Source organism: Nannocystis exedens (genome assembly GCF_002343915.1).
GTDB classification, from domain to species: domain Bacteria; phylum Myxococcota_A; class Polyangia; order Nannocystales; family Nannocystaceae; genus Nannocystis; species Nannocystis exedens.
In genome coordinates this window covers 7,803,109-8,033,794 of sequence record NZ_NETK01000001.1, presented here as the reverse complement: position 1 = coordinate 8,033,794, position 230,686 = coordinate 7,803,109, and the positions used below count along the sequence as shown (strand labels likewise).

The window sequence follows — 230,686 nt, the reverse complement described above, 5'->3', positions numbered from 1 at the left end:
GCCGACGGTCTGCTCGTCCTCCCACGGGTTGGCCGACCGCATGCGGCGCCAGTTGGAGATCATCAGCCCTGCGCCGGCCCCGAACTCGATCACCAGCACCCGCGCGGGCAGCTGAAAAGATGGCCCGAGAGTCAGGTCGGTGTGAGACAGCGACGAGACCCGAGTCACCTGCTGGGCGATCGGCGCGCCCGTGTTCGGGTCGATCGGCGTGGTCGGGTCGGCCGGCACCGTGAAGCGGTTGCGGTCGGGGAAGCGCGTGTGCCCGCCCTGGAACTCGAAGCCGAACCGCATCGGCCCGAGGCGCAGCGCGTGGTAGCGCAGGGCGATGCCGAAGCCGAACCCGAGCGGCGGCCGGCGGTCGAACAGCACGTCGCCAGCGCCGATCAGGATGCCCATGCGGCCGATGATCGACACGCCGAACACCCGCTTCTTCTCGGCGATGTCGAGCACCGTGTTGCCGCGCGGGGCGGGCAGACCCGACGCGCCGTAGGCGAGGCACGTGGCCAGGAGCGCCGCCAGGGGGAGCATGCGGGGGCACCATAGCAAATCTTTTTCGCGCATAATCCCCGCGCATGACCACCCGCGTCGCACTCCGGCGAGACGCCGGCCGGATCGGCCCCGAGTCCGGGCCGTGGATCCGTCAGCGCCAGGTCGCCAAGATCTGGGGACCCCCGGACCCCGCGAGCCTCGCGCAGCTCGTCGACCACCGCGACGTCGTGCTCGGCTGGGGCCTCCTCGCGCCCGACGCCGACATCCCGCTGCGCGTCGTTCACTGGGGCGCCGCCCCGCCCGCGGAGGGCTGGTTCGAGCGCCGGCTCACCGCCGCCCTCGCCGCCCGCGCCGAGCTCGGCCTTGCCGCCGACCCCGGCACCACCGCCTACCGCGAGGTCAACAGCGAGGGCGACGGCCTGCCCGGCCTGGTCGTCGACCGTTACGGCGATGACCGCGTGGTCCAGCTCGGCACCCCTGCGATCGCCGCCCGCCGCGCGGCGGTCCTGGAGCTCCTCGGCCCGCGCACCCCCGGCCGCGTGTTCGTGATCGCCGACGAGGCCGCGCCCGAAGATCCCGCCGCGATCCTCGAGTTCCAGGAGCATGGCCTTTGGTTCAGCTGCCCGGCCCCGCCGGCGCAGAAGACCGGCGCCTACCTCGACCAGCGCGACAACCGCCGCCTGGCCGCCCAGCTCGCCGTCCGCGCCGCCGGCCCGCTGCTCGACCTCGGCTGCCACGTCGGCGGCTTCGTCGTCCACGCCGCCGCCGCGGGCGTGACCGCCGTCGGCCTCGACCAGAGCGCGCGCGCCCTCGAGTTCGCCCGGCGCAACGCCGACCGCAACGACCTGACCTCACGGACATCCTTCGTCCAGGCCGACATGTTCGGCGCCCTCGACCACCCGGCCCTGGCCGGCCCGTTCGGGGTGATCGTGTTCGACCCGCCGCGGATCGCCACCGGCTCGCAGGGCCGCGAGCGCGCCGTCGCGGCGATGGCCCGCAGCCTCGGCCGCCTGCTCCCGCGCCTGCAGCCCGGCGGCTTCCTGCTGGCCTGCAGCTGCTCGCACCACGTCAGCCGCCCCGACCTCGACGCCGCCCTCCTCGCCGCCGGCGCCCGCGACCTCGCCCGCGTCCACGCCCTCGGCCCCGGCCCCGACCACCCGGTCTGGCCCGGCCACGCCGAGGGCGAGTACCTGCGGGTCAACGTCTACCAGCGCCGCGCCGTCTGACCGGGAGAGCATGCCCGATCGGACATGCTCTCCAGCTCATGCTCGATACAGCATGTTTTGCGAGACATGCTCCGTCGAGGCCGACGACGCAGACGTCGCGGCCGCCGGAGCCTCGGATCACCTATCTCGCGGAACATGCCCGCTCGGGCATGTCCCAACCGTCACAACCCCTCGACCGGCGTCAGCGTGACCGAGCGCAGCGGCTCGCCGGCGCGCTGGACTTGCAGCTCGATCGGCCCGTCGACGCCGATGAGCTGCGTCAGGTAGGCGACCTCGGACACCCGGCTGACCGGGCGGCCCGCGACCGCCAGGATGAAGTCGTCGACCTGCAGGCCGGCCTTGGCGCCCGGGCCCGCCGGCTCGACGCGGGTCACCTTGACCGTGGCCATGCGGCCGGGGAACTCGTCGTCGTCGGCCGCGCGCAGGCCGAGGCGGACGCGACGGAAGCGGCCGTAGGTCAGCACCTCTTCGAGGTAGCGGCGGACCATCGGCGCCGGCACGGCGAAGCCGATGCCCGTGCCCTCGCCGCGGACGGCGGTGGCGATCCCCAGCACCTCGCCGCGCAGGTCGACGATCGGCCCGCCCGAGCTGCCGGTGTTGATCGACGCGTCGGTCTGCACGAAGCTGAAGAAGCCGTCCTGCGGCAGATCTTCCGGCTTGCCGACGTCGACCCAGTCGCGCCCCAGGCCGGAGACCACGCCGACGGTCACGGTGTCGCCGAGGCCGAACGGGTGGCCGACGGCCAGCACCCACTCGCCGGGGCGCACCGGTCGCTCGCGGAACACCACCGGCGCCTGGTCGACGCGCGGCGGGTCGGGGGCGATCACCGCCAGGTCGAGCAGCGGCTCGCGGTGGATCACCTGCGCCCGCACCCGCTCCTGATTCGCGTACTCGACGTCGATCGTGCTGGCGGTGATCGGCACCACGTGGGCGTTCGTCACCACCAGCCCGTCGGCGCGCACGACCGTGCCGCTGCCGATCCCGCGCTTCGAGCGACCGGTCGCCTGCGGCAGCGTGCAGATCACGCTGACCACCGAGGGCGCGATCTGTTCGGTCACCGCCGCGAAGTCGGGCAGCGCGTGCGACCGCGGCGGTCGCACCGGCGGCGCGGCCGGCGTCGGCTCGGCCTTCGGGCTGTCCGAAGGGACAGGCGACGGCGACGCCTCGTCGTCGAGCGGTCGGCACGCGACGAGCGCGGCCAGCCCGACGACCACTCGCGCGCGCACGGGCGGTCAGCCCTCGTCGCTCGCGTCGCCGGCGTCGCCCGCCGGGGCCTCGGGCTCGGCGGGGGGCTCGCTCGTCGGCTCGCTCGCGGCCTGGCCCGGCGCCTCGTCGGCCTCGTCGGCCTCGCTGCCGGCCTCGTCGCCGTCGACGTCCTCGTCCTCGTCGTCGTAGTCGTCGTCCTCGTCGAACGGCGCGCTGACCAGCGGACGCGTGGGAGAAATCACGGGGAAGCGCGGCGAAGCGGCGCGACGGGCCTCGCGCTCCTCGTCCTCGAAGCTCACCGTGGCGACGTTGTCGGCCGCGTCCGGGAGGGTCTTCAGCCACTCCTCGTAGCGTTCCTTGGTGATGAGCCCACCGCGGATGTTGCGGCGGACGGTGCGGAGGTCGAAGAGCCGTTCGAGCTGGCGCGGGGCAACCATTGCGGCGGCCCTTTTAGAACACCGGCCGCCGTCCGTCAAACCGGCGCGGGCGCGCCGGTGCGCGGTCGCCGGCCCGTTCGCCGGCCGCTCGCGGACTTTTTCGGCGAAACCCGGCGCGCGCGTGACTCCGACCTCACGTCCTCGCGGTCCAAGCCCGGAGCCTCCGCGCGCCCCTGCGGCGTCCGCGAGGGACCGCTCGGCACCCGAAATTACGCGGCCCGCTCCAGGTCCGGTGCACACGCAGGGCGTCCTCAGGGCCCGCAGACCGGGAAATAACCCGCCACTTTGCCTGGTAGGCGGCCGGGCGTATAGATCCGGCGCACCACGGATCGCGCCGCCCGCCGCGAACCCCCTTGCCTCCCCGCCACCGCGTACCCATCAAGCGACAGCCATGAGTGTAGGAGCCTACGACATCCGCGTGATCAACGACCTCGTCGAGCGCGAGAGCGCCTTCGTCGAGCGCCTCATGACCGAGGTCCACAAGGTCATCGTCGGCCAGGACGAGATGATCGAGCGCGTCTTCATGGGCCTCCTGTGCCACGGGCACGTGCTGCTCGAGGGCGCCCCCGGTCTGGCCAAGACGCTGACCGTCAGCACCCTCGCGCGCTGCCTGCACATGGAGTTCAAGCGGGTCCAGTTCACGCCCGACCTGCTGCCCTCCGACGTCCTCGGCACCGTCATCTACAACCACCAGACCGGCAGCTTCACCAACCGCAAGGGCCCGGTCTTCACCAACCTGCTGCTGGCCGACGAGATCAACCGCGCCCCCGCCAAGGTCCAGAGCGCGCTGCTCGAGGCGATGGCCGAGCGCCAGGTGACGATCGGCGACACCAGCTACCCGCTGCCGAAGCCGTTCCTGGTGCTGGCGACCCAGAACCCGATCGAGCAGGAGGGCACCTACACCCTGCCCGAGGCCCAGCTCGACCGCTTCATGTTCAAGATCAAGGTCGGCTACCCGACCGCCGAGCAGGAGCTGCAGATCATGCAGCGGATCGGCGGGGCGCCGACCGCCGCCAAGATCGAGGTCCAGCCGGTCATCGGCCCCGACGACATCGCCAAGGTCCAGCAGACCATGGACCGCATGATCGTCGAGCAACCTGTCCAGAAGTACATCGTCGACGTCGTCGCGGCCACGCGCACCCCCGGGGCCGTCGGCCTCGAGAAGCTGGCCCCGTTCATCGACTTCGGCGCCTCGCCGCGCGCCACCATCGCCCTGTTCCAGGCCGCGCGGGCGCACGCGTTCATGCGCCACCGCGGCTACGTCAGCCCCGAGGACATCAAGGCCGTCGCCCCCGACATCCTGCGCCACCGCATCATCCTCTCGTACGAGGCCGAGGCCGAGGGCAAGACCGTCGAGGAGGTCGTGCGGGCGATCCTCGAGCACGTGCAGGTCCCGTAAGCGCCGCCATGGTCCGCCCGTCCGCCGATAAGTCGCCGCCGAGTCGGAGCGACGCCGAGGCCGCGAAGGAGCGCACCACCCAGCTCCTGCGCGAGATCCGTCGCATCGAGATCCAGACCTCGCGGCTCGTCAACCAGCACCTCGCCGGCTCCTACCAGTCGGTGTTCAAGGGCCAGGGCGTCGCCTTCTCCGAGGTCCGCGCCTACACCCCCGGCGACGACGTGCGCGCGATCGACTGGAACGTCACCGCGCGCACCGGCGAGCCGCACGTCAAGCTGTTCACCGAGGAGCGCGAGCTCACCGTCATGCTCGTCGTCGACATGTCGGGCAGCCTCGACCTCGGCTCGCGCGACTACGACAAGCGCCAGCTCGTGGCCCGCCTGGCCGCCACCTTCGCCTTCTCGGCGATCCGCAACAACGACCGGGTCGGCCTGATCGGCTTCACCGACACCGTCGAGGTGTTCGTCCCGCCGCGCAGCGGTCGCAAGCACGTGCTCGCGGTCGTGCAGCAGGTGCTGACGCACGTCCCGCAGAGCCGGGCCACCCGCGTCGCCAGCGGCCTCGAGTACCTCGCGCGGCTCGGCCAGCGCCACACCGTCGCCATCCTGATCAGCGACTTCGTCGACGTCGTCCCCGACGATTCGCCCGACGCCGCCCGCGCCTTCGAGCACGCGCTCAAGATGGTGCGCCGGCGCCACGACCTGATCCCGATCCGCGTCGAGGACCCGCTCGAGCTCGAGCTGCCGGCGCTCGGCCTCGTCGCCCTCGAGGACCTCGAGCTGCTCGGCCTCGGCGGCGACAGCTTCCTCGACCTCAGCCCGGGGCGGGCCAAGAACTACCGCCAGCGGGTCGAGGGCGAGCGGGCCCGCCTCGACCAGCTGCTGCGCAAGCTCAGCCTCGACAGCATGTCGATCCGCTGCGGCGACAACTGGCAGCAGCCGCTCGTCAACTTCTTCGCCCGCCGGGCCCGGAGGATGCGCCGGTGACGTCCCTCGTACACGGTCTACTGCTCGCCGCCCTGCTCGCCCCGGCCGCCGCGCCCGAGCCCACGCGCGCCCCCGCGGACCCGTCCGCGCCCGCGCCCACGCGCGCCCCTGCGGACCCGTCCGCCCCCGTCCCCGCGCCGCCGCCGGCGCCCGCGACGCCGCCCGCGCCGGGCGTCGCCCCGGCCGCCGCCCCCGTCGACGAACCTGCCTCCGAGGACATATCCTCTGCGCCAGCCACCGACAGCCCGGTGGCGATCAGCGCGCGGGTCACCCCCGACCCGTCGCAGATCGGCGACCTGCTCAAGCTCGAGGTCACCGTCGCCTACCCGACCGGCTACGCGGTCAACGTCCCGCTCGGGCTCAAGCTCGACCCGCTGCACCTCGTGTCGGTCGAGGAGAGCGAGCCCGAGAGCACCGGCCAGGGCCTGCGCAAGGTCTTCACCTTCACGATCCAGCACTTCAACATCGGCGAGGCCAGGACCCCGAGCTTCCCGATCACCTACGTCGCCCCCGACGGCGCGGTGCAGACCGCCCAGGTCCCCTCGCACAGCTTCACCGTCACCGCGCTGCTGGCCAACGAGGCCGAGCCCAAGCGCCAGGGCGAGGATCCGCCGATCTCGCTCTCTTACCCCAACAACACCGCCGAGACCGCGATCTACTTCACGGCCGGCGCGCTGGTGGCCGGCTTCGTGTCGGCGCTGCTGTGGCTGCGCTGGCGTCGGCGGCCGCGCCCGGTCGTTTTGCCGCCGCCCGAGCCGGCCGACCGCGTGGCCCTACGCGCGCTCGATCGCCTCAAGGAGGCCGACTACGCCGGCCGCGGCGAGTTCCAGCTGCACTACCTCATGCTGACCGAGATCCTCAAGGGCTACCTCGAGGGCCGCTTCGGCATCGACGCGCTCGAGCGCACCACCGACGAGCTGCGGGCCGCCCTGCTCCGCTCCGAGGCCGCGATCGCCCCGCTCAAGCCGACCGAGGTGATCCGCTTCCTGCAGCAGTGCGACCTCGTCAAGTTCGCCCGCTTCGCCCCGCCGCCGAGCGAGGCCGCCGCCGCGGTCGAGCAGGCCCGCGGCATGGTCGTGGCGACCACCCCGGTCGCCACGACCGGTCCCAAAGACCATGCCTCGAAAGACAGGCCCGCCGAGACAGGGCCCAAAGAACAGGCTGTGAAGGACATGTCCTCGCCAGCAGCTCCCAAGCCGGTGCCGGAGTCCGACATCCCGACCGAGCCGGTGCCCAAGTACAAGGAGGAGGACGCGTGAGCGCCTCCGCCAAGCGGCTCGTCGCCGTGCTGCACAACCTCCTGCCGATCCTCGGCTTCGCCGGGCTCGCCGTCGCCCTGTCGCTGCTGGGCCTTGTCGCCTACCTCGGGGCCGACCTGCGCCACGTCGTCATCGCCTCCCCGTGGTGGCTGCTGGCGGCGTTGGTCCCGCTGCTGGCGGTGGTGATCCGCGGCGTCGTCTCGCCGCGCCCGGCCACCCTCAAGTTCTCGCGCGCGACCTCGGCCCGCCGCCTCGGCCCCGGCCTGGCCGCGCGCCTGGCTCACCTGCCCGACGGCCTCCGCCTGGCCGCCGCGATCCTGCTGGCGCTCGCGCTGGCGCGCCCCGAGTCGAGCCGCACCACCGACCGCGTCGAGCACAAGGGCATCGACATCGTCGTCGCGCTCGACCTGTCCGACTCGATGGAGGCCGACGACCTCTACCCGAACCGGCTCGAGGCGGCCAAGGACGTCATCGACAGCTTCATCGCCCGCCGCCGCCACGACCGCGTCGGCATGGTCGCCTTCGGCGCCACCGCCACCACCGTCTCGCCGCTGACGGTCGACCACGGCGTGCTGCGCCAGCTCGTGCGCCGCCTCCAGCTCGGCAGCATCGACGGCAGCAAGACGGCGATCGGCGCCGGCCTCGGCCAGGCGCTGAATCGCCTCAAGGAGTCCGACGCCGACAGCAAGGTCGTCGTCCTCCTCACCGACGGCGTCCACAACGCCGAGGGCGTCGACCCCGACTCGATGGCGCGCGAGGCCGCCGACCGCGGCGTCCACGTCTACACCATCCTGATCGGTCGCCAGGCCGCCTCCATCGACCCCGGCCGGCTCGAGCGGATCGCCAGCACCACCGGCGGCTACGCCTACACCGCCGTCGACCAGCAGGCCCTCGTCACCACCTTCCAGGACCTGCTCAACAAGCTCGACCGCTCGACGATCCTCGGCGAACACATCCGCGCCCAGCTGTTCCACCTGGTCTTATGGCCGGCCCTGCTGCTCCTCATGCTCGACATCGTGCTCCGCTCGACCCGCCTGCGGAGGTTCCCATGAGCCCCGGCGCCGCTTGTCCTCACGGACATGCCCGATCGACCATGTCTGTTCGGCCATCCCCTGCCGCCGCCGCGCCCGCAGGGCGGTCGCTGACGCGCTCGCCCGTGGCGGCGCTCGCCGCCGCCACACGACGCCTCATGCGCTCGGCAACCGGTCGTCGACATGCCCGTTCGACCATGTCTGTTCGGACATGCCCCTTTAAACATCCTCTCGCGCGCCGCGCCGCCCTCGCCTCGTCCCCGCGGAGGTGCGCATGAGCCCCGCCGAAGTCGTCCGCGACCTCGCCCAGGACGCCGAGACGAAGGACGTCCTGACCCTCTTCGAAGAGGTCGTCATCGCCCGCGAGGACCTGCTGTGGCTGCTCGTCCTCGTGCCGCTGGCGGCCGCCGCTTACGTCTGGGCGGCGCGCCAGCGTCGACGCGGCCTCGCCAGCCTCGGCAGCCCCGTGCTCGTCGAGCGCCTGGTCGGCAGCGTCAACCACGCCAGCCGGGTCGTCGCCGCCGTCGTCTCCGTGCTCTCGGTCCTGCTCCTCTGCGCCGGCCTGCTGCGCGTGCAGTACGGCGGCGAGACCACCATCGTCCCGGCGACCGGCCTCGACATCGTGCTCGCCGTCGACTACAGCAAGTCGATGCTCGCCCGCGACGTCTACCCGTCGCGCAGCGAGCGGCTCGCGGCCGAGCTGCAGCGCTTCCTCGACGAGGCCGACCGCCGCGGCGACCGCGTCGGCCTGGTCGTGTTCGCCGGGGCCGCGCGCGGCCTGCCGGTCAGCCGCGACGCCCGCGTCCTCAAGCTCTACCTCGACAAGGCCGACCCGCGCACCGAGAACCCGGGCGGCACCGCGATCGGCAAGGCGCTCAAGCTGGCGCTCACCTTCCTCATCGACGCCCGCCGCGCCGCCGCGGCCGGCCTCGAAGGCGGGCCCACCAAGTCGTTCCCGACCAAGGACGGCAAGGCGGAGGACATCCCGCCCTCGGAGTCCGACCAGATCGTCATCCTGCTGACCGACGGCGAGGACACCGTCTCGCGCCCGCTCGAGGTCGCCGCCGAGGCCGCCAAGCTGGGCGTGCGGATCTACGCCGTCGGCATCGGCTCGAAGTCCGGCGAGCCGATCCAGAAGTTCGACGCCGAGGGCAACCCCGACGGCTTCGTCACCGACGAGCAGGGCAACTACCTCATGACCCGCGTCGACGAGGCCACCCTCAAGGACATCGCCAAGACCACGGGCGGCGACTACGTCCTCGTCGAGCCCGACAAGTTCGGCCTCGACAAGGTGGCCGAGTGGATCCGCGACCTCTCCAAGGGCCAGCGCGAAGACACCGTCACCGCCCACCGCGAGGAGGGCTACGCCTTCCTCATCATCCCCGCCCTGCTCCTCCTCGCGCTCTCGCTCGCGCTGCCCGAGCGCAAGAAAGGGCCCTGATCGATGCCACACCCGTCCTTCCACCAGTCGCCGCCCGCCGCCCCGCCGCGCGAGAAAGGACGCTGACCCGTGCCGCTCGTATCGACCCGCAAGCTGCTCGTCATGCCGCCGCGCGAACAGGACGCTGACCTTGGGTCGCTCCCATCGACCCGCAAGCAGCTCCCCGCCGCCCCGCCGCGCGAGAAAGGACGCTGACCCGTGCCGCTCGTATCGACCCGCAAGCTGCTCGTCATGCCGCTGCGCGAACAGGACGCTGATTTTGGGCCGCTCGCATCGACCCGCAAGCAGCTCCCCGCCGCCCCGCCGCGCGAGAAAGGACGCTGACCCGTGCCGCTCGTATCGACCCGCAAGCTGCTCGTCATGCCGCCGCGCGAACAGGACGCTGATTTTGGGCCGCTCGCATCGACCCGCAAGCAGCTCCCCGCCGCCCCGCCGCGCGAGAAAGGACGCTGACCCGTGCCGCTCGCATCGACCCGTAAGCAGCTCCCCGCCGCCCCGCCGCGCGAGAAAGGACGCTGACCCGTGCCGCTCGTATCGACCAGCAAGCTGCTCGCCGCCGTGCTCGCTGCCGGTTGGCTCGCCGAGGCGCTCGCCGGCAAGAACAGCGACGTCGAGGCCGGCATCGCCGCCTATAACAGCGGCGATCACGAGGCTGCCCTGGCGGCCTACGCCGCCGCCGAGGCTGAACTCGGTGAGCGCCCCGAGATCTTCTACAACCGGGGCCTGGCGCTGATCGCCAAGGGCGACAAGGACGAGGCTCGCAAGGCGTTCGAGCGCGGCACCGAGTCCACCCACCCCGACGTCCACGCCAGCTCGGAATACGAGCTCGGCAACCTCGACCTCGACGCCGAGGCCTTCGACCCCGCCATCGAGCACTACATCAAGTGCCTGAAGGCCAAGCCCGATCACGCCAACGCCAAGTGGAACCTCGAGCTCGCCCTGCTGAAAAAGAAGCAGAAAGAGGAAGAGGAGAAGAAAAAACAAGAGGAAGAGAAGAAGGACCAGGAGAACAAGGACGAACAGAAGCAGGACGAACAGAAGCAGGACGAGCAGAAGCAGGACGAGCAGAAGCAGGACGAGCAGAAGCAGGACGAGCAGAAGCAGGACGAGCAGAAGCAGGACGAGCAGAAGCAAGACGAGCAGAAGCAGGACGAGCAGAAGCAGGACGAGCAGAAGCAAGACAAGGGCGAACAGCCGCAGCCCCAGCCCCAGCTCGACAAGGCCGACCTCGACAAGGCGCTCGAACAGCTCGACGCGGAAGACAACTTCCAGCTCGATCGTCCGGCGCGACAGATCCGGGTCGAGAAGGACTGGTGACCGTGGCACCCCACCGACCCGCTCGCCCCGATCGGCTGTCCCCGCGGCCAGAATCTGCCGACGAGCCGCTCACGGCCCCCCGGCGCGGCTCTCCCGCGCATCTGTCCCCGGAGTCATCTTCCACACCGCTCGCTCCCCCTGCCTCACGGCCAGCGTCTTCCTGCCCTGCGCTCGCGTCCGCGATGCCTTCTGCGGGGTCTTTCGCTCGCCTGTCCCCAAAGCCAGCCACGGCCTCCTTCCTGCCCTGCGCACCGGTCCGAACCTACGACTCGGGCGGACCGTCCCCGGAGCCAGCCGCGAGCCATCTGTCCTTCGGGCCAGACATGCGTCGCGCCCTGCCTCGCCGCCGTCTCCTGCAGCTCGCCGGCGCCGCCGGCCTCGGCCTCTGCCTGTCCCCGAGGACAGCTCATGCAGACACCAAGTCGCGCGTCGTCGCGGAGATCGATCGCGACCGGGTCGAAGTCGGCGAGGCGTTCGAGCTCACCGTCCAGGTCGACAGCGAGGGAGAACGCGGCTCTGAAGTCCCGGAGCCGGTGTTGCCCGACCTGGCCGCTCTCGGCCTGCAGGTCGTGGGCATGCCGGCCACCTACCGCAGCACCAGCAGCTCGTTCAGCTTCGGCACCGGCCGCGGGTCGACCATGACCACCCGGACCACGCTGACCAGCGTCTACACCCTCGTCGCCAGCAAGCCCGGCCGCTTCGAGCTGCCGGTCCACATCATGGAGGGCAAGACGAAGGTGACGCCTCCGCGGATCCCCGCGGTCGAGGTCACCGGGCAGGCCGCGCCGACCGAGCCGATCCCCGCGGCCGCCGACGGCCCGACCGAGCCGCAGGGCGACATCTTCCTGTGGACCCGCCTCGACAAGCCGACGGTCTTCGTCGGCGAACAGCTCACCTACACCCTCGAGATCTACGAGCGCCTGCCGTTCCTGCAGATCCAGCTGCGTCAGCTCCCGGGCTTCCAGGACTTCTGGAGCGAGGAGCTGCCCCAGGGTCAGATGCGCCAGGCGGTCGTCGGCAACACCGCCTACCGCGTCCACCCCGGCCTCCGCCGCGCCCTGTTCCCCCAGCGCGCCGGCACCCTCACCCTCTCGCCCGCCGAAGTCGGCATCGGCATGCGCCGCCGGATCACCGGCCGCCCCGTCACCGTCGAGGTCAAGCCGTTGCCCGCCGGCGCCCCGGCCGGCTTCTCGCCCAACAACGTCGGCGTCTACTCCATCCGCGCCCAGGCCGACCGCACCAACATCAAGGTCGGCGAGCCGTTCACGCTCACCATCGCCATCCAGGGCACCGGCAACATCCGCGTCATTGATCCCGGGTCGTGGCCCGAGATGCCCGGCCTGCGCCGCTACGAGCCCAAGATCGAGACCGACGTGACGACCGGCGCCCAGCTCGGCGGCGAGCGCCGTTACGCGTTCCTCGTCATCCCCGAGCGCGGCGGCCAGCTGACCGTCCCCCCGCACACCTTCCACTACTTCGACCCCGCCACTGCGAGCTACCAGACGGCCACCAGCGCCCCGATCGAGCTCACCGTCGCCGGCGACCCCAACGCCGCGCCGACGCCGACGACCGACGCTCCACCCCCGCCGACCGCCGCCGAAGAAGAGGGCATCCTGGCCCCGATCGTCGAGCCGGCCACGCTCCCTCGCGCGACGCCCTCGCCCTCGTGGCTGACCCCCTCGCGCTGGGGCTGGGGCATGGCCGGGGCGCCGGTGCTCCTGGCTCTCGGGACAGCCGCGACCGCGCTGTGGCGCCGCTTCGGCCCCGACGAGTCCAGCCGCGTCGCTGCAGCCCGGGCCGCCAAACAGCGCGAGTTGCTGGCCCAGGCCGAACGCGGCCTCGCGTCCGGCGAGGGCTTCTACCCCGCCCTCGCCCAGTTGCTGCAGGCCGCCGCGGTCGAACGCGCCGGCCCCGAAGGCGAGGGCTTGCCCCGCCACACCCTGCTGGCCCTGCTCGCGCGCAAGGGCGTCTCCTCCGCCGACTGCGACCGCCTGCGCGACCTGCTCGACCGCTGCGACGCCGCCCGCTTCGGCGCCCGCGGCGAATCTGCCAGCGAGCGGGAGGCCGCCCTCCGAACCGCACGCGAGCTCCTGGCCAGCCCGACGGCCCTGAAGCCGGGCTCGTCGGCCAGGACTCCCTCGTGATCCCCCGGCCGGCGATCGTCCCCACCGGCCATAACCCGGCCCCTCGGGACCCCCTCGCCCGCGTGGACCCGCTGGACCGCCGGCCTGAGTCCTCCTGACCCGGCCCCCTCGCCCGCCCGAAGCCAGGACCCCTCCACGCCCCCACCGCTCGACCAGACCCGGCCTCGCCCGACCGAACTCATGACTCGCATGCGAATCCGCGCGCTCTCGATCTTCGCCCTGTTCGCGCTCACGGCCGCCTCTGCCCGCGCCGACGTGGTCGACGACGCCTTCGCGCGCGGCAACGCCCTCGCCGCCGCCGGCGACTACGCGGGCGCCGTGCGGGCCTACGAGGACGCCGAGGCGCTGCTGCCCGGTCGCAGCGCGGCGCTGTCGTTCAACCTCGGCACCGCGTACGCCCAGCTCGGCCAGCTCGGCCCGGCCACCTATCACCTCCGCCGCGCCCTCCAGCCGCAAGCCGAGGCCAGCGTGGACATCGCCGAGGCCGCGCGACGCAACCTCGGCGTGGTCCGCCAGCGAGCCGAAGTCGCCGCCGCCGCCGCCAACCTGCAGATCGATCGCCCCGAGACGTGGCGCGACGCGGCGCTGTCGGCCCTCCGTTCGCCCGCGTTCGGCTGGCTGTCCGTCAGCGCCGGCTGGCTCGCGCTGCTGGTGTGGGTCGTCCGGTCGCGCTATCGGGAGGCTGCTCGCAGCGCGCTCGCCGGGCTCGCCGCGGTCCTTGCGGCGCTCTACCTGGTGATCGGCGGCCTCCATGGTTACGCGCTGCGCACCGAACTCGGCGCGCCGCAAGCCATCGCGCTCCCGGCCAAGCTCGAGGTCCGCGAAGGCCCGAGCATCCATCGCAAGACCGTCTTCACGGTGCAGGGCGGGAGCCGTCTCAGCCTCGTCGAGCGCGGCTCCGGTTGGGGCCGCGTCCGGCTGCCCGGCGGCCTCGAAGGTTGGGCCCCGCTGTCCGAACTCGGCGAACTCGCAGCGCCGCCGCGACGCCTGGCCAGCGAACCGCCGTCGCCGTGATCGTCTTGCGCTATCGCTCGCGCCGACGCGGCACGTACGGCCGTCCGAGCGCCCGCGTCGCGACACCTGCAGGTCTCCTGTCGCACTGGGTAGGTCCCCTGGAGTACTGCCGTCGAGGAGCGAGCCGCGCAACGGCTGCCGCCCGCGCGCTCCGCGTGTCGCCCGCCGCGCGCCGGTCGAAAATGGGCGTAGCGTTTTTCCACTGCCACGATACTGTAAACGTGTCGTGCTCGCGGTCCTCGCCACCAAGATTCGCAGCAACGGTGAAGGGTCGGTCGCAACCGCCATCAAGAAGCCGTACGAGGGCTTTTTGATCAGCGAGCCGATGGTGGGGCGAGGCATGGTGATCTTCCGCGACCCCAACGGCCGTCGCATGGTCACCACTGCGGTCCGCCGGATCTTGACCACCGCCGAGACCGAGGGCCGCGAGGACGAGCGCGAGCGCCGGTTGATGTACGTCGAGACCGAGAACTCCGTGTATCGCCTGGCCTTCCTCGACACCTCGAGGCACTCCGTCACCGCCGCCAGCGGCTGAGCCACGGCCGGGATATGCCCGCCACGCCGCACCGGCGCGGCGCTCCGAGCCGACACCGACACCCCGGCCGCCGTGGAGCGGCGATGTTCAGCCCCGCTGAGGCTCACAGCTGCCTCGTGACCAGCAAGGCCGTCCAGGTCGACGTCGTGTCCGTCGGCATCGGGCAGGTCTGCCAGTCGACCGCGCCAGAGAGATGCACGCGGAGGTCGAGAGAACCCGCTGCGAGCTGACCGAGATTGTCCTCGTACACGCGGACGACCTCGCCGCCCAGCGTGAAGTCCACGGCCCCGCGCTCCCGGCACGGACACGCGCTCGGACCGGGCTCGCACGTCGGTTCGCACGGCCAGGCGCGGGTGAGGACGAGCGGCGCGTAGAAGTCGGACGGCGGGTAGAAGTCCGACCAGTACTCGTCGGTGAACGCGTCGGGCAGCGCCTCGGCCGACAGAAACGCCAGCAGGAGCGCGCCTTCGGGATCACGCAGGGTGATGAAGGTGTTGGCGTAGAACGGATTGTCGTTGTGGAGCCGCAGCTGCACGGCCTCACCGACCGCCACGGGCGCGAGCCCGGGTGGACCCAGCGCCAGCGCCAGCGTGTGGACGACCGGCAGCCCCATCTCGTCGGCACACGCGAAGCCGAGCCTGTAGCCCCCTGCGCCGTCCTCCTCGACCTCGGACACCTCGCATGCCCGATCGAAGCGCACGTCGCCGAGCGTGAACGGAACGTCGCCGTCGATGGTGATGGACAACGCGCCCCCTATGGGCGGCGGACCGCACGCCGGCGCGGGCTCAGGCTGCTCCTGCGTAAGCGAGGTCGTGCTCGAGCTCGTCGGCGCGGTCGAGGTGGTCGTCGACGTGCTCGCGCCGCCGGAGCTCGTACTGCCCGCGTCGCCCACCTCGGAGCTGGACTCGTCGTGGGCCCCCGGACCGCAGCCCAGCGTCACGAGCCCGAGGATTGCTGATACGCCGATCATTCGAATCATCGCTCGCCAGGCTAGTCGCTCCGCTCGGCCGCGCAAGCTGCAACTGAATTTGGCGCTCACGAACTCGCGTTGGGTGTCCCGTCGACGTCTCTCAAGAACATGCCCGAAGGAACATGTCCTCGAAGACATCCAAAAACCATCGCCTGCTGCGACCTACGCTGCAAGACCCAATCAAAGTTGGCGCTCACGAACTCGGCTTGCGAGTTTGTCTCACGCCGACACGGGCGAGAAAGCGCTGGTCCGCATCGCTCCGACCGCTACACCTCTCGACACCCATGACCCACTCAGGACGCGCTTCACCAGGGGACCTTGCGCTGCGCGGCCCGCAGCGTGCGAGCGGGTGCGCCGCGTCCCCGTCGGTACCCACGCCCCCGGACGCGAACGCATTTGGCCGGTCACGCCTCGCGCTCGGCCGCGAACTCGAGCACCGTGGTCCCCACGGGCGTCGTGGCCGAGGGTGCCGTCAGCCGACCGATCGCCCACCCCTGCCCGCCGCTCTCGCGCAGCGCCGCGACGAGCCCTGCGGCCTGCTCCTCCGGCACGGTGAGCAGGAGCCCGCCGCTCGTCTGCGCATCGGCGGCGAGGAGCGTGCGCAGCGGCTCCTCGCTGCCCTCGACGATCAGGTTCGGCCGCACGAACGCCAGGTTGGCCTTCGACCCGCCGGGCACCCGTCCGGCGGCCGCGTGGGCGAGCGCCCCGGGCAGCGCCGGCAGGGCCGCCATGTCGAGCCGCGCCGCCAGCTGCGAGCCGCGGAGGATGTTGCGCAAGTGCCCGAGCAGCCCGAACCCGGTCACGTCGGTGCAGGCCGTGACGCCGAAGCCGCGCGCGATCGTCAGCGCCGGTCCGTTCAGCGTCGTCATGCTCCCGACCGCCGCCGCCACCTCGGCCGGCTCCGCGTGACCGTGCTTGATCGCCTGGGCGATGAAGCCGGTCCCGAGCGCCTTGGTCAGCACCAGCGCCTGGCCTTCTCGACCTGTCCGATTGGACAGGATCTCGGGGACAGCCACCTCCCCCGTCACGCTGAGCCCGAACTTCAGCTCACCGTCGCGGACGGTGTGGCCGCCGACCACCGCCACCCCGGCGCGGGCGCAGGCCCGCGCCGCCCCGCGCAGGATCGCCTGCAACACCGACAGCGGCAGCTTGTCGTCGGGGAAGCCGACCACGTTGAGGGCGAACAGCGGCCGGCCGCCCATGGCGTAGACGTCCGACAGCGCGTTGCAGGCGGCGATCTCGCCGAAGGTCTCGGGGTCGTCGACGAGCGGGGCGATGATGTCGACGGTCAGCACGGTCGCTCGCGTCGGGTCATCGCCGATGCGCACGACGGCCGCGTCGTCGGCGAACTCCGTGCCGACGAGGACCCGCTCGTCGCCCCGTTCTTCGGGCGGGGGCATGCCCTCCAGGACCTGGACCAGGTCGCCGAGCCGCAGCTTGGCGGCTCAACCGCCGCCGCGGGCGAACTCGGTCAGACGGAGCGGTCGGTGGACGGCGCGGGTGTCGTCGGGCTCGCCGGGCTTTCGGGGCTCGCTGCTCATGCGCGAGGAGTGTATCGCAGACCCCGGGCCGCTACACTGCGGCCCATGGCCAAGCCCGTGCGTGACCTGGTCCTCGGGACCGCCGGCCACATCGATCACGGCAAGACCGCCCTGGTCCGCGCCCTCACCGGAGTCGACACCGATCGCTTGCCCGAGGAGAAGCGCCGCGGGATCACCATCGACCTCGGCTTCGCCGCCTGGCAGCTCGGCCCCGGCCTGGTCGCCAGCATCGTCGACGTGCCCGGTCACGAGGCCTTCGTCCGCACCATGGTCGCCGGCGCCGGAGGCGTCGACGCCGTGCTCCTGGTCGTCTCGGCCGAGGAGGGCGTGATGCCGCAGACGCGCGAGCACCTGCTCGTCTGCCGCCTCCTCGGCATCACCCACGGCGTGGTCGCGCTCAGCAAGATCGATCGCCTGCAGGGCGACGCCGAGGCGCTGGCGCTCGCCGAGGCCGACGTGCGCGCGGCCCTCGAAGAGCTCGCGCCCGGCCTGGCCCGCGCCACGATCGTGCCGTGTTCCGCACACACCGGCGCCGGTGTCCCGGAGCTCGCCGCCGCCGTCCGCCGCGTCGCCGCCGCGCTGCCGGCCCGCCCGTCGCGCGACCGCCCCATCCTCCCGATCGATCGCTGCTTCGTCCTCAAGGGCCACGGCACCGTCGTCACCGGCACCTTGCTCTCGGGACAGCTCGAGATCGCCGCCGACCCCTACTTCACCCTCGTCCCCGGCGGCGAGCAGCGCCCCGCCCGGGAGCTTCGGGCCCGCGCCCTCCACGTCCGCGGCGCCGCGGCCACCCGCGTCCCCGCGGGCGCTCGGACGGCGGTCAACCTCGGCGGCGTCGCCGTCGCCGAGCTCGCCCGCGGCGACGTGCTCACCCGCGGCCACCGCGTCGTCGCCGCCGGGGCCGTCCACCTCCTGCTCGAGCACCTGCCGCACGACCCTCGCACCTGGCGCAGCGGCACCAGCGTCCAGGTCTGCGCCGGCACGGCGCACACCACCGGGCGGCTCGACCCGCTCGGGCCGCTCACGGGCGACGAGGATGCCCCCAAGACCATGTCTGTTCCGCCAGGTACTACGGCGCTGGTGCGGCTCCGCCTCGACGCGCCCCTGCCCGCCTGGCACGGCCAGCGAGTGGTCCTCCGCAGCCACGGCGGCGACCTGATCCACGGCCACACCTGCGGCGGCGGCGTCGTCGTCGACCCGGCCCCGCGCCCCGGCCGCGGCCAGCGGAGCCGCTGGCTGCGGGTCGCCCGCGCCCTCGCCGGCGCTGACCTGCGCGGGCGTCTGGCCGCGCTGCTGGCCGACGCCGGCGCGCTCGCCATCTCGCGCGAAGAGCTCGAGCTGCGGGCGGGCGCGCCCGACCTCGACGCTGTCCTTTCCGACATGGTCCAAAGTGCAGACGCCGTGCGGCTCGGCGACAGCCGCCACGTCGCCGCGGCCGTGCTGCCCGAGCTGGCCGCCGCCGCGGTCGCCGTCGCCGTCCGGTTCCAGGCCGCCCACCCCGATCGCCCCGGGCTGTCGCGTGCCGCCCTGCTCGGCGGCTTGCCCGGCCGCGTCGCGCCCGACGTCGCCGCCGCCGCCCTCGACCACGCGCTCGCCCGCGGGCTGCTGGAGCTGCGCGGCGACGTACTCGTCCGTGGCGGCACCGAGCCGACCCCGGGCCTGTCGCCGATCGGGCACAAGGTGCTGGATCTCTACGTCCGCGCCGGCGTCGCCCCCCCCACCCTTAAAGAGGTACAGGCCGGCGCCAACCTGAGCGAACGCCAGGCCCTCGACGCTCTCACCGCGCTGCAGAAGGCCGGCGCGCTGGTGCGAGTCTCCGCCGATCTTTCGCTCGCCCGCGAGCATCACGCCACGCTGGTCGACAAAGTCCGGTCCCACCTGCGCGAGAGCCCGCAAATCGATGTTCAGGTGCTCAAGGCGTTGACGGGTCTGTCGCGCAAGTTCGTCGTGCCCTTCCTCGAGCACCTGGACCGGCTGGGCATCACCCGCCGGCAAGGTGAGGTCCGAGTCGCCGGCCCCAAGCTCCATGGCGCCTGAGCTCGAACCTCGCGTGGCCGGCTCGCCGGCCTCGGCTGCACGCCGCCTGCGACGCGCCGGGCGCCCGGCGCACTGCCGGTCGGCGTCCCGGGCCCTGCCGCCGCCTGCGTCCCCCGCCGTGCTTTCCTGGCGCAGACCAGGCCGACGTCCCGCCCCACGCCGCAACTTGCGTTCCTCCCCCGCGCTCTCTCGCCGTACGCCCGGCCAACTTCCCGACCAATCCCCCCAGCGTCTCGACACGCCCTGGCGCCCGCCTGGCCTCCACCCCGCATTCCCCGGCCCATGCCCGATCGGCCCCCGTGCGCCACGTCGGCGGTCCCGTCCGACCACCCTCTCGCACCCGGGCCCGCATTGCGGCCACACCGGCACGCCTCGCCGCGCTCGTTCGCGCGGTCTCTTCATACATGTCCCTTGCGCAAGGTGTCCCCAATCCCGGGCCGTGACGAGCCTCGCGCCTCCACCCTGGCGGCCGCCTGTACAAGCCGGGGGCGAGCCGATACCGTACGCGGCATGCATGCTGTCACCTCGGCCTGGCCGACGGCTTGGTTCGCCGTCTCGCCGGGGGATGTCGGCGCGCAGTCAACCTCAGCTCCGTCCCGGTCCTAGCGGGACAGGAGGGTCCAAGTGGGTCGCCTCAAAATGTTCTCGTTGCTCTTCGGCGTCGGCCTCGTGGCTGCGCTCGCCCCGATGCTCACTGGCGGCTGTACGCAGTGCGACGAATTCCTCGAATGTACCACCAAGCCGGGGCTGCGCTACGTCGAGTGCGGCAGCAAGCAGCACGAGTTCAACGACGGCGTCTCCCTCGACGACGAGGACACCGCCTGGGATTATTGCTTCTGCAACAGCAGCCGGCTGCAGTGCGAGAACGGCAGCAGCCTGCGGATGTGCAATTACATGACCTACGACGGCTCCGTCGCCGCGCTGTTCAACGACGGCACCTACGCCGAGTTGACCAGCGCGGTCGCGGGGTGCCTCGAGTACGACGGCTGCGCCGTCGAGATCGCGCGCTGCAACTACGGCGGCTGGTACCTCAATTGTGCGCGGGGCGACGAGCGGGTTTACATCAGCGGCGCGGGCCAGATCTTCAAGGACGAGAAGAACGCCGTCGACACCTGCGTCGCCCGCGGCCCCGGCGGCTTCGCCTGCGAGCCGATCATCGACGACTGCGAGGACCTCGACTCGTGCGCGCTCAGCAAGGCGTGCAGCGAGTTCTGCTCCTCCCCCGCCTGCTTCAACAACAAGAACGCCGCGGACTGCATCGCCGACCCCGCGTGCCGGTGGACCCCCCAATGACCGCGCTCCGCACCCTCCTCGCCGCGGCGCTCTCGACCGCGCTCGCCCTCCCGACCCCCGCCCTCGCTGCGCCGGCGCCCGCGCCCGTGGCCGCCGCGCCCGTCGACTGGGCCGGCACGTTCACGCCGACCGGCGTCAGCGCTCACCTCGGCGACAAGAAGCCCAACATCATCGTCATCGCCGCCAACCCCGGCTCGCAGGCGGCCGCGGCCGCGTTCCGAGCCGCGCTCACCGCCTCGAAGAAGGCCGGCGTGGTGATCGACGGCCAGGCGCTCGGCGCGGTCGACAGCCTCGACGACCGCGGCATCGTCGAGCGCGCCAAGGTCCTGCCCGTCCAGCAGATCGTCATCGTCCGCGTGTTCGAGGGCAGCCCGGGCGACCCGCCGAGCTTCATCGCCATGGCCTACGGCACCGACGGCAACGTCGCCGTCGCCCTCAGCGGCACCGCCGGCGTCCCCCTGCCCGAGCCCGAGCCGCCCACCGAGGTCAGCGTGCCCGACCCGGCCCCCGAGGGCGGCGAGGAAGGCCCGAAGGAGCCCGAGGAGCCCGAGGAGGTCAAGCAGGCGCGCGAGGCCGCCGAGAAGGAGTACGCGGCCAAGCGCCTCGGCGGCACCTGGGGCGCGTTGCGCCAGGGCACGCCCGGCACGCCGATCAGCCCCGCGCAGTTCTATGCCGCCCTCGGCCGCGACGACCTGGCGCGCCAGGTCGACAAGCGCAAGAAGACCCGGCTCGGCGTCGCCCTCGGCGGCGGCATCGCCGGCGGCGGCCTGGTCGCGGTCGGCCTCACCTTCCTGATCCTCAACGCCACCGCCGCCAAGAACGGCCCCGACTTCGGCCCCGACGACCCGCTCGGCGCCGGCACCGACCGCGTCCGCTACCCGCTGTCGATGCCCGTCTCCGGCGCGCTGCTCGGCGTCGGCGCGGCTCTCCTCATCGGCATGGGCGTGTTCCTCGGCGTCTACAAGGCCCACCCGATCGGCCGCCGCGAGACCCCTGGCCTCATCGACGGCCACAACCGGGAGCTCCGCCAGAAGCTCGGCCTGCCCCCCGAACAGGCCAGCGTCCGCATCGCCCCCAGCCTCGGGGCCAGCAACGGCCTCGTGCTCGTCGGCCGCTTCTGAGCCCGCGTCGGCAGCGAGGCCTGACCATCGAGCAGGCCTCGCTCCCCCACGGCGCTCTCGCGCTTGGCAGCTGTCCTCTTGGACATGCTCCTCGAAGCATGTCCTCCCGGCCATCACTCGTCTTGGCGAGACATGCTCTTCCGGACATGTCCTCGCACCCCCCTCGCGCAGGGCACGTCCTTCACGCATGCCCTCGCAGCCCGGGCGCCTCGCAGTCGCGGCTCTCACCTGCCCTCAGGGCATGTCCTTGCGGCCAGCCGCCACCGCTCGCACCGCCGCCGCCAGCGCCTCCTCTTCCTCCGGCGCGACCGTCCGCAGGTCGAGCAGCAGCTCGCCGGCGCTGACGCGGCCGACCACGCCGGCCCGCCGCAGCGCAGTCGCCGTCGCGGCAGGGTCCGCCGTGGGCACCGCCAGCGCCACGCTCACCATCACGTCGCCCGGCAGCGAGCCGCCGCCGACGGTGGCCTCGCTCGTCCGCACCTGTCCCGAAGACCACCCGAGTCGCTGCCCCAGCGCCTCGGCCCGCGCGCGCAGCTGGTCCTCCGACCAGGCCATCATGCGCCGCAGCGGCAGCGTGTCCGCCTGCCCGCTGGCGTACGCGATCGCGGTCGCGTGGAGCGCCGCCACCGTCGTCTTGTCGGGCCGCAGCGCCCGCGCCAGCGGGTGCCGGCGGCACTTTCCGACCAGCGCGGCCGACCCCGCCAGCAGCCCGGCCTGCGGCCCGCCGAGCAGCTTGTCGCCGCTGAATGTCACCAGATCTGCCCCTTGCGACAGGTACTCCTGGACAGTCGGCTCCTCGCCCACGATCCCGCCCAGCGAGCCCGAGCCGAGGTCCGCGACCACCGGGGCCCCGCGCTCGCGCCCCAGCGCCGCCAGCTCGCCCAGCGTCGGCTGATGCACGAACCCCGCCTGCGAGAAGTTGCTGAGGTGGACCCACAAGATCGCCGCCGCCCCCCGCGACTGCCCGGGCAGCTCGCCCGCGAGCCCCGCCGCGTAGTCGGCGAGGTGCGTCCGGTTGGTGCTGCCGACCTCCCACACCTGCGCGCCGCCGGCCGCCGCCATCTCGGCCACGCGGAAGCCGTCGCCGATCTCCACCATCTGACCGCGCGACAGCACCACGCCGCCCGGTCGCCCCACCGCCGTGCACGCCAGCAGCAGCGCGGCCGCCCCGTTGTTGACCACGTGCACGTCCTCGGCCCCGAGCAGCGCCGCCAGGAGCGGCCGCAGCCACGTGAGCCGCGAGCCGCGCCGGCCGGTCTCGACCTCGAACTCGAGCTCGCAGGTGCCGGCCGCCGCCGTCATCGCGGCGACTGCCGCTCGGGACAGGGGCGCGCGCCCGAGGTTGGTGTGCAGCAGCACGCCGGTCGCGTTGATCAGCGCGCGCGGCCGCGGCGTCATGACCTCGGCCAGTCGCCTCTCCACCTCGCGGGCGATCGCCTCGACCTCGGGCGCCTCGGAGATCTCGCCGGCCAGAGCCCGCCGCCGCAGCTCCGCCAGGATGTCGTTCACGAGGCGCTTCTGGATCGATCGCAGCGCCGGCGACGACGCGAGCGCGGGGTGGTCGAGGATCCGATCGACGCGAGGCAGACGGAGCGACATGCCCTCTACTGCTGCCACAAGAGCAGCGCCGCGACGAGCGCCGCGAACCCCAGCGTGGCCGCGGCCGGCAGCAGCAGCGACTCGCCCGGCTCCGCCGGCGCGACCTGCCGCACGCGCGTCACCGTCACCTCGCCGCCGCGTCGCAGCGCCGCGTCGACCTGCGCCCCCGGGTGATGCACGCGTAAGGAGATCCCCCCGACCACGATCACGTCGCCGTGAGCCAGCGGCGTCGCCCCGACCAGCGCCGCCCCGTCGCGGTACACCCCGTTCTTGCTGCCGAGGTCGGTCACGGTCAGCCCCTCGGGCGTCACGTCGAGCGCCGCGTGGACGCGCGACACGTCGTCGCCCGCCAGCATCACCGTCGCCCCCGGATCGCGGCCGATCACCGCCCGCCCCGGCGCCAGCGCGTGCGTCCGTCCGCGCCCCGGTCCGCTCTCCTCGCGCACGAAGATCTCCGGCTCACGACCCACGCCCCGGACCATAACCTATCTCTCGGGACCGGTCGCGCCCACGAACGCCCCGTCGATCCAGCACTCCGCCCCGGCCCCCTCCGGCCCCGCCCGCACCACCGCGCGTCGCTGCCGCGTCCTCGCTTGACAGGCCTCGAGGTGTATCCGCAACGACTTCAGCGCCGGTCCTTCGGGACATGTCCCCGAGAACATCATCCCCGCCCGCTCGAGCTCCGCCTGCACCGCCGCGGCCGCCGGCGGGCTGCGAGGCGCCGCCACGGCCGCCGCCCCGCGGAAGCCCAGCGCCGCCAGCAGCTCCGGCCACGCCTCGGGCGCGAGCCACGGGTCGCGCACGCACGCCAGCGACCGATCTTCCGGCGCCGGCACGATCACCGCAGCGCTGCGTGTCCCGCCGATCGCCACCCAGGCCCGAGGCGGCTCGGGCGATCGTTCGCGCCCGAGGTACGCCAGCGCCGCCAGCACCCCGACGCACGGCAACATCCCCGGCACCCAGCGCAGCACCGCCGGCCGCCGCACCGTCCACCGCAGCACCAGCCCGAGCCCGGCCAGCCCCGCCAGCAGCCACCACGGCGGCTCCGGCGCCCGCGCCGCCAGCCCGGCCAGATCGATGATCACCTGCCCCCCGAGCGCCGCCGGCCGCAGCGCCTCCGGCCCCCACCACCGCGTCGCCACCATCCCGGCGATGCCGAGCGGCAGCACCCACACCGTGAACACCGGCACCGCGATCACGTTGGCCGCCACCCCGATCAGCGACGCCTGCCCGAAGTGGACCAGAACGATCGGCAATGTCCCGAAGGACACCCGCCAGCTCTGCGCCACCAGCCCGCGCGGCGCCGTCGGGTGGACCAGGATCGCCATCGCCGCCAGCGACAGGTGCAGCCCCGGGTCGAGCGCCCACGCCGGCCGCCACGCCAGCATCGCCGCCGCCGTCCACGCCAGCGCCGTCAGCCCGTGGCCCGGGCGGCCCGTCAGCGTCGCCAGCTGGGCCAGCGCGAACATCACCGCTGCGCGGAGCGCCGGTGGTTCGCCGCCTGTCACCCCCAGGTACGCCAACACCGGCAGCCAGGCCAGCGCCGCCGCCAGCGTCAGCGAACCGCCGACCAGCAATCCCGCCCGCAGCAGCGGCGTTTGGACCAGCGCCGCCGCCACCGCCACGTTCATCCCGCTGACCGCCACCACGTGTCCGAGCCCGGCCCGCCGCAGTTCTGTGCGGCGTTCGGGCGCGAGGGCCGCGGGCTGGCCCAGCACCGACGCCACCACGAAGCCCAGCGCCGCGTCGCTCCGCGAGGCGCGCGTCGTCGCCTCGCGCAGCTCGGCCACCGCCCGCCAGTAACCGCCGTTCGCGCCCCCGGCTCGCCACGCGTGTTCGACCGAAAACGCGGCCGCGGCCCCGTCGCGGGCCGGATCGAAGCTTCCGGCGCCCGGCCACGGCGGACCCTCGCGGCGCGCGAGATCTCCGGCCCTGAGCCAGATCGGATCGCCCGCTGCAAGTGGACAAATCGCCTCGGGTACGCGGAGCGACCACACCGCCGAGCTGCCGTCCGGGCTTGCGAACACGGCACAGCTCGCCGTCGCCGGGGCGCTCGCTCCGCGGACCGTCACGCGGACGAGCCCCGGACCCGCGATGTCCGGCGGCTCCGGCTCCGGCAGCCGCCCGCGAGCCGCTCCGGCCACTCCTGCGGCCAGCACCACCGCTGCTGCTGCGCCCCTGCGCGCTCGCAGAGCGGCCCCTGCGAGCAGCCCTGCCAGTCCTGCCAACACGGCTGAGCCCGCCGGCGCAACATGCGCGAAGCCGAACACGACACCGACACACCAGGCCAGGCAGAAACACAGCGGGAGCACCTGGAAGAGTCGCTGGGACGGCCTGTCTTTTTGCAGCAGGGCGGGCGCGGACTTGCTCTGCCCTAGGACCTCGGATGCACTGCGAAATTGCCAGCGCCGGCCGCGTGGCCCTACACTAGGCCCAATCGTGCTGCTGACGAAGATCTGGGCTGCAATCCTCGCATGCCTCGCGACGGCCTTCCTCGCGGGTATGTTCCTCCTGTCTTTTGGGACCGCTGGGGGCTTCACGGACGCGGACCGTGCTGCGCTCAAGGCCAAGACCGAGGCCGGTGTGGTCGCGCTCGAGGCCGCGATCCAGGCCTCACCCGTCGCGCGAGCGCCGGCGATCCTGTCCGATCCATACCTCAAGCTCGCGCTCAATCCGGGTCAGCCCGGAATCGGCAAGGTGACCCCGCCGTCGCTGGCCGACGCCTTCGCCACCGCCGCGAATTCTGCGGTGCTGTCCGACAACACGCAGATGACCGTCGGCCTGTTCGACAAGTCGGGCGCGCTGCTGGTGTACGCCGGCGGCGGGCACGACGAGCTCGTCGAGGCGGCGCTGCTGCCGAACTTCGTCACCGCGGCGACCGACAAGGAGGACCAGTTCTCGGCGGCGCTGCGCGGCAGCTTGCACGTCGTGCGGATCTCCAAGGCCGACGAGGCCGGGCGGCGGCTGGTTGCGATTCACCCGCTCGATCTCGGCGCCAACTCGATCTTCCGCCGGATCCTCGGCACGCAGAACCCGGCCGCGCTGGTGCGCAGCGGGCAGCCGCTCGAGAACACCCTGATCAACCCCGGCAACAGCGGCGACGCGCTGACCAAGTTCGCCACCGAGCACGGCAAGGACGCGCCCGGGGTCGGAGCCAGCGACGCCTTCAAGGTCGGTGAGGGCCTCAACGCGCGCATCGGGTCGATCGGCCGCGTGCCTGGTCCGGCCGGCGCGGGCGACGACGGCGCCATGCTCGTCGTGCTCTCGGCCAACACCGCCGCCGCCGGGCAGAAGGACCTGTTTACTGCGCTCGGCGACGCCAAGGCCAACGGCCTGAGCGGCGAGCACCTGGCGATTCTCCTGTTCGTGCTGGCGATCGGCCTCGCGCTCGCGCTCTACCTGCCGAACCTCGAGGCCGCCAACCCGATCCGTCGCCTCACCGCCGAGTTCAACGCCATGCGGCTGGGCTCGCAGCAGCAGCTCTTCTACGACACCTACGGCACCGGCCCGGTCGCCGAGCTCGCCAAGGCGGCGCACGCCTACCACGAGGCGTTGCGCTCGAGCCTCGCCGCCGGCGTCGCCGAGGAGGACGGCGATCCCAGCGGTCGTGCATCGCGGCGCGTGCCGGCCGTGAGCCCGACGCGGTCGCACCGCAAGGTGGGCCGTACCGGCGCCGCCGATCGCGTCGATGCGCCGGCCGTGGTCGCCACGCCGGGCCCGGCCGAGGACGAGGCGCCGACCATGGCGCACCCCTCGGTGCCGTCGTCCTCCCAGCCGGCCGCGGGGCGCGGGCCTGGCTTCTTCACCATGCCTGCGACCAAGCCGCTGCGTTCGCGCGAGACCGTCATCGGCAACCTGATGACGATGGACAACGAGGCGCAGGGCAGCGGCCCCGAGCCGGCCAAGGACGACGCGGTCCGCGAGGCCTACTACCAGGAGGTCTTCGAGGAGTTCGTGAAGTTCAAGCTCGAGAACAACGAGCCGATCGACAACTTCACCTACGAGAAATTCGCCACCAAGCTGCGGGCGAACACCGCCGAGCTGATGAAGCGGCCGGACGTCAAGGACGTGCAGTTCTCGGTCTACATCAAGGACGGCAAGGTCGCGCTCAAGGCGCGCGTCGTCCGCGGGTAAGCGCACACCACCGTGCGGCCCGAGGGGGCTGCGAGCGCCGGGGCCCGGGCCGGACCGTCATGGTCCCCCCGGGCCTCCGCATGTGGCGTGCATTACACTGGGCCCGATGCCGATCCTCAAAGTCGCCCAGATCGGGCACCCCGTGCTGCGCCAGAAGGCCCGCGAAGTCAGCCGCGAGGAGCTGCTGACCCCGGCGTTCCAGGCGTTCATCGACTCGATGATCGAGACCATGCGCGACGCCCAGGGCGCCGGGCTCGCCGCCAACCAGGTGCACGAGCCGGTGCGCGTGTGCGTCATCGAGGTCAAGGACAACCCGCGCTACCCGTACAAGCCCAACATCCCGCTGACGATCCTCGTCAACCCGGTGCTGACCCCGCTGTGCGGCACGCGGTTCGAGAACTACGAGGGTTGCCTGTCGGTGCCCGACCTGCGCGGCATCGTCTATCGCTCGGTCGAGATCCGCGTCGAGGCGTGGGACCGGTTCGGCAACCCGATCGACAAGGTCGTCCGCGGCGTCACGGCCGGCACCTTCCAGCACGAGTGCGACCACCTCGACGGGATGTTGTTCGTCGACCGCGTCGAGGACCCGCGGACCTTCTGCACCTGGAAGGAGTTCGCGCGCCAGCACGAGCACCGCTTCCGCGAGCACGTCAAGGAGCTCGTCGAGCACTACGGCTCCTGACCGCCGGGCTCCCGCGCCTCGTCGCGGGCACCGCCGCGGGTCGGCCCCCGCGCGCTCCGCCCGTGTCAAGTTGACATGCCCTTCAGGGCATGCCCCAAAGCGCATGTCCTCAGAGCCAGATTCGGCTCGCGATCGCCGCGGTCCTGCCCGTGCGCAGCGGCGCCCGCAGACGCTGGCCCTCGGACCCGGCGATCCCCGGCCCGCGAGCGGCGCGCGCGGGCGCGGGGGCGGGTTCGGGCGGGCGCGTGCGGCCTTGCGATGGTACACTCGCGCCGCTCGTGACCCCCACGCGCCGCATCCTCGCCGCCGCCCTCGGCTCGCTGGCCCTGCACCTGTCGCCTCTGATCCCCGGCGGCTGCGGCCTGGACATCAAGCTCGAGATGCCGGAGATCGAGTTCGAGGTCACGCAGTTCGAGACGGTCGAGCTCGATCAGGAGTTGAAGGGCGCGCCGCCCCCCGAGGCGCAGCCCGAGCCCGAGGTCCCGCCGCCGCCGACGGGCCCCGACAAGCCGCCGGAGGTCGACGGGCCCAAGCCCGAGGAGAAGCCGCCCGAGCCGCCGAAGCCCAAGCCCAAGTTCGGCGAGAAGACCTCGCGGGTGGCCGAGCTCGGGCCCGGCAGCAGCAACTTCTTCATGTTGCTGTCGGCGAAGAAGGTCTCGGGCCTGCCGTTCGCCGACGCGATCGTCGAGATCATGTCGCCGCTGCCCGACTTCGACTTCATCGTCACCGGCGGCGGTTTTCATGCCCTCAAGGACTTCAACTACATCGTCATCGCCAGCCCGAACCTGCGCGACCTGACGCAGACCTTCCTCGCCGTCGAGTACCGGCTGTCGCAGGCCGAGGTGCAGGCGGGCCTCGAGCGCGCCGCCGCGGCCGAGGGACAGAAGATCGAGTGGGAGGTGCGGGACGGGCGGACGATGGGCAACCCGCGGCCGATCGGCAACCCCGACCAGGACGACGACCCACGGTGGTTCGTCTTCCTCGACGACGACGTCGCCGTCTACGTGCGCGAGGAGTTCTTGCCGGCGATCACCGCCGGCCCCGACGAGTCGAAGGGCGACACCGCCGGCAACTTCGTCGCCAACCTCACCAAGCTGAAGACCTTCGCCGCCCGCGAGCCGCGGGCCGGCCTCCAGCTCGTCCTCAAGGACATCCGCTCCGTCGTCAAGCTCAAGGGCGAGCCGCCGTTCCCGATCCCCAACAACCTCGAGCTCATGGCCGAGGCCGCCTCGTCGCCCGAGCTCGTGATCAAGAGCGAGTACCTCGACGCCGTCGACGCCACCAAGATGGAGCGGCAGTGGAGCGAGGACCTCCCGGCCTTCATCGACGACAAGGTCCCGTTCTACGCCCGCTTCATGGTCCGCAGCTTCTACGACGCCACCGAGGTCGCGCGCGACGACAAGGCCCTCAACCTGCGCGCCGACTTCACCAAGGACCAGGCCAAGTTCATCCTCGAGCAGATCGCCGAGCAATCGCGTCGCATGCTCCGCCGCACCCCCGAGCAGCTCGAGGCCGCCCGCAAGCAGCGCGAAGAGATGTGGGCCGCCCGCAAGAACGGCAAGCTGACCCCGAGCGAGGCGCTCACGCCCAAGGACGGCGGCAAGTCGGGCAAGCCGCCCGGAGAGCCGACGCAGGCGCCCACGGCCCCGCCGCAGGACGGCGGCCCCGCCCCCGGCGCCCCGTCCGACGCGCCTCCGATCACGCCTCCGCCCGCGCCCGCCCCTTCGCCCTGAAGCGCAGCACGTCGGCGCTGCAGCCCGTTCCCAGGCGTCCCCGATCCCGCCTCCGCCCGCGCCCGCCCTTCGCCCTGGAGCGCAGCACGTCGACGCTGCAGCTCGTTCCGAGGCGGCCCGCTCGAGCCTCCACCCGTGCCCCCCTTCGCCCTGAAGCGCAGCACGTCGACGCTGCAGCCGTTCCGAGGCGGCCCGCTCGAGCCTCCACCCGTGCCCGCACCTCCCTTTCCACCTGAAGCGCAGCACGTCGACGCGGACGCTCGCCTGCTGCAGAGCTCCCGCACGCGCTCCGGCTCGGACGACCAGCGCCTCTCGCTTCGCAGAATTCCGGGGCGAGCGGAGCTCGCCCCGAGCGCCACGCCCGAGCTCGCTGCCGCATCCGCCGCCACCGCGCGCCGGGCCCGGCGCGGCGCGATGAACCGGCCCGCTCACGCGCCTCGCCGGCCTGCGTCCGCTCGCGCCGCGCGTGGGGCCAGCCGCCCGCAGCGCCCGCTCCATCGACATGTCCTTTACGACATGTCTTCAAAGACTCCTGATCGCCGCCCGCCCCGTGGATCACCGCCGGCCCGCGCGCTATCGTGGCGGCATGGCCTACCGACTCTCCCGCAGCGAGTCCATCCATCAGGCCGCCGTGCGGATCGCCGACGAGGAGCTGGGCGAGGCGATCGCCCGCCTGCGCGAGGGCCAGGCCTCCGACGCGCATGACCGCGTGCATGCGGCCCGCAAGGCCATCAAGCGCACCCGCGCGCTGCTCCGCCTGCTGCGCGACGGCCTCGGCGCCGGCTTCCACCGCGACAACCTCGACCTCCGCGACGCCGCCCGGCGCCTCGCCGAGCGCCGCGACGCCGCCGTCGCGGCCGACGTGTTCGCCAGCCTCGTGCCCGCGCCCGAGGGCGCGCTGGCGGCCGTGGGCGACCGCCTCGCGGCCGTGCGCGACCAGGTCGTCGCCAGCGAGGAGGCGCTGCTCGCAGCCGCCGACGACCTCGCCCGCGTGCGCAACCGCAGCGCCGACTGGCCGGCGCCGGCGCGCGGCTGGAGCGTCCTCGAACCTGGCCTCAAGACCAGCTACGAGCAGGGCCGCCGGGCCATGCGCAACGCCTTCGCCGACCCGACCCCGGCCGCGTTCCACGCGTGGCGCAAGCGGGTCAAGGACCTCTGGTACCACACCCAGCTGCTGCACAACGTGTGGAAGTGCGTGCAGGCGGCCTGGGCCGACTCGCTCGAGCAGCTCTCGGACGCGCTCGGCGAGGACCACGACCTCGAGGTCCTGCGCGTCGCTCTCGGCCAGCACCCCGACCTCGACGCCGAGGCCCGCCGCGACGTCCTCGCCCGCGCCGACGCCCGCAGCGCCGAGCTCCGCGCCCGCGCCTGGTCGCTGGGCCAGCGCCTGTACGCCGAACGCCCGCGCCGCTACGTCGCCCGGATCGGTGACTACTGGGAGGTCTGGCGCGACGGCGAACGCCCGTCCGCCGAGCCCCGCCCCTGCGGTACGACCGTCGCCCCCGCCACCTCCCTGTCGCCCGACCCCGAGGTCATCTGCCCCGGCGACCTGGTCGCCGAGGACCTGGCCGAGCGGAAGGACGAGCACGCCTGAGCGGAGAGGCCACGGACCGGCTCGTCAAGCCAGGCCGGGAGCGCGGCCCGGGCGGCTCGGACGTCGACCTGCCCTGAAGCCCAGGCCTCTGACCCAGCGAACGCGCCGCGCCCTGGCCGGCCCCGACGTCGACCTGTCCGGAAGCCCGGCCCTCTAGCTAGCCCACGAACAGGACCGCCAACCCCGCCGCGAGCGCGGCCACGCCCGCCCCGAGCACGCAGCCGACGAAGAAGCCGCGGACGTGGAACCACGGGTCGCTGTAGCCCGGCGAGGCCGGGTCCGTGCCCGGCAGCACGGCCCAGCGCGGGCGCAGGCCGAGCATGATCCCGAGGTCGATCACCACCAGGTCGACCAGGTTGAACACCGAGAAGGTGACGTAGGCCGCGAGAAAACATGTCCCGAAGGACATCTCCACCCCGTGCGCCGCCAGTCGCGCGAACAGCCGCGCGAACACGGCCACGAGCAGCACCAGGCACACGATCGCCCACCTCCGCCCGTGCCGGCGCGCGCGCGCGCTCATCGGTCCGTGCGCGGCCCTGATGTCGGGCGGATAGTCGTTCAGCCACGCCTCCGGGTCGTGTCGCAGGCTGACGAGGATCAGCGCCGTCATCCCGACCGACAACCATGCCCCGTGGATCAACGCCTCGCGCAGGACGACGTCCATCGCCTCAAGATAGTGCGCCGCAGCCGCCCTCGCCAGCGCGGGCGCTTCAACCCTCGGCCAGGTAGGCGTCCTCGGAGCGGTACGGTCGTCGCGTCGCTCGCCGGGCCCGAGCCGGACGCGTCGTCGAGCGTCGTGGTCGTCAGCGCTCGGCCGCGCGGCGCAGGCGGTCGGCGATCGCCCGCCCCAGCCCGACCTCGGGGACCGTCTCGACCACGATCGTCTCGACCTCCGGCGCGTCGAGCTCGCGCAGCGCGGCGAACAGCGCCTGCGCGTAGCCTTCGAGCGCGCTCGGCATCACCTGCCAGCGGCCGACGAACCCGGGCGGCCGCGGCTGCTGGCTCATCACCGCCACCGCAGGCCCGCCCATCGCCGCCGCCTCGCCGGGGGCGACCAGCACGACGCGGGCGCGCGGCGCGTAGTGTCGGTGGCGCAGACCTGGCGACCGGGACATGGCCTGGGGGTCCTGTCCCGAGAGCATGTCGATGGCGCCGACGACCGTCCGCAGCGCCTCGACCGGCAGCCCGCCGACGCGCAGCACCATCGGTACCGGGCGGGTCGCGTCGACCACCGTCGACTCGAGCCCGACGGCGCAGGCGCCTCCGTCGAGGATGACGTCGACCACGCCGTCGAGGTCGGCGAGCACGTGCTGGGCGGTGGTCGGGCTCGGGCGGCCCGAGCGGTTGGCCGACGGCGCCGCCAGCGGTCGCCCGCACGCGCGCAGCAGCGCCAGCGCGGCCGGGTGGCCGGGGATCCGCACCGCCACGGTGTCCTGCCCGGCGGTGGTCGCGTCGGGCACGACCTCGGCGCGCGGCAGCACCAGCGTCAGCGGACCCGGCCACAAGGACATGAGCTGCTCGGCCGCCGGCGGCACCGACCGCGCCAGCGCGCGCGCCTGCTCCGGCGCCGCCACGTGGACGATCAGCGGGTTGTCGGCCGGCCGCCCCTTGGCCGCGAAGATCCGCCCCACCGCCGCGGCGTCGAGCGCGTCGGCGCCGAGGCCGTAGACCGTCTCGGTCGGGAACGCCACCAGCCCGCCGCGCCGCAGCACCTCGGCCGCGCGGGCGACCGCCGCCGGATCGTCGGCCGGCCACATCGCCGTCTTCACGGTCATGTCCCCTCCGCCCTCGGCGCCGCTGTGCTCTCGCTCATCGCCCCTCCGCCTCGGCGTCGGCCGCCCGCCGGCGCTCCGACGAGCTCATAGCACGCCCGGCCGCCGGGGCCGCCGCCCTGTCCGCACAAACAGGCTTTATCGGGCATGTCCCGAGGGACATGTCTCTCAGCCCAGCTTCGCCAGCTCGATCAGCGCTTCCTTCATCTGCAGCGCGTCGGCGAAGCGGTGGTGGACCTGCTTGCCGCACGCCTTGGCGAAGAACGCGTCCATCGCCCGGGCCTTGGCGGCGGGCACGCTGTCGGAGAGGAAGTGGCTGACCGGCAGGGGTTCGCGCTCGCGGTGGGCCTGCAGGAGCGCGCGGGGGTGGGCGTCGAACAGGTCTTCGAACGGGTGGCGGCCGCCGGTGACGAGCTCGAAGAAGGTCATGCCGAGCGCGTAGAGGTCGGCGCGGTGGTCGATGTAGTTGCCGGGGATCGTCTGCTCGGGGGCGATGTAGCGGGGGTCGCCCATGATGTGGTGCGTGTTGTGCGACGACAGGTCGGACAGGTCGCGGGCCACGCCGAAGTCGAGCAGCTTGACCACGCGGAGCAGCGGGTCGTGCGAGTCGCGGGTGACGAACACGTTCGACGGCTTGATGTCGCAGTGGACGATCCGGCGCAGGTGGACGTAGCGGAGCGCGTCGAGCACCTGCGAGAAGATCTCGAGGATCACCGGGATGCCCATCGGCGTGCCGCTCTCGATGAACCAGCTGACGTCCTTGCCGCGCAGGTACTCCATCGCGAACCACAACACGTCGAACTCCTCGGCCGTACCGACCTGGCTGACGTGGACGAGGTTGTGGTGCATGAAGCTCGCGCACATGCGGGCCTCGCGGCGGAAGTGGCGATGCGCCCACTCGGGCACGTCGTTCTTCATCACCTTGAGGGCGATGTAGCGGTTCATCAGGCGGTCGAACGCCTTGTAGACCTTGCTCATCCCGCCCTCGCCGAGGCGCTGCACGATCTCGAACTGGCTCGTGCCCGTCACCACCGTGCCGGGCGGCAGCTCCGTGCCCTGGTAGCCCTCGTACTGCGAGGTCGACGTCGGCGTGATGCCGGTCATCCCGGCGCGAGGCCGATTGCCGGTGTTTTGATCCTCGTTGGACACGTGGGGAAAGCGCGCGGCGGGCGGGGGGTGGGCTAGGTTATGCAACCTACACCACCTGGTCCCGTCTCGTCAGCCGTCCTCGAGCGGGCCGTCGCCGGCGGGTCCGATGCAGGTCGCGGCGCGCACCTTAGCCGCTAGTGCGGGTGGAGCACAAAAGACAGGCGGGCGCCGCGGGGGGCGATTTCGCCACTGCCGCGCCGCCCGCCCGACCCGGCGCCCGAAGCGCCGGCGCGAACAACGTTCAGACGCCGAGCTCGAGGGCGACGGCGACGCCGTGGACGACCGCGCCGGTGCGCACGGCGTCGTGGATCTGCTCCGACGTGCCGCCGGCCTCGCGGATCGTCTTCTCGTGGGAGACGACGCACCGCTCGCAACCGAAGACGGCGCTGACGGCCAGGCAGAACAGCTCAAAGTCGAGCTTCGAGCTGTGCGGCTTGGCGATCCGGGTCATGCGCAGGCGCGCCGGCAGCTTCTCGTAGTCCTCGCTGCCGACCATGTGCTTGAACCGGTAGTACACGTTGTTCATCGCCATCAGCGCCGCGGCCGCGCGGGCGTCCTCGATGGTCGCCGCGTCGACCTGTTCGCGCGCCGCGTCGACCAGCACCTGGGTCAGGGTCGCGTTGCGGGAGGCGATGGCGCAGGCCACCGCCGTCCCCCAGCGCTGGGCCGGGGTCAGCGACGACTCCTGCAGGACGTTCTGCAGGTTCACCTTGAGGTCCCTTGCGGCCTCGGGGAGCTGCTCTCGCAGTGATTCGACGGTATTGGCCATGATGTCCTCCTCTCCTCTCTTCGCGCCGCGACCCGGCGGGCTCACACGTTCAGGGTCGCTTCGCCCTTCTGCCAGTTGCACGGGCACAGCTCGTCGGTCTGCAGACCGTCGAGCACGCGCAGCACCTCGGGCACGCTGCGGCCGACCGACAGGTCGTTGACCGACACCCAGCGGATGATGCCCTGCGGATCGACGATGAAGGTCGCGCGCAGCGGCACGCCGTCCTTGTGCAGGATGCCGAGCGCCTGCGACAGCTCGCGCTTGGTGTCGGCGAGCATCGGGATCTTCAGGTCCCGCAGGTCGTCGTGGTGGTTGCGCCACGCCAGGTGGACGAAGTGGGTGTCGGTGCTGACGCCGAGCACCTGCGCGTCGCGGTCGGCGAAGTCGCCGCTGCGGCGGCCGAACTCGGCGATCTCGGTCGGGCAGATGAACGTGAAGTCCATCGGCCAGAAGAAGAACACCCGCCACTTGCCGGCGTAGCTCTTGTCGTTGATCTCGGTGAACTCTTTGCCCTTCTCGCGGCTGACGACGGCCTGGAGGGCAAACTGGGGAAACTGATCGCCTACGGTCAACATGGTCTGTTCTCTTTCCTGGAAGCGAGCGGCAACGCTCGCGGGACATGGGTGCAATAGCAGGGGGCGGACCAAAGGACAGACTGAACAAAATCAGACACTTGTCCGCTCGCTCGCGGTCGCGCGGCCCCGACCGGTCGTGGTCCACCGATCCTTCGGTACCCCAACACTGGCATTTCGGTGCCCGGCGATCCACACTCGCTCCATGGACACCGACGACCTCCTGCGCCGCGGCCTCGACTGGGTCGCCCGGATCGCCCCGTACGACCTCGCAGCCGTGTTTACCCTCGACGAGGGCAGCCTGGTCGTCCGCGCCGCCCGCGGTCACCTCGCCAGCCAGGTCCGCGGCCACCGCATCGACCTGGCGCGGTTTCCGACCCTGCGCGAGGCGCTCGAGACGCGCCGGGCCCGCGCCTTCACGGAGGATGATCACCGTCACGGCGACGGCGATCCCTTCGACGGCGTCCTCGATCTCTCGCCCGGCCACGCCTGCATGGTGGTCCCGCTGCACGCCGCCGGCCGCTCGCTCGGGGTCCTCACCCTCGACCGCACCCACTGCGAGAGCTACCCGCCGGCGGTCGTCGACCAGGTCGAGACCTACGGGCAGATCCTCGGCCTCGCGCTCGACAACGCCGAGCGGCGCGTCGCCCTCGAGAACCTGCGCGAGGCGGAGCTCGAGCGGGCGCGCGAGCTCGACGAGGTCGCCGCCGGTTACGGCGTGCTCGAGCGCAGCGTCAGTCCGGCCGTGCGCGCGGTCGCGGCGCGCGCCCGCCAGGTCGCCCCCACCGACACGCCGGTGCTGATCCTCGGCGAGACCGGCACCGGCAAGGAGCGGCTCGCCCGCGCCCTGCACCGCTGGAGCGCGCGGGCCGACCGCCCCTTCGTCGCCATCAACTGCGCCGCCATCCCGGCCTCGCTGCTCGAGAGCGAGCTGTTCGGCCACACCCGCGGCGCCTTCACCGGGGCCACGCGCGACCGCCTGGGTCGGTTCCAGCTCGCCAACGGCGGCACCTTGCTGCTCGACGAGATCGGCGAGCTGCCGATCGAGCTGCAGGCCAAGCTGCTGCGGGTCGTGCAGGAGGGCGTGGTCGAGCCCGTCGGCAGCGACAAGAGCGTCAAGGTCGACGTCCGGCTGCTCGCCGCCACCCACGTCGACCTCGAGAAGGCGATCGCCCGCGGCCGCCTGCGCGAAGACCTCTATTACCGCCTCGCCGTGTTCCCGCTGCGCCTGCCGCCGCTGCGCCAGCGCCTCGAGGACCTGCCGCTCCTGTGCGCCGCCATGCTCGCCGAGCAGAGCCAGCGCACGGGCCGGCGCGGCATGCGGGTCAGCGAGGAGGGCCTGGCCCGCCTGCGCGCCCACGCCTGGCCCGGCAACCTGCGCGAGCTCAGCAACGTGCTCGAGCGCGCCACCATCGTCACCGCCGGCGAGGTGCTCGGGCCCGAGGCGTTCGAACTCGGGGACATGCCCACCGGGACAGGTCCCATCGAACCTGCCCCCAAGACCATGTCCGCCGAGGCGCCGCTGCAGCACGACGGCCGGATCGCCACGCTCGAGGAGGTCTCCGCCCTGCAGATCCAGCGCGTCCTCGCCCACACGCGGGGCCGGATCTACGGCCCCGGCGGGGCCGCCGAGCTGCTCGGCGTGCCGCCCTCGACCCTGCAGAGCCGCATGAAGAAGCTCGGCGTCGCCCGCACCGCCTGAGGCGCGCGCTCTCATGCCCATGTGCCTTCGACCATGTCGCATAGCACATGATGTTTAAAACATGCTTTATCGGGCATGTCCTGTCGGACGCGTCCGGTCAGGTGAAGAGCAGGTTCCACAGCACGTCGACGACCGACGTCGCGGCGGTCTCGTGACGCGCCGATCGCGGCGTCTCGAGCTGCGGCGGCGCGGGCGGCATGCTGCGCGCGGCCGCGCGGGCGCGCGCGGCCTCGCCGACGGCCCGGCCGCCGGCGCGGAGGAACGCCTCGACCTCTTCGAGCTCGCCGGCGTCGAGGAACAGCCCGTGGTGGCGGCACTCGTCGACGATCACCCCGCTGATCGTCCCGAAGTTGCGGCGGTTCATCACCTCGCGGCAGCGCGGGCACTCGCGGTAGCGGATGTCCGCCTCGCGGGGAGCGGGGGCCGGCACCCGGGCGCGCAGGTCGGCCTCGTTTTGCGCCCCCGTGCCGGGGATCGGGTCGAGGCCGGAGGTCAGCGCCTCGAGCTCGCCCGCGTCGAGCCAGATCCCGCCGCACGTGCCGCAGGTGTCGAACTCGACCCCATGGCGGGCGGCGGTCGCCTGCAGCGGCTCGCCGCAGCCGGGGCAATCACCGCCGCGGGCGGCCCGGCGACCTGCAGAGCCCGGTTCGGACGGGCTGGCGGGCAGCGGCTCGTCGGGCAGCAGGTCGGCCAGGGCCTGCGTGATCCGGGCCGCGCGGGCGCGCGACTCCTCGGTCGGGCGGGGGCGACGCATGCTCGCACGATACCAGCGATCGCGCGGTCCCGTGGTAAGAAGCCCGCGAGCGCTCATGAGCACGATGCGAACATTCCGCCGGATCTGCATCTTCTGCGGCTCGAACAAGGGCACGGACCCCGCCTTCGCCGAGGTCGCGCGCGGCGTCGGCGAGCACCTCGCCCGCAGCGGGATCGGCGTCGTCTACGGCGGCGGCAAGATCGGCCTCATGGGCGAGGTCGCGGACGCGGCCCTGCGCGCGGGCGGCCAGGTGTTCGGCGTCATCCCGCAGAAGCTGTGGGACGTCGAGGTCGGCCACGACGGCCTCACCGAGCTGTTCGTCGTCGACAGCATGCATGCCCGCAAGATGATGATGGCCCAGCTCAGCGACGCCTTCGTCGCCCTGCCCGGCGGCTTCGGCACGCTCGAGGAGCTGTTCGAGGCGACCACGTGGCTGCAGCTCGGCTATCACCGCAAGCCGGTCGGCCTCGTCAACGCCGGCGGCTACTACGACCACCTGCTCGCGTTCCTCGACCACGGCGCCGCCGCGGGCTTCGTCCGCCCGACGCACCGCCCGCTGATGCTGTCGGCGCCCGACATCGTCGCCTTGCTCGAGATGATGGCGTACGTCGAGATCCCCCACTTCAGCCTCGGCCACGCTCCGCCGCGCCTGTGAACCGCGGCGCGGAGGCTCGGGGAGCGACCGGCCGCCGCGAGCCGAGGCGCTGGGGTGCAGGCCGAAGGCAGACGCCGGGCCTGGCGGAGGCGTGACGGGGCCGCGCGGAGGGCTGCAGAACCGAGGGTCGAGCAGCGTCACCTTCGGACATGTCCCGACGAGCATGTGCCTTGGCACATGCCCGCAACGACATGCTTGTGGCAGAATGTCCTATCCGCCATGCTCGGCCAGCCAGGCGTCGACCTCGGCCCGGTCGGCGGCGGCGCCCAGGGCCGTGAGCTCCTCGGCGGCGGCCTGGGCGAGCGCGCGGGCCTCGGCCTGCGTGGCCTTGCGGGTCCAGCGGGCGCGGGCGACGGCGAAGCGGGCCCAGGCGGCGTCGCGCGGGCGCTCGTTGGCGGCGTAGAGCTGCTGCGCGCGCTCGAACTGGCGGACCGCCTCGGTCACGCGGCCGCGGCCGAGCGCGACCTCGCCGAGGCCGAGCGTCGCCGGCGCGACGTCGAGATGATCGGGGCCGCGGGAGGCCTGGAAGATGCCGAGCGCGCGCGAGTAGAAGCGGGCCGCCTTGTCGAGGTCGCGGCGTTGCAGGTGCAGCTCGCCCAGGCTCAGCAGCGCGTAGCCGACCTCCGGGTGTTCGGCGCCGAGGGCCTTGGCCGCGCCGACGGCCGCGCGCTCGAGCAGCTCGAGCGCCTTCGCCGACTCACCGCGGGCGCGGTAGATGTTGCCGAGGTCCTGCTGGGCGTGCGACGCCTCGAGGCTCTCGGCGCCGTTGGTCTGCTCGCGGATCGCCAGGGCGCGCAGGCCGAGGCGCTCGGCCCCGTCGAGGTCGCCGCGGTCGAGCGCGAGGCGGGCCAGGTTGCCGAGCGCGAGCGCGACGTCGGGGTGCTCGGGCCCGAGGATCCGCTCGAACAGATCGAGCGCGCGCTGGTAGCAGACCCGCGCGTCCTCGAGGCGTTCGCGGCGGTAGTGCAGGTTGCCGCGGTTGTTGAGCGCTCCGGCCATCTCGAGGTCGTCGGCGCCGAGCTCCTCGCTGACGATGGCGAGGATCTGCTCCATCACCTCCTCGGCCTCGTCGAGCTGGCCGCGGTCGAGGTAGATGAGCCCGAGGATGTTGAGCACCCAGGTGCCGCGCACCGTGTCGGCCTCGCCGAGCGATACCGTCATCGCCTGCGCCAGCTTGGCCCAGCGGAGGCCCTCCTCGTGGCGGGCCATGCGACCGCCGACGACGTCGGCCAGGCCGGTGACGATGTCGGCGAGCAGCGAGTCCTGGCCGGTCTCGGCCGCCAGCACCATCGCCTCCTCGAGCCACGCCTCGGCCTGCTCGAGGTCGGTGACGTCGCTGGCGAACATCGCCGCGCGGAAGCGGGCCAGCGCCGCCAGCGGCCGCCAGCCGACCGCGTCGGCCTCGGCGATGAGCTTCTTGCTCTGCTCGAGGCCCTCCTGGAACCGACCGGTCGCGCCGAGCGAGCGGACCTGTCGCAGCGCCTGGCGCACGCGCAGCACCTCGGCGCGCACCTGCTCGTCGGCCGGCGGCGGCGACTGGCGGGCGAGGTACGACAGATCGAGGCAGGTCGCCGGCGGCGGCAGGTCGGACACCGCCGCGACCGCGCGCTGCACCGTGACCGCGTCGAGCGCCGCGAACCGCTCGAGCGTGCTCTCGAACGCCCAGCGGGCCTCGAGCAGGCACTCCTCGGCGCGGCCGACCAGGTCGCTCGACCAGCGCGGGTCGATGCGGGGCATCATGCACAGCCGCGACCTGGCGCTCGCCCACGCGGCGGTGAACTCGTCGACGATCACGGCCACGCGGCGGAACGTGCGCTCGCCGACCGCCGGCGCCGCCGCGACGAACCCCGCCTCGACGGCCGCGCGCGCCGCCTCCCACTGCCGCACCGGCTCCTGGCCGCCGTCCCAGCAGGCCTCGGCCTGCCAGCGCGCCTGCAGGCGCTCGTACGCGACCTCGCCGGCGACCAGCCCGCCGAGCCCGAGGAACGCCGCCGCCGCGAACCGCCGGCGCCGCCGCGGCGTCCCGCTCTCGAGCTCCGCCAGCAGCGCCGCCATCGACGGCCAGCGCAGCGCCGGGTCGCCCTGCATCCCGCGCTCGAGCACCTGGCGCAGCCACGACGGCACCTTCGCCTTGGCCGGCGGCTCGCGCCGCTTGTTGCCGAGGATCGCCGCGCGGAAGTCCTCGGTGGTCTTGCCCGCGTACGGCCGCTCGCCGTACAGGCCCTCCCACAGCGACACGCAGAACGCGAACTGGTCGGTGCGCGCGTCGACCACCTCGCCCTTCCAGTGCTCGGGCGCCATGTAGGCCGGCGTGCCCATCAGCGAGCCCGCCTCGGTCACACCGCTCCACAGCACCGCCGTCGGCGCGCGCATCACCGTGTTCTCCTCCGGGCTGCGCGTCGCCAGCTCGCCGCGCGCCAGGCCGAAGTCCATCACCCGCACGCGGCCGTCCTTGCCGACCATCGCGTTGAGCGGCTTGAAGTCGCGGTGCACCAGGCCCGCGCTGTGCGCCGCCGCCAGCCCGCGTCCCGCCTGCAGGTAGGCGCCGAGGATCTCCCGCTGCGAGTGGTGCTTGACCCACGTGTGCAGCGTCGAGCCCGACACGTACTCCATCGCCAGGTACAGCGTGTTGGCGTACTCGCCGACCTCGTAGACCTGGACCACGTTCGGGTGAGACAGGAGCGCCAGCGCCTGCGCCTCGCGGCGCATGCGGTCGCGCTCGTCGGGGCCGCCGGTGCCGCGCAGCAGCTTGATCGCCACCCGGCGGTTGAGGTCGGCGTCGTAGCCGAGCAGCACTTGTCCCTGCGCGCCGACGCCGAGGCGACCCAGCACGTGAAAGCGGCCGATCCGGCGCGGGAGGTCGTCCCCCTCGTCGCGCGGCGCGGCTTCCACTCGGGTCTTGTCGTCCTGGGGAGCGCCGGACATGGGGGGCCCGGCGAGCATAACCGGCCTCGCCGCGGGCCCCCAAGTGGTCTCGCGTCCGCACGCCCGCGAACGCATACGCGCGTGGATCTGCGCAGCCGTCGACGATCGGCCGCGACCTCGCCGCCGCGTGACGCGCGGCCGGGGTGCGAAAGTACCTGACCCGAAGACCAGGTCCCTTCGCGCCGCCCCGGAGCGCCGCCGCGGCTAGGCCAGGCGGGCCACCTTGTCGCCGAACAGGCGCTCGAGCGCGGCGATCAGCTTGTCGTCGGCGCGGACGCCGAATTTGTCGCCGAACACGACCTGGCCGGCGTAGCGCTCGGACACCACCTCGAGCTCCATCGAGCAGGTGCCGGCGTTGTCGGACACGATCTGCTTGAGGCGGAGGATCCGCTCGGGCGTCAGCAGCTCGAGCGGGACCTTGAGCAGGACCTTCCGGGTCGACTGCTCGCGGAGCGTGCGGATCTCCTGCACCGACTCGACGAGGATCTTGAACTTGTTGGCCTCGCCGTCCTCGCTGGTCTCGACCTCGCACTTGCCGGTGACGAACACCGGCTCGCTGCCGATCTGCGCCAGCCGCTCGCCGAGGCTGAGGCCGCTCGCCTCGTCGGCGCGGGCGTAGGTCTTGGGGAACACCACCGCCTCGACGCGGCCGAACTGGTCCTCGAGCTGGAAGAAGCCCATCGCCCCCTTGCCGCTGCGGGTCTGGACCTCGCGGAGGTCGCAGATCACCCCGGCGATCGTGACCTCCTGGCCGTTGTGCTTCGCCTCGATCTGTCCCGTGCGACAGGTCGCGTGCTTGTCGACGTCCTGCTGGTAGCGGTCGAGCGGGTGGCCGGTGAGGTAGAAGCCGAGCGCCTCGCGCTCCTTGAGCAGCTCCTCGCGCGGCTCCCACGGCTCGACCTCCGGGTACTCCTCCGTGTAGACCGGGGTCGAGTCGGCGATCGCGTCGAACAGGCCGAACTGGCCGGAGTCGCGGTCGCGCGAGGCGCCCTGGCCCTGCTCGATCGCGCGTTCGACCGCCGCGTACAGCACCGCCCGGCCGCGCTTGCCGCTGATGCAGTCGAGCGCGCCGGCGCAGACCAGGCCTTCTTGCGTGCGCTTGTTGACCTTCTTGAGGTCGACGCGGCGGCACAGCTCGAACAGCGACGTGAACGGGCCGTCGGCGGTGCGCGCGGCCAGGATCGCGTCGACCGCGTTCTCGCCGACGCCGCGGATGCCGGCCAGGCCGAAGCGGATCTGCTCGTCGAAGCCGTTGTCCTCGCGCTTGCGGCGGACCACCGAGAAGTCGCGGCCCGACTCGTTGATGTCGGGGGACAGCACCACGAGGCCCATCGCCCGCGCCTCGGCGATGAACTTGACGACGTTGTCGTTGTTCGACTTGTCGCAGGTCATCAGCGCGGCCATGAACGAGGCCGGGAAGTGGTGCTTGAGGTAGCCGGTCTGGTAGGTGATGAGGCCGTACGCCGCCGAGTGCGACTTGTTGAAGCCGTAGCCGGCGAACTTGTCGATGAGGTCGAAGATCTCCTCGGCCTTGCTGTTGGGGATGTTCGACGTCTTGGCGCAGCCCTCGACGAACAAGGCGCGCTGCTTGTCCATCTCCGACTTCTTCTTCTTGCCCATCGCGCGGCGCATCATGTCGGCCGCGCCGAGCGAGAAGCCGGCCAGCACCTGCGCCGCCTGCATGACCTGCTCCTGGTAGACGAACACGCCGTAGGTCTCCTTGAGGACCTCGGTCAGCAGCTCGTGCGGGTACTCGATGGCGCGGCGGCCGTGCTTGCAGTCGATGAACTGGTCGACCATGCCGCCCTCGAGCGGGCCCGGGCGATACAGCGCGACGGCGGCGACGATGTCGCCGAAGCAGTCGGGGCGGAGCTTCTTCAGCAGGTCCTTGAAGCCCGAGGATTCGAGCTGGAACACGCCGGTGGTGTCGCCGCGGCTGATCATCTCGTAGACGCCGGCGTCGTCCATGGGGATCGCGCCGAGGTCGAACGGGTCGTCCTTGGGCCGGTGCTCGTTGATCAGGCGCACCGCGGTGTCGAGCACCGTCAGCGTCTTCAGGCCGAGGAAGTCGAACTTCACCAGGCCGGCGAGCTCGACGTCGGTCATCGTGAACTGGGTGACGATCTTGCCGTCGGCCTGGAAGCACGGCACGTGCTCCCACAGGTCGCGGTTGCCGATGACGATGCCGGCCGCGTGCATGCCGGCGTGGCGGTTCAGGCCCTCGAGCGCCTGGCCGATCTTCAGCACCTCGGCGACGCGCGCGTCCTCGCGGGCCCGGAGGCGCAGCTTGCTGGCGGCCTCGGCGATCATGATCGCGTCGGACAGCTTGGCCGCCGCGTCCGGGCTCTCTTTGGCCTTCTCCTTCAGCGGCTCGGGGTCGGCCATCGCCATCGACAGCGTCACCTTCGGCCCCTCGGGCACGTGCTTGGCGATCTCGTTGGCCTCCGACGGCTGCAGGCCCATCACCCGGCACACGTCGCGCACCAGACCGCGGGCCTTGAGGCTGTGGAACGTGGCGATCTGGCCGACCCGCGCCGCGCCGTAGCGCTCGGTGACGTAGCGGATCACCTCCTCGCGCCGGTCCATGCAGAAGTCGATGTCGAAGTCCGGCATGCTGATGCGCTCCGGGTTGAGGAAGCGCTCGAACAGCAGGCTGTACTGGATCGGGTCGAGGTCGGTGATCCGCAGCGCGTAGGCGACCAGGCTGCCGGCGCCCGAGCCGCGGCCGGGGCCGACCGGCACGCCGATCTTCTTGGCGTGGCGGATGAAGTCCCAGACGATCAGGAAGTAGCCGGGGAACTTCATCTGGGTGATGACCCCGAGCTCGTAGTCGAGGCGCTGGCGGTACTGGTCGGGGTCGAACACGTGGCCGCGCCGCTGCAGCTCGCCGAACCGCTCCTCCAGGCCCTTGTGGGCGACCTTGCGCAGGTAGCCGGGCAGGTCCTCTTCTGTCCCTTCGGGCAGCTTGAAGTCGGGCAGCTCGGGCTTGCCGAGCTTGAGCTCGACGTTGCAGCGGCGGGCGATCTCACCGGCGTTCTCGAACGCGCTCGGGTAGTTCGACCCGAAGTAGCTCAACATCTGGTCGGGCGTCTTGATGTAGAAGGCGTCGCACTCGTGCTTCATCCGCTTGGGGTCGTCGAGCGTGCGCCCCTGGCCCATGCACATCAGCACCTCGTGCGCGTGGGCCTCGTCCTGGTTGACGTAGTGGCAGTCGTTGGTGGCGACGAGCGGCACGCCGCAGTCGACCGACAGCTGGGCCAGCGCGGCGTTGACCTTCTCCTGGTCGGCCATCCCGTTCGGCTGCAGCTCGAGGTAGTACGAGCCCGGCTCGAAGATCGACTTGTACTCGAGCACCGTCTGGCGCGCGGCGTCCATGTCGCCGCTGTTGATCAGGCGCGAGATGTGGCCGCCGAGGCACGCCGACAGCCCGATCAGGCCCTCGCTGTGCTCGCGCAGGATCTTCCGGTCGATCCGGGGGTTGTAGTAAAACCCCTCGAGGTGGCCCTTCGAGACCAAGAACTGCAGGTTCTTGTACCCGACCAGGTCGCGGGCCAGGAGCACCAGGTGGTAGTTCTTCCGGTCCGTCTTGGCGTTCATGTCGCCGTCGGACACGTAGGCCTCGCAGCCGAAGATCGGCTTGACGCCGGCGTTCTTGGCCTCCTGGTAGAACTGCAGCGCGCCGAACATGTTGCCGTGGTCGGTGACGGCGACCGCGTTCATGCCCCGCTGCTTGACGATCTTGCACAGGTCCTTGGTGCGGATCGCCCCGTCGAGCAGGCTGTACTGCGTGTGCAGGTGCAAGTGGGCGAAGTCCGCGCTCCCGCCCTGGATGCTGCCGTCGGCTGCCATGGGCGAAGGCTTACCACGCCTCGCGCCGCGCTCGCGTGCCTCGCCCTCGCGCTCGTCGCATGCTCTCGTCACACCGAGGTCGACAGCGGTAACGGCGCAGCGGGATCGACCCCGCAGACCGAGGGGCAGCGCGCCGTCCACCTCACCCTGGAGACCGCGTTTTACTCCCTGGATCCAGCCGACGCGTCGGACTCGGTCGGCCGTCGACTGACCTCACAGATCTACGACACGCTCGTCGACTGGGATCCGCACGCCGATCCGCCGCGCCTCGTGCCGGAGCTGCTCGCCGACCTGCCGGAGATCAGCCCTGACGGTCTCACTTATTCCTTGCGCCTGCGGGAAGGTCCGCGGTTCCAGCGCGACGCCTGTCTCAAAGACCAGGAGCGCCCGGTCCGCGCCGGCGACGTCGCCGCCTCGCTGCTGCGGATCACCCCCGGCAAGCACGCCGCCTGGTCGCTGCTGGCCGGCCGGGTCGCCGGGCTCGACGATTGGCACCGGACCACGCCGCGCCCGCCGGGCCCGATCGCCTTCGACGACGCCGCCGGCACCGTGACGATCCGGCTCACCCGGCCGCAGCCGGAGTTCGCGGCGATCCTCGCCCACCCGGCGCTGTCGATCGTCCCGCCCGAGTGCGCCGACTACTACGACGGCTCCGGCCCCGAGCGCCCGCGCTTCGCCAGGCACCCGGTCGGCAGCGGCCCCTACCGCTTCGACCCCGCGGCCAGCGAGTTCCCGCGCACGGCCGTGCTCGTCGCCGACGGCGCGCCGCGCCCGTACCCGCAGCCGCCCGAGCGCCCGCCGCTCCCGTGCCCGCACGCGCCCGCGGCCCCGCGCGTGGTGCTCACCCACTTCCAGCACGGCGAGCCGGCCCTGCGCGCGTTCCAGGCCGGCGAGCTGGCGGCGATCGTGCCCGGCCAGGCGCAGTTCGCCGAGGTCGTCGCGCTCGGCCGACCTGTCCCCGGGGCCCTGCCCCCGGGACAGGTCTGGAGAAGTTCCCGGTCGCCGCGGTCGACCTGCTCTACTTCAACATGGCGAGCCCCGAGATCGGCCACCACCCCGATCCGGCCCGCGCGCGCGAGAACCTGGCGCTGCGGCGGGCGATCGCCCGCGCCGTCGACGTCCCGCGCTACCTCGAGGTCGTGCGCAACGGCGCGTGGGCCGAGGCCAGCGCCAGCGTGCTCCCGCGCGAGGTCTCGCCGCGCCAGGACCTCGCCGACGCCCCGCCGCAGCGCGACCTCGACGGGGCGCTGCAGATCCTCGCCGACGCCGGCCTGTCCGGAAGGACATTCTTATTGAATTACTGGGGCGGCCCCGGCGAGCCCGAGCGGCAGGAGGCCGCGCTCCTGCGCGAGTTCCTGCGCCCGCTCGGCGTCGACCTCCGCTTCACCGCGCGCGACAATTTTTTATTCGACCCCGGCCTGCGCGCCGGGGCCCACCTGTTCGGCCTCCGCTTCGAGGCCGACTACCTCGACCCGAGCAATTTTTTGTCGTCGATGACCTGCGCCGCGACCGACAACCTGGCCGGCTTCTGCGACCCGGCCTACGACGCCGCCTACGCCGCCTTCGCCGCCCTGCCGCCCGGTCCGGCCCGCGACGACGCCGCCCTCCGCCTGCAGGCGATCCTCGGCGAGCAGATGCCGGTGCGCCCGATCGACCAGCCGAGCGCCTGGTACCTCCACCAGCGCTGGCTCGGCGGCCTGGTCCGCCACCCGCTGGCCGGCCTGCGCGTCGAGCTGCTGTGTCCCGACATGCCTTGAAGAACATGCTCCGAGAGGCATGCCCTCTCGAGCATGCTCTCAAAGCCATGCCCCGATGGTCAGCCCGATCCACGCCTGCAGTTGCCATGCGCGTCCGGCGATCTGCACCGCGTCGACCGCCACCTCGCCGCCGAGCAGGAGCCGGCGATCGATCCGCCCCCAGGCCCCGAGACCGCCGCCCACGTGGCCGCCGTGGCCGCCGGCCGGCGGGCCCACGAACGACGTGCGAAAGCTGAGGCCCGCCTCGGTGAGCTGCCGCGAATAGCCGCCGCGGGCCAGCACGAACGCGAACACCCGCGGCAGCGCCAGCCCGAGCCGCAGCTCCGGCCCGGCCGCGAACCGGTGCTCGCGGAAGCGCGGGTCCTCGCGCAGGCGGGGCACCAGGCCGTAGCCGAAGCGGAGCCCGAGGGCCGCGCCGAACCGGCCCCGCGCGCCGAACAGCCCGACCGCCGCGCCTGCGGCCAGCCCGACTCCCGCCCGCGCGCTCGTCAGGCCGATCGGCGACGCCGTCGCGTAGCCGCGCATGCAGCCCATCGTCGCTCGCTCGGACCAGGCCGGGCACGGCTTTGCCGGCGCTGTCGCCGCTCCCCCCCGTGCTCCACGCCAGGACCACCGCCAGCACGCCGATCATCGCCTCAATCTGCCACCGCTCGCGCCACCGCACAAGCCGGCGATTTGTCCTTCACGAAGTGTCCCTTCCGCCCATTGCTATAGCCACGAGCCGAACGTCAGCGACAGGAACAGCGTCTCCGCGACGCCCCTCCCCTTGAACTGGACCATGTCGACCGCGCCCTCGAACCCGAACAGAAAGCGCTTGCCGACGCGGGTCCAGATGCCGGCGCCGAGGCCGTAGTGATAGCCGTCCGCGGGTCCGCCGAACGCGGGCCGCGGGATCTCGAAGCGGTGGCTGTAGCCGCCGCGGAGCAGCACGTAGCCGAACGCGCGCGGGCTGACCGCGCCGAGCCGCAGCTCCGGCGACAGGTGGAGCGTGCGGTCGAAGCCGCGGGCCTGGCGGTCGACCATGGCGTAGCCGACGCGCCCGCCGAACGCGGCGGCGAACCCGTCGATGGCGCGGAACGCCCCGAACGAGCCGCCGATCGCGGCGCCGGGGCGGTAGTCGGCCAGCACGAGCGCGGCAGGGTCGACGCGCAGGTAGCCGCGGAAGCCGCTCATCGCCTGTCTCTCGCGCCAGGCCAGGTCCGGCGTTTCGGCCTCGACCGGCGCCGGCAGCAGCCCGATCGACAGCCCGAGGAGTGCTGCCCAGCGCATCGACCGGCTACTGTGACCGCACTCGTACGCGCGGCAATTCGCCGCCGCGGGGCCGGCGACGCGGCGCACAGGCGAGACTTGCGCCCCGTCACGCGCGCGCCTCTTTACGCCCCGCGCGCCTCTGCTAGCCTCCGCGCCACGAATCGCATGCAACGCACCTTCGCCATCATCAAGCCTGACGCCGTCGCCGCCGGTCACCAGGGCGGGATCCTCGCCGCGATCCAGGAGGCCGGTCTGCGCCTCGTCGCGATCAAGAGCCTCCGCCTCTCCACCGCCCAGGCCGAGGGCTTTTACGCGGTCCACTCCGCCCGCCCGTTCTTTCGCAGCCTCGTCACCTTCATGACCGAGGGTCCGGTGGTGGCCATGGTGCTCGAGGGCGAGGACGCGATCGCCCGCTGGCGCAACCTGATGGGCCCGACCGACGCCACCAAGGCCGGCAAGGACACCCTCCGCGGCCGCTTCGGCACCAGCATCGAGCGCAACGCCACTCACGGCTCCGACGCGCCCGAGACCGCCGCCTACGAGATCGGCTTCTTCTTCAGCGGCCTCGAGCTGGCCGGCCTGTGAGCCGCGCCCGCCGGGTCCGCCTCGCACCTGTCCCATGAGCCAGCTCGTCGCCATCCGCGGTCCTGCGCGCGGCATCCCCAAGGAGGGGCCGCCGAACCTGCGCGACCTCGATCGCGACGGCCTGGCCGCCTGGCTCGGGGCGCACCTCGAGGGCGCCCCGCGCCACCGCGCCGGCCAGCTGTTCCGCTGGCTGCACGGCCGGCGCGTCTCTGACTTTTCGGCCATGTCCGATGTGCCAGCCGCCGACCGGGCCCGCCTGGCCGCCCGGGCCAGCCTGCGGCGGCTCGACGTCGGCGCGGTGCTGCACGCCCGCGACGGCACGCGCAAGCTGCGGCTCGTCACCGCCGACGGCCAGTCGATCGAGAGCGTGCTGATCCCCAACGACGAGCGCGGCTACACCCAGTGCGTCTCGTCGCAGGTCGGCTGCGCCCTGACGTGCCGGTTCTGCGCCACCGCCAGCCTCGGCTTCCAGCGCAACCTCGCCACCTGGGAGATCGTCGACCAGGTCTACCAGGCCCAGGACCTGCTGGCGCGCGACGGGGGCGAGTACGCGCCGCGGATCACCAACATCGTGTTCATGGGCATGGGCGAGCCGCTGCACAACTACAACCAGGTGCGGCGGGCCATCGAGCTACTGACCGACCCCGACGGGGCCGGCCTGGCGGCGCGGCGGATCACGATCTCCTCCTCCGGCCTGGTCCCGGCGATCGAGCGGTTCGCCGGCGACCCGCTGGCCAAGGAGGTCGGCCTGGCGATCAGCCTCAACGCCACCACCGACGCGGTGCGCGACGAGGTCATGCCGATCAACACCCGCTGGAACATCGCCGCGCTGCTGGCCGCGGTCCGCTCGGTCCCGCCGCACCGGCGCCGCTACGTCACCTTCGAGTACGTCCTGCTCGCCGGCGTCAACGACAGCGACGACGACGTCCGCCGGCTGGCCGCGCTGGTCGGCGACATCCGCTGCCAGATCAACCTGATCCCCTTCAACCCGCATCCGCACGCCCCCTACGGCCGCCCGAGCGCGGCCCGCGTGCGCCGCTTCCTCGACCTGTGCCGGGCCGCCGGCCTGCGCGCCTACGTCCGCACCCCGCGCGGCGACGACATCGGCGCCGCCTGCGGCCAGCTCGCGCTGTCGGGCGGCCAGCCTTCGGGACATGTCTCTTCCGACATGTCCTCCGCGCCATGAGCTCCGGAACGCGCGGGCCGTTTCCGCGCGTGGGGCCCGGCCGGCGGGCGTGGTAGCCTGCGGCCCGACGTGGCCGGCCTCGGAGACACCCAGGCGCCCCGCTCCGGCGCGCCGGAGCTGGACGAGACCACCGCGCCGCCGGTGCGGCCCGAGCCCGACCCGCTGGCGACGGCGGTCAGCGCCACGCCGCAGTGGGACGCGCCGGGCGAGCGCGAGGCCGCCGGGCCGCTGCGGATCGGTCGGTTCGTGATCCTGCGCGAGGTCGGCCGCGGGGCGATGGGCGTCGTCTACGCCGGCTACGACGAGGAGCTCGACCGCCGCGTCGCCCTCAAGCTGGTCCAGTCGAGCGGCCACGACGACCCGTCGTTCGGCCGCGCCCAGTTGCTGCGCGAGGCCCAGGCGCTGGCCCGCCTCGCCCACCCCAACGTCGTCGCCGTCCACGAGGCCGGCGAGTTCGCCGGCGCCGTCTTCATCGCCATGGAGTACGTCGACGGCGTCGACCTCCAGCGCTGGCTGGCGTACGCGCCCCGCAGCTGGCGCGAGATCGTCGACGCCCTGCGCCAGGCCGGCGAGGGCCTGCGCGCCGCCCACGACGTCGGCCTCGTCCACCGCGACTTCAAGCCGAGCAACGTCCTCGTCGGCGCCGACGGCCGCGTCCGCGTCGCCGACTTCGGCCTCGCCACCCGGCGCGGAAAGACAGGTCCTTCAGGACATGTCTCGAAGGCCACAGGCACTCTGACCACCGCCGACGCGCTGGCGACCCTCGCCGGCAGCGGCGCGCTGATCGGCACCCCGGCCTACATGGCGCCGGAGCAGCTGCGGCGCGAGCCGGCGACCGCCGCCAGCGACCAGTTCGCGTTCTGCGTCACCCTCTACGAGGCGCTGCACGGCCGGCGGCCGTTCACCGGCGACACCCTCGAGGTCCTCGCCGAGCACGTGCTGCACGCCGAGCCGCCGGCGGTCTCGCCCGACCCGCGGGTGCCCCAGTGGCTGCACGCGCTCCTGCTGCGCGGCCTGGCCAAGGACCCCGCGCGCCGCTTCTCCGGCATGGCCGAGCTGCTCGCGCTGCTGGCCCACGACCCCGAGGCCGAGCGCCGGCAGCGGCGCCGGCGGCTGCTGCAGATCGCCGTCGCCGTGACCGCCACCGTCGTCGTCGTCCTCGGCGGCGTCGCGGCCACCCGCGCGATCGTCCGCGCCGCCCACGAGCGCCGCGCCGAGGCCCGCCTCGAGGTCCTGCGCGAGCAGCTCGCCGCCCTGACCGTCGCCCGCAAGCGCGACGAGGCCGCCCGGCTGTTCGCCGCCTTCGCCGCCCTGCCCGACAACCGCGGCACCGCGGCCCTCGCCCGCGCCTACCGCGAGTGGGGCGAGGCCCAGACCGACCCGGCCGCCGCCATCGACGCCCACGCCGGCGCCTACATCGCCGCGCGCACCCGCGAGGACCAGGCCGCCGCCCTGCGCAACCTCGCCCTGCGCCTGGCCGACACCCGCAACTTCACCGCCTCGGCCGCCGCCCTGGCCGCGCTCGACGCCCACGCCCCCGAGCTCGCCGCCGACCCCGAGCTCGCCGGCCTGCGCCTGGCCGCCGCCCTCGACCGCCGCGACCTCCCGGCCGCCCGCGCCGCCCTCGACCGCCTCCCGAGCGACGACCCGAGGAGGTCTTACGGACATGTCCTCGAGAACCTGTCCTTCGGAACACCCATTTCGCAGGCCGCGATCGGCCAGCGGCCGGGCAGCGACCACGAGTTCATCCTCGGCGACTTCGAGGGCGACGGCCGGCTCGAGCTGGCCACCCACGCCGACCAGCGCGGGTCGGCGGTGGTGCTGCGCGCCGACACCAGCCTGACCCGCCTGGCCGAGGTCCCGATCGGCCCCCTCGTCCTCGCCCCGCGGATCGTGCCGCCCGCGCTGACTGGCGCCCCGCTGCTGCTGCTCGGTGTCGACAACCCGGGCGCTCCCGGCGACGCCATCGTCCGCTACGGCCTTTATCCCGTGGGCGGCGGCGCCCCGCTGTACCGGTGGACCGACAGCGCGATCCTCGGCGCCGCCGTCACCGACCTCGACGGCGACGGCCGCGTCGCGCTCTACACCGGCAGCGGCCCCTACGCCCGCCGGCTGCGGCAGATCGATCTCGACCCCGCCGGGCAGTGGCAGTACCGGTCGCCGCACCCGCCGACCGACGCCGCCGGCTCCGACGTCGGCTCGATCGAGGCCGGTGACCTCGACGGCGACGGTCGCCCCGAGCTCGTGGTCGTCGCCGGGCCATGGTCGGCCTACGACCTGCGCGTGCTGACGGCCGGCGACGACGGCCAGTTGCGCCTGCTCGCCCGCCGCAGCCTCGGCTTCATCCAGTCGGTGAAGCTGCTGCGGATCGGCGGGGAGCAGCGGATCGCCGCGACCAAGATCGACCAGTACCCGGCCCCGGGCCGCTTCTCCGAGGCCCGGCCGTACGGCGAGCCGGCCGGCCTCTACGTCCTCGCGCTCGACGGCGACACGCTCGCGACCCGGCAGTTCATCCCCGCCCCCGAGGACCCCTCGCGCGGCGCCGGGGCGCGCTGGCTGTACAACGCCGACCTCGACGGCGATCACGTCGACGACCTCCTCGCCCTGGCCCCGCCCGAGCTCGCGCTCTACCGCAGCGACGGCGAGGCCCTGCAGGAGCCGCTGCGGCTGTCCGGCCTGTACCTGCGCGCCGTCGCCGACTTCGACGCCGACCCGGCCGCCGAGCTGCTGGTCTCGCTGCCCGGCGCCTCCGACGGCTACTTCATCGTCGGCGCCGGCGACGTCCCGCTGCCCCCGATCGCCCGGCCCGCGCCGGAGGCCCGCCCGATCGGCGACGTCCAGGACCCCGCGCTGGTCGACGCCTGGCGGCACGCCGAGGAGCTGGCCGCCCTCGGCCTGCCGCGCCGCAGCGCCGACGAGCTGGCCGCCATCGCCCGTCTCTCGGGACATGCTCACGAGGACATGCTCTTGCGGGCAGCCGATCTCTACGCCGCCGCCGGGGAGCACGCCGCCGCCGCCGAGCACTACCTCGCCGCCGCCGCGCGCCCCGAGCTGGCCGCCGGCGCCTTGGCCGGGGCGATCACCAGCCAGCGCGAGCTCGGCGACTACGCCGCCGCGCTCGAGCTGGCGATCCGGCGCGCCGCGCTGCCCGGCCTCGACCTGCGGGTCCGCCGCGACGCCGAGGCCGAGCTGGACACCCTGCGCCGCGCCACCGCCGAGCGCCCCCAGCTCGCGCTCCGCTTCGACCGCCCGCTCGACCCCGCCTGGCGGATCTACGACCCCCTGTCGTTCGCCCGCAGCCCGGGCGACCAGAGCCTGTCCCTTCAGACATCCTCGGAGCGCGTCATCGCCGAGTACCCGCTCGAGTGGGACGGCGGCACCGCGGCGCTGACCGTCGACGCCGCGCTCGGCGACCTCGAGTGGGGCACCAACCTGACGATCGCCGTCACCCCCGTCGACAGCGACGACATCTACCTCGGCGTCCGCTTCGAGTCGCGCAACCGCTCCGAGCGGCCCGACCAGCAGGTCCTCCCCGTGAGCGGCCCGAACGGCGCCGCCGCTTTCTGGGTCGGCACGATCGAGCCCGGCGAGTCGCGGCGCTTCCGCCTCGGCATGCGTCACTTCCCCGACCTCGGCACCGCCCACGCCGAGATCGCCCTGGACGGCGGCGAGCCGCGGCGGGTCCTGCTGAAGCACCCGATCGAGCCGCCGCCGCCCGGCCCGCTGCGCCTGCGGATCCTCAACCGACCTGTCCAGCCGGACAGCGTCGCCGACCTGCAGGTGTTCGCGGTCGAGCTGTCCGGCCTGCGCCGCGCCGACCCGCCGCCCGCGGATCCATCCCAGGAGGTCGCCCGCCTGGTCGCCGAGCAGGAGATCGACGCGGCCCTGGAGCGCCTCGCCGCCGCCCCGAAGGCCGGCCACGAGGCGCTGTGGCGCATCGACCTGCTGGCCCGCGCCGGTCGCCTCGACGAGGCCGCCGCACGCCTGCGTGACGAGCTCGCAGGCCTCCCCGACGACCACCCGTTCCACGCGCGCCTGAGCCAGCGACTGATGCGCGACCCGGACAACTTCGTGCTCGCGGCCCGGCGCGCGCTCGGGCCCGCGCTGTACGACATCTTCCTCGACCCCGGCCGCAACGAGGTGCTGTGGCGACCGGCGCGGGTCCGCCATCACCTCGCCGACCTCGCCGACCTCCCGCGCGAGCCGCCCGAGCGCGGCGGGCCCGAAGCGCTCCGGCACCACCGCAGCGCCCTGCTGCTGCGCGGGCTCGCCTGGCAGCGCGCCGGTCGCGACGACCTGTCCGTGCGCGACCTCGAGGCCGCGCTCCCGCTGCTCGAAGCGCCCGACGACGGGCCCATGCGCAAGTACGTGCTCCGCCGCCTCGTCGACGCCAGCATCCGCCTGCGCGACCCGGCTCGCGCGCGCCGGTGGATCACCGCCGCCCTCGTCGAGTCGGCCACCGCCGATCTCCTGCTCGAGGGCCTGCGCCTGCGCCCCGGCGTCGACGCGATCTTCACCTCCGCCGACTGGGCCCGCTTCGAGGCGCTCACGCGCCGCTGACGGTCGCCGCCTGCGCGGCGCCCCGCCCGACGACCTCGAGATCCGCCGAGGTCAGTGGAAGTAGCGCTGGATCTGCCCGCCGTTCTGCTCGAACTCGAAGGCGAACCCGAACTCGATCAAGTTCGTGCGTGGGTCGACCAGCTGGGCCGGCGGATTATTGAACGGCGCCGCTGCGCGCACCGCCCGGATCGCCTCCTCGTCGAGGTAGCCGAGCCCGCTCGGGCGGTCGATCGAGATCTTGTGGATCGACCCGTCGGGGTTGAGGCGGATGTAGAGCGACGTGACCCACGACTTGTTGCCGACCTTCATGCTGTCCGACGCGCGCCGCTCGTGGAGCGGGCCCGGCTCCCAGTGCTCGGCCACGCTGTCGCGCACGCGGTTGAAGAACGACGCGTATTTCCAGCGCCGCGAGTTGAGGACGTTGTCGGGGCCCTCGGGCACGTCCTTGTCGATCGAGTCGAACGTGCCCGCCTGACCGAGCGCCCGCTCCATCGTCCCCGGCGTGCCGCGCAGGCCCGGGTTGCCGCCGGGTGCGGGCCGGCCCGGCGACAGCGGCAGCGGCCCGAACGCGCCCGGGTCGACCTGCGGGCCCTCGGGCTGCAGCCCCTCGCGGACGCTCGGCGCCTGCTGCGGCGACGGCCGCTTCATCGGCGAGTTGTCGGCGTCGGGCGAGTGCCCCGGCAGCATCGGCAGGCCGCCCGGCGTCGGCCGCACGTTGGGCGCGCGCGTCTCCTTCTCGACCGACTGGTCGAACTCCGACAGGTACTTGGCGTCGTCGGGCGCCTTCTCCTTGTGGACGCGGTCCTGCTTGATGAGGCGGCCCTTCGGCTCGGGCTCGCGCGGCTGCGCGTCGGGCTCCGGGGGCGGCTCCTCCTCCGGAGGCACCAGCGCCACCTGCATCCAGCCGTCCGAGCGCGGCAGCGGCGGCGCGTCCCAGCCGATCCCGATGATCTCGTCGCCCAGCGGCCACATGAGGAGATGCACCAGCAGCGACGCGAGCAGCATGAAGCCCACCAGGCGGAGCCCCGAGTTGTCGCGCGCGTGTGCCATGACGAGCCCCCAGTATAGCCGCCTCGGGCGCCATCGGCTGGGGTATACCCTGCGACCGATGACCGTCACCGCCCGCCCGCTCTCTCCCGGCGCCGAGGCCCTGCTGGGGCGCGAGGTCCCCGTCCTCGACCTCGGGTTCGTCCAGCCGATCGACTACATGGGCAACGACATCGACATCGTTCAGGCCGCTCGCGTCAGCTACGGCCCGTCGACGCGCAAGGTCCACGACGACCGCGGCCTGCTGCGCTACCTCATGCGCCATCGGCACACCACGCCGTTCGAGATGTGCGAGGTCAAGTTCCGCTGCAAGATGCCGATCTTCGTCGCCCGCCAGTGGATCCGCCACCGGACGGCCAACGTCAACGAGATGTCGCTGCGCTACAGCGAGGCGCCCGACGAGTTCTACGTGCCGGCGCTCGAGCACGTCACCCTGCAGTCGACGACCAACCGCCAGGGCCGCGACGCCGAGGCCGCCGTACCCGTCGAGCTGCGCGAGCGGGTGCGCGCCCTCCTGCTCGCCCGCCACGAGCAGCTCTACGCCGACTACCAGACCCTCGCCGGCGAGCTCGGGATCGCCCGCGAGCTGGCCCGCACCCTGCTGCCGGTGTCGCTGTACACCCAGTGGATCTGGAAGATCGACCTGCACAACCTGCTGCACTTCCTCGACCTCCGCCTCGACCCGCACGCCCAGATCGAGATCCGCCTGTTCGCCGAGGCGATGGCCGGGTTCGTCCAGGCGTGGGTCCCGCTGTCGTGGGAGGCCTTCGTCGACTACCGCCGCGAGGCCCTGCCGTTCACCCGCGTCGAGGGCGTGGCCCTGTCGCACATCCTGCGCGGCGCCTCCGCCGACGAGGCCGCCGCGAAGGCCGGCCTGCAGGGCCGCGAGCTGCGCGAGTTCAACGAGAAGCTGGCCCGCCTGCGCGCGCTGTCCGAGCCGACAGGTTCCTGAGGACATGTTTGGCGGGACATGCCCGCCCGGGCATGTCCTTTCGCGCAGCTCGTCGAGGACGCCGCCGCGGCCACCCGCGGCCATGCCCGCGGCGGCCTCGACCGTGCGCGCCCGAGCTCGGGCTCCCGCCCGCCAGGCGAGGTCTGACGCCCACCCGCGCTCGCCCGCGACCCGGCGGATCACATGTCCCCGAGACATCTCGTTTCACCGCTCGAGCTCGCCGCTCGAGGTCTGCGGGCCCCACCCGCGCTCGCGCCCGCGCGATGCGACGGCGCCGCTCACATGTCCCCGAGGACATCTCTCGCCCGCCCGCTTGTGGCCTCCGCGTCCACGCCTCCGCCCGGCAGTGGCCTCGCGGACCACGACGCGAGCCGGGCGCGCCGGCCGAACATCGTTCGACGGCTCGCCTGCACCGGCACGCCGCCTGCACCAGCGGACCGCGAGCGCGTCCTTCGGCGCGCTGCCGACCAACCTGACAGCGAACGATCCATGACATTCCTTCACCGCACCACCACCGCCTTCTCCGCCCTCCTGACCGCCCTCGTGGCCGTGACCGGCTGCAGCGAGGACGAGACCGTCACCGCTCGCTACGCCGCGTTCACCCCGGGCCACGACGCCGTCCTCGCCCTCGAGTCCCCCGAGCGCGCGGCCATCGAGCTCGCGGGCGGCGCGGTCGTCGACCTCGAGCTCGGCGCGCCCGAGGGCGACGACCTGCTCGGCGCCTGCGACCAGGCCTTCAGCGACGGCGACCGCACCGTCATGCCGGTCCTGACCCGCCCGCTGGCGGTCGGCGACCTCTCCTTCGACGCCCCGGTGCTCGAGGCCGGCTGCGACGCCGAGACGGCCTCGAACGTGCTGGTCCTGCGCGAGGCGACCGACGCCGACTGTGGCGCCGGCGAGTGCATCGAGTTCGCCGCCTCCGAGGCGGTCGAATTCATCGGCGACACCCCGCGCACGCTCGCCGACGGCGAGTCGTCGCCCGAGGCGGCCTGCCTCCCGGTCGGCCACCGCACCTGCGTCAGCTGCGGCGGCGGCCTGTACCGCCCGAAGACGATCACCAGCGTCACCTACGCCCCGCCGAACTGGGTCTGCCAGTACACCTACACCTACGGCTCCTGCGCGCCGGACTGCGCCCTGTAACGCCGAGCATGTCCGAATGGACATGTCCTGAAGTTGCGAGGGCGCCGCGCCGGCCGGCTCGGCGCCCTCGCCATGCGCCCTGTCCTGAAAGCCATGCGCGCGTGAACGGCCCCTGGCGGCGGTGTCGCCCGCAGCCTCGCGCCAGGTCGAACCTCGACCTGTCCGCGGAGTCATGCCCGCGGACCGCCCCCAGCGGCGACGGCGCCCGCGGCCTCACGCCCCGCGGCGCATCGACCTGTCGCAAAGCCATGCGCCCGCGCGAACCGGCCCGAGCGGCCACGTCGCCCGCGGCCTCACGCCGAGCGCGGACATGTCCGAATCGACATGTCCTTCGAGGCACCATCGCCGCGAGCCCCCGGCGACCGCCTCGCACCATACTTTTTCGAAAAGGACGAAGTCCCGCTCGACCTGGGCCCGCCGCCTGCCCCGGTCGTGTCCGCGGCGGGGCGACTCCGCGGGCCGCCTCGGGCTCGCCCTGCCCCTCCGTGGCCGGCCGCGCCGCTCCCGCGGGCCGCCGTTTTCCCGCCCTGCACAGCCCCTGCTGCCGCGCGCTTGCTCGCCGTCGTCCGCCCGTTCACCCTCTCCGGACTGCATGGCACCGCGTCGGAGCTCGGCCCCCCGGATCTTCGGTCTCGCGGCGCTCGGCGTGCTCGTCGGCCTCGCCTGCGGCGGCGACGACGTGTGCGGCCCGCACGCCTGGTGGTGCGACGACGAGGACGAGTGGCGGCCGCGGAGCACGCCGATCGACGACGCCGTCCTCGTCGACTTCGACGGCGACGGCGACCACGAGGCCGTCGTGCTGTCGCGCGAGGGTCAGAAGCTCACCCTCGCCCGGGGCGCCAGCGTCCGCGCCTGGCGCACCAGCCTCCAGCTCACCGAGAAGCCAGTCGCGCTCGCGGCCTTGCCCGGCGAGGTCGCGGTCGCCCTGACCGAACCACCGCAGGTCGCGCTGTTCGGCATGGACGACGACGGCCGGCTGGTGCGGCGGCGGGACATCGCGCTGCGCGAGGAGCCGTTCCGCCTCGACGCCGCCGACCTCGACGGCGACGGCGCGCCGGAGCTCCTCGTCGCCATGCGCGAGGCCCACGCGATCGCCGTCATCGATCCGCGCGCCGGCGAGTCGCGCGAGTACCCGGCCGGCGACGATCCGGTCGACATCGAGGTCGGCGACCTCGACGGCGACGGCCACGCCGACGTCGTGGTCATCGACTTCACCTCGGAGGCGCTGCAGGTGCTGCGGGGCGCGGGCGACGGGACGCTGAAGCCGGCCGTCGCCAGCCCTTCGGCCCCGCAGTTCTACCTCGCGCTGGTCGACTACGACGGCGACGGCGATCTCGACGCGGTCGCCCGCAACGTGGTCGACGAGACCGTGCTCGTCCAGCGCAACGACGGTCACGGCCGGTTCTCGAGCCCCACCGCCTTGCCCACCCCCGGCGGCGCCTCCGGGAACGCAGGCCTGGCCGCGAGCGCCGCTTCCGCGAGCGGCCTGGCCAGCGTCAGCGTCGCGCGCGACGACGTGCTCGCCACCTGGGTCGGCAAGGGCGCGTCCTGGCTCGGACGCGTGGAACAGGCGCTGCCGCGGGCGTACTGGACCGGCCCCGGCCCCGCCGGCGAGTTGCTGGCTGGCGCCCGCAACTACCTCGGGCGTTACGCCTGGCAGCCCGGCTTCAGCCCGTTGCAGCTGTGGCGCAGCATCCCGCTGCCGCTCGGGGACGGAGGAGCTCTGGCCACCGGCGACCTCGACGGCGATCACCTGCTCGACTTCGCCGCCGCGTCCGCCACCGCCCTCCACCTGTTTCACGGCCGCGCCGATCGAGGCTTCGAACTCACGACCCAGTTCTCGCTCGAAGCGCCGGCGACGGCGATGGTGATCGGCGACGTCTCGGGCGACGGGCGCGACGACATCGTCCTCGACGAGGGCGACGACGTCCGCGCGTGGATCGCCGGCGAGGACGGGCAGTGGCTCATCGGCCCGCGCGCCTCGACCGGCGTCCCGGCGCGCGTCCTGGTGCCGCTGCGCGCCGGTCCCGACGCGCCGCGGGCGATCGCCGTGCTGCCGACCCGGGTGCAGTACGAAGACGTCGAGGTGCCGGGCGCGCGCGTGCTCCGCTTCGACGCCGACGGCCTCGCCACGGCCACCGCGATCGTCGACGACCTGATCGTCGACGCCCTCGCGCCCGTCGACCTCGACGCCGACGGCGTCGACGAGCCGCTGATCCTCGGCCGCCGCGGCGACGTCCAGGTGCTCACCCACCTCGCGCCCGCGGGCGACGCATACGAGCCGACCTTCGAGCACGACCTCGAGGACCTGCTCGGCATCTCGCCGTTCCCGACGCAAAACCTCGCCGCGGGCGACCTCGACGGCGACGGCGACCCAGAGGTGCTCTTCGGCCACGAACAGACGCGCGCCCGCATCGACGGCCTCGCCGACGGCGCGCCGGTCGCGACCATCGAGGAGCAGCCGGCCCCGACCCACCTCCACGACCTCGACGGGGACGGCTCGCTCGACGTGGTGAACTTTGTTCACCGCGTCCTCTCGTACCAGCGCGGGCAAGGCGACGGCACCTTCGCGCCGCAGATCTTTCAGCACGAATTCCCCGACGGCGTCGAGTTCGCGCTCGCGTCGCGGCCCGACGGTCAGTTCGACCTCGCCGAGCTGGCCGGCAGCTCGGTCGCCAGCTACCTCGTGCGCGAGGTGAACCGGCCGGCCCCGCTCGGGAGGGGCTTCAACCTGCACGGAGCCGGCCTGACGCTCCTCGGCACCGACCTCGACGGCGACGGCCACGACGACGTCGCCTTCCAGGCCGAGGGCGGGATCGGCTGGAGCTGGGGCAGCGAGACCGACCCGCTCACCCGCGCCGACGGGGTCGCGTTCAGCGGGTGGAACCGCGGCCTCGGCGTCGGCGACCTCGACGGCGACGGCGCCGCCGAAGTGCTCACGGTCAGCATCATCGACACCATCCACGCCTTCCGCGTCCACCCGCGGCTCGCCGAGCAGCCCCTCGTGTTCGCGGAGGCCAGGACCGGCAACAGCGACCTCGCCGTCGCCGACCTCGACGGCGACGGCCACCCCGACGTCCTCGCTCTCCGCCTCGGGGGCGCCATCGAGCTGGCCGTCGCCTACGGTACCGCCGAGCCGTTCACCTTCGGGCCGTGGCAGACCGCCGTCGACCTGCCGCTCGGCGATCTGGCCACCTTCCAGCTCGGCGACGTCGACGGCGACGGCGACCTCGACGTCCTGTTCCAGCTGCAGGAGCACCCGCCGGTGCTCGTGCGCAACGAGGGCTCGCGCGCCTTCGCCGATCCCGTGGGCGTGCTCGGCACCCGGGCCCGGTTCGCCCCCGTCGGCCCCGGCGCGCGCGTCGAGCTGGTCACCCAGGACTGGCCCACGATCTACCGCCACGAGGACGGCGACCCCGACCGCCGCGTCGCCCTGGTCCACGACGAGGACGGGGTGCTGCTGGAGGCGGCCGACGCCGACGCCGACGGCCGCTACGATCTGACGGTCATCGAGCCGGAAGCGACGTTCGCGTGGCTGCGCCGCGACGACGGCCCTGCGCGGATTCAGCTCGTCGAGGGGCCGCTCCACGCCGTCGCCTACCCCGACGTCGACGGCGACGGCCGACCCGACCTCGTCGGCCTCGTCGGCGACGTCCTCTACATCCGCCGCAGCGGCCGCTGACGGTCCGGCGAGGGCCTCGACCCGCCGGCTCGCTCGCCCCCACGACCTGTTTGCAGGCGACCGTCCCGACCTCGTCGGGCCCGTCGCCGACCTCCTCCACGTCCGCCGCAGCGGCCGCTGCCGCGCGGCGCCGGCGGACCTCGGAGCGCCCGCTGTCCTGAAGTGCATGCCTTTCAAGACATGCCCTTGAAAGACTGTTCATTCAGACATGTGCACGAAAACATGTTCATCGGACCCCGGTGAAGCAAGCCCAGGAGGCGCCGCCACCCTGAGCGGGGCATGACTGGCGACATGCCCGAAAGGACAGGCGACGGACCGAGCGATTGTACGCTCCCTGCGCGTGCGACGCCGCGCGATTGCGTCCTCACCTGTCTTGAAAGCCAGGCTGGACCGACCCCAGCGAGCGGCCCGCGCACGCGGCGCGACCGGACACCGAGCGCGACGGCGGCGAGCCACCGGACCCGGCCCAGGCGCCGAGGCACGCCGATCCGGACCCAGCAACAGCGCGACGAACCCCGGCCGGGTTGCGAGCGCGGCGGACGGTCGTAGACAGCGGCACGCGAGGGCGTGCCGCGATGCTGACCAAGATTCCGTTCACCGAGCTCCTCAAGTCCGTCCCCGGGTTCTTCGGGATCCGCCTCGAGGAGCAGCCGAAGTACGACGTGGTCGAGACGATCGACGACGTGGAGATCCGCCGGTACCAGCCGGCGCTGCTGGCCCGCCTCACGGTCGAGGGCGAGCACGACAAGGCCGTCGACGAGGCCTTCGACCGCCTCGCCCGCTACATCTTCGGCGAGAACAGCAAGCAGATCCGCATGTCGATGACCGCCCCGGTCGAGCAGCACCCCGAGGGCGAGCGCCTGGCGATGACCAGCCCGGTCTTGCAGAAGCAGGGCGGCCGCGGCTGGACCGTCGCCTTCTTCCTGTCCAACGACCTCTTCACCTCCGAGGCGCCGCGGCCCGACGACCCCGCGATCGAGCTGGTCCACGAGCCCGCCCGCACCGTCGCCGCCCTGCGCTACCGCGGCAATAGCTCGGAGGACAAGCGCAAGGACTCGCGCCAGCGCCTGCTCGCCGCGCTCGAGGACCACCCGCGCTGGCGGATCGCCGAGGACGTCTACTGGGCCCAGTACGACGCCCCGTTCACCCTCCCGTTCGCCAAGCGCAACGAGGCGATGGTCGAGCTCGAGCCGCGCTGACTTCCGTCGGACCTGTCCTCGAGTTCATCCGCCCACCCGCCGCGCTCGCGACGGGGCCGGCCGCGCGTCCGCCCGGCCCCAATCGCCCGTCCGCCTCGTGCCTCCGACCTGAGCCTCGCGGGCATGTCCGCGAGCCCGCCGACAGCCCCGCCCCCGCAGGTGCCAGGAGACCAGTCCCTGAGGACATGTCTCCGAAGACATGTTTTCAACGCCGGAGGTCACGCCGCGCCGCGTGTCCGCCGGCGCCGCCCGGCGAGCAGCAGCAGCGACCCTGCCAGCCCGGCTGCGCCTGCCTCGCCCGCCCCGCTCGCGCAGCCGCAGCCGCGGTCGCCGAGCCCGTCGTCCCCGGCCGGCCCCGTCCCGCGCTGGCACGCGGCGTGGGGCTCGAACGGCTCGTCGCTGGTCTCCTCCGGCGGGCTGGCCACCCACTCGATCTCGAGCTCGTCGCGCAGCTCCCCGAGCTGCGCCCGCAGCACCGCACGCCGCTCCTCCGGCGCGGTCGGCGGCGGCAAGCAGGAGTCGCCGATCGCCGTGTACTCCGGCGGCGTGTACGCGTCGACGCGCTCGAACGCCAGCTCGCCCTCGACCAGGCTCCAGGTCACCGGCGCGCCGACGATCGCCCGGCCCTCTCCGTCCCGCACGATCGCCCGCGCCCCGAACGGCGAGTCGTCGAAGACCGCGACGATCTCGAGCGACGCGGCCTGCTCGACGGGCGTCGCCACCACCTCGACCACCGGCAGCACCGCCCCCGCGACCTCGAGCGTGATCGTGCTCGTCTCCCCTGGTCCGACGCGCATCGGCCACATCGACCCATCGTCGTCGGCCGGCGCCAGGGCGCGCGGCGTGCCGCCGTCCTTCGCCTCGAGCACACGCCCCTGCGACAGATCCCAGGCGACCCGTTCGCCCGTCGCATCGATCACGTTGATGGGGAATCCGACCGTGACATCAGGCACCAGCCGCAGCGGCTCGTCGGCGGACGGCGTCAAGTCGGCCGGGCGCGACGACAGCCGCTCGCCGAGGTGCTCCGCCCATGCTTCCATGGACCACTCGAGCCGCCCGCGCAGCCCGTCGACGGGGATCACCTCGACGCGGAAGCGATCGGCCACGAACTCGTGGTCCGCGACGAAACAATCCGCGCGCGGCGTGTAATCGACCTGAACGGTGCCGAGCTGGTCGAGGATCACGCAGTCGCCGTTGGCCATCGGCGCGTCTGCGACCGCGATGTCGTAGCACGCGTCGAACGGCTGCAGCCGCAGCGAGCCCTCGGCCGTATCGATCTCCTCGACATCGAAGCACACCGTCGAGCCCTGCAGCGCGCGCAGCCCCGAGGGGGCGTGGACCTCCGAATAGAACAGGGGCCGCAGCGAGACGTGCAGGGTCTCGTCCTCGGAGTTGGCCTTGGTACAGCCGAGCGGCGCGAGACAGACCGCCAGGGACAGACGCGCGAGAGACTTTCGGGAGCCGGACGATATCCACATAGGCCAGCAGGATCGGCCCCTGACGCGAGCCGAGTCAAGCGGCCGATCGGACCCCCGCCGGACCCGGATGACGCCTCGCTCACCAGGGTCGACGACGAAGCCGATAACATATCCTTCGAGACAGGTCGCTCGCCCGGCGACACGGGGCAAAGTACAGCTGCCCCCACGAATCCGCCGGCACCGCGCTCACCCGCGCAGCAGCCCGAGCCCCGGCACGAAGCGCCCCACGCGGGCCGCGTAGCTGCGGTACTTGCTGCCGTGGACGCGCAGCAGGTGCGGCTCCTCGACCATGCGCACCTGCAGCTCGACCGCGAGCAGCAGGCAGGCGAACGCCGCCACCGCCACCGGGTTGGGCAGCAGCACCACCAGCGCCGCCGCGGTGAACAGCATGCACGAGAAGATCGGATTTCGGACCAGCGCGAACGGCCCGTCGGTCACCAGCGCGGTCCGTTCGTCGCTGCGCACCCCGATCCGCCACGAGCGGCCCATCGCCGTCTGGGCGGCGTAGGTCGCCGCGATCCCGACCAGCACCGCCGCCCCGCCGAGGATGAACTGCCCCGGCCCGATCGGCGGCGACGCCACCCACCCGAGCAGCCCGGCGATCGGCGCCAGCAGGCTGAGCACCACCCCGGCGATGAACAGCGCCCCGCCCCACCACTCGGCCGAACCTGGCCTTCCGGACAGCCCGTGGAAGCCCGTCGAGCCGGTCTCGCGCCGGTGGCGGTAGGTGCGGAGGCCGAAGGCGACGGCGTAAAAGCCGAGGATCATGAGCAGGGCGACGACTTCGAGACGCATACGAATTCCTCGCCCGCCAATGTGAACCCTGCAGTCGCTACAGGGTCAAGCGGCGTTCGTCACGCGCACGCGCACGCGCGGGCCGAAGCGGGCGTACACCGCCGGCAGCACCAGCAGGGTCAGCAGCGTCGCCGACACCAGCCCGCCGATCACCACCGTCGCCAGCGGCCGCTGGACCTCGCTGCCCGGCGCGGTCGACAGCGCCATCGGCACGAACCCCAGCGCCGCCACCAGCGCGGTCGTCAGCACCGGGCGCAGCCGCAGCTCGGCCGCCTCCGTGATCGCCCGGACGTGGTCGGCGCCGCCCTCTTGCAGGCGCTGGGCGAACGTCACCAGCACCAGGCCGTTGAGGACCGCCACGCCGAACAGGGCGATGAAGCCGACGCCGGCGGAGATCGAGAACGGCAGGTCGCGCAGCCACAGGGCCACCACTCCGCCGACCACCGCGAACGGCACGCCGAGGAAGATGATCGCCGCCGAGCGCATCGACGCCAGCGCGGTCCACAGCATGAACACGATCAGCGCCAGCGCCAGCGGCACCACCACCATCAGGCGGTCGCGCGCGGCCAGGTAGTGCTCGAACGTCCCGCCGTACTCCACGCGGTAGCCGACCGGCAGCGTCACGCCCGCGGCGATCGCCGCCTGCGCGTCGGCGACGGTCGAGCCGAGGTCGCGCCCGCGGACGTTGAACTCGACGACCACGCGCCGCGACATCTTGTCCCGGTTGACCAGCACCGGCCCCGTCGTGTGCTGCAGCGTCGCCACGTCGCCGAGCGGCACGATCTTCCCGGTGTTGGCGCGCAGCGGGATCGCCGACAGCGAGTCGAGGTCGCCGGTGATCGGCTGGTCGAACTTCACCATCATGTCGAAGCGGCGCTCGCCCTCGAGCACCTCGCCGACCTTGTGCCCGACCGCGATCGCCTCGGTCGTGATGTTGATGTCGGCGATCGTCAGCCCGTAGCGCGCCAGCTTGGTGCGGTCGGGGTCGATGCGCAGGTACTGCAGCCCCTGCAGCTGTTCGACGCGGGCGTCGACGACCCCGTCGATCCCCTTCACGCGGTCGAGCACCGCCTGGCCGAGCGTCCGCAGCGTCTCGAGGTCGGGCCCGTAGATCACCACCCCGACGTCCGAGCGGATGCCCGCCACCAGCTCGTTGGTGCGCATCTGGATCGGCTGCGAGATCGCCCCGGCCACCTCCGGCACCGCCCGCTCGACCAGCGCCGACATCTCCTCGGCGATGTCGTCCTTCGTCAGCCCCGGCCGCCACGCGTCGCGGTCCTTGAGCTGCACGTACACGTCGGACTGCTCGACGCCCATCGGGTCGGTGGCGATCTCCGGCGAACCTGTCCTCGAGACCACGTGGACGATCTCCGGGATCTCCCGCAGCGCCCGCTCGATCCGCTGGCTCGTCGTCACCGACGTCGTCAGCGCCGTGCCCGGCATCCGCCGCGCCTCGATCAAGAGGTCGCCCTCGTCGAGCTGCGGCACGAACTGCGCGCCCAGGCGGCCGAACAGCGCCACGCCGCCCGCCAGCGCCAGCGCCCCGACCGTCATCGTCAGCCAGCGCCAGCGCAGCGCCGCGTGCAGCGCCGGCGTGTACAGCTTGTGGGCCGCGCGCAGCAGCAGCGTCTCGCGCGCGTCGGGGTGCGGCCGCACCAGGTAGCTCGTCAGCACCGGCACCAGTGTCAGCGAGAAGATGAACGCCCCGGCCAGCGCCAGCAGCACCGTGTACGCCATCGGGTGGAACAGCTTCCCTTCCATCCCGGTGAGCGCGAGGATCGGCAGGTAGACGATGGCGATGATGATCTCGCCGAACACCGCCGCCCCGCGGACCTCGAGCGTCGACTCCTGGATCACCTCGATTCGCCGCTCCGCCGACAGCTGCGTGCCCGCGCGGCGGCTGGCCTCCCCGAGCCGGCGGGCCGCGTTCTCGACCACGATCACCGCCCCGTCGACGATGAGGCCGAAGTCGATCGCCCCCAGGCTCATCAGGTTGCCCGACAGCCCGGCCGCGTTCATCACGATCACCGCGAACAGCATCGACAGCGGGATCGTCGTCGCCACCACCAGCCCCGCGCGCAGGTCGCCGAGCAGCAGCAGCAGCACCAGGATCACCAGCGCCGCCCCTTCGGCGAGGTTGGTGGCGACGGTGCCGATCGTGCGGTCGACCAGCTGCGTGCGGTCGTAGAACGGCTCGACGCGCACGCCCGGCGGCAGGGTCGGCGCCAGCGCGGCCAGCTTGTCCTTGATCCCCTGCGTGACGGTGCGCGAGTTCTCGCCCATCAGCATCAGCGTCACGCCGACCACCACCTCGCCCTCGCCGTCCTTGGTGGCCGCCCCGCGGCGCAGCTTGGGGCCGAAGCGGACCTCGCCGACCGAGCTTACCGTGATCGGCACCCCCTGCGGCGTCGCCCCGAGGACCACGCGCTCGAGGTCTTCGCGGCTGCGGACCAGGCCGTTCGAGCCGATCACCACCTGCTCGTCGTTGCGCTCGATGTAGCCGCCGCCGGCGTTGGCGTTCGACTGCTCCAGCGCCGCGGCCACCTCGCCGATCGACAGCCGGAGCGCCTGCAGCCGCTCCGGGCGCAGCACCACCTGGTACTCGCGGTTCTCGCCGCCGAAGCTGTTGGTCTCGACCACCCCCGGCACCGTGCGGAGCTGCGGTCCGACGTACCAGTCGAGCAGCTCCTCGAGCTCCATCAGCGAGTGCGACTCGCTGCGCAGCGTGAACTGGAAGATCTCGCCCAGCCCGGTCGAGATCGGCCCCATCTCCGGCGTCCCGTAGGTCTTGGGCACCGCCTCGCCGGCCTCGCGCATGCGCTCGTTGATCAGCTGGCGCGCGAAGTAGATGTCGGTGCCGTCCTTGAACACCACCGTCACCACGCTGAGCCCGTACTTTGAGACCGAGCGGATCTGCGTCACCTTCGGCAGGCCGGACATCGCCCGCTCGACCGGGATGCTGATGTACTGCTCGACCTCGACCGGCGACAGCGCCGGCGCGGCCGTGATCACTTGCACCTGCACGTTGGTGACGTCGGGCACCGCGTCGATCGGCAGCTCGAGCGCCGCCCGCACCCCGACCACGATAAACAGCAGCGTCGCCACCAGCACCAGCGCCCGGTTGCGCAGCGACCACGCGACGATCACGGTCAGCGCGTGCATGGCCTAGTGCCCGTGGTCCTCGCCGAAGGTGCCCTTGAGCAGCACGCTCTTGAGGGTCCACGCCCCGCGCGTCACCACCGGCTCGCCCTCGCGCAGGCCTTGCAGGATCTCCACCACTCCCGGGCCGGCCGTCCCGAGCACCACCTCGTGCAGCTCGAACGCCCCGTCCTCGCCGCGCACGAACACCACCGTCTCGCCGGCGACCTCGATGATCGCGTCGCGCGGCACCGCCAGCACCGGCTCCGGCGCGGCGCGGGGATCGGTGATGGCGATCCGCGCCTTGCCGAACAGGCCGATGCGCAGGATGTCCTCGCGGTTGTCGATCGGGATCCGCGCCACGACCGTCTGCGCCTCGGCGTCGACCTTGGGCGCGAGGTACTCGATCGTCCCGTGGAAGGGGTGGTCGGGGTACGCGTTGAGCTCGACCTCGACCGCCGCGCCGACGCGGATCTTCGCCAGCAGGTGCTCGAACAGGCGGGCGATGAACCACGCGCGGTCGAGGTCGACGATCGTCGCCAGCGTCTGCTCCGGCGTCACCGGCTGACCCGGCACCACGTTGCGCTGCATCACGTAACCGGAGATCGGCGCGCGCAGCGAGAACACCGTCGCGTTGCCCTTCGCGCCCAGCCCGAGCGCCTGCAGCCGCTGCTTGGCCGCCTGCGCCTCCGCCTCGAGCGCGGTCGCCTCGGCGCGCGCGGCCGCCAGCTCTTGCTGCGACGCCATGTTGCGCTCGGCCAGCGCCTGCAGGCGCGTCAGGTTCGTCCGCGCCGACGTCGTCCGCGCCTGCAGCGACGCCAGATCGGCGCGCAGGCTGCCGAGGCTCGGCGCGCGCACCGTCGCCAGCACCTGGCCCTCCTTCACCGGGTCGCCCTCGCGGAACAGCACCTCTTCGACGATCCCGCCGACCTTCGCCGGCACCTGCGCCGTGCGCCCCGGGTCGGCCTCGACGTGCCCGGTGGCGAACAGCACCGGCGCGACCACCCGGCGCTGCACCGGTTCGGTCTGGATCTGCGCCGCCGTCACCACCTGCGCCGACAGCTCGACGCGTCGCGGCAGCGCGTCGTGCTCGTGGCCGTCGCCGTGCTCCCCGTGCTCCCCGTGCTCCCCGTGCTCGTGCCCGCCCTCGTCGTGCGCGTGCCCGTCGGCCTCGCCCCCGCGCGCGCCGCAGCCGAGCAGCGCCAGCGACAGTGCCAGTGACCGTCCGCGCCTCATCGCTGCGCCTCCTCCGGCAGCAGCCCCGCCACCCGCGCCAGCTCGACCGAGCCGAGGGCCAGCGCGCGGCGGGCCTCGATGTGCGCCGCCAGGTACTCGAGCAGCGTCTGCTGCAGCACCACCGCGTCGCGGATCGACACCCGCCCGGTCGCCATCTCCTGCGCCAGCGCCTCGAGGTGGCTCTCGGCGCGCTGCAGGCGTTCGGCCTCGAACAGCGCGAGCTCCGCCTTGCGCGCCTCGACCTCGCGCAGCGCCACCTCGACCTCCGCCTGCACCACCCGGCGCCAGCGCTCGACCTCCGCCTCGGCGCGGCGGGCCAGCGCCTGGCTCTCGGCGATCTCGCCCTTGTACGTGCGCCCGAGCGGGGCCGGCAGCACGATCGGGAACGCCAGCCCTCCCCCCAGCACTTGCTCGGCGAACCCGTCGCGCTGGGCGTACAGCACCACGCTCGGGTTGGGCGCGCGCAGCCGGCGGAACACCTCGACCTGGCGCACGAACACCTCGCGCTCCGCCTTCGCCAGCTCGATCTCCGCCCGCTTCGTCAGCGCCGCGGTGAGCAACGCCGACAGCTCCTGCGGCACCGCCAGCGGTGCCAAGTCGCCCTCGACCTCGAGCCCCGCGCCGTCGCGTCCCAGCAGCCCGGCCAGCACCGCGCGCGCGGCCGCGATCCGCCGGTCCGCCTCGATCTGCTGCCGGCGCACCCGCACCGACGTCGCCACCACCACGTCGGCGTTGAGGCCCGAGCCGAGCCCGGTGCGCTCGCTCGTGCGGGCCAGGTCGACCAGCGTGTCGGAGGTCCGGGCGATCCGCTCGATCATCGCCCGCTGCTCGCGCGCCGCGATCCACTCGAAGTACGCCGACAGCGCCGCCGCGGCGACGTCGCGGCGGCTCAGCTCGATCTGCCGGTCCGCCTGCGCCACCTCGGCGTCGGCCATCGCCATCCGCTTGCGCCGCTGGCCCGCGATCTCGAGCTCCTGCGACACCCGCCCGTACACGTTGATGTCGCGCTCGCCGTTCCACAGGCCCACGCGGCGGCCCGCCGTCACCTCGACGTGCGGGTTGCTCGGCAGCAGCGTGCGCGCCCCCAGCTTGCGGCCCTCCGCCGCCGCGCGCCCGGCCTCGGCGGCGCGGATGCTCGGGTGTTCGGCCAGCGCGCAGGTGACCACCGCCGCCCGTCCGAGCGGCCCCTGGCAGCCGGCCGGGGGCGGCGGCGAGGCCAGCAGGGCGGCGGAGAGCAGCGCGGAGAGCAGCGGCATCGTGGTGACGAACCGCGCGCGAGTCGCTCGCGGGGGTCGGCGACGAGGCTAGACCTTGTAGCGACTACAGGGTCAAGCGAGCCGGGCCGGCGGGCGTGTGCGAGGTGACGCACGTACCGCCGCGGGCGTGACAGGGGCGCGGCCGCGGAGCAAGCTCGGGCGGTGACGCGAGACGACGAGCAGATGACGATCGGAGCGCTCGGGCAGGCCACGGGCGTCGGCGCCGAGACGATCCGCTACTACGAGCGGATCGAGCTGCTCCCGCAGCCGGCCCGCACCGCCGGGGGTTACCGCGTCTACCGGCCGGAGAACGTCCGCCGCCTCAACTTCATCCGCCGCAGCCGCGAGCTCGGGCTCAGCATCGAGGCCGTGCGCGAGCTGCTGTCGCTCGCCAGCGACCGCCTGCGCCCGTGCGCGCGCGTCGACCGGCTGGTCCGCGACCACATCCACGACCTCGACCACAAGATCGAGGGCCTGCAGAAGCTGCGTGGCGCCCTGCAGCGGCTGGCCGACTCGTGCCGCGGCGGCGGGCGCGTGTCCGAGTGCCGGATCCTCGAGGCCCTGCAGGAGGCCGAGGAGACCCTCGCCGGGCCCGACGTCGAGTGCGCCGAGGAGGACTGCCCGGGGCGCCGCGCCGGCGACAAGCAGCCGCGCCCCCGCCGCGAGCGCCGCGCCTGAGAACTTCCTCAGGATCGTCTCAATTTCCCGCCGCGCCCGCGCGCTACCCGTGGGGGCATGCTCCGCCGCGCGCTCGCGACCGGCTGCCTCGCCCTCGTGACGACCTCCTGCATGTCCGAACAGACATGCCCTGAGAGACAGCCCCATCGTCAGCCCGCCAGCACCGCCAGCGCGTGGGTCGAGGTCACCGCCCCGCGCGACGTCTCGCTCTTGCAGGCCGCCGCGCGGGTGGTCCTGCCCGGCGATCGCCAGGGCGTGATCCGCCCGATCTACCGCGCCCGGATCGCCCGCTTCCACGTCCAGGCCGGCGACCGCGTGCGCGTCGGCCAGCCGGTCGTCGACGTCGTCATGCCCGAGGTCGTCGTCGCCGCCGCCGACTACCGCGGGGCCCAGCTGCGCGGCGCCGCGCAGACCGCGCGGCGCGACAAGCTCGGGCGCATGCGCGACGAGGGCCTCGTCTCCGAGCGCGACGTCTTCGAGGTCGCCACCCGCGCCGCCGAGGTCGAGCAGCAGGCCCTGACCGCCGCCGCCACCTTGCGGGCCGCCGGCATCGACCCCGCGCGCTCGCGCGGGCTGCTGCACGAGCCCGAGGTCACCCTCACGAGCGACATCGACGGCGTCGTCCGCGAGCTCCACGGCCGCCTCGGCGAGGTCGTCGAGGGCGGCGCCCTGCCGATCGCCGTCATCGTCGGCGAGGGCCAGCCGCGCGTCGAGGCCCGCTTCCTCCACGCCCCGCCGGCCCGCGCCACCATGCGCTTTCACGCCGTCGACGGCAGCGTGTGGCCGCTGAAGCCCGAGCCGCTGGCGCGCACCGTCGAGGCCGACGACGGCGCCGTCGTCATGTGGTTCGAGGCCGAGGGCGACCGGCTCGCCGCCCCCGGCCTGCGCGGCACCGTCGAGGCCGTCAGCGACGAGCCCGGGGTCGTCCAGGTCCCGGCCGGCGCCTTGCAGCGCGAGGGCGACGCCCTGATCGTCCACCGCCGCCGCGACGGCCAGATCACGGCCGTCCCCGTCGAGCTGCTCATGGCCTCCGGCGCCTCCGCGCTGGTGCGACCGAAAGATCCCTCGCAGCTCGTCGAGGGTGATCGCGTCGCCGAGGACGCCCTCGCCCACCAGCGGGCCCGCGCGGGGGCCGGCGCGTGATCGAGGCTCTGGTCCACGCCTCGGTGGTCCGCCGGCGCGCGGTCCTCCTCGTCACCCTCGTCGCCACGATCCTCGCCGCCGTCGTCGCCGCGCGCCTGCGCTTCGACGCCTTGCCCGACGTCACCACCAACCAGGTCCTCGTGCTCACGCGCGCCGGCGGCCTCACCCCCGAGGAGGTCGAGCGCCTGGTGACCCGGCCGATCGAGATCGGCCTCGGCGGGATCCCGGGCATGGTCAAGCAGCGCAGCGTCTCGCGCTACGGCATCTCCTCGATCACCGCCGTGTTCGCCGACGACGTGAGCCCCTTCCTCGCTCGCCAGATGGTGCAGGAGCGGCTCGCGCTGGTCGGCGATCGCCTGCCCGACGGCATCGACGCGCCGGAGCTCGGCCCGCTGACCGGCGGCCTCGGCGAGATCTTCCACTTCACGATCCGCTCGCCCGAGCGCACCCCGGCCGAGCTGCTCGAGCTCGTCGAGCTGCGCCTCGTCCCGCTCTTGCGCGCCGTCGACGGCGTCGTCGAGGTCAACACCTGGGGCGGCGAGCGGCGCACCCTCGACGTCGTCGGCCGGCCCGACGCCATGGCCCGCTTCCGCCTCACCCTCGGCCAGCTCGAGGCCGCGGTGGTCGCCGCCACCGGTACCGCCGCCGGTGCCAACCTGGCCGATGGGACATCTCAGGTCCTGCTCCGCGGCGTCTCGCGCCCGACCACCCCGCAGGAGCTCGGCAGCGCCCTCGTGCGCCCGGCCGTCAGCGGCGAGCCGGGCCTGCGGATCGCCGACGTCGCCGACGTCCGCTGGGGCAGCCTGCCGCGGATCGGCGCCGCCACCTCGAACGGCGAGGGCGAGACCGTCTACGTCATGGTCCAGATGCTGCGCGGCGCCAACGCCCTCCAGGTCATGGAGCGGCTGCACGCGCGCATGGTTGACGTCGGCGCCGCCCTGCCCGAGGACGTCACGGTCGACCTCGTCTACGACCGTTCGAAGCTGGTCGGCGCCACCCTGGCGACCGTGGCCGAGAACCTGGCCGAGGGCGGCCTCTTGGTCGTCGTCGTCCTGTTCGCCATGCTCGGCAGCTTCCGCGCCGGCCTGCTGGTCGCGCTGGTGATCCCGCTGTCGATGATCTTCGCGCTCGCCGGCATGGCCTTGCTCGACATCCCCGGCAACCTGATGAGCCTCGGCGCGATCGACTTCGGCCTCTTGGTCGACGGCGCCGTCGTCATGGTCGAGGCCGTCTTCTGCGGGGCCGTCGGCGCCGCCCTGTCGCCGACCAAGATCGCCGAGTGGACCCGCGGCGTCGCCCGCCCGGTGTTCTTCTCGGTGCTCGTCATCCTCCTGGTCTACGTCCCGATCGTCAGCCTCACCGGCGTCGACGGCAAGATGTTCCGGCCGATGGCCGCGGCGGTGATCATGGCCCTGCTCGCCGCTTTGATCCTCGCCCTCACCTTCGTCCCCGCGGCCGCGGCCGCGGTCCTGCGCCCGCGCGACGTCCCGGCCCGCGAACCCCTGCTCGTGCGCCTGGCCGAGCGCGCCTATCACCCCGTCCTGCGCGCGGCCACCCGCGCCCCGGTCCTCGTCGCCGGCTTCGCCCTCGCCGCGCTGGTCCTCGGCGGCTGGCTGTTCACCCGCACCGGCGCCGCCTTCGTGCCCCAGCTCGACGAGGGCGACCTCGTGATCCAGACCGAGCGCGCGCCCGACATCTCGCTCGACTCCGCGGTGCGCGAGGCCACCGCGATGGAGCAGGTGCTGCTCGGCGAGGTCCCCGAGGTCCGCGCCGTGGTCGCGCGGATCGGCTCGCCCGCGGTCGCCACCGACATCATGGGCATCGAGCAGGCCGACGTGTTCGTCGAGCTCGCCCCGAGGTCGCAGTGGCGCGACGGCCTCGACAAGGACGCCCTCGTCCAGGAGATCGACGCGATCCTCGCCGCCAGGGCCCCCGCCGACGTCGTCGTCTTCACCCAGCCGATCCAGATGCGCTTCAACGAGCTGCTCGGCGGGGCCGTCACCGACGTCTCGCTCAGCATCTTCGGCGACGACCTCGCGCAGCTCCGCGACCTGGCCGAAAAGACAGCCGAAGTCATCGCCGCCCAGCCCGGCGCGGTCGACGTCCGCATCATGGCCCCGCCCGACGTCACGGTCGCCGAGGTCCGCCCGCGCATGCTCGCCGCCGGCAGCCACGGCATGGTCGCCGCCGACGTCCTGCGCGTGGTCCAGGCGATCCGCACCGGCGTCACCGCCGGCTACACCTACGTCGGCCCGCTGCGCCTGCCGGTGCGCGTGCGCCTCGGCGAGCCGCCGCCGGCCAGCCTGCTCGCGCGCGTGCCGGTGCCCACCGCCGACGGCGCCCTCATCGAGCTCGAGCACCTCGCCACCATCGAGCAGCGCCCGGCCGCCAGCCTCGTCAACCACGACGACGCCCAGCGGCGGATCGTCGTCGGCTTCAACGTCCGCGGCGCCGCGCTCGGCGACGTCGTCGAGGCGCTCAAGGCCGAGCTCGCCGCGCGCGTCCCGCTGCCGCGCGGCACCCGCTCGGTGTGGGGCGGCCAGTACGAGTCGCTGGCCGAGGCCCGCGCTCGCCTGGCCTGGGTCATCCCCGCGGTGGTCGCCGCGATCTTCGCCGTCCTCCTGCTCGCCTTCCGCCGCCTGCGCCCCGCCGCCCTGATCTTCACCCACGTGCCGTTCGCCTGCGTCGGTGGCATCCTCGCCCTGACCTTGCGCGGCCTCCCCCTGTCGCTGTCCGCCGCGATCGGCTTCATCGCCCTCAGCGGGATCGCCGTGCTCAACGGCGTGGTCCTGCTCTCGCAGATCGATCAGCTCCTCGCGCAGGGCCACGATCCCCGCCGCGCCGCCTTCGCCGCCGCCGAGTCACGCATGCGCCCGGTGCTGATGACCGCCTCGGTGGCGGCGCTCGGCTTCGTGCCGATGATGCTGGCCACCGGCACCGGCGCCGAGGTCCAGCGCCCGCTCGCCACCGTGGTCGTCGGCGGCCTGGTCTCCTCGACCTTGCTGACGCTGGTGATCCTCCCCGCGCTCTACCCGTTCTTCGCCGGCAGGAGCCGCGCGCCATGAGGATCCTCGTGGTCGAGGACGACGAGCGGCTGCTGCAGCTCCTGCAGCGCGGCCTCGGCGAGGAGGGCCACCTCGTCGACGCCTGCACTACCAGCGCCGACGCCCTCGGCCAGGCGCAGACGATCGCCTACGACGTCGTCCTGCTCGACTGGATGCTGCCCGACGGCGACGGCCTGTCGCTCTTGCGCGCCTGGCGGGCCCGCGGCGTCGACACCCCCGTGCTCATGCTGACCGCCCGCGGCAGCGTCGGCGAGCGCGTGCTCGGCCTGCGCACCGGCGCCGACGACTACCTCGTCAAGCCGTTCGACTTCAGCGAGCTGCTGGCCCGCATCGAGGTGCTCGCGCGCCGCCGCGGCGGCGACGTCGTCCACCTGCGCGCCGGCGACGTCGGCCTCGACACCCGCCAGCGCGCGCTCGTCCGCGGCGACCACGAGGTCGCCCTCACCGCCCGCGAGTTCGCCCTCTGCAACCTCCTGTTCCGCCGCGTCGGCGAGGTCCTCACCCGCAGCGAGCTGCTCGCCGCCGTGTGGGGCCCCAACTTCGACGGCGAGCCCAACGTCCTCGACGTCTACGTCGGCTACCTGCGCAACAAGCTGGCCCAGCTCGGCGACGACGCCCCCGTCATCCGCGCCCAGCGCGGCGTCGGCTTCCGCCTGCTCCCCGGAGGCGAGCGGTGAGCGCGCGACGGCGTTGCCCCGAAGGACATGCCCGCTTCAGCATGTCCTATAAGCCATGTTCCTCTGAACATGTCCATCTCGGCATGTCCTCTCAGTCCTATCGCCATCGCGCCCCGGACGGCCGCCCCGCGTCGCCTCCCCCCGCTCCCGTCGCCCTCGTCCGCCCCGCGGCGCCAGTCCGCCCCCGCGTCCCGGCGCGCCTTTTTCGACCTGTCTGTTTCGCCATGCTCTCCAGGCCATGCGGTTGCCTGCCGCGCTCCAGGCCCTCGCACCGCCGCGACGCCGTCGCCCGCGAGCCTGGCGCGCCCCGTCGCGTCGTAGGTCCCCTCGGAGCCGTCGGCCGATGACCCTGCACCGCCGGCTCCTCCTGTTCGGCGCCGTCCTCCCGGCCGCGCTGATCGCCCTGGCCCTGTTCCTGATCGGCCTCGTCCTCGACCACCTCCTGCTCGAGTCGGTCGATCGCGGCCTCACCCTGCAGGCCGCCAGCGAGTCGGTCAGCCTGTTCGACCGGCCAGGTCAGGACGCCCACCTCCACTTCGGCGACTCCGCCCTGGTCGCCGACCTGCAGCGGCTGCACCACCAGGGCGCGCTCTACGGCCCGGACGGCGCGCGCCTGCTCGCCTACCCCGCCGACACCGTCGCCCCCGAGCGGCTCACCGCCGCCGACGTCGCCCGCGCCCCGGCCCTGCAGACGCGCGTGCTCGCCAGCGGCGAGCGGATCCGCGAGCTCTCGCTGGCGATCGACTCGCCGCGCGGGGAGCCGCACGCGCTGTGGCTGGCCGTCTCGCTCGCCTCCAACGACGCCGCCCTGGCCGCCTACGCCCGCGCCGCCGCCCTGATCGGCGCCGCCGTCACCCTGCTGCTGCTGCTGCTGCAGATCGCCCACGCCCGCGGCCTCGTGCAGCGCGTGCAACGACTCCACGTCCACATGCAGCGCCTGCGCGACGGCGACTTCTCGACCTTGCCCCCGGCCGACCCCGGCACCGACGTGATCGCCAGCCTGCGCGACGCCATCGCCGACGCCACCGACAAGCTGCGCACCGCCTCCGAGCTGCAGCACCGCCTCGTCGCCGACGCCGCCCACGAGCTGCGGACCCCGCTGACGGCCATGCGCATGGAGATCGACGTCACCCTCCGGCGCGAGCGCTCGCCCGAGCAGCTCGTCGACGCGCTCGCCCGCGTGCGCACCGAGGTCGACCGCCTCGGCGAGCTGGCCAGCAAGCTGCTGGCGATGGCCAGTTTGCGCCGGTCCGAGTGGGAGCGCGTCCCGCTCGACGCCGTCGCCAGCGTGCGCGACGCCATCACCAGCCACCGCCTCGTCGCCGAGCGGCGCGCGATCTCCTTGCACCTGCACGCCCCCGAGGCCGCCCCGATCCGCGCCAACCCCGGCCCGCTGCGCCAGGCCGTCGACAACCTGCTGGCCAACGCGATCAAGTTCGCCCCGGTCGGCAGCGCCGTCGACCTCACCGTGCGCGACGGCGAGACCGCGCTCGAGATCCTCGTCGAGGACCGCGGCCCCGGCGTCCCGCTCGAGCACCGCGAGACGATCTTCGCCCCCTTCCGCCGCCTCCAGCGCGGGGTCGACGGCGCCGGCCTCGGCCTCGCCATCGTCCGCGAGGTCGCCGAGGCCCACGGCGGCCGCGCCTGGGTCAGCGAGCGCCCCGGCGGCGGCGCCTGCTTCCACCTGGTCATCGCCCGCGCGTGACGCGGACCCGCGCGTCGCTGCGCCGCGTGAGCGCCTGCCGGAGCCCCTCCTGCAGGCTCGGCGCCGTGGTCACGCGCGAGAAGTCGACGTCCAGCTCGACCAGCGTCTGCGCCATCTTCGGCGAGATCCCCACCATGATGCAGTGGACCCCGAGCAGCCCCGCCGCGCGCACCGTCTGAAACAGGTGCGACGCCACGTCCGTGTCGATCACGGGCACCCCCGTCACGTCGATGATCGCCTGCGCCGCCCGCTGGGCCACGATCGCCGCCAGCAGGTTCTCCATGATCTGCGCCGCGCGCTCCGCGTCGATCATCCCGATCAGCGGCAGCGCCAGGATCCCGTCCCACAGCCGGATCACCGGCGTGGACAGCTCGCGGATCGACTGCTGCTGCTCGCGGAGCAGGCGCAGGTGCGCCGACAGCTCCGCCGTCCGCTCGGCGACCGCAACCTCGAGCGCCTCGTTCTGGGCGCGCAGCTCCTCCTCGCTGCGCGCCAGCTCGCCGATCTCGTAGTGCATCACCACCGCCTCGACGAGCTCGCCCGCCTCGTCCTTGACCGGATAGATCGACGACGCCACCCACCCTGCCGACCCCTGGGCCACCCCCTCGGTGTGCCTGGGGTCGTAGCGGATCGCCGGCAGCCGGGTCGCCTCGCCGGTCGCGTAGGCGCGGCGCACCCCGGCCAGGCTCCCGGACGGCTCGAGCTGCAGGTCGTCGAGGATGACGTGGTCGCGCACGACATCGATCGTCAACTTCCACAGCCGCTCGAAGCCCTGGTTGACCTCGACGACCCGTCCTTTCGCGTCGCAGACCTGCACGCTCAGCGCCGGGTTGTCGACCATCGCGTGGTACCTGCGCGCCGCCGTCTTCAGCGCCTCGACCTGCCGGCGAAGCGCCTCCAGCTCGCGAACGAGCTCTTCGTGCGACCTGTCGTCCGCGCCCATCGGCCGGGACTCTACACCGCGAGGCCCGCGCGAAAAAGCAGGCCCGGAGCCGGCCGGCCCCATCGCCGGCGCGGCCTCCCGCGAAACGCTCGCCTTCGCCGAGCCCGGGCCTGCGGAGCCGGCGACGTGCGGAGAGCCGAGGTCGGGCGAGGCCCGCGTCCACGCCGCAGGTCCTCGCGCGCGAGACGCTTCCTGTCCCTCGCGCCAGGTGATACCCGGAGCGAGCGCGCGTGACTCCCAGGTTCTTCGTTTGCGCCGTCGTCGAGACCGCCGCGCATGACGGCGGCCGCGAGTCGCGACCGCCGGGCGCTCACACCTCCTCGCGGTAGAGCGTCAGCTGGTACTCCATGCGCGCCACCTGCCCGTGCGTGAACGAGTCGAGGCACGCGTCGTCGCTGTAGTCCATGAAGTTGTGGATCGGGTCCAGGCCCGGCAGCCGGCACGAGTCGAGGCCCACGGGGCAGCCGAACGCCGGCCCCGCCTCGCTCGGCGTGTCGATCACCCGGTCGCCCCCGTCGTCGAGGTCGCCGCCGCAGCCGCCCTGGAACGTGTGATAGAGGCCCGCCCAGTGGCCGACCTCGTGGACCGCCGTGTCGCCGAGGTGATACGGCGCCGCGGCCCCGCCGGGCAGGCTCTCGTGGAGGAGCACCACGCCGTCGACCTCCGGCGAGAACGCGTACTCCCACGGGAACGTCGCCCAGCCGAGCAGCCCGCCGCCCAGCCCCGCCGTGTAGATGTTGAGGCTGCCGGCCCCGCCCACGCGCAGCGCCGTCTTCGCCGCCGTCTCCGCGGCGGAGCCGACGTCCATCGCGTACCACGCGTCGTTCGCCGTCACGTCGACCCCGGCCAGCGAGAACGTGATGCCCGCCGGCAAGAAGGCCGCGTTGAGGACGTCGAGCTGCTGCTCGATGCGCTCGGGCGCCACCTTCCCGTGGCCCTCGCTGTCGGTGATCACGTGGACGTACGTCGGGATCACCCGCGGCACGAACGCGATGCGGGCCGCCCCGGCCCGGCGCGCGTTGAAGTCGAGCTCCATCGCCTCGACCTGCTCGCCGGTCGGGTGCGTCCCGCAGCGGCCATCGACGCCCGCGGAGGCCAGCGATTCGGCGCCGGTGCAGGCGACGGCGTCGTCCTCGTCCACACAGGCGTCGGCCAGCGCCGCGGCCTCGGGCGCGGCGACGTTCACATCACGCCGCGGCTCCGGCTCGTCGCAGGCGAAGCAGAGGGAAGCAGCAATAAATGTCCATACGTTGTTGATCGCACGCATTCTCGGTCATCCCGGGCTCTCCATCACGAGCCCCCAGGTCATCATAACGGCCGCGACTGGGCCTCGCTGTTACGTCGACCTTACATTCACCGCCACGCCAGCGGCGGCGATCACGGCGGCCGCGCCGCCGCTCTCGCCTATCCCGAAGGACATGTCCTGAAGCGCTTCAGCGACAGTGACAGCCCCAGCACGAGCGCCGATCGTTCGCATGGGACAGCCGCGCCGGCGACCATCGACCGCGGCCCGGCACGCTCGGCGCGCTCCATCGTCCGCGCGAGTGACTCCAGCCGCGACCTCGCCTTCAAGCTTCCGGCACGATCGTCAGCTCGGTCTGGACGTCGATGTCGGAGAACGAGCGGATCGTGATCACGCGACAGCCCCGCACGATCCCTCGCACGCGCCGCGCCACCTCGGCGTACCCGGGCGGCCTGTCGCTGACCTCGAACGGCTCATGGGGAAGCTTCGCGCCCGCGGTCTCGAGCACGCGATCGGACACGTACACGACGCCGGTGTCGAGGTCGGTGACCACCGGCTCGTGCGGCCGCGCCTTGCGGCTCTGGCCGAACATCCCGGCCGTGACGATCTCGTACCACACCAGCTCCACGCGATGACCGACGGGCACGGGCGCCTGGAAGAGGACCACGAACTTCTGCATGCGCCGCAGGGTATCCGTCCCGCCGCCCGCATGCACCCACCGCGGGTCTCCTCGCCGCATCGCGTATCCGCCCGCGCCCGCGAGCTGCCCCGCCCTCTTCCTCGTTGCGGCGCCGCCCCGTGGCCTCGTCCGCGTCGCTCACTCGCCGCGCGAGCGCGTCGCGTGCGACCCTTCATCACGCCGCTCGTCGAGCACGCGCAGCGACAGGTCCGCGCCCAGCTCGAAGCGCGGCCATCGCTCGGGCGTCTCGGCCCACACGGCTTCACGAAACTCACCGCGCAAGCACTCGATCATCGCGAACGCCCCCCACAGCCGCCGCACCCGCGCCGCGCCCCACGCCGCGAGCTTCGCCGCCCGCGCGCTCGGCCGCGGCCAGCCGCGCACCTCGACCTGGCTCGCCAGCATGCGGAATTTTTGGGCCTGATGGGCCAGCCGCTCCGGCCGCAGCACCGCCTCGAAGAACGCCCCCGAGCGCAGGCTCATCCGCGCGAGCCACTGCGCCGCCGTCTCGGGCCGCCGCATCATCGCCTCGTACGCCGCCTGGCCCTCGCCGATCACGTGGCGCACCAGCAGGTTGAGGTGCAGGTGCGTCTCGACGTCGAGCGGCGCCGCTCGCCGGCCGAGGATCGCCCGCAGCCCTCCGGCCACGAACAGCCGCTCGCAGCGCGCCATCCCCAGCAGCGCGTAGCGACCGATCAGGCGCTCGAGGCGATCGATCTGCCCCGCGCTCCAGCGCCCGCGCACCCGCTCCACCAGCGCCGGCAGCCGCGACCAGTCGTCGCGATCCGTCGCCGCGAACATCGGCACGAACTCGTCCCACAGCGTTCGCACGTCCGCCGGCGTCAGCTCCGTCGTCTCCGCGCACACGAGCGCGTGCGGGTCCTCGCCGGCCGCCGCGCGGCGCAGCAGCGGCCCCAGGCGCGACCGTCGGATCCACCGCCAATCTTCCGGCGACCACGACTCCGGCGGCGGCGGCCGACCGTCGAGCCAGTCATCGTCCGCCCGCGCGCGCGGCAGGTGCGGGCCGACCAGCGTCCGCCGCCACCACCTCCCGCTCGCGCGCCGCTCGGCCGGCGTCGTCGCCTCCAACATGTACATGCGGACCCGCGCGGCGATCGGCGCCCCGTGGCTCGCCGGCAGCGAGTCGCCGAAGAACAGCCGCGAGCGCAGCTCGCCTCGCAGCACGCGCCGCATCAGCCGCCCCGCGCCCGAGCAGCGCGCGTGCCCGTACGGGTCCCAGCGCCCCGTCAGGTTGCGCAGCACGCTCGCCTCGTGGAACCCCGTCGCCTCGTACACGATCGCGTGGTCGAAGCGCGGGTGATGCGGCGCCACCCACCGCGGCGGCGAGCGCTCGAGCGTCGGCCACCAGCGCGGCGTCAGCGTGTGCCACTCGGCCTCGTCCCACGTCACCTCGAGGGCAGGGCTCATCTTGATCGCCGGGGCCGAGCGCGGCGGGAACACCCCGTATGCGTGCAACCACCGCAGCGGCTGCAGCGCGCGGAACACCGCGATCGGCCAGCGCAGCATCCCCGGCAGCGCGCGCTCCCACCACGGCCACAGCGTCCACGTGAACGACGCCCAGGTGTTGAGCGGCAGGCACAGCAGCGCCCCGAACGTGTGAAGCACGACGAGCCCGTGCAGCGCCAGCGTCGTCGCCGGCAGCGACGGCGCGAACAGCCCCAGCGGCGCCGAGGCCGTCGCGCTGTCGAAGCACACCCCGCACAGCGCGATCGTCAGCACGTTGAAGAAGCCGTAGTTGCCGGTCGCCGCGATCGCCACCATCAGCCCCGCGGTCGCCAGCGCGAACACCACGCTGGCCGGCCCCGGGACGAACACGCCGAACGGCAGCGCCACCTCGATCACGAACAGCAGCGCCAGCGCGGCCTTGTGGACCCACATCGGCGCCCGGTGGGCCAGCCACCCCAGCGGCGTCGGCAGCGGCTGGCGGATCGCAAACCCCTGTAAAAAGCCGGCGTCGGCCCGCGTCGAGCCGGCGAACTTCTGCTTGCCGAAGCCGAACATCACCCGGAACAGCAGCAGCCGGAACACCCACGCCAGCGCCGGCGTCGGCGCCCCGGTCGCCGCGACCTCCGGGGCCCACGCCAGCGCCGGCAAGAACATGGCCCAAAAGCCAGCTTCGAGCAGCAGGCTGTCCCACGGGTACACCAGCACCACCGCGCGGTCGAGCGACAGGTACAGCGCCCAGCACAGCACGAACGCCAGCGGCGTGTGCGGTCCGCCCGCCACGATCGACAGCGCCGCCGTCAGCCCGAGCCAGGGGATCCCCCGCAGCCAGCGATCGCCGGCGTGCACCCACAGCAGCCCCGGGAAGTACAGCCAGCGCCGCGGCGCCGTGAAGTCGCGCCGGATCGCCGCCATCAGCTCCGCCACCGGCGCGACCCCCTCGCGCCCCGCGATCGGGATCACCTGGAACGTCAGCGACGCGAACGCGATCGCGTAGACGACCCCGATCCCGCGCGCCACGAGCCCCCACACCAGCTCCGGCGACGCGTGAGCGAGTGGGTCGAGGAACGCGATGCCCGCAGGCTCGCACGGACCCCCGTCCGCCGGCAAGCTGCCCCGCCCGCCGCGGCCGTGACCGCATCGTCGCCGCTCCCGTCCGCCGTCTCGTCGCGGCATGACCGATCCCCGCGTCCCCGACCTGCTCGACCTCCCTTCCGTCACCATCGCCGCTCTCGTCCACGACCTGCTCGACCTCGGTCTCGCCGCCGTCGCCGTTCACCGCCCTCGCATCGACGCTGCATGCCCGACGCCCATGTCCGCGGCCTGCTCGACCCCGGTCTCGCCGCCGTCGCCGCTCACCTCCGCCGCATCGACGCTCCATGCCCGATGTCCCTCGTCGGCGACCTGCTCGACCTCGCCTCGCCCCCTCGCCGCTCGCGGCCGCCGGCTCGTCCTCACATGTCTCATCGGACATGCCCGAACAAGCACTCGCTCACGCGACGCCTCGCTCGGCGCGCGGGCGTGCGCCCCTCCGTTCCACTATACTCTCGCCGATGCCGACCGACCTCGAGCGCGTCCTCGACTACCACGAGCGCACGGCGCACCGGCCCGGTCGTTACGCCGCCTCGCTCGGCTACCTCGACTGGGACACCCAGCCCAACCCCTTCCGCCTCTACGACGGCGCCGAGCGGTCCCCCCTGCCGCGCGTCCACCCGCATGTTTCGGAGGACAGCCCGACCTGGGCCGACCTGTTCCGCGCCGCCGGGCCCGCTCCTGCCGCGCTCGACCTCGACCTGCTCGGCTCGCTGTGCTTCCACGCCTTCGCCCTCTCGGCGTGGAAGCAGGCCGGCGCCTCGCGCTGGTCGCTGCGCGTCAACCCCTCGAGCGGCAACCTCCACCCCACCGAGGTCTACCTGCTCGCCGGCCCGCTCGCCGGCCTGTCCCAAGCGCCAGGTCTCTACCACTACACCCCGCTGCTCCACGGCCTCGAGCGGCGCGCCGCCCTCGACGCCCGCGCCTGGCAGGCCCTCGGCTTCCCCGGCCTCCTCGTCGGCCTGTCGTCGATCGTCTGGCGCGAGGCGTGGAAGTACGGCGAGCGGGCCTTCCGCTACTGCAACCACGACGTCGGCCACGCCCTCGCCGCGCTCGCCCTGTCCGCCGCCCTCCACGGCTGGCGCGCCGTCCTCGTCGATCCGCTGCCCGACGCGCGGCTCGCCGCCTTGCTCGGCCTCGGCGACCTCGGCCGCGGCGTCGAGGCCGAGCACCCCGAGTGCCTCGTCGCCCTGCTCCCCCGCGACGCACCGCTCGCGCTCGACGCGTCCGCCGTCCTCGAGCTCGCCCCTTCGACTCTGGAAGGCCGGCCCAACCAGCTCAGCGAGGGCCACCACGAGTGGCCGATCTTGCCGGAGGTCGCCGCGGCCACGGCGAGCGCCGCCGCGACCCCGCGCCCCTGGCCCCCGCCCGCGAGCCCGCGCGCGTGCGACCTCGACGTCCCGGCCGCGCCGCTGGTCCGCCGCCGGCGCAGCGCGGTCGCCATGGACGGTCGCACCGGCATCACGGCGGCTGCCTTTTACGACATGTTCGAAAGGACATTGCCCGGAGGGCTGCCCTTCTCGGCCCTGCCGTGGCGGCCCGCGGTCGACCTGGCGCTGATGGTCCACCGCGTCCAGGGCGTCGAGCCCGGCCTCTACCTCCTGGTCCGCGAGCCCGACCGCGCCGCCCGCTGGCGCGCCGCCCTGCCCGACGCCTCGTGGCGAGCGCCGCCCGGCTGCCCCGCAGGGCTCCCGCTGGTGAGCCTGCGCGAGGGCGACGTCCGCCGCCACGCCGCCCTCGTCAGCTGCGCCCAGGACATCGCCGCCGACGGCGCCTTTGCCGTCGCCATGTTCGTCGACCTCCGCGCCGAGTTGGAGCGCGAGGGCCCGGCCCACTACCGCCGCCTGTACTGGGAGACCGGCGCGATCGGCCAGCAGCTCTACCTCGAGGCCGAGGCCCTCGGGATCGCCGCCACCGGGATCGGCTGCTTCTTCGACCAGCCGACCCGCCACCTGCTCGGCCTCCCCGAAGCCGACGACCTGCGCAGCCTCTACCACTTCACCGTCGGCGGCCGCGTCGACGACCCCCGCCTGCGCACCCTGGACGCCTACGACCACCTCGACCGGCCCTGACCTCCGTCCCGCGACGTCGTGGCGCAGGTCGTGGCGGACGACCTGACTCTTGAGACATGCCAAACCTGTGCGCTCCGGCGAATGTCCGGTAAGCCCGGCTTCGGACCGCCGCTCCGACGATCGCGGCTGCCGCGACATCGTCTCCGGCGCGGCCCACCGTTCGCGGCCCCGAATTGGACCGTACCCGGCGGACCTGTCCGCCCGTCGTCCCCCGCGCTCCCGCGAGCCCGCCGCACTTGCGCTCCCTCACGGCGGAGCGGCATGTCTTCAAAGGCATGTCCTCGAGAACATGCTCTTATGGAAAGGCCCTAACAAACATGTTCGATGCGCCAGGTGTGCCAGCTCTCGCCGCCGAGCACGTCGATCACCCTCACCGACGCCGTCCACGGTCCCGCCCCCGGCAGCTCGATCCACCCGCTGTCGGCGTCGAGCTCCCGGCGGTTGCGCGTCCGCGCCGCCGCGAACGCCGGGCGGTGCGGAGACATCCCGATCGCCTCCGGCACCGCGGGACTCACTCTCGGCGAGGACGCCACGCCCCCGCTCAGCGCACGCGACGCACCTCCCAGCGGCTCCGCCTCGCTCGCGCCGACTTGCGACGCGCCCCTCCGCTCCGCCTCGACTTGCGACGCGCCGCCTTGCTCCGCCTCGACTTGCGACGCGCCGCGCCGCTCCGCCTCGCTCGCTGCCGACGCCTCGACTTGCGACGCGCCCCTCTGCTCCGCCTCGCTCGCTGCTCCCGCCTCGACTTGCGACGCGCCGCCTTGCTCCGCCTCGACTTGCGACGCGCAGCTCCGCTCCGCCTCGCTCGCTGCCGACGCCTCGACTTGCGACGCGCCGCGCCGCTCCGCCTCGCTCGCGGCCTCCGCCTCGACTTGCGACGCGCAGCTCCGCTCCACCTCGCTCGCTGCCGACGCCTCGACTTGCGACGCGCCCTGCCGCTCCGCCTCGCTCGCGGCCTCCGCCTCGACTTGCGACGCGCAGCTCCGCTCCACCTCGCTCGCTGCCGACGCCTCGACTTGCGACGCGCCCTGCCGCTCCGCCTCGCTCGCGGCCTCCGCGGTCGCCTGCCCCTTCGGCGCCGCTGCGCTCGCCGCCTGCCGCGGCGCCCCGGTCCGCGACCCGCCCGCATCCTCGAGCGACCGCTGGGCGCACGCCGAAAATTCCACCGACCACGCCTCCACCGCCGCGCGGGCGTCGCCTGCCGATTCCAGCGCCGCCGTCGCCCGCGTCGGCGCCGAGAATCGCGCCCCGACCAGCGTCGCGCGGGCGCGGAAGCCCGCCTCCGTCGCCTCGACCGTGAACCTCACCTCGACCTGCGGCCGCTCGCTCCACGGCGGCTCCCCCGCGTGGCTGCGGGGGTCGAGCAGCACGCGCCGCAGCTGCAGGCAGACCACGCCCACGCCTGTCCCTTGGGCCAGCTCGGTCCCGGCCGGGAACGCCCACCCCCACGCCAGCACCTCGAGCCGGCGCAGCCCGAGCTCCGCGGCCGCGGCGGCCGCCGCCGCCACCTCCTCCGCCGTCACCGCCCCGTCCAGCGGCCCGACCCACACGGCAGCCTCGCCCGCGATCCCCGCCACCCCTCGGGCGACCGCCTGCGCCCCGCGCAGCCGCAGCACCGCCGCCGGCCAGCTCTCCGTCTGTCCCGAGTGCCAGATCTGGCGCTCCGCCGCCCCGAGCCCGGCCCGCACGAACTTCACACCTGGCTTTTCGGCCATGCGCGCGTGGGCCAGCTCGATCGCCGCCGCCGCGCTGTCACAGCCGATCCAGCGCCGCCCCAGCGCCTGCGCGGCCGCCAGCGTGGTCCCGGCGCCGCAGAAGAAGTCGGCCACCAGCGCGCCCGGGTCGGAGCTGGCGGCGACGATCCGGCGCAGCAGGCTCTCGTTCTTCTGCGTCGCCCACCCGGTCTTCTCGCGCGAGAAGCTCTTGATCTGGATCGAGTCGAGCGAGTCCGGCCCGCGCAGCCGCCACTCGGCCGGGCTCGCGTTCCACACGTCCTCGACCGGCACCCCGCCCTGCTGGTCGGCCTCGCCCTTGCGCCGCCGGTACTCCGCGGGGTGCGGGTTGACCTGGCGGTGGAACACGAACCGCTGCGGATCCTTGACGTAGAAGTAGATCAGGTCGTGGTTGCGGATCCAGTTGTTCGCCCGCGCCTTGAACCCGGACACCCAGCCGACCCGCCACACGATCTCGCGCTGAAAACAACCTGGCCCGAAGATCTCGTCGAGCAGCAGCTTCACCGCGTGCCCGACGATCGGGTCGACGTGGACGTACAAGCTCCCGTGCGGCGCCAGCAGCCGGTGGATCCGCCGCAGCCGCGGGTCCAGCATCTGCAGCAGCCCCGCGACGCCGCCGGGCCAGCGGTCGCTGTAGGCCCGCGAGCGCAGCTCCGGCCCCTCCGCGTCGGCCCCGACCCGCGTCGTCCGCTCGAACTCGTGGCCGGTGGCGAACGGCGGGTCGATGTACACCAGGTCGATCGCCCCGGCGTGCGTCGCCATCAGCGCGTCCATCACCAGCAGGTTGTCGCCGCCGACCAGCAGCCCCGGCGCCCGCGTCGGCTCGGCCGCGCCGCCGCCGATCACCTGCTCGACCTGCAGCCCCAGCGCCCGCGCCGGCACCTCGACGCGCGCGCCGTCGGGCCCGTACTTGCCCGGCCACACCACCTCGACCGCGCCGCTCGCCGATCGTGGACGCGACATGTCTCAAGGACCAGGCGGCGGCGGCGGCAGCACCAGCTCGGGCTGCGACAGCGACCGCACGTAGGCGACCAGCACCTTGAGCGTCGGCTCGCTGAAGTGTGGGAAGCTCGGCATGGTCGGCGGCCGCCCGCCGCGGATCGATCGCCGCATCCGCTCGTCGCTGATCGTGCTCATGAAATCCGGGTCGGTCAGGTCGCGCACGCCCGCGACCTCCATCAACCCCTTGCCGTCCATCCCGTGGCAGCGCGCGCAGTTCTGGGCGAAGATCTTGGCCCCGGAGATCTCCCGCTCCGGCCCGGTCGGCTCCTTGCAGCCCGCCGGCGCCAGCAGGCCGGCCATCAACATGGCTGTTCGGACATGTCCGAAAAGACCGCCACGCGCCCTGGTCAGTCGAGCGGGGGCGTGCGCGCGCGAGTCGGCGGTGGCGGACATGCGCCGCGACCTTAGCAGAGTCACCGGCGCAGCGTCCCCGCGTTCGACCTGCGACCGCGCGTCCCGGCGCCGTCGGGCTCACGGTGAGAGCAGGCACGGCAGCAGAGGTCACCCGCGGGGCCGGCAGTGCGGCGGCTGCAGCCTCCCTGCGCCTCCTGGCACGGGCGCGGCGCACCCCGCCGCGGCGGCAAAAGTCGGAGCGCCAGCCACGGCGCCGGGCTGCAGCCTCCCTGCGCCGCCGAGGCGCGGTCCTGGCTCACCGCCGCGGCAGCAGGGTCAGCGCGCGTCCGGGCTGCAGCGCGTCCGCCGGAGGCTGCGCGGCGGGCCGCGGCACCAGGCGGGGGCGGAAGCCGGCGTGCTGGGGCGACGTCGTCGGCGGCGGCAGTTGCGGGGGTGGCGCGGTCGTCGGCGACGGGGCGCTCATCGGCGGCGCCGTCGTGTTCGGCGCAGGGGCCGGCGCCGTCGTGTTCGGCGCGGGCGCCGTCGTGCCTGGCGCGGGCGCGGGTCCGGGCGCGATCGCCGGACCCGGCGCCGGGTACTGCTGCGCCCCGTCGATGCGCGTGTTGGCGTCCTCGGTGAGGATGTAGCCCTCGGCGTCGACCGCGGCGTCGGCCGGCGGGATGTAGTCGCCGTTGGGCGTCAGCAGCCCGAGGCGCATGCCGAGGCTGTCGTTGTAGATGTTGACCGCGCGGGCGTAGCCCTTCTCGGCCTTGCGGTAGAACACGCCGGCCGCGATCGCCAGGCCCACCGTCGCCAGCACGCTGCCCAGCATCACCCCGTTGGCGCCGTTCAACTTCTGGAAGTCGAAGCCTTCGCGGGCGGTCGCCGCTCCGCTGGCGACGAACAACAGGCCCGTCACCGCGCCCAGGGCCGCGAGGATCCGCGAGCGACGCAGCTCCTTGTAGGGCAGCGCCTCGGCGCTGTTCTTGTCGGAGCGGAGGATCGCGTCGAGCGACTGCCAGCTGCGCTTGGTCGCCAGCGGGTGCAGGCCCTTCGTGTAGCGGGTGCCCTGCGGCTCCTCGTGGCGGAAGATCCAGTTCTCCTTGAGCGCCTTCTCGCGCTCGGCGCGATCCTTGATCGTCTCGAGCTTGGCGAAGTCGGTCGGCTGGAGCTGCGGCGTCAGCGACATGCACCCGCTCACGCAGAGGCACAGCGCGAGGACCAGAGGCGAGGATCTGCGGGCGCGATTCACGTCGGCCCTCACGCTAGCACGGACCGCCGGCGCTGCTAAGAGCCCGCGGCCCGCGCGGACCGGTGCCACCGTCCGTTCGCTGCACCCACGCGCACCGGAGCGACCCGAACTTCGGGTCTCCCCGCGGCGTCCGGGTGTCACGACCCCAGGTGCGCAATTCGCTGCAGATCCGCGTCCTGGGCCGTATTTGCGGCGGGCGACGACTCTGCCACCCGGTCTCGACCGGCCGTCCCGGCTCGCCGGGCCCCATCCTGCGCCGCCGCCTTCCGGGCCCGACGTCCGATGGCGTTCAGGTGATCGGCCGCCCGCTGGACGAGCTCCGGGTCGCCGGGCGCCGCCAGCGTCCGCGCCATCGCCCCGGCCAGCGCCGGCATCGTCAGCACGTCGACGAGGTTGTGGCCGACCACGCGGCGCACCGCCTCGCGCGCCCGGGCCTCGTGCGGCTCGCGGAGGGCCGTCCAGAACACCTCCGGGATCGCCCGCCCGGCGATGTCGCCGTCGCGCCGCACCCCGAGCTGCGTCCGCTCGAGCGTGGTCAGGCGGCAGTCGGGCCCGCGCCCGCGCCACAGCCGGCGCGCGACCGGCAGCAGGTCGAGGTGCGTCCCCGCGAACGCGTCGGTCGGCAGCCCGCACCGCCGCAGCCGCCCGCGCAGCAGCGGCAGGTCGAAGCTGGCGCCGTTGAACGTCACCAGCGGCCCGCCGAGCGCCCGCACCCGCGCCTCGAGGTCGGCCAGCAGCGCCGCCTCGCCCGACAGCTGCGTCAGCAGCCACTGCTCGATCTGCCAGCCGCCGCCGTCCAGCGTCGCCAGCCCGACCACGAACGCCACAGTGCCCGCACCATGCCCGAGCCCGGTCGACTCGAGGTCGAGGAAGACTGCCCGTTCGGACATGTCCAAATCGACATGTCCGTACAAGCATGTGAACGCCGCCCGCCACTCCGCCGGCCCGGGCAGCTCGAGCCCGCGCCCGACCAATAGTGGCGGCCGGGCGCCGCGGCACGGCCAGCGCGTCACCTCGCGCACGAACCCCGGCCCCGGCTCGGTTCGCGGCAGCGCCGGCGTCGCGTGCTCGTCCTGGAACCGCACCATCCGCCGCCACAGCGCCGGCCGCTCGCGCACCGGATCCGGCCCGGGCTGCGCGCCCGGCTGGGAGACGGATCCGCGGCCCGCCCCGACCCCGTCGCCCCGCGCGTGGTCGAGGGCACCCGCCGCCCGGGTCCCTACTTCTTCTCGCGGACCCTCGGCTCCCCGGGAGGTCTCTTCGCCACGCGCCGGCAGAGCCCCCGGGCGCGGCGCGGCCTGCTGCGCCGCGCCCGGTCTCCCGCGCGGAGGTTCGCCCGCGCCGCCCTCGGAAGCTCCCACGACCGGGTAGCCGGCCCGCGCCACCAGGCTCGGCCGCGGCTCCGGTCGCGGCTCCACCGACTCTGCCAGCATCTGCCAGTCGCTCGCGGACGCCTTCGGCCGGGTCGGCCGGGCCCGATGCGACCACAACACGTACACACCCGAGACCCACGGGTCGACCCGCCGCACCTCACCTGTCCTCTCGGACAGCTTCTCTTCGCGCCCCACGGGCGAGCGGCCGCCCCCCGGCGTCCCCTCGACCGTCACCGACCGGCCCGCTTGCGGAGCCTGTCCTCGCCCGCCACCTGCCTGCGGAGCCCGCGGCAGCTCGCGCGCTCTCGCGACATGATTCGTCGGCACCTCCCGGGGCGACCCCTGCCTCGGCGAATCACCTCGCCCCGCCGAGCTCGCCGGCAGGTCCGGGGACCTCGGCGAGTGACGCCCCGCCGCCGAACTCGTCGGCCCCTCCGGAGACCGCCTCGGCGAGTCACGCCCCGCCGCCGAACTCGTCGGCCCCTCCGGAGACCGCCTCGGCGGGTCACGTCCCGCCGCCGAGCTCGTCGGCCCCTCCGGAGACCGCCTCGGCGAGTCACGCGCCGCCGCCGAGCTCGCCGGCCCCTCGGGAGACCGCCTCGGCGAGTCACGCCCTGCCGCCGAACCCGCCGGCCCCTCCGGCGACGCCCCTCGCCCCGGCGAGTCACCCCGCCCCGCCGAACCTGTCCCATCGGACAGCCGCTGCGCACCCGAACCCGGCCCCGCAGAGCTCCCCGACGCAGCATCGCTCGTCTGCACCCCGGCCCCGGACGGCTCCGCGCGGCCCGCCTGCTCGCCGTCATTCCCCTGCCCGCGACCGCCGAGCGCCCGCTCGAACCGCCGCAGCAGCGCCGAGCTCACGCGGCGCCTCGCAGGCGCTCGCGCAGCCCCATCAACAGCGCCATCGCGTCGGCGCGGAGGCTCTCGCGCGGCTGCGGCGGCCGCGTCACGTGATTCGCCCCCGGCAGCGACTGCATCGCCGCGATCCGGCTCGCCAGCCCGCGGAGCCCCGGCGACTCCGCCGGCGTCGCGCGCACCTCCCCGCCGTGGCTCCCGAGCGGCTCGCCCGCGCCCTGCACCCCGAGGCAGGTCGGGCAGCCCCGCGCGCACTTGCAGCCCGACACCGCCGTGATCACCCGCTCGAACAGCTCCGCGCCGAGCGCGTACGCCTGCGACGCCAGCCCGGCCCCGCCCGGCAGGTTGTCGTAGAGCAGCAGGCACGGCGACGCCCCGGCCTGCATCACCGCATCGGTCGACACCCGGCCGCCGCGCCCCGCGATCACCGGCGCCCACGAGCCGGTCTCGGCCGTCCCCGCGACCACCGCGTGGCCGAGGTCGTGGACGTCGCACATCAGCAGCATCGCCGCGCAGTGGTGGACCGCGTGGCCGATCGCCAGCGCCGCGGCCGCGCGCCGGCCCGGGTCGGGCACCAGCGACAGCGCCCACTCGCCGAACGTGAAGTGGACCGCCAGCGTGTGCAGCTCGAGGTCGGGCAGGTGGACCGGGCCCGCGCCGACGTTCTCGTGGGTGCGAAAGCGCAGCTTCTTGAAGCCCGGCACCGTGCGGACCAGGTGCGCGTAGCCGAGCCCGCGGCCGCGCGGCGGGTCCGACGCGATCGGTTCGACCAGGCGGACCTTCACCTGCGAGATCGCCTCGGTGTAGTAGGTCGCCTTGACCTCGCGGACGTACGCCTTGCGCGGCTGCCAGTCGAGGCGCAGCACCTCGTAGGTCGTCCCCTCGACCGAGTAGATCGCGCCCGGGTGGAGGTAGAGCGGCCCGTCCTCGAAGTCGACCTCGGCGAGGATCCGTCCGTCGCTCGCCAGCCCGGGGGCCACCTCGAGCACGGTGAAGTTCTCCTCGAGCCCGCCGCGGAGGTCGACCTTGTCGGCCGGGAACGCGTCGCCGATCGTGAAGTAGCGCGCCGCGCCGTCGGCCCCGCGCTCGCCGTGCAGCGCCCCGCGCTCGGCCAGGTACGCCAGCGCCGGCCCGATCTCCCCCGCCGCGATGCCCGGGTACACCATCGTCTCCGGCGCCTCGCCGGGCGGCAGCACGATCGGCAGCTCGTAGGCCGCGCAGCGCAGGTGCGGGATCAGGATCTCCGGGTTGTCGGGGTCGACCTGCGCCCGCTCGGGCGGCTCGTCGAACAGGAACCCCGGCGTCGCCGCGATGAACTGGTCGAGCGGGTCGGACGACAGCACCAGCGCCGTCAGCGACGGCGACAGCCGCCGGCCGGCGCGACCCGAGCGCTGCAGCGTCGCCGCCCGCGTCCCGGGATAACCGGCCAGCACCACCGCGTCGAGCCCGCCGATGTCCATCCCCAGCTCGAGCGCGTGGGTCGTCGCCACTACCTGGGCCTCGCCGTCCTGCAGCGCCTGTTCGACCTCGCGCCGGCGCTCGGGCAGGTAGCCGCCGCGGTAGCCGCGGATCTTCTTCTTCGCCAGCTCGGCGCGGGCCTGCGCCGCCGCGTCCATGCCGACCGCCTCGCCGGGCGTCACCCCGGCCTCGTCCTCGCGCAGGTAGCGGGTCAGCAGCTCGACCGCCTTGCGGGTGCGGCAGAACGCCAGCGTCGCCACGCCCGCCTCGCGGAACACCGACGTGACCGCGCGCGTGACCTTGAGGTAGTCGCGGCGCACGCCGGTCGCCGGGTCGACGACCTTGGGGTTCAGGACCACGAACGTGCGCGGCCCGGTCGGCGCCCCGTCGCGGTCGACCAGCACGAAGTCGGGCCGGCCGGTGACCGCGGCCGCCAGCTCGCGCGGGTTGTGGATCGTCGCCGAGCAGCAGATGACGGTCGGCCGCGCCCCGTGGTACGCGCACACGCGCCACAGCCGGCGCAGCACGTTGGCCACGTGGCTGCCGAACACCCCGCGGTACATGTGCAGCTCGTCGAGCACGACGTAGCGCAGCTCGGCCAGGAGCGGCGCCCAGCGCTCGTGGTGCGGCAAGATCCCGCGGTGCAGCATGTCCGGGTTGGTCGCCACCACGTGCGCCCGGGTGCGGGCCGCCTTGCGCTCTTCCGGCGGTGTGTCACCGTCGTAGGCGCCGGCGCCGATGAGCCCCGGCCCCACCTCGGCCGCCAGCGCGCGCAGGCTCCGGACCTGGTCGCGCGCCAGCGCCTTGGTCGGGAACAGCAGCAGCGCTCGCGCGCGCGGGTCGTCGAGCGCCGCCTGGACGATCGGCGCGTGGAAGCACAGCGACTTGCCGGACGCGGTCGAGGTCGCCAGCACGACGTCCTGCCCGCCGCGACACGCCGCGATGGCCTCGGCCTGGTGCGTGTACGGCCGCGTCACGCCCCGCTTCGCCAACGCGGAGAGCAGCCGGTCATCGAGGCCCGCGGGCCAATCGGCGTAGCTACCGGCGCGCGCGGCGACCTCGTGCTGGGCCACGACGTCGGCGTGGCGACCCTCGCAGAGCTGCTCGCGAATCGCGTTCAGCCGGGCGCCATCCAACCCATTCGATAAAACATCAGGCTCCCCCGCGGCGGTTGAGGTACGTTCTAGACCGCTCGAACGTGCCTCTGTCTGAAGGAGGGAGCGCGCGCGGGGAAAGCCTGAAGAGTGCTCTAGCATCGTTGCCCAGGAAGCGTTGCACTGAACACTTGCTGGGTAGCTACATCCGTTCAGGATCCCCGTCAAGCACTTTGCCGGCCCGTGGAGCGGCCGCTATGCCGAGCAGAAACAGCTTTTGGGCGCTTGCGGCGCTCACGCGGGCCGACCTGGGCTCTCTGGCGCAGAGACCGCAGATCACAACGTGGCAGCGAATCGAGCAGATCTCTCCCGCATCGGACCCGGCGCCGCGAACAGCGCGGCGATCCGGCGCCGTGCCGATGGGCCCTCGATGGGGTCGCTCCCATTGGGAGTCACTGGCTGATTCGCATCGTCTCGTCCGCGCGTCCGCAAAGGGATGGACCGGGGACCGTGACCGACGCTGCTTCCGACGTCCTGCGCGAGCTTCTGCGTCCTGCTTCCGCGACTCCCTTCGAATCTCCTTCGAATCTCCTCCGACTCCTCGAACCGCCTTCGAATCTGCTTCGAGCTTTGCGAGCTTCGAGTTCGTTCCGTGCCTCTCGCTCCGTCCCTCTCGCCGTTCGCTCCGCGGGAGCGCCGACGATCGGTGCGCGCGCCGAAGGGCGACCGCGCCTTCAGAGCATCGATCACCTCCAGCACTTCGTCAAGTCACGGCGAAAATTTCCGGCGCCGAATTGTTCGCGACGGGGCGACCTCGTCGACGACAGTCGCGAACGCTGGCCAAACTTTCCGAGCGAGCTTCTACAGGTGGTCGAGGTCGAGGCCGCCGACCACCCAGTAGCTGCCGAAGTCCTGCAGGCCGTAGACGCCGATGCCGACGCGGTCGCTGCCGAGGATGGTGTGGTTGCCGTCGCCGAGCGGCCCGGCGTCCAGCTTCACGCGGGCCAGCGAGTAGCCGGTCATCCCGATCTGCACCGGCGCGAGCACCGGCTGGCCGTCGACCGACACGGTCGTGCCGTTCTTGAGGATGATGTCGACGAAGTTGCTCTCCCAGGTCGGCGGGGCGTGGAACAGGTAGTCCTTGCGGTACTGCTCGGTGGCGGTGGCCAGCAGCATCGACGGGTCGGCCTCGCCGAAGCCGCCGCCCTGGCCGACCATGTACTGCGCGACCATGAACCGCTTGTCGGCCGAGACCTTGAAGCGGGCGGTCGTCGAGACCAGCTCGACGAAGTCGCCGGCCTTGGCGAGGACCTTGGGCACCCCCTGGTCGGGCACGAAGGTCAGCGTCGTGTTCGGCTCGGCCGCGATAAACCGCACGACCTGGCCGTGGTCGGGCGTCCCGTTGGGCGACTGTCCGGGCGGCACGACGATGTACTCCGTCGCCAGCGCCTCGTACGGGAACATCGCCTCCTCGAGGTGATCGCAGGCTTCGACGTTCGTCGGCACGTTGGTGCACTTGTGCCCGGCGATGACCTGGACCGGCTTGTCGGCGCTGATCCCGGTGCCGGTGAGGTCGCCGCCCGGGGCGCTGGCGACCTGCAGCACGTCGCCGGCGTCGAGCACGACCACGCCCGTGCCGTCGGCCGCGACCCCGCCGCCCGCCTGCACCTTGTTGCCCGTCGTCGACGGCGCCAGCGTCACCGTGGTCCCGTCCTCGCGCGCGGTCACGGCGTAGAAGCCGGGGTAGTCGAGCTGGGGGAAGTGCGGGTACGAGGCGACCACATAGTCGCCGGTCCACGCGTTGACCGGCAGCAGCAGCGACGCGTCGTTGGAGGCCGACGCATAAAGAAGATTGTACTGGTAGACCGTGACCGGGCGGTCGCTGCGCAGGCGGTAGGCCCCTTCCGCGACCACGGCCGAGGGGCCGAGCCCCTTCGTCAGCGCCGGGATCCACGGCAGCGTGATCGCCTTGACGCTCTTGGCCGCGACCGTCTCCTCCTTGATCAGCATCGCCCCGCGGGTGATCGTGATCGCCGCGGGCGCGTCGGCGGTGTTGGCGACCACCGCCGCGAACACCTTCGTACCGCTGTTGTACGAGTCGTGCTGTAGCGTGATGGTCGGGTAGTAGTCACAACCGATGTAGTTGAGCTGCAGGTTCTCGATGACGCAGGCGCCGTCGCACAGCCCGATGTCCGGGTTGCAGGAGATCCCCTGCAGCTCGTCGCAGTCCTCGACCACCTCGCCGGACATGCCGTCCGGGGCGCACTTCATGGCCACGTCGCCCTCGCAGTACGGCGCGTCGGGCACGCAGTGGAGACAGCCGACGCCGGGTTCGCAGGCCGCCTCGCACGGCTCGCTGCTCTCGAACCCGCCCATCCCGTCGCACACCTTGGCCTCGCCGCCCTCGCACACGACCTCGCCCTGCATGCACGGCGGCGGCGGCTCGGTTCCGCTCTCGCTGTCGGTCGCCGTCTCGCCGCCCGACATCGTCTCGACGCCCATCGTCGTCGTGCTCTCGGTCGAGCCCTCGGTCGTCGTCGACGTCGGCGCGCTCGTCCCGGTCATCCCCATCGTCGTGACCGTCTCGGACCCGGCCTCGGACGTCGTCGGCGGCGCCTCGCTCGTGCCCGTGCCCGTGCCCGTGTCCGTGGTCGTCGCCGTCAGGTCGACCGTCGTCACGCCGCTCGTGGTCGCCGAGGTCATCATCCCCTCGGACGAGCCGCACCCCGACACCACCGCACCCACTCCCACGAGAATCAGCCCAGACCGCAGCATAGCGGCCACTGTATCACGCCCTTTGCATTTGTACGCGCGTACAAATTCCACTGGACCTGCTTACACATGTGTGCAAATTATCTGGCGTGCGCGTGACGAGCTCGGGCGAGGCGAAAACCACCCCAGACGGCCGCGAGGAGCGGGGCGATCGGACCGCGCAGGCGCTCCTCGCCGCGGCGCGCTCGGCGTTCTCGCGCGGCGGCTACGCGGCCGCCTCGGTGCGGGACATCGCGCGCGCCGCCGGCGTCAACCCGGCGCTCGTCCGCTATCACTTCGGCAGCAAAGAGGGCCTCTATCGCAAGGTGATCGACGAGGCGATGAGCGGCCTGCGGACCCGGCTGCTCGCCGCGTTTCACCAGGCCGGGGCCCCGCGCGAGCGGATTCATCGGGTCATCGGCGCCTACCTCGACCACCTCGCGCAGGAGCGCGACTTCCCGCGGCTGATCCAGCGCGCGCTCCTCAACAACGACCCGCACCTGCGCCGCGTCGCCCACGAATATCTGCACCCGCTGGTCGACACGCTGAAGCCGTTCGTCGGCCGGCGGGTCGCTGGCACACTCGGCAGCCTCGAAGAGGTCATCGTCTCGGTGTTCGGGGCCATCATCGCCCCCTTCCTCTACGAGCCGCTGCTCAACGACCTGTTCCGCCGCGACGTGCTGTCGCCGGCCGCGCTCAAGCGGCGGCGCCGGCACATCGAGGCCCTCGTGGAAATCACTCTGGCCCAGCTGCTCCCGGAAACGGTCTAATTTTATGCCCACCGTCCGCCTCACCGACCCCATCGACATCGGCACCCTCCGCCTCAAGAACCGCCTCTATCGCGCGCCCGTGCTCGAGGGTGCCGGCGGCGCCGAGGACCCCGCCGCCGTCTACGCCCGCCACTTCGTGCCGAACGCCGCCGCCGGGGTCGGACTCATCATTCAGGGCAACACGATCGTCTGTCCCGAGGGTCGCACCTCGCCGGGCATGTCGGCGATCGGCGAGCGCGAGCGCATGCTCGCCCTCGCCCCGCTGACCCGCGCCGTCCACGACGCGGGCGGCAAGATCGTCACCCAGCTCGGCCACGGCGGCCTGTTCGCGCTCGAGGCCTGGCACACCAAGTTCGCGCCGGTGCGCACCTCGCCGCCGTACGCCCCGAGCCCGCTGCCGCTGTGGCTGCGCGCGCTGCACCGCAGCCAGACCCACGTCCTCAGCACGCGCGAGGTCCAGCAGCTGACCGAGCGCTTCGGCCTGGTCGCCGCCTGGGCCCGCGAGGCCGGCTACGACGGCGTCCAGCTGGCCGCCAGCAACGCCAAGCTGCTGCACCAATTTCTCAGCCCGATCTTCAACCGCCGCCGCGATCGTTACGGCGGCGACATCCACGGGCGCATGACCTTCATCCGCGAGATCCGCGAGGCCATCGCGCGCGAGGCCGGGGCCGACTTCCCCGTCCTCCTCAAGTACACCGCGGTCGAGCTGACCCCGATCGGCCGCGGCATCGACCTCGGCGAGGGCGTCGAGATCGCGCGCATGGCCGAGGCCGCTGGCTTCGCCGCGCTCACCCCGGTGATCGCCGACGCCCTGCCCAACACCTCGATCGCCCGCGGCGAGTTCCCGCGCGCCTCGTTCGACAACCCCGGCCTGCGCCGCCGCCTGCTCGAGGCCACCGGCAGCCGCGTGCGCGCCGCCCTGGTCCACGTCGGCATGTTCCTGGCCGCGCGCAAGTACCCGTTCGCGCCGGTGTGGAACCGCGACGTCTTCCGCGCCGTCAAGGCGGCCGTCGAGCTGCCGGTGTTCGCGGTCGGAGGCATCCGCACCCCCGCCGAGGCCGCCGAGATCCTCGCGCGCGGCGAGGCCGACATGATCGGCATCGGCCGCCCCTTCTACGCCGAGCCCGACCTCGCCCGCCGCTTCCTCGCCGCCGCCGGCCCGTCCGACACCGCCGCCACCGCCTGCGAGAGCTGCAACCGCTGCATCGTCCCGCAGATGCTGGGCATGCCGGGCGTCTGCTACAACCCGGGGATCCACAAGCTGCGCCGCCACGCCAGCGGCCCCAGCCCCACGGCCAAGAAGGTCGCCTGACCTTTCAGACATGTGCCTCCGCGCCGCCTCGCGCGAGGGTCCCTGCCTTGCCGCGGCAGGTCCGAACGAGGTCCGACCCGCCGCCGCTGCAGCGCGGCCGATCTACTTTATGTCGGTCGTCGCGCTCGGACGTGCGGCACGAGCGCTCGCCCCGCCACGTCTGCGATCGCAAGATTGCGAGTCGCAGCATGAAAAATTTGGGCAGCTTTGACGGAAACCGCACCTTCGGCGTGGTGGACGAGCCGGGCTTCCTCAGGGCGTTCGCGCCCGACGGCACCGAGCTGTGGAGCACCGAGACGTCGTACGGCGAGCTCGCCGTCAGCCCCGCGGGGCAGATCTTCCTGGTGAACTCGCTGACCGGCATCCACGCCTTCGATCCGGACGGCACGCAGGTGGCGAACTGGGACCCGTTCCCGGGGCTCGGCGTCGCCGGCCTGGCGCCACTGGCGACGGACTCTACGTCGGCACCGGCGACCCCGAGAACGAGGAGCGGTTCGTCGTCCACCGCCTCGACCCCGCCACGGGCGAGCCCGTGTGGGAGGGGGCCACCCCGGAGGGGCTCACGGTGACTCCCGAACAGCTCGTGGCCGCGAGCGGCCGGATCCTCGTCCCCGGCGTGGTGTTCACCGACCAGGGGCGCCGGTCGATGCTGGCCGCCTTCGACACCGGGTCGGGCGCGCTGCTCTCGCTCGAGCTCGACGACCCGGCCGCGCCGGCCTGGTCCTCGCTCGCCGTCGACGGCGACGGCGACCTCGTCCTCGCCGGCCGCAGCCTCGAAGAGCCGATCGGCCTGCTCGTCCGCCGCTTGACCGGTGACTTCGCCGAGGTGTGGACCGACCTCACCCCCTATCGCGCCGGCACCTCCCCCAGGCCCGAGAAAGTGCTGCGGGTCCGGGAGGCCGCATCGCGGTCGTCGGCATCGACCTCGGCGACAACGAGTCCGCCATCGTCCGCCTCCTGGACGGCGAGGGGGCGCCGGTGTGGTCGTCGAGGTTCGCCAGTCCGCAGGACAACGAGCGCGACAGCGCCGTCGGCGTGGCGTTCGGCCCCGACTACCTCATGGTCGGCGGCGCGGTCTCCACCGAGGCCGAGGACGGCCACGTGACCTTCGAGTGGTGGCTCCGCCGCTTCGCCCTCGGCTGACTTGTCTTTCGGACATGCTCCCATGGGCATGTCCAGGGGGTCATGTCGACCGCCGCCGCTGTCCGGCATCGCCGGGCGCGCAACGACCACCGCCAGCACATCGCCGAGCGGCGCAACTCACCCCTGGAGTCGCGCGTCGACCCGTTGCAGGCGGCGCGGTGGACCGCCACGGGTTGCTCGGCTCGCGCGCGGTACGGCCGCGGACGAGCGGGCCGCAGCCGTCCCGCATCGACGTTCGGTGGGGCGCCCTCGCCCGGCAGCGCGCGAGCGACGGACGCTCGGGGTCGTCCTCACGCATGTCCTCGAGGACATGCTTCCCTGAGCATGTCCCTCCGGGCATCCGACCTCAGCGCCGGCGCCGGCGCAGCAGGCCGACGAGCGCGAGCAGCCCGAGCGCCGCCCCGGGCGACGCGTCGCTGCGGCAGCCGCAGCCCTCTTCCTTCTTCGGGGTCGTCGCGTCGGTGGTCCCGCCGTCGCTCGAGCTCCCGTCGGCCGTCTCGCTCGCGCCGCCGGCGGTCTCGCCCGTCGTGCTGCTGCCGCCGGTGGTCCCGGTGCCGGTGTCCGTGCTGCCGGCGCTGGTCGTCGCCGTCGCGTTCGGGTCGCAGTAGCCGCACTTCTTCCCCGGGTCGCTCGGACAATCGGCCTCGACGCAGAGGCCGTCGCCGAGCTCGGAGAAGCAAGCCGTGCCCAGCGCCTGCTCCTCGCACGCCATGTACGGGTCGGGGTCGGGCAAGGCGTCGGCGCGGGCCATGGACCCGAAAAGGCACAGCGGCGACGCGAACAACAAGACAAGGGCTTTGCGCATGGCCGGCAGCATATCGGATGTCGAGCCACCGAGGGACGAGCACTCGCGCGCTCTTCACCACCGGGGGATCCCCTCGAGCGGCCGCCACGAGCGACCGGAGCCCCCTCGCCGCGAGCAGCAGCAACGGCGAACAAGACGAGCTCTCATCCCTGCACCTCGTTTGTCGGGACAGTGACAGTGACCTCGAGCGACGCCGAGCCCGACCCCGCGCCGCGAGTGGTCGCTCCGCCGCCCCGAAGACCGCCGGCTCCGCCTCGACCCCCGAGTGACAGTTCAAACATTTTTGAGAAGAGGACATGCTCGATCGACCATGCCCCCTCGGACGTGCCCCGACGCACACGTCGATTCTACCGCCCCACGATCGCCCGCACGAACCGCGCCGAGGCCGCCAGCGTCTCGTCAGGGCGCTCGCGGTAGGGGCTGTGCCCGCAGCCGGGCAGCAGCAGCGTCTCGACCGGCCCGGCGACGCCGCGGGCGATCGCCTCGAGCTGCGCCGTCGTCCCGTACGCGTCGTCCTCGCCCTGGATCAGCAGCGTGGGCGCCGTCACCCGCGGCAGGTAGCCCTCGAGGTTCCAGCGCCTGAAGTCGGGGTCGAGCCAGGCCTCGCACCAGCCGCGGAACGCCGCCTCGACGTTGTCGCCGTGGTGCCGCCGCAGGCGCGCGCGCAGCTCGCCCGTCTCGTACTCGCGCCGGGCCGCGGCGATGCTGCGCACCGACACCTCCTCGCAGAACACGTGCGGCGCCATCAGCACCAGCCCGGCCACGCGCGAGCGCCCGTCGGTCGCCGCGTGGACCAGCGCGATCGACCCGCCGTCGCTGTGTCCGACCAGGATCGCCGAGCGCACCGCCAGCGCGTCGAGCACCGGCCCGACCACCGCCTCGCCCTCGCGCTGCATGTAGTCGAGGGGCCGCGGCAGGGAGATCGCCTGCGAGCGGCCGTAGCCGGCGCGGCTGTACACCAGCGCCCCGCAGCCGGTCGCCGCCGCCAGGCGGTCGGGGAAGTCGCGCCACAGGCTCACGCACCCGAGCCCCTCGTGCAGCAGCACCAGCGTCGGCGCCGCCTGCGGCCCCGGGCCGATCCAGCGGTACTCGAGCCGCCGCCCGGCCGCCGTCACATGAGCAGTCTCTTGCGACATGTCTTGAAAATCATGTCCCTCAGAGCAGCTGGCCATGGTGCGGCTGGGCCGGCTCGGGCAGCTCGGTCTCGCCGAGGCGCTGGCGCAGGTCGATCTCGATCGTGCGGCACAGCGCGGACAGCGGCAAGTCGTTGGGGTCGCTGCCGAACGGCTCCTGGATCTCCTCCCCCAGCGCGTCGAGCCCGTAGAACGCGTACGACATCATCAGCACGACCACCGGCGTCAGCAGGCCCAGCGGCAACAGCACCCCGAACGGCAGCGCGTAGCAGTAGGCGCCGACGATGTGGCGCAGCAGCACCTGGTAGGCGAACGGGATCGGGGTGTTGGCGATCCGCTCGCAGCCGCCCTGGATGTCGGTCAGCGAGGTCAGCGACTGGTGCAGCAGGCTCAGGTGCATCGGATGGACGAGCTCGGCCCGGTAGGCCTCGTCGAGCAGCTCGGCCATCCGCTGGACCAGCGCGTTGGGCCGGTTGCGCTCGCGCTTCAATTGCTCGAGCTCGCTGGGCGTCACGAACGGGCCGAGGTCGGCGACCATCGCCTCCTCGCCGCGCATGCGCATGCGCAGCGCGTGCGGAAAGGCCATCACCAGGTAGATCAGCCGCCGCCGCCGCTCGGCCACCGCCGGGTCGCCGGGCCCGGCGCCGACCAGCGTCTGGATCTGCCGGGCCAGGGTGCGGCTGGTGTTGACCAGCTGGCCCCACAGCCGCCGGCCCTCCCAGTAGCGGTCGTAGGCGGTGTTGATGCGGAAGCCGAGGAAGATGCTGAGGACGAAGCCGATCAGGGTAAACGGCAGCGGCGTGACGTCGCGGCCGTCGAGCCAGCCGTACTGCATGTGGCCCAGCGTCATCACCAGGGCGAACACGACGTTGACCGTCAGCCGCCGCCAGATCCGCGACAGCGTCGTGCCACGCGCCGCGAACACGAAGTACAGCCAGGAGTCCCTGGTCGTGACGATCATCCGCGGCGAAGGTAGCCGTTCGGGGGTCGAGCGGTCCACGCCGCGTGACGCGCGGCCGCGCCCTCGCTACCCTTCCGCCGCATGCCGGCCCACGATCGCCCCGTCGCCCGCGCCGACCTCGCGGCAGCCCTCGACATCCTCGGCAAGCGCCACCTCGTGCTGTCGATCCACGACGTCTCTTTCCCAGGTCGCGACGACGAGGACCTCGGGCGCGGCTCCCCGTACAGCGGCGGCGGCCGGGCCTTCCTCGCGTTCGTGCGCCAGCTCGGGTTCACCGGCGTGCAGCTCGGCCCTCAAGGTCAGACCTCGCGCTACAACCCCTCGCCGTACGACGGCGCCCTGTTCGCCCGCGACATCCTCTCGATCGCCCTGCGCCCGCTCGCCGACGACCCCTTCTACGGCAACGTCCTCCCGCGCGCCGACCTCGACGACCTCCTCCGCGGCCGACCGGCGCGCGGCGGCCAGGGCGTGACCGAGCGGGCCGACTACGCCGCCGTGTGGCCGCGCCAGCTCGCCGCCCTCGCCAGCGCCTGGCACGGCTTCACCCGCCGCCGCGCCGCCGCCGACCCCTCGGTCGCCGACCTCGCCGAGGCCTTCGACGGGTTCGCCCGCGAGCACGCCGGCTGGCTGGCGCCGGCCGGGCTGTACGAGGTCCTGTCGACCGCCTATCGGACCGGAGGGACATGGTCCGGAGCACATGGCCTGAGGGTCAGCTTCGACGGATCGCACTGGAGGACATGGCCGAGGGACCAGGAACTTTGGGTCAGCAAGTCGCAGGCCGCGGCGGCGCGGCGGGCCGGCCTGTCGCGGACCTACGCGCGCGAGCTCGAGTTCCTGGCGTTCTGCCAGCTGCTCGTCGCCCGCCAGCACGCCGCCCTGCGCGCCGAGCTGGCCGCCCGGCCGGGCCTGCCGGCCCTGCGGCTGTTCGGCGATCTCCAGGTGGGGATCTCCGTCGCCGACACCTGGGCGCTGCACGACCTGTTCCTGCCCGGCTACGCGATGGGCGCGCCGCCGAGCCGCACCAACCCGGACGGCCAGCCCTGGGGCTACCCGGTCCTCGACCCGCGCCTCTACCACGGCGGCGGCGGCGGCGAGCTCGGCCCGGCCCTGCGGCTGGTGGCCGCGCGGACCGACGCGATGCTGCGCGACTACGACGGCCTGCGTGTCGACCACCCGCACGGCCTGGTGTGCCCCTGGGTGTACCGCACCGACGAGCCCGACGCCTACCGCGCGGTCCAGGGCGGCGCGCGCCTGTTCGAATCGCCATGTCTCTCGGACCATCCGCGCCTGGCGGCCTACGCGATCGCGCGCGCGGACCAGCTCGACCTCGCCCTCCCGCGCCACGCCGACCGGTGGGTCCACACGCTCGACGACGCGCAGGTCGCCCGCTACGCCGCCCAGCTCGACGTCGTGCTCGCGGCCGCCCGCGCGCACGGGCGCGCGCTCGACGACGTCCTGTGCGAAGTCCTCAGCACGCAGCCCTACCCGCTGCAGCGGGTGCTGGAAGGCCACGGCCTGGGGCGCTTCCGGGTCACGCAGAAGGCCGACCTCAACAATCCCAACGATGTTTACCGCAGCGAGAACGCCCGCCCCGAGGACTGGGTGATGCTCGGCAACCACGACACCCCGCCGATCTGGCGGCTCGCGGCCTCGTGGCACAAGACCCCGCTCGCTGCCGCGCAGACGGCGTACTTGTGCGGACGTCTGGGGTCGCGCAGCGACGATGACCCGCTGCGCGCGCGCATGCTCGCGGACCCCGCCGCGCTCGTGCACGCCAAGTTCGCCGACCTCCTGGTGTGCCCCGCGCGCCAGGTGGCCGTCTTCATGAGCGACCTGTTCGGCGCCCACGACATCTACAACGCCCCTGGAGTGGTCGATCCGGCCAACTGGACCCTCCGCCTCCGAGCCGGCTGCGAGGCCGCCTACTGGCCGGCAGCGGCCCGCGGAACGGCGCTCGACCTCGGGTGGGCCCTGGCGATCGCCCTGCGGTCGCGCGGCCCCGCTTGCGCGTCCGAGCACGCCGATCTGATCACCAGGCTCGAGCGCGGCCTCGGGCGGCCGTGCTAGCCTGCAAGCGGCTCCCCCGCCATGAAGCTCCCCGTGCAGGTGCAAGCGCCGCCTGAGCAGCCGCGCACCGAAGTCGGTCTGCCACGCGCGGCCGGCGATCGTCTTCGCGAGACCATGGCGGTGGCGATCCAATTCGCGAACACGGCGATCCTGCCGGACCTCGCGCTGTCGCCGACGATGAGCACTCCGCCCGAAGAGGGCGTCATGGAGCGAACCGGGCCGCAGCCGCCGCCGGCGACCGCACTGGCCGGCCAGGTCGGCCCGTACCGGATCTTGCGCCCGCTCGGCGCCGGCGGCATGGGCGCCGTCTACGAGGCGACCGACACGCGCACCGGTCAACGCGTCGCCGTGAAGTCGCTGCTCCGCATGGGCCCCTCGGAGCTGCACCGCTTCAAGTACGAGTTCCGCAGCATGGCCGAGGTCGGCCACCCGAACCTCGTCACGCTGTACGAGCTGCACTCGCAGGGCGACCTGTGGCTGATCACGATGGAGTACGTCGGCGGCGTCGACCTGTGCACGGCGCTCCGCGCCCTCGTGCGCGCGCCCGACAGCGACCGCCGCCTGCGCGCGCTGATCCGCCAGCTCGTGCTCGGCGTCACCGCGCTGCACGAGCAGGGCCTGCTCCACCGCGACCTCAAGCCGTCGAACGTGCTCGTCACCTCGGGCGGCCGCGTCGTCATCCTCGACTTCGGCCTGGTCGCCGCGATCACCCGCAGCAACAACAACGAGACGCCCGCGGGCACTCCTCTTTACATGTCCCCGGAGCAGTGCGCCGGCCAGCTCGCGACCCCGGCCAGCGACTGGTACGCCGTCGGCGTGATGCTCTACGAGGCGCTGACCGGCAAGCTGCCGTTCACCGGCGGCTACGCCCAGATCTTCCTCGCCAAGCAGTGCGAGGAGCCGGCCCCGCCGCGCGGCCCCGGCTTGCCCGAAGACCTGGCGGCGCTGATCAGCGAGCTGCTGCGGCGCGACCCGGAGAAGCGCGCCTCCGGGGCCAAGCTGCTGGCGTGGTGCGGCGGGGCGGCGCTGGCCCCCGCGCCGGCGATGGCCAGCAGCTCGATCCTCTTCGGACGCAAGGCCGAGCTCGACGCGCTCGACGAGGGCCTCGCCGCCGCCGCCCGCGGCCGCACCGCCTGCGTCTACCTGCGCGGCCAGCCCGGCGTCGGCAAGACGGGCCTCGTCCACGGCTTCCTCGGCGCCCTCGCGCCGCGCGGCGACGTCGTCGCCCTCACCGCCCGCTGCTACCAGCACGAGACGGTCCCGTTCAAGGCCTTCGACAGCCTCGTCGACGCCCTCGCCGACCACCTCGGCGCGCTCGAGCCGTTCGAGCTCACGCCGCTGCTCGGCACCCACACCGGCGAGCTCGCGCGCGTGTTCCCGGTGCTGCAGCGGGTCTCGGCGGTGCGCGAGCTGGCCCAGAGCGCCCGCGCCGGCGTGTCCGACCAGGAGTCGCGGCGCAAGGCCTTCGCCGCGCTCAAGCGCCTGCTCGCCGCTCTGGCCGCGCGCCGCCGCCTGGTCCTGTTCCTCGACGACTTCCACTGGAGCGACGCCGACAGCGTGCGCCTGCTGTCCGAGCTGCTGGCCCCGCCCGACGCGCCGGCGCTGCTGCTGGTCGTCGCCTACCACACCGAGTGGCCCGGCTCGCCGCTGGTCCGCCACGAGTTCGAGCGCCTGCAGCTGCGCGTGCTGCCCGAGCTCCACGTCGCCCGCCTCGACGTCGGCCGCCTCGACGAGCGCGACGCCCACGCGGCCGCCCGCGCCCTGCTGGTCGCCGCCGGCCTGCCGCCCGAGCCGTGGGCCGCCGCGATCGCCGACGAGGCCCGCGGCGACTCGTACGTGCTCGAGGCGCTGGTCCACGAGCTCACCCACGCCGACCTCACCACCCTCACCCCCGAGAGCCTGTCCTTCGAGACATGCCTTCAGGCGCGGGTCGACAACCTCGCGTCCGGCGACCGCGCCGCGCTCGAGCTGGTGGCCGTCGCCGGCGCCCCGCTGCCGACCGGCCTGCTCGCGCGGGCGCTCGGCGACCCGTCGGACATCCACGCCCGCCTGGCCCGCCTGCACGCCGCCCGGCTGGTCCAGCTCGGCCGCCGCAACCACGCCCCCAGCGTCGAGCCGCTGCACGACCGCGGCCGCGCCCTGGTCGTCCGCGGCCTCGCGCCCGAGCGCGCGCGCCAGCTCCACCGCCTGCTCGCCGACACCGCGCTGCAGCTCGGCCGGCCCGACCCCGAGTTCATGGCCCGCCACCTGTTCGCCGCCGGCGAGCGCGAGCGGGCCGCGACCTACGCCGAGCGGGCCGGCAAGGCCGCCGCCGACGCCCTCGCGTTCGCCCGCGCCGCCGAGCTGCAGGAGCTCGCGCTGCGCTGCACCCCCGAGTCGTGGCCGCGCATGGTCGCCTGCGCCCGCGCCAAGGTCGACGCCGGCCTCGGCCTCGAGGCCGCGCCGATCTTCCTCCGCGCCGCCGCGAAGGCCCCGATCACCCAGCGCGCCGAGCTGCGCGTCCGCGCCTGCGAGCAGTACTTCGCCGTCGGCGAGACGGCCCGCGGCGAGGCTGTCCTCAAGGACCTGCTCAAGGGGACAGGCTTCTCCGACCCCGGCAGCGGCGAGGCGCTGGCCGCCGCCTTCCAGGCCGAGGTCGCCGCGCTGCTCCGCGGGGCCGAGCCCGACATGACCATGGGGACAGGCTCGGACGGCCCCGCGCTGTCGGACGCGCTGTGGGCCGCGGCCAAGGGCCTGTTCATCCACAGCCCGGTGCGCTCGGCCTACTTCGCCGCCCGCAGCGCGGCGATCGCCCGCGCCATCGGCGACGAGACCCGCCACGTCCGCGGCATGGTGATCGTCCGCGCGCTGTGGTCGGTCGCCGGCGACGCCGCCGCGCTGGCCCGCCTGCGGGCCGTCATCGACGACTACCTGCGCCGCCGCGACGACCCCTACATCGTCGGCCTGTCCGTGCTGTTCGACGGCATCTCCGCCGTCAGCCGCGGCCGCTGGTCCGACGCCATGCGCGACCTCGAGTTCGGCATCACGCACCTGCGCCAGCGCTGCAGCAACATCGCCTGGGAGTGCAACTTCGGCGCCGTCATGCTCATGAGCCTGCTCGAGTCGCGCGGCGAGCTGCGGGCGATCGCCCTGCGCAGCGCCGTCATGAGCGAGCAGGCCCAGCAGACCGGCGACTCGATGGTCGAGTTCGTCGCCGCCTACTACAGCGCCCTCGTCCTGCTCGCCGCCGACGCCCCGTCCGACGCCCGCGAGGTCGTCGCCCGCGCCGTCCGCCTCGGCAACGTCGCCGCCGGCTCGGCCGCCGGCCTGCGCGCCTCGATGATCGAGGCCCTCTGCGCCCAGTACGCCGGCGAGGTCGCGGTCGCCTGGGCCGAGGTCGAGCGCGTCACCGGCGTGCTGGCCGCCGGCGGCGCCGCGTTCACCAAGAACCAGCGCGCCAACTTCATCAGTCTCCACGGACAGGTCGCATTGGCCATGGCCGAACGGTCAGGTGGGGCCGCCCGCGAGCCCTACCTCGCCGCCGCCGCCGCCGACGCCGACGCCCTGCGAGCGGTCGGCACCGCCGGCGCGCTCGCCTCCGCCGCCCTCCTCGACGCCGCCGCCCTGGCCCTGCGCGACGTCCCGGCCGCCGAGGTCGTCCCGGCCCTCAGCGCCGCCGCCGACGCCTTCGACGCCGCCGACATGCCCCTCGCCGCCGCCGCCGCCCGCCTCCGCCTCGGCACCTGGCTCGGCGGCTCCGAGGGCGAGCAGATGATCGCCCGCAGCGAGGCCTTCATGCGCCTGCAAGCGATCGCCTGCCCCGCCCGGTGGGTCATCACCAACACCCCCGGCCTGTCCCCGCCGCTCTGATCGCAGGGACATGCCCCCGAGCCGGCGCGGCGCCGCGTCGTGCGCCGAATTTCGACCTGTTCTCCGGGACATGCCCCTGGCGACATGTCCCCAGCGCCACCCGTATCACAGCACGAACGGGATCACCGCCTTGCGCCCCGGCGGGTAGTCGGGGAACTTCTGCTTGTACCACTTGTGGTGCGACAGCGCGCGCGGCACCAGGTTGGCCGCGGTGAACACCGCGAACGACAGCCCGGCGACCGACCAGGTGGCGATCGCCCAACCTGTCCATTCGAGCAGCTCACCGAAGTAGTTGGGGCACGAGATCAGCTCGTAGAGCCCGCCGCGGGGGATCTTGTAGCCGGTCTCGCCCGGCCTCCGCAGCGCGGCCAGGACCGCGTCGGCGCGGCGGTTGATCCGGTAGCCGAGCACGAACAGCCCGACCCCGAGCCACAGCCGCGGGTCGAGCAGCCACGACAGCTCGTAGCGGCCGAACTCGCTGACCCAGCGGGCGTTCACGTAGGCGTTGACGAGGTTGAACGCGAAGCCCATCGCCACCACGCTGACCGGCGTGAGGCCGCCCGGGCGGATCTTCAGCGGGAAGATGAACGCCCGCTGCACGTAGTGCGACTGCCACAGCACCAGCAGCAGCAGCGGCACCAGGCTCCACGCGTGCGCCCCGGCGAAGAACACCGCCGAGAACCACAGCACCGACGGCGACTCCATCACCATCCACGCCAGCCGCGTGTCCATCTGCGGCCCCCAGCCGCCGCGCGCGTGGCGGCCGTACGGCGCCGAGATGAACAGCAGGGCCGGCACCGTCAGCGCGGCGACGAGGAACACTCCCTGGACCAGCAGCGTGTGGAACTCGAGCTCGGACATCCCCGCGAGTAGACCACACCGCGCCCCGCCGGCGCCGGATCGACCGCGTGCGCTAGGGACGCTCCTCGGCGCCCGCCCGAGCGATCACCCGCCGGTCACCGGCGATCTCCCTCCCGTCGAGCTCGGCGGAGGAAGACGACGGTCCTTGGTGCGGTCGCTCGCGCGGCGCTGGGCGTCCGCGCCGGCGACCTCGGCATGCTCCTTCGGACAGGTCTCCGGGCGGCCACCGCGGTCCCGGTGGCCTGGCATTCGGAACATGTCCGCAAGACCAGCCATCGGACCCGCTCAGGTCAGCGCCCGCCGCAGCGCCGCGGTCATCTCGCTCAACGCCGGCCGCGCGTTCGACAGCCCGCCGGACGCGCTGATGTGCCCGTGGAACATCCCGCGGTGGCACGTGTACGCGACCGGCACGCCGGCGGCCCCGAGCTTGCGGGCGTACGCCTCGCCCTCGTCGCGCAGCGGGTCGAACCCGGCCGTGAACACCGCCGCCGCCGGCGCTCCGGAGACGTCCGCGAACCACGGCGACGCCCGCGGGTCGCGCCCGTCCTCGGCGCCGCGCAGGTAGTGGTTCATGAACCACTCCATCGTCGCCTGCTCGAGAAAGAACCCCTCGCCGAGGCTCCGGATCGACGGGAACGACATCGTCAGGTCGACCGCCGGATAGATGAGCAGCTGGAACGCCGGCCGCACCGTGTCGCCGCGGGTGTCGAGCGACACCACCGCCGACAGGTTGCCGCCCGCGCTGTCGCCCGCCACCGCGATCCGGCGGACGTCGATCCCGAGCGCGCCCGCCTCGGCGACCACGTGCCGGAACGCCGCCAGCGCGTCGTCGGCCGCCGCCGGGAACCGGTGCTCGGGCGCCAGGCGATAGTCGACCGCGATCACCACGCAGCGCGCCTCGTGGGCGAGGATCCGGCACACCGGATCGTGCGAGTCGAGGCCGCCGACCACGAACCCGCCGCCGTGAAAGTACACCGTCGCCGGCGCCGGCGCGGCCAGCCCGCGCGGCCGGTAGATCCGCGCCGCGATCTTTCCGGCTGGCCCCGGGAACATCTCGTCGCGGACAGCTTCGAGCGCCGGGGTCAGCGGCGCCAGCAACCACGTGTTGATCTCCATCTCGCGCCGCGCCCGCTCGACCGACAGGTGATGGAAGTGCGGCCGTCGCATCCGCCGCTGCATCGCCAGCATGTGCTGCACCTGCGGGTCGAGCGTGTAGCCGTCGCGCTCGACCGGTCTGCCGCCGGCGAGCACCCGCTGCAGCGAGTCGGGCAGCGACAGCAAGGCCCGCGCGGCGACGGCCTGGAGGCGGTGGGACACGGACGGCGACTGCATCCCCGCGACCATACCCGATCGCCGCCCCCGCGAACAGCAGGCCCCCTAACCGAGCCGCTGGCCCACGCGCACCGCCGCGCCCGCGAAATCACATGTCCCTTCCAACATGTCCTTCGGAGCAGCGATCACCACCGTCGAGCCGAACCGGAACCACCCCAGCTCGTCCCCCTTCTTGAACCTCCGGCCCCACGCGAACCCGCGCGGGCGGGCCCACGCGGCCCGCTGAAGCCCGGCCAGCTCGATCCCCCCGATCAGGCTCGCGCCGACCAGCACCAGCCAGAACACCGCCCCCGAGCCGGCCACGCAGCGCAGCGCCGCCCGCTCGTTGCGCTCGTAGATCCGCGGGATCACGCGCAGCGCGTCGACGTTCTGCGGGAACGAGCGCCCGCCGATCCAGCGCACCTCCGCCACCTCCGCGTCGCACGGCATGTGCAGCCGGTGGTAGCCGTCGGGCGTCAAGAAGATCGTCACGTAGCGCCCGCCCGCCAGCGCCGCCACCTCCTCCGGCCGCGCCGCCAGCACCCGCCCCAGGCGCAGCGGCGAGCCCTTGACCTGCAGGATCGTCCCCTGCTCGATCGGACCTGTCCCGACGACCAGCCCATCGGCCGGGCTGACGAACCCCGCCCCGAGCGGCCGCGCCCCGGCCCGCAGCCGGCGGAGGAAGAACGCCTCGAGCGTCGGCCAGCTCTGTTCGGCGCACTGCGACACGTCGATCCCGCCGCGGCGGATCCACCACCGGATCGCCGCCCGCACCGCCCACCGCGGCCGGCTCGCGCGCATCAGCGTCCGCGTCGCCGCGCCCAGCAGCCGGTGCGGCAGCAGCCCGTAGGCGCGCAGGAACGGTCGCGTGCGGTGCAGCTTCTTCACGGCAGCGCCAGGTTGACCCGTTTCAGCAGCCACCGCGAGACCACCGCGCTCGCGGCCCCGCGCCGGCGCCAGATCCACTCGTGGACCACCCGCGGCGGCCCGCCTGCCGCGTACACCGCGTCGCGGTCGCCGACCAGCGCCAGCGGCACGATCACCAGATCGGCCGCCAGCGGGGTCCCGGGCTCGTAGCGCCGGTGCACGAACTCGACGCGCCGCCCGGCCTCCCTGCAGCGCAGGAGCTCGCGCGCGCGCTCGAGGTGCCGCGCGTCGGCGTCGATGATCGTCACCTGCGCTTCGGGCCAGATCTGCAGCAGCGCCAGCGCCGAGCGCGGGAACAGCCCGCCGCCGATCACCACCACCCGCAGGATCGGCCGGCCCGCCAGCGCCGGCTGCAGGCGCCGCAGCGCCGCCGCGTGGCGTTCGACCAGCCACGTTTGCAACCGCTGCGAGCGCAGCGCCAGCCGCTCGAGCCCGACCAGCGCGTCGGCGATCGACAGCCCGCGCAGCACCGGCGCGCGCGCGCTGCTCGCCGCCCCCGTCGATCGCACGGCAGGCAGCGTCGTCCAGTGCGCCCCCGGGCGGGCGTGGTGCTCTGCGTGATAGCCGTCGTTGAACCACAGCAGGTTGTAGATTCTCCCGTAGTGGCTGATCCCCGCCGCCTGCCCGTCCAGGTGCTCGCCGCGGCCCTGCAGCAGGCACAGCCCGAGGCCGAGCAGCCACCCCGGCAACACTGCCCCGAAGAACATGTCCCGACGGACAAGCGCCAGCGCCAGCGCCACGTGGGCCACCACCCCGACCTCGACGCAGCCCGCCAGCCCGAGGCGCAGCCGCGAGCGCGTCCCGCGGTGGTGGTCGAGGTGACGCGCCCGCCAGATCGCCTGCGGCACCAGCGTCAGCGCGCTGAGGTACAGCGACAGCAGCCGGCACAGCGCCCGCGAGCGGAACACCGGCGTGTGCAGGTGGACGTGCGCGACCGTGTTCGACGTCCACCACACCACCAGCGCGAACGAGCATGCCCCGGAGACCATGCCCCAAAAGCCATGTTCCATGAGACATGGCCCGATCGTCACTGCCAGCCCCCCGAGCGTCAGCGCCGCCAGCACCGGGCCGGCGTCGCGGCGCGAGTGACGAAACAGCCTCATGCGCGACCGCGGCGGCGGAGCGCCAGCAGACCCACCACGGTGACCAGCCCCGCCAGCGGCCCCGGCTCACCGCTGGAGCTGCACACGCAGCCCTTGTCCCCGCCGGGCGACCCGGTGTCGGCCTGCCCCGACGCCCCGCTCGCGGTCCCCGGCTCGTTCGCGCCGGTCTCGTCCGCGGTGCTGCCGTTCGGCTCGCCGCCCGTCGTCGGCGAGCCCGTCGCCGGTCCGCCGGACTCGCTCGCCGACCCCTGCGACGAGCTCGACGTCCCCTGGGACGCGAACTCGCCCGAGCTCGTCCCCTCGCTCGTCCCCTCGCCGGTCGTCGCCCCTTGTGGCGGGTTCTCGGCCGTCCATTGCTTCAGCGCCTCGCACGGCGAAAACCCCGGCACGATGCCCATGCTGATCGGATACCCGTCCGGCTCCGCCTGCGGCTCGCCCGTGCGCACCGTCCCGTTGGCGGGCAGCGAGTTGTCACCCCAGCCGCGACACCGGTCCGCGCCGCCGGCCACCGTCGCCAGCTCGGCCCATTCCATCTGACAGGTCGCCAGATCGGCGTCCCCGCATTGATAGTACATGTACCCGTAGGCCGGCACCGAGTAGCCGGGATAGGCGGCGAAGTCGGGCTTGGTGTTGGCGACGATGAACAGCCCGTCGATGCGCACTCGCGTCGGATTCTTGTCATCCGGTTCGGGCGTGACCTTCTCGACCAGGGCCCAGACCCCCGCGGGGTAGCTGGCCGACGCCACGGTCGGGACGAGGGAGCCGAGCGCGACGGCGGCGACGAGGAGGGCGGGACGACGATCGTGCATGGCGAGGAGGCTCCGAAGCAGCGATGAGTGACGCGAGCGCCCCGCGGATTACACCGTCGATCGAAGTGCCTGCGAGCCTCGCAGCGATCGACCGGGTCTCGCAGTCCGAGTGGTGGAAGGTTGCGGCACCGCGGCCCCAGGTCGGCCTACGGCGACCCTCCGCCGCCGGGTTGACTGGCGAGCAGCTCCTCGAGCACCTGCATCGCCCCGCCGATGCGCAGCAACGTGTCGCGCACTTCCATCTGTTTGGTCTCGAGCTCGCGCAGCAGTCTTTGACCGCCCTCGAATTCGCGCCGGAGGTCGGCGAGCCGGGCCTCGATCGTGCTCCGCTCCATCCCACTTCCTATATCACGCAGGACCCCGCGCCGACGTCCTCTTTCACGCTCGCGGCCGCTGCTTCATCGCGGCCCCGCCGCCGAGGACCGCCTCGCCTCGGGCGCTCACGGTCGTCACCGCCCAGAGGCGGCGGCCGCGGGCGCGAGGTCCCGACGCTCGCCGCTCTCCGCCCGCGGCCTCGACGGCCCCGCGCATCCCCGGGCCGGCAGTCGGCCCGAAGCGATCACCGCGCCTGCGGCTGCTCCGAGCAGGCCGTGGCCTCACCGCCGAGCGCGAGCTTCGTCATGTCCTCGGTGACATATCCTTTCAAACATGTCCAAAAAGACAACCTCTTCGCTCGGACAGCTCACCCCGCGCGCCGCGTCCGCCGCCGCCCCCGCCGCTCCGGCCGGCGCGGCGCCAGCAGCCAGCGGTCCTCCGCCACCTCGTCAAAGCCCATCGCCGCCACGATCGCCGGCACCTCGTCGGCCGCGCAGCCGATCCACGCCGCCAGCTCCTGGGGCAGCCCCGCCGGCCCCGCGCGCGTCACCGCCAGCACTCGATTAAAAACTCGCTCGGCCACGTCGGCGCGGATCGCCCGCGGCCCGAACGGCGGGAAGCCGATCGCGTGGTACGCCGCCGGGTCGGCCTGATCGGTCAGCGCGATCGACCGCGCCTCGCCCGGCGGCGTCACCCGCGAGCCCGAGCGCGCCGCCCACAGGGCCGCCCGGCGCTCGACCGACCACGTCGTCAGCAGCTCCGGCGAGAACACCACCAGCTCGCCGAGCTTCACCCCGAGCTTTCCGAGCAGCCGGCGGTCGTCGCCCGTCAGGTGGCGCACCTGGGGCTCGGCGCGGGCCCGCAGCACCGACCCGAGCCCCTGCTCGAGCTGGTAGAGCAGCCCGCGCGCCGCCGGGCTCGGCGCCGGCCCGTCCGGCAGCGCCCGCAGCGGCGCCAGCAGCTCGGCCACCAGGTCACGTGTCCATGCGACCATGCGCCTTCGGACCTGTGCGATCGACCCTGCCCCCATGGACATGTCCGCCAGGACCTGCACCTCCGGGCGCAGCAGGTCGGGCCCGCGGGTCATCTGCGCCGCCGGGCGGCCGGCCAGCGAGATCCGCCCGCGGGCGTCGACCGCGAACGCCCCGTGCGGCGCCGCCACGATCGCCTCGGCCGCGCTCGGCGGCGGCGGCTCCCCGGCCTCGGGCAGCTGCAGCGCGCGCAGGCGGCCGAACGGGCTGTCCTTCGGGCCAGGTTTGTTGCGGGCCCGCGCCGTCGCCCGCGGGTCGACGAACGCCTGCGTCAGCCGGTCGTGCAGCGCGTCGGAGAGCCGGTCCTCGATCGCCCGCGTCCACTCCTGCCAGCGCGCCGGCGCGTCGATCCACCCCGGCCGGTGGCTGATGTACGTCCACGTCCGCACCGCCGCGATCCGGCTCATCAGCGCCTCGATGTCGCCCTCGGTGTCGTCGAGCCGACGCACGCGCCGCTCGATCCACCCCGGGTCGAGGCGGCCGTGCTTGGCGAGCTGCAGGTACACGGCCGCGAGCAGCCGCGCGTGCGAGCCCTCGAGCAGCTTGCGGAAGTCGGGGATCCGGCACACCTCCCACAGCAGCTCGACGGCGCCGGACTGCTGCGCGAGGGCCCGCACCTCGGACATGCTCGCCAGCTCGACGAGCACCTCCTCGTCGTCGCTGCGCTCGAGCAGCTGCAGCCCCGGCCGCGGCGGCCGCTGCCGCAGCGAGCGCGCCAGCGCCTCGATGCTCGCGAAGTCGAGGTCCGGATTTCGCCACACCAGCCGCTCCACCGGCGGGAATTGGTGGCGCTCGATCGCCAGCACGAGCCCCTGCGGCAGCGGCCCCAGCGTCGCCAGCGGCCCGAACGTCCCGTCCTTGGTGTAGCGCCCGGCTCGCCCGGCGATCTGCGCCAGCTCGGCCGCCTCGAGCGGCCGGTTCGTGCGCCCGTCGAACTTGCCCAGCGCCGCGAACGCGACGTGGTCGACGTCCATGTTGAGCCCCATCCCGATCGCGTCGGTGGCGACGATGTAGTCGACCTCGCCCGCCTGGTACATCGCCACCTGGGCGTTGCGCGTCCGCGGCGACAACGCCCCCAGCACCACCGCCGCCCCGCCGCGACGCCGCCGCAGCTGCTCCGCCAGCGCGTACACCTGGTCGGCCGAGAACGCCACCACCGCCGAGCGCGGCGGCAGCTGCGTCAGCTCGAGCGGCGCCACCCCGCGCAGCCGCGAGAACCGCGGGTGCCGCTCGATCCGCGCCGTCGGCACCAGCGCCTCGACCGCCCCCGTCATCGTATCGGACCCGAGGAACATGGTCTCGGAGACACCTCGCGCCCGCATCAACCTGTCCGTGAAGACATGTCCGCGCTCGCGGTGGGCCGCGAGCTGGATCTCGTCGACCGCCAGGAACTCGACGTCCTTGCCCTCCGGCATCGACTCGACCGTGCACACCCAGTAGCGCGGCCGCGCCGGCACCCGCTTCTCCTCGCCGGTCACCAGGGCCACCGCCGCCTCGCCGACCTCCGCCGTCACGCGGTCGTAGACCTCGCGCGCCAGCAGCCGCAGCGGCAGCCCGATCACGCCGGTGCGGTGGGCCAGCAGCTGGGTGACCGCGCGGTGCGTCTTGCCGGTATTGGTCGGCCCGAGCAGCGCCGTGATCGTCGACATGGCGTGTTCTCTCCGGGCCCACGGCCCGCGCGGTGAGGTCAGCGGCCGGAGCTGCGGAAGGCCCGCAGCTGGACCCCGAGGCCGAGGTGGATCTGCGTGCCCGGCACGCGGAACATCAGCCTGGGCCGCACGATGCCGACGCCGGTGCCGAACGCCGGCAGCGACTCGACCGCCAGCGCGAAGTCCCGGAACCTGCGCGCGGTCGGCCGCAGCTCGAGCAGCCAGGTCGGCCGCGCGTCGCTGTACAGCCCCTTGTACGGATGCGTCGGGTCGACCACCGCTTGCCAGCGCAGGTGCTTCTCGTGCTTGAGCGTGAACCGCCCCGCGAGGTTCCACTCGCGCGGCGGCGTGGTCGCCGGCAGCGACGGCCACGGCGGCGCCTGCATCAGCCACAGCGCGAGCATCGCGGACGACATCACGCTCGGACGATACGCCGCGCCCGCCGCCGCGGCAACTCGCGCCCCGCCCACCCGGCCACCCGGCGATCGCCGCGGCCAGCCCCCGCGGACGCCGTTCACGGCGGGATCGCCGCACCGCCGGCCGCAGCCCCTCGTCCGGCCCGGGGCCGGGACCGCCCGAGGCCCGGCTCTCCATGTCCGGCAGGACATGCTCCCGAGTGCATGTGCCGGAGGGCATGTCCGCCAGACCATGCCCTTCGAGACAGGCGCCTCAGAACCGCCCGGACACGAACCCCATCGGCCGCATCACCTTGCCCTTGCCGGCCAGCGCCGCGGTGAAGAACGACAGGATCGTCGTCTGCACGCCGACCCGCACCTCGGTCCCCGGCACGCGGTACTGCAGCTTCGGCTGCACCAGCCCGATGGCGGTGCCGAGCCCCGGCGCCGACGCGGCCGCCAGCGAGAAGTTGTCGAGGCGCCGGTGCTTCGGCGTCAGCTCGAGCGTCCACACCGGCTGCAGCTGGAAGTCCCACCCGCGGAACGGCCGCGTCAGGTCGATCACCGGCCCCCAGGTCAGGAACTTCTCCTGCTTCAGCACGAACACGCCCGCCAGGTCCCACTCGCGCGGCGGGGCGGTCATCGGCGGCGCGACGATCGGCGGCGCCTGCACGAGCCACATCACCAGCGACGCGGGCGTGATCACCCTCGCACGATACGCCGCACCCTGCGCCCCGGCAACACGCGCCGATCGCCCGCCCGCACGCCCACGCAGCAGGCCGTCCGATCATCGTTCGCGGCGGGATCCCCGCGCCCGTGCTATCGTCCGCGCGTGACCGCCAATCCGCTCCTGCGCGTGCAGTTCCGCGTCCCCTTCGACCAGATCCGGCCCGAGCACGTCGAGCCGGCCATCGCCGAGCTCCTCGCCGACGCCCGCACCGATATTCAGGCGATCGTCGACGCCCCCGGACCGCGCACCTTCGACAACACGCTCGGCGCGCTCGAGGCCGCGACCGAGCGGCTCGAGTTCGCCATGACCGTGGTCGGCCACCTCGAGAGCGTCGCCACCACGCCGGAGCTGCGGGCCGCCCACAACGCGGTGCAGGGCCCGGTGGCGGAGTTCTTCGCCCAGATCCCGCTCGACGCCGGGCTGTGGCGGGCGCTGCAGGAGTTCAGCCGCACCCCCGAGGCCGCCGCGCTGACCGGCGCGCGCAAGCGCCTGCTCGAGCGCACCCTCGACGACTTCCGCCGCCAGGGCGCCGAGCTCGACCCGGCCGGCAAGGCCCGCCTCGCCGAGCTCAGCGCCGAGCTGGCCCAGATCACCACCCAGTTCTCCGAGCACGTCCTCGACGCCACCAACGCCTACGAGCTGTGGATCACCGACCCGGCCGACCTCGCCGGCCTGCCGCAGTCGGCGATCGACGCCGCGCGGGCCAGCGCCGAGGCCAAGGGCCGCCCGAGCGCGTGGCGCTTCACCCTGCAGCAGCCGAGCTTCATCCCGTTCGTCACCTACGCCGACAGCCCGGAGCTGCGCGAGCAGATCTGGCGCGCCGCCAACATCTGCGCCGAGGACGGCCCGTACGACAACCGCGAGCTGCTGCGCAAGATCCTGCTGCTGCGCCGCGAGCAGGCCGAGCTGCTCGGCTTCCGCGACTTCGCCGACTTCGTCCTCAAGCCGCGCATGGCCAGGGACGGCGCCAGCGCCCGCGCCTTCGTCGACGGTTTGGCCGCCCGCACCGAGGCCGCCTTCGCCGCCGAGGCGCGCGACCTCCACGCCTTCCGCCGCCGGCTCGAGGGGCCGGACGCGCCCGAACCTGCCCCTTGGGACCTGGCCTATTATGCAGAGAAGCAGCGGCGCGCGCTGTACGACTTCGACGACGAGGCGCTGCGGCCGTACTTCCCGGTCGAGTCGGTGCTGAAGGGCCTGTTCGACCTGGTCGGCGATCTCTACGGCGTGCGCGTCGAGCCGGTCGACGGCTTCGAGACCTGGCACCCCGACGTGCGCACCTACGCCGTGCGCGACGGCGACGCGCTGCTCGGGGTGTTCTACGCCGACCTGTTCCCGCGCGAGCAGAAGCGGTCCGGCGCGTGGATGAACGCGCTGGTGACCGGCCGCCCTGACGGCCGCGGCGGCTTCGGCCCGCACCTCGGGCTGATCTGCGGCAACCTGACCCCGCCGATCGGCGACCGCCCCGCGCTGCTCACCCACGACGAGGTCGAGACGATCTTCCACGAGTTCGGCCACCTCTTGCACCACCTGCTGACGCGGGTCGAGCTGCGCAGCCTGGCCGGCACCAACGTCGCCTGGGACTTCGTCGAGCTGCCGTCGCAGATCATGGAGAACTGGTGCTGGGAGCGGGCCGCGCTCGACCGCTTCGCCCGCCACGTCGACACCGGCGCGCCGATCCCCGACGACCTGGTGAAGCGCATGCTCAGCGCCCGCAACTTCCGCGCCGCCTCGGCGATGATGCGCCAGCTCAGCTTCGCCACCGTCGACCTCGAGCTGCACCGCGGCGCGCTGCCGGCCACGCCGGCCGAGATCCTCGCGCGCGCCCGCGAGATCATGGCGCGCTTCACCCCCGCCCCGCTGCCGGACGACTACGCCATGGTGTGCCGGTTCGGCCACCTGTTCTCGAGCCCGGTCGCCTACGCCGCCGGCTACTACTCGTACAAGTGGGCCGAGGTGCTCGACGCCGACGCCTTCACCCGCTTCCAGCGCGAGGGCCTGTTCAGCCGCGACGTCGGCCTCGCCTTCCGCCGCGCGATCCTCGAGCGCGGCGACAGCGACGACCCCGCCGCCCTGTTCCGCGCCTTCATGGGCCGCGACCCCGACCCCGAGGCTCTGCTGCGCCGCGCCGGCCTGGCCGCCGCTGCCTGACCTCCAGGACATGCCTGATGTGACATGCCCCTCATGACATGTCCTTCGGGCCACTCACACTTGCCTGACCGACCCCCATGCGACCCGTCATCATCGGCATGTCCTGCGGGACATCCTACCCCGACCCCTCCCGCCTGCTGTTCCTCGGCAAGTCGCTCGACTACGGCGAGCAGCGGCTGTCGGCCGCGCTGGCCCGCGCCGGCGCGCTGCCGTTCCTCCTGCCTGTGCTTCCGGACACATCGATGCTCGCCGCCCTGGTCGAGCGGGTCGACGCGCTGGTGCTGAGCGGCGGCAGCGACGTCGCCCCCGGGGTCTACGGCGAGGCGCCGCTGCGGCCCGAGTGGGCCGGCGACCCCGCGCGCGACGCCTACGAGCAGGTGCTGCTGGGGGCGGCGCTGGCCCAGGGCAAGCCGGTGCTCGGCGTCTGCCGCGGCGTCCAGCTGCTCAACGCCGCGCTCGGCGGCAGCCTCTACCAGGACATCGGCTTCCAGGTCCCGGGCGCGCTGGTCCACCGCGACGCCGCCCGCTACGACGACAACGAGCACACCGTGCGCCTGCACGAGGAGTCCTGGCTGGCCCCGCTCTACGGCGCGCGGGAGATCCTCGTCAACTCGGTCCACCACCAGGCGATCAAGGCCCTCGCGCCCGGCCTGCGCGCGTGCGCGTGGGCGCCCGACGGCGTGATCGAGGCCGCGGCCGACGACCGCCGCGACATCTACGGCGTGCAGTGGCACCCCGAGTGGCTCGACCCCGGCAGCCCGCACTTCGCCCGCCGGTCCGCCGGGGACCCGATCTTCGCCGCCTTCGTCGCCCGCGTCCGCGTCCGCGCCGGCCTCGCGTGAGCGCGGCGCGCGAACGCGTCGCACCGTCCCACGGACGTCCGACCGCGTCGTTCCGGCCCAAGAGCGCCCCTCGCCGCCGCTTTCACGCCCCGGGGCGCTCGCCGGCCGCCGGCCCGATCGCCGGGTCGCTAGATCTGCCGCCGCCTTTCCGATAGCCTGCGCGATCATGCGCGCGCGGCCGATCGCCCTGCTCACGTCCTGCTTCCTCCTCCACCTCGGCTGCGGCGAGGACCCGCGCCCGGGCGCGGACACCGAGACCGGCGCGCAGACCACCCTCGACTCCGGCCTCACTCCGGGCTCCGACAGCAACGACGCCACGACCGCGCCGACCACCGGCGGCAGCGACTCCGGGACAGGTACCATGGGACAGGACCCCACGGGCATGTCCTCGGAGACAGGCCAAGACGTCACCACCGCCGACCCGCCCGGCACCACCACCGAGGACCCGCCCGACACCACCACCGGCGGCGGCGACCCGGTCCCCGGCGCCCTGTGCGAGCCGATCCCGAAGTGTGACGCCGCGCCGCCGACGATCCCCGGCCAGGGCGCGCCGGAGAGCGACCTCTCGCGCGGGCGCGACATGTTCTACGTCGAGGGCGAAGAGCAGTGGGTGCTCGCCAAGTTCACCAAGTGGGGCTTCCCGGCCGACAAGGACATTGAGGGCAGCCCCGTGCACCTGTTCCTCGACCGCGGCTGCGCCGGCGTGTGGGAGGAGCTCGGCGTCGCCATCACCACCGTCGAGGGCGAGCACGCCCCGGTCCAGGGCGTCGACGACTCCGGCGGCCGCGTCTACTACAAGATCTCCCAGTCCGACGAGCTGGAGCCGGGGCGGCACCGCGTGCACGGCGTCGTCGAGGAGTTCTGGAACACCGTCGACATCATCATCGACGTCGTCCCGGCCGGCGCGCCGATCTTCGTCAGCGACGTCGACGGCACCCTCACCACCAGCGAGAACGAGGAGGCGTGGGACTTCTTGCTCGGCGACATCCCCGAGGCCAACCCGTTCGCGGCCGAGGCGCTGAGCCTGCTCGCGTCGAAGGGTTATCGCCCCATGTACCTGACCGCGCGGCCCGAGTGGCTCGACCGGCGCACGCGCGAGTTCGTGGCCCTGCGCGGCTTCCCCGCCGGGATCATCCACACCACGCTCACGTACACCGGAGGCATGGGCGACACCGCGGTGGCCTACAAGTCGGGAGAATTTCAGCTACTCAAGGACAAGGGCCTCGTCCCGACCTGGCTGTTCGGCAACAAGGACAGCGACGCCGAGGCCTTCGAGTCGACCATGATCCCGACCGACCACCGCGTGCTGTTCCAGTTCACCGACGCCGTCTACGGCGCCCGGCGGATCGACAGCTACCAGGAGCTCCTGGCCGAATTCGAGGCCCTGCCCGACCTGTGTGACCGATGAAAGCCAGCACCTTCCTCGCCTTCGGGGCCGTCACTCTCGGCCTGTTCGGCTACACCCTCTGTCAGCTCGCGGGGCGGACGCCCACGAGAGAGCGGCCGGCCGAGGTCGCGCGGGCCGCGGCCGCCAAGAAGTCGGGTGACGACGGGCCCCGCGCCTACCGCGACCCGCGCGACGAGCGGGACGCCCGCGACACCCTGGCGATCGCCCTGCGCAGCCGGCTCGAGCGCGCCCTCGAGGCCCCGGAGGAGCCGCCGCCGCTGCCGGCGCCCAACGACCGGCTCGAGGCCGAGACCGCCTTCGAGGTCGTCATGGACAAGATCGAGGGCCTGGCCGACAAGGGCGACGCCGTGTCGAAGCGCCGGCGCAAGCGGCTCTACCGCGCCGCCAACGACGCCTTCGCCGCCCTGTCCAACCACCTCGACGGCCAGAACCCGCACGACCTCGCCGCCCTCGAGCAGGCCCACGTCCGCCTCAAGGTCATGCTGCGCGAGATCGACGCCGGCCCGCCCGGCTCCTGACCCGAGGCGCAGGCCCTGGGCGCGGTCGCGCGGCGAGAACCGTCGCCCGCGTGCGAGGCGACGGCGCGTGCAGCCGCGCCGGGGGCCACACGCGCTCCGGCGGGCGGCCGGGCGCGCCCTCGCCGCGCGCGAGGTCACCCGTGCCCATGACCGAAGGAGCATGCCCTCTCCAACATGCTTTTTTAAACCTGCTGCTCAGGACATGGTCTTGGGACCAGGCACCAGCGCCGCCCGCAGCCGGTCCGCCAGCGGCCCGCCGACGTGGACCGCGTGGCTCGAGTAGGCCAGCGCCACCCCGGCCGCGCGCAGCGAGCGGAGGATGTGCGAGTTGGCGACGTCGAGCCCCTGCGTCCGCCGGGCCGGGTCGGCGAGGTGGACCAGCAGCGCGAAGCGCAGCCCCGCCTCGGTCGGCCCGCGGAACTGCAGCTCGGCCGGCAGGTCCGGGCGCAGCTCCGGCAGCCCCGCGACCCCGGGCAGCACGATCGCCCGCAGCTCCTCGGGCGTGCGGCCGAACTCGACCGTGAATTCGCAGACGAGCCGGACGGCCTCGTTCGGCCCGGCCGACTCGTTGACGATCCGCTGGGTGCCGAGCAGCGCGTTGGGCAGGTTGACCTCGACCCCGTCGTTGGTGAGCACCCGCGTCGAGCGCCAGCCGATGTCGGTGACCCGCCCGCGCAGCCGCCCGTCGACCACGATCGTGTCGCCGATCCGCAGCGGCGCGTCGCCGTACAGCAGCACCGCCGAGATCAGGTTGCCGAGCGAGTCCTGGGCCGCGAACCCGAGCACCGCCCCGGCGACCCCGGCCGACACCTGCCACGCGCGCACGTCGAGGCCCCACAGCACCATCACCAGGTACAGGCCCGTCAGCAGCACCACCACCCGCACGAGGAAGTGGACCAGCATGGTCGCGCGCCCGTGCATGAACCCGAGCCCGGCCTGGCCCATGCGCGCCCGCTGCACCAGCGCCAGCAGCACCTCGTCGGCCGCGCGCACCAGCGCCGCCGCCCACACCACCACCAGCACCGTCCCGAGCGCCGCGTCGAGCGTCGCCTGATCGACCAGGTGCAGGCGGTCGCCGGCCCACTCGAGCGCGACCACCACCACCGTCGTCCACACCGGCCGGCGCATCAGCGCCAGCAGGTGATCGTCGAGGCCGTCGTGTCGCCGCGCCGCCGCTCGCGCCAGCGCCCCCGCGAGCGCGGTGCTGATCGCGTAGCCGATCAGCAGCGCCAAGATCAGCCCGCCCGCCGCCTGCAGCTCCGGGCTCGCCAGCAGCTTGTCGAGGTCGAGCTCCTCCACGGGCCTTTGGAGCATCGCCCGCGCGCGGCGGCCCGTCAATCACGCGGCGATCGGCTCGCCGCCCCCCGCTCCGCGCCGCGGACGAGATCCTGTCCCCTCGGACATGTCCGTTCGCACACAATGCGAGACCGTCGGCGCCCCTCCAGGCGCGCGGCGGCCTCGGGCGCCGGCTCCCGCCCACGATTGCGTCACCGGCCGCGATCCCGCCGACATCGAAGCGCTCGCCCTCGCCCGCCCGTTCGCCGACGTCGCCGACCTCTCCGCGTTCGCGCCGACGCGTGAAGGCGGTCCGCGGCTGCCCGCGACGGCAGCGTCGACGTCGCCGACCGCTCCACGTGCGCGCCGACGAGGACGGCGCTGCGCCTCCGGGCCGGTCCGGGCGGTGCGCGACGGCGGCCTCCATGCCACCGGCCTCCGCGTCCGCGCGCGACGAGTGAGCGCGCCGTCCGTTCGGGGCGGTATGCGTCGGCGCTCGTGCGGCCCGCGGACCCCCGGCTCGCAGCCCCGCTCGCGCCTCATTGCCCGGCCAGCTCCAGCTCCCGGCGTCGCGCGCCCGCGCCCGCCACGAAATTTTTGCCCCTCGCAATTTTTCCCCGGGCTGCGGCGACTCCACGCCTGGACGGGTGACGCCCATCATGCTCGGCCCTGCGAACGACGCTTCGACCGCGACACCTCCTGGCCCTGGTGCCATGGTGACGCTCGCGGCGTGCTCGGGGCCCTCTCGACCTGACCCGGCGGCCGCCCTATCATCGAGAAACCGGCGCGTGGCCGGTCGTTTGCCTGAGAAAGACACTGCCATGACCCGACGCTGGCTCGACGAAGTGTTCTCTTCACGCCGCGAGCTGCGCCCGGCTCGCGCCCTGCGCTCGCCGACCTGGCTGTTCGCCCTCGCCGTCCTGGGCGTCAACGACCACCTGCTGAAGGGCGCCGGCCTCTTGCCGGGCGCCCTCACCGGCAAGCTCAGCGACTTCGCCGGCATGCTCGTCGCCCCCGCGCTGCTCGCCGCCTTGCTCGGCGTCACCAGCCGCCGCGGCCTGCTCCACTGTCACATCGCCGTCGGCCTGGTGTTCGCCCTCATCAACCTCTCGCCCGCCTGCGCCGACGCGTGGAGCTGGCTGATGGGCCTCGTCGGCTTCCCCTGGACGATCACCGTCGACCCGACCGACCTGCTCGCCCTCCCCGCCCTCGCCCTCGGCTGGCGCGCCCTGGTCCCGGCGATGCGCCCTGTCGCCGCGCAACCTGCCTCTTCGGTCAGCCTCTCGCGCTGGCCCACTCGCCCCGAGTTCGGGGCCGCCGCGCTCGGCTCGCTGCTGTGCGTCGCCACCAGCGACACCGACGACGGCGGCGACCGGGGCGACGAGGGCCCGGTGGACTACCAGGACTTCGAGGGCGACGTGTACCTGCACAACAGCCACGCCGAGCACGACATCGTCGTCCGCGTGCGCGACCTCCGGCCCGACGTCGAGATCGACTGCTTCAACGTCCAGAGCAAGCCCGGCGTGCTGTTCTCCGAGGCCCTGTTCGGCGAGGGCCAGACCTGGTCGATCCCCCCCGGCGCCAACGCCCCCGCGCGCGCCGACGTCGGCCGCGTCACCCGCGAGTGTTACGCCGTCCTGCTCACCAGCGACACCATCGCGCCCACCGTGCTGTTCTGGAGCGCCGGCGACGTCCCGCTCGAGTGGATCCCCGGCCAGCACAGCGCCCCGGGTCAGTACCTCGCCGGCGCCGTCGAGCTCACCGCCGACGACGACGGCCAGGCCGAGATCGCCGGCTCGCAGCGGCCGATCGTCTTCCCGCAGCGGAACCCGGGCGAGAACGCCTACCTCCCCGGCGACGACGCCGCGCGCGTCGCCTGGAGCGACCCGCCGAGCGGCGTGCACCGGATCACCGAGCTCGAGCTCGGCAGCGACGGCTGCGCCGCCTTCGACCTCGACGACGGCCTCCTGCCGCGCTTCTACTTCTGCACCCCGCTGACCGAGCTGCCCTTCGCCGCCGGTCAGTACGTCTCGGTCGACGATCAGGGCGACCTGCTCGTGCTCTCGCGCGCGGCCGACCCCGACGATCCCACGCCCGTCGGCCTGGCGCAGGTCGCCGCCTCGCGGGGCAACAACCTGCCGGTCATCAGCGGCGCCACTCTGGCCGCCAAGCCGGTGTTCGACACCGAGCTCGGCCCCGACCCGAGCTGCGGCACCGTCGCCCAGCCGCAGGAGTTCAGCGCCGAGTTCGGCGGCGAGATCGTCCGCTTCCTCCCGGGCGAGCAGGTCGAGCTCGACGACGGCGCCAACCACCTCACCATCTTCGGCGTCCACGCCGAGCGGCGCATCATCCTCGCCCCCGACTGCGCCGAGGGCCCCGACACCCTCGGCGACGACCTCGAGCTGGTCTACGTGTGGGCCGACTCGCAGCAGCAGCCCTGATTCTTAGTACATGTCCTAATTCACAGGAACCAAGAGCCATGTCACGACTCGACCTCCGCCTCGGCCTCTCTCTCCTGCTCCTCGCGCCCGCCTGCGGCGACGACGGCGGCGCCGCGGCCGCCGGCGACTCTGCCGGCCAGGACGGCGGCAGCCTCGGCGCCGGCCAGGGCGGCGCTCAGGACTTCGGCCAGTTCAAGCAGATCCTCGAGCAGGGCGGGATCCCCGGCCCCGAGACCCTCGACGACGTCGGCTTCTTCAACGAGCACAAGATCGAGCTGCCCCCCGCCACCTGCGCCGGCGACGTGTGTCTGCACGGCCTCTACGGCGAGATGGGCAACATGATCTCCGGCACCAACTGCATCACGGTGCTCGTCGGCCTCAACACCGCGATCGACGTCAGCAAGCTCGAGCGCCCGCCGCTCAACCTCGCCCTCGTCATCGACAGCAGCGGGTCGATGGAGGGCGAGCCGATGCAGTACGTGCGCGAGGGCCTCCTCCGCATGCTCGACGCCCTCGACCCCAGCGACCGGATCACCCTCGTCGACTTCGACACCGACGCCGAGGTCAAGGCCGAGTACGTCACCGGCAGCGACCCCGCCCTCGCCCTCGCCATCAGCAACCTCGAGGCCGACGGCGGCACCAACATCTACGACGGCCTGCGCACCGGCTTCGAGCTCATGGCCGCCCACGCCGACCCCGGCCGGCAGAACCGGGTCGTCTTCCTGTCCGACGGCATGGCCACCGAGGGCATCACCAACGACGCCAAGATCCTCGCCATGGCCCAGGGCTACAGCGAGCAGGGCTACGGCCTGACCACCATCGGCGTCGGCGCCGACTTCGACGTCACCCTCATGCGCACCCTGTCCGAGCAGGGCAGCGGCGCCTTCTACTTCCTCGAAGATCCGGCCGCGGTCCAGGAGGTCTTCGTCGAGGAGGTCACCGCCTTCCTCGTCCCCCTCGCCGAGGACGTCACGATCACCGCCGACATCGTCGACAACTACCTCCTCCGCGCCATCCGCGGCACCAAGCTCTCGACCGTCGAGGGCAACCACGGCGCGATCGAGATCCCCAACCTCCAGCTCGCCCACCGCGAGACCGTCGACGACCACGAGGACGGCCGGCGCGGCGGCGGCGGGGCGATCCTCCTCGAGCTCTTGCCCCGCAGCGGTCAGCCGCGCGTCGCCGACGTCGGCGAGCTCAAGCTGCGCTACCGCCACCCCGTCGACAAGCAGTACGTCGAGGAGGTCGCGCCGATCAAGACCACCGTCGACCCGGGCGAGATCGACCTCGAGCAGGGCGTGTTCGACAACCCCAGCAGCGAGAAGGGGTTCGTCATGCTCAACATCTACGTCGGCTTCGACATGGCGGCCACGCGCGCGGCCCAGGGCGACCTCGCCGGCGCCCTCAACATCCTCGACGGCCTCGACGCCGCCGTCGACGGCTGGCTCGCCGACAACCCCGACTTCGACATCGAAGACGACCTCAAGTACATCCGCATGTTCATCGACAACCTCGTCGCGGCCGGGGCGGGGCTGGACCCCGACATGCCCATGCCCACCCCGCCCGAGCCCTGGCCCGAGGACTGAGCCGACCTGTCCTCGAGGGAACGTGCGTTCGCCGCCATCCCGCCCGCCGCGGCCTGCGCGGGCGTAGTCGCGCGCCTGCCGGTCGTTCGCGCGCGAGGTGGCAGCCGACCCGCGATCCGGCGACACTCTGGCCTCGCGCCCATGGTCCCCGTCGATCGCCACCGTCTGACCAACCACCCGTTCGGGCGCAAGCTGATGACCTCGGCCGCCCTGCTCCTGGGCCTCGGGCTGTTCTTCGGCGTCTGGATCGCCAGCGTCGAGCTCACGCTGGGGGAGACCACCACGGTCGCGCTGTTCCAGTGGGGCGAGCGGCTCGAGATCCTGCGCTCGCGCCGCGCGGAGGTCTTCTGGGCGCTGTTCTTCGGCCACGCCGTCTCGCTCGCGCTGGTCACCACCGTCTCCGCTTTCCTGTTGCGGCAGGTGGCGCTGGCCCGCGGCGCCCGCAAGGCGCTGATCGGCGGCCTCGTCATCCTCGGCGCCCTCGACCTCGTGTGCTGGTTGCTCTTGCCGATGTGGGGCAACGCCTCGGTGCTGCTCGGCGGCGCCATCATCCTCGAGTCGGTCCTGCTGCTGTACGTCGCGCTCCACCCGCTGCGCGACATGTGGATCTACCGCCGCTGGACCGGCACGGGCGGCCCGCCGGTGCGCGTCGTCATCGTCGGCGGCGGCTTCGCCGGCCTCTACACCGCGCTGCACCTCGACCGCCGGCTCGGCTACCACAAGGACCTGCAGATCAGCGTCATCGATCGCCGCAACTACTTCCTGTTCCCGCCGCTCCTGCCGAGCGTCGCCGCCGGTTCGATCGAGACCCGCCAGGTCACCTATCCCTTCCGCCGGATCTTCGAGGCCGCCAACGTCACCTTCAAGAAGGAGAGCGTCGAGGCGATCGACCTCGACAAGAAGATCATCCGCGCCCGCGTCGACGTCGACGACGACCCCGTCACCGGCGAGCCCCAGGTCATCTGGTGCGAGACCCAGTACGACATCCTGGTCCTCTGCCCCGGCTCCGACACCAACACCTTCAACACGCCGGGCGTCCGCGAGCACGCTTTCTTCATGCGCGAGCTCGGCGACGCGATCGCCGTCCGCAACCACATCATCGACAACTTCGAGCGAGCCGCGCGCGAGACCGACGGCGACCGGCGGCGCGAGCAGCTGACCTTCGTCGTCGTCGGCGCCGGGCCGACCGGCGTCGAGCTGGCGGCCGAGGTCCGCGACCTCATCGACCACATCCTGATGAGCCGCTACCCCGAGATCGACCCCGCCGAGGTCAGCGTGGTCATGATCCAATCAGGCGAGCAGATCTTGCCCGGCTGGCACAAGGAAGTCGTCGGCAGCGCCGAGGGCCGCCTGCGCAAGCTGCGGGTCGACCTCCGGCTCGGCCGCCGCGTCGTCCACGTCACCCCGTTCGCCGTCACCCTCGACGACGGCACCAAGATCGCCACCCGCACCTGTGTCTGGTGCGCCGGGGTCAAGCCGTCGCCGCTGCTGGCCGCGTGCAACCTGCCGCTTCACAAGTCCGGCCGCGTCGAGATCGCCGACGACCTGCGGGTCAAGGGCCGCGACGACGTGTTCGTGCTCGGCGACGCCGCCTTCCTCCTCCACGACGGCAGCCCGTTGCCGCCGCTCGGCCAGGTCGCGTTCCAGCAGGGCCAGCACGCCGCGACCAACATCGACCTGCTGCTCCGCAAGCAGCCGACCAAGCCGTTCAAGTACTTCAACTACGGCGCCCTGGTCTCGGTCGGCGACAAGTTCGCGGCCATCGACCTGTTCGGGGTGCGCATGTCGGGCTTCATCGCCTGGTGGGTGTGGCGCACGCTCTACCTCGCCAAGCTGGTCGGCTTCGGCAACAAGGTCCGCGTCGTCATCGACTGGACCCTCGACCTCATCATCGAGCGATCGATCTCCCAGATCGCCGCCGACCGGCAGGACTTCTCCGGCAACAAGTTCGCCGAGAACACCCCGCTGGCCGCGCGCCCGCGCCCGCAAGACGGCCTGCCTGACGGATTGTCACCGCCCGCGCCCGCCCCCGTGCCAACCCAACACGCGCCGGTGGTACCGACCGCGCCGCCGGCCTGAATTGCCGGTCGCCGCGCGCGAGGAGCCGCTGGCATCGCCCTTGCTCAAGGGCTCGGCATGCTCCTCGCGCGCTCCGTCCTCGCCGTCACGCTCCTGTCCGGCTCGCTCGCCCACGCCGCCGCGCCCGCGGCCCCGCGAGCCCATGCGGAGCGCCCCGACGCCGTCGTGGCCGTCCGGATCGCCGTCGCGTACCACGACGTCCGCGCGCTCGCAGGTGTCCTGAAGGACATCTTCGTCGTCCACCCCGAGCGCGGTGACGTGCGCGCGATCCTCAGCGACCCCCGCGACGCCACCCTCGTCGTGTTCGCCACCCCGGCGGGCCACGCCGAGCTCCGTCGCGTCCTCGCCGGCCTCGTCGCCGGTCCCCCCTGAGCCGGCAGCCGCTCGCTCCTCCACCCTCCCCGGCCGCCCCGGCGGCCCGCGCCCCGAAACTGACCCGACCCAAAGGACATGTCCCCATGCGCAGCTTCCTCCGCACCCTCGCCTTCCCGATCGCCTGCGCCTTCACCGGCGCCGCCGCGGCCCTCTTCGTCGTCTCGCTGAACCAGGCCCCGCCGCCCGCGTGCCCCGCCGCCCCGACGATCCACATCCAGCACGAGATGGCCCCGCTCCCGCCCCCGCGGCCGGCCGTCGCCCCGATCGCCATCCTCCACCCGCCCGTCGCCGCGCCCGCCCCCGCGCTCGTCGCGGGCACCCCCAAGCCCCGGCTCGCCGTCCCGGAGGGCGCGGTGCGGTGCGTCGAGGCCGGCCGCTGCGTCGTCGACCTCGGCTTCTACCAGACCCTGCGCGAGGACCCGTCGCTGCTGAAGAACGAGGCCCACATCCTGCCGTCGATCAAGGACGGCCAGGTCCGCGGCCTCAAGTTCTACGGGATCCGCCCAGGCAGCCTGCCCAACCTGCTCGGCCTCAAGAACGGCGACATGCTGACCTCCCTCAACGGCGTCCCGATCAACACCGAGGGCGGCCCGAGCATCGCCGAGGCGGTGGTCCGGCTCATCCGCGACCGCAGCCACCCGCTCATCCGCATGGAGATCGAGCGCAAGGGCCAGCCGATCGCGGTGGCCATCGACGTCGCCGCGCTGCAGGAGGCGGCCCCCAGGGTCGTGGCCGCCGCGCGTTGAGCGGAGCGTACGGACATGCTCTGAAAATCATGTTTGATAGGACATGTCTTCCTTCGCATGCTCTTTCGAACATGACCTTGGGACCGGGCGTCGGCAGCCCTCCCCGGCGGGCCCCGCTCACCGCCCGTCGCGCCGGCGCCGGCGCGCGAGCAGGCCGAGCGCCGCCAGCCCCCACCCCCCCACCGGCGCCGACCCGCGGCAGCCGCAGCCCTCGTCCTCGGCGAAGCCCGCCGTGCCGCCCGCGCTGCCGCCAGCGCTCGCGTCCGGCGCCCCGGTGCTCGAATCCTCGCCGGACGACGAGCCCCAGCTCGACTCGCCGCTGTCCGACTCGCCTCCGCCCTCGCCGGTGGTCCACGACCCCGTCGTGCCCGGCCCGGGCGGCGGCGGCAGCGGGAGCGGCTCGGGGGGAGGCAGCGGCGGGGCCGGGTTGACGGCCAGCACGCGGACCTCGAGCTGGTCGTCGGGCGGACCGCCGCCGAGCGGCTTGTCGCCGAACCACGTCGTCCCCTCCTGCACCAGCGAGAACGTCTGGGACACCTCGCCCGGGGCGGACGCGCACAGGCGGAACTCGAAGCGGCCGACGGCCCCGGGGGCGACCTCGCCGGCGGTGGCGATCCGCGTCGGCGACAGCCACGTGTTCGGGTCGTGCAGCGGCGACGGCTGGTCGCGCGGGGTCGGGGCCAGCCGCGTGTCGCCGTTCCACGTCGCGTCGCCGGTGTTGCGCAAGTCGATCCACGCGTCGACGCACTCGCCGACGATCAGCAGCACCGGCGGCTGCGAGGCCAGCGGGAACGACTGCCCGGCGTACTCGGCCCGGTAGTCCGAGGTCCCGCACGGCCCGCTCGTCGGCGGCCCGCCGCCCCACCACTCCCAGTGCCAGTCCTCGCTCGGCACCGTCGCCTCGAACCCGAACTCGTCGCCGTGCGCCTCGAGCCACGCGAGCACCCCGGCCGCCCCGGTGTTGAGGTCGAGCGCGTGGCCGCTCTGGTGGTTGCTGTAACCTGGCTTGGCGGCCAGGTTGCAGTTGTTGCAATTGCAGTTGATGTAGCAGTTGTAGAGGTACTGCTGCTCGGCCATCGTGCGGAAGCCGCTGACGACCTTGATGCCGACGCCGTCGGCCGCCGCGGCCTGCTGCATCGCGTAGTAGGCGTTGGCGGTCTCGACCTCGACCGGCTTGCCGTCGACGGTGACGACGGTGATCGTGAACGCGTCGCCCTGGACGTAGCCGACGTCCTCGTGCTCGTCGCAGTCGATCGCGTACGTCGGCGTCAGCGAGCCGTCGAAGTAGACCGGGTCGTCCGGCTCCGACTCGTGCGGCCCCGCGTGCTCCGGCGCCGGCGCGCCGGCCAGTTCCACCGGCCCCTCCGACGCCTCGTGCGGGCCGGCCCACGCCGGACTTGCGAGCATGACCGAACCGAGCGCGACGCCGACCATCCGTGGTGCTTCGTGCATTACCGCCCCCTCATACCGCTCTTAGCCCCGGCCGCGCGGGCGTGCAAGCCTGCTCCTCGCTCGGTCAGCGCGGGCTTAACGACGGGGCCTGTGACCGACACACTCGACGTCGTCCTCACGCCATCACCCTCGCCTGCGCTCGCGGACCGCCGCGTAAGTGTCCCCACGGTGCCGGCGTTTCGCAGGCCGATGCCCGCCTCTCGCCCGGTGTCTCGCGTCCTCGGCCTCGGCCTGCTGTCTCGCCCGGTGTCACGCGTCCTCGGCCTCGGCCTGCTGTCTCGCCCGGTGTCTCGCGTCCTCGGCCTCGGCCTCCTCCTGTGCGACCTCCTCGCCTGCGCCCCGACGATCCGGACCCCGCTCAAGCAGGCCCTCCCCTCCGTCACCGGCGACTCCGCGGTCACGGCCGGCCCCTGCCTCGGCGAGCCCGCGCGCATCGATCTCGGCGGCCCCGCCGTCAGCGGCGCCCTGGCCGACCTCGACGGCAACGGCGTCGAGGACCTCGCGCTCGCGGTCACGGGCTCCGGCGGCGGCGCGGCCGTGTTCCTCCTCCACGACGGCCAGGGCGGCCTGAAGCAGTCGATGCGCGTGCCGATCCCGCAGACCCCCACGGCGCTCGCGGCCGGCGACTTCAACGACGACGGCCTCGACGATCTGGCGATCGGCGCCGCCGATCCGCCGGCGCTGCACGTGCTGCTGGCCCGCGGCCGCGGCGAGTTCATCGCCGGCGCGACGCCGCTACGCGCCGCCCCTGCGGCCCTGTGGGTGGCGAAGCTCGACGGCAACGACAGCGTCGATCTGCTCGCGCTCGACCAGGGCGGCAAGGCGGTCCGCGCCCTGCTCGGCGACGGCCACGGCGAGCTGACCGAGGGCAAGCGCAGCGGCCTGCCGGTCGCCGCCCAGCCGGCCGCGCTGACCCTCGTCGACGCCGACCGCGATCGGATCCTGGACCTGGCTGTCCTCGGGGACAGCCGCCGCGAGGCCTCGATCACGCTCGTCCGCGGCGACGGCCGCGGCAACTTCAGCAAGACGATCCAGCGGCGGGTGGTCGGCAGCGGGGCGCGGGCGCTGCTCGGCGCGCCGCTGGCCGGCGACGACGGCCACGACCTGCTCGCGCTCGTCGACTCCGCGGGCCCGGGCGCCGGCAGCCCGGTCGCGGCGGTGCTCGTCAACAACGGCCCGCTCGAGTACTCGGCCGTCGGCTACTTCGTCCCCGGCCCGCTCGGCGACGCCACCCTCGCCGACCTCGACCTCGACGGGGACCTCGACCTCGTCACCGCCGCCGCCGACGGCAGCGCCGTCCCCGTCGTCCCCGGCGACGGCCGCGGCGGCTTCGGCCAGGCCCGGTCGCGCGGCACCGCGGGCCTCGGCACCGCCGTCGTGGTCCTGGACGGCGCCCGCCCCACGGTCCTCAGCTTCGGCCCCGGCTCGCAGCAGCTGCACGCGTTCGCCGTCACCCGCTGCGGCGGTTGAGACGGAAGACATGCCTTCCGAGGCGAATGCCGCCGCGCGCTCGCCGGAGGCGACGGCCGAGAACGATCGGCATGGCTCTTCGGACATGCTTCTTCAAACTTTTTGAGAGGACATTTTTATGAATACAGGTCTTGGGGATTTGATCCGCCGCTCGCAGGCTCGTCGCGCGCGGCGGCTGAGGCCGAGCGGCCTGCGCGGCCGACGAGCTTGAACGCACATGCTTGAACGGACATGCTTTGAAAGACATGTTCTGCAAGATCAGGCGCGCCGCTCGCTCGCCGGCTCGCCGCGCCCCGGATCGCGCGGCCGGGGCCCGCGCAGGCGGCACCCGTCGGCCTCGCGGCGACGCACGTGTCGACGGCGCGCGGGGGCTGCGGGCGCCGCGGCCGTTCGCGCGAGGCGGCCGCGCCGTCGCGCGCGACCTGTAGATCCCAGGGCGCAGATCCGATCGCGGCGAGCTCGTCGGACGCGCGGCCTCGCGACGCGTGACCTGCTTCGCTGCACGTCGCGCCTCGCCGCCGAGGTCCGCAGGCCGCGTACGCCGACCTCATGCACCCACGCGGCGAGGAGACCAGCCGCTCGGCCGGCGGCCGCGGCGTCGCTCGGGGGGGTGGGATTCGCACGCTGGTGTCCACGTCGATCTGCCGCGGCCTCGCCTCGCGGCGGCGATCGATCTGCCGCGCTCGCAGCCTGCGACGTCGGTGGGGAGGAAGCGCGACCGCGACGGCACGCCGGTCGATCTCGACCGTGCTGCGGATCGCCGACGGCGCACCGTCGGCTTCGCGCATGGCCTCGCGACCGAGTGGCGAGGATGCCCGGCGCGGGATCGATCTGCTGCGCCGCGAGACGCTCGCGGCGCGACGGCGACGCGAGGCTCGTGTTCGTGCCTGTGCGGCGGTCGACCGCGCGCTCTGTGGTCGGGCTCGCTGTCGCGGCGTCCGACGTCGCGGACCACGAGAGCGAACCCGCGAACACCACAAACATCGAGAGCACAACAACGCGGACGACGATCGCAGCGAAGGAGTCATATCGCGCCGCCACCGCCAAGCAGCACCGGTTTTCGCGCATAGTTGCGTGATCACCACCAGATTCTCGGCGGCGATACAGTTTCTGCGATGCGGTTCGGGCGGCGATTGGCGAACGTGGCGGGCGGCGGCGTGGCGATCTTCGGGGCGCTCGCTTGCGGCGACGATTCGTCGCCGGCGATCACGACGCCGAACGAGAGCGCGACGGAGGTCATGGGCTCGACGTCGGCGCCCGCGCAGACCACTTCGTCGACCGGCGAGCCGGGGCTGACGACGACCGACGCGCCCACCGGCGAGCCGGGCACGGACGGCACGAGCGGACAGATGACCACCGGCGAGGTCAGCGGCACCACCGAGGACACCGCGGACACGACGGGCGCGACCGGCACCACCGGCACCACGGGGCCGCGCTGTCCCGCGGGCGAGCTGGCGTGCGACGGCGACGTCGCGCTCACCTGCGACGACGAGGGCAACATCATCGAGACGACCCCGTGCCCCGAGGTGTGCGTGCCGACCCTCGGATGCGTGCTGTGCGTGCCGGGCACCGACGTGTGCGACGGTTCGGTCTCGAAGCACTGCCGCGCCGACGGCCTCGGCCTCGAGGAGAGCCTGTGCGACCCGCTGCAGGGCCTGTTCTGCGAGCCCGAGACCGGCCGCTGCGTCGGCGACTGTGCCAGCGACTCCCTGGACGCCAGCTACATCGGCTGCGACTATTACCCCACAGTCACGCCGAACATCGTGGCCGCGGGCTTCGACTTCGCGGTCGCGGTCTCCAACACCACCGGCGAGCCGGCGCAGATCACGATCACCCGCGACGATTTGGTCGTCGACACCTTCGAGGTCGGGCCCGGCGACGTCGAGGTGGCGCCGCTGCCGTGGATCGGCGCGCTCAAGGAGCCGAAGGCGAGCACGATCGTCCAGGCCGGCGCCTATCGCCTGCGCTCCGACCGGCCGGTCTCGGTCTATCAATACAGCCCGCTCGAGTACGACAAGCGCGAGCAGTTCTCCTACTCGAACGACGCCAGCCTGCTGCTGCCGACCAACGTGTGGGGCGCGACGACGCGGGTGATCGCCCGCAACACCTTCGGCGCGCTGCCGGGCGCCTACGTGGTCGTCGCCCGCCTCGACGGCACCGTCGTCGAGGTCACCCCGTCGGAGACCGGCGCGCCGGTGCTGCCGGGCGCGGGCATCGGCGCCGACGGCCACGGCAAGGCGCTGCTCAACGCCGGGGATGTCCTTTTGGTCATCTCGGGCGTGGCCGGCGGCACCCCCGACCAGGCCGACCTGACCGGCACGCTGGTCAGCGCCTCGGCCCCGGTGCAGGTCATCGGCGCCCACGCCTGCACCAACGTGCCGTTCGACAAGCAGGCCTGCGATCACCTCGAGGAGAGCAACCTGCCGCTGCAGAACCTCGCCAGCGGCTACTTCCTGACCACGCCGCTGGTCAAGCCGCCGAAGCAGCCGGCGGCCAAGAAGGCGCGGATCATCCGGATCGTCGCCACCGCCGCGGCCACCGCCCTGACCTACGACCCGCCCCAACCTGGCGCTCCGACCATGCTCGAAAAGCCAGGCGACTACGCCGAGTTCACCTCGGCGCAGGACTTCTGGGTCGGCGCCAGCGCCCGCATCGCCGTCGCCGAGTACATGCTCGGCCAGAAGGCCGGCGGCGACACCGGCGACCCGGCGATGACGATCGCCGTCCCGCCCGAGCTGTTCCGCACCACCTACGCCGTCCACGCCCCGACCAACTACGAGAGCAACTACGTCAACGTGGTCGCCCCCACCGGCTCCACGGTGAGCCTCGACGGCGCGCCGGTGCCGGTCCCCGGCTGGACCGCGATCGGCAAGACCGGCTGGTCCGTGGCCCGCCTCCCGCTCGCCGACACCGGCGACGGCGACCACCGGCTCACCGGCACCGAGGCCTTCGGCGTGCAGGTCTACGGCTACGGGCAGTACACGAGCTACTGGTACCCGGGCGGCCTCAACCTCGCGCCGCTCCCGTGAAGACCCGCTTGGAACGCCCCTCCACCCCGGCCCCCTCGTTTCCTGGCCCCGGACGGCGTTCCAAGCGGGTGAAGTGTTGCCCGCTCCAGGCCGCCACAGCCCGAACGAGCGTGGCAACGGCCTTGCCTGGCAACGGCTTGGCAACGCTGTCGCGCGACTCCGCACGTCACGTTGGGGGCTTTGGCCTCGCTGACCTGCCGTTGGCGGCGATGACGTGGGTGAGATCTCGCCGCTCAACCTCACACGAAAACGAAAACGCCCCTGGAAGGGCATGGGACAGAGCAGCAGGTGCAGTTGTTGTTTCGGCGTCGGACGTTCCCCGTGCGTGACGTGCGCGCCGACCTCTGGGAACACCTTGCAGCATGCGCGCTCAGACCACCGACCGTGAGCAGCTCGAGGTCGGTCGTGCTCGCCGCTGGTGGAAGTCGAAGCTGGCGAGTCGACAACGGCAGTTCACCCTGCAGCGCGCACGAGCCTGGAGGCAGGCGCCGAGGCGCGCTGGCGCAGCGCCTCGATGCGCCAGGTGAACTCCTCGACCAGCCGTTCGGTGGCGCCCTCATGCGTGAAGATGATCCGCCCGTCATGGTCGACGAAGAGGGTCAACGGCAAGGTGTTGTAACCGTTGTCGCTGGCGTAACGAGTGCCGAGCAGAACCTCGAGCCGGAGGCCGCGGTCGGCCAGCCACGCGGTGAGGTCGTCGGTCTTGGTGTCGACGTTGACGGTGGTGACGACGACGTCCGGCGCGCTGGCGAACGCGTCGGCGAGGTCTTGTAGGGCCGGCATCTCGGCCACGCACGGGCCGCACCACTTCGCCCACAGGTTGATGACGGCGATGCGCCCGCGCAGCGACTCGCTCCGCACCGAGCCGCCGCCGAGCCGCGACAACACGAACGGGGACAGGGGCTTCGGTTCGGCGATCGCGGTGGTGAGGATCGCCGCGCGCCGGTGGTCGCGGACCGCGGCCTCGAGCCGCTGGCGATAGGCCGCGTACCCGCTGTCATCACCGTGCTGGCGCTGATACAGCCGTTTCAGCGGCTTCTCGCAGATCTCCTCGCCGCGCCAGCGCGACAGGCCCTCGACGAGCAGGGTCTCGGCGTCGGCGATCCGGCCTTCGGCCTCCGCCAGCGCGGCCATGCGCACGAACAGCTCCGGCGAGCCCTTCTTGCCCTGCGACCACGCCTGGTCGAGCTCCACGCGGGCCTCGGCGCGGCGACCCTGGGCGAGCAGGACGGCTCCGAGCGCGCTGTGCAGCGCCGCCGACAGGTAAGCAGCCTCGCTGTCGACGACGGCCTGATCCGCGAAGGCTGCCCGCGCCTGCGCGACCCTGGTGTCGAGGCGTTGCAGGGCCAGGCGGGCGATCGCCTCGGCCTCGATGCGATAAGGCGTGCGCTCCGCCAGCTCGACCGCGGCGTCGGCGAGGCTGTGGATGTTGACCTGCTCGTGCGGTGCCCACGCTTGCACGGCGGCGAGCAGCGCCTCGGGGGCGGCGGCCTCGTCGTCGCGGACCAGCAGGTACCGCTCCTGGTACACGTTGCCGAGCAGGGCCGGGCGCGACGGCGGCCGGGCGATGAAGGCGTCGAGCTCGCGTCGGAGCTGCTCGTCGGCCGCGGGATCGGGGGAGCCTTTTTGCCGCCGCTCGTGGCGCGCCTGCCAGAGCGCGGCGAGCCGCTCGAAGCGGACCCAGTCGACTTGCTGGTGGGCGGGGAAGCGCGCCTCGAGCTCGGCGGAGAGCGCCTCGTATGTCTCCTTAAACAGGTCCTGAGAGACTTGTCGTGCTGCCATCAACGCCTCGGGCGCGTCGCCCCGCGTCAACAGGAGCAGCCGCATGTCGGCCTCGATCGCCGCGCGCTTGTCGGCGGCGTCGCGGTGTTCGGCCTGCCGGATCGCCGACCAGAGCGTCGAACGCATCGCCGCCGAGTGGGGCGACAGCTCGAGGGCGCGCCGCACCATCACCTCGGCCTCGGCCGGGCGACGGCGGTTCAGCAGCCATAGTCCCGGGAGAAACTCGGCGTCGACGCAGCGCGGGTCGGCGGCGCGCGCCTGTTCGGCGAGGGCGAACACCCGCTGGGCGTCGACGTCGGGCGTGTTGAGGGTGTGGGCGAGCTCGAGCGCGTGGAGTTGGGCCGAGGCCGGTCCGGGCGGCGCGGCGAAGAACGCGGCGGCTTCGCTGTGCGCGCCGTGGACCACCAGCGCGCGCGCGAGCTGCCACGTCGCGTCCGGATGGTCGGGCAGGGCAGCCTGGGCGACGCGAGCGGCCGGGATGCTCTCGGCTTCGCCGCGGCCGGGGTGATCGATGAGCGCGCCGGCGCGGGCGAACAGGGCCCATGGGTCACCTGGTCGTTCGGACATCATGGCATCGGCCAGTGGGACCGCGTCCTCACCCGAGCGGGCCACGCAGAGGATCGTCCATGCCTGCAGCGGGGCGCTGTCGGGGTACTGCAGCCGCAAGGTCGCTCCCTCGCGCGCGCAGCCCCACCAGTCGCGGCCGTGATACCCGCGGCGGACCCGGTCCACTGCAGCCGCCTCGGGGTCCGTGACGGCTGCACCGGAGGCCGGGGGCGGATCGTCAGGGGCGGCCTGAGGGCTGCAACTCGTCAGGAGTAGCGCGAGACCGGCGGCCGAACGCGAGAGCGAGTGGAGGCGCGGGTGACGGGGCGACACGCTGGACGTGACCACTGCGGGGACAATACGTCCGCCCAATCGCCTCGGTCTGTCATGAAATGCCTGCGCGGTGAGCAAATGGCGTGCTATCGACATCCTGGCCGATTCGCTTGCACGGATCGGGCCGCCGCAAGAATACGCCGATCGCCGGCGACCACGGTACTCCGCGGCGAGCCATGGCGAATCTTGTGGACGAATTGTCGGCGGCATCCTCGGGGGAGCGACGTTTCGGCTCGGCCGCGGCGCCGCCCGGCCGGATCACCGGCCCGAGCAATCACACGGGCGACGCGTTGAGACTGCCACGGCGCCGAGCCGCATCCCAGCGGGCGGCACTGAAAACGAAGGCCCCAGACATTGTCACGGCATGACGCCGTGCCCCAGCAGCACCAAGGTGGCAGTGTCATGGCCGTATGCGAGCAAAGGCACACTTCCCCATAGGTCGATGATCGCCTCGGCGGTTTCTATCGGAAACCACACGAGGGCCACCTGCGACCTCCGAGAGGCGGCAAATCAGCGGCGTGGGTCTGGGCCGAGCAGGTCCCAGCGGTTGCCGGCGATGTCGCGGAACACGGCGACGCGCCCGTACGGCTCGGTGCGCGAGGGAGACACGAACTCGACGCCGGCTGCGACCATGCGCGCGTGCGCGGCCTCGAAGTCGTCGACGCGCAGGAACAGGCCGACGCGGCCGGCGAATTGGTCCCCAACGACCGCGGCCTGGCGCGCCCCATCTGCGCGCGCGAGCAAGATCGCCGTCTGCGCTCCGGGCGGCCGCACGACCACCCAACGCTTCGGGCGCCCGTCGTTGGTGTGCGCCGGCGAGTCTTCCACCAGCGTGAAGCCGAGTGCGCCGACGAAGAATTCGATCGCGGTGTCGTAGTCGTCGATGATCAGGGCCACGAGCTCGAGGAAGGACATGCCACGCGGAGTATGCCGGATGAACCCGCGCGGGAGGGCGCTCGCAAGTGAGTCCGTCCAGGCTTCCAAGAGCGACGAGGGCAGGCTTTTGAGCGCGTCGAGGTCGAGGACCTCGACGCCCGGGTGGTCAGAGCTTAATCGTCTCGGCTTGGTGTGGGGGGTGGGCGGTGAGCACGTCCTCGACACACCGTCCGAGCTCGCCTGTCGGACGCTCGCCGTCGATCTGGACCCGCTCACCGGGGCTGATCGTGATTTCGATGCGGGCGGTTGGGTGCGGCTTGCACTTCGCCAGGGCCCGCCGAAGGTTGAAAGGCGAGTTGGAAACGGCGCGCTCCCGGCGCGGTGGTTCTGTCTGCACGGGCTCGCCTGCGAGCCACACGCTGGTCGGCTCGGGAGTCGGCAGCGGAATGGGCTCGGGCTCCACACCGGACGGGGCCTCGATGCCGAGCGCCTTGACGCCGGCGGGCGCGACGATGCCGGACGCCTCGATGCCGATGGGCCCGACGATGCTGCGCGCCTCGATGACGGAGGGCGCCTCGGCCCCTTGCGATGCGGGCTTGGGGATCGCGGGCGGCGCCTGACAGGTCGGCTCGTTGCGAGCCGCAAACCAGACAGGGATCGCAAGCAGGCTCAGGAGCGGGGCGAAGGTCTTAAGCCGCCGCATGCGCTGGCGACGGCCACGGATGTCCTCGAGTGCCTTCTGGATCGTGCCGAGCATCGACGCAGCGCTGTGGTGACGCCGGGTGTGGATCTCGAGCGCGCCGAGCAACACGGCGTGCAGGATGGGCGGGAGATCGAGACGCTGCGCGACGCTGACGGGGTCGGCTCCCAGCGGATCCGGGAGCGCCGCCCCGGTGAGCGCGGTGTACCACAGCGCGCCAACCTCGAAGATGTCCGACCGGAAGTCACCGCGGCTGCCCCGAAGGCGCTCGGGGGCGATGAAGTGCGGGGTTCCGTAGATGAGCATCGGGACGGACTCGGGCGCCAGGCCGAGGACAAGGCCGTCCGCCCTCTCGACCACGCGCGCGTGACTGAGATCGAAGAGGCGCGCGCGCTCGCGTCCATCAACCTCCTCGAGCATGCAGTTGTTCGGCGAGACGTCGCGGTGCGCGACACCCCGCTCATGCAACGCGACGAGACCGGCGAGTAGCTGGCAGGCGATCGCGGTGCTGCGCTCCCAGGGGATCGGGCCGCGCGCCAGTTCCTCCGTCAGCGTCTTCCCCTCCACCAGCTCCATGGCGATGAAGTGGCGCCCGCCCAGCCAACTGTGGTCGTAGACCGGGATCAAGTTCGGGTGACGGATCTGCGCGCCGAGCTGCGCCTCCTGGCGGAAGCGCTGGACGGCGATCGGGTTGCTGTCGTGCTCGGGGTGCAGGACCTTGAGGGCGAAGATCGCCCCGGTGTTCTTGCAGGTCGCCGCATAGATCGACGCCACGCCGCCGTAGCCAACGCGGCGGTCGAGGTGATAGCGCCCGAGCGTGTCGCCGGTGAAGTCGTGGTGGTCGATCGGCGGGAGGGTGAAGTGCTCCGGCTCTCCGAACATGGCTAGAACTCCATCCTGAAGCCGATCCCCGCGGGGCTCGGACGCAGCGCGACGCGGCGGCCGGCGCGTTCGCGGTGAGCGTCGATCGCCAGCAACGCGACGCCCGAGAGCACCAGGCCGATCGCGGGGAGGCCGAGCCCGATCGCCAGGCGATTCGCTTGTTCACCGCGGGCCGTCGCGTCGTGGAAGCGCTGCGCATCGTCGGCAGGGATCTTGACCCCGCTCGCCGCCGGGTACATGGCGTTCAGCCCATCCACCTGCGCCTGCATGGCAGCCGCTCGAGCGAGCATGGCGATCGCCGCCGAGCCGAAGCCGAGCCCGGTCCCGAGGGTCGTCCAGCCGGCGATCCCCAGCGGTCGGCGCTTGGCTTGCGTGTCCGCCTGCGGGAGCGGGCGCACGACGGACACCGGCCGAGCGGCGGGCGGTTCGCTCTTGGGGAGCGGATCGCTCTTGGGTCTGTCGTCGGCACCGCCGACCTCAATCAGGTCGTCCGGTGGGGTCTCCGTGCATGCCCCGCCGAGCTGCCCTTCGAGCGTTTGGAGTGCGTCCGCGACGTCGGCCCGATCCCGCGGGCGCTCCCCCTCTGGCAACGTGGCGAGCTGCGCCGAGAACGCTTGCAGGAGTGCGACGGCCGGGCACAGCACCGCGACATCGCTGCCGGCCTTGTGGGCGCGCTTGTAGAGGCGGACGGCCTTGAACGCGAACAGAGAGCGCTGGTTGAGCGCGAGCGGACCGTCCGGCACGGCCTCGAACGCACGGCGGCAGGCGTCGCCGGCCGCCGCGTAGTCCGCGGCGTCCTCGCGCCTCTGGCACTCGGCCTCGAGGGGCCGCCATGGCTCCGCGGTCGTCTCGGCAGGGGCCCGAGACAACACCGCGACGAAGAGCACGGTGAAGAGGGTCATGGCTTCGCAGCGTACCGGATCATCGGATCGGCGAGGAGCACAACCGTTGTTACAGCGCTTTCAGTGAGCAATTGACCCACATGCGGCCCTATTTCTTTGAATGACACGACGCGCGAAGTTGCGCTACTGTGGCGGGCATGCTCCGAGTCCTGCGCCGCCCGTCCCTCGCCGCCTCCGCATGCCTCAGCGCGTTGCTCAGCTCCGGATGCTTCGACGGGGCGGAGCTGGCGGCTTGCGGGATCTCGATGACCTACTGCGACGCGGAGGACGGGAGCGCTGGGGGCGAAGGGACCGTGACCACCTCCAGCAGCACGGGGCCCGGCATCATGACCTCGGACTCCCTCAGCGGCGGCAGCGGCGGCAGCGGCGGCAGCGGCGACGCGGGCGACAGTGCCTCGGAGGACACGTGGACGTCCGGAACCACCGGCGAGCTGAACGACCCCCCACCGTGGATCGACGAGCTCGCGTGCGACCCGCCAGAGGCGTCCGAGGTCGGGCCGACCATCGTGACCTACAAGGCCAGCGCCGACGCGGTCGAGGCCGATCTCCTGGACGACGGCGTCGTGATCGCCACCGGCCCCGCGGGCATGCCGTTCGTCTTCCCGGTCACGAGCGGGCCGGCGAACAACCCCGGCAGCCACCTGACGGTGGTTGTGCGCGATGCGGGCGGGCAGACGGCGGAGGCGTCGATCTACCAGCCGAGCGTGGTCAAGGACCCCGGCAGCACGGTCTGGCTCACGCTCGAGCAACACGACGGGATGTTCAGCACCGGCAACGCGGTCGCGCTGGACGGCAACAACGCGATCGGGGCGGGCGTCCATTGGGACAACGGCCAGGTCCTGGCGATCCTGCGCCGCTACGACAAGTCGGGGACCTGGATCGCCACGAGCGATGGGTGGACGCAGAAGCACACGGACTGGACGCTGCGCGCGGAACTAAAGACCGGGCACCTCGGCCTCGGCGGGCTCGCGGTGGACGGCGACGGCAACATCATTGCCGTTGGCACGGCGCAGGTCGCCGGCGAGCCGCGGATGTACGTCGCCCGCTTCGGCACCGGCGGCGGGCTGCTCTGGGAAGTGCTCGGGCCGCCCGGGACCGAGGCGCGCGGTGTCGGGGTCACGGCGGACCAGTCGATCTACGTGGCCGGGTCGGTGCGCGTGAAGAAGGGGCCCGAGGTCTGGGACATGGCGACGTGGGTCTTCAGCGCCGACAAGCAGGCGTATGGGCCCGACATCTTCAACGACCCGAACGACCTCACGACCGAGCGTAGCGAGCGCGGTTATGCCGTCGCGGTGCTCGAGAGCGGCCGCGTCGCCGTCGCCGGCACGCGCGAGATGGAGGATCCGATCACCAACAAGCAGTGGCGGCGTGGAGTCGTGCTTATCTTCGAGGGCAAGGGCAAGCGCATCGGCGAGTGGACGTCGCCGGGCGATAAGATGGACAGCGACGCGATCTTCGCGGCCGCGTCGTCCAAGGAAGGTCTCGTGGTCTGCGGCTACGCGCAGAACGATCCCGACAACCCGTCCAACAAGCCGCAGATCCTGATCCGTTGGCTGAGCGAGGATCTGTCGGAGGTGAAGGCTCCGCGGGTCGAGGGCTCCCCTGGCGCCGCGACGTGCTATGGGATCGGCACCAACATGGAGGGCGCGACGATCGTCGGCGCGACAGTCCACGAGAATCAGGGCGGGGACAACGCGTGGCTCTTCGCGGTCAAGGACGCGGCCTCGCCTCGTGTGGACTACATGAAGCGCAACGGCGCCTCGAACGGCCAGGACCGCGTGCTCGCGCTCGCGTGCGAGTACATGTGCGCGTGGACCGGCTCGGAGGAGGTCGAGGGCGCCGCGCAGTGGATCGCCGGCATGATTCGCGGGTAGCGCTCACTGCGGCGGGATGAAGATCGAACACAGGTCGAGGATCGTCCCCGCCATCTCCTTCATGAAGGAAACGTAGCTCTTCTCGCACATGCTGCCGAAGTGCCCATGCTTCGCCACGTCGACGAACGCGTGCATCACGTTCGTGGAGACGGGGCCCTCGCACTTCGGGTTCGGCTGATCGCGATCATGGGAGATCACGAGGGGCACGAGCGCGTCCTCGTTGCCCTGCTTGGCCTCGAGTACCTTCGCGTACCAGTCGGCCGGTGTCCCCGGATGGAAGTTGTCGTCGCCGGCGACGATGATGATCGCCAGGAGCGCATCCGGGCGCAGGAAACCCTTGTTACAGCCCCACTTGCTCAAGTTCTCGGGCTCCAGCGCCGCGAGCATCGAGCTGATGGCGGTGGGCAACTTGGGGCCCGCACCGAGCATCGAGATGCAGCCGAAGGTCCCCGGGAGGTCAGGGTCGTCCTTCGTGATGAAGCGCGGGCCATCGGCAGGAAGGCACTGCTTGTTCGACGCCCCGAAGTTGCCGGCGATCGTGACTCCTGCGCCCTCGACCGGGACACACTCGTCGAGCAGGATGTCGTGGCATGGGTAGTCCTCGGGCCCGTCCCACTGCGAGCAACCCGGGCCGTCGCACATGATCTCCTCCGAGCACGAGTAGCAGATGTCGCAGCTCGGCAAGTACGGGAGCGAGGCATCGACGACCATCACGTGGTAGTCGAAGTCGGCGAAGTCGTCCTCGAGGATTTTGACGAACTCCGGGAACGCCTCCTGGAGCTGAAGCTGCTTGGGGAGCATCTCCACGCTGGACGAGATCACGAACAGAAAGTCGATCTTGCCCTGGCAGCCGGGCGTGGTCGGGAAGTCGGGGATCTGGCCGACGTCGGCCACGCTGGCCGCGCTCATGCCGCTCGCGCTCGCGGCGCTGTCCTCGCCGCCAGAGTCGGAACCCGCGCTCGTGCTCGTGCTCGTGCTCGTGCCGCTCGTGCTCGTGGAGCCGTCGACGCCGCTCGTGCTGAGGGGCGCCGTCGTCGTGAGAGGCGTGGTCGTAAAGCCGGTCGCGGTGGTCGAGTCGCCGCCACACGCCACTGCGACGCTAACCGCGGCGGCGAGCGGAGCGAACGGGCTTGGGGGCGACACCGCGCGATCGTACCGCAGGCTGGGCGATGGCACCACCCTGCGCCTTGAGCAGATCGACGATCTGCTGGAGCGACAGGCCCTCAGCGCGCTTGGCGGCCACGAAACGCGCCTGCTGAAGCGCGATCATCGGGAAGCGGTTGAACACACCGCCGGGACTGCCGAGCGAGATCTTGATCGGCCGCGGCAGGAGCCCGAGGTCGATCCAGGCGGTGACGGTTCGGCGGGTGATGCCCGCGGCCTCCATGATGTCCGTGGTCGTAGCGAACGACGGGTCCAGCTGGCGGCGTTGCGTCATGGCCCGGCGAGGATACGTCGCCAGCGGGCGCCTGCGCTACTTGCGGCCGCCGCTGCGCCCCTTGTCTTTCCCGGGTGTCGTGGCCTTGCTGGGGACGCCCTGGCGTGCGTCGAGCTCGGCCAGCATCTCGAGGATCTCGGCGTGCGTGAAGCCGGCCGCCCGCCGTTGCGCGACGAACCGCGCGCGCTCGACCGCCCAGGCGGGGAACCGGTTGAACGCGCCGCCCGAGGGTCCCAGCGAGACCCTCGTCGGCGCCGGCAGGAAGCCGTACTCGACCCAGGTGGTGACAGTCTTCTTGGCGATGCCGGCCGCCTTCATGATGTCCTCGGTCGTGGCGAACGCGGGGTCGAGGTTGCGGGGCGGCGGCGTCACGGCCCGCGGAGTGTACGCCAGGCGCGGCCAGCGTCGTCAGGCCCAGGGCTGCAGTCGGGTCTCGAACACCATGCAAGTGCCCTCGCCTAGCGGGATCGACCACACGACCACCACCCCGGCCTCGTAGCCCGCCTGCAGGCTCTGGGGCGTCGCGCACGCCAGGACCCAGGCGAACGCGGGGTTCAGGTGTTCGGACAGCCGCTCGACGACGTAGTCGTGCTGGCTGGCGTATACGCCGCGGTAGCCCGCCTCCGCCGCTTCCAGGACCCGCGGCTCCGTGGTGCGAAGCGCGAGGACCAGGCGCTCGCGGAAGTCCGCGGGAGCGCCGAGCGGCGGTGGCAGCACATCCTCCGTGGCGATGTCGACCTCCGGTTCGGTGCGGTGATCGAGGCTCATGGCTGGGCCCCCTGACGCGTGCTCTCCCGGAGCCGCTCGGCCAGATCCTCGGCCACGTAGGTGTCGAGGACGATGCAGCCCGGCTCGGCGCGTGCAAGGACGCCGAGCGCCTGAAGCTCCGAGACGACCCTCTTGCGGCGGTCTTGCCGGGCCTTCTCCTCGGCGAACCAGCGCGCTGTGTCTTCCTCCTGGGCCTTGCGCGCGGCGATGGCCTCGGACACCCAGGTCGCCACGCGCTCGCTCGCCCAGCGCTTCGCCGTCTCGAGATCATCCAGGTCCACAGCGCGGACCTTGTGCCCAAACTTGACGGTGTAGCGCCCGTCGTCCTGGCGCACGACATGGACAGTCCCGCCCATGTCCACCTTGCCGTCGCGGTTGCTCATGGCGAGCCCGGACGCCTTCCAGCGGATCTTGGGCTGAGGGGCGGCGTCGGTGTTCATGTCCTTCCGCCCTTCTTCGCGGGGCTGTCCGCGACGAACACCAGCGGCACGCGGGCTTCGCCAGCGACCTTGCGGAGCCGGCGGACCGAAACCCCGAGCAGGGCCGCGCAGGACTCCTCGCTGGACGTGCGCGTGACGGCGTAGCGCACGAGGGCGCCGAGGTTTGCCGCGAGGTCCTGATGCTCGCGCGTGAGTACCAGGCGGCCGTTGGAAGTGCAGGTGACGGTCGGTGTGGGCGGTTGCGTCTTCAAATTAACCTCACTTTCCCTTCATTGGGAAGTTAACCATATCCCCGTCCTCTGCCGCCTGCAAGCGGATCGACTGGCGAGCGGCTGGCCGCTCGGCTTACACTCCGGTGGTGTCACCGCCGCGCAACTTGGACCCGGCGTTCGCCTCGACAGACGAAGTGATGGCGGCCGCTGGTGTCGCGCGCCGAACCGTGTCCACGTGGGTCGCGCTGGGCCTCTTGCCGGCGCCGACAAAAGTGTCCCTGGGCTCCCCCGGCGGTGTGTTCAACCGCTTCCCCGCGTGGGCTGTCGACCGCGCACGCTATGTCGCGCGGCAAAGAGCTGCCGGCTTCACGATCGAAGAAGTGCTGGCGATGCTGGCCGAGCTCGATGCGAGCCAGGGCGGCTCGGGCACGGTTCGCGCTGCCGAGCCGCGAGGCTTTTGACAACGGCTGTCAAGGCGGCCACGCGCAGATGCCCTGGCCGGTCGACGGGGTGTAGCGGTCGTCGAAGAAGCAGAGCGTCCCCGCGGGGCAGTCGTCCTCGGTGGTGCAGTCCGCGACGCAGCTGCCGACAGGGCTGTCCTCCCGGGCCGTGCAACGTGCCGCGACCGCGATGCCCGCCTCGCTCAGCGGCGGCGCCTCGCAAGCCGCCCCCCACATGCAGGTCGGGGCGCAGTACGTGACGTCCGAGGCTGCCCACGCTTGCTCGCAGATCATCGTGTCGTCCGAACAGCGCTTGCCCTCGTTGCAAGGCTGCCAGGGCCCTCCGCGGGGCTGCTCGGGGTCACGGTCGCAGGCCATGAGTGCGAGGGCGAGGGCGAGGTGGGGGACGACGCGGAACACAGGCGCGATTATAACCGCGGCGCCTTGACAGATCGGTGTCAAACATCTCGCCCGGTGGGTTGCCTGACCAGTTGGCCGAGCGTCTAAACGGCGTTCCGATTTCGGCCTGCCCCGATCCTAATTGGCGCGTGCTACAGCCCCGGGGTCGCCCGCCCGGCGGATCGTCCCCCCGGCGGGAACCCGATCGGCTCCCTCGCTGGACGACTGCGAGCCTACGGCTCAAAGCGCACATGAACCGGCCCCGGGTCGTCGGCCGCCCGGCTCACGCGCACGACGTAACGACCTGTCGGACCCAGCCACTGGTGTTCCTCGCCGTCGGACTGGAGATGCAACGAGTTGACCGTCACATCGAAGCAATCCGTGTGGCAGCGCTTGAGCAGGAACTCGACCGCCCCGGGGTCGCCGGACTTGGGGACGTCGATCACGATGCGCTGGTTTGGACTCTGGAGATCGACCGTGATGTCGCGCCAGATCCGGAGGTCGTCGGCGCTGGAACTCGCCCAGACGGAGGGGCCGACGACCTCCGGATCAGCGCACGAGATGTCGAGCCTGAGGTCGGTCGGCGCGTCGCTGGCAAGCGCGAGTGCCGGGCGCGAGCACTCGTACGTCCACTGCTGCATCGCCCACGTCGGGCACTCCTGCCACCGGGCAGTATAGTCCTCGATGGCCCCGCAATCAACGGCATGCCGAACGCCCGCTCGAAGGTCTTCTCCAGCTCCTCGCGTGGCTGGTCGGCGGGGGCGCCGCGGAGCAATTCGAGGTAAGCAGCGATCCCGTGAGTGTCGACGACGTACGAGGTGAAGTGGGCCGCGAGCGCGTACTCCTCGGGGGTCATGCCCGCCGACCACGACCGGTCGAGGACGTCGCGGACGTCTAGACCGCGGTAGTCCCGGTTGACCGAGAACCCCCAGTACGACGCACCGCCTTCGGCGAAGAATTGTGGCATCCCGAGGTACGCATAGAAAACGGCGTGAACGACCTCGTGCGTGTGTAGCGGATCCACCGTGAATACGCTGCCGTACTTGTGACAGCCGGTTCCTGCCGGGCACACGCCGTCGAAGCTCGCGGCCGAGTAGAGATAATAGTCGATCAGCTGCTCGTCCGGAACTTCGAACAGTGCTTTCAGCGCCCCGGCTCGGGCATCGAGCCGTGGCAGCGTCCCCGGACACCAGGTGTCGAGGTCGAGCTCAGTGCCGACCCGCACGTGCTCGCCCTGCCAGACGATCGGCGGCGCCGAATCGTCGTCCCGTGCGCACGCGACCACGATGCACTGGACGGAGAGGAACGCGCGGAGATGGAATACGGACATACGGATCAAAAACCACGGCACACTAGCACGCGCGCACGAGCGAGGCGACGGGCCCCATACGTGCGAGGTTACGGAGAGCTCGACGACCGCTTCCAGCGGCCAACGAGCGATGAATATCCACAAACGAGGACCGTCCATGGCGACAACATGGAGCAAAAAGCCAGCAACACCCCTTCCCCTGTCCCCCCGCAACCCGCCGTCGTGGCGAGCACGCTCGTCCAGGCGCTCGAGACGTGCTGGCGTGCCATTCAGGCGCGACACCCCGAGCTCCCCGACGCGGTGATCCTCATCGGCGCCGGCGACGAGAACCCCCGCGCGCTGAAGTGGGGGCACTGGTCGCCCGCGCGGTGGACCGTCCCCGCGTCAGGGCACCGCAGCGAGGTCTTGATCGCAGGCGAGAGCCTCAGCCGGCCCGCCCGCGACACCTTCGGCACCCTGCTCCACGAGGCCGCACACGGGCTCGCGTGGGCGCGGAAGATCCAGGACACCAGCCGACAGGGCCGCTACCACAACAAGGAGTACAAGGCGCTGGCCGAGCAGGTCGGGCTCACGGTCGAGAAGGACCGCCTGCACGGCTGGACGATCACCAAGATCACCGACGAGACCTGCGAGCTCTACACCGACGCGCTCGCCCTGCTCGAGGCGGCGGTCGAGGCCAACCGGCGCGCCCATCGTCGCTGCGCTCGGAGCGGCGACGCTGAGGGCGACGGCGAAGGTGGCGAGACCGGCGGCGAGACCGGCGGCGAGGGCGGCGAAGGTGGCGAGGGCGAAGGCGGCAAGCGAGCCTCGACCGTGCGCGCCTGTGGGTGCGGTCGCCAGATCCGCGTCAGCGCGGTCGAGTACACGCGCGGCTACATCATGTGCGGCCTCTGCGGCAAGCCGTTCTTGACCCCCGGCGAATCCGACGAGCCGGCTGATCGCGTTGTGTGGCTCGTGCGGGCTGCTGCGTTGCGCGCAGCGTAGCGATCGCTGCTGCTCAGGGGCGGAGCCGTAAACAGGAGCCCGCCCCTGGCTCAGGGGATGAGGCGATACGGGCGCTCGATGACGCTCGCCTCGCTCGGACCGCGCCAGTGCGGCTTGATCCAGCGCACGCTCTGGTCCTTCCAGTCCGGGTTCGCGCGGCGACGATAGCCGCGCACCATGCAACGGTGGAGCTGCTCGCGGCTGATCGCGCCGAGGCGGGCCTGCTGGATCGTGCGGAGCAGCGATATCTCGATGTCGCCTGGGAGGTGCCATACCTCGTCAGAGACCAGTCGGCCGTTGGGCGCGAAACGCAGCCCGTCCGGGGCCGCCGCCGGGGGACCTCGGACGAGGGGCGGACGGAGGTCGCGTGGAGGATCGCGTTCATCACGAGATGAAGCAGGTGGCGCTGCGGGACGCAGGCGAAGAGCGGCGAGAGCTCGGCGTCGTCCTCGCCCGGCGCCGCTTCGGCGAGGATGTCCACCAAGCGCGCGTCGGGCTCAAGCACGAGGGTGCATCCGAAGAGCTCCGGCCGGACCCCGTTCCTCGCGTCAGCGAAGAAGCAGACGCGGAGGGCGCGGCGAGGCCCAGGGAGATGCAGCTCGGTGACGTACGCGGTCAGGACGCGGAGCAGCTTGCCGCGGAGCGAGCTGTGCGGGTTGCGGGAGAGCGTCCGTTCGGCGAGCCCGAGCGCGTAGCGGTCGGTGAAGACGAACGCAAAGCTGGCGAAGGGCAGGCGCAGGTCGTCCCCAAGCTCGTCCTCCAGGGAGGTTGTCCCCAGCATCCAGCTCAGGGCCTCGTCGACCTTGAAGACCTTGCGGAGGTGCAGCTCGAAGTTCACCAGCAGCCAGACGAGATCCTCTAGCCGCCTGAGCTCCGCGTTCGCCGCGTCGGGGTCGAAGCGATCGTCGGAGAGCGCCTGGACGATCGAGCCCATGAACGAGTGGAAATGCGGCTCCTCGGCGAGGACCTCCGGGCGGATCGTCCGCTCGAGGTCGTGTCCCGGCTCGCGTCGGAATTGATCCGCGAGCAGAGACGCCACGTCGTCGAGTTCCGGGAGGAACTCCATCAGGGCGACGAGCCCGTGCGGTCGCTGTTCGGGCGGCTGCCCTTCACGCTCCTCGCGGAGGCCCAGCACCTCCCAGAACAGGGATGGGTCGAAGGCCGGCCTGCCGTGTGCGAGCGCTTCCTCGTAGGCGCGGTCGAGCTCCCGTAGCAGATCGACCACGCGAGGGCACAGTGCTGTGGACTCGGCGGCGACCCGGGGCGATACACCGTTGAGATGCTCGGATGCCTCGTCGAGCCAATCCTGGTATCGCTGTTGTACGCGGCGCTCGGCGGCGTCGTCGGCCGTCGCGGCCGGCCCCAGCGGTGCCGCGCCCATCCAGCCCGAGCTGCGTACCCACACCTCGCGCAAGATCAACGGGGCGAGCTTGAACTCCTCGAGCGCCGAGGCGCGGGGATGGGCGGCACGGAACGCCTCGATCCCACGCCGGAGGTGCGACAGGAGCTCGTCGCGCAACGTGTTGGGGAAGAGGAAACGGACACCGCCGAGCTCGGGCCATCCTGAGACGCCGCGAGGGATGATGCGGGCCAGGACGAGGGCGGAGCGAGTGGTCTCGCGGGGCAGGGTCTCCGCGTTCACGGTGACGCGGTCGCCGGTCAGTAGATCCCGCAGCGTGGCCACCTGCGGGGTGAGCGTGAGGATCTCGTGGAGGCGCATCGCGCTGCCCCGCATCATGTGAATGAAGGTCCGCTCCCCCCGCCCGAGCCGGTACGTGTGCAGGACCGCGTCCGCGAGCGTGGAGCCGTCCGAGAGGCGTGCGTCGAAATAGATCCAATTGGTGTAACAGCGGAGATCCTCGCGCGAGGCGCCGTAGCGGCCGAGAGCGCCGAAGTAGCGTCGCTCGAGCGCTCCGAGCTCCGACGGCGGACTCTCCGTAGTGACGCGGCCGAGCGCTCGTATCACAGCCAGTTCGTCGGCCTTGGTGAACCCCAATTCACAGCAACGCTTGTACTTCAACCCACTCCCGCACGAGCACGGGTCATTGCGCTCAGGAGTAACCATAACTTACCGTAACCCGCGAATGATCTCAGGTCCATGCGCAGGGGCGCGCGACCGTCGAATCGCGCGGGGATGCGCCGGAATGTGTCCGAGAGCGTGCGTCCGCGCTCCGCCTCGGCGACGGCGACGGCGACCGTGCGGCAGCTCCAGCCTATGGTCCCCTTGAGGGCGTCGACAACGTCATCCGGCAGCTCGCACGGCCGCCCACAGACATGCCCGCGCGGCTCGTGATCTTCGGCGGCGAGGCGCGGCGGCGCCCACCCCGCGAGAACGGTCGATTACCGGCGGTCGCGCCAGTCACGCGGCCCGGATCGGCCACCTCGGGCCTGTCGACCGCCGCCGACTTGTTGCGCATGCTCACCGGTGGGGGTCGCGCGCCAACGGGCTCGCGGGCGCTCGCGGGGGCGTACACCGCCACCGCGCCGGTCAGCCGTGCCGGCGCCTGCGCGCCCACCTGGCCTCACAGACAGGCAGATGGTCCGCGCGCCGCTGGCGCACGCGCTCGCCGATCGGCCGCTCACCCCGGTACGCACACGCCAGCGTAATTGCCCAGCGCCGATTCGGCGAAGAACTCGCCGCACACGAGCCCGTCCGGGCACGCGTCGGACGTCTGCAACTGGCACAGGGGCGCGCAGCAGCCCGTCCCAGCACAGCCCGGCACGAACTCGGCCGGCGCGCAGATGTTCCCCAGGCCGCAGTAATCCTGCAACATCGGGCACGGGGCGCCCTCGGGCAGCGGCTCGCTGGTCGTGCAGACCGTGAACGCCGCATCGGAGAACACCAACTGGCAACTGTCCTCCCCGCGACACCCCTGGTTGGTGAACGGATTGCAGGTCGCGCCCATGCAATCGGCACACCCGTTCTCCGGATAATCGCAGATCTCGCCGTCGTCGACGATGCCGTCGCCGCACGTGGGCGGATTGCACGAACCGGCCGTGCAGCGCTCGCCGTCCGGGCAGTCGGCGGTCTCCTCGCATTCGCTGCACGCCGGCTCGGTCGGGTAGGTCATGTGTAGCGCCTCGAGCGCGCCCTCGCAGGCGTTGATGCACTGCTGAATCGACTCCGGCGTCCCCTCCCAGCAGGTGCCCATCGGCCCGAAGCCCATCTGCGCCGAGGGCACCATCTCCGGCATGGTCACCGTCAGGCATGCGAGGTACTCGTCGCAGATCTCGCGGCCTGGCTCGGCCCCGCCGGAGGTCGTCGGATCGCCGGAGGTCGTGGTCGTCGCCACGCCAGTCGCCGACGCCTCCGTCGTGCCGCCGGTCGGTTCGCCCGGACCCGACGGATCGCCGCCGCCCGGCCCGCCGCCCGGGCCGCTCATGTTCGTGCCGGCTCCGACGGTATCCAGCGGATCTATGTCGGAGCCGCACGAGAGCAGCGAGAGCGAGAGCGTCCAGCCGAACTGGCCGCCAGCGGCAATACGTCGAATCATCCGGCCAGTCTATTAGCGCCGTTCAGGCCTGGCAAGCGTCGGGGCGCGGCCCTCGAGTACGCGCGCCATCCACGCGCCCCGGGCAATGGTCACGGCGATCGTGTCCGGCTGGTAGACGATCTCCGCGCCGCGAACCTCGCTCGCCCGGTGCAAGATCAAGTCCGTGCTCCGCGCACTGGGGGCACAGATCGTCGAGCTCCTGATGGACGCCATCAACATGGTCACCGGCGAAGTACGCTTGCCGGCGCTACCTGCTGGTTCAAGCACTGCGGTGTCGTAGCCCCATCGCCGGGGCCCGAGGGGCTACCGCGACAAAGTGCGGGCTGTGGGGCCCGACGGCGGGGCGGGCGGCGCGCAAAAATATTCGTCCTCCTTCTCCAATTTTTTCCGCGGCACCGGCAACTTCGCCTGTGGATGTTGAGTGCAAGCACGCGCCTGCTCGCTGCGGCTTCGGTTGCCCTGGCGGTCTCGTCGTTCGGTCTCGTCCTGGGTTCGTGCAACGGCGGCGACTGTGGCGAGTGGAAGGGTTACTCCTTTGACCCGCGGATGCGTATGTTGACAAACAAAGTCGCGGTAGGGACCGGAGGGGCGCTGGCGGTTCAACCCACGCACCGACCGATGACGGAATACCAGGTGCGCGACAGCGGAACCACAGAGGATCTGCTGGACGTCTGGGCCGACCGCAACTACTTCGATTGCTCCTACGTCGCGGTCGGTCGCAAGGGCGCCGTTCGCGTCTCGACTGATGAGGGCAAGCACTGGAGGGCGATTGACACTTCGGCAAGTGCTGCCGATCTGCGAGGCGTCGATGTCGAGTGTGGAATGAACAGCTATGCGGTCGCCGTGGGAGACGCGGGAGCTGTCGTGGTGGGCTCGCTGCGTGGGGACGAGCCCTGGCAGGTCGTCCCCGCGCCGACATCGCGACGGCTCAATGCGGTCTCGCTGGCGATTGGAGGGCGAGCAACAGCCGTTGGGGAGCAAGGACTGGTCTTGCACTCGGTCGACGGCGGGATGACTTGGACGGCCGTGGCCGTCAACGCGACGGAGGATCTGCTCGATATCGAGATCGATTGGGACGCAGGGAACGGGTACATCGTCGGTGCGAGAGGGACGCTGCTGCAGAGTGGACCGGACGGAGTCTGGACGCGCGTGGAAACCGGAGTCGTCGACGATCTGAGGCAGGTCGTCGACCGCCGAGGCGGAGTGCGTATCCTCGGTGACGGCCGCCTATTCACCTGGGACTTCACTCGGACAGGGCCGCTTGTGGCCGATCACGAGTTGGGACGACCAATCGTCGCGGTGGTGTCGATCGGTGTGCTGGCGCCTGGCGGACTGCATCCGACCGACACTGTGCTGGCTCTTGCCGAGGAAGGACGCTTGATGGCCTACGTCGAACCAGATGCGTGCGAGGGCCTCGAGAAGTAGCCGCCCGCATGGTGCTGCGGCGCGGCTTCGATGGCCTCGCCGCGGCGGCGAAGCAAGTGCCCGGCGAAGACCCGCGGAACGGCGCGCTGCGGACGCACGGACCGCTGAGAACGGCTGGAGCGACTACCGGCCGGCGGCGGGGCGGCCGGCAGGCGCAGGCGCCTCGTTTCTGTGGGCCGATCGCGGTCGGATCCGCGGGCCGGCCGGGTGTGGTAGTGCGAGCTTCGATGCGGACGGTGCTCATCGCGTTGCTGATGCTCGGCTGTCGGTCGCACCCGCGGGTCGCCCCAGCGAGCGCCGCGACCATGGCCGAGCCGGCGTCCGCGCCGCGCACGGCCGACGAGCTGTGCCGCGCCGATGGCTTCGACTTCGCATATACCCATCCCGACCTAGCGGCGGAACGGGTGGTAACGTGTGGCACCGGTCAGGGGACGCCGTGTGACCGCGCGCGGACGCAGTACTGCGAGGGGCGAAAGCTCCTTCTGTGCGATCGCGGCAAGATGGTGGCTGTCGACTGCCGCATGGCATGTCAGTACCTCGGCTTTACTCCGCTGGACCTCCACGACGACGGCACCTGCGTGGAGCGAGATGGACAGCCGACGTGCGTGTGCTGCGACGTCGGCGAGCCGGGCTGCACCACCGAGCCAGGACCGTTGCGTCGAGGCACGGTGCCGTTGAGTCAACCCCCGGCGCCGAAGTGACCTCAGGGCAACGCGGCAACGCCAGTAAGTCGTCTGAGAGGGATATGTACGAAGCGCCAGACTCCTTGGCTCTTGACGTGGACGTACTGCTCGCTAAGAACAGGGCGTGCCCGACGCTGCACACGGACTCGGCGACCGCGAGACAACGACGCTCGTCGAGCAGCTGAGCGCCGAGCGCGACCACTATCGCAAGCTCTACCTCGAGACGCTCGAGCAAGGTCCGCATAGCGAGACGCTACTCGCCTCGCATGGGCGAAGAACAGCCAGTTCCTGCCGAGGGCCGAGGCGCGTAGCGCCGGCGCGCTTGCGCGTGCGGCCAGCCGACCTCACGTCTGTAGCCTTAGCAGCAGGCTTCCTGACCTGCCCATACCTGCTGACCGCGCGGTATGGCGCGTGCTAAAACTGCCCCTGGGTTATCTTCGCGGCGGGTGTTTACCCTCACCAACCGGACGCCCTGCCAGGTCCACACGCAACTGGTGCTCGACCCGAGGGCCGAGGAGCACCTGCTGGTCCTCGCCAAGGCGAGCTTCAGTATCGAGGCCGGACAGCTCGTGAGCGCCGAGGCCGAGCTGGTGCTCGCCGATCGCTACCGCGGGGACCCGACCGCTTCGAGCCTCGTCGCGGCCGGCGAGGTCGTGCTCGCCAAGCCGCTCCCGGATCTGCTCCTGTCGGGCAACGCCTACCCATCCGAACCCGGCGGCACGACCGGCCACGTCAGCTTTCGCGTCGGTGCCTGGTCCAAGGATGCGCTGATCTTCGGCGACCGCACGTGGACGCGCGGCATCACCGGGCTCAGTCCCGGCGCTCCGCAGCCCTTCGAGACGGTGCCGCTGATCTACGAGCGCGCGTTCGGTGGCGCCGGCCTCGACGGCCGGCCGCCGCTGGAGTGCGCCGAGAACCCGGTCGGCGTCGGTCTCGTCGGCTGCCAGGCCGGAGCGCCGCTCCCCAACCTCGAGCACCCGCGGCACCGCCTCGCGGCACCTGGCGATCGCCCGCCGCCGCGATCCTTCGGCCCGATCCCCCCGCACTGGGGGCCGCGGCGAGGTCTCCACGGCACCTTAGACGCGGCCTGGCAGCGCACGCGCCTGCCGCTGCCCCCGCTCGATGGCGATCCGCGCGCGGCCCAGGTCGCGCCGCCCGATCAGGTTTACCCGACGATGTTGCGGGGCGACGAGGAGGTCGAGATCCGCGGGGTCCAGCCAGGCGGCGCATGGTTGACGTTTCGCCTCCCGTCGATGCACGTGCAGGTGATCGTCCACGACGGAAAACACCGGCGCGCCTTGCCGACTGTCCTCGACACCCTGCACGTCGACGCCGAGGCGCGCCGCCTCGACCTCACCTGGCGCGCGAGCACGTCGGTGCATGAGCGATTCGACGAGCTCGCCTGGGTGCTGGTCGACCGCACGGGAGGACCGAGTGCCTGACGATCGCCTGGTCGTGACCGGGGCGGGCATGCGCACGCCGGTCGGGACGAACGCGCCGGGTACGTGTGGCGCGCTGCGAGCCGGCATCTCGCGCCTGGCGGCGTGGCCGCACTTCGGCTTCGCCGGCGAGCCGCTGAACGTCGGGGCCGTCGCCGCCGGGCGGAAGGACGCGCCGTGGGTCGAGAAGGCTGTCCCGATGGTCTCGCCGGCGATCCACGAGGCGCTCTGGCAGGCCGGCCTGTACGCGTACACGTGGCACCGGCGCCGCGTGGGGCTGTTCTTCTCGACGCCGTCGCCGACCCGGCCGGGTGTGTTGCCCGAACGACTCGCCAACTTTCGCGCATATGTCGGCGACCTCTGGGCGGAGCTCGCGGGCAATGACCTCGTCCACTATGTCGAGCAGGCGCACGTCGGCGGCGCGCTCGCGTTGGCCCACGCGTCCCTGGCGGTGGCCAAGGGCGACCTCGACGCCGCGGTGGTCGCCGGCTTCGAGTCGTACCTGGACAGCGTCTACCTCGACGAGCTCCTGGGCGACGGCCGCCTGCTCACCGCCGACCGCTCGAGCGGCATCATCCCGGGCGAGGCCGCGGCAGCGCTGGTGCTGGAGACGGCGGAGACCGCCCGTCGCCGTCAGGCTCCTGCGCTCGCCACAATCGTCGCCCTGGCCCTCGAGCAGGAGCCGACCGGCTGGACACCCATGCGCCCCTCGCAGGCCGACGCGCTCGCACGCGCGCTGCAGGGCGCCCTTGCGGCGGACCCGGGCCCCGCGGCGTATCACCGGATCATCGTCGACCACACCGGCGAGCGCTGGCGGGCGCGCGAGTGGGCCCTCGTGGAGCCCCGAGCGCTCGGCTCGCTGCCGGATGGGTGGGACCTCTGGCATCCCGTCGAGAGCATCGGCGACGTCGCCGCGGCCTTTGTCCCCCTCGCGGTCGGGTGGGCGAGCCAGGCGTTCGCCCGCCGCTACGCCGGCCCGGGAGGTATCCTCGTCGGCGCCATGAACGACACCGGCGAGCGGGCCATCGTCGCGCTCATGCCCCCCTGAGAAGCACGCATGCCCGCAACGGTCATCATCAACAACCTCACCGTCGTCCACAAGCAGAGCGGCGGGACGAGCGTCGCGGCGCCCGACGTGTGCAAGACGCCGACGCCGAGCGGGCCGGTGCCGCTCCCGTACGCCAACACCGCGCTCTCACGCAACACGGCGAAGGGCGGCAAGCGGACCCGCGTCGACGGTCAGCCGCCCGCGCTCAAGTCGAGCACGTTCTCGAGCAGCGCCGGCAACGAACCGGGCACCCTCGGCGGAATCATCTCGGGCAAGACGAAGGGCCAGGCGAAGCCCCGGAGCTACTCGCTCGACGTCAAGGTCGAGAACCAGCCGGTGGTCCGCTTCACCGACGTGATGGTGCAGAACGCCGGCGCTGCTCCGAACGCGACCGGCATCATCAGCCAGCCGAGCGGCGCGGCGACCGGCCTGGGCCCCGACAAGGTCGAGGTCGTCGAGATGCGCTGGTCCAGGACGGAGCTGTGCTGTGGAGACCCCGTCACGCTGCACGTGACGACCCAGAACGCCAAGGACGGCCAGCCCGTCCAGGTCTGGGCGCGGCGCACCGATCCGAGCCGATGCACGACGATGGAGGGGATCGCCGTCGAGGTCCACGGCAACAAGGCCGAGGTGCCGTGGATCTCCCGCTGGCGCTTCAAGTTCCGGGAGAAAATCCCGGCGGTCGCGGCCCAGGAGATGCTCAAGGGCGCGCAGAAGAGCAGCAACGCCCTGGAATTCCAGAACCCTCCTGCGCAGGCGAAGCAGACGATCCACGCACCCACGCATTGGGCGTGGAAATTCGTTTGGAGTAAGAGACTGAACAAGTGGGTCAAGAACGGCGAGCACTACGCGTGGGAGGTCGCCTTCGACATCGAGATCGCGGACGGCTGGATGATCGTGCGCCGTGAGCTGGACTTCAACCTCCGCTCCGGACAGGCCCCGGTCAATCCGCTGACGTGGCGCGAGTGGGCGCAGGAGATCGAGGCGGTGTGGGACCGCAAGTTCTACTTCCACCGCCTCGACTGCAAGCGGGAGCACCGCTGCGACTGCATCCTCATGGGCTGCTGCAAGTATCCGCTGCGGATCTTCGCCAAGCAGGGAGCAGCCCACGGCAAGATCGATCTGTTCGAGGGCGCGCCGCTTGCGAAGAATTGGGGCAAGCCGGATCTCTGGTGGTACTCGCACACGTGGTGGTCGGAGATCGGCGGCGCCAGCGGCTACGTGCGCGCGCACGAGTTCGGCCACCTCATCGGCTGCTACGACGAATACGCGGGCGGCGCCTGCCAGGCCGGCGGTCAGTGGGTCGGGGCACCCAACAGCATCATGAACAACGGCAGGAGCGTGTTCCCGCGGCACGTGGAAGCCTTCCGCAAGATGTTCTCGGCGGCGAGCCCCGTCGTCGGCGCGGTCCGGACCGTGCGGATCTAGGCAGGCAACCCCATGACCGAGCTCCTGTGGCCCTTCAACCTTCACCACTCGATCCCCAGCAACTCGCGCGGGGAGCTGGGCTCGTCGCTCGACGCGGACGGCAGCTTCCACTTCTGGACGCCTGGCGTGCTCCGCGGCCGCCCCGAGATCGGCTACTACGTCCACAAGTTCCCGCCCCAGCGCGCGCTCGACTTCCGCGCCCTGGTCGAGCAGGCCAAGGTCTGGGACCTTCCGAGGCTCAAGGCGCTGGCCCCGGAGCAGCCGCACGTGTTCATGATGGCGGGCGATTGGGAGGGCGGTCCCAAGCGCTCCGTGATGTGGGCGATCGACGCGTTGCCCGCCGAGGTCCTGCCGATCATGGAGGCGTTCCACAAGATGGTCGACGAGGCGTTCGCCAGCCCGCGCGAGGTGCTCGCCGGCACGGCTCGCTGGACGGCGCCCAGCTTCTCGGCCCGGGAACCGCTTCGGCTCGAGTTCACCCTGAGCAACAAGGGGACCCAGCAAATCTCGCTGCAGGACCCGATGGCGCCCGAGGAGGGCGAGTCGCTGCTGAGCCTGCTCATCTCGCAGGTGCCGAGTCGGGAGGTCCCGGCGCCGACGCCGAAGCACGTCACCATCACGCCCCACATGCTCTCCCGGCCCGACCAGGCCCAGCCCCACGCCAGGAGGGCGCCGGGCTCGCGCCTCGAGCTCGCGCCGGGCGAGTCGGTGCGGTTCGTGGCCACGCCCTCGGCCTACCTGTCGCCGGCCGAGCACCGGGCCGTCCTACTCCTCGACACAGGAGAGAGCCCGCAGCCCCCAACTGACCACGTGCATGGCATCCTGGCCGTAGATACGCCGCTGCTCCGTATCGCCCATCGGTGAGAAGGCGCTGCAGCGCGAACCCCGTGGAACGAACAGGACCATGCTGCTCAGCAGCGCGCCGCTCGGAGGTGGGCAACGACCTCGACATCACCTCGAGGTCTGCCTCCTCGCCGCCAGGCTGACCAGTTCGACCGTCCCGAAGCTTCGTCCGCGCCCTTGACAGGCGCTGGCCCGCACGGCATCTCTCTTCAATGAGCCTGATGACCGCTCCATCACTCGAAAAACCTGCGCTCGATAAATCGATGATCGAAAAATGGCTCCTCGACTCGCGCTGCAATATCATTCATTATTTTGATTTGCCAAAGGACTGGTGGCCGATAACCCAGGGCGACAACCAGTCGAAGGCAACAGCATGGGCCAACGACTTCTTCCTGCGAGCACTGGATGCACTATATCCGAAGGAAAGCGATCTAGTGATCGCGTGCAACAAGGGGAGGGTCACGCGGAGCGAGGCGGCTGTTTTCTATGCAGGCTACAGCAATCACAGCCAGTCGCAAATCATGCTGGACTTTGTTGCAGTTCGCTGGGATGATGCGATGCCCATCAAACTGACTGCGGAAAGCGAAATGAATGCCGCAGACAGCGTCGGCGAGCCCACAACCGCAAAGGGCTACATCTGGGACTTCTTTAAATTACTTGTAGTCCCGTGCAAATATCGACTGTATATGGCCCGCGCTTCGGGGGTCGAAAAAATGAAACAGGTCGCCACGTGTATGCGTAAACTATATCAACGTCATCGGGGAAATCTCTTTTCTGAGACCGACCAGTTCGGCGGCGTGGTTATCCCCGGAGCAGAAAAGCAACGTAATGAGACCTTGATTCTGTGGACGGAAGGTGGCGTGCTTCAATGCGAGAAAATCTCTGACTTCCCGCTCATTTGCGAAGACTAGGCACTCTGCCCAAGAACCGCTCAGGATCGAGTCCACCCTGAGCAACAAGGGGACAAAGTCGCTGCTGAGCCTGCTCGTCTCGCAGGTGCCGTCGCTAGACGTCCCCGTCGCCGACGCCTAAGCCCGGCCCGACCGACTCCACGCCAGGAGGTCGCCGGGTTCGCGCCTTGACCTCGCGCCGGGTGTAAGCGTGCGACAACCGCGTCGTGGCGAGTTCGATCGCAAGCTGCCCCGCGCCCTCGGCGAGGACGCGGAGCAGCGAAACTGTTCGGGCCAAACTTGCGCTCAGAGTCCAGTACTGCAGCGGTAGACCCACATCGAAGCGCCGTTGACCTCGCTGAAGAGGTCCGCTAGTGCTCCGACCGCGACGTAGTGATCTGGCTGATTCTGAACACCGCTCGGGCTTGCTCCTTGGTGAACCGCCAAGTGATCTTCCGCCCCCGGCGGTGGGCGTCCTTGTTCCACAGAGACGTTCGACGGCGCAGTTCGGAGAGAGAGCCGATCCGAAGCCGTCCAAGGCATTCACGTGACCATAAGCTCGCCTCGTTCTCGGCAGGGTTGAGCCAACTCCCGTGCTTGGGAGTATAGTGCACGGTAAACCGGCTCCAAAGCTCGCGCCCCGCGTCATCGCCGAAAGCGGTGCATAACGAGTTCTGGCGGTGGGTGTTAAGATTGTCCATGACGAGGTGAATTGTCCGCGCCGAACGATATCGTTGAGCTATCTTGCGGAGAGCCCGAGCGAACTGCTTCGCCGTGCGGTTCGGCGTCGCATAGGTCAGGTGGCGCCCTGCCTTGGGTTCGACGATGCAGAAGACATTTGCGGTTCCGCGCCGCACGTATTCATAGTCTTGACGGGCCATGCGGCCAGGTGAGGCTGGCCGGCCAGGTCGAGCGGGGTCTCGAAGCACGACCGGTCGTTCATCCAGAGCGACGACCGGCTCCGACGCGTCGGCTGGTCGCGCCAGGGTGTCGAGGACGTCGTCCATCCGCGCGACGTACTCCTCGTCGATCTGAGGAACGCACCACATTTTTTTCCCGCCACGGTTTGAGCGCGTGGTTTTTCAGCAACACCCGGATCGTCTCCCGGCCGACTTGGTCGACGAGCTTGCGTTTCATGCACTCCTCGACGATGAGCATGATTGTCCACCGAGCGCGTCCTTCAGGAGGTGGCCCGCAGACCATGGCGACGATCGCGGCTTCTTGCCGAGCATCGAGCTTCCGCGGTGGGACCGGTCGCTTCGCGTCCTTGAGCGCGACCTCGACGCCCGCAGCGAGATACCGCTCTCCAACCCGCCGAACCGAGGGGACCGCCGATCCAACCGCTGCCGCCGTCGCCGCCAGCGTCTTCCCCTCGTCCAGCAACTGCAGCATGCGAATTCGCTTCCAGGTCCGCACCGTGAGCCGCTCCCGGGCTTTTCGGCGCAGGAGCTCTCGATCCTCGGTAATCGTCCGACAGACTGCGTCTGGCTCGGTCGGGGGCGCCTGGGCTACATCGCGGTCGGATGCTCGCCGAGGGCGATACGGCGGAAGAGGTTGGCGGCGAGGAGCTGCTGAGCCTCTGGCTGCTTGAGCGTTTCCTGCCAGGAGGCGGGGGCGAGCTCGAGGACGCGGGGGCGCGGCCAGGAGGGCAGCAGGCACAGGAGGTCGCGGAGGTAGCCGAGGGGCTCGATGCCGTGCATCTGGCAGCTAGCCAGCAGGGACACGAAGAGCGTGTTGGCGCGGGCGCCGTCGTCGCTGCCGACGAAGAGCCAGTTTTTGCGACCGACCGCCTCGCGCCGCAGCGCGCGCTCGGAGATGTTGTTGTGGAGGGGCAGACGGCCGTCGTCCAGGAAGCGCCGCAGCGCGGCCTTGTTGGTGGCGTAGGTCAGGGCTGCGGCGAGCGGCGAGCCGTCGAGGGCGACCTCGGCTTGCTGGGCGCACCACGCGAAGAATTCGTCGACGATCGGCGCGGACAGCTTGCGGCGGACCGACTCGCGCCGCTTGCGGCTCTCGTCGGCCAGCTTCTCCTCGACCTTGAAGAGCTTGCGGATCAGCCCGAGCGCGTGCCTGGCGAGCTCCGGCTCAGTGCCCAGCGCCTTGAAGAAGTAGCGCCTGCAGTGAGCCCAGCACGCGACCTCGACGACGGCGCCGTCGCGGAAGAGATGGTCGTAGACGGTCGCGGCGTCGGAGACGAGATAGCCCTTGTAACCGGCGAGCAGGCGATCGACGGCCTCGCTGTCGTGCCTCGGCGAGAATCGATACAGCACATGCCGGCCCGGCGCGACGAGCACCCAGAAGTGGGCGCGCTGACACTGCTCGGGCGCCTGCACGAGCACCCCGGTCGCGTCGACGCAGACGTACGGCGACAGGAAGGCGTCGGCCATCATCGCGTCGACCAGCGGCTCGACCAGGTCGGCGAGCTGCTGGTGCCAGCTGCAGATCGTCTGGCGCGACAGCGGCAGGCCCTCGCGGGCGTGGATCGCCTCCTGACGGTTCGCGGGATTGTGATCGCCCCAGCGCAGCACGATCGTGTGGGCCAGGAGCCCGGGTCCGGCCAGCCCGCGCTCGATCGGCTTGTCCGGCGGCGGCGCGATCACCACGGGAGGGGTTTCGGGTGTCTCATCGGCCAGCTGGGTCTCGATCGACTCGCTCGCCGGAGCATTCTTGCGGACAAACTTCGGCCGCACGATTCGCGCGACCACCATCGCGCCCGGCCGGCGCTCGACGGTCTCGCTGACGACCTCGCCGATCCGCTCGAAGTTCTCGAGGCCCTCCAGCAGCACCTCCGGCGGCAGGACCTCGACCTCGACGCGCGGCAGCGCCTCCGGCAGCTTGCGCCGCCCGCGACGGCGCCGCCGCGGCTCACACGCATCCGTGGGGCGGGTCGTGCTCGCCTCGTCGTCCTCGTCTCCGTCGAGCTCCTCGGCCAGCGCGTCGTCGAGGTTATCCTCGTCCGCGCTCGCCTCGGCTTCGTCCGGGCCGAGCAGCATGCCCAGGAGGCGCATCGACAGCTGCGCCTCCTCGTCGCCCTGGAAGCGCTCGGCCTTCTTCCCGACGACGATCCCCTTCTCGAGCAGCCGACAGCGCTCGAGCAATTGCATGTAGAGCGCCCGGTACTGCTCGCGGTCCGAGGACGCCTTCGACAGCGCCTCGCGCAGCGCGAGCAGTTCGCCCTCCTTGCTCTCGAGTTCGCTGCGCAGGAGCTCGATCTCGCTCACGCGTCCTTACTACTCGTTCGCGCGCCCACGTCAAGAGCGTTTTCACGCCCGCGTCCTGGATGCCGCGGGACGCCCCGCAGCAGCGCACCGAGGCTCTTTTCGTCGATCTCGATCGAGCGCTGCGACGGGCTCGCGGCCTTCGGCGCCGTCGTCGTCGCGCGGTGCAGTCGCTTGTACAGCACCGCGAAGCCGTTGTGGTCCCACCACAGCAGCTTGAGCCTATCGGCGCGCCGGCCCAGGAACACGAAGACCGCGCCGCTCCGCGGATCGTCGCCCATCTCCGCCCGCACCGCCAGCGCCAGCCGATCGAATCCTCTCCGCATGTCCTGCGGCTCGGTGCACACGAAGACGCGGACGTTCTTCGGGATCATCCGCGCCGTCCTCCCACCGCGCCGAGCACCCGCGCGAGCATCTCGCCGTCGACCTCGCCGCGGACCCGCACCACCGCACCGCCGAGCTCGACCTCGATTACTCCGGTCTCCGCCACCAACGCCGCTGCCACCTGTTTCGTCACCTCCACGAAGTCGCGCTCGCCCGCCGCTGCGCGGGGCCTCGCCGGCGTCGCTCCCGTCCGAGCTCGCTGCCGCAGCTTCCACCGCCAGCCCGCCAGCGTGTGCGGGTTGACGCCGATCTGCTTCGCATACTCCCGGCAGCTCCGCCCGCTCGCCTCGAGGGCCTCGACCCGCTTCTCCCAGATCGCCGGATCCGCCACCTTGCTCGCCGTCACAGCTGCCTCCACTCCCGGAGCCGACGCGCCCGCTCCTGCGGTGTCATCGGCCGGAAGTCGATCCGGTAGCCGCCGCTCACGCCTCGAACCTCCCACTTCATGTCGTCCGGTACCAGCAACGCGAAGCTACCCCGCTTCACCGGCTGCGGCGCCAGCACGACCGCGCCGCGCTCTTCCTTCAAGTCGTTACGCTTCCTCGACATCGATCCTCCTCGAGGGGCCTTGTAGCTGCTCGAGGATCTCGATTCACGACGCAGTCTTCCGGACGGATACGATTTCGTCGCGTTCGTGGTCGAGACCGTCGTCGAGGCGCTGACTCACCGGGCGGTGATCGAGCAGCCCGAGCTCATCGGCACCGCGCAGCTCGAGGCCGAAGCGACGAACCTGGGACAGTCCGGACGAGACCTTTCGGGCAGGGTCGATCCGCGCCTGGACCCCGCCTGGACGACGCGCGCTCGGGTGCTGCGACGGGTCACGATCGGCGCCGGGCCATGGCCGTCGGCCTCGGCCTGTCGCTGGCGATCGGAATGTCGCCGGCCACCAGGTGCGACGACCACCAATGCGGCCCCGAGGGCAACTTCGCCGCATACATCATCTGGGTCACGTTCGGGACGCTCACCGGCGCGGGGCTCCTCGTGTTCGCCGCGGTCGGCGGCGCCCGGGCGACCCACCGCCCGCAGACTCGTCCATCCCGGGCCTCTCACGTCGGCGCCGAGACGGCCGTTTTCAACGGCGCGAATGCACCGTTGTTGGTTCGTCACACCGAGTTATCCCGGCATGGCGCTTAGCCGGGGCGCCGCCGCCTTGCCAGGGCTCAGCGAGGGTGGCGATCCGTGTACGCATATGAATTCCTTAAAATCGGGACAGCACATGATAAAATGTCCCCGTCATCCCGGCGTCAGCAATTTCGATCAAATGCCCGGAGGCACGCGTGCTACAGTGGCGCCGCCCAACTCAACCTGATGGATACCCCCGCGTGAGCATCGTCGCCAAAGCCCTGTGGTACATCGAAACCCGCTATGTGGATCCCGCGCTGTCGCTGGACGACGTCGCCGCGGCCTGCGACGCGTCGCGCTTTCACCTGACGCGGGCGTTCGGCGTGGCGACAGGGCGCTCGCTGATGCGCTATCTGCGCGCTCGCCGGCTGACGCAGGCGGCGCAGGCGCTCGCCGGCGGCGCCCCGGACATCCTCGCGGTCGCGCTCGAAGCCGGCTACGGCTCCCACGAAGCGTTTACGCGCGCATTCCGCGGGCAGTTCGGCGTCACACCCGAAACGGTGCGGGCGCGCGGCCATTGCGGCGGCCTGGAACTGGTGCCGGCGCTGCGCCTCGACCGCGGTGGCGAGCTGCCGCTGGCCGCGCCACGGCTGATCGGGCGGCCCGCATTCACCGTCGCCGGCCTCTCCGAACGCTACACGCACGAGACGGCGGCCGGCATCCCGGCGCAATGGCAACGGCTTGCCGGACACGTGCCCGACGCATCCGTCACGTACGGCGTGTGCGAGGATGCGGACGGCGGTGCGTTCGATTACACCTGCGGCGTCGAGGCCACCGGCGCCGTGCCGGCCCCCCTGACGGCGATCCGGATACCGGCACAGCGCTACGCGGTCTTTTTCCATCCGGGCCACATCTCGGCGATCCGCATGACCTGGCGCGCGATCTTCGACCGCTGGCTGCCCGCCTCGGGCCTGCGTGCGACGGGCGGCCCCGAATTCGAGCGCTATGACGAGCGCTTCGACGCTGCGACGGGACACGGCGGCGTGGAGATCTGGATACCCGTGTCGCTCGACGACGAGGATCGCGTATGCGCCTGAGCCGCGATCGTGCGATCGACGTCGCGCTTGCGCTGTCCGGCGGGCTGGCGCTGCGCTCGGCGTTCGGCCTCGACCCCGTCTGGTGGCTGGCCTGGCTGGCGCCCGCGCCGGTGCTGGTCGCGGCGCTGCGCAACTCCACCAAGGCGGCATGCGTGCTCGCGCTGCTGGCGGCGCTGATCGCCGCCAGCGGCCATCACGCCTATTTCGCGCTGTTGATGCCCGCGCCGGCGGCGGCCGTCGTGACCGTGCTGCAGGCACTGACCTGGGTGTTCGTGATCATGGCCGCACGGCACGCGATGATTCGCGTGACGTCGCCATGGTCCGTGCTGGCCTATCCGTTGCTGTGGTGCGCGCTGGACACGCTGTTGGCGCACCTGCATCCGGACACGAACTGGGACAGCCTGGCCTACTCGCAGGCGGACGTGCCGGCCGCCGTGCAGATCGTGGCGCTGACGGGCATGGCGGGCCTCGTGTTCGTGCTGTCGCTCGTCCCCGCGGCGATCGCGCTGGCGGCCGTGCGCGGCTGGCGGGCGGCACGGCCCGCGGCAATGGCCGCGCTGGCGCTGGCCGCGGCGACCTTTGCGTTCGGCCACGCGCGCATCCCGGCTACGATGCCCGTTGCGGCCGATCCCGTGGGCCTCGCCGTCATCGACGATTTCATCGGGCCGCGTACGCCACCTGCGCGGGTCGAACGGATCTGGAGCCGGTACGAGGAGCTCGTCGGCACGTTGGCGGCACAAGGCGCGCGCATCGTCGTGCTGCCGGAAAAGATCGCGACCGTCACCCCGGACACGGCCGCGCAACTGACGCTCCGGCTGTCCGCGCTGGCCGCCCGCACCCAGGTATGGCTGGTGGCCGGCATCGGCACCGACGAGGACGACCGCAAGCACAACGTCGCGTGGCTGTTCAGCCCCGACGGCCGCCTCGACGCCAGCTACCGCAAGCACCACCTGGCGCCGCCCGAACGCGAGTTCCTGCCGGGATCGGCTTACGACGTGCGCGCGATCGGCCGCACCGCCTTTGGCCTCGCCATCTGCAAGGACATGCACTTCGCGGCGATGGGGCGGGCCTACGGCATGCGCCAGACCCAGGCGATGCTGGTACCGGCATGGGATTTCGGTGTCGACGGCCGCTACGCGGCCCGGCTGTCCGCGCTGCGCGGCGTCGAGAGCGGCTTCGCGATGGTGCGGGCGTCACGGGAAGGGCTGCTGACCGTCACCGATGCGTACGGCCGTGTCGTCGCGGAGACCCGTTCGGCGCCGCTGCCCGGCGCCACGCTGCTGGCCCGCGTGCCGGCCGCGCCCGTCGACACGTTCTATGCGCGCACCGGCGACTGGTTCGGCTGGCTGTGCACGGCCGCGGTACTGCTGGGATGGATCCCGCTGCTGCGCCGGCGCCGGCTACCGGGTCACGCCGCGGAACCGGCGTGAACCTGGGCCCGGCGGGCACGCCGAGACGGACTTCGTCGAGCAACTCGACGTGCTCGTAAGCCAGCTACCGCGACTCGAGCGTGAAACACTCACGCTGGCCCACGGTCACGCCCCGGCCCGCCTTCTCGTGTGTCGCACGACGCTGCGCGGCCGTCGTAGTAGTCGAGGTCCACGTTGACCCTGCCACGCAGCACGGTCAGCGGTCAGCGTGTAGTTCGTCTCTCCCTGATTCACCCAGAGCTCCCCGTAGGGACGCAGATTCACCTCGGTATGGGGATCACCCTGCGGGCGTTCCACACCTCAGGACGCTAGGGACGCTCGATCCGGAGGGCGAGCTCGGCGGGCTCATCGAGCCTGCGGCCGAACTCCGCATAGTAACGTAAGTGTACGACGAACCGCATCGTGACGGCGCGGCCGGGCCTGGACTACACCGGCGGGGAATGGTCGGCGAGCGTGACGGCGCGGAAGACGTTGGCGGCGAGACGCTGCTGAGCGTCCTCGTGCTGGCGGGTCTGCTTCCAGAAGGCGGGAGCCAGCTCGAGGACGCGGCTCCTGGGCCAGGACGGCAGAACGCAGAAGAGGTCGCGCAGGTAGGCCCAGGGCTCGATGCCGTGGAGCTGGCAGCTGGCGAGGAGGGACACGAAGAGCGTGTTGGTGCGAGCGCCCTCGTCGCTGCCGAGGAACAGCCAGTTCTTCCTGCCGAGGACCTCGCGGCGGAGGTTCCGCTCGCTCACGTTGTTGTCGAGCGGGAGACGGCCGTCGTCGAGGAAGCGCATGAGCGCGGCCCGCTGGTTCTGCGCGTAGCGGATCGCCCTGGCGATGGGTGTCTCGTCGAGGACGTCCGCCGCCTGCTCGTCGCACCACGCGAAGAAGGCGTCGACGATCGGCCGCGACTTCTCGCGGCGGGCCTCCTCGCGCTTCTTCCGCGGCGCGGTCTTGATCGAGCGCTCGACGCGGAAGAGCCCCTTGATCCACGCCAGGCCGCGGTCGGCCCGCTCGGGGTCCGAGCTCAGCGCCTTGAAGAAATACCTCCGCGCGTGGGCCCAACACGCGACTTCGACGACGTCGCCCGTGCTGTACAAATGATCATAGACGGAGTGGGCGTCGGCGACGAGGTAGCCCTTGTAGCCGGCGAGCAGGCGGTCGACCGCGGCGCTGTCGTGCTTGTGCGAGAAGCGGTAGAGGACGTGGCGCTCGGGCGCGACGAGGACCCAGAAGTGGGCGCGCTGACACTGCTCCTCGGTGCGCACGAGGACGCCGGTCGCGTCGGTGCACAGGTACGGCGATTCAAGGGCGTCGCGCAGCATCGCGTCCACGAGCGGCTCGACGAGGTCGGCGAGCTGCTCGTGCCAGCCGCAGATCGTCGAGCGCGACAGCTCGAGGCCGTCGCGGGCGTAGATGCTCTCCTGGCGGTGCAGCGGCGTGTGGTCCTGCCAGCGGCGGACGATCGTGTCGGCGAGCATCCCGGGCCCGGCGAGCCCGCGCTCGATCGGCCGCTCGGGCGGCTCGGCGATCTTCACCGGCGACGCGTCCGCAATGTCCTCAGCGATCCGCACGAACTTCGGTCGCACGAGACGGACCACGACCAGCGACTCGGGTCGACGCTCGATGACCTCGCTGACCTCCTCGCCGATCCGCTTGAACGCAGCGAGGCCCTCCTGCTGCACCTCGGGCGGCAGCACCTCGATGTCGACGCGCGGCAGGTGCTCCGGCAGCTTCCGCCGACCCGTGGGCCTCCGCGGCGCACGCTCGCGGTTCGGCACTTCCGGATCGGTCTCTTCGGACAGGTCGGGCGCCGGCGCCGGATCTTCGGGGCTGAGCAGCATGCCCAGGACCTGCAGCGCGAGCTGTGAGTCGTCCACGGTGTGGCGCTCGGCCTGCTTGCCGGCGACGATCCCACGCTCGAGCGTCGCACACCGCTCGAGCGTCTGCAGGTACAGCTTGCGGTACTGCTCGCGCTCCGCCGCCAGCTGCTCGCGCTCTGCGCTGAGGCTGTCGACCACCGCCTCGAGCTTGCTCGCTCGCGCTTCGAGCTGGCGGTAGGCGGCCTCGTTCATGGCCGTTCTCTGATACTCCCCGCAGCGCAGGAGTCAAGAGCGATCTCGCGCCTGCCGTGATCGCGGTGCCGAGGCGACGCCGCGCAGCAGCTCATGGAGGCCGCGCCCGTCGACGAGCACCGACCTGTTCGAAGGGTCATTCGCGGACGGCAGCCGGAACAGCGCCTGGTGTAGCCGCTTGCACAGGATGCAGTAGCCGTTCTTGTCCCACCACAGCACCTTGAGGCGGTTCGAGCGCCGGTTCGTGAACACGAACAGCGCGCCGCTCCGCGGGTCCTCGCCGATCACCTGCTTCGCTGCCGCGGCGAGTCCATCGAAGCTGCGCCGCATGTCGAGCGGCTGCGTGCAGACGAAGATCCGCACCGAGGTCGGGATCATCGGCGCGCCTCCAGCACGTCGAGCACGCGCGCGAGCGTCTCGGCCTCCACGCGGCCGCGGACCCGGACGTGCACGCCGCCGACGTCGAGCTCGATCACCCCGACATCGGCAGCCGGCGCCGCGAGCTGCTCCGTCACTTCGACGAAGCTCGCCGGCGTTGGCCCCGTCGCGCCCGCGCCCGCCAGCTTCGACTTCCACCACGTCAGCGTCCGCTGGTTGATGCCGGCCTTCGCCGCGTAAGCCCTGCACGACAGGCCGCTCGACTTCCACGCGTCCACGTGGGCCCGCCAGCGCTCCTGCGTCGTCATAGGCCCCACTTCCTGCGCCAGAGCTCCACCCGCTCGCGGATCGTCCTCGGCCTGAAGTCGAGCCACACCGTATCGCCGATCTCGGTGACATCAAGCCAGAACGAATCCGAGACCAGCAGCGTGAACCTGCCGCGCCTCGGCATCTCCGGCCCCACAAGCAGCGCCCCGCGATCGTCCAAGTTCTCGTCGTCGTCCATCCTCGAACCTCCGAGACGCTTGGTAGCTCCTCGGGGCCGAGTCGTCACGACGCGGTTCGTCGCACGCTTACGATCCTCGTCCTTGAGCTTGAGTCCGGGGAACCGGGGCCGCGGCTTCTTCTGCCTCATGGCACCCGTAGATCACGTTCCAGGTCAGAGCGCAAATTCGCGCATCGTTTTCGGATCGCTACCTTACGGTCGCAGCACTAGCACTTGATCCGAGCCATCGGACTGGAAGTCCGCAACGGACCCGGGGCCGAGGAGGCCTGACAAGAGCCTGGGAATTGCCAGCAGGTTCTCATGTTCCGCGGTTCCAGGCCGACTTCCATCCTCGCGGGTCGGCGCGAGCCGGTGGGTACCTCTCAAGAAAGTCGGCCCGGAAACACCGTTCTCATGTTCCGCAGTTCCGGCCGATTTTTTCATCCCCGCGGGTCGGCGCCAGCCGGTGGGTAACTCAGAAGAGCTTTGCAAGATGAACGATATCCCTGCCCGTGACCTCAACAGTGGACGTGCCGCTTCGGCGGTAGGTACTCCCGTTAAGAAAACAGGGTTCTGTACCGGCCTCAACGCGAACAACGATGACGGTGCGATTGTAGTACACCAATTGAGATATACTTGAGCTGACTCGGATACGAATTTCATCGGAGAGGTTGCTCTTCGAAATTTTGTCGGAGATCATCTGAAAGTACTTGTCGAGATTCGAATGCCCCTTTGCCTCTCGATCGACTCCGACAACGTAGAACTCCCCAACTTTCTTTGGCTCCAGATGATGCAATATCTTGATCCGCTGAGCGTCGGCGGCCTTATCCGCAATTCCGATCACGACGTATCCAGTCTTGCCCTTACCGAGGTTAGCAAGCGCACAGATCGTTTGCAGGACCTTCGTGAACGCGTCTTCGTCCCAACCGCCTGCTTGATCTAACCGACAGAAGCCTTGCTTAAAGTCATAGCTAGACGCTTCCGTTTTAGATCTGGTGAGCAGATTCTCGAGCTCGACCCGACCCGTAGTGAGGGATGGGTCAGAAGAGGTTCGCTTGAAATGCTTCTCGATAACACCGCGAACTGCGTTGACGTTGCTCTCCCTGTTCTTCGCGCTCCAGTTGCCACCGGTCGACGGATCGATATGTTTCTCGATCTGAGAGAGCGTTGCCAGAAGACCCTTGCGGTCGGTCAATTTCTGGTGTTTTTGATGCAAAAGCTGATGAACGGCGAGGAACACCACTTGATAATAGCGAGGAACGCCGTAGTTGCGCGAAGACCCCTTATCGAGAAAAGCCTTGAAACCCTGTTCCGAACAAAGATCTACGAACAATTCGTGAGTGCCGAGGACCGCTTTCATGAGGGTGTCTACCCCTGTGCGGCTTACCAATCCATCAATCTCTCTCTTCCGCTCGGCAGCCCGCTCAACGGCCCGCTCGCTCGAATCTTTCGGCCTCCCATAGTATTCATCGAGGGCCTGCCTGCTGCTAGAAGGCTTGTTGTCTTCGGGGCTTACGATGTAAGCAACAAGATCTGCGATCAGATCCTCATCTCGACTGTCGCGGATATCCTCCTTCAGGAGAATCCCATTGCGCACCCAAAAGATATTGTCAACCTTGATGCCGTACTCGTCGAGCTCTTTGCTTGTGATGCTAATCGCCTTCATGCGATTTAGTGGCAATATCTCTTCATGAGAAACATCTCCACGAATCTCGGTCGCCAAAGAGCGGACAAGGTCTGCAAAAACACCAGTGACCCCAGCCTGGCGGATCTCTTGATTTGAGAGAAGACGCCCATTTGAGTTGATTCGCCGGAAAATCTCATCGATATCAGACGCAATCTCGATGCGATATGTAGAGATGGGAATTTTGTAGTTGGCTAAGTAGGTGCATAGTTTTCGATCCAGCATGGGCTCCTTTTGAAAGAGCAGGTTGTCGTCGCGTAGCTGTTTCGTTGATGCCATGGCTTCCAAATCAAAATACAGCCCCCCTACATCGAAGCGGTTCTCAATGAATGAAAAGATCGCATTGAGGCGCTGTAGGCCATCAATGATCTCGTACTTGGGTGTTCCTGAAATATGTGTTTCCGCCAGCAGGATCAAGGGGAGAGGGTATCTCCGCGTAAGGGTGTCAATCAGATGAGCCTTCTCCGCTTTGCTCCAAACCAATTTTCGCTGATAGCGTCGGTTTACGACAAGACGCTCTTCAAGGTACCAGGAGAACAGTTCCTGGATATTCTCGCCTCGAATGTTCAAGTCAATGTTGGCACGGGTGGTCGGTTCGTTCATGGCCATAAATAGAATCATCGCATGGCTTTTGCAGTCATGGGAACGCCATCATATGAAGACCCAGGAGTCGAGGCGCACATGAGGAGTCGGAGAACGTAGCGGTGGGATGCCCGGCCCGGAAGCGCAACGACACCCACAGGCCCAGCACGGACCCGAACATCCCGCCGCCGACGGCGACACCGGCGAGCACGCCCCCCCAACCGGGGCGCCCTGGAGTTGGCCCGCGCGGGGGCTCGGGGTTGCAGTTCGTCTCGCTGTGAAGCGAGCCTCGGAGGGCGAGGGTGTCTTGGTTAGCGTGGAGACAGTAGGCGCCAGACCCCGACATGACGGCGACCTTGCCCGTGCCGACGAGATGGATCCGCCCGCCGGGCCGGGCGACATCGAGGTCGCCCGAGAGGATCACGCACGCCTGGGAGGTGCCGTCCTCGAGGACTTCGCACAAAGTCTCGCCCTCGGCGATCCGCACGACGCTCAGGCGGTACTTGCCGCGACGGAGGGTCCCGATCTCCCACGATCCATTACTCGCCCTCCCAGCTCGCGCGCGCCGCTGCGACCGCGGCCACACCGAGACCGGTGACCACGGCGCCGCCGATCAGGAGCTCGGGCCACCGGCTACTGGTCGGGGTTGTGCTTGTCCCGGCCTCCTTGCCGACCTGTCCCGAAGAACCTCCCGCGCGCTCGGCTTCCGTGACCTCGGCGGCGAGGCGGAGGTAGTCGGTCGGGTTCAGCACCTCGGGCGGTGGCGGTTTGCCCTGGTACCACGGCGCGTTGTCCTTCGTGCCCTTCGCATAGGTCTCGAGGTGGAGCATCGACGTCCCCGCGGGGTAGGTGCCGATCCGGCCGAGCGGCTGGCCGCGCTTCACGCGGGAGCCGGGGCCGAGGCCGAATTCCTTGTACGACCCGGGGATCAGGGCGCCGTAGAGCACGACGAGGCCGCTGTCGTTCTGAACGAGCAGGGCCTTGGCGTCGGCGCCCATCCAGCCCTGCTCGCAGGTATTGCCCTTGCAGACGAGCTCGCCGTCCTCCATGGCGACCACGACGTCGCCGCGCTTGGCGGGGATGTCGATGCCCACGTGCCACCGGCTCGAGCCCGACGTGCGCGGGGCCCCGAAGCTGGCGGAGCTCTTGAACGACGTCTGGGTCTTGCCGTCCTTGAGCGGCCAGAGCGGGCGGTCGGCGCCCTTGGCCATCGGGACAGAATCAATCGGCGCAGCCATGGTCTTCCTCCTCGTCCAAGAGCATCGACATGATCAGTGCGAGCGGGCCGGACTTCAGCTCGTGGGCGAAGAACTCCTGCGCCCGCTGGCGTCCGACCTTCTCGTCGCGGAAGGGCCACCCCAGCAGGGCGATCGGCCCGCTTCGGTGTTCGCCGTCGTAGGTCACGGCGACCGTGGGCGGGCCGTGGGAGAGCGCATCGAGCAGATAGCGAGCGTCGAGCGCCAGGGCGAAGGGACGGCCGTAGGCGGCGACGATGGGTAGCGTGCTCGTGTGGCGCGGACCCGTCTCGGGGCGATGCGCCGCGACCTCGAGCCGGTCCGGACAGGCACGCAGCAGCATGCGTGGCGACGGCTCGTCGCCGAATAACTGCACGACGGCGCGCGCCGCGTCGGTGAGCTTGTCGCGCGAGACCACCACCGCGTCGGGCAGGTCCGCGGGGATCACGGAGGCATAGGGCGCGGCCGGCCTGGGGTCGTGGGACACGGCGCCGCGCAGCGCGTCGGACTCCACGGTCAACACCTTGCCTGCACTGACGGACAGGCGAGCCAGCGGCGGCCCGGCGTTCGCCGGGTGTAGCTGCGACGGAAACGCCAGGGCGATCCGGAACAGGCGGTCCACGTCGCTTGCGTGGAGGTGGAAGCCGCGGAGCGGCTCGCCGCCGGGGAGGTCGACCACGGCGCGGACGAGGCGATGCTCGTCCATCGCTATAGCCTGGAGGCGGCCGTCCGCGTGGGAGAGCCGAACCGCATTGTGGAGGACGCTGGCGTCGGTGCCGCCGCTGGCGACGTCGCGGACGCGATCGAGGAGGATCCGGAGATGGTCGAGATCGATGACCCCCGCGGGGACCATGCCCTTGAGTGTCGGGTCGATCGGGACGTAGTTCACGGTCGGCAGGTTGGTCTCGACGGCACGGGCCCGCAGCTTGACCACGTCGTGGCCCTGCGCTTTGACGAGCTCGATCGGCCCGGCCGGGAAGCGGCGGAGCGCGTCGAACAGGGCCCGGCCACTCACCGTCGCCTCGCCCGCACGGATGCAACGAGTCGTGAGCAGGCGGATCTCGAAGAACGATTGACGCTCGCCGCGGCCCGGCGAGCCCACGCGCAGGATGACGGTCCCGTGACACGCGATCTCGATCTTGCCGAGGTCGGGGTGGTCGGGTTCCAGCACGGCCTTGACGGTCATGAGGGCTCGGTGGAGCTCATCGCGCTCGACGGAGAAATGAAGCGATCCGGCGCCCGCAGGTACGGGCGCCAACGCCGGGCTCAGGGGCGGCTGGTGCTGCGCCGTGGCAGTCGCTCTTTGTTGTGCGGTGGCCTCGACGAGCACGGCGCGCATGTCCCCGTCGCTCTCGGCGGCAGCGGCGAGCTGGCCGAGGTACGCCTCCTCGAGCTCGCGGGCGAGACCCAGGGCGTGGATCGCCGCCTCGAGCTCGAGGTGCTCCGCCTGGCGGCGCTGTGCGGGGAGCTGGCGGTGAAACCGGGCCCACGCCAGGGCTTGCTCGGCCGCCGGTCCGTGGTGCTCGAGCTGATCCCACTCGCCACGCTCCGCGTGTTCGTGCGCGGCCGGGTCGGCCGCTCGCAGGGCGGCGAGGACTTCGTCTCGCGTGCTGTCCAGAGTGATGCTCGTCGCGGCCTTTGGGGCGCCAGCGATGGGCGAGCCCTCGGTCAAGCCGGGGTCCGAGCGGTCGGGCGCGGATTGACGCCTGCGTGTCAAAACCTCGCGGGGCTCGTCTGGCCGATGGTCGGCGGGGTCTTGACGGGAGTCTGTCAAACCCTCGCGGGGCTCGTCCGAGCCGTGGCGGGCGGGGGCTTGACGAGGTTCTGTCAAACCGTGTCCGGCCGGCGAGGATGCGGCCGGGGCGTCGTCGGCAGGGGTTTGGTGCCCGCCGGTCAGCGGCGCCGGCGCGAGCACCTGCGCCGCAGCCTCGCGCTCCGCGGCGGCGGCCGCCGCCGCTTGACGCGCCTCCGTCAAGTACCCGCGTGGGAAGGGCCGGAACCACCACGCCTGCGCGACCTCGTCGAGCTCGGAGAACAGGAGCTTCGTCGGCGGCGCGAGCCCGAGGTACTGCCGGAAGCCGGCCGGCGTCGGCGGGAGCAGCTCGCCCTCGCCGAGTCGTTCCCGGCCCTCGAGGTGGAGCACGCCGCCGATCACGATCGGATAGACCTCGTCGTTGTGGTAGGCCCGCAGCAGGCCCTGCAGGACGAGCTGGTGGACCTTGGGCCACCACGTCTCGACCCACGCGTCACTGGCTCCGCGCCACCCGACGCGGGCCCACGTCCCGAGGCCGGACGCGCCGAGGCGGGCCAGGTGCGTCGTGATCGCCTGCTCGGTGCGCTGCGCCTCGCCCTCGGGCCAGGCCGTCGCGCCGCGCTGAAGGGCGTCAGGGGTCAGGTTCAGCTCGACCACTTCCTCGAGCGTCTTGACCGACCATGTCTCGGCGCCCGCGCCGCGGAGGCCAATGAGGTTCGAGGTGAGGAGGCGGCCAAACTCGAACGAATCCACGCGGTCGGGGTAGATCGGGTTCACCTTGCCGACGCGCAGGCCCTCGTACACAGGCGCCTCGCCGTCAGGCGGGATCATGTACTCGACGTCGCGGATGCGGCCGGTCCATGGCGCCCACGGCCAGGACTCGGCGGACACGCGCTGAAGATCGGCGAGGAGCGCCTCGCCCTCGCCGCGCAGACGCGCCGCCACGAGCGGGTCGTCCTCGGCACGGGCGTCGCGGAAGCGGGCGCCCGTCCGTGCGAGGATCTTCGCCGCGTTCCTCGCCTCGAGCTCGCGGCGCTCCTGTTCCTTCTTGGCCTTGACCTCCTCGAGCAGGCGCTGGGTCTTCTCCTTGTCGCGCGAGATCATGAGGAGCGTCTCCTCGGCCGACAGCTCTTGCTGCGCGCCGGGGTTGTTCGTCTCCCGCTTGCTCGACGTGATCAGGTCGGCGAGCCAGGTCGCCTTGCCATCGATCTGGTTGTAGCGAAAGCCGTCCATCGACCGCTTGGCGAAGTAGTAGTAGATGGCGATCGCTCCGAGCACGTTGCCCTGGCGGTAGGCACGGCCGTTGCGTTGCTCGAGATCCGCCGGCGTCCAGGGCAGGTCGACGTGGTGGATCGCGCAGGTGCGGGTCTGGAGGTCGATGCCCTCGTAGGCGACGCTGTTGGCGATCACGACGTCGAAGATCGGCCGCGTCTCCGTCCGCGGATCGCCGTTGAACCCGCGCGCGACCGACAGCCGGTCCTGCGGGCTCTTGGTCGCCTTCGCGTTCAGCATGGCGATCCGCTCGCGCTGGATCCCGTGCTCCACGAGCACCTCGACGAGCCACAGGTGCGCGGCGACGTTCTCGCAGAAGATGATGTGCCCGCAGGTCGGGCTCAGCATGACCCGATCGGCGACGGCGTGGAACTTCGGGCTGCCGTAGGTCGGGCGCGGCAGGACGCGCCGAATCGTCGCCATCGAACGGCCCTTCTTGTCGTCGGGCTTCTTGTGCTTGACGTCGATAACGGTCCAGCCCCGCTCGCGCCAGTTGGGAGCGCTGGAGAGCGGGACCTTGCGGATCTGTTCACCGCCCTCGAGCGCGGTCTGCCATGAGTAGCCCTCGTCCATGTCCGCGTGGACGGCGATCAGCGCCAGGCGGGCGAGCTTGCCGAGGATGTCGGACATCTCCTTGTCCTCGATCGACGCCTCGATCTCGGCGACGAGCGCGTCGTACTTGCGCTCCTGCGCCGCGTCCATGTCGACCTCGGGCTTGTGGATCGTGGGCTCGGGCAGGTCGATGCCGACCTCCTTCGCGGTCCGGAATTCGCCGTAGCGGAAGATGATGCCGCGCAGCTCGTCGAGGTTGCGGAAGCCGACCACGGCGGACTCGGTCGTCGCCGACATCGAGGCGTCGATCACCTGGCGCGCCTCGATCTTCAGGTAACGGTCGATGAATTGCTCGGGGTCGTGGATCCCGACACGCGCGAAGGCGGCGTCGTCGATGAACTGGATCACGTTGTAGAACTCGAGCGGGCTGTTCTTCGCCGGCGTGGCGGACAGGAGCACGATCCCCGAGCCGCCAGTGCGCTGGCGGATGAGCGCGGCGCGGAAGTCCAGTTGCCACGCCCGATCGGACCCGTCGCCGGGGTTGCCCATGAACTTCGGCACGCCGAATTCGCGGGGCTCCGGCATGTACAGGTTTTTGAAGCTCGCGGCCTCGTCGACGACGAGCAGATCGATCCCGATGTCGTCCCACGCGATGCCGGGGTCGTAGTCCATGCCCTCGCGCAGCGCGACCTTCTCCGAGACCCAGCCTGCCGTGCTGTGCTTGAGGATCGCCTCCTGCCGCTCGGACAGCTCGCGCGCCTCGGCGGCGGCCTCCGGGTCCTCGCTCTCGGCGTCCTCGTCCTCCGTGTCGTCTTCCTTGCTCGCCTTGCGCTTGGCGGCGTTGCGGCGCTTCAGGGTCAGCATGCGCTGGACGGCGGCCTTGCGGTCGACGTAGGCGATCAGCGCGTCGAGGTTGACCCGGGTCCGCGGCAGCGCGTCGTAAGTGAGGAGCACGACGTCGAGCTGGCCCGCCTGCAGGAGCGTCCACGTCGCCGCGCGCTCGGCCGACGTGTCCGGCTCCGAGGTGGTGATCATGCGCTTGTAGTCCGCCTCGGCGATCTCGCCAGCGACGAGTCGAGCCGCGGCGCGCTCGACCCGCTTCCCGCGCGTCAAGATCTTGCGGCGCGAGCCGACGACGCCGATCCGGTAGTCCGGGAGCACGCGCCGGATGTCGTCGTACCACTTCCACACGAGCGAGGTCGGCACGAGGATCACGGGCCGCTTGACCCATCCCTCCTGCCGCGCACGGGCGACGATGAGGAGCGCCGTGTACGTCTTGCCGACGCCGACATCGAAGGCGATGAGACCGCCGCGATTCTCGAGCACGCGCCGCGCCCCTGCGACCTGCCACGGGTGCGGGCGTGCCCCCTCCGGGGCCCAGCGCGCGACTTCGAGGGGCTCGGTCGAGTAGGTCGGCTGCACGAACCCGCGGAACATGCGGTTGTAGGCGTCGGCGATCGCCTCGCGGCGGGCTCGGTCCTTGGCGACCCACTCGCGGAAGCTGGCGTCCCAGCCGCGCGCCATCCGCAGGCGCACCTGATCGACCGAGTCGTCCTGGTCCGTCTTCTCGGAGCGCGGCGAGAAGAGCGTGCGGTCGTGGTTGATCCAGCCGAGGATCCACAGGGTCTCTTCGGAGAGCGCAGGCGCCTTCTCCATGTCCTCGTACGCTCCGAGGCCCTTCGGTCTGAGCGTGCCGTCGATGTCCTCGAGCTCGACCTCGCCGAGACGGCCATTGGCCGTCTCGGTGATCCACGCCTCGCGAAGCGGGAGCGGGACCCATGCGCCGCGCGGGGAGAGGTCTTCGATGTCCTCGAAGACAGCCGGGCCGATCGTCTCGATCAGGCGGCGCGCCTGCTCGGCGGCCCGCGGGTCGGTCTCCTCGCGGGCCCTCGCCCGGTCGTACTTGGGCCACAGGTCGCCGGAGTAGTAGACCCCCTCGGGGACGAGCTCGTCCCACGCGGCGCCGTCGAGGCACCACCGGGCTTGCAGGAGCGTCCGGCGGATCTCGTCCAGCGGCAGGCCGCCGCCGACGCTGAGGTGGAATGCGGTCAGGTCGGCGAGCGTGATCCGGCGCCGCGAGCGGTAGAGCCACTCGGCCTGCGCCACGACATCGTCGCTGCGACCCTCATAGCGGCGCTCGAATACCGGCCGGGTCCGCAAGGTCGGGATGAGCTCGCCGGTGACGCGATCGAACGCGGACAGCAGGCGCTCGGCACCGACGACGCGCTCCTCCGCTTGCTTGCGGATCACGTCGCTACGCCACGGGTTGCCGCCGACAGACGCGAGCAGGGGGGAAGCCTGGAGCTCGACGAGCGCGTCATGCAGCTCGCCCCAGAGCGCTGCGGCGATCTCGGCGTTGCCGGCGGCGTAGGTCGAGAGGAAGGTGTCGACGCGCAGGCCGAGCATGACGGCGGAGGCGACGGCGGGATCGAGATCGCCGAGGTCGACGTCGAGGCGGCGGACAGGGCCCGACGACTTGCCCGAGGGGCGCGGCGGCTCCGGCGGGCGGAGGATGCACGCGTCGCACATGGGCCGCGCGACGATCGGCGGGAGGCCGACGAAGTTGCCCTCGACCGTGTAGCGGTAGCGGCCGCTGCCGCCGCGCACCTGGTCGTCCTCGCCGCGGTTCTTGCCGGACTCGATGCCGAGGATGTGCGCGGGGTACTCCTCGAAGTAGCGGCCCTCGAGGATGCCCTGGTCGGCGACGTCGATCTCCGCGAGCTGGCCACCGCGGCTGCGCAGGAACACGCAGTCCACGACGAGGTTGGCGCCGGGAAAGAGCGTCCGCTTGCCCTCGATGCTCGGTAGCCGGTACGCGGTGACGAGGTGGTTGCGGAGCAGGAGCTTGCGCCGCAGCTCGCGGTTGCGCGCGCCCGAGAGGAAGCCCGCCGGGATGAGGTACACGCCGAGGCCGCCCGGGACGAGCAGGTCCATGCTGCGGCGCATGAAGTAGGCGTAGCTCTGGTGTTCGCGGTAGCCGGGCGTCGGATCCTCGGAGGCTGCCGCGCCGCGCTCGCCGTAGGGCGAGTTGGCGATTACGAGGTTGATGCCGCCCTGGTACTTCGGGCCGTGCTCGTGGACCCAGCCCTCGAAGGTCCCGCGGTGGAGCGTGATGTCCGGCCGCAGCGCCCCGAGCATGCGCGCCGAGATCTTCGAGAACTCCACGGCGACCCACTCGATCTCGACGCCGCACTGCAGCGCGCTCAGTGAGCGGACGAGTCGCCCAATTCCCGCGGAGGGCTCGAGCGCGCGGACCTTGCCGCCGACGCCGAGGGTCGGAAGCAGCGGGCAAACGGCCTGGGCCATGGCGTCGGCGACGCGCTTGGGCGTGTAGTACTCGTGGATCAGCCCGAAGTCCTCGGGCTCCATTCCGGGGGGGAAGCGGTCGCGGTTCTTGTCGATCGACAGGCCGCCCCAGCCCGAGTAGGCGGCGAGCCTGCCGCGTTCCTCGGGCGTCATGTCCTCGGGCCGCTTGTCGTGGACAAGCTGCATCGCCTCGAGGTTGGCACGGGTGCGCTGCGCCGGCGTCCACGCCTCCACCGGGTCGATCGTCTCCACGGGCGTCGGCGGGGCGCGCGGAGCTGGTGGTGCTGCGGGCGGCTCCGCGGCGGCGGGCTCGTCGTCGTCGTCGTCGAGCTCGCCGGCGAGCCACGCCTCAAAGATGCCGAGGATCTCTTCCTGGCGGTCCTCGATGAACGCCTGGAAGTCGTCGAGGTCGATCTCGTCCTGGACCTCGGCGTACCAGAGCGGGAGGAAGGACTCGAGGAAGGCGCTGGCGGTCTGCATGGTCACGCCTCCACGGTGGGCGGCTTGGTCTTGCGCAGCGCCGATCGCAGGCCCTCGACCAACTTCGCCTGCTTCGCTTCATCGATCGGCGCGCGGGCTTTCGGCTTGGGTGGGTCGCACCCGCACGCGCCGTTGCTCTCCACCGGCGGCTTCACCTCGCTGGCCTTGGCCTTGTCGACGGGCTTGGCCTTGTCGGCGGGTTTGGCCTTGTCGGCGGCCTTGGTCTCGGCGGCGGGCCTGGATTCCTCGTGGGCGTCGAGCTTGGCCTTGTCGCCTTTGCCCTGGGCCGCGACCCTCGCCTTGCGCTTGTTCCTCCCCATCGAGGCCGCCAGCTCCTTGCACGCGTCGAGCGAGCCGCACCGGATCTCCTGCACCACGCCGCCTGTCCGCTCGGAGAACAGCGCGAAGCCCTCGGCGCCCTTGACCTCGATGATCTTGAAGAGGCCGCCCTCGTGCTCGGCGACGTGGAATTCGCGGCCATTCTGCTGGGACACTTGCCATGCCAGCGTGTGTGCTGGCAGCGGCTCGACGCGCGCGGCTGCCCTGGCCGGCTTGGGCGGCTTCTCGGCCTGCTCCGGCTGCGCCGGCGGCGCCCGGCGGTGACGGCGGCTCCCCTGCACCTCGCTGCGTTTCTTCCGTCCGGGAGCCGAGGCGGCCTTGGCGGCCGATGTGCTCGGCTGGGGCTTCCGCTTCGGCTCGGCTTCCGGCGCGGCAGCCGAGCCGCCCTTCGCCTTGAGCGCCTGCAGGTAGTGGTTCTCGGCGCGGCACTGGCCGACCCACTTGATCCGCGACGGCTCGCCGAGGACCTCGCGCCCGCCTCGCGGGCCGCGGAGGATGACGCGCCAGCCGTCTTCTGTCCTTTCGACCAGATAGGTCTCACCTGTCGGGGTCTCGGCCGCGTAGGTCCCGGGCATCACACGGCGCCAAGGCAGCGACGGGCGCAGCTCTGCGTTCTCCATGGTCCTTCCTCCCAATCTTTCCAATCGTCAATTTCGCGGCGGGGGCGTCTGGGCCTGACGCGCCGCGTCCATGAAGGCCCGTAGCGCCGCCATGATGTCCTGCATCGAGATTCGGGGCCCATCATCGGCGGGGCGCGCGTCCCTCGCCTCCGCCCGCGCCCGCGCCCGCTCGGCCTCCTTCACCTTCTCCTCGGCGTTCAGCGCCCGGATCTCGAGCTCGAGCTCGCTGTTCTTCTGCAAGAGGTTGAGGAACCACTCCTGCTGCTTCATCGAGCGGTCCAGCAGGCGCTGGCTCTGGCCCATCAGGTCCTCGGTGGCCTGGACCGTACGTTGATAGGTCTCCCAGAGCACGTCCAGCGAGAAACGCACGGCCTCGCTCGGGGATGCCGTCGTGAGCGTGGCCAGCACCTCCGGCGACGCGGTCCCCTTGCTGATGCACTCGACGAGCTCGGACGGCGGGGCTGGGTTGGACGGGAAGTAGCCGCCCACCTCGACCTTCTCGCGCTTCTCCTCCACCTTCGGACCCTCGTGGATCACGACGCCGTCGCGCTCGAGCACGCAGTTGGGGCCGAGGTCGGCGATCATGAGCTCTTCGATCGCCGCGAGGGCCTCGGGCGCGATGTTCCGCCGGCTCCACACGAGCTGTCGAGGGGGCTCCTTGGTCGGCCGACCCGCGCGCAGCGGCCTGGGGATGTTGCGATAAATCGCCAGTGTGTGGCGAACTTCAATATCGTCACCGGAGATGCTCTTTGCCATGGAACCACCACCTACCGGATCGAGGAACCGCGACGCAACAGCCTTTGTTCCGCCCCGGGCGAGCGCTGTTTCCGCGAGTTCCTCGGGCGACGCCTGTGCGCGAGGACGTGACAGAAAATGATTTCGGAAATCGGCGATATTATTTTGTCCGTCTCCCGGAACCCTCGAGCCGTTTTCTTCAGGGAGCTAAGCGGCGGTCGGCGGGCCGGAATTATTCGTCCCCGGGGTTTCTCGACCATTGCGTAACCGCGCGGCACAATTGCGACCGGTTTTTTCCGCTCCCTCGCGCATTGCGCAGCATTTTTGGACCCATCCGTGACGATCCCATGAAATGCCTGCAATGATTTTTCGGCGCGTCGGCGAGCCTCAATGCTCGCACATGCGCCGGACCATGATCGGACCGATGGCGTCGCGCGAATGGCGTGAACCGGCCAGCGAGACTAGATTTGCTGGCCGGTTCGGGCGTAGATGCACCTGAACACGCTGGCCGGCGTGGATGTCCTGAAAGCCATGCTATGTCGATTGTCCTTGCGGTCTCGCCGTCGCGTCTCGCAGGCTCAGGGCATGGCCAACGGAAACGGGAAGAAGAGGGAGGACTCGTCCGAGGGCTTCCTCGAGTCGATGGAGGAGAACTTCAAGAAGAGTTATGCGGGGCGGCTGAAGAAGGCGCGCGACCTCCAGCGCCAGGCGGAGGTCAAGGCCGACGCCGAGGCGCTGCGGGCGGCGTCGACGCTCGAGGAGGCGGAGCGGCGGATCGCCGAGATCAAGCGGGGCAACGCGATCAACCTGGCCGAGATTTGCGGCTCGGCGGTCGCCGGGCTCGCCCTCGGGGTGACGGCGCAGAAGATGGCCGACGTGCGCGTGCAGGGCGTCCCGGTGGACGGGGTGCTCGGGCTCGCGGGGATCGGGATGGGCCTCGCGCTCAACGAGGACTTCCCGGTGCGCGCCGTGTTCGCGGTGGGCGGCTCGATGTTCCTCGCGGGCACGCTCGTCTACGGCTACCTGGTGCCGCAGGTGCCCGAGCAGCCCGAGACGCCGGAGGTTTAGTCATGGAGCCGACCGTCTACCGGATCAGCGCGGTGCTCGCCGGGCAGTCGGCGCACGTGGCGGTGGTGGGCCGTGACGCCGCCGGGCGCGAGCTGCAGCTCGAGCTCTCGCCGGACCGCGCCCGCGGGCTCCAGCCGGGGCAGCTGCTGCTCCTCACGTGGAGCGCCCACGTGGTGCCCGAGCTGGAGGCGGCGGCGCCTGCAGGAGCCGGCGAGGCAAAGCCTTCCGAGGTGCCGGATGCTGCCGCCCCGACGAGCACGCCAGAGCCCGCCACCGCGCGGTCGCAGGCGAGCGACGAGGAAGAGGTCTTTCGCATGCTGGGCCTTGGTTGACAGGGCCGTGTCAAAAAGGCGCGCGCCCCGTAGGGCCTGCGTCGTGACCCGACCGTGCGTCGGGAGGTGAAACCCACAGGTAGAGCGCGGCGCGGTGCGTCGCAAGGAGTCGATCATGAGTGCCGAGAACGTCGTCGTCTTTGAAGAGGTCAACAAGGTGCAGGCCCAGCAGCAGCTCATGCGCATGCTGTGCATGGTGATGGGGATGAAGCCCGAAGAGCTCGCGCAGCTCGGCCAGCGGATCTGCGCGCTCGAGAAGCTGAACACGCGCTGCGACCAGATCAGCCGGCTCGTCAACAAGTCGTGCTGCGTCGGCAACGTGCAGTACAGCCAGATCACGCTCGACGAGTACAGCGACAAGAGCAAGATCTCGCTGTCGCAGATCGTCAAGGACTTCGGCAACGGGTTCGTCAACACGTTCCCCGTGAACCCGGGCTCGTCGATCCGCCTGACCCACGAGGCGCGGCCGGGCTACCTGCCGACGCACATCAACCTCAGCGTGGCGATGGCCAACAACGGCAACAACTACCTGGACCTGCGCGTGCAGTTCTACGTGGTGCCGAACAACACGAGCGACGCCACGCTCGGCCGCCCGGTCGGCAACGCGTTCGAAGGCAACGACTTCCTCGAGATGGACGGCCGGCGGATCGTCGTCCCGTTCCCGACCTACCGCAACGAGCCGATCATCATCGGGTCGGCCGAGCGGCTCGCGGCGACCATCACGCACAGGGGGAACGTCAACGCGCTGCTGTCGGCCTCGCTGTCGGTGCAGTACGACAACATGGCGTTCTTCGCCGGCTGCTGCGCCAACTGCGGCCGCGGCGAGTCGTGCAGCTGCTCGACGGGTGCGTCGCCGAAGCAGCCCCCGGCGCTCCCGATGTGAACCGCGGGGCGCGCCGGTCCCGTGCGCCAGCGCCTCGCGCCCTCTCCCTCGCACGGTGGAGTTCGGTCATGGCTCAGCGAATCGATCCATCACGCGTCCGCATGCTGATCGACCTCGGACGGACGAGGGCCGACGCGCACGACGCGATGCGGCCGCAGGCGGAGGTCTTCCTCCGGCGGGCGTGGGACGACGCGCTCCCGGCGGCGCGGGTGTCCTTCGAGACATGGCAGCACGGGGCGTCGGGCGACACCGTCTGGGTCGCGCTCACGGCTCCGGTGGGCGGCGGGCCGCCGCCGGCGTTCGTGCTCCTCCGCGAGCAGGCCGGCGACGTGGAGGATCCAGCCCTGCGCGGACAAATCGTCGACCTTGCCGCGCCCGCCTGGGAGCCGCTCCGGCAGGCGCTTGAGCGGTGGGACACCGCCACGATCCTGCGGTGGATCGGGGCCGACGGCTGGCGCGTGCCGGTGGTCGGCACGGCGCGCATGAGCGACGGCGCCGCGCCGGAGACGGCGCAGACCCAGGTGGGCAAGCCCGGGTCCACGGGGTCGGCCAAGATCGCCGACGCCCCGAAGGGCGGACCTGCACCCACGGTCACGTGGCAGCAAGCGGCGCTCGGCGGCGTGGTCGGGTCGGTCGTCGTCGGGTCGGTCTTCTACTTCCTCGGCAAGCGCAGCGGCGAGCAGGCGCCGCGCGCACTGGAGAACCGCACATGAGCTCGAGACTCGTCACGATCCTCACCGGGGTCGGCACCCTCGCCGTGGGCGGTGCCATCCTCGCCTACAGTCGCTCCGCGAGCGCGTCGACCTCCGCGCCGCAGAAGGAGAGCGGGACCACGCCGAAGGACGGCAAGCCGTCCACCACGGCGCCGCTCGAGTGGGACAACGCGCTCCCGCTGCCGACCGCGAAGGAGGTCAAGGGCGACCTCGACACCAACTGGGGATCGACGCCGAAGGACCTGCGCCCGCTGCTGTTGCTCGCGGAGGAGGCGAGCGGGATCGTCGGCGCGGGGCGCATCCTTGCGGTGATCGCCAAGCGCGAGAGCGCCGGCTTCGTCGTCACGGCGCACAACGGCGACGAGGTCGACGAGCAGGCCGAGCGCGACGCCTCGCGCAAGGCGTACGAGCGCGGCAAGGCCACGAACCCGGCGCTGAGCTTCGGCGAGGCCGCGGCGGACTTCGGCTCCGGGGGGCTGTTCGGGGCCCTTGCGCCGTACTTCCTGTGGACCGGCGTCGCGGAGCTGGGGGCCAAGGCGCCGCTCCTCGGCGCCGATCCGCGGATGATGTTCCTGCCCCGCGTCGCCACCTTCGCCGCGATGGTCTACCTGCAGCGGCTCCTGGATCACTACCAAGTCGACGACCATGGGGACATCAAGGCCGGCTGGGCGAGCCCCTCGCTCCTCGTCGACCCGCCGAAAGGTGGTCGAGGCGAGGAGACCTACACGGCCGTGCGCGAGCGCTTCTACGCCGACGCGAAGTCCCTCGGCGTCAACCTGAGCGACGCGGCGACGATCCCGGCCAAGCTCAGCGCAGCGACCTGGCCCGGCGTGCAGGCGATGTTCGATCGGCTCGTTGGCGTGCTGCCCACGCCGCGCAAGGCGAAGGTCTGACATGGCCGACCGAGACACGCAGATCGCCGTGATCCTCGGGCTCGCGGGGTGCTTCACCGCAGGCCTCGGACTCGGCGGCATGCTGGGCTCGCGGACAGCGGCCCGCAACCTCCTGATGTTGCCCGGCCGTGCGCCTCTACGCGTTCGGGACCGGAACGTCGACCCCTCGGTGATCTCGATCGTCACTCCGGTGATCGGGCCTTGGACCGCCGAGGACGTCCTGTCGCAGATCGAGCGCGCTCCGAAGAGTGCCGTGACGCTCGTCCTGCATACCTACGGCGGAGCGATCGGCGCGTGCGTCTTGATCGCGGACGCAGTTCGGCGGCTCCCGCGCTGTACGGCGGTCGTCCCGTACATGGCGCACTCCGGGGGCACGCTGATCGCTCTCAGCGCGAGCACGATCGCCATGGGCGGCAACGCCTCACTCTCGGCGGTGGACCCGATCGTCCGGGGCCACCGCGCGCGGCACATCCCGAACGACAGCAAGCACGCGAAGCTCCGCGCCCGCGCGCACGAGTACGAGACCGCGATCCACAGCTACGTCCGGGGTCTGCTCGACAGGCACCTGGACGAGCATGAGGTCGCCCGCGCGCTGCCCGTCTTCATGGGGCAGCACGCGCCGCACGAGTGGCCGGTCCGCCGCGACGAGGCGCGCGCGCTCGGCTTGCCGGTCATCGCGGCCGAGAAGAAATGGTCGACCTACGTCGATGGTCTGCGAGAGGAAGAATCGTCATGGCCTTGAATACAGATCCGATCGAGTGCTACGGCGACGAGGCCGTCGCGGCCGCGGCGATCGCCGGGGACTTCGACCTCGCGTCGCCGGCCGAACGCGACGCCTGGAGCTACCGCGTGTGGCAGCGCGTCGCCCTGGCTGTCGGCTTCGAGCGCGAGCTCGAGGCGGCTGTGGTGGTGGCTCGGGGGTCGCGTGTGCGACTCGCCGGTCTCCATGCGGCCGCACTCGACGCGTTCGAGGCACGGGCCCGCAGCTTCGAGGGACCGCCGATGGTAGCGCCGTCGCGGACGACGCTCGCGGAGGTGAGGCATGCCGCGATCTACAAGATGGTCGCCGCCGGGAGCCGGCGCGCGAACACCTGGAGCGTCGAGGCCGATCCGACCACGCTCTCGGGCGGCGCCTGCTATCCGCACCTGCGCATCGGCGAGCCGCTCGTGATGCGGCGGGCCTTCGAGGTCGACACGGGGCCGGGCTACTTCGCCGACGCGAGCACCGGACCGCTGCCCGCGACCGACTCCGCTTGCGGCTGGATCGGGCCGATGCGCTTGAACCTCGGCACATTCCCCTGGGTCTACGGCGGCAACCTCTCTCCCAGCGCGCCGGGCCTGTCCTGGCAGACAGCCGGCAACCACGTCCCGGCCGTGGCGGCGATGCGGGCCGCGGCGTCGATGTGGACACCGCTCGGCAACCTGAGCCAGGACGCGCGAGTCGTCGCGGCGCAGCTCGGGCACTTCCGGCGCCACACCGATCCGCTGGTGGAGGATATCCCTGTGTGGGAGGTGCGCGGGCGTCCACGGCCCGATGGCGTGCTCTACCGTCGCGGTGGGCTCCTCTACTTCCCCCAGGGGAGCCTCGAGATCGTCGTGCTCCTCGATCCTCGGGGCATCCTTGGCGCGGTAGCCTACAACTACATCCTCGAGCGCTTCGCGGTCTTCTTCGCCATGCGTCGGGCCGTCCTGCGCGCCCGCGACGTGTGGACGCCTGAGATGGAGCGCGCCGCGGCCAACAACCCCGACCCGTGCCTGCGGGCGCTCCCCGCCCGGAAGGAGACGAGCCGTGCCAGCTAACCGTGGACCGTTCACGGCGGCGCAGCTCGCCGAGCTCGTCGGCAAGCTGGCCGCCGCTCCAGTGAGCCGCCGCATCCGACCCGGGGTCACACGCACGGCACAGAGCGTGCTCGGCCAGGCGATCGCCGGCGCGACCGCGGAGGCGCGCACGCGGTTCCAGCGGTCGCTCGAGCTCGCCGGTGTCACCGGCGTCGCGCACGATCAGGTCCCGCAGACGCCGTGGCCTGCGTTCGATGCGGCGGTACCCGGCGGACCGCCACGGATCGCGGAGCTCCTCCCGTCAAAGACCCGGCTCAAGCTGGCGCGCGCGAGCATGGCGAGCATGCGCGCCGCCGGCGTCGCGCCGCGAAGCGCAGACCCTGGCGTCGTCGAGAAGGAAGCCGGCCCGGAGACCAAGAAGTACCGCGCGTCTCGACATGAGCTCTGGCAGGCGCTGAGCGCCAGCCGCAACGCCTACCGCGAGCAGGCGATGAAGCACGGCGCCGAGGCAGGCGCTGCGATCGCGGCCTCCGACAAGGCGATCCGCGGCGACGTGCGGATCTTCGTGATGGAGATCTTGACCCACGCGACCGCCGAGGCCGCGACCGCCTTCTTCGAGCGCGCGCCGCGGTCGTGGGGCATCACCACCGAAGTCTTGCTCGACGAGGGGCAGCTCGTCCCGAACCTCATCGACCGCGCCTACCCGCAGGCGCAGTGGGCGAAGGACATGGACGTGCTGACGCGCGCGGTCGCCGAGGACGACGCGTCCTGGCAAGCCTACGCGCTCGCTGGCATGGCGACGCTCGGGGACGCCGCGAAGACCGCTGGTGCGGCGGCCTTCGAGGTCGCCAAGGGAGTCGGCGAGGGGGTCGGCGAGGGTGCGGGGGACCTGCTCAGCGGCGGCGGCGATCTGCTCGGGGGCCTCGGCAAGGGACTCGGCACGCTGCCGATCGCTTTGGGGGTCGCCGCGGTCGGCGTAGTGACCGTGGCGCTCGTCCTGCGCGGTTCGTCGAGCGCACCGTCCCCTGCGCTCTCGGAGGCGACGACATGAACCGCCGCACCGCATCGACCGCCGGTCTCGGCCTCGCCTTCGCGCTTGAGGGGCTCGCCGCGTGGAAGCGCTTCGAGGCGCGCAAGGACGCGTTTGCCAGCGCCCAGCGGCGCGCGCTCGACCTCGGCCGCCCGCTCGTCGTCGTCGGCGATCCCGACACCGGCATGCATACCCGGATGGCGCGCGCCTACCCGTGCGGTGACCTGTGCGTAGACATCAACGGCTGCCCCGCGTGCCCGGTGCAGTTGATCGCGGACCTGACGACCGAGCGGCTGCCCTTCGAGGACGACAGCGTGGTCGTGTTCGTCTCCTGCGTGCTCGAGTACGTCGCCGACGTCCGCGCTGCGGTGACGGAGCTGGCGCGCGTCGCGGGCCCCGACAACCTGTTCATCGTCACGGTTCAACCGTGGACGATCACGGCCGCGCTGTATCCCGGGGCCACATGGCGCGACGTCTCAAGCGGCCACAACATCGCGATGCAGGCGGTCTCACCTGGCCGAAAAGCCCTGTACGCGGGGACCCTCGCTGCACTCATCGCCGGCGCCGTCTGGCCCACGAGGTAGGTCATGCTCATCGACAGCGAGTCGCCGCGCTTCAACGCGCTCTTCGGCCATCACCCGTTTCAGACGGCGCAGTTTGTCTCGCGCATGCCGCCCTACGAAAGCCTCGTGCGGTGTCTTGTCGACCCCTCGATCTGCGAGGCCGGCGCGAGCCCGATCGACGCGATCGAGAGCGCCAAGCAGCTCTTCGCGGACCAGACGTCCGACATCGTCCTCGGCACGCAGTACATGATCTACAAGAACGTGGTCCGCCAGGTCGGCGACGCCCTCAACGCGACGACGGGCATGCTCAAGCATGTTCAGCCGCAGATCGACCTGGTGATGAAGTCCGTCCAGGTCGGCCGCTCGCTCCTCGAGGCCGACGTGGAAGACGTGCTCGCTGACGCAGCGTTCGGCATGGGCATGAAGGCGCTCGGGGCCGCGGGCTGGGTCGGGAAGATCGTCGCCGCCGTCGTCGGCCTCGGCCGGATGATCTGGGACGTCCTGAGCCAGCGGGAGAAGCTCCACCAGCAGGCCAAGGCGCAGCGCGAGGCGCAGGCGTGGGCGCTCATGCCGCCGCTGCAGGAGCCGTCGACGGCGACGGACAGCTACCTCGCCAACAAGGACGTCATCGAGCGCATGAGCACGGGGAGCTGGACCCGGATCTTCGCGCCGCGCTTCGCGCCCAACCAACCCTGGGTCGGAGTAGAGCGGCGTGGCGGATTCGCGTTCGCCCCGGGGATCACCGAGAAGTCCGAGGACCTGTTCGGCCGCCCGGCTCAGGCATTCGTCGCGTCCAACGGTGTCGGCCTCGTTCCGGGGTTCGACTGCATCACCTCGGTGATCCAGGTCGGCCTGCCGTTCGATGACCCACTTATCAAGCAGTGGAAGGCCGACCGCTCGTACATGTGGCCCTTGTTCCCGAGGTTCGTTCGCGATGTCGGTTCCTACTATGCGAACACCGGGCGGCTCGCCGCGGTCGCGTGGGCCTGGGCGACCCAGGACGATGCCAGCCCCAACCTCTACAAGATCGACGTCGGTACGCCTGGTTCCCCTCGTACTGAGTGTCTCCACTACCAATGGCGGGTGTACTACGCCAACGGGATCAGGTACCTCCGCGAGAACACGACTGACCCCGACAAGCTGAGCGGCGACAACCTCGAGTACCTCTACGGCGCCGGTCTCGCCTGCTCGCTCGGGACCTGGCAGTGTAAGCTCGACCTCGACAAGAGCACGACCTACGTGCCGAGGTTCCTGCGGATCCCGCGTCCCGGACTCCCCCGGGAGGAGATGAACGCCTCGATCGGCCTGGAGCCCTACGGCTGCACCATGCGGCCGAAGTGGATTCAGGCCAAGGCCGAGGGCGACTACTGCCTCGTCAGCCTGTACGAGTCGCACATCCGGACGACGCTCGAGAAGGTCCGCGGCCGGCAGGAGCACTTCCTCCGGCACTCGCTCGCCTGCGCCTACGTGCGCGAGGGCTGGGACGCGTTCAAGGACAAGCCCCTCCTCGATCTGCTCCGACAGATGCGGGCCACCTTGCTCAAGCACCCGGATCGGCAGTTTGTCGAGCTCGACGACGTTCCGGAGAACGAGACCTTCAACGGCGAGGACTGGCGCGCGCAGCTCATCAAGGCTGGCGTCGGCAAGAACATCGGGCAGATGCAGCTCAAGAGCCCGGTCGGGACAATCGAGCCTGCAAAGGACAACGCCCCCGTCGTTCCCTCGTCGGCCGATCGGATGCCCTTCGCGGGCTACGGCAAGAAGTCAGACGACGACGCGGAGGACGCCCCGGGCCCGTCTCGAGCGACGACGGCATTCGGCCTCGGCGGCGCGACGCTCGTCGGCGGCTGGCTCGCGTATCGCATCTATCAGAGGTTGAAGCAGAGGGAGGAAGAGAAGACATGGACCCGCTGACCATCACAATCCAGACCAACAAGGACTTCGACGGTGCAACGCCCATCACGGGCACCCGCGACGACTTCGAGGTCTCCAAGAACAACCGCTACTACCACCGACGGATCACGACGTCGGCGGGCGTGATCGCCTCCGACTTCTGGGGCCTCTTCTCCGAGGGCGGCCCCAAGCTCGTCGGCGTCGCGGGCTCGAGCCGGAACCCACAAAATAAGGTGGCGGTGTTCCGCAATTCGCCGCTCGGACTCACCCGCCAGACCCTGCCCCTGACCCCCCAGATCCAGTACCTGCTCATGACGCCCGGCGATCAGCTCCTGATCCGGACCCGCGACCTCTTGCCGGTCTTCTTGACACTGACGGTCAACGAGATCAGCGAGCGGGAGCACGCCGAGCTGGTGCGGCAGGATCGATGGGAGCCACCAGTCCAGCGCCTCCGCCTCGGCCGTAACGACGGCCAGGGCTTCAGCGCCGCGGGGGGCGTGTGGTCGCCGGCGTTCGCCTGGAATCACACCAGCCAACTGCTCGAAGTGGCGGAGCCCGGCGCCGGGCTCATCGTCCTCTCCGATGTCCTCCAGGCACAACGGTACCAGGGCTTCTACGTGTCCGTCCGCTACAGCAACATGATCGCCGCAGGCACCGGCAAGGTCATCATCGCGGAGCCGACCACGCTTAGTCGGAGAGAAGCGCAGACCGGCCTGACCAACGTCGAGTGGAGCAAGCCGCAGTACATCAGCCACGGCGACTTGCTCGGGCTCGAGAGCAGCGCGCCCGCGGCAGGCCAGGGCGTCGTCGCGGACATCGAAGTCACGCCTGTGCCGTCCGGCGATCGACTGCGCGGCCGGTACGACCGCGCGCTCTGAATGAGGGCGATAGGCCGCCTCCGTGCCAACCAAGAGGTCTGGTCTCGGCATGGGCAGCCTGTGACGTTGTGCTCGTGGATTGTTGAGAAACGCTGACTGGCGGAGTTGGGGGCCAGCGGCTCGGGTGGATCTGCGCGTTCGGAGGGTGGTATGAGTAGGGATCTGTGTGTTCACAACTCACACAGCGATCGCGACGTTCTGGTGGCCACGGACGCGGCCGCATTTCTGGGTCTGAGCCCGCGGACCTTGGAGAAGTGGCGTTCAGAAGGCGAGGGCCCTCCCTTCCTTAAATTGGGACGCCGGGTTGCATACTCCAGGAGCGCTATCGTCCAATGGCTCAAGAACCAGGAAACGGGGGGCGCCGGAGACAAGGCCGTCCCCGTGAATGAAGTGAAAGAAGTGACCGCCTGGCCCTACCGGGGCCAGCCCAACCGCTGGCAAGTCTCGATGTTCCTCACCCACCCGATCACCGGCAAGGAAGTTCGGGTCCGCAAGGTAGCCCCCGCGGACCGGACCTCGAAGGACGCCGCGATCCTGTGGGGCCAGCACGAGCGCCTGAAGATCGTCACGGACCTGTGCCGTGCTCCGTCCGCCAGCGAGAGGGAGGAGGAAAAGCTCGACCACGAACCCAAGTCTGAATCCAAGGTTCCGACGCTCGCCGAGATCTGGCCCCGATATGTGTCGGAGCACGTCTCCGATCTCAAGCCCGCGTCCATGGACGACCACCGCGTCACGTGGACCCACCTGCAAACCCTCGAACACCTCCCCGGGGTTCGGCTGGGCGACACCCGCCTGACCGACATCGACGGGCCGGCGCTCGAGCGGGCGGTAGCCAAGCTCAAGAACAAGGGGCTCGCGCTCAACACCCGCAAGGTCCACCTCGCCCGGCTGCGCGCGTGCCTGCAGTGGGCGGTCAAGCAGGGGCTCGTCCAGATGGCCGTCGCCAAGATCGCTTGGCCGAAGGTGAAGAAGGTGAAGAAGCAGGTGTACTCCGCTCCTGCGCTCGAGCAGTTCGCTGCAACGGGTCGCAACGAGTGGGAGACCGTCTTCGCCCTGCTCCTCACCGATCTGGCCCTGCGGATCGGCGAGACCTGCGGCCTGATGTGGATGGACATCAACTTCGCGGCGGGGACGGTGGAGATCTGCCGCAACGTGTGCCGCGGCATCCTGCAGGACAGTGCGAAGGGCGAGGATGGCACGCTCGAGCTTACGCCTCGACTGGCGGCGGCCCTCCAGCGTATCCGTCGCACGGGCCCGTTCGTCCTTGGCGACGGGGATGACTTCCTGACCGACAGCACGGCGAAGCACCGCGCGAGAGACATGCAGCGGCGAGCTGGCCTGCCGGTGTACGGCCCGCACCGGATCCGTCACTCGGTGCTGACCTTGCTCGCCGAGGCGGGCGAGGACCCCTACGTGCTCCAGGCGTTCGCACGCCACGCCGACCTCGCGACCACACTGCGTTACTACGTCCACACCAACAAGCGGAAGCTCGCGGGCCGTGCCGCGACCGCCGTGACCCGGGTGCTCGGCACAGAGCACGCGACGCCACCCACCCCGCGGGTCCCTGGCAACGTCCAGGCAGCGCGCGGCAAGGGCCGCCAGATCGTTCCCGTAGCGTAGGCTACGGGCCGATTTACAGTACACGAGCTACTGGTACCCGGGCGGCCTCAACCTCGCGCCGCTGTGAGCGGCGCGCTCAGGTCGGAGGATCTGGGCAGGTCGCTCTTGCCCCGGATCCCTGGACGGAATAGATCCTGCCGGGGCGTGCGTCCCGGCCCGCGCCCTCCTCGTCGCCGCAGGCCGTCTCGCGGCGATCCGCGACGCGACGTCCAGGACTCCGCCGTGCGCAAGCTCCTCAACCTCCTCGTCCGCGTCCTGCTCACCTTCCTGGCGGCCCTCGTGCTGGCCGTCGTCGCCAACGCCTCGTGCTGGTCGAGTTACCGCGCCCCGAAGGTCTTGCTCGCCCATCGTGGCCTCGCGCAGACCCATCCGAGCGACGGACTCACCCGTGATACCTGCACGGCCGAGCGCATTCACCCGCCCGAGCATCCTTACCTCGAGAACACGCTCCCCTCGATGCGCGCCGCCTTCGAAGCCGGCGCCGACATCGTCGAGTTCGACGTTCATCCGACCACCGACGGCCAATTCGCCGTGTTCCACGACTGGCGCCTCGAGTGCCGCACCGACGGCACCGGTGTTACCCGCGAGCGCCCCCTCGCTTACCTCAAGACCCTCGACATCGGTCACGGCTACACCGCCGATGGTGGGCGCACCTTCCCCTCCCGGGGCCGCGGTGTCGGCCTGATGCCCTCGCTCGACGAGGTGCTCGCCGCCTTCCCCGACCGCCGCTTCTTGATCAACATCAAGAGCAACGACCCGGGCGAGGGCGACCTGCTCGCCGACCGCCTCCTTCGGCTCCCGGCGGAGCAGCGCGCCCTGCTGATGGCGTACGGCGGCGACCTCCCGATCGAGCGGCTGCGCGCGCGGATCCCCGGCCTGCGCGGCATGTCGCGCCGCACGCTCAAGGATTGCGCCCTGGGCTACCTCGCGCTCGGATGGAGCGGCCACGTCCCCGACGCCTGCCGTGACACTCTGCTGCTCGTCCCCGTCAACCTGGGGTTTCTGTTGTGGGGCTGGCCGCACCGCACCATCGAGCGCATGCACGCCGCGGGCACCGAGGTCTTCGTCATCGGCCCCTACGGCGCGGGTGAGATCGGGACCTCGGGCATCGATACCCTCGAGGACCTCGGCCGCTTGCCCGCGGGCTACAGCGGCGGCCTGTGGACCAACCGCGTCGACCGGATCGCCCCGGCCTTCATCGCTCCGTGACGTCGCTCGAGCGGGCGAACCTCGCGGGCCGATCGACCCGCGGTCCCGCGGCTCCGTGGGGTCGGCCCCATCTCGGCGCCGTGGCGACGCGACAGCGACCGCGCAGGAGCGACCGCGGCCTCGCCCTCAGCGCGACGCGATCGCCCGCACGCCGCCGGCCAGCAGGTGCAGGCCGAGGCCGTACTCCGGCAACGTGCCGGCCTCGCGCTGGGCGATCCAGTGCGGGTGGTTCTCGGGGTACAGGTACGCCTCGGGGTGCGGCATCAGGCCGAACACGCGGCCGCTGGGGTCGCACAGGCCGGCGATCCCGCCCGGCGAGCCGTCGGGGTTGTCCGGCCAGCGCTCGGTCGGGGCCCCGGTCTCGTCGGCGTAGCGCACGGGGACGAGGCGCCTGTCCTCGAGGACCTGTCGCAATGGACCTTGCTCGAAGACCAGCTTGCCCTCGCCGTGGCGGCTCGGCAGCTCGATCGTCGGCGGCAGGTCGCGGGTGAACACGCACGGGCTGTCGCGGTCGACCGCCAGGCGGACCCACGCGTCCCAGTAGCCGAGGCGGTCGTTCATCACCAGCGACACGCGCTGCTGCAGCCCGGGCTCGAGGCCGGGCAGAAGGCCCAGCTTGACGATCGTCTGGAAGCCGTTGCAGATCCCCAGCACCAGCCCGCCGTCGTCGACGTGCCGCAGCAGGCGCTCGCCCATGCGGAAGCGCAGGCGGTTGGCGAACACCCGGCCGCTGGCGATGTGGTCGCCGAAGCTGAAGCCGCCGATGAACACCACCAGCGGGTGGCCGGCCAGCGCGTCGGGGTCGGCGATCGCGTCGGCGACGTGGCGCGCGGTCACGCGGGCGCCGATCGTCTGCAGCGCGGCGCAGGTCTCGGCCTCGCAGTTGAGACCGTAGCCGGTGAGGACCAGCGCGCGCACCTCGGCGGCGCCCTCGATCGCCAGCGGGTTCATCGCCGCACCTCCTGCGCCCGCGCCGGCAGCGGCGCCGGCGGTCCGTGCAGCGCCGCCGGTCGGAACCGCTCGCGCAGCGCCGCCGCCGACAGCTCGACCAGCGCCTGCGCGCCGCGGCGCACGCGGAGCCAGCCGCCCCCGTCCGGGCCGGGCGCGGCGATCCGCCCCAGCGCCTGCAGCCCGTGCAGGCCGAGGCGCGCCGTCAGCTCGGCCGCGGCCGCCGGCTTGCAGGTGAACACGATGCGCCCGGTGCTCTCGCTGAACAGGAACTCGGCTGGCGTCAAGGGCATGTCCTCCGGGACCGGTCGCAAGAGACCGTCGGTGACCTCGACCTCGACCCCGAGCTCGCCGGCCAGGGTCATGTGGGCCAGCGCCACCGCGAGGCCGCCGCGGCCGGCGACGTGGGCCGAGCGGACCAGGCCCGCGTCGCGCGCGGCCGCGAAGGCGGCGTAGCGGGCGGCCGCGGCCGCGAGGTCGGTGGTCGGCACGCCGGGCAGGGTGAGCCCGCGCTGGCGCGCCAGTTCGCTGCCGCCGAGGTGGCGGCCGGTCGGGCCGAGCACGAACACGAGGTCGCCGGCGGCGATCGGCGCGAGATCGAGGGCGCGGCGGACATCGGGCATCTGGCCGATCACCGAGACCAGCAGGGTCGGCGGGATCGAGATCTTCACGCCGCCGAGGTGAGCGTCGTTCTTCATCGAGTCCTTGCCGCTGATCAGCGGCACGCCGAACGCCTCGCAGGCGGCCCGCAGGCCCTCGCAGCAGCGCACCAGCTGGGCCAGCTTGTGCTCGCCGTCGGGCGTCTTCTCGCTCTGCACGGGGTCGGGCCAGCAGAAGTTGTCGAGCGCCGCCAGCCGATCGATCCGCGCCCCCGCGCACAGCGCCCGCCGCACCGCCTCGTCGACGCACGCGCGCGCCATCGCGTCGGTGTCGAGGTCGCCGTAATGCGGGTGCACGCCCTCGGCCAGGACCACGCCCTCCGGCCGCAGGTGACGCGCGCGCATCACCGTCGCCGTCGACGGCACGTCCTGGCGGGCCCCGACCCACGGCTTGACCACCGACAGGCCCTTGACCTCGTGGTCGTAGCGGCGGGCCAGGTGCTCGTTCGAGGCCATGTTCGGCCGCGAGAGCATGTCCAAAAGCTCCTGTCCGATCGCACCTGGCGCAGCGGCCAGGCGCTCCTCGCCGAGCACCGCCGCCACCGCGTCCGCCGGGCTCTCCGGCCGCGCGGGCGGGCTCCAGCGCGCCCGCAGCGGCACCCGCGGGGTGCCCTCGTGGAGGAACTCGAGCTCGAGGTCGACCACCGGCCTGCCGGCCCAGGTGGCGCGCAGGCGGCCGCTGCGGGTGAACTCGCCGAGCGGGGTGGCCTCGACCTCGCGCCGGCGGGCCAGCTCGAGCAGCGCCTCGAGCCTGTCTTTCGGGACAGCCAGCGTCATGCGCTCCTGGGCCTCGGAGATCAGGACCTCCCACGGCATCAGGCCGGGGTACTTGAGCGGGGCGCGGGCGAGGTCGATGTCGGCGCCGCCGGTGAGCTGGGCCATCTCGCCGATCGACGACGACAGGCCGCCGGCGCCGTTGTCGGTCAGGCCGCTGTAGAGCCCGAGCGCGCGCGCCTCGGCGAGGAAGTCGGCGACCATCTTCTGCGTGATCGGGTCGCCGATCTGGACCGCCTGCACCGGCGACGACTCGTCGAGCTCGACGCTCGAGAAGGTCGCGCCGTGGATGCCGTCCTTGCCGATCCGGCCGCCCAGCATGACGACGACGTCGCCGGCGCGCACGACCTTCTCGGCGGTGGGGCGCCCGGCCGAGGTCACCGGCATGACCGCGACCGTGCCGCAGTAGACCAGCGGCTTGCCGGCGTAGCGGGCGTCGAACAGCTCCCAGCCGCGGCTGTAGGGGATGCCGGACTGATTGCCGCCGTCGATCACGCCGCGGTGCACGCCGTCGCGGATCTTCCGCGGATGCATGAGCCCGGGCGGGAGCTGGCCGGCGAAGTCCGGCTCGCCGAAGCAATAGCCCCAGACGTTGGTGAGGAGGTCGGCGCCGAGGCCGGTGCCGAGGCTGTCACGATTGACGCCGACGATGCCGGTCATCGCCCCGCCGTAGGGGTCGAGCGCCGACGGCGAGTTGTGCGTCTCGACCTTGTAGACCAGGTGATCGGCGTCGCTGAAGCGGACCACGCCGGCGTTGTCGTGGAACACCGAGACGAGGAACGGGGCCTCGCCGTCGGCCGCCGCCCGGGCGGCCGCGACCGCCTCGGTGGCGCCGCGGATGTACGTGCGGAACAGGCCGCGATCGATCGTCCGCGTGCGCCCGGCCGGGTCGGTGTACTCGATCGGCGCGGCGAAGATCTTGTGCTTGCAGTGCTCGCTCCACGTCTGCGCCAGGCACTCGAGCTCGGCGTCGGTGGGATCGCGGCCTATCGCCGTGAAGTGGCGCTGGATGGCCCGCATCTCCGTGAGCGTCAGGGCGAGCAGGCCCTGTGTGCTGATCCGCATCAGCGTCGCGTCGTCGGCCGCGCGCAGCGCCACGGTGGCGACCACTGCGTCGTGGACCCCGCCGGCCCGCGGGACCGTGAACGCCTGCGGCCGCGGCGAGCGCTCGAGCGTGGCCCGCTCGATGAGCGGGTTGTGCAGCTCTCGCGCCGCCCGCTCGGCCTCGGCGGCCTCCAGGCCCCAAATCGCGTACGTCGTGGCCGTGTAGACCTGTCCGCGCAGCGGCCGGCCGAGGCAGTCCTCGGCGGCCCGCTTGACGCTGGTCCCGACGCTGTCGGTGACGCCGGGCCGGAAGCCGATCGTCAGCAGCCACGGGTCGCCGGCGGCGCCCGCGGGCGCGCCGAAGTCGTCGGGCAAGGCGCCGACGGCACCGACCTCGGCGACCGGATCGGTGAGCGCCGCGAGCACGCGTTCGGCCTCGGCCGGGCCGATGTCGAGATCGAGGAGATAGACCTTGCGCGTCCGCAGGCCGCCGGGGCCGAGGCCCGCGAGCTGCGCACTGGTCGCCGTCGCCAGCGCGTCGCTCAGGTCCGGCCGCACGGCGATCTCGAGCCGGTACGTGCAGAGCTCGGGGACCGTCTCACGTGGATGCTCCGCGGGTCCTTGGGCCACGGGGCCTTGCTTGGCGCAGGACCACTCCGCTGTCAATCGCGCGTTCGGCTGGCTAAAGCGGAGTTTCCGCAAGGCCCGGCCTTGACAACGGCGATCCCGTCATGCAAGAGTTCCTATAAGGCTGACGCTTGGAGTGTCTGGTCCGGCGACACCGTCGCCGCGGCGAGTCGCTCGCTCGTAGTGATTCCTTGGCGTCGGCATGGCCCGTATGGGCTCCGTATACCGCCCCGAGGTTCATCTGTGAACAACCTGCCCCCCGGCCCTTCGGGCCTTGTGGAAGAACGGCACGAGCCGGTCCGTGACGCGTGGGCCGAGTCCCTGCGCGAGGTGTTCGTCGACGTCATCAAGCAGCTGCCGAGCACCGTGACGCTGGGCGAGCTGGTCGAGGTGACGCGGCAGAACCAGGCCCTCGCCCCGGTGCTCGACCACTTCACCGTCCAGGAGCTCATCGACCTGGTCAAGGACCGCCCGCGCTCGGTCGACCCGCTCGGCGCCGCCGCTGCTGCCGCCGCTGCCGCCGCCGCCAAGGCCAGCGAGCCGCAGTACGACGAGGACGGCAACCCGCTGCTCGACCTCGACGCCGGCTCGGCCGTCATCCGCCGCCGCGCCGACGTGCCCGACGGCGATCTCCGCCTGCTCCGCGCCCTCGTGCGCCAGAAGACCGGCCGCCGCGAGCCCGAGCTCGTGCAGGCCACCGGCCTCGCCTCCGACCAGGTGCGCCTGATCCTCCGCAACCTCCGGACCCGCGGCTACATCCACATCGAAGGCAGCGGCGTCAAGCGCCGCGTCAAGATCACCCGCCACGGGGCCGGCTACCTGCGCAAGCTCGACCCCACCGCCGTGATCGCCTGAGCCGGCGCTCGCCGGCCTGGCCCGCGGAGCATGTCCTTCGCGCCAGGTCATCAAGACGATGTAGCTCGGGGCATGTCCGATCGGGCACCCTGCCCTCCCCGCCCGCGACCGCCCCGCAGTCGGCAGCAGACGGCGACGCGCCCCTGAGCCTCGCCGCGGGCAGCCCTCCGCCGCGAGCCGCGGCCGCGGTCGTGAGCGCCGGTCGCGACGAAGCCCCGCCGCGTCGCCGCGAGCGGGGCTCCGGTCACGCCCACGCGGGGCGGTCGCGCGGGCTCAGCCCGGCACTTCGAGGGTCTCGCGGAGGATGCCGGCGAGGCAGTTGATCGCGTCGGAGAAGTCGTCGTCGCAGATCGACTCGATGCAGCAGCGGATCTTGTTCTCCTCGGGCTGGTCGAGCGACTGGCACACGTCGATGACGCGGGTGTTGGGGATCGCCTGACCGGTGGCCTGGTCGGTGCAGCCGGGCCCGATGCCGAAGTCGTACTCCTTCTGCGCCGGGGTGTCGGTGTCGCCCGGCAGGATGTCGCCCTGGTTCCACACGCGGTAGACGAGGTCGAACACGCCGCCGGCGGTCGGCTGGAACGGCGGATCCGGGTTGTGCGCGCTCACCTTCGGCACGCCGAGGATGCCGAGCATGATGACGTCCTTCTTCTGCTGCTCGACCAGGTTGGTCTTGAGGTAGCCGATGTAGCGCGTCAGCGGCTGCAGCACGCCCTTCTCCTCCGACATGCAGCTCTCGTAGATGCCGTCGGCGTTGGCGTCGACGCACGACACGCCGGCGTTGAAGCACACCGCGCTGGTCGGCTCGTCCTTGACGCCCGGCATGTTCGGGACGTCCTCCCAGTACTGGTTGTACATCGGGTCGCTGGCGAGCTGCGGGTCGAAGTACTTGTAGTCCTTGACCGAGCACTCGACCTCGTCGGTCATGATGACGATCGCCAGCACCGCGCCGTCGCGGAGGAACGGCTTGGCGCCCTGGTTCCACGGCTTGTTCGGGTCGAGCGCCTGCAGCATCGTCTCGAGCGGCGCCTCCATGCCGCAGCCGTCGATGCCCTGCGGGCCGATGCACGACAGCGCCTGCGCGACCGGGTCGCCGGCGTTCGGGTCGGCGTTGAGGATGTTGTTCTGGTCGAGCTGGAAGTTGATGAACGGGTCCTGCGGGACCACCGAGCCCTTGCAGGTGTCGGTGCAAGCCTCGGGGACCATCACCGGGTTGGCGCCGAGGCCGGTGAAGCGGCCGAGGCGGTCGACGCAGGCGGTGTTGATCGGCGCGCCCTTGGCCGGGTCGTAGTCGGGCTTCTCGAACGGCGAACACAGCGGGTGACCGAAGTCGGTCGTGGTCACCATGATGTTGATGTTCGCGTTCACCGGCATGTTGTTCTCGTCGGTGACGTTGCGCAGCTTGTCGATCAGGTACGGGAAGTTGGCCGCGAGGTTCTTCTGCTCCTCGCCCATCGTCCCCGAGTTGTCGATCACGAACAGCACGTCGAGCAGGTTGCACGCCTGGTCGGTCCCGCAGCCGCCCGCCGACGAGTCGTCCGGCGGCAGGTCGAGCTTGATGCCCGTCGTCGTCGGCGGCGTCACCGAGGTCATCCCCTCGGAGTCGGGCCCCTCGGTCAACGTGAGGCCGCCGGCGATCCCGGTCATCTGATTGGTCGTGACGTTGTCGGTGTCACCCTTGCTGTCGTCGCCGCAACCGGAGAGCGCGAGCCCGAGCGCGGAGAGGACGGTGAGGCGCTGTAAGTGTGAACGCTGAATGGTCATTTGAGCTCCCTGGCGGGCCGTGCCGCGCGAGCAGTCCTTCGTGCCACCATCGCACATGCACGCAGCGCAGCGCCACGGAAATTCGTGGCGACTTCGCGTGAGGCATTCCGTCCCCACGCCCGCGAAGATGGGCGAGGGAACTCACGATTGTCACACGCGACGTCGCGTCCGCGACAACACGGGCGGCGCGCCCGCCGGCCACACGAGCCACGCCCCGAGCGCGCGTTCGTCCGCGTGCATGCTCGTGCTCAGAACGTGGCCTGAAGCTGAAGGCGCACCTGGTCCGTGGGCCCGGTGATCGCCGAGCTGTAAAGGCGCAGATAGTCGAGCTGCAGCTTGAGGAAGTGGCGGGCGAAGAACACGTTCACCACGCCGCCGACCTCGGTCTGATCGGGCAGGCTCGTCCCGTAGCGCCCCGCGATCCCGCGCGAGCCGCCGTAACGGACGCCCAGCTCGAGCGGCGTGTACGGGATCAGGTAGCCGGCCTGCGCGAAGTAGCCGATGCCGTTGCGCGCGGCGACCGGCGTGATCGGCTGGCCCATGAGATCGACGGCGTTGCCGGGGATCCGCCAGCCGTTCCGCCAGAAGAACGCGCCGTCGAGCGAGAAGCCGGCGATCCGGAAACTGAGATCGGCGGTCGCGTTGTGCGTGCTGGTGGAGCCGCCGTCGGCCGGGACGGCGCCGGCGAAGCCGTGGGTGTCGTGCGGGTCGCGGTCGATGAAGCCGTAGGCGGCGCCGATCAGCATGCGCGGCTTCATGCTGCGGTCGAGGTCGGACTCCTCGAGGTCGTCGTACTGGCCGAACGGCAGCACCTCGAAGCGCCCGAGGTACATCAGGCCGAAGTTGCTCGGGCCGTACTTGGCGATGCCGTCGCCGAGGTAGACGCCGAGGTAGTAGCGCAGCTTGCCGAGCCCGGCGATGTCCTTCGAGCGCAGGTCGAGGCCGATGTCGCGGTCGAACGTGAACTCGTTGTTGGCCAGCGAGCGATCGACGAACTGCAGGCTCGTGATCTTGTTCATGCGCTGGTGGTTGTAGGGCACCTTGTACTGACCGACGACGAGGGTGAAGTCGCGGAAGCGGTCGAAGGTGAAGAACCAGTCGAGGATCGGCGAGCGGCGCGGGACGCCGTCCTTGAACCCGAGCTCGACCGGCGAGAACGTCAGGGCGATGCGGTACTTGATGTTCTTGGTGAACACGTTGCCGCTCAGCCACACGCGCGCGCGCCGGAACACCAGCGCGAAGTCGGTGTGCTCGGCCGCGCCGGGGTTCTGGTCGGTGCCGGGCTGGCCGGGCACGTGCAGCGCCGTCGCTTGCAGCTGCATGAAGGCGTTGAAGGCGAGCGAGAAGCGGCCGCTGGCGCTGGCGACCTCGACGCCGACGCCGGGGCGCCACTTGGTGCGGCCATCCGCCGAGATCGGGTCCTCGGCCAGGCGCGCGGCCTCCCACCGCGGGGCCCACTTCGACGGCTTGGCCGCGGCGGGAGCCGGCGCGACGGCCTTGTCCGCGGGCGTGGGCGTGGCCGGCTTCACGGGAGCGGGCGCCGGCGTCGTCGCGGTCGGCGTGGCCGCAGCCGGCGCCGTGGCGCGCGCGGGGCTGCTCGTCTCGGTCGCCGGGGGCGTGGCCGCGGCGGACGCCTCAGCGTCGGCGCCGCTCGCCGGGGGCGGGATATCCGGGGCCGGCGTCGGCTCCCACGGCCCGGGAGACGCGAGGGCGACGAGCCCGCTGAGAAGCGTGACGTGCATGGCGGGTTTGTGCGGGCACAGGCCCCTTGCTGTCCAATGAAGGAAGGTTCACCGGGCTCAGAGCACCACGTTGACCAGCTTGCCCGGGACGTAGACGACCCGCCGCGGGGTCTTGCCTTCGAGGTAGCGGGCCAGCTCGGATGAGCTCATCACCAGCTTCACGACCTCGGCTTCGCTGATGCCGACGGCCACCTGCAGCTCGGCCCGCCGCTTGCCCCCGATCTGGACCACCAGCGGGAACGTGTCCTCGGTCAGCCAGGCGTCGTCGGCGGCCGGCCACGGCTCGTACGCCAGCGAGCGCACGTGCCCCAGCGAGCGCCAGATCTCCTCGGCCAGGTGGGGCGCGAACGGCGACAGCAGCAGCACGAACTGCTCGAGCGAGTCGCGCGGCAGCGGCTCGTCGGGCTGGGCGATGTCGCGCACGTAGACCATCATCGCCGAGATCGCGGTGTTGAAGGCCAGCCGGTCGATGCGCTCGGTGACCGCGGCGATCGTCTTGTGCAGCAGCCGCCGCTGGCGGTCGGTGCCCTCGCCGGCCGCCATCTCACCTGACTCGAAGGCCAGGCGATGCACGCGCTGGAGGAAGCGGAAGCAGCCGGCCACGCCGTCGGTCTGCCACGGGGCGCTGTGCTCGAGCGGGCCCATGAACATCTCGTACAGGCGCATGGTGTCGGCGCCGTACTGGCGGACCACGTCGTCGGGGTTGACGACGTTGCCGCGCGACTTGCTCATCTTGTCCCACTGCACGCGCACCGGCTCGCCGGTGGCCTTGACGCGCCACTGGTCGCTGCCGGGGACCTGCTCGACGAATTCGGGCAGGAACAGCAGCGGCTTGCCGTGCTCGTCCTTGCGGGCCTCGAGCGGGTGGTAGGTCGCGCCGAGCACCATGCCCTGGTTGACCAGCTTCTGGAACGGCTCGCGCGTGCTCACGTGGCCGAGGTCGAACAGGACCTTGTGCCAGAAGCGCGAGTACAGCAGGTGGAGCACCGCGTGCTCGGCCCCGCCGATGTACAGGTCGACCGGCAGCCAGTAGTCGGCGGCGCGCTTGCTGAACGGCGCGGCGTCGTTGTTCGGGTCCATGAAGCGCAGGTAGTACCAGCAGCTCCCGGCCCACTGCGGCATCGTGTTGACCTCGCGCAGGCCGCGGCCGGCCGGGCCCTCGTAGCGGCGCCACGCCTCGGCCTTGGCCAGCGGCGGCTCGCCCGACTCGCTCGGCTGGTAGTCGTCGATCGTCGGCAGCGTCACCGGCAGCTCGGCGTCGGTCACCGGGAACACGGTCCCGTCCTCGCCGTGGACCAGCGGGAACGGCTCGCCCCAGTAGCGCTGGCGCGAGAACAGCCAGTCGCGCAGCTTGTAGGTCACTCGCCTGGTCCCGAGGCCATGTTCTTCGAGCCAGGCGATTATCCTGCGCTTGGCCTCGGGCGTCGGCAGGCCGTCGAGCAGGCCGGAGTTGACGGCCACGCCGTCGCCGACGTGCGGCGCCTCGGTGATCGGCTTGTCGCCGCCGGACACGACCTCGACGATCGGCAGGCCGAACGCGGTGGCGAACGCGTGGTCGCGCTCGTCGTGGCCGGGCACCGCCATGATCGCGCCGGTTCCGTAGCCCATCAGCACGTAGTCGCTGATCCAGATCGGGATCCGCTGGCCGTTGACCGGGTTGATGGCGAAGGCGCCGGTGAACTCGCCGGTCTTGTTGCCCTCGGCGGCCTCGGCCTGGCGGTCGCGCTCGCTGCGGGTCGCCGCGCGGGCGACGTAGGCGTCGACGGCGTCGCGCCGCTCGGGCGCGGAGATCGCCGCGACCAGCGGGTGCTCGGGCGCCAGCACCATGTAGGTCGCGCCGAACAGGGTGTCCGGGCGGGTGGTGAAGACCGTCAGCTTGCCCTCGAAACCTGCCCCTTCGGCCAGCTGGAAGTCGACCTCGGCGCCCTCGGAGCGGCCGATCCAGTTGCGCTGCATCTCGAGCACGCTGGTCGGCCAGTCGAGGCCCTCGAGGTCGGCCAAGAGGCGCTCGGCGTAGGCGGTGATGCGCATCATCCACTGGCGCATCGCCCGGCGGACCACCGTGTAGCCCTGCTCGACGTGCTCGGCGACCTCTTCGTTAGCCAGCACGATCCGCAGCTCCGGGCACCAGTTGACCGGCGCGTCGTGCAGGTAGGCCAGGCGGCGCGCGTCGCGGTAGGCGCGGACCGCCGCCTCCCCGGCGGCCGTGATCTCGGGCGGGATCGGCAGCTCGGCGATCGGCCGCGCCCGGCCCGCCTCGGCGTCGTAGTAGGAGTCGTAGATCTGCAGGAAGATCCACTGCGTCCACTTGAAGTAGCGCGGATCGGTGGTGTCGATCTCGCGGTCCCAGTCGTACGAGAAGCCGAGCGTCTTGAGCTGGCGCTTGAAGTTGACGATGCACTCGGCCGTGCGCTTGGCCGGGTGAACGCCCTTCTTCATCGCGTAGCGCTCGGCCGGCAGCCCGAACGCGTCCCAGCCCATCGGGTGGAGCACGTTGTAGCCGCGCATTCGCTTGTAGCGGGCGACGATGTCGGTCGCGGTGTAGCCCTCGGGGTGGCCGACGTGGAGGCCGTCGCCCGAGGGGTACGGGAACATGTCGAGGACGTAGTACTTGGGCCGCTCGGGGTCGACCTCCGCGGCGAAGGTGCGGTGCTCGTCCCAGTACCGCTGCCAGCGGGCTTCGATCGCGCGAAATTCGTAGGTCATGGCGCGCCGCAACGCTAAGCCGAGCGCGCGCGATTGCCAAGGAAAACCCGCGCCCCTCGCCTTCGGGCCGCCCGTCGAGCTCGCGGCCGCCTCCGGCCCCGCGCCGGGGCCTCGCCTGCGCCGCGGCGTCGCGGTCTTCCGGGGCCCTGCGGCGCCCCGGGGCGGCGCTCACGGCGGCGGGCAGGGGCCGGAGCGGGCGGACACGGCGATCGTCGCCCCCGCCTCGACCTGGGCCTTCGTCACCAGCGTGACCTCCTCGGTGCCGGGGCCGAAGCACTTGCCGACGTAGCCCGAGTCGGTGAGCGCGCGGGCCTCGACCTGCCAGCGCCCGGCGGACTCGACGACCACGCGCATCTCGGCGGCGTTCTGGCTCGCGGGACAGGTGGCGGCGTCGCCGACGACCTCCTCGTAGGGGTCGACCTTGATCGTGCACGGGGCCGGCGACGCCTGCTCGCAGCCGATCTTGGTCGCGCGGAACGACACCGCCGTCGCGCCGCTGGTGCCGCACAGGTCGATCACGTCGACCTGGCCGACGATCTCGACCTCCCCCGGCGTCGCCCCGGCCGCGCCCGTCGTCGCGCCCGCGCCGTCGGTGGTCGCCTCGCCGTCGTCGCCGCAGGCGACCACCAGCACCCAAGCACATGTCCCCAAGAACCTGCCCCGAAGTCTCATCGACCCTCGCCTCCGCGCGCGGCCTCAGCCCGCCTTGCCCTTGCCCTTGCCGGTGTCGCCCTTCGGCTTGCCCTGCGGCTCGACGTGCTTGTCGCCGCGCGCGCCCTTGCCGGTGGTCGCCGCGGCCCCGCCCTCGACCGCCGACTTGCTGGCCTTGAGGACATCTTGCCACAGCTTCTTGCGCGCCGGCGGCAGCCCGCCGAGGCGCGGCGTCACCTCGCCCTCGACCGCGGGCCACGTCTTGCCCGCGGCCAGCACCGCCGCGAACGCGCCCTTGATCGCCTCGCCGTACAGCGCCGGCAGGTCGACCCTGGCCACCGCGCCCGCCTCGCTGAGCAGCTTGCCGCTGCCGACGAACTTGTTCTTGCAGGCCGCCTCGACCTGGGCCCGCGCCGCCGCGGCCGCCGCGACCTCGGCGTCGACGTCGGCCAGCCCCGTGCTCGCGTCGCTCGCCGTGGCCGCCAGCGGCAGGCCCGACCACAGGTCGCGCAGCTGCCCCGCGAGCGCCAGCATGTGCTTCTGGCTGGCCCGCAGCGCGTCGCCGAGGGCCGCGTTGGCCTCCGCCTGCGCGGGCGTCTTGCCGGCCGTCATCTGCGCGCACAGGGCCACCTGCGCGACGGTGAAGCGGCGCAGGTCGAGCGCGATCCGGCGGCCCGCCGCCGCGACGTCCGCCTGTCCTTCGGGACCGGTGGCCGCCCGGCCCAGCGCCTTGAGCGGCTCGGTTCCGCGGCCCGGCTGGCGCCGGCTGACCTCGAGGTCGGCGTCGATCGCCGCCAGCGTGTAGCCCGACCCGCCGGCCGCGAGGATCTCGCCGAGCCGCGCCGGCCCGGCGCTGTAGCCTTCGGCGGCCCCGTCGACCGTCAGCGCCGGCCCCTTGTACTTGCCGGTCTTGGCCTGCAGCGCCTGCTCGGCCGCCTTCGGCGCCTTCGTCAGCGCGAACGTCACCTTCGTCGGGTCGACGAAGCTGGTCTTCATGCTCTTGCCGGCCAGGGTGAACCGGGTCTTGTCGGTCAGCTCGCGCCCGCGGATCTCCCCCTCGACGCCCTTGCCCTCGGGACCTGGCCAATAGGACATGGCTTCCACGACAGGCGTCTTCACCACCGCGATCGGCTTCTTGCTGGCGAACTCGCGGCCCTGCGACACCGCCACCAGCGGCTGGTCGGTCGGGGCGCTGTCGGGCAGCGTCAGCGCGACCTTCGACTTGCCGGCCGGCGCCTCGGGGGTCAGCGTCACCTGTCCCAGGCGCCAGGTCGTGACGAAGTCGAGGTTCTTGCCGCTGACCTTGAGCGTCCCCGGCCCGCCGACCTCCTTCGGCACCGTCGTCAGCGCCGGCGTCGGGTGCACGGTGAACGCCACCGCCGAGCCCTTCTTGCGCGCCTCGGCCTTGAGGTCGCCCGACTTGGCGCCCTTGGCGATCGTCACCGTCGCCTCGGCTTCGCCCTGCTCGGACGCCTTGAGCGGCTTGCTGCCGAGCTTGAACTTGGCCGCCCCGAGGTGCGCGCCGGTGAGGGTCACGCTGTCGCCCTCGAACGCCGCCGCCGGGCTCGCCGCCGTCAGCACGGGGGCGTAGAAGATCTCGTAGTCCTTCTTCAGCGCCGCCTCGCCGCCGACGCTCTTCACCGCCAGCGGACCCGTGGTCCCGGCAGGCGCGGTGAAGCGGAGCGACGTCGCGCCGAGCTCGTCGACCTTCACCGGCGCGCCGGCGAGCGTCAGCGTCGTCACGCGGTCGAGGTTCTTGCCCTTGAGCGTGACCACCTCGCCGGGCGCCGCGAACTTCGGCGACGCCGACGTCAACGCCGGCGCCTTGACGAAGCCGGTGATCGCCAGCTCGGCGACCTTCTTCTTGGCCCGCTTGAGGATCAGCTTCTTCGCGCTCTTGGTCTTGACCGGCACCGTCGCGGTGATCGAGCCCGGCGCGACCGTCACGTCCTCGAGCGCGATCGCGTCGATCAGCACCGCGTCGCCCTCGGCGAAGTTCGAGCCGGTGATCGTGATCGTCGCGCCGGCCCCGAATTCGGCCGGCGCGATGCCTTGCAGGCTCGGCGCCGCCGGGGTCTCCGTCGCCGGCGGCGGCTCGGCCCGCGCCGGCGCGGCGCCGCCGAGCCAGATGGCGACCCCGATCGCCGCGACGATCACGTTCGCTCCAGAAACCGACCACGTCGTGACGCGCACCGGCGAAGATTCGCCCCGCGAGCCGGCGATCGTCAAGGTATCCTCGCCGCGCCGTATGTCGCGTCGCCTCTCGCTGTTCACCGCCTCGCTCGTGTCCCTCGCGATGATCCCGCTGGCCGGCGCCGAGCCGACCGGCAAGCGCGGCGGCAACAAGCAGCTCGGCAAGCCGCTCGCGCGCGTCGTCGCCGCGGATCATCCGGCCGCGCGGCCCCGGCCGCTGACGGTCGCGCAGGCGGGCAAGGCCGCCGCGCCGGCGCCGTTCGTGCGGACCGCCCTCGTCGATTTGGCCGCCCGCTCGAGCGAGCCGGCGCAGGTCCGCCTCGACCCCGCGCACGGCACCCTGCGGCGCTTCGACGGCCGCGTCGCCAACCCCCATGGCGTCGGCGTCCAGGCGGCCCAGGCCATGCTCGCCGAGCACCGCGACGTCCTCGGCCTCGCCGGCGCGCCCGGGGACGTCGAGCTCGCGCGGTCGCGGGTGATCAGCGGCGACGCCGGCGACCTCGCGCTGCACTTCGCCGTCCGCTTCCGCGGCCTCCCGGTGTGGGGCGCCGAGGTCAAGGTTCACTTCGATCGCGACGGCGCCCTCACCTCGATCGCCGCCCAGAACCTCGGGCGCCTCGATCCGCCGCTCGTCGTCAAGTTCGGGGCCGACGCCGCCCGCGCCCGCGCCCGCCGGCACAACGGCCCCGAGGCCCGCGATCGCCGGGCCGTCGATCGCGGCCCCGCCGAGCTCGGCGTCTGGCCGCAGAGCCACGACCGCGGGGGCGTCCTCGCCTGGCGCCTGGTGCAGACCGTCGACCTGGCCGATGGGTCCTACCAGCACTTCGTCACCTACGTCGACGCCGAGCAGGGCCGGGTGCTCGCCCGGCACCCGCTGGTCGCCACCGAGACCGTCACGCCGACCACCGGCACCGCCACCGACCACTTCGGCAAGACCGTCACCCTGCGGTTGTCGCACTACCCGGACAAGAACGAGTACGGCCTCTACGACCGCAGCAAGGGCCTCGCCGCCGCCACCTTGCAGACCCTCGACGGCGGCAACAGCCAGTCGCCCGCGAGCGCGGCGCTGGCGACCAGCAAGACCAAGACCGCGTGGACCGCCGCCGAGGCGACCGCCCACGCCCACATGCAGAAGGTCATCGACTACTACCAGGCCACCCACGCCCGCAACTCGTGGGACGGCAAGGGCGCCGCGGTCGAGCAGGTCATCCACTTCGGCCAGGCCTTCAACAACGCCTTCTGGGACCCGTACGACCGCCTCATGGCGATCGGCGACGGCGACAAGTGGCTCTTCAAGGAGTTCACGCGCTCGCTCGACGTCGCGGCCCACGAGTACAGCCACGCCGTCATCACCGGCACCGCCAACCTCGTCTATCAGAACCAGCCCGGCGCGCTCAACGAGAGCTTCGCCGACGTCATGGCGATGATGATCGACCGCGACGACTGGACCCTCGGCGAGGACGTGGTCGGCCCCGGCTTCGGCGCCTCGTTCGCGCGCAGCTTCATCGACCCCGAGCTCGGCCAGCAGCCCAAGCACATGAACCAGCTCTACAAGGGCTTCGAGGACTACGGCGGCGTCCACATCAACAGCGGGATCCCCAACCACGCCGCCTACCTCCTCGCCACCGCCCGCAGCAAGGAGCTGCTCGAGAAGGTCTGGTACCGCACCCTCTACAAGGGCCACATCGGCAGCCAGGCCAGCTTCGTCGACATGGCTCAAGGGACAGTCGCCGCCTGCAAGGAGCTGGTCGCGCTCGGCCAGGCCACGGACGGCGACTGCACCGCCGCCGCCGAGGCGTGGGTCGCCGTCGGCGTGCTCGCGGCCAGCGACGTGCCGATGGACGGCTGCCCCGACGACGCCTCCGAGAAAGACGGCCTGTGCTACTGCGACCCCGGCTTCGTCCCCAGCGGCGACGGCACCGCCTGCGTCACCCTCGGCGACGTCGAGTGCCCGACCAATTCGATCGAGGCCAACGGCCTGTGTCTGTGCCAGGACGGCTTCAAGCCGAGCCAGGACGGCAGCCAGTGCGTCGCCGAGGAGAACGGCTGCCCGCTCAACGCCGGCTGGGACCCGGTGAAGAAGCAGTGCGTGTGCGACCCCGGCTTCGAGGGCGCGCCCAACGCTCCCGACGGCGAGTGCGAGCCGGTCGAGAGCGACTGCCCCGACAACGCGCACCCCGAGTGGGCCGACCCGCAGGACCAGGCCGACTACACCTGCGCCTGCAACGACAACTTCGAGGACGACGGCAACGGCAACTGCGTCGTCATCGCCGGCACCTGCGGCAACGAGTCGTTCTTCGGCCGCTGCGACGGCGACACGCTGGTCTACTGCCAGGTCGGCGTGCCCGACGACGAGATCGTCAGCATCGACTGCGGCGCCGACGGCCTCACGTGCGGCAAGTTCGACTCGATCGTCGGCTACGACTGCCTCAACCCGAACGGCAAGGGCGCGGCCGCGACCTGCGACGCCGACGGCTACCAGGAGTGCGGGGCGAACAACCCGTTCTGCGTGTCGGAGCAGGACGCGGCGACTGGCTTCTGCTCGCACGAGTGCAAGGCCGGCGGCGACTGCGAGAGCGCCTACGACTGCTGCGCCAGCGTGTCCGACGGCACCCGCGCCTGCCTCGTCGACCCTTACTGCGCCGAGAACATCGACACCAAGGCGACCTGCAAGGACGTCCCCGGCGGCAGCACCTACTACGGCAAGTGCGTCGGCGACGTGCTCGTCTACTGCGACGGCTCGACCGGCGTCACCCAGGAGGTCTACTGCGTCAAGCAGGGCAAGGAGTGCGGCTTCGTCGACGCGAAGGTCGGCTACAGCTGCGTCGACCCCGACTCCGGCGCGCTGCCGGAGGCGCCGGCCGACTGGTGCCCCTACGAGCACGACGGCAGCTGCGACGTCCCCGACCTGTGCCCGGAGGGCTCGGACGGCGCCGACTGCAACCCGTGCGGCGACGTCGGCGAGGCCGGCGCCTGCGACGGCGACGTCCTCACCTTCTGCGACCCCGACGACGGCCTCGTCACCACCGACTGCGAGGCCACGCCGATGACCCCGAGCTGCGGCGCGAGCGACGACGGCGGGTTCGCCTGCGTCCCCGGCCCCGGCCCCGACGACCCGACCACCGGCGGCCCGTCGAGCGGCGGCGACGGCACCGGCAGCACCGGCGACGAGCCCAGCCCCGACACCGCCACCGCCGGCGAGGTCGGCACGATCACCTGCACCTGCCGCAGCGACGCCCCCGTCGACTGGCGCCAGCTGCTCCTCGCCGCCCCGCTGCTGCTGCTCCGCCGGCGCCGCCGGCATGGCTGACCGGCCATGTCCCCGAGGACATGACTATTGGGGCATGTCCGACCGGACTCCCGCCACGACCGGGCCGATCGGACACGCCCCTGAACCCCTGCTCCTTCGGACATTTAATTCTCTTCACGAGCCGTCGCCCGGTCGCGCCGCGCCGCCGTGCCTCGAGGCGGTGCGCCTTCGGGCTTTTTCGATCGATGCAGTCACCGTGGGGGTCGCAGGCATCCCGCTCGGCATGCCTGAGTCATCCTCCTGCGCCCATCGGTCCCCGAGCCCACGTCGGGCCGCCCGCGGTCGGGCCGCCCGACATGGCCTCGAAGACATGACTTTTCAGACATCCGTACCCTCACGCCCTCGCCCCCGACGGCCCCACGGGTCGGGCCGCTCCCGCCGAGGTCCGGGCCCGCCCGTATGGCTACGACCCTCGATTTCCGTGCGCCGAAAGGACCGCCCCGGTCGCTCTCCGAGCCGCGCGCTCACGCCCGTGCCCGCTGGACAGCGCCCGAGGGTCCTGTTCTCCTGAGGGCTGACTGGCTCGATGGAGTTGGAGACTCGCCGATGCGACCTGCCCGTACGCTTTCTGCTCCGCGGACATCCGACCTCTGCTTTGCCGTGCTCGCGGCCGGACTGACCCTCTTCGGGGCGTCGGCCCCTGCCGCCGCGGCCTGCGTCGACGAGGCCACCTGCGCGGTGAAGAAGCCGCTCTTGTTGTTCGTGCTCGACTACTCGACCTCGATGAACGAGTCGTTCGTCGACAACCAGACCCGCTGGGAGGCCGCCGTCGTCGGCGTCCTCGACGCCCTCGAGGCCGACGAGGGCCTGCTGGCAGACCAGCTGCAGATCGCGCTGCTGCGCTTCGGCCACGACCCCGACCCCGACGTCCCGGGCACGCCGATCGCCGGCGACGCCTCCGGCCTGGTCGACGGCCAGCGCCTCGACGTCGGCTTTTACGACCCGCTCGCGCCCGACATGGCCTACTTGCAGTGCAACGGCGACGCGCTGAAGACGGCGCTGATCGCCGCCGACTGGCCCCTGGGCGGCCAGCCCGACGGCATCGAGTCGTGGACCGGCGGCGCGCTGGCGCGAGCCAAGGCCTACCTGCAACAGACCGCCGCCGACCACCCGCTCGACCTCGACCCGCGCGACGCGGCGATCGTGCTCATCACCGACGGCCCGTGGACCGATCCATCCGGCACGACGCAGCTCGCCCCGCCGACCGCCGACCCCGCCCTCGTCGCCGCCGACCTTTTTAATGATATGTCCGTTCGGACATACGTGGTCGCGCTCGGCGAGGCGGCCGGCGAGCCGTGGGCCGACGCGATCGGCATGGCGGGCGGCACCGGCCCGGCGCGCAGCGGCCTCTACGCGAAAGGCCTGCAGAACGCGCTCGCGGGGGTCGTCCACGACTTCTCGGCCGACGTGCGGCTGCCGTCGTGCAGCCCGACGATGGCGCGCGCGATGTTCCTCCTCGACGCCTCGTCGTCGATGCTCAACATCAACGGCGGCACCCTGCCCGGACCCATGGGCATGACCGCGTGGGACCAGGTGCGCGACGTCCTGGCCGGGCCTCCCGTGCCGCTCCTCCAGCGACCCGTCCTCGCCAGCACGCGCGAGCACTTCAGCCTGTTCGGCCTGGCCGTGTTCGGCCACCACGAGCCCGCGCCCGGCGAGCAGAAGCTGCTCGTCGACTACGGGCTGTGCCACCAGCCCCACTTCGCGTGGGCCCTCGATCCCGACACCTCGTGCGAGCCGCCCGGATGCGTCGATCCGTGGGGCGGTCCTCCCCTCACCTGGACCTTCAAGACCGGCGATCAGGCCGACCCGCCGTTCACCGAGCCGGTCGTCAGCCACATGCCGCGCTGCGACCTGCACCCGAACAATCCCCAGGCCTGCACCGGCTCCGGCACCCATCTGCACCTCGGTTTGCAGCTCGTGCACGACAACCTCGCCGCCTACAAGACCGCCTGTCTGGCCGACGGCGCGGCCATGCCGTGCACCGACGCGACCCCGTTCGTCAACGTCCTCGTCGTCGACGGCGCCTACAACTCGAGCGACGCCGAGGTCCAGGCCCCGCTCGCGGCGATGCACGCCGCCGGCGTCACCACCCGCGTGATCGGCTTCGGCGACCTCGTCAGCCCGCCGCAGGTCCAGAACCAGCTCGCGGCGATGGCGAGCTGGGGCTCGGGCGGCGTCCACCCGCCGATCCACGCCAAGAACCAGATGCAGCTCGAGCTCGCGCTGGCCGCGATCGCCGACCCACTCCCCGCCGACCCGTGCTGCGACACCCGCGTGTGCGCCCCGCAGAGCCGCTGCGGCGACGGCATCGTCGACGCGGACGAGGAGTGCGACGACGGCAACGGCTTCACCGGCGACGGCTGCAAGCCCAACTGCTACCTCGAGCCGCCCGACGAGACGACGACCGGCGGCGAGACGACCGGCGACGACACCTCGTCCACAAGCGACGCGACCACCGACGCGACCTCGACCGGGACGACGACCTCGACCTCCACGACCGACGCGATCACCGGCACCACCTCGTCGACCTCGCTCGACCCGACCGGCACGACCTCGACCTCGCTCGACCCGACCGGCACCGCGACGTCGTCGGCGACCCTCGTGCCGACCACCGGCGATTCGCCGACCACCCACGGCCCGATCGAGACCTCCGACGCCAGCGCCGGCAGCAGCACCGGCACCACCGATCCCGCGAGCACGGGCGGCTCCGTCGACGCCGATGGTTGCGCCTGCAACAGCGACCCCGACCGCAGCCTCACTCCGGCCCTGCTCGCGCTCGCCAGCCTCGCTCGCCGGCGCCGTCGTCGCTGATCGAGGCGCGCATGTCGTCACGCCCGCCACGGCGCGTCCTTCCCGAGGTCGAAGAACATGCCGCGCTGGGGCCGTGGTTCGACCCGCCCCAACCCGTTCCCGGGCGTACGAGGCTGGAGACGCGGATCGCTAGGAACGGCAGACGCCTCCGCGACCGCCGTAACGACGCCGACTACGAAACGAGCGCGGATGTCACCAGGCAGCTCACGGAGAGCATGCAACTCGCACGGTCGCGCCTTGACGATCTCGCCGAGCTCAGGGGCCTGTCGCGCCCGCAGCAGCTCCACCATGAGCCCGAGCTACGCCCCCGCCACGAACGCGTCGATCTGCGCGCGCAGCCACGCCCCGAAGTCCGGGAACTCGTGAGCCTCCGCCGACACGCGGGCGCCGCCCTCGCGCTTGCGGGCGAACAGCGGCTCCTCCGGGTGATGGCAGCACACGGGGTACTCGGGCCCGGGCGCGCTGGTGTCGAAGCACCACTGCCCGCCGCCGCCCGCGTCGGCGAAGGCGACCAGATGATCGGTGGTGATCGCGTGCTCGCTGCCGTCGTCGTCGACCCACCGCACGTCCGGGCCGACGCGCACGTGCTCACGCGTGTGCGCGGCCGCCTCGCGCGGGGTGTACACGCACAGATCGACCACCTCGCCGGCCGCGTCGAGCACCCGCAGCGAGCCGAACGCCGCCATGAACGCGCGCCAGCTCGGCGGCGGCACGAACTCGACCTCCGGCCGCAGCGCCGCCGCCAGTTCGTCGAGCGCGGCCGGCGGCGCGGCGCCGTAGACGGCCCCGAGGTCGCGCTCGGCCGCCGCGGCGATCAGCCCGTAGACGAGCGCGTCGAGGCTGTCGGCGCCGCCCTTCCCCTTCAAACCTGTCTTCCGCGCCATGTCCTTGACGCCCTTTCCCTTCGGACCTGTCCTGTCCGCCATGTTCTTCTCGGGCTCACTCAGAAGATGAGCCGCACTCCGGCCCCGCCGGCCCACTGCAGGCGCCCCTTGCCGACGGCGATGCTGTCGAGCTTGCGCTTCGACTTGACCGCCTGGACCAGCAGGCCGACGCCGACGCCGGCCATCATGACGCCGAGGAGGCCGACCCAGTAGCCGCCGGCGATCAGCCCGCCCTTCGGCTTCTCCACGTCCATCTGCGTCATGTTCTCCGCCTGCGCGTCGTCGTACGCCTCCTTGCGCTGGACGTGGATCACGAACATCGCCGCGCTGCCGCCGATCGCCCCGAGCCCGAACGTCAGCACCCCCGCGCCGTACCCGACCTGCCGCTTGTAGGCGCTGGCGATCCGCGCCCGCCGGCGGCCGAGCTCGTCGATGCGCTGATCGACCACGAGCTGCTCGTCGGGCGAAGCGTGCGGGCGGAACGCCTGGTACTCGCTGACGGCCGTCCCGAGCTTGCCCTGCGCCTCCGCCAGCACGGCGAGGTTGTAGTGCATCGGCCGCCAGTTCGGCGCGTAGAAGGCGACGCGGCGGAACTCCTCCTCGGCGTCGACGTAGTTCCCCTTATTAAAATGGTCGACGGCCTTGAGCGCGTGCTTCTGCGCCTGGTCGTTCAGCGCCTCCGAGGTCTCCGCGGTCGAGGGCCCCGGCCCCTCCTGCTCGGCGGCGCGAACGGTCGCCGGCATCGCCAGCGACGCCGCGCCCGCGCCCGCGACCAGCGCGCGAGCGAAACGTCGACATAAGACCTGCGCTCGCGCCCAGGAGGCGCACAGGACCGTCTGCGAGTCAGCTTCCCTGAACATCATGTCCTGCGAGGCATGTCCTGAGGGTCAGAAGCGCAGCGTGACCCCAGCCCCGCCGTTCCACTTGAGGCGAGTTTTCCCGAGGTTGATGCCGTCGAGCTGCCGCTTCGACTTGATCGCGTTGCGCAGCGGGATGATCGAGTAAGTCGTCAGCAACAAGCCGATGATCACGACGTAGATGCCGCCGTACAGCAAATACTTCCCACGGTTCTCGAACTTGTCCGCATCGGCACGGAGCACGTGCGCCTGTTCCTGGTAGTAATTGTAGCAGGACGTGTCCTCTACACAGCCTGGGGCATTCCCCATGGCAGCGACTTGTTCCGCCGCCGCGTCCCACTCCTTGGCCTTCTCTGTCTGTCGCGGCCCGAGGATGAACATCGCGACCGCCCCGCCGATCGCACCCACTCCGAGCGTCATCGACGTCGCGCTGAGCGCGATCTGCCGCTTGTACGCCCCCGAGATCTTCATCTTCCGCCGCCCGAGCTCATCGAGCCGCTGATCGACGATCAGTTGCTCGTCGGGCGACCCGTGCGGACGGAACTCCTTGTACTCGCTGACGGCGGTCCCGAGCTTCCCCTGCGCCTCCGCGAGCACCGCCAGATTGAAATGCAGCGGCCGCCAGTTCGGCGCGAAGAAGGCCACCCGGCGCCACTCCTCCTCCGAGTCGACGAACGCCCCATTATTAAGGCTCTTCAGGGTTGAGGGTGGCGTAGGTTGCGCGCGAAATCGCGCCGTGATATCGTGCGCGAAATGGCAGAGACCGAACTCTACGCCCGAATTCTCGGTATCGAGGCTCCCTGGAGAGTTGCTGCGGTGAAGCTGCAGCTCGGGCAGGGGCAGATCGTCATCGAGGTCGAGCACGACCCCGATGTGCCGACGACGTGCCCGGAGTGTGGCCAGGCTGTTCCCCGTCACGATACGCGGACTCGCCGATGGCGGCACCTCGATACGTGTCAGTATCGGACGATCATCGAAGCCGGCGTACCGCGGACGTCGTGCCCGAAGCACGGTACGCTCACGATGCGCGTCTCGTGGGCGGACGGTAGCGCTCGGCTCACCGCGCTGTTCGAGGCGCTGGTGATCGACTGGCTCCGCGATGCGCCGATTGCAGTGGTCGCGGAGCGCCTCGGGCTCTCGTGGGATCAGGTCGCCGGCGTCCAGGAGCGTGCAGTACAACGCGGACTCGAGCGCCGCGAGGTCGCGCTGCCGGAGATGCTCGCCGTCGACGAGACCTCCTTCCAGCGGCGCCACGAGTACGTCACGATCGTGCATGACCCGAAGTCCGCCAGCAAGCGGGTCATCCACGTCGCCGACGGACGCGGCAAGGGGGCCCTCAAGAGCTTCCTGAGCGGCTTTTCGCGCCCAGAGAGGGCTGCGGTCTCCGTGGTCGTCATGGACATGCACGAGCCCTACATTCAAGCTGTCCGCGAGGCCATCCCCGATGGCGACGCGAAGATCGCCTTCGACAAGTACCACGTCGCCGCGCGCCTCGGTCAAGCCGTCGACCACGTGCGACGCGAGGAACACCGCGCTCTCCACGGCCTCGGCGACAACCGGCTCAAGGGCACCAAGTACCTCTGGCTGCGCAACCCCGAACGGATGAGCAAGGAGGTCTGGGACGACTTCGAGGCGCTGCGGACGAGCTCGCTGCGGACGGCCCGCGCGTGGGCGCTCAAGGAGGCGGCGATGGAGGTCTGGGAGCACACCTCGCCGAGCAACATGCGGGACCAATGGGGCATGTGGTACGATTGGGCTATCCGCTCTCGCCTGGAGCCGATGAAGGCCGCCGCGCGCATGGTCAAAAATCACCTCGGCGGCATCATCCATGCAGCCACCGAACGGATCACCAACGCCTCTGCCGAGGGCCTTAACTCGGTCATCCAGAAGCTCAAGTACGTCGCCCGCGGCTTCCGTAACCGCGACCGCTTCCGAGCTGCGATCTACTTCCACCTCGGCGGCCTCGACCTCTATCCTGCCGGGATCACGCGCTGAGTCAGCGGTATCCACCACAAACCCTGAAGAGCCATTATTAAAATGTTCGATCGCCTTCACCGCGTGCTTTTGGGCCTGCGGGCTGAGCTCCTCCGACGTCTCGGCCGTCGACGGCTCCGGCCCTTCCGGCTCGGTCGCGCCGGCCACCGACGGCGTCGCCAGAGAGGCCGCGCACACCACTGCCACCGCGGCGCGGCCGACCTTGCGCCCTGTCTCGTCAATCCTGGAATGCATGTCCTTGAGCCTCTGCAGCAGCAGCATCACTCGCCATCCTTCGGCACGATCTCGTACGACTTCGTCACCCGCGACCAGCGGGAGATCGGCACCTGGGACAGCGCCTTCTCGAGCTTTTCGGCGTAGGCCAGGCCTTCGCCGGCGCCCATCGCCGCCGGCTTGAAGCGGTCGAAGTCTTCGCGGTGGGTGAACGCGTAGACCACCAGCGTCTCGAGGGCTGCCGTCTCGGGATCGCGGAGATGGGCCGCCATTTTCTTCTCGTCGGGGCTCGGCAGCACCAGGTTGCTCTTGCCCTTGACCGTCGGCAGCGGCACCGCGTCGTTCGGGTAGAGCACGTCACCGACACCCGACTCCTCGAGCACGATCGCTATCAAATACGCCGTCTCGTTGGTGGAGAACTCGAAGTATACCCGCTCGCCGTCGACCAGCTTCTCGGGCATCTTGACCCAGAGATCGAGCTGCTTCTGCTGAGCGACGCGGTCGTAGCTGAACGCGTAGGCCTGGGGGTCGCCCCACTCCATGCTGTCGAGCGCCTCAGTGGCCGCCTCGCGCCCGCCCTCGACGCCGAGCCCTGCCTTGCCCGCGCGGCCCTTCGCGGCGCCTTCGGCCGAGCGGACCAGCTTGCGGAAGCCCGAGCCGACGCGGACCGACTTGACGATCACCTCGCCGCACGGCCCCTCGGTGTCGGCGGTCAGCGTCTTGACGTTCTGGATCTGGTACTCCGCCTCGACCGAGCGGCCGTAGCGGGCCTCGAGCTTGAGCATGTCCTTGTAGCCGCCGGCGAACGCCGTCAGGTCGCCGAGGCCGACGCGGTACTTCTTCTTGTAGCTCGACGACGACTCCTTGACGCGCACCTCGCAGCCGGGCGCGCGCTCGTCGGCGATCGTCCACGCCCCGGCCGACGTCACCCGCACCTGACGGCCGAGCAGGCCCTCGGCGTCGCCGGTCGGCTCGAGCAGGAAGTGGGTGTCGGACGAGAACCCGCCGATCTTCTCCGCCACCTCGCCGTCGGCCTTCGGCGCGGCGAGGAAGCCCTGCTTCGTGCATGCCCCGAGGGACATGCCCCAAAATACAGCCAGTGTCAGCAGCGCGGCGCGGCTCATCGCGAGTACCCCCAGGAGACGATGAACTCGTCGGCGGTGCTGAGCTTCTTGCCCAGCGAAAGGTGCGGCGTCTGCTCGCGGTTGGCCTTCTTGGCCTCGCGCTTGACGCGGGGGCCGACCCACTCGGCCAGCTCCTTGAGCGAGATCTGGCCGTCGCCGTTGATGTCGCCCTGCCCGCTGCCGAGCGCCTCGATCAGGTACTTCGAAAACAGCCCGCCGGAGCCGTCGGCGGCGGGGCCGGAGATCTCCGCGCCCGACGAGGCCGACAGCATCGCCACGCGGGTCTGCGGCTTGACCTCCTCGACGCGCACCAGCGGACGTGTCCCTGGGGCCAGGACCGAACGGCCACCCGCGCCGGAGAAGCACGAGTCGGCCATCGCCAGCACGTCCTTCGCCTTCGTCTTCTCGAGGTCGCCGAGCACCTCGGTCATCGGGATCGCCGTCTCCTTCAAGTACTGCGGGTCGCCGTCGAACGGCACGATGTAGCTGACCCCGGAGGTCGGCTCGGGCGCGCCGTGGCCGCTGAAGTAGAAGTATACCCGGCCGCCGCTCGGCACGTTGGCCTGCAGCCAGCGCAGCTGCTTGGCGATGTCGGTGCGGCTGGCGCGGTCGTCGAGCAGCAGCTTGATGTTGTCCTCCGGCACGCCGAGGGTGACCCGGGCCAGCTCGGCGAACTTCTCCGCGTCCGAGCGGGCGCCGCCGGCCGGTGTCACGTCGCGGTACTTCTCGATGCCGACGATCAGCGCGTACGCCGTCGGCTGGGGCGACGCCGACACCAGCCCGCCGGCGCTCGCCTTGCCGCCGCCGCCGCCGCTGTTGCGCGGGCCCGGCTCGTCGGCGGCCGCACGCCAGTCGGAATTGGCCGGCGCGCGGTCGTCGCGAACGTCGTTGTCGGCGATCCGCGTCTCGCTGCCGCCGGAGCCCATCGAGCCGGCGTCGACGCGCAGCTCGGCGGGGATGATGAGCGGGGGGAGCTCGTCGATCGGGGTGGCGGTGGCGATCTGCTGTTGTTTGCAGGCCGGCGTCAGAAGCAGCGCGGCGAGGGGTAAAACGATGCGACGCGACACGGGGAGTATCCATATCCGCGTGCCGCTGCTACAGTCAACGAGCCCCCGGATGATCGAAGTCGTCGATCTCACCAAGTCTTTCCCGATCTCGCGCCAGCAACGGCGCGAGCTGGCTGCAGCGGGGGCTCCGGCTCCCGGCCATGCGCCCGCCTCCGTTCCTGGAGCCGCAGGCGCGTCGAGCCTCCAGGCGGTCGCCGGCGCCAGCTTTCGTTGCTCGCCGGGACGCGTATTCGCGCTCCTGGGGCCCAACGGCGCCGGCAAGACCACCGTGTTGCGCATGATCGCCACCCTGCTCCGCCCCGACGGCGGGCGGATCTCGATCGCGGGCGTCGACGCCCTCGCCGACCCGGTCGCGGCCCGGCGCAAGCTCGGCTTCCTCACCGGCTCGACCAAGCTTTACGAGCGCCTGACCGCCGAGGAGAACGTGCGCTACGCCGCCGACCTGCACGGCGTCGGGGCGGGCGACTACAAGCGCCGGCGCGACGCCCTGTTCGCCGCGCTCGGCATCGACGCCTACGCCGGCCGGCGCGCGGGCCAGCTGTCGACCGGCATGAGGCAGAAGGTCGCGATCGCCCGCACCATCATCCACGACCCCGAGGTGGTGGTGTTCGACGAGGCGACCTCCGGGCTCGACGTCATCGCCGCGCGGGCGATCATCCAGCTCATCCAGGACTGCCGCGCCCAGGGCAAGACCGTCCTGTTCTCGACCCACATCATGAGCGAGGTGACGATGCTGGCCGACGACCTGGCGGTGTTCCACCGCGGCCGGGTGCTGGCGATGGGCGGCCTGGAGGAGGTCCTCGCCCGCGCCGTCGACGAGCGCGGCCAGCGACGCACGCTCGAGGACGAATTCGTGCGGCTGATCGACGCCGCCGAGGGGGTGCGGGCATGAGTTCGCCGGCGCTGGTGGTCTTTCGCAAGGAGCTGCGCGACACCCTCCGCGACCGCCGCACGCTGGTGGCGATGGTCGTCGTGCCGCTGCTGCTGTTCCCGCTGCTGATGGTCGGCATGGCCAAGTTCTCGCAGTCGCGGGCCGCCGAGGCGCGCGACAAGACGCTCGCGGTCGCCGTCGCCGACGCCGAGGCGGGCGCCGGCGGCCGCGGCTCGGGCCTGGCCGACTGGCTGCGCCAGGAGCCGGGTCTGGCGATCACCGAGGTCCAGGACGTCACCGCCCTGCCCGAGCAGGTGCGCACCGAGCAGCTCGACGCCGCGATCATCATCCCCGCCGGCTACGGCGCCGCCATGGCCGCGCACCAGCCGGCGCCGCTGCAGCTCTTGCACAAGTCGAGCGACGACTTCGACATCCCGCGCACCCGCCTCGAGCAGGCGCTCGGGCGCTTCGAGCAGAAGCTGCTCGACGAGCGCCTGCGCGGCCTCGGCATCGAGCCGCGCTCGATCGACCCGCTCGACGTCCAGCGCACCGACGTCGTCAGCTCGCGCGAGCTGTTCGGCAAGCTGCTCGGCGGCCTCTTGCCGTACATGTTCATCATCTTCTGCTTCACCGGCGGCATGTACCCGGCCATCGACCTGGCCGCCGGCGAGAAGGAGCGCGGCACGCTGGAGACCCTGCTGTCGTCGCCGGCCAGCCGCCTGCAGATCGCCCTCGGCAAGTTCGCCGTCGTCACCCTCACCGGCTTCACCTCGGCGCTGCTGGCCACCGTCGGCATGTACGTCAGCGTCCGGCAGGGCGTCGAGGGCATCCCGCCGGCGATCCTGTCGGCCATCCAGAGCGTCCTCGCGCCCGGCACGATCGCCCTGGTGCTCGCGCTGCTGCTGCCGCTCAGCGTGTTCTTCGCCGCCGCGCTGCTGATGCTGTCGCTCTACGCCCGCTCCTACAAGGAGGCGATGAGCGTCATCAGCCCGCTGATGATCGTCGTCGTCGTCCCCGCCGCGATCGCGCTGGCCCCCGGCGTGCGCCTCGGCCTCGTCACCGCGCTGGTGCCGGTCCTCAACGTCTCGCTGGCGACCCGCGAGATCATCGCCGGCACCGCCGAGCCGCTGCACCTGGCGCTGGTGTTCGCCTCGCTGCTGGTGCTCGCGGCCGGCGGCATGGCGGCGTGCGCCCGCTGGTTCTCCCGCGAGGACATCGTGTTCCGCTCGTGAACTCCGCGAGGGAGATCCCCGCGCCCGCATCGGCGGGGGAATCGTCGTTCTGAGGCCCGCGCGAACGGCATTTCACAGGCCCGAATGGGTCGGGCCGTGTATGCACATAGAAGCGCGAGAGCGAGGCGCGCCGCCGCGGCCGTCCGCTGCGGCCGCGACGATCGCGCGCCGCAAAGCGCGGCAGATCCGCAAACCTCCAGTGGTGAAAGGTGCGTCCTGGGGCGAAGAGGTCAGGGATGGCCCCCGCTGGGCCGACCATCGGCCGCGCAACAATGCGCATGAGGCCGTCGCGAATGATGCCTGTCGCCCCCCGAATGGTGATTCGACGAGACCCATCAATGCGCGAGAAATTGCGGACATCTGTCCGCCGGACAAATGCCCACTCATGCCATTTCCGCCGCTGGAGCAACCCTCGTTCGCATCACGCCAATGTTGCAGGCGTGCGGCTGCACGGCGACTCTATGCATATGTAAGACACGGCGCCCGGCGCCGACCGCGAAAACCATTTCCTCGCGTTCGCGCCGGCGTGGTAGGGTGGCTGAGTGAATGGGAGGGGCGTTATGACGGACTCGAATCGCGTAATCCTGGTGGCCTCGATGCTCTGTATCGGGCCGTCGTGTTATGAGGGCACCGACGGCGGCGCTGAGGCGGTGAGCGCGCGCGAGCTGGAGTACAACGCCCCGGTGCTGAACGGGCCGGTTTTGCAGGGCCCGGTCCTCAACGGCATCGTCCTCCAGGGCGTGATCCTCAACGGCCCGGTCCTCCAGGGCCCGGTCCTCCAGGGCCCCGTCCTCCAGGGCCCCGTCCTCCAGGGCCCCGTCCTCCAGGGTATCGTCCTCAACGGCCCCGTCCTCCAGGGCCCCGTCCTCCAGGGCCCCGTCCTCCAGGGCACCCTGTTCTCCGGCGTCATCGTCGACGACGGGCAGCAAATTCCCGTCAGCGGCACCGACTTCATCGGCTCCGAGTGGACCCTCCACGTCGGCACCCACATCGACGGCGTCGACCACTGGGAGGATTACGTCCTGCGCTTCAACAACATCTACCAGTCGGACGAGCAGGACGACGTGTACCTCTACGATATCGTCCACCGGCCGAAGAACGGCGGCCAGTGGAAGTCGCTGTGCGTCGACGAGAACAATCAGCCGGTGCCGGCCGTCCCGCTGCGCAACTACTGGAACCTCGAGACCGGCGATCGCGTCGACGACGAGAACGTCATCACCTTCGCCTGCAAGAACGCGGTGCTGGCCAAGTGTACCCTGTGGGGCTACCGCCCGTGGGCGAGCGCGACCCGCTGCAAGGACTACGAGAAGGGCAAGAAGTGCGGGTCGGTGTCGCTGGTCGATTACCACCAGGCGTGTACGCGCATGGCCCGCGCCGACTACTGCGGCAACGGCGAGCCGTGGACGGTCACCGGCAACGCGATCGACCTGTGGGACCACCTGACGCCGCAGATCGAGTCGCCGACCACCGATTGGTTCATCGAGGCCGAGTGGACCCCCGACGGCGCCTACTGCCTCAACGACATCCGCATGCAGTCGCTCAAGGAAGAGGGCCTCTACCCGACCTGCTTCCTCGACAAGAAGGGCGAGCCGAAGACGATCAAGGATTGCGGCTCGCTCAAGAACCACCGCGCCCTCATCACCAGCACCTTCAACAAGCACGAGAGGGACGACGACGACGACGACGACGACGACGATGACGACGACGACGATTGCGGCCACGGCCACGGCCACGGCCACGGCCACGACGATTGATCATACCCGCCGCGCCCGGCCGTCGCGCGGCGACGCCCGGGTGTCGTCATTCCGGAATCATCACAGGTGCCGACACTCGTCATTCACCGGCCAGGCGCTCACGACGCGCGCGCCTGGGCCCGGAAGCGCGTCGGCGTCGTCCCCGCCCAGTGTACGAACGCGCGCGTGAACGAGTTCAGCTCCTCGAAACCGAGCAGGAACGCGACCTGGCTGGCGTCGAGGTCGGTGCGCGTGAGCAGCCGCCGCGCCGCCTGGTCGCGCACCTCGTCGAGCAGCCGCTGGTAGCTGGTGCCGGCCTCCTCGAGCCGCCGCTGCAGCGTGCGCGGGCTGACCCGCAGGTCGCGGGCGACCTTGTCGACCGAGGGGCGCTCGCCGCACATCCGCCGGCACAGCGCCAGCCGCACGTCGTCCGCGAGCGTGCGCCGGCGGTCCTGCGCCGCCAGCTCGGCGTCGAGCCCCGGCAGCAGCAGCGCCAGCAGGTCGGCGTTGTGGGTGACGAACGGCTCGGCGAGCGCGGCCGCGGGCAGCACCAGCAGGTCGATCGGGGCGTCGAACTGGACGGGACAGCCGAAGTGCCGCGTCAGCAGCGCCGCGTCGGCGCGCCGGCGCGTCAGCTCGACCCGCAGCGGCGCGATCGGCTTGTGCGTGCCGCGGCGCAGCATCGCCAGCACCGACGCGAACGTGCCGTCGACGAGGAACCGCGGCGGGTCGCCCTCGGCCAGGAGCCAGTGGAACCGCACCCGCGCCTCGCCCTCGACCACGCGGACCGTCACCTCTTCGGGGCACACCAGCCGCTTGTACTTGCCGAGCTTGGCCAGCGCCTCGCCGACGCTCTCCGAGTGCAGCGCGGCCTGCGAGGCGATGTCGAACTTCTGCGGCAGCGCCTCGGCTCCGAGCCGCAGCCCGAGGTCGCGCGCGCCGGCGAGGTCCTCGATCGCCTGCCACAGCGCGAAGAACTCGGCCGTGGTGAGGCGCCCGCGCGGCGGCCCGAGCACGGCCGGGCTGACGCCGGCGCGCGCGAGGATCTGCGCGACGTCGAGGCCGAGCGCGCCCAGTCGCTCGAGCATCACGCCGGGGACGGGGACCAGGTCCGCCATCGGCCCTCATTGTCGCACGGCCAGCAACATCTTCGCCACCGGCGTGTCGGCGAAGTCGCCGAGCCCGTCGAAATCGGTCGAGGCGCCGAGCGCGGCCCACCGCTCGTCCTCGGCGGCCCGCTGCGTGGCGACGACTTTGGCCAGAAATTGCGCGTCGGTGCCGAGCAGCAGCCGCAGCGGCGGCTCGGGCAGCTCGGCGAGCTGCACGATGGCCCGCCCGCCCCTGGCCGGATCGCCGCGCGACGCGTCCTGACCCTGGCGCACGCGGTCGTGGAACAGGCCGACGGTGGGGCGATAGTCGTCGTGGATCGGGTCGCTGCGCATCGACGACCCGGCCCAGTCGGTGCGAAAGCCCCCCGGCTCGACGATGGTCACGCGGATCCCGAGCGGCCGCACCTCGGTGTGCAGCACTTCGGAGAAGCCCTCGACCGCCCACTTGGCCGATTGATACGACCCGAGTCCCGGGCTGCCCTTGCGCCCGCCGATCGACGACACCTGAACGATGTGACCCGACCGCTGCGCCCGCAGCACCGGCAGCGCCGCCCGGGTCACGTGGAACACGCCGAAGAAGTTGGTCTCGAACTGGGCCCGAAAGTCGGCCTCGCTCACGTCCTCGATCGAGCAGACGTTGGCGTAGCCGGCGTTGTTGACGACGACGTCGAGCCGCCCGAACGCCTCGACCGCCGCCGCCACCGCCCTGTGCGCCGCGGCCGGGTCGGTGACGTCGAGCGCGACCGCGCGCGCTCGCTCGGGGCACGGTTCGACCAGCGCGCGCAGCTGTTCGGGCTGCCGCGCGGTGGCGACGACGCGGTGCCCCGCCGCCAGCGCAGCCTTGACGATCTCGGACCCGAGCCCGCGCGAGCCCCCGGTGATGAGCCATACCTTGGACATCTCTTGAAACACTGCCTTTCGGAGCCGGCGTTCGGCTCACGAGCGGAGGATGGTCCCGGCGGCCCCTGCCCGCCAATCCGATCGCGCCAGTGTTCGCTCCGATCGCGCCAGCCGGCAAAAGCGGCGAATTACGCGGCGAAGCGGCGTTCTGCGGCCTGGCGCGCGTCGTCCCGGCCACGCCGACAGGTCCCGAAGGCCGTGTCG

Annotated in this window: 176 protein-coding genes and 3 pseudogenes (1 of these 179 cut by a window edge); 87 read left to right on the top strand and 92 right to left on the bottom strand. The window is 71.8% G+C overall.

The genetic code is table 11. The annotated features are described in order from the left end of the window. A protein-coding gene (locus tag NAEX_RS31630) for a hypothetical protein (protein ID WP_096331211.1) crosses the window boundary here: on the bottom strand, nt 1-528 show its 5' portion. 204 nt of this gene lie to the left of the window's left edge; 528 of the gene's 732 nt are visible here — the first part of the coding sequence; the start codon lies at nt 526-528; the stop codon falls past the left edge of the window. 44 nt (nt 529-572) lie between these two features. Here NAEX_RS31630 and NAEX_RS31625 point away from each other — a divergent pair, with 44 nt between their 5' ends. Continuing rightward, nucleotides 573-1,715 (top strand): class I SAM-dependent rRNA methyltransferase, encoded by a 1,143-nt coding sequence (locus NAEX_RS31625; protein ID WP_096331210.1) that lies wholly within the window; start codon nt 573-575, stop codon nt 1,713-1,715. Between the two features lie 161 nt (nt 1,716-1,876). On the opposite strand, the gene NAEX_RS31620 is transcribed toward NAEX_RS31625, so the two are convergent. Continuing rightward, nucleotides 1,877-2,941: a S1C family serine protease gene (locus tag NAEX_RS31620; protein WP_096331209.1), complete on the bottom strand. Its 1,065-nt coding sequence runs from the start codon at nt 2,939-2,941 to the stop codon at nt 1,877-1,879. A gap of 6 nt (nt 2,942-2,947) precedes the next feature. Further along, nucleotides 2,948-3,358 carry a hypothetical protein gene (locus NAEX_RS31615; RefSeq protein WP_096331208.1) on the bottom strand — a complete coding sequence of 137 codons (411 nt, stop codon included), beginning with the start codon at nt 3,356-3,358 and terminating at the stop codon, nt 2,948-2,950. Between the two features lie 391 nt (nt 3,359-3,749). Here NAEX_RS31615 and NAEX_RS31610 point away from each other — a divergent pair, with 391 nt between their 5' ends. The 11 genes from NAEX_RS31610 to NAEX_RS31570 all read left to right on the top strand — a co-directional run bounded on the left by NAEX_RS31610 (nt 3,750) and on the right by NAEX_RS31570 (nt 14,484). Continuing rightward, nucleotides 3,750-4,757, top strand: a complete 1,008-nt coding sequence (locus NAEX_RS31610) for an AAA family ATPase (RefSeq protein ID WP_096331207.1) — start codon at nt 3,750-3,752, stop codon at nt 4,755-4,757. 8 nt (nt 4,758-4,765) lie between these two features. Then, the gene (locus NAEX_RS31605; RefSeq protein ID WP_096331206.1) at nt 4,766-5,743 is read left to right on the top strand and encodes a DUF58 domain-containing protein; all 978 of its coding nucleotides are present in this window, start codon (nt 4,766-4,768) and stop codon (nt 5,741-5,743) included. Further along, nucleotides 5,740-7,002 carry a hypothetical protein gene (locus NAEX_RS31600; RefSeq protein ID WP_143140516.1) on the top strand — a complete coding sequence of 421 codons (1,263 nt, stop codon included), beginning with the start codon at nt 5,740-5,742 and terminating at the stop codon, nt 7,000-7,002. Before NAEX_RS31605 ends, NAEX_RS31600 begins: the two co-directional genes overlap by 4 nt. Continuing rightward, a complete protein-coding gene (locus tag NAEX_RS31595; protein WP_096331204.1) occupies nt 6,999-8,054 on the top strand; it encodes a VWA domain-containing protein in 1,056 nt (351 codons plus the stop codon). The genes NAEX_RS31600 and NAEX_RS31595 overlap by 4 nt, the downstream gene beginning before the upstream one ends. 253 nt (nt 8,055-8,307) lie before the next feature. Next, nucleotides 8,308-9,474, top strand: a complete 1,167-nt coding sequence (locus NAEX_RS31590; RefSeq protein WP_096331203.1) for a vWA domain-containing protein — start codon at nt 8,308-8,310, stop codon at nt 9,472-9,474. A 198-nt stretch (nt 9,475-9,672) separates the two neighbouring features. Continuing rightward, a complete protein-coding gene (locus tag NAEX_RS53975; RefSeq protein ID WP_275937645.1) occupies nt 9,673-9,798 on the top strand; it encodes a hypothetical protein in 126 nt (41 codons plus the stop codon). Nucleotides 9,799-9,801: 3 nt separating this feature from the next. After that, the gene (locus NAEX_RS53970; protein ID WP_275937644.1) at nt 9,802-9,927 is read left to right on the top strand and encodes a hypothetical protein; all 126 of its coding nucleotides are present in this window, start codon (nt 9,802-9,804) and stop codon (nt 9,925-9,927) included. A gap of 69 nt (nt 9,928-9,996) precedes the next feature. Then, entirely contained in the window at nt 9,997-10,791 is a 795-nt protein-coding gene (locus NAEX_RS31585) for a tetratricopeptide repeat protein (RefSeq protein WP_096331202.1), read from the top strand. 323 nt (nt 10,792-11,114) lie between these two features. Further along, entirely contained in the window at nt 11,115-12,935 is a 1,821-nt protein-coding gene (locus tag NAEX_RS31580; protein WP_170136147.1) for a BatD family protein, read from the top strand. 189 nt (nt 12,936-13,124) lie between these two features. Beyond that, nucleotides 13,125-13,949, top strand: coding sequence for an SH3 domain-containing protein (locus tag NAEX_RS31575; protein ID WP_096331200.1), 825 nt, complete (start codon nt 13,125-13,127; stop codon nt 13,947-13,949). Between the two features lie 226 nt (nt 13,950-14,175). Beyond that, on the top strand, nt 14,176-14,484 hold the full coding sequence (locus NAEX_RS31570; RefSeq protein WP_096331199.1) for a hypothetical protein: 309 nt from the start codon (nt 14,176-14,178) through the stop codon (nt 14,482-14,484). Nucleotides 14,485-14,587: 103 nt separating this feature from the next. Here NAEX_RS31570 and NAEX_RS31565 read toward each other — a convergent pair whose 3' ends face one another. Next, nucleotides 14,588-15,229, bottom strand: coding sequence for a hypothetical protein (locus tag NAEX_RS31565; protein WP_096331198.1), 642 nt, complete (start codon nt 15,227-15,229; stop codon nt 14,588-14,590). Between the two features lie 629 nt (nt 15,230-15,858). Beyond that, complete coding sequence (selD, locus tag NAEX_RS31560; protein WP_256254045.1) at nt 15,859-16,890, bottom strand: selenide, water dikinase SelD; 1,032 nt, start codon at nt 16,888-16,890, stop codon at nt 15,859-15,861. A 150-nt stretch (nt 16,891-17,040) separates the two neighbouring features. On the opposite strand from selD, the gene selB reads away from it, so the two are divergent. From selB to NAEX_RS31545, 3 genes are all read left to right on the top strand, one after another. Next, nucleotides 17,041-19,032 carry a selenocysteine-specific translation elongation factor gene (gene selB / locus NAEX_RS31555; RefSeq protein ID WP_096331196.1) on the top strand — a complete coding sequence of 664 codons (1,992 nt, stop codon included), beginning with the start codon at nt 17,041-17,043 and terminating at the stop codon, nt 19,030-19,032. 624 nt (nt 19,033-19,656) lie between these two features. Beyond that, on the top strand, nt 19,657-20,325 hold the full coding sequence (locus tag NAEX_RS31550) for a hypothetical protein (RefSeq protein ID WP_143140519.1): 669 nt from the start codon (nt 19,657-19,659) through the stop codon (nt 20,323-20,325). Further along, complete coding sequence (locus tag NAEX_RS31545; RefSeq protein WP_096331194.1) at nt 20,322-21,446, top strand: hypothetical protein; 1,125 nt, start codon at nt 20,322-20,324, stop codon at nt 21,444-21,446. Before NAEX_RS31550 ends, NAEX_RS31545 begins: the two co-directional genes overlap by 4 nt. A 234-nt stretch (nt 21,447-21,680) precedes the next feature. Here NAEX_RS31545 and selA read toward each other — a convergent pair whose 3' ends face one another. Genes selA through NAEX_RS53965 form a run of 3 tightly spaced genes read right to left on the bottom strand, consistent with a single transcriptional unit; the run spans nt 21,681 to nt 24,835 of the window. Beyond that, a complete protein-coding gene (gene selA / locus NAEX_RS31540; protein WP_096331193.1) occupies nt 21,681-23,045 on the bottom strand; it encodes an L-seryl-tRNA(Sec) selenium transferase in 1,365 nt (454 codons plus the stop codon). 5 nt (nt 23,046-23,050) lie between these two features. Continuing rightward, the gene (locus tag NAEX_RS31535; RefSeq protein WP_170136146.1) at nt 23,051-23,515 is read right to left on the bottom strand and encodes an FHA domain-containing protein; all 465 of its coding nucleotides are present in this window, start codon (nt 23,513-23,515) and stop codon (nt 23,051-23,053) included. A gap of 15 nt (nt 23,516-23,530) precedes the next feature. Beyond that, nucleotides 23,531-24,835: a ComEC/Rec2 family competence protein gene (locus tag NAEX_RS53965; protein WP_100792935.1), complete on the bottom strand. Its 1,305-nt coding sequence runs from the start codon at nt 24,833-24,835 to the stop codon at nt 23,531-23,533. Between the two features lie 649 nt (nt 24,836-25,484). Between NAEX_RS53965 and NAEX_RS31525 the strand changes: the two genes are divergently transcribed. The 4 genes from NAEX_RS31525 to NAEX_RS31510 all read left to right on the top strand — a co-directional run bounded on the left by NAEX_RS31525 (nt 25,485) and on the right by NAEX_RS31510 (nt 31,188). After that, the gene (locus NAEX_RS31525) at nt 25,485-27,179 is read left to right on the top strand and encodes an MXAN_5187 family protein (protein ID WP_143140520.1); all 1,695 of its coding nucleotides are present in this window, start codon (nt 25,485-25,487) and stop codon (nt 27,177-27,179) included. Nucleotides 27,180-27,285: 106 nt separating this feature from the next. Further along, nucleotides 27,286-27,861, top strand: coding sequence for a peptide deformylase (gene def, locus NAEX_RS31520; RefSeq protein ID WP_096331189.1), 576 nt, complete (start codon nt 27,286-27,288; stop codon nt 27,859-27,861). Between the two features lie 278 nt (nt 27,862-28,139). After that, nucleotides 28,140-29,594, top strand: coding sequence for a hypothetical protein (locus tag NAEX_RS31515; protein WP_096331188.1), 1,455 nt, complete (start codon nt 28,140-28,142; stop codon nt 29,592-29,594). 586 nt (nt 29,595-30,180) lie between these two features. Then, nucleotides 30,181-31,188 (top strand): CHAD domain-containing protein, encoded by a 1,008-nt coding sequence (locus NAEX_RS31510; protein WP_170136145.1) that lies wholly within the window; start codon nt 30,181-30,183, stop codon nt 31,186-31,188. A gap of 157 nt (nt 31,189-31,345) precedes the next feature. On the opposite strand, the gene NAEX_RS31505 is transcribed toward NAEX_RS31510, so the two are convergent. The 5 genes from NAEX_RS31505 to NAEX_RS31485 form a co-directional block, all read right to left on the bottom strand. Beyond that, nucleotides 31,346-31,852, bottom strand: a complete 507-nt coding sequence (locus NAEX_RS31505; protein ID WP_096331186.1) for a hypothetical protein — start codon at nt 31,850-31,852, stop codon at nt 31,346-31,348. A 139-nt stretch (nt 31,853-31,991) separates the two neighbouring features. After that, nucleotides 31,992-32,963: an L-threonylcarbamoyladenylate synthase gene (locus tag NAEX_RS31500; protein WP_096331185.1), complete on the bottom strand. Its 972-nt coding sequence runs from the start codon at nt 32,961-32,963 to the stop codon at nt 31,992-31,994. Nucleotides 32,964-33,128: 165 nt separating this feature from the next. Beyond that, nucleotides 33,129-34,109: a serine/threonine protein kinase gene (locus NAEX_RS31495; RefSeq protein ID WP_143825664.1), complete on the bottom strand. Its 981-nt coding sequence runs from the start codon at nt 34,107-34,109 to the stop codon at nt 33,129-33,131. Between the two features lie 241 nt (nt 34,110-34,350). Then, nucleotides 34,351-34,878 carry a carboxymuconolactone decarboxylase family protein gene (locus NAEX_RS31490; protein ID WP_096331183.1) on the bottom strand — a complete coding sequence of 176 codons (528 nt, stop codon included), beginning with the start codon at nt 34,876-34,878 and terminating at the stop codon, nt 34,351-34,353. 41 nt (nt 34,879-34,919) lie between these two features. After that, entirely contained in the window at nt 34,920-35,453 is a 534-nt protein-coding gene (locus NAEX_RS31485; RefSeq protein ID WP_096331182.1) for a peroxiredoxin, read from the bottom strand. A 202-nt stretch (nt 35,454-35,655) separates the two neighbouring features. On the opposite strand from NAEX_RS31485, the gene NAEX_RS31480 reads away from it, so the two are divergent. Next, nucleotides 35,656-37,152, top strand: a complete 1,497-nt coding sequence (locus NAEX_RS31480) for a sigma 54-interacting transcriptional regulator (protein ID WP_096331181.1) — start codon at nt 35,656-35,658, stop codon at nt 37,150-37,152. A gap of 97 nt (nt 37,153-37,249) precedes the next feature. On the opposite strand, the gene NAEX_RS31475 is transcribed toward NAEX_RS31480, so the two are convergent. Then, nucleotides 37,250-37,906 (bottom strand): zf-TFIIB domain-containing protein, encoded by a 657-nt coding sequence (locus tag NAEX_RS31475; protein ID WP_170136144.1) that lies wholly within the window; start codon nt 37,904-37,906, stop codon nt 37,250-37,252. 64 nt (nt 37,907-37,970) lie between these two features. Between NAEX_RS31475 and NAEX_RS31470 the strand changes: the two genes are divergently transcribed. Next, nucleotides 37,971-38,561: an LOG family protein gene (locus NAEX_RS31470; RefSeq protein ID WP_096331179.1), complete on the top strand. Its 591-nt coding sequence runs from the start codon at nt 37,971-37,973 to the stop codon at nt 38,559-38,561. Between the two features lie 210 nt (nt 38,562-38,771). On the opposite strand, the gene NAEX_RS31465 is transcribed toward NAEX_RS31470, so the two are convergent. Both NAEX_RS31465 and dnaE read right to left on the bottom strand, forming a co-directional pair. Continuing rightward, a complete protein-coding gene (locus NAEX_RS31465) occupies nt 38,772-41,486 on the bottom strand; it encodes a serine/threonine-protein kinase (protein ID WP_170136143.1) in 2,715 nt (904 codons plus the stop codon). A gap of 204 nt (nt 41,487-41,690) precedes the next feature. Continuing rightward, nucleotides 41,691-45,335 carry a DNA polymerase III subunit alpha gene (gene dnaE, locus NAEX_RS31460; protein WP_096331177.1) on the bottom strand — a complete coding sequence of 1,215 codons (3,645 nt, stop codon included), beginning with the start codon at nt 45,333-45,335 and terminating at the stop codon, nt 41,691-41,693. Between dnaE and NAEX_RS54720 the strand changes: the two are divergent. Both NAEX_RS54720 and NAEX_RS53955 read left to right on the top strand, forming a co-directional pair. Then, a pseudogene (locus NAEX_RS54720) lies at nt 45,276-46,199 on the top strand (ABC transporter substrate-binding protein); the annotation flags it as partial. The gene dnaE and the pseudogene NAEX_RS54720 overlap by 60 nt on opposite strands. Then, nucleotides 46,142-47,092: an ABC transporter substrate-binding protein gene (locus tag NAEX_RS53955; protein WP_096331176.1), complete on the top strand. Its 951-nt coding sequence runs from the start codon at nt 46,142-46,144 to the stop codon at nt 47,090-47,092. The pseudogene NAEX_RS54720 and the gene NAEX_RS53955, both read left to right, overlap by 58 nt. 39 nt (nt 47,093-47,131) lie before the next feature. Here NAEX_RS53955 and NAEX_RS31445 read toward each other — a convergent pair whose 3' ends face one another. Further along, nucleotides 47,132-47,617, bottom strand: coding sequence for a hypothetical protein (locus NAEX_RS31445; RefSeq protein WP_143140522.1), 486 nt, complete (start codon nt 47,615-47,617; stop codon nt 47,132-47,134). A gap of 183 nt (nt 47,618-47,800) precedes the next feature. After that, nucleotides 47,801-48,361, bottom strand: a complete 561-nt coding sequence (locus NAEX_RS31440; RefSeq protein ID WP_096331174.1) for a hypothetical protein — start codon at nt 48,359-48,361, stop codon at nt 47,801-47,803. Between the two features lie 147 nt (nt 48,362-48,508). Between NAEX_RS31440 and ndk the strand changes: the two genes are divergently transcribed. From ndk to NAEX_RS31425, 3 genes are all read left to right on the top strand, one after another. Beyond that, entirely contained in the window at nt 48,509-48,928 is a 420-nt protein-coding gene (gene ndk / locus NAEX_RS31435; RefSeq protein WP_096331173.1) for a nucleoside-diphosphate kinase, read from the top strand. Nucleotides 48,929-48,962: 34 nt separating this feature from the next. Then, complete coding sequence (gene rlmN, locus NAEX_RS31430; RefSeq protein WP_096331172.1) at nt 48,963-50,114, top strand: dual-specificity RNA methyltransferase RlmN; 1,152 nt, start codon at nt 48,963-48,965, stop codon at nt 50,112-50,114. Between the two features lie 69 nt (nt 50,115-50,183). After that, nucleotides 50,184-54,674, top strand: coding sequence for a serine/threonine-protein kinase (locus NAEX_RS31425; RefSeq protein ID WP_096331171.1), 4,491 nt, complete (start codon nt 50,184-50,186; stop codon nt 54,672-54,674). A 51-nt stretch (nt 54,675-54,725) separates the two neighbouring features. On the opposite strand, the gene NAEX_RS31420 is transcribed toward NAEX_RS31425, so the two are convergent. After that, a complete protein-coding gene (locus NAEX_RS31420) occupies nt 54,726-55,724 on the bottom strand; it encodes a TonB family protein (RefSeq protein WP_096331170.1) in 999 nt (332 codons plus the stop codon). A gap of 58 nt (nt 55,725-55,782) precedes the next feature. Between NAEX_RS31420 and thyX the strand changes: the two genes are divergently transcribed. The 4 genes from thyX to NAEX_RS31400 all read left to right on the top strand — a co-directional run bounded on the left by thyX (nt 55,783) and on the right by NAEX_RS31400 (nt 62,694). After that, nucleotides 55,783-56,673: an FAD-dependent thymidylate synthase gene (gene thyX, locus NAEX_RS31415; protein WP_211302506.1), complete on the top strand. Its 891-nt coding sequence runs from the start codon at nt 55,783-55,785 to the stop codon at nt 56,671-56,673. A gap of 489 nt (nt 56,674-57,162) precedes the next feature. After that, nucleotides 57,163-57,813 (top strand): hypothetical protein, encoded by a 651-nt coding sequence (locus NAEX_RS31410; RefSeq protein WP_096331168.1) that lies wholly within the window; start codon nt 57,163-57,165, stop codon nt 57,811-57,813. A 592-nt stretch (nt 57,814-58,405) separates the two neighbouring features. Then, nucleotides 58,406-61,495 carry an FG-GAP-like repeat-containing protein gene (locus NAEX_RS31405; protein WP_100792938.1) on the top strand — a complete coding sequence of 1,030 codons (3,090 nt, stop codon included), beginning with the start codon at nt 58,406-58,408 and terminating at the stop codon, nt 61,493-61,495. Between the two features lie 575 nt (nt 61,496-62,070). Then, the gene (locus NAEX_RS31400; protein WP_096331166.1) at nt 62,071-62,694 is read left to right on the top strand and encodes an SOUL family heme-binding protein; all 624 of its coding nucleotides are present in this window, start codon (nt 62,071-62,073) and stop codon (nt 62,692-62,694) included. Between the two features lie 218 nt (nt 62,695-62,912). On the opposite strand, the gene NAEX_RS31395 is transcribed toward NAEX_RS31400, so the two are convergent. From NAEX_RS31395 to NAEX_RS31375, 5 genes are all read right to left on the bottom strand, one after another. Next, the gene (locus NAEX_RS31395) at nt 62,913-64,172 is read right to left on the bottom strand and encodes a hypothetical protein (protein WP_096331165.1); all 1,260 of its coding nucleotides are present in this window, start codon (nt 64,170-64,172) and stop codon (nt 62,913-62,915) included. 186 nt (nt 64,173-64,358) lie between these two features. After that, the gene (locus NAEX_RS31390; RefSeq protein WP_096331164.1) at nt 64,359-64,967 is read right to left on the bottom strand and encodes a methyltransferase family protein; all 609 of its coding nucleotides are present in this window, start codon (nt 64,965-64,967) and stop codon (nt 64,359-64,361) included. 45 nt (nt 64,968-65,012) lie between these two features. Then, entirely contained in the window at nt 65,013-68,129 is a 3,117-nt protein-coding gene (locus tag NAEX_RS31385; protein WP_096331163.1) for an efflux RND transporter permease subunit, read from the bottom strand. Nucleotides 68,130-68,132: 3 nt separating this feature from the next. Next, on the bottom strand, nt 68,133-69,341 hold the full coding sequence (locus NAEX_RS31380) for an efflux RND transporter periplasmic adaptor subunit (protein WP_096331162.1): 1,209 nt from the start codon (nt 69,339-69,341) through the stop codon (nt 68,133-68,135). Further along, nucleotides 69,338-70,597 carry a TolC family protein gene (locus tag NAEX_RS31375; RefSeq protein WP_096331161.1) on the bottom strand — a complete coding sequence of 420 codons (1,260 nt, stop codon included), beginning with the start codon at nt 70,595-70,597 and terminating at the stop codon, nt 69,338-69,340. Before NAEX_RS31375 ends, NAEX_RS31380 begins: the two co-directional genes overlap by 4 nt. A 162-nt stretch (nt 70,598-70,759) precedes the next feature. On the opposite strand from NAEX_RS31375, the gene NAEX_RS31370 reads away from it, so the two are divergent. The 5 genes from NAEX_RS31370 (at nt 70,760) to NAEX_RS31350 (ending at nt 77,865) form a co-directional block, all read left to right on the top strand. Next, nucleotides 70,760-71,275, top strand: coding sequence for a MerR family transcriptional regulator (locus NAEX_RS31370; RefSeq protein ID WP_211302505.1), 516 nt, complete (start codon nt 70,760-70,762; stop codon nt 71,273-71,275). A gap of 57 nt (nt 71,276-71,332) precedes the next feature. Next, nucleotides 71,333-72,418 (top strand): efflux RND transporter periplasmic adaptor subunit, encoded by a 1,086-nt coding sequence (locus tag NAEX_RS31365; RefSeq protein WP_096331160.1) that lies wholly within the window; start codon nt 71,333-71,335, stop codon nt 72,416-72,418. After that, entirely contained in the window at nt 72,415-75,483 is a 3,069-nt protein-coding gene (locus tag NAEX_RS31360; protein ID WP_096331159.1) for an efflux RND transporter permease subunit, read from the top strand. The genes NAEX_RS31365 and NAEX_RS31360 overlap by 4 nt, the downstream gene beginning before the upstream one ends. Beyond that, nucleotides 75,480-76,160, top strand: coding sequence for a response regulator transcription factor (locus NAEX_RS31355; protein WP_096331158.1), 681 nt, complete (start codon nt 75,480-75,482; stop codon nt 76,158-76,160). The genes NAEX_RS31360 and NAEX_RS31355 overlap by 4 nt, the downstream gene beginning before the upstream one ends. Before the next feature lie 343 nt (nt 76,161-76,503). Continuing rightward, complete coding sequence (locus NAEX_RS31350; RefSeq protein WP_100792939.1) at nt 76,504-77,865, top strand: sensor histidine kinase; 1,362 nt, start codon at nt 76,504-76,506, stop codon at nt 77,863-77,865. On the opposite strand, the gene NAEX_RS31345 is transcribed toward NAEX_RS31350, so the two are convergent. The 4 genes from NAEX_RS31345 to NAEX_RS31330 all read right to left on the bottom strand — a co-directional run bounded on the left by NAEX_RS31345 (nt 77,849) and on the right by NAEX_RS31330 (nt 83,214). After that, entirely contained in the window at nt 77,849-78,808 is a 960-nt protein-coding gene (locus tag NAEX_RS31345) for an STAS domain-containing protein (protein ID WP_100792940.1), read from the bottom strand. The two genes, NAEX_RS31350 and NAEX_RS31345, sit on opposite strands and share 17 nt — an antisense overlap. Nucleotides 78,809-79,118: 310 nt before the next feature. Further along, complete coding sequence (locus NAEX_RS31340) at nt 79,119-80,075, bottom strand: zinc metalloprotease (protein ID WP_096331155.1); 957 nt, start codon at nt 80,073-80,075, stop codon at nt 79,119-79,121. A gap of 301 nt (nt 80,076-80,376) precedes the next feature. Further along, entirely contained in the window at nt 80,377-80,730 is a 354-nt protein-coding gene (locus NAEX_RS31335; RefSeq protein ID WP_096331154.1) for a hypothetical protein, read from the bottom strand. Nucleotides 80,731-80,868: 138 nt separating this feature from the next. Next, a complete protein-coding gene (locus NAEX_RS31330) occupies nt 80,869-83,214 on the bottom strand; it encodes a lipase maturation factor family protein (protein ID WP_170136141.1) in 2,346 nt (781 codons plus the stop codon). 533 nt (nt 83,215-83,747) lie between these two features. Between NAEX_RS31330 and NAEX_RS31320 the strand changes: the two genes are divergently transcribed. Next, complete coding sequence (locus tag NAEX_RS31320; RefSeq protein WP_096331151.1) at nt 83,748-85,358, top strand: SagB/ThcOx family dehydrogenase; 1,611 nt, start codon at nt 83,748-83,750, stop codon at nt 85,356-85,358. A gap of 308 nt (nt 85,359-85,666) precedes the next feature. Here NAEX_RS31320 and NAEX_RS50965 read toward each other — a convergent pair whose 3' ends face one another. From NAEX_RS50965 to NAEX_RS50960, 6 genes are all read right to left on the bottom strand, one after another. Then, nucleotides 85,667-88,054 carry a DNA methyltransferase gene (locus tag NAEX_RS50965; RefSeq protein ID WP_170136140.1) on the bottom strand — a complete coding sequence of 796 codons (2,388 nt, stop codon included), beginning with the start codon at nt 88,052-88,054 and terminating at the stop codon, nt 85,667-85,669. A gap of 3 nt (nt 88,055-88,057) precedes the next feature. Next, the gene (locus tag NAEX_RS31310; protein ID WP_170136139.1) at nt 88,058-88,399 is read right to left on the bottom strand and encodes a c-type cytochrome; all 342 of its coding nucleotides are present in this window, start codon (nt 88,397-88,399) and stop codon (nt 88,058-88,060) included. A gap of 343 nt (nt 88,400-88,742) precedes the next feature. Further along, complete coding sequence (locus NAEX_RS31305; RefSeq protein WP_096331149.1) at nt 88,743-89,615, bottom strand: hypothetical protein; 873 nt, start codon at nt 89,613-89,615, stop codon at nt 88,743-88,745. Nucleotides 89,616-89,815: 200 nt separating this feature from the next. After that, on the bottom strand, nt 89,816-90,568 hold the full coding sequence (locus tag NAEX_RS31300) for a ribonuclease H-like domain-containing protein (protein WP_177325914.1): 753 nt from the start codon (nt 90,566-90,568) through the stop codon (nt 89,816-89,818). A gap of 1,340 nt (nt 90,569-91,908) precedes the next feature. Then, nucleotides 91,909-94,500, bottom strand: a complete 2,592-nt coding sequence (locus NAEX_RS31295; protein WP_211302504.1) for a DEAD/DEAH box helicase — start codon at nt 94,498-94,500, stop codon at nt 91,909-91,911. An 819-nt stretch (nt 94,501-95,319) separates the two neighbouring features. Beyond that, the gene (locus NAEX_RS50960; RefSeq protein ID WP_211302503.1) at nt 95,320-97,233 is read right to left on the bottom strand and encodes a hypothetical protein; all 1,914 of its coding nucleotides are present in this window, start codon (nt 97,231-97,233) and stop codon (nt 95,320-95,322) included. A gap of 68 nt (nt 97,234-97,301) precedes the next feature. Between NAEX_RS50960 and NAEX_RS31285 the strand changes: the two genes are divergently transcribed. The 4 genes from NAEX_RS31285 (at nt 97,302) to NAEX_RS52350 (ending at nt 100,434) form a co-directional block, all read left to right on the top strand. Continuing rightward, a complete protein-coding gene (locus NAEX_RS31285) occupies nt 97,302-97,979 on the top strand; it encodes a TetR/AcrR family transcriptional regulator (RefSeq protein WP_143825659.1) in 678 nt (225 codons plus the stop codon). A 4-nt stretch (nt 97,980-97,983) separates the two neighbouring features. Beyond that, on the top strand, nt 97,984-99,291 hold the full coding sequence (locus NAEX_RS31280; RefSeq protein ID WP_096331144.1) for an oxidoreductase: 1,308 nt from the start codon (nt 97,984-97,986) through the stop codon (nt 99,289-99,291). A 197-nt stretch (nt 99,292-99,488) separates the two neighbouring features. Beyond that, the gene (locus NAEX_RS31275; protein ID WP_143140525.1) at nt 99,489-99,860 is read left to right on the top strand and encodes a hypothetical protein; all 372 of its coding nucleotides are present in this window, start codon (nt 99,489-99,491) and stop codon (nt 99,858-99,860) included. Nucleotides 99,861-100,119: 259 nt separating this feature from the next. Beyond that, nucleotides 100,120-100,434 (top strand): hypothetical protein, encoded by a 315-nt coding sequence (locus NAEX_RS52350; protein ID WP_096331142.1) that lies wholly within the window; start codon nt 100,120-100,122, stop codon nt 100,432-100,434. Nucleotides 100,435-100,780: 346 nt separating this feature from the next. On the opposite strand, the gene NAEX_RS31265 is transcribed toward NAEX_RS52350, so the two are convergent. The 3 genes from NAEX_RS31265 to NAEX_RS31255 all read right to left on the bottom strand — a co-directional run bounded on the left by NAEX_RS31265 (nt 100,781) and on the right by NAEX_RS31255 (nt 103,333). Continuing rightward, nucleotides 100,781-101,239 (bottom strand): MYXO-CTERM sorting domain-containing protein, encoded by a 459-nt coding sequence (locus tag NAEX_RS31265; RefSeq protein WP_143140526.1) that lies wholly within the window; start codon nt 101,237-101,239, stop codon nt 100,781-100,783. Nucleotides 101,240-101,586: 347 nt separating this feature from the next. Further along, nucleotides 101,587-102,375, bottom strand: coding sequence for an alpha/beta fold hydrolase (locus NAEX_RS31260; RefSeq protein WP_096331140.1), 789 nt, complete (start codon nt 102,373-102,375; stop codon nt 101,587-101,589). A 19-nt stretch (nt 102,376-102,394) separates the two neighbouring features. Beyond that, nucleotides 102,395-103,333 carry a bestrophin family protein gene (locus NAEX_RS31255; protein WP_096331139.1) on the bottom strand — a complete coding sequence of 313 codons (939 nt, stop codon included), beginning with the start codon at nt 103,331-103,333 and terminating at the stop codon, nt 102,395-102,397. 81 nt (nt 103,334-103,414) lie between these two features. Between NAEX_RS31255 and NAEX_RS31250 the strand changes: the two genes are divergently transcribed. Beyond that, on the top strand, nt 103,415-105,400 hold the full coding sequence (locus tag NAEX_RS31250) for a 4-alpha-glucanotransferase (RefSeq protein ID WP_096331138.1): 1,986 nt from the start codon (nt 103,415-103,417) through the stop codon (nt 105,398-105,400). Nucleotides 105,401-105,520: 120 nt separating this feature from the next. Continuing rightward, complete coding sequence (locus NAEX_RS31245; protein ID WP_170136136.1) at nt 105,521-109,249, top strand: serine/threonine-protein kinase; 3,729 nt, start codon at nt 105,521-105,523, stop codon at nt 109,247-109,249. Nucleotides 109,250-109,354: 105 nt separating this feature from the next. Here NAEX_RS31245 and NAEX_RS31240 read toward each other — a convergent pair whose 3' ends face one another. The 9 genes from NAEX_RS31240 to NAEX_RS53195 all read right to left on the bottom strand — a co-directional run bounded on the left by NAEX_RS31240 (nt 109,355) and on the right by NAEX_RS53195 (nt 118,356). Continuing rightward, nucleotides 109,355-110,110, bottom strand: coding sequence for a DUF1295 domain-containing protein (locus NAEX_RS31240; RefSeq protein ID WP_096331136.1), 756 nt, complete (start codon nt 110,108-110,110; stop codon nt 109,355-109,357). 285 nt (nt 110,111-110,395) lie between these two features. After that, entirely contained in the window at nt 110,396-111,442 is a 1,047-nt protein-coding gene (locus NAEX_RS31235) for an alpha/beta hydrolase (protein WP_170136135.1), read from the bottom strand. Nucleotides 111,443-111,487: 45 nt separating this feature from the next. Next, nucleotides 111,488-112,309, bottom strand: coding sequence for an archaetidylserine decarboxylase (gene asd / locus NAEX_RS31230; RefSeq protein WP_096331134.1), 822 nt, complete (start codon nt 112,307-112,309; stop codon nt 111,488-111,490). Next, on the bottom strand, nt 112,306-113,451 hold the full coding sequence (locus NAEX_RS31225) for a fatty acid desaturase (protein ID WP_096331133.1): 1,146 nt from the start codon (nt 113,449-113,451) through the stop codon (nt 112,306-112,308). The genes asd and NAEX_RS31225 overlap by 4 nt, the downstream gene beginning before the upstream one ends. Next, entirely contained in the window at nt 113,448-114,260 is an 813-nt protein-coding gene (locus NAEX_RS31220) for a hypothetical protein (RefSeq protein ID WP_096331132.1), read from the bottom strand. The genes NAEX_RS31225 and NAEX_RS31220 overlap by 4 nt, the downstream gene beginning before the upstream one ends. Nucleotides 114,261-114,406: 146 nt before the next feature. After that, nucleotides 114,407-114,595 (bottom strand): hypothetical protein, encoded by a 189-nt coding sequence (locus tag NAEX_RS31215; protein WP_096331131.1) that lies wholly within the window; start codon nt 114,593-114,595, stop codon nt 114,407-114,409. Between the two features lie 347 nt (nt 114,596-114,942). Further along, nucleotides 114,943-117,255, bottom strand: coding sequence for a helicase-related protein (locus tag NAEX_RS31210; RefSeq protein ID WP_096331130.1), 2,313 nt, complete (start codon nt 117,253-117,255; stop codon nt 114,943-114,945). Nucleotides 117,256-117,293: 38 nt separating this feature from the next. After that, complete coding sequence (locus NAEX_RS31205; protein WP_143140527.1) at nt 117,294-117,674, bottom strand: hypothetical protein; 381 nt, start codon at nt 117,672-117,674, stop codon at nt 117,294-117,296. Nucleotides 117,675-117,924: 250 nt separating this feature from the next. Further along, entirely contained in the window at nt 117,925-118,356 is a 432-nt protein-coding gene (locus NAEX_RS53195) for a hypothetical protein (protein ID WP_245913836.1), read from the bottom strand. Between the two features lie 126 nt (nt 118,357-118,482). Here NAEX_RS53195 and NAEX_RS31200 point away from each other — a divergent pair, with 126 nt between their 5' ends. From NAEX_RS31200 to NAEX_RS31185, 4 genes are all read left to right on the top strand, one after another. Further along, complete coding sequence (locus tag NAEX_RS31200) at nt 118,483-120,528, top strand: M3 family metallopeptidase (RefSeq protein ID WP_245913835.1); 2,046 nt, start codon at nt 118,483-118,485, stop codon at nt 120,526-120,528. A gap of 77 nt (nt 120,529-120,605) precedes the next feature. Continuing rightward, a complete protein-coding gene (locus NAEX_RS31195) occupies nt 120,606-121,370 on the top strand; it encodes a gamma-glutamyl-gamma-aminobutyrate hydrolase family protein (protein ID WP_096331127.1) in 765 nt (254 codons plus the stop codon). Nucleotides 121,371-121,536: 166 nt separating this feature from the next. After that, nucleotides 121,537-122,778, top strand: coding sequence for an LNS2 domain-containing protein (locus tag NAEX_RS31190; protein WP_096331126.1), 1,242 nt, complete (start codon nt 121,537-121,539; stop codon nt 122,776-122,778). Further along, nucleotides 122,775-123,296 (top strand): hypothetical protein, encoded by a 522-nt coding sequence (locus NAEX_RS31185; RefSeq protein ID WP_096331125.1) that lies wholly within the window; start codon nt 122,775-122,777, stop codon nt 123,294-123,296. The genes NAEX_RS31190 and NAEX_RS31185 overlap by 4 nt, the downstream gene beginning before the upstream one ends. 195 nt (nt 123,297-123,491) lie before the next feature. Here NAEX_RS31185 and NAEX_RS31180 read toward each other — a convergent pair whose 3' ends face one another. Beyond that, nucleotides 123,492-124,595, bottom strand: coding sequence for a mechanosensitive ion channel family protein (locus tag NAEX_RS31180; protein WP_170136134.1), 1,104 nt, complete (start codon nt 124,593-124,595; stop codon nt 123,492-123,494). 797 nt (nt 124,596-125,392) lie between these two features. On the opposite strand from NAEX_RS31180, the gene NAEX_RS31175 reads away from it, so the two are divergent. The 5 genes from NAEX_RS31175 to NAEX_RS31155 all read left to right on the top strand — a co-directional run bounded on the left by NAEX_RS31175 (nt 125,393) and on the right by NAEX_RS31155 (nt 131,798). Next, nucleotides 125,393-127,012: a hypothetical protein gene (locus NAEX_RS31175; RefSeq protein ID WP_096331123.1), complete on the top strand. Its 1,620-nt coding sequence runs from the start codon at nt 125,393-125,395 to the stop codon at nt 127,010-127,012. A gap of 38 nt (nt 127,013-127,050) precedes the next feature. Further along, nucleotides 127,051-128,598: a vWA domain-containing protein gene (locus tag NAEX_RS31170; protein ID WP_096331122.1), complete on the top strand. Its 1,548-nt coding sequence runs from the start codon at nt 127,051-127,053 to the stop codon at nt 128,596-128,598. Between the two features lie 141 nt (nt 128,599-128,739). Beyond that, nucleotides 128,740-130,677, top strand: a complete 1,938-nt coding sequence (locus tag NAEX_RS31165) for an NAD(P)/FAD-dependent oxidoreductase (protein WP_096331121.1) — start codon at nt 128,740-128,742, stop codon at nt 130,675-130,677. Between the two features lie 57 nt (nt 130,678-130,734). Then, on the top strand, nt 130,735-131,049 hold the full coding sequence (locus NAEX_RS31160; RefSeq protein WP_096331120.1) for a hypothetical protein: 315 nt from the start codon (nt 130,735-130,737) through the stop codon (nt 131,047-131,049). Nucleotides 131,050-131,135: 86 nt separating this feature from the next. Then, nucleotides 131,136-131,798 carry a hypothetical protein gene (locus NAEX_RS31155; RefSeq protein WP_096331119.1) on the top strand — a complete coding sequence of 221 codons (663 nt, stop codon included), beginning with the start codon at nt 131,136-131,138 and terminating at the stop codon, nt 131,796-131,798. A gap of 117 nt (nt 131,799-131,915) precedes the next feature. Here NAEX_RS31155 and NAEX_RS31150 read toward each other — a convergent pair whose 3' ends face one another. Continuing rightward, complete coding sequence (locus NAEX_RS31150; RefSeq protein ID WP_096331118.1) at nt 131,916-133,250, bottom strand: M15 family metallopeptidase; 1,335 nt, start codon at nt 133,248-133,250, stop codon at nt 131,916-131,918. 207 nt (nt 133,251-133,457) lie between these two features. Between NAEX_RS31150 and NAEX_RS31145 the strand changes: the two genes are divergently transcribed. Both NAEX_RS31145 and NAEX_RS31130 read left to right on the top strand, forming a co-directional pair. Continuing rightward, nucleotides 133,458-134,720, top strand: coding sequence for an FG-GAP repeat domain-containing protein (locus tag NAEX_RS31145; RefSeq protein WP_096331117.1), 1,263 nt, complete (start codon nt 133,458-133,460; stop codon nt 134,718-134,720). Between the two features lie 1,115 nt (nt 134,721-135,835). After that, entirely contained in the window at nt 135,836-137,749 is a 1,914-nt protein-coding gene (locus NAEX_RS31130; protein ID WP_143140528.1) for an IgGFc-binding protein, read from the top strand. A gap of 453 nt (nt 137,750-138,202) precedes the next feature. On the opposite strand, the gene NAEX_RS31125 is transcribed toward NAEX_RS31130, so the two are convergent. The 4 genes from NAEX_RS31125 to NAEX_RS31110 all read right to left on the bottom strand — a co-directional run bounded on the left by NAEX_RS31125 (nt 138,203) and on the right by NAEX_RS31110 (nt 143,755). After that, entirely contained in the window at nt 138,203-140,263 is a 2,061-nt protein-coding gene (locus tag NAEX_RS31125) for a TlpA disulfide reductase family protein (RefSeq protein ID WP_100792944.1), read from the bottom strand. 657 nt (nt 140,264-140,920) lie between these two features. Further along, a complete protein-coding gene (locus NAEX_RS31120; protein ID WP_096331112.1) occupies nt 140,921-141,325 on the bottom strand; it encodes a VOC family protein in 405 nt (134 codons plus the stop codon). Between the two features lie 127 nt (nt 141,326-141,452). Continuing rightward, entirely contained in the window at nt 141,453-142,868 is a 1,416-nt protein-coding gene (locus NAEX_RS31115) for a serine/threonine protein kinase (protein ID WP_096331111.1), read from the bottom strand. A 2-nt stretch (nt 142,869-142,870) separates the two neighbouring features. After that, nucleotides 142,871-143,755 (bottom strand): hypothetical protein, encoded by an 885-nt coding sequence (locus NAEX_RS31110; protein ID WP_143825658.1) that lies wholly within the window; start codon nt 143,753-143,755, stop codon nt 142,871-142,873. Nucleotides 143,756-143,907: 152 nt separating this feature from the next. On the opposite strand from NAEX_RS31110, the gene NAEX_RS31105 reads away from it, so the two are divergent. Beyond that, the gene (locus NAEX_RS31105; RefSeq protein WP_143140529.1) at nt 143,908-145,644 is read left to right on the top strand and encodes an NHL repeat-containing protein; all 1,737 of its coding nucleotides are present in this window, start codon (nt 143,908-143,910) and stop codon (nt 145,642-145,644) included. 3 nt (nt 145,645-145,647) lie between these two features. Here the strand turns inward: NAEX_RS31105 and NAEX_RS31100 are convergent, their stop codons facing one another. Genes NAEX_RS31100 through NAEX_RS48540 form a run of 6 tightly spaced genes read right to left on the bottom strand, consistent with a single transcriptional unit; the run spans nt 145,648 to nt 148,541 of the window. Next, nucleotides 145,648-146,787 (bottom strand): hypothetical protein, encoded by a 1,140-nt coding sequence (locus NAEX_RS31100; protein ID WP_143825657.1) that lies wholly within the window; start codon nt 146,785-146,787, stop codon nt 145,648-145,650. Then, nucleotides 146,744-147,082 carry a MerR family transcriptional regulator gene (locus NAEX_RS31095; RefSeq protein WP_096331107.1) on the bottom strand — a complete coding sequence of 113 codons (339 nt, stop codon included), beginning with the start codon at nt 147,080-147,082 and terminating at the stop codon, nt 146,744-146,746. Before NAEX_RS31095 ends, NAEX_RS31100 begins: the two co-directional genes overlap by 44 nt. 36 nt (nt 147,083-147,118) lie before the next feature. Then, nucleotides 147,119-147,454, bottom strand: a complete 336-nt coding sequence (locus tag NAEX_RS31090) for a helix-turn-helix domain-containing protein (protein WP_096331106.1) — start codon at nt 147,452-147,454, stop codon at nt 147,119-147,121. Nucleotides 147,455-147,490: 36 nt separating this feature from the next. Beyond that, nucleotides 147,491-147,850, bottom strand: a complete 360-nt coding sequence (locus NAEX_RS31085) for a hypothetical protein (protein ID WP_096331105.1) — start codon at nt 147,848-147,850, stop codon at nt 147,491-147,493. Beyond that, nucleotides 147,847-148,290: a hypothetical protein gene (locus NAEX_RS31080; protein ID WP_096331104.1), complete on the bottom strand. Its 444-nt coding sequence runs from the start codon at nt 148,288-148,290 to the stop codon at nt 147,847-147,849. Before NAEX_RS31080 ends, NAEX_RS31085 begins: the two co-directional genes overlap by 4 nt. Continuing rightward, nucleotides 148,287-148,541 carry a hypothetical protein gene (locus NAEX_RS48540; RefSeq protein ID WP_143140530.1) on the bottom strand — a complete coding sequence of 85 codons (255 nt, stop codon included), beginning with the start codon at nt 148,539-148,541 and terminating at the stop codon, nt 148,287-148,289. The genes NAEX_RS31080 and NAEX_RS48540 overlap by 4 nt, the downstream gene beginning before the upstream one ends. 107 nt (nt 148,542-148,648) lie before the next feature. Here NAEX_RS48540 and NAEX_RS31075 point away from each other — a divergent pair, with 107 nt between their 5' ends. Further along, a complete protein-coding gene (locus tag NAEX_RS31075; protein WP_143140531.1) occupies nt 148,649-148,963 on the top strand; it encodes a helix-turn-helix domain-containing protein in 315 nt (104 codons plus the stop codon). A gap of 9 nt (nt 148,964-148,972) precedes the next feature. On the opposite strand, the gene NAEX_RS31070 is transcribed toward NAEX_RS31075, so the two are convergent. Both NAEX_RS31070 and NAEX_RS31065 read right to left on the bottom strand, forming a co-directional pair. Continuing rightward, the gene (locus NAEX_RS31070; RefSeq protein WP_096331102.1) at nt 148,973-149,362 is read right to left on the bottom strand and encodes a hypothetical protein; all 390 of its coding nucleotides are present in this window, start codon (nt 149,360-149,362) and stop codon (nt 148,973-148,975) included. A 212-nt stretch (nt 149,363-149,574) separates the two neighbouring features. Next, nucleotides 149,575-149,982 carry a hypothetical protein gene (locus NAEX_RS31065; RefSeq protein WP_096331101.1) on the bottom strand — a complete coding sequence of 136 codons (408 nt, stop codon included), beginning with the start codon at nt 149,980-149,982 and terminating at the stop codon, nt 149,575-149,577. Nucleotides 149,983-150,872: 890 nt separating this feature from the next. On the opposite strand from NAEX_RS31065, the gene NAEX_RS31060 reads away from it, so the two are divergent. Continuing rightward, nucleotides 150,873-151,634, top strand: a complete 762-nt coding sequence (locus NAEX_RS31060) for a SprT family zinc-dependent metalloprotease (RefSeq protein ID WP_096331100.1) — start codon at nt 150,873-150,875, stop codon at nt 151,632-151,634. A 13-nt stretch (nt 151,635-151,647) separates the two neighbouring features. Here NAEX_RS31060 and NAEX_RS31055 read toward each other — a convergent pair whose 3' ends face one another. From NAEX_RS31055 to NAEX_RS31050, 3 genes and pseudogenes are all read right to left on the bottom strand, one after another. Continuing rightward, entirely contained in the window at nt 151,648-153,630 is a 1,983-nt protein-coding gene (locus NAEX_RS31055; protein ID WP_245913834.1) for a hypothetical protein, read from the bottom strand. Next, nucleotides 153,631-153,699: pseudogene (locus NAEX_RS54715) on the bottom strand (SEC-C metal-binding domain-containing protein); the annotation flags it as partial. A 514-nt stretch (nt 153,700-154,213) separates the two neighbouring features. Further along, a complete protein-coding gene (locus NAEX_RS31050; protein ID WP_143140533.1) occupies nt 154,214-155,128 on the bottom strand; it encodes a hypothetical protein in 915 nt (304 codons plus the stop codon). 414 nt (nt 155,129-155,542) lie between these two features. On the opposite strand from NAEX_RS31050, the gene NAEX_RS31040 reads away from it, so the two are divergent. The 7 genes from NAEX_RS31040 to NAEX_RS48530 all read left to right on the top strand — a co-directional run bounded on the left by NAEX_RS31040 (nt 155,543) and on the right by NAEX_RS48530 (nt 162,905). After that, nucleotides 155,543-156,553, top strand: a complete 1,011-nt coding sequence (locus NAEX_RS31040) for a WD40/YVTN/BNR-like repeat-containing protein (RefSeq protein WP_100792948.1) — start codon at nt 155,543-155,545, stop codon at nt 156,551-156,553. A gap of 521 nt (nt 156,554-157,074) precedes the next feature. Continuing rightward, the gene (locus NAEX_RS48535) at nt 157,075-157,254 is read left to right on the top strand and encodes a hypothetical protein (protein WP_143140534.1); all 180 of its coding nucleotides are present in this window, start codon (nt 157,075-157,077) and stop codon (nt 157,252-157,254) included. A gap of 428 nt (nt 157,255-157,682) precedes the next feature. Next, nucleotides 157,683-158,678, top strand: coding sequence for a DUF2169 family type VI secretion system accessory protein (locus NAEX_RS31030; protein ID WP_170136133.1), 996 nt, complete (start codon nt 157,683-157,685; stop codon nt 158,676-158,678). Beyond that, nucleotides 158,671-159,723 carry a 3-oxoacyl-ACP synthase gene (locus tag NAEX_RS31025; protein ID WP_096331093.1) on the top strand — a complete coding sequence of 351 codons (1,053 nt, stop codon included), beginning with the start codon at nt 158,671-158,673 and terminating at the stop codon, nt 159,721-159,723. The genes NAEX_RS31030 and NAEX_RS31025 overlap by 8 nt, the downstream gene beginning before the upstream one ends. Before the next feature lie 9 nt (nt 159,724-159,732). Continuing rightward, nucleotides 159,733-161,151, top strand: coding sequence for a DUF4150 domain-containing protein (locus NAEX_RS31020; RefSeq protein WP_096331092.1), 1,419 nt, complete (start codon nt 159,733-159,735; stop codon nt 161,149-161,151). A gap of 12 nt (nt 161,152-161,163) precedes the next feature. Continuing rightward, on the top strand, nt 161,164-162,015 hold the full coding sequence (locus NAEX_RS31015) for a hypothetical protein (protein WP_096331091.1): 852 nt from the start codon (nt 161,164-161,166) through the stop codon (nt 162,013-162,015). Between the two features lie 191 nt (nt 162,016-162,206). Continuing rightward, nucleotides 162,207-162,905 carry a hypothetical protein gene (locus tag NAEX_RS48530; protein WP_143140535.1) on the top strand — a complete coding sequence of 233 codons (699 nt, stop codon included), beginning with the start codon at nt 162,207-162,209 and terminating at the stop codon, nt 162,903-162,905. Nucleotides 162,906-163,255: 350 nt separating this feature from the next. Here NAEX_RS48530 and NAEX_RS31010 read toward each other — a convergent pair whose 3' ends face one another. The 6 genes from NAEX_RS31010 to NAEX_RS50950 all read right to left on the bottom strand — a co-directional run bounded on the left by NAEX_RS31010 (nt 163,256) and on the right by NAEX_RS50950 (nt 167,032). Next, entirely contained in the window at nt 163,256-163,933 is a 678-nt protein-coding gene (locus NAEX_RS31010; RefSeq protein ID WP_096331090.1) for an IS630 family transposase, read from the bottom strand. Further along, nucleotides 163,824-164,276: a helix-turn-helix domain-containing protein gene (locus tag NAEX_RS54710; RefSeq protein ID WP_096331089.1), complete on the bottom strand. Its 453-nt coding sequence runs from the start codon at nt 164,274-164,276 to the stop codon at nt 163,824-163,826. The genes NAEX_RS31010 and NAEX_RS54710 overlap by 110 nt, the downstream gene beginning before the upstream one ends. Nucleotides 164,277-164,392: 116 nt before the next feature. Further along, nucleotides 164,393-166,102, bottom strand: coding sequence for an IS66 family transposase (gene tnpC / locus NAEX_RS31000; protein ID WP_096331088.1), 1,710 nt, complete (start codon nt 166,100-166,102; stop codon nt 164,393-164,395). Next, nucleotides 166,099-166,473 (bottom strand): IS66 family insertion sequence element accessory protein TnpB, encoded by a 375-nt coding sequence (tnpB, locus tag NAEX_RS30995; RefSeq protein ID WP_096325695.1) that lies wholly within the window; start codon nt 166,471-166,473, stop codon nt 166,099-166,101. Before tnpB (NAEX_RS30995) ends, tnpC (NAEX_RS31000) begins: the two co-directional genes overlap by 4 nt. Then, nucleotides 166,470-166,829, bottom strand: coding sequence for an IS66 family insertion sequence element accessory protein TnpA (gene tnpA, locus NAEX_RS30990; RefSeq protein WP_096327575.1), 360 nt, complete (start codon nt 166,827-166,829; stop codon nt 166,470-166,472). Before tnpA (NAEX_RS30990) ends, tnpB (NAEX_RS30995) begins: the two co-directional genes overlap by 4 nt. After that, a complete protein-coding gene (locus NAEX_RS50950) occupies nt 166,826-167,032 on the bottom strand; it encodes a hypothetical protein (protein ID WP_096325693.1) in 207 nt (68 codons plus the stop codon). Before NAEX_RS50950 ends, tnpA (NAEX_RS30990) begins: the two co-directional genes overlap by 4 nt. 288 nt (nt 167,033-167,320) lie before the next feature. Here NAEX_RS50950 and NAEX_RS30980 point away from each other — a divergent pair, with 288 nt between their 5' ends. The 3 genes from NAEX_RS30980 to NAEX_RS30970 all read left to right on the top strand — a co-directional run bounded on the left by NAEX_RS30980 (nt 167,321) and on the right by NAEX_RS30970 (nt 170,072). After that, nucleotides 167,321-167,617, top strand: a complete 297-nt coding sequence (locus NAEX_RS30980) for a hypothetical protein (protein ID WP_096331087.1) — start codon at nt 167,321-167,323, stop codon at nt 167,615-167,617. Nucleotides 167,618-167,805: 188 nt separating this feature from the next. After that, nucleotides 167,806-168,642, top strand: coding sequence for an AraC family transcriptional regulator (locus NAEX_RS30975; RefSeq protein WP_096331086.1), 837 nt, complete (start codon nt 167,806-167,808; stop codon nt 168,640-168,642). After that, entirely contained in the window at nt 168,633-170,072 is a 1,440-nt protein-coding gene (locus tag NAEX_RS30970; protein WP_096331085.1) for a nitrilase-related carbon-nitrogen hydrolase, read from the top strand. The genes NAEX_RS30975 and NAEX_RS30970 overlap by 10 nt, the downstream gene beginning before the upstream one ends. 425 nt (nt 170,073-170,497) lie before the next feature. On the opposite strand, the gene tnpC (NAEX_RS30965) is transcribed toward NAEX_RS30970, so the two are convergent. From tnpC (NAEX_RS30965) to NAEX_RS30930, 9 genes are all read right to left on the bottom strand, one after another. Then, nucleotides 170,498-172,129 (bottom strand): IS66 family transposase, encoded by a 1,632-nt coding sequence (gene tnpC / locus NAEX_RS30965; RefSeq protein WP_096331084.1) that lies wholly within the window; start codon nt 172,127-172,129, stop codon nt 170,498-170,500. A gap of 33 nt (nt 172,130-172,162) precedes the next feature. Next, nucleotides 172,163-172,507, bottom strand: a complete 345-nt coding sequence (gene tnpB, locus NAEX_RS50945) for an IS66 family insertion sequence element accessory protein TnpB (protein WP_170136131.1) — start codon at nt 172,505-172,507, stop codon at nt 172,163-172,165. After that, the gene (tnpA, locus tag NAEX_RS50940; RefSeq protein WP_170136130.1) at nt 172,504-172,815 is read right to left on the bottom strand and encodes an IS66 family insertion sequence element accessory protein TnpA; all 312 of its coding nucleotides are present in this window, start codon (nt 172,813-172,815) and stop codon (nt 172,504-172,506) included. The genes tnpB (NAEX_RS50945) and tnpA (NAEX_RS50940) overlap by 4 nt, the downstream gene beginning before the upstream one ends. Further along, complete coding sequence (locus NAEX_RS48525) at nt 172,812-173,012, bottom strand: hypothetical protein (protein WP_143825655.1); 201 nt, start codon at nt 173,010-173,012, stop codon at nt 172,812-172,814. The genes tnpA (NAEX_RS50940) and NAEX_RS48525 overlap by 4 nt, the downstream gene beginning before the upstream one ends. A gap of 454 nt (nt 173,013-173,466) precedes the next feature. Then, the gene (locus tag NAEX_RS30955; protein WP_170136129.1) at nt 173,467-175,284 is read right to left on the bottom strand and encodes a GmrSD restriction endonuclease domain-containing protein; all 1,818 of its coding nucleotides are present in this window, start codon (nt 175,282-175,284) and stop codon (nt 173,467-173,469) included. Nucleotides 175,285-175,796: 512 nt separating this feature from the next. Beyond that, the gene (locus NAEX_RS30945; protein ID WP_096331080.1) at nt 175,797-176,495 is read right to left on the bottom strand and encodes a M23 family metallopeptidase; all 699 of its coding nucleotides are present in this window, start codon (nt 176,493-176,495) and stop codon (nt 175,797-175,799) included. Then, nucleotides 176,479-183,855 carry a helicase-related protein gene (locus NAEX_RS30940; protein WP_143141385.1) on the bottom strand — a complete coding sequence of 2,459 codons (7,377 nt, stop codon included), beginning with the start codon at nt 183,853-183,855 and terminating at the stop codon, nt 176,479-176,481. The genes NAEX_RS30945 and NAEX_RS30940 overlap by 17 nt, the downstream gene beginning before the upstream one ends. A 2-nt stretch (nt 183,856-183,857) precedes the next feature. Further along, the gene (locus tag NAEX_RS50935) at nt 183,858-184,814 is read right to left on the bottom strand and encodes a hypothetical protein (protein WP_170136128.1); all 957 of its coding nucleotides are present in this window, start codon (nt 184,812-184,814) and stop codon (nt 183,858-183,860) included. A 27-nt stretch (nt 184,815-184,841) separates the two neighbouring features. After that, nucleotides 184,842-185,570, bottom strand: coding sequence for a hypothetical protein (locus NAEX_RS30930; RefSeq protein ID WP_143141384.1), 729 nt, complete (start codon nt 185,568-185,570; stop codon nt 184,842-184,844). A 564-nt stretch (nt 185,571-186,134) separates the two neighbouring features. Here NAEX_RS30930 and NAEX_RS30925 point away from each other — a divergent pair. The 14 genes and pseudogenes from NAEX_RS30925 (at nt 186,135) to NAEX_RS30865 (ending at nt 198,410) form a co-directional block, all read left to right on the top strand. Continuing rightward, complete coding sequence (locus NAEX_RS30925; protein ID WP_096331077.1) at nt 186,135-186,617, top strand: hypothetical protein; 483 nt, start codon at nt 186,135-186,137, stop codon at nt 186,615-186,617. A gap of 2 nt (nt 186,618-186,619) precedes the next feature. Continuing rightward, nucleotides 186,620-186,949 carry a hypothetical protein gene (locus NAEX_RS30920; RefSeq protein WP_096331076.1) on the top strand — a complete coding sequence of 110 codons (330 nt, stop codon included), beginning with the start codon at nt 186,620-186,622 and terminating at the stop codon, nt 186,947-186,949. 115 nt (nt 186,950-187,064) lie between these two features. Continuing rightward, nucleotides 187,065-187,832 (top strand): hypothetical protein, encoded by a 768-nt coding sequence (locus tag NAEX_RS30915; protein ID WP_096331075.1) that lies wholly within the window; start codon nt 187,065-187,067, stop codon nt 187,830-187,832. Between the two features lie 68 nt (nt 187,833-187,900). After that, nucleotides 187,901-188,545, top strand: coding sequence for a hypothetical protein (locus NAEX_RS30910; RefSeq protein ID WP_143141383.1), 645 nt, complete (start codon nt 187,901-187,903; stop codon nt 188,543-188,545). Next, nucleotides 188,542-189,438 carry a hypothetical protein gene (locus NAEX_RS30905; protein WP_096331073.1) on the top strand — a complete coding sequence of 299 codons (897 nt, stop codon included), beginning with the start codon at nt 188,542-188,544 and terminating at the stop codon, nt 189,436-189,438. The genes NAEX_RS30910 and NAEX_RS30905 overlap by 4 nt, the downstream gene beginning before the upstream one ends. Nucleotide 189,439: 1 nt before the next feature. Next, nucleotides 189,440-190,180 (top strand): SDH family Clp fold serine proteinase, encoded by a 741-nt coding sequence (locus NAEX_RS30900; protein ID WP_096331072.1) that lies wholly within the window; start codon nt 189,440-189,442, stop codon nt 190,178-190,180. After that, on the top strand, nt 190,171-191,238 hold the full coding sequence (locus NAEX_RS30895; protein ID WP_096331071.1) for a hypothetical protein: 1,068 nt from the start codon (nt 190,171-190,173) through the stop codon (nt 191,236-191,238). The genes NAEX_RS30900 and NAEX_RS30895 overlap by 10 nt, the downstream gene beginning before the upstream one ends. Then, entirely contained in the window at nt 191,228-192,268 is a 1,041-nt protein-coding gene (locus tag NAEX_RS30890) for a hypothetical protein (protein ID WP_143141381.1), read from the top strand. Before NAEX_RS30895 ends, NAEX_RS30890 begins: the two co-directional genes overlap by 11 nt. After that, nucleotides 192,265-192,831 carry a methyltransferase domain-containing protein gene (locus NAEX_RS30885; RefSeq protein WP_096331069.1) on the top strand — a complete coding sequence of 189 codons (567 nt, stop codon included), beginning with the start codon at nt 192,265-192,267 and terminating at the stop codon, nt 192,829-192,831. The genes NAEX_RS30890 and NAEX_RS30885 overlap by 4 nt, the downstream gene beginning before the upstream one ends. A 3-nt stretch (nt 192,832-192,834) precedes the next feature. Continuing rightward, nucleotides 192,835-194,724 carry a hypothetical protein gene (locus tag NAEX_RS30880; RefSeq protein WP_096331068.1) on the top strand — a complete coding sequence of 630 codons (1,890 nt, stop codon included), beginning with the start codon at nt 192,835-192,837 and terminating at the stop codon, nt 194,722-194,724. Continuing rightward, nucleotides 194,712-195,581, top strand: coding sequence for a hypothetical protein (locus NAEX_RS30875; RefSeq protein ID WP_096331067.1), 870 nt, complete (start codon nt 194,712-194,714; stop codon nt 195,579-195,581). The genes NAEX_RS30880 and NAEX_RS30875 overlap by 13 nt, the downstream gene beginning before the upstream one ends. A gap of 150 nt (nt 195,582-195,731) precedes the next feature. Then, nucleotides 195,732-195,917 (top strand): annotated as a pseudogene (locus tag NAEX_RS54705) (helix-turn-helix transcriptional regulator); the annotation flags it as partial. Nucleotides 195,918-195,962: 45 nt separating this feature from the next. Next, complete coding sequence (locus tag NAEX_RS30870) at nt 195,963-197,201, top strand: site-specific integrase (RefSeq protein WP_245913975.1); 1,239 nt, start codon at nt 195,963-195,965, stop codon at nt 197,199-197,201. 222 nt (nt 197,202-197,423) lie between these two features. After that, a complete protein-coding gene (locus tag NAEX_RS30865) occupies nt 197,424-198,410 on the top strand; it encodes a glycerophosphodiester phosphodiesterase family protein (protein ID WP_211302502.1) in 987 nt (328 codons plus the stop codon). Nucleotides 198,411-198,536: 126 nt separating this feature from the next. Here NAEX_RS30865 and NAEX_RS30860 read toward each other — a convergent pair whose 3' ends face one another. Beyond that, the gene (locus NAEX_RS30860; protein ID WP_096331065.1) at nt 198,537-199,361 is read right to left on the bottom strand and encodes a phosphoribosylformylglycinamidine synthase subunit PurQ; all 825 of its coding nucleotides are present in this window, start codon (nt 199,359-199,361) and stop codon (nt 198,537-198,539) included. Next, a complete protein-coding gene (locus NAEX_RS30855; protein WP_100793495.1) occupies nt 199,358-202,465 on the bottom strand; it encodes a phosphoribosylformylglycinamidine synthase subunit PurL in 3,108 nt (1,035 codons plus the stop codon). Before NAEX_RS30855 ends, NAEX_RS30860 begins: the two co-directional genes overlap by 4 nt. 240 nt (nt 202,466-202,705) lie before the next feature. On the opposite strand from NAEX_RS30855, the gene NAEX_RS30850 reads away from it, so the two are divergent. Beyond that, on the top strand, nt 202,706-203,317 hold the full coding sequence (locus tag NAEX_RS30850) for a hypothetical protein (protein WP_143141380.1): 612 nt from the start codon (nt 202,706-202,708) through the stop codon (nt 203,315-203,317). A 273-nt stretch (nt 203,318-203,590) separates the two neighbouring features. On the opposite strand, the gene NAEX_RS30845 is transcribed toward NAEX_RS30850, so the two are convergent. The 5 genes from NAEX_RS30845 to NAEX_RS48520 all read right to left on the bottom strand — a co-directional run bounded on the left by NAEX_RS30845 (nt 203,591) and on the right by NAEX_RS48520 (nt 212,373). Then, the gene (locus NAEX_RS30845; protein ID WP_096331062.1) at nt 203,591-205,081 is read right to left on the bottom strand and encodes a hypothetical protein; all 1,491 of its coding nucleotides are present in this window, start codon (nt 205,079-205,081) and stop codon (nt 203,591-203,593) included. A 248-nt stretch (nt 205,082-205,329) separates the two neighbouring features. Then, nucleotides 205,330-206,823 carry a porin gene (locus NAEX_RS30840; RefSeq protein ID WP_143141379.1) on the bottom strand — a complete coding sequence of 498 codons (1,494 nt, stop codon included), beginning with the start codon at nt 206,821-206,823 and terminating at the stop codon, nt 205,330-205,332. A 57-nt stretch (nt 206,824-206,880) separates the two neighbouring features. Next, the gene (leuS, locus tag NAEX_RS30830) at nt 206,881-209,529 is read right to left on the bottom strand and encodes a leucine--tRNA ligase (RefSeq protein WP_096331059.1); all 2,649 of its coding nucleotides are present in this window, start codon (nt 209,527-209,529) and stop codon (nt 206,881-206,883) included. Nucleotides 209,530-209,697: 168 nt separating this feature from the next. Further along, on the bottom strand, nt 209,698-210,201 hold the full coding sequence (locus NAEX_RS30825) for a hypothetical protein (protein WP_143141378.1): 504 nt from the start codon (nt 210,199-210,201) through the stop codon (nt 209,698-209,700). Between the two features lie 24 nt (nt 210,202-210,225). Continuing rightward, nucleotides 210,226-212,373, bottom strand: coding sequence for an IPT/TIG domain-containing protein (locus NAEX_RS48520; protein WP_177326051.1), 2,148 nt, complete (start codon nt 212,371-212,373; stop codon nt 210,226-210,228). 55 nt (nt 212,374-212,428) lie between these two features. Here NAEX_RS48520 and NAEX_RS30800 point away from each other — a divergent pair, with 55 nt between their 5' ends. Both NAEX_RS30800 and NAEX_RS30795 read left to right on the top strand, forming a co-directional pair. Then, a complete protein-coding gene (locus NAEX_RS30800; RefSeq protein WP_170136126.1) occupies nt 212,429-215,683 on the top strand; it encodes a M4 family metallopeptidase in 3,255 nt (1,084 codons plus the stop codon). A 600-nt stretch (nt 215,684-216,283) separates the two neighbouring features. Then, nucleotides 216,284-218,497: a flagellar biosynthesis protein P gene (locus tag NAEX_RS30795; protein WP_096331053.1), complete on the top strand. Its 2,214-nt coding sequence runs from the start codon at nt 216,284-216,286 to the stop codon at nt 218,495-218,497. A gap of 299 nt (nt 218,498-218,796) precedes the next feature. Here the strand turns inward: NAEX_RS30795 and NAEX_RS30785 are convergent, their stop codons facing one another. The 3 genes from NAEX_RS30785 to NAEX_RS30775 form a co-directional block, all read right to left on the bottom strand. Then, nucleotides 218,797-219,423 (bottom strand): SMI1/KNR4 family protein, encoded by a 627-nt coding sequence (locus tag NAEX_RS30785; RefSeq protein WP_143141375.1) that lies wholly within the window; start codon nt 219,421-219,423, stop codon nt 218,797-218,799. Between the two features lie 17 nt (nt 219,424-219,440). Continuing rightward, nucleotides 219,441-220,124: a hypothetical protein gene (locus NAEX_RS30780; RefSeq protein ID WP_096331050.1), complete on the bottom strand. Its 684-nt coding sequence runs from the start codon at nt 220,122-220,124 to the stop codon at nt 219,441-219,443. Between the two features lie 144 nt (nt 220,125-220,268). Further along, nucleotides 220,269-220,883, bottom strand: a complete 615-nt coding sequence (locus NAEX_RS30775) for a hypothetical protein (RefSeq protein WP_096331049.1) — start codon at nt 220,881-220,883, stop codon at nt 220,269-220,271. A 108-nt stretch (nt 220,884-220,991) separates the two neighbouring features. On the opposite strand from NAEX_RS30775, the gene NAEX_RS30770 reads away from it, so the two are divergent. Further along, entirely contained in the window at nt 220,992-222,233 is a 1,242-nt protein-coding gene (locus tag NAEX_RS30770; protein WP_096326213.1) for an ISL3 family transposase, read from the top strand. Nucleotides 222,234-222,493: 260 nt separating this feature from the next. On the opposite strand, the gene NAEX_RS30765 is transcribed toward NAEX_RS30770, so the two are convergent. Next, nucleotides 222,494-223,528, bottom strand: coding sequence for a DUF4384 domain-containing protein (locus NAEX_RS30765; RefSeq protein WP_096331048.1), 1,035 nt, complete (start codon nt 223,526-223,528; stop codon nt 222,494-222,496). 38 nt (nt 223,529-223,566) lie between these two features. Then, complete coding sequence (locus NAEX_RS30760; protein ID WP_100793536.1) at nt 223,567-224,637, bottom strand: caspase family protein; 1,071 nt, start codon at nt 224,635-224,637, stop codon at nt 223,567-223,569. Here NAEX_RS30760 and NAEX_RS30755 point away from each other — a divergent pair. The 3 genes from NAEX_RS30755 to NAEX_RS50930 all read left to right on the top strand — a co-directional run bounded on the left by NAEX_RS30755 (nt 224,528) and on the right by NAEX_RS50930 (nt 228,494). Then, on the top strand, nt 224,528-225,529 hold the full coding sequence (locus NAEX_RS30755; RefSeq protein WP_338042566.1) for an ABC transporter ATP-binding protein: 1,002 nt from the start codon (nt 224,528-224,530) through the stop codon (nt 225,527-225,529). The two genes, NAEX_RS30760 and NAEX_RS30755, sit on opposite strands and share 110 nt — an antisense overlap. Beyond that, complete coding sequence (locus NAEX_RS30750) at nt 225,526-226,740, top strand: ABC transporter permease (RefSeq protein WP_096331046.1); 1,215 nt, start codon at nt 225,526-225,528, stop codon at nt 226,738-226,740. The genes NAEX_RS30755 and NAEX_RS30750 overlap by 4 nt, the downstream gene beginning before the upstream one ends. A gap of 596 nt (nt 226,741-227,336) precedes the next feature. Continuing rightward, nucleotides 227,337-228,494, top strand: coding sequence for an ADYC domain-containing protein (locus tag NAEX_RS50930; RefSeq protein WP_170135312.1), 1,158 nt, complete (start codon nt 227,337-227,339; stop codon nt 228,492-228,494). Between the two features lie 98 nt (nt 228,495-228,592). Here the strand turns inward: NAEX_RS50930 and NAEX_RS30740 are convergent, their stop codons facing one another. Both NAEX_RS30740 and NAEX_RS30735 read right to left on the bottom strand, forming a co-directional pair. Further along, the gene (locus tag NAEX_RS30740) at nt 228,593-229,591 is read right to left on the bottom strand and encodes an AraC family transcriptional regulator (protein ID WP_096331044.1); all 999 of its coding nucleotides are present in this window, start codon (nt 229,589-229,591) and stop codon (nt 228,593-228,595) included. Between the two features lie 6 nt (nt 229,592-229,597). Continuing rightward, the gene (locus tag NAEX_RS30735; protein ID WP_096333783.1) at nt 229,598-230,482 is read right to left on the bottom strand and encodes an oxidoreductase; all 885 of its coding nucleotides are present in this window, start codon (nt 230,480-230,482) and stop codon (nt 229,598-229,600) included. Between the last annotated feature and the right edge of the window lie 204 nt (nt 230,483-230,686).

Bases quoted from the DNA above. Each gene is read 5' to 3' on its own strand.
- NAEX_RS30860 (WP_096331065.1), bottom strand. From the start codon at position 199,361: ATGAACCCGCTGGCGATCGAGGGCGCCGCCGAGGTGCGCGCGCTGGTC.
- dnaE (WP_096331177.1), bottom strand. From the start codon at position 45,335: ATGGCAGCCGACGGCAGCATCCAGGGCGGGAGCGCGGACTTCGCCCAC.
- NAEX_RS31400 (WP_096331166.1), top strand. From the start codon at position 62,071: ATGCTGACCAAGATTCCGTTCACCGAGCTCCTCAAGTCCGTCCCCGGG.
- NAEX_RS31040 (WP_100792948.1), top strand. From the start codon at position 155,543: ATGTTGAGTGCAAGCACGCGCCTGCTCGCTGCGGCTTCGGTTGCCCTG.
- NAEX_RS31385 (WP_096331163.1), bottom strand. From the start codon at position 68,129: ATGCACGCGCTGACCGTGATCGTCGCGTGGTCGCTGCGCAACCGGGCG.
- NAEX_RS31410 (WP_096331168.1), top strand. From the start codon at position 57,163: ATGACATTCCTTCACCGCACCACCACCGCCTTCTCCGCCCTCCTGACC.
- NAEX_RS31020 (WP_096331092.1), top strand. From the start codon at position 159,733: ATGCCCGCAACGGTCATCATCAACAACCTCACCGTCGTCCACAAGCAG.
- NAEX_RS31485 (WP_096331182.1), bottom strand. From the start codon at position 35,453: ATGTTGACCGTAGGCGATCAGTTTCCCCAGTTTGCCCTCCAGGCCGTC.
- NAEX_RS31390 (WP_096331164.1), bottom strand. From the start codon at position 64,967: ATGCGTCTCGAAGTCGTCGCCCTGCTCATGATCCTCGGCTTTTACGCC.
- NAEX_RS31395 (WP_096331165.1), bottom strand. From the start codon at position 64,172: ATGTGGATATCGTCCGGCTCCCGAAAGTCTCTCGCGCGTCTGTCCCTG.
- NAEX_RS31510 (WP_170136145.1), top strand. From the start codon at position 30,181: ATGGCCTACCGACTCTCCCGCAGCGAGTCCATCCATCAGGCCGCCGTG.
- NAEX_RS31080 (WP_096331104.1), bottom strand. From the start codon at position 148,290: ATGAACACCGACGCCGCCCCTCAGCCCAAGATCCGCTGGAAGGCGTCC.
- NAEX_RS31440 (WP_096331174.1), bottom strand. From the start codon at position 48,361: ATGCGCTGGGCAGCACTCCTCGGGCTGTCGATCGGGCTGCTGCCGGCG.
- NAEX_RS30900 (WP_096331072.1), top strand. From the start codon at position 189,440: ATGGCCGACCGAGACACGCAGATCGCCGTGATCCTCGGGCTCGCGGGG.
- NAEX_RS31470 (WP_096331179.1), top strand. From the start codon at position 37,971: ATGCGAACATTCCGCCGGATCTGCATCTTCTGCGGCTCGAACAAGGGC.
- NAEX_RS30905 (WP_096331073.1), top strand. From the start codon at position 188,542: ATGAGCTCGAGACTCGTCACGATCCTCACCGGGGTCGGCACCCTCGCC.
- NAEX_RS30750 (WP_096331046.1), top strand. From the start codon at position 225,526: ATGAGTTCGCCGGCGCTGGTGGTCTTTCGCAAGGAGCTGCGCGACACC.
- NAEX_RS30785 (WP_143141375.1), bottom strand. From the start codon at position 219,423: ATGGCGGACAGGACAGGTCCGAAGGGAAAGGGCGTCAAGGACATGGCG.
- NAEX_RS31215 (WP_096331131.1), bottom strand. From the start codon at position 114,595: ATGGAGCGGAGCACGATCGAGGCCCGGCTCGCCGACCTCCGGCGCGAA.
- NAEX_RS48530 (WP_143140535.1), top strand. From the start codon at position 162,207: ATGAGCCTGATGACCGCTCCATCACTCGAAAAACCTGCGCTCGATAAA.
- NAEX_RS31210 (WP_096331130.1), bottom strand. From the start codon at position 117,255: ATGTCGACGATCACGGCGCTGCTCGGGCCGACCAATACCGGCAAGACG.
- NAEX_RS30875 (WP_096331067.1), top strand. From the start codon at position 194,712: ATGGACCCGCTGACCATCACAATCCAGACCAACAAGGACTTCGACGGT.
- rlmN (WP_096331172.1), top strand. From the start codon at position 48,963: ATGAGCCAGCTCGTCGCCATCCGCGGTCCTGCGCGCGGCATCCCCAAG.
- NAEX_RS30770 (WP_096326213.1), top strand. From the start codon at position 220,992: ATGGCAGAGACCGAACTCTACGCCCGAATTCTCGGTATCGAGGCTCCC.
- NAEX_RS31050 (WP_143140533.1), bottom strand. From the start codon at position 155,128: ATGATTCGACGTATTGCCGCTGGCGGCCAGTTCGGCTGGACGCTCTCG.
- NAEX_RS30780 (WP_096331050.1), bottom strand. From the start codon at position 220,124: ATGCCGGCGACCGTTCGCGCCGCCGAGCAGGAGGGGCCGGGGCCCTCG.
- NAEX_RS30840 (WP_143141379.1), bottom strand. From the start codon at position 206,823: ATGCACGTCACGCTTCTCAGCGGGCTCGTCGCCCTCGCGTCTCCCGGG.
- NAEX_RS31195 (WP_096331127.1), top strand. From the start codon at position 120,606: ATGCGACCCGTCATCATCGGCATGTCCTGCGGGACATCCTACCCCGAC.
- NAEX_RS31165 (WP_096331121.1), top strand. From the start codon at position 128,740: ATGGTCCCCGTCGATCGCCACCGTCTGACCAACCACCCGTTCGGGCGC.
- NAEX_RS50935 (WP_170136128.1), bottom strand. From the start codon at position 184,814: ATGGAGAACGCAGAGCTGCGCCCGTCGCTGCCTTGGCGCCGTGTGATG.
- NAEX_RS31085 (WP_096331105.1), bottom strand. From the start codon at position 147,850: ATGAGCCTCGATCACCGCACCGAACCGGAGGTCGACATCGCCACGGAG.
- NAEX_RS48525 (WP_143825655.1), bottom strand. From the start codon at position 173,012: ATGGACGACGACGAGAACTTGGACGATCGCGGGGCGCTGCTTGTGGGG.
- NAEX_RS30885 (WP_096331069.1), top strand. From the start codon at position 192,265: ATGAACCGCCGCACCGCATCGACCGCCGGTCTCGGCCTCGCCTTCGCG.
- NAEX_RS31310 (WP_170136139.1), bottom strand. From the start codon at position 88,399: ATGTTGATGGCCGGCCTGCTGGCGCCGGCGGGCTGCAAGGAGCCGACC.
- NAEX_RS31405 (WP_100792938.1), top strand. From the start codon at position 58,406: ATGGCACCGCGTCGGAGCTCGGCCCCCCGGATCTTCGGTCTCGCGGCG.
- NAEX_RS31265 (WP_143140526.1), bottom strand. From the start codon at position 101,239: ATGCGCAAAGCCCTTGTCTTGTTGTTCGCGTCGCCGCTGTGCCTTTTC.
- NAEX_RS30910 (WP_143141383.1), top strand. From the start codon at position 187,901: ATGGCTCAGCGAATCGATCCATCACGCGTCCGCATGCTGATCGACCTC.
- NAEX_RS31220 (WP_096331132.1), bottom strand. From the start codon at position 114,260: ATGCACGATCGTCGTCCCGCCCTCCTCGTCGCCGCCGTCGCGCTCGGC.
- NAEX_RS31545 (WP_096331194.1), top strand. From the start codon at position 20,322: ATGACCGCGCTCCGCACCCTCCTCGCCGCGGCGCTCTCGACCGCGCTC.
- NAEX_RS31500 (WP_096331185.1), bottom strand. From the start codon at position 32,963: ATGACCGTGAAGACGGCGATGTGGCCGGCCGACGATCCGGCGGCGGTC.
- NAEX_RS30925 (WP_096331077.1), top strand. From the start codon at position 186,135: ATGGCCAACGGAAACGGGAAGAAGAGGGAGGACTCGTCCGAGGGCTTC.
- NAEX_RS30920 (WP_096331076.1), top strand. From the start codon at position 186,620: ATGGAGCCGACCGTCTACCGGATCAGCGCGGTGCTCGCCGGGCAGTCG.
- NAEX_RS31610 (WP_096331207.1), top strand. From the start codon at position 3,750: ATGAGTGTAGGAGCCTACGACATCCGCGTGATCAACGACCTCGTCGAG.
- NAEX_RS31095 (WP_096331107.1), bottom strand. From the start codon at position 147,082: ATGACGCAACGCCGCCAGCTGGACCCGTCGTTCGCTACGACCACGGAC.
- NAEX_RS31300 (WP_177325914.1), bottom strand. From the start codon at position 90,568: ATGTCCGAACGGGCAGTCTTCCTCGACCTCGAGTCGACCGGGCTCGGG.
- leuS (WP_096331059.1), bottom strand. From the start codon at position 209,529: ATGACCTACGAATTTCGCGCGATCGAAGCCCGCTGGCAGCGGTACTGG.
- NAEX_RS30970 (WP_096331085.1), top strand. From the start codon at position 168,633: ATGCGCCTGAGCCGCGATCGTGCGATCGACGTCGCGCTTGCGCTGTCC.
- NAEX_RS31150 (WP_096331118.1), bottom strand. From the start codon at position 133,250: ATGCACGAAGCACCACGGATGGTCGGCGTCGCGCTCGGTTCGGTCATG.
- NAEX_RS31170 (WP_096331122.1), top strand. From the start codon at position 127,051: ATGTCACGACTCGACCTCCGCCTCGGCCTCTCTCTCCTGCTCCTCGCG.
- NAEX_RS30955 (WP_170136129.1), bottom strand. From the start codon at position 175,284: ATGGCCATGAACGAACCGACCACCCGTGCCAACATTGACTTGAACATT.
- NAEX_RS31345 (WP_100792940.1), bottom strand. From the start codon at position 78,808: ATGGGCGCGGACGACAGGTCGCACGAAGAGCTCGTTCGCGAGCTGGAG.
- NAEX_RS31240 (WP_096331136.1), bottom strand. From the start codon at position 110,110: ATGTCCGAGCTCGAGTTCCACACGCTGCTGGTCCAGGGAGTGTTCCTC.
- NAEX_RS31465 (WP_170136143.1), bottom strand. From the start codon at position 41,486: ATGTCCGGCGCTCCCCAGGACGACAAGACCCGAGTGGAAGCCGCGCCG.
- NAEX_RS30915 (WP_096331075.1), top strand. From the start codon at position 187,065: ATGAGTGCCGAGAACGTCGTCGTCTTTGAAGAGGTCAACAAGGTGCAG.
- NAEX_RS30755 (WP_338042566.1), top strand. From the start codon at position 224,528: ATGATGAGCGGGGGGAGCTCGTCGATCGGGGTGGCGGTGGCGATCTGC.
- NAEX_RS30765 (WP_096331048.1), bottom strand. From the start codon at position 223,528: ATGTCCCTCGGGGCATGCACGAAGCAGGGCTTCCTCGCCGCGCCGAAG.
- NAEX_RS31015 (WP_096331091.1), top strand. From the start codon at position 161,164: ATGACCGAGCTCCTGTGGCCCTTCAACCTTCACCACTCGATCCCCAGC.
- NAEX_RS31235 (WP_170136135.1), bottom strand. From the start codon at position 111,442: ATGCAGTCGCCGTCCGTGTCCCACCGCCTCCAGGCCGTCGCCGCGCGG.
- NAEX_RS31580 (WP_170136147.1), top strand. From the start codon at position 11,115: ATGCGTCGCGCCCTGCCTCGCCGCCGTCTCCTGCAGCTCGCCGGCGCC.
- NAEX_RS31120 (WP_096331112.1), bottom strand. From the start codon at position 141,325: ATGTCCTTCCTCGAGCTCGTGGCCCTGATCATCGACGACTACGACACC.
- NAEX_RS31175 (WP_096331123.1), top strand. From the start codon at position 125,393: ATGACCCGACGCTGGCTCGACGAAGTGTTCTCTTCACGCCGCGAGCTG.
- NAEX_RS48535 (WP_143140534.1), top strand. From the start codon at position 157,075: ATGGCATGTCAGTACCTCGGCTTTACTCCGCTGGACCTCCACGACGAC.
- NAEX_RS54710 (WP_096331089.1), bottom strand. From the start codon at position 164,276: ATGCTGCAGTTGCTGGACGAGGGGAAGACGCTGGCGGCGACGGCGGCA.
- NAEX_RS31355 (WP_096331158.1), top strand. From the start codon at position 75,480: ATGAGGATCCTCGTGGTCGAGGACGACGAGCGGCTGCTGCAGCTCCTG.
- NAEX_RS31130 (WP_143140528.1), top strand. From the start codon at position 135,836: ATGCGGTTCGGGCGGCGATTGGCGAACGTGGCGGGCGGCGGCGTGGCG.
- NAEX_RS31105 (WP_143140529.1), top strand. From the start codon at position 143,908: ATGCTCCGAGTCCTGCGCCGCCCGTCCCTCGCCGCCTCCGCATGCCTC.
- NAEX_RS31260 (WP_096331140.1), bottom strand. From the start codon at position 102,375: ATGTCGCAAGAGACTGCTCATGTGACGGCGGCCGGGCGGCGGCTCGAG.
- NAEX_RS31065 (WP_096331101.1), bottom strand. From the start codon at position 149,982: ATGCAGCAGTGGACGTACGAGTGCTCGCGCCCGGCACTCGCGCTTGCC.
- NAEX_RS31155 (WP_096331119.1), top strand. From the start codon at position 131,136: ATGCGCAGCTTCCTCCGCACCCTCGCCTTCCCGATCGCCTGCGCCTTC.
- NAEX_RS31625 (WP_096331210.1), top strand. From the start codon at position 573: ATGACCACCCGCGTCGCACTCCGGCGAGACGCCGGCCGGATCGGCCCC.
- NAEX_RS50960 (WP_211302503.1), bottom strand. From the start codon at position 97,233: ATGCTGCGGTCTGGGCTGATTCTCGTGGGAGTGGGTGCGGTGGTGTCG.
- NAEX_RS50930 (WP_170135312.1), top strand. From the start codon at position 227,337: ATGCTCTGTATCGGGCCGTCGTGTTATGAGGGCACCGACGGCGGCGCT.
- NAEX_RS31445 (WP_143140522.1), bottom strand. From the start codon at position 47,617: ATGCGCGGCTACGCGACGGCGTCGCCGATCGGCCTGACGAGCGCGCGG.
- NAEX_RS30930 (WP_143141384.1), bottom strand. From the start codon at position 185,570: ATGGCAAAGAGCATCTCCGGTGACGATATTGAAGTTCGCCACACACTG.
- selB (WP_096331196.1), top strand. From the start codon at position 17,041: ATGGCCAAGCCCGTGCGTGACCTGGTCCTCGGGACCGCCGGCCACATC.
- NAEX_RS30800 (WP_170136126.1), top strand. From the start codon at position 212,429: ATGTCGCGTCGCCTCTCGCTGTTCACCGCCTCGCTCGTGTCCCTCGCG.
- tnpB (WP_170136131.1), bottom strand. From the start codon at position 172,507: ATGATCCCGACCTCGGTGCGGATCTTCGTCTGCACGCAGCCGCTCGAC.
- NAEX_RS30980 (WP_096331087.1), top strand. From the start codon at position 167,321: ATGGCCGTCGGCCTCGGCCTGTCGCTGGCGATCGGAATGTCGCCGGCC.
- NAEX_RS30945 (WP_096331080.1), bottom strand. From the start codon at position 176,495: ATGGCTGCGCCGATTGATTCTGTCCCGATGGCCAAGGGCGCCGACCGC.
- NAEX_RS30845 (WP_096331062.1), bottom strand. From the start codon at position 205,081: ATGACCATTCAGCGTTCACACTTACAGCGCCTCACCGTCCTCTCCGCG.
- NAEX_RS30940 (WP_143141385.1), bottom strand. From the start codon at position 183,855: ATGCAGACCGCCAGCGCCTTCCTCGAGTCCTTCCTCCCGCTCTGGTAC.
- tnpA (WP_170136130.1), bottom strand. From the start codon at position 172,815: ATGACGACGCAGGAGCGCTGGCGGGCCCACGTGGACGCGTGGAAGTCG.
- NAEX_RS31340 (WP_096331155.1), bottom strand. From the start codon at position 80,075: ATGCGTGCGATCAACAACGTATGGACATTTATTGCTGCTTCCCTCTGC.
- NAEX_RS31380 (WP_096331162.1), bottom strand. From the start codon at position 69,341: ATGAGGCGCGGACGGTCACTGGCACTGTCGCTGGCGCTGCTCGGCTGC.
- NAEX_RS31280 (WP_096331144.1), top strand. From the start codon at position 97,984: ATGCCCACCGTCCGCCTCACCGACCCCATCGACATCGGCACCCTCCGC.
- ndk (WP_096331173.1), top strand. From the start codon at position 48,509: ATGCAACGCACCTTCGCCATCATCAAGCCTGACGCCGTCGCCGCCGGT.
- NAEX_RS30880 (WP_096331068.1), top strand. From the start codon at position 192,835: ATGCTCATCGACAGCGAGTCGCCGCGCTTCAACGCGCTCTTCGGCCAT.
- NAEX_RS31605 (WP_096331206.1), top strand. From the start codon at position 4,766: ATGGTCCGCCCGTCCGCCGATAAGTCGCCGCCGAGTCGGAGCGACGCC.
- NAEX_RS50965 (WP_170136140.1), bottom strand. From the start codon at position 88,054: ATGTCGCGTCCACGATCGGCGAGCGGCGCGGTCGAGGTGGTGTGGCCG.
- NAEX_RS31335 (WP_096331154.1), bottom strand. From the start codon at position 80,730: ATGCAGAAGTTCGTGGTCCTCTTCCAGGCGCCCGTGCCCGTCGGTCAT.
- NAEX_RS31160 (WP_096331120.1), top strand. From the start codon at position 130,735: ATGCTCCTCGCGCGCTCCGTCCTCGCCGTCACGCTCCTGTCCGGCTCG.
- NAEX_RS31010 (WP_096331090.1), bottom strand. From the start codon at position 163,933: ATGTGGTGCGTTCCTCAGATCGACGAGGAGTACGTCGCGCGGATGGAC.
- NAEX_RS30735 (WP_096333783.1), bottom strand. From the start codon at position 230,482: ATGTCCAAGGTATGGCTCATCACCGGGGGCTCGCGCGGGCTCGGGTCC.
- NAEX_RS31250 (WP_096331138.1), top strand. From the start codon at position 103,415: ATGCCGGCCCACGATCGCCCCGTCGCCCGCGCCGACCTCGCGGCAGCC.
- NAEX_RS31365 (WP_096331160.1), top strand. From the start codon at position 71,333: ATGCTCCGCCGCGCGCTCGCGACCGGCTGCCTCGCCCTCGTGACGACC.
- tnpB (WP_096325695.1), bottom strand. From the start codon at position 166,473: ATGATCCCGAAGAACGTCCGCGTCTTCGTGTGCACCGAGCCGCAGGAC.
- def (WP_096331189.1), top strand. From the start codon at position 27,286: ATGCCGATCCTCAAAGTCGCCCAGATCGGGCACCCCGTGCTGCGCCAG.
- NAEX_RS31590 (WP_096331203.1), top strand. From the start codon at position 8,308: ATGAGCCCCGCCGAAGTCGTCCGCGACCTCGCCCAGGACGCCGAGACG.
- NAEX_RS31185 (WP_096331125.1), top strand. From the start codon at position 122,775: ATGAAAGCCAGCACCTTCCTCGCCTTCGGGGCCGTCACTCTCGGCCTG.
- NAEX_RS31320 (WP_096331151.1), top strand. From the start codon at position 83,748: ATGCCGACCGACCTCGAGCGCGTCCTCGACTACCACGAGCGCACGGCG.
- NAEX_RS31375 (WP_096331161.1), bottom strand. From the start codon at position 70,597: ATGCCGCTGCTCTCCGCGCTGCTCTCCGCCGCCCTGCTGGCCTCGCCG.
- NAEX_RS31480 (WP_096331181.1), top strand. From the start codon at position 35,656: ATGGACACCGACGACCTCCTGCGCCGCGGCCTCGACTGGGTCGCCCGG.
- NAEX_RS31575 (WP_096331200.1), top strand. From the start codon at position 13,125: ATGCGAATCCGCGCGCTCTCGATCTTCGCCCTGTTCGCGCTCACGGCC.
- NAEX_RS31490 (WP_096331183.1), bottom strand. From the start codon at position 34,878: ATGGCCAATACCGTCGAATCACTGCGAGAGCAGCTCCCCGAGGCCGCA.
- thyX (WP_211302506.1), top strand. From the start codon at position 55,783: ATGACCGTCACCGCCCGCCCGCTCTCTCCCGGCGCCGAGGCCCTGCTG.
- NAEX_RS31350 (WP_100792939.1), top strand. From the start codon at position 76,504: ATGACCCTGCACCGCCGGCTCCTCCTGTTCGGCGCCGTCCTCCCGGCC.
- NAEX_RS31475 (WP_170136144.1), bottom strand. From the start codon at position 37,906: ATGCGTCGCCCCCGCCCGACCGAGGAGTCGCGCGCCCGCGCGGCCCGG.
- NAEX_RS31615 (WP_096331208.1), bottom strand. From the start codon at position 3,358: ATGGTTGCCCCGCGCCAGCTCGAACGGCTCTTCGACCTCCGCACCGTC.
- NAEX_RS30740 (WP_096331044.1), bottom strand. From the start codon at position 229,591: ATGGCGGACCTGGTCCCCGTCCCCGGCGTGATGCTCGAGCGACTGGGC.
- NAEX_RS31305 (WP_096331149.1), bottom strand. From the start codon at position 89,615: ATGTCGCTGACGCCGCAGCTCCAGCCGACCGACTTCGCCAAGCTCGAG.
- NAEX_RS31255 (WP_096331139.1), bottom strand. From the start codon at position 103,333: ATGATCGTCACGACCAGGGACTCCTGGCTGTACTTCGTGTTCGCGGCG.
- NAEX_RS31190 (WP_096331126.1), top strand. From the start codon at position 121,537: ATGCGCGCGCGGCCGATCGCCCTGCTCACGTCCTGCTTCCTCCTCCAC.
- NAEX_RS31225 (WP_096331133.1), bottom strand. From the start codon at position 113,451: ATGAGGCTGTTTCGTCACTCGCGCCGCGACGCCGGCCCGGTGCTGGCG.
- NAEX_RS30895 (WP_096331071.1), top strand. From the start codon at position 190,171: ATGGCCTTGAATACAGATCCGATCGAGTGCTACGGCGACGAGGCCGTC.
- NAEX_RS31505 (WP_096331186.1), bottom strand. From the start codon at position 31,852: ATGGACGTCGTCCTGCGCGAGGCGTTGATCCACGGGGCATGGTTGTCG.
- NAEX_RS30825 (WP_143141378.1), bottom strand. From the start codon at position 210,201: ATGAGACTTCGGGGCAGGTTCTTGGGGACATGTGCTTGGGTGCTGGTG.
- NAEX_RS31115 (WP_096331111.1), bottom strand. From the start codon at position 142,868: ATGTTCGGAGAGCCGGAGCACTTCACCCTCCCGCCGATCGACCACCAC.
- NAEX_RS31420 (WP_096331170.1), bottom strand. From the start codon at position 55,724: ATGGCACACGCGCGCGACAACTCGGGGCTCCGCCTGGTGGGCTTCATG.
- NAEX_RS50950 (WP_096325693.1), bottom strand. From the start codon at position 167,032: ATGTCGAGGAAGCGTAACGACTTGAAGGAAGAGCGCGGCGCGGTCGTG.
- selA (WP_096331193.1), bottom strand. From the start codon at position 23,045: ATGTCGCTCCGTCTGCCTCGCGTCGATCGGATCCTCGACCACCCCGCG.
- tnpC (WP_096331084.1), bottom strand. From the start codon at position 172,129: ATGAACGAGGCCGCCTACCGCCAGCTCGAAGCGCGAGCGAGCAAGCTC.